At 61.0% G+C, this 230,686-nt stretch carries 203 protein-coding genes, 1 other RNA gene, 1 pseudogene and 1 riboswitch (2 of these 206 cut by a window edge); of the genes and pseudogenes, 112 read left to right on the top strand and 93 right to left on the bottom strand.

All coding sequences use genetic code 11. The features are described 5' to 3' along the window. On the bottom strand, positions 1–1,743 hold the 5' portion of the coding sequence (locus SE16_RS06560) for a YfhO family protein (RefSeq protein WP_060687387.1). It extends 462 nt beyond the left edge of the window; the window shows 1,743 of its 2,205 coding nt (coding positions 1–1,743); it begins with the start codon at positions 1,741–1,743; its stop codon lies off the left edge, out of view. Further along, a complete protein-coding gene (locus SE16_RS15955; protein ID WP_161804518.1) occupies positions 1,740–1,883 on the bottom strand; it encodes a hypothetical protein in 144 nt (47 codons plus the stop codon). The genes SE16_RS06560 and SE16_RS15955 overlap by 4 nt, the downstream gene beginning before the upstream one ends. Before the next feature lie 62 nt (positions 1,884–1,945). On the opposite strand from SE16_RS15955, the gene SE16_RS06555 reads away from it, so the two are divergent. From SE16_RS06555 to SE16_RS06520, 8 genes are all read left to right on the top strand, one after another. Further along, positions 1,946–2,590 carry a CYTH domain-containing protein gene (locus SE16_RS06555; protein ID WP_054493728.1) on the top strand — a complete coding sequence of 215 codons (645 nt, stop codon included), beginning with the start codon at positions 1,946–1,948 and terminating at the stop codon, positions 2,588–2,590. Positions 2,591–2,735: 145 nt separating this feature from the next. Then, a complete protein-coding gene (locus SE16_RS06550; protein WP_054493727.1) occupies positions 2,736–3,089 on the top strand; it encodes an NADH-quinone oxidoreductase subunit A in 354 nt (117 codons plus the stop codon). 38 nt (positions 3,090–3,127) lie between these two features. Beyond that, positions 3,128–4,354: an NADH-quinone oxidoreductase subunit NuoH gene (gene nuoH / locus SE16_RS06545; RefSeq protein ID WP_054493726.1), complete on the top strand. Its 1,227-nt coding sequence runs from the start codon at positions 3,128–3,130 to the stop codon at positions 4,352–4,354. Continuing rightward, positions 4,351–4,854: an NADH-quinone oxidoreductase subunit J family protein gene (locus SE16_RS06540; protein ID WP_082374368.1), complete on the top strand. Its 504-nt coding sequence runs from the start codon at positions 4,351–4,353 to the stop codon at positions 4,852–4,854. The genes nuoH and SE16_RS06540 overlap by 4 nt, the downstream gene beginning before the upstream one ends. A gap of 18 nt (positions 4,855–4,872) precedes the next feature. Next, positions 4,873–5,187: an NADH-quinone oxidoreductase subunit NuoK gene (gene nuoK, locus SE16_RS06535; protein ID WP_054493725.1), complete on the top strand. Its 315-nt coding sequence runs from the start codon at positions 4,873–4,875 to the stop codon at positions 5,185–5,187. A gap of 41 nt (positions 5,188–5,228) precedes the next feature. Beyond that, positions 5,229–7,487: an NADH-quinone oxidoreductase subunit L gene (gene nuoL / locus SE16_RS06530; protein ID WP_054493724.1), complete on the top strand. Its 2,259-nt coding sequence runs from the start codon at positions 5,229–5,231 to the stop codon at positions 7,485–7,487. Positions 7,488–7,517: 30 nt separating this feature from the next. Beyond that, complete coding sequence (locus SE16_RS06525) at positions 7,518–9,035, top strand: complex I subunit 4 family protein (protein ID WP_054493723.1); 1,518 nt, start codon at positions 7,518–7,520, stop codon at positions 9,033–9,035. Positions 9,036–9,105: 70 nt separating this feature from the next. Continuing rightward, positions 9,106–10,599, top strand: a complete 1,494-nt coding sequence (locus SE16_RS06520) for an NADH-quinone oxidoreductase subunit N (RefSeq protein ID WP_054493722.1) — start codon at positions 9,106–9,108, stop codon at positions 10,597–10,599. Positions 10,600–10,653: 54 nt separating this feature from the next. On the opposite strand, the gene SE16_RS06515 is transcribed toward SE16_RS06520, so the two are convergent. The 7 genes from SE16_RS06515 to SE16_RS06485 all read right to left on the bottom strand — a co-directional run bounded on the left by SE16_RS06515 (position 10,654) and on the right by SE16_RS06485 (position 21,252). Continuing rightward, on the bottom strand, positions 10,654–11,601 hold the full coding sequence (locus SE16_RS06515) for a mechanosensitive ion channel family protein (RefSeq protein ID WP_054493721.1): 948 nt from the start codon (positions 11,599–11,601) through the stop codon (positions 10,654–10,656). Then, positions 11,574–12,866: a hypothetical protein gene (locus tag SE16_RS06510; RefSeq protein WP_060687385.1), complete on the bottom strand. Its 1,293-nt coding sequence runs from the start codon at positions 12,864–12,866 to the stop codon at positions 11,574–11,576. The genes SE16_RS06515 and SE16_RS06510 overlap by 28 nt, the downstream gene beginning before the upstream one ends. A 74-nt stretch (positions 12,867–12,940) precedes the next feature. Continuing rightward, entirely contained in the window at positions 12,941–13,693 is a 753-nt protein-coding gene (locus SE16_RS06505) for a PIG-L deacetylase family protein (protein ID WP_054493962.1), read from the bottom strand. Positions 13,694–13,704: 11 nt separating this feature from the next. Beyond that, positions 13,705–15,267 carry an amidohydrolase gene (locus SE16_RS06500; protein WP_060687384.1) on the bottom strand — a complete coding sequence of 521 codons (1,563 nt, stop codon included), beginning with the start codon at positions 15,265–15,267 and terminating at the stop codon, positions 13,705–13,707. A 40-nt stretch (positions 15,268–15,307) separates the two neighbouring features. Beyond that, positions 15,308–17,899, bottom strand: coding sequence for a TolB-like translocation protein (locus SE16_RS06495; RefSeq protein WP_060687381.1), 2,592 nt, complete (start codon positions 17,897–17,899; stop codon positions 15,308–15,310). Between the two features lie 75 nt (positions 17,900–17,974). Beyond that, positions 17,975–20,002, bottom strand: a complete 2,028-nt coding sequence (locus SE16_RS06490; protein WP_060687379.1) for a sensor domain-containing diguanylate cyclase — start codon at positions 20,000–20,002, stop codon at positions 17,975–17,977. A 23-nt stretch (positions 20,003–20,025) separates the two neighbouring features. Beyond that, a complete protein-coding gene (locus SE16_RS06485; RefSeq protein ID WP_160316951.1) occupies positions 20,026–21,252 on the bottom strand; it encodes an MFS transporter in 1,227 nt (408 codons plus the stop codon). A 152-nt stretch (positions 21,253–21,404) separates the two neighbouring features. Here SE16_RS06485 and SE16_RS06480 point away from each other — a divergent pair, with 152 nt between their 5' ends. Beyond that, complete coding sequence (locus SE16_RS06480; protein WP_054492365.1) at positions 21,405–21,656, top strand: hypothetical protein; 252 nt, start codon at positions 21,405–21,407, stop codon at positions 21,654–21,656. A gap of 19 nt (positions 21,657–21,675) precedes the next feature. Continuing rightward, on the top strand, positions 21,676–22,965 hold the full coding sequence (locus SE16_RS16380) for a S8 family serine peptidase (protein WP_060687376.1): 1,290 nt from the start codon (positions 21,676–21,678) through the stop codon (positions 22,963–22,965). A gap of 58 nt (positions 22,966–23,023) precedes the next feature. Here the strand turns inward: SE16_RS16380 and mutM are convergent, their stop codons facing one another. The 6 genes from mutM to SE16_RS15945 form a co-directional block, all read right to left on the bottom strand. Next, positions 23,024–23,860, bottom strand: a complete 837-nt coding sequence (gene mutM, locus SE16_RS06470) for a bifunctional DNA-formamidopyrimidine glycosylase/DNA-(apurinic or apyrimidinic site) lyase (protein WP_054493299.1) — start codon at positions 23,858–23,860, stop codon at positions 23,024–23,026. A 17-nt stretch (positions 23,861–23,877) separates the two neighbouring features. Then, positions 23,878–25,944 (bottom strand): thioredoxin domain-containing protein, encoded by a 2,067-nt coding sequence (locus tag SE16_RS06465; protein ID WP_054493300.1) that lies wholly within the window; start codon positions 25,942–25,944, stop codon positions 23,878–23,880. A 140-nt stretch (positions 25,945–26,084) separates the two neighbouring features. Next, positions 26,085–27,395, bottom strand: coding sequence for an MFS transporter (locus tag SE16_RS06460; RefSeq protein WP_054493301.1), 1,311 nt, complete (start codon positions 27,393–27,395; stop codon positions 26,085–26,087). Then, positions 27,395–29,173, bottom strand: a complete 1,779-nt coding sequence (locus tag SE16_RS06455; RefSeq protein WP_060687374.1) for a protein kinase domain-containing protein — start codon at positions 29,171–29,173, stop codon at positions 27,395–27,397. Before SE16_RS06455 ends, SE16_RS06460 begins: the two co-directional genes overlap by 1 nt. 26 nt (positions 29,174–29,199) lie before the next feature. Next, a complete protein-coding gene (locus tag SE16_RS06450) occupies positions 29,200–29,745 on the bottom strand; it encodes a hypothetical protein (RefSeq protein ID WP_161804517.1) in 546 nt (181 codons plus the stop codon). Between the two features lie 80 nt (positions 29,746–29,825). Continuing rightward, positions 29,826–29,990 (bottom strand): DUF5670 family protein, encoded by a 165-nt coding sequence (locus SE16_RS15945; RefSeq protein ID WP_160316994.1) that lies wholly within the window; start codon positions 29,988–29,990, stop codon positions 29,826–29,828. A 120-nt stretch (positions 29,991–30,110) separates the two neighbouring features. Between SE16_RS15945 and coaD the strand changes: the two genes are divergently transcribed. From coaD to SE16_RS06435, 3 genes are read left to right on the top strand one after another with little or no spacing between them, the layout of a single operon-like run. Then, a complete protein-coding gene (coaD, locus tag SE16_RS06445) occupies positions 30,111–30,593 on the top strand; it encodes a pantetheine-phosphate adenylyltransferase (RefSeq protein ID WP_054493246.1) in 483 nt (160 codons plus the stop codon). Next, complete coding sequence (locus tag SE16_RS06440) at positions 30,583–31,401, top strand: Cof-type HAD-IIB family hydrolase (protein WP_054493247.1); 819 nt, start codon at positions 30,583–30,585, stop codon at positions 31,399–31,401. Before coaD ends, SE16_RS06440 begins: the two co-directional genes overlap by 11 nt. Further along, a complete protein-coding gene (locus tag SE16_RS06435; RefSeq protein WP_054493248.1) occupies positions 31,398–33,638 on the top strand; it encodes a caspase family protein in 2,241 nt (746 codons plus the stop codon). Before SE16_RS06440 ends, SE16_RS06435 begins: the two co-directional genes overlap by 4 nt. Here SE16_RS06435 and SE16_RS06430 read toward each other — a convergent pair. Further along, positions 33,620–34,507 (bottom strand): AlkZ-related protein, encoded by an 888-nt coding sequence (locus SE16_RS06430; RefSeq protein WP_054493249.1) that lies wholly within the window; start codon positions 34,505–34,507, stop codon positions 33,620–33,622. The genes SE16_RS06435 and SE16_RS06430 overlap by 19 nt on opposite strands. After that, positions 34,504–34,986 (bottom strand): DUF1499 domain-containing protein, encoded by a 483-nt coding sequence (locus tag SE16_RS06425; RefSeq protein WP_200907307.1) that lies wholly within the window; start codon positions 34,984–34,986, stop codon positions 34,504–34,506. The genes SE16_RS06430 and SE16_RS06425 overlap by 4 nt, the downstream gene beginning before the upstream one ends. A gap of 119 nt (positions 34,987–35,105) precedes the next feature. Between SE16_RS06425 and SE16_RS06420 the strand changes: the two genes are divergently transcribed. Beyond that, positions 35,106–35,684 carry a GNAT family N-acetyltransferase gene (locus tag SE16_RS06420; RefSeq protein WP_054493250.1) on the top strand — a complete coding sequence of 193 codons (579 nt, stop codon included), beginning with the start codon at positions 35,106–35,108 and terminating at the stop codon, positions 35,682–35,684. Between the two features lie 4 nt (positions 35,685–35,688). Beyond that, positions 35,689–37,407 (top strand): M3 family oligoendopeptidase, encoded by a 1,719-nt coding sequence (locus SE16_RS06415; RefSeq protein WP_054493251.1) that lies wholly within the window; start codon positions 35,689–35,691, stop codon positions 37,405–37,407. A gap of 54 nt (positions 37,408–37,461) precedes the next feature. Here SE16_RS06415 and SE16_RS06410 read toward each other — a convergent pair whose 3' ends face one another. From SE16_RS06410 to SE16_RS06380, 7 genes are all read right to left on the bottom strand, one after another. After that, positions 37,462–39,036 carry an FAD-dependent thymidylate synthase gene (locus SE16_RS06410; protein ID WP_054493252.1) on the bottom strand — a complete coding sequence of 525 codons (1,575 nt, stop codon included), beginning with the start codon at positions 39,034–39,036 and terminating at the stop codon, positions 37,462–37,464. Between the two features lie 7 nt (positions 39,037–39,043). After that, positions 39,044–43,429 (bottom strand): EAL domain-containing protein, encoded by a 4,386-nt coding sequence (locus SE16_RS06405; protein WP_082374286.1) that lies wholly within the window; start codon positions 43,427–43,429, stop codon positions 39,044–39,046. A gap of 171 nt (positions 43,430–43,600) precedes the next feature. Continuing rightward, positions 43,601–45,043, bottom strand: coding sequence for a proline--tRNA ligase (proS, locus tag SE16_RS06400; protein WP_054493254.1), 1,443 nt, complete (start codon positions 45,041–45,043; stop codon positions 43,601–43,603). Positions 45,044–45,119: 76 nt separating this feature from the next. Continuing rightward, the gene (locus SE16_RS06395; RefSeq protein WP_054493255.1) at positions 45,120–45,671 is read right to left on the bottom strand and encodes an LOG family protein; all 552 of its coding nucleotides are present in this window, start codon (positions 45,669–45,671) and stop codon (positions 45,120–45,122) included. Next, positions 45,668–46,588, bottom strand: coding sequence for a DUF4032 domain-containing protein (locus tag SE16_RS06390; RefSeq protein WP_054493256.1), 921 nt, complete (start codon positions 46,586–46,588; stop codon positions 45,668–45,670). The genes SE16_RS06395 and SE16_RS06390 overlap by 4 nt, the downstream gene beginning before the upstream one ends. Positions 46,589–46,591: 3 nt before the next feature. Then, the gene (locus SE16_RS06385) at positions 46,592–47,260 is read right to left on the bottom strand and encodes a metallophosphoesterase family protein (protein ID WP_054493257.1); all 669 of its coding nucleotides are present in this window, start codon (positions 47,258–47,260) and stop codon (positions 46,592–46,594) included. A gap of 153 nt (positions 47,261–47,413) precedes the next feature. Further along, positions 47,414–49,057, bottom strand: a complete 1,644-nt coding sequence (locus tag SE16_RS06380; RefSeq protein WP_054493258.1) for a tetratricopeptide repeat protein — start codon at positions 49,055–49,057, stop codon at positions 47,414–47,416. 228 nt (positions 49,058–49,285) lie between these two features. On the opposite strand from SE16_RS06380, the gene SE16_RS15940 reads away from it, so the two are divergent. The 4 genes from SE16_RS15940 (at position 49,286) to SE16_RS06365 (ending at position 51,673) form a co-directional block, all read left to right on the top strand. Next, on the top strand, positions 49,286–49,453 hold the full coding sequence (locus SE16_RS15940; RefSeq protein ID WP_160316995.1) for a hypothetical protein: 168 nt from the start codon (positions 49,286–49,288) through the stop codon (positions 49,451–49,453). 11 nt (positions 49,454–49,464) lie between these two features. Continuing rightward, on the top strand, positions 49,465–50,394 hold the full coding sequence (gene lgt, locus SE16_RS06375) for a prolipoprotein diacylglyceryl transferase (protein WP_082381987.1): 930 nt from the start codon (positions 49,465–49,467) through the stop codon (positions 50,392–50,394). Between the two features lie 24 nt (positions 50,395–50,418). Then, entirely contained in the window at positions 50,419–51,210 is a 792-nt protein-coding gene (locus tag SE16_RS06370) for a sortase (protein WP_054493259.1), read from the top strand. A gap of 67 nt (positions 51,211–51,277) precedes the next feature. Next, the gene (locus SE16_RS06365) at positions 51,278–51,673 is read left to right on the top strand and encodes a hypothetical protein (RefSeq protein ID WP_054493260.1); all 396 of its coding nucleotides are present in this window, start codon (positions 51,278–51,280) and stop codon (positions 51,671–51,673) included. An 85-nt stretch (positions 51,674–51,758) separates the two neighbouring features. On the opposite strand, the gene SE16_RS06360 is transcribed toward SE16_RS06365, so the two are convergent. From SE16_RS06360 to nfi, 3 genes are read right to left on the bottom strand one after another with little or no spacing between them, the layout of a single operon-like run. Beyond that, a complete protein-coding gene (locus tag SE16_RS06360; RefSeq protein WP_060687372.1) occupies positions 51,759–52,532 on the bottom strand; it encodes an SIR2 family NAD-dependent protein deacylase in 774 nt (257 codons plus the stop codon). Further along, positions 52,502–53,281 (bottom strand): alpha/beta hydrolase, encoded by a 780-nt coding sequence (locus tag SE16_RS06355; RefSeq protein ID WP_054493262.1) that lies wholly within the window; start codon positions 53,279–53,281, stop codon positions 52,502–52,504. The genes SE16_RS06360 and SE16_RS06355 overlap by 31 nt, the downstream gene beginning before the upstream one ends. Beyond that, entirely contained in the window at positions 53,278–53,946 is a 669-nt protein-coding gene (nfi, locus tag SE16_RS06350; RefSeq protein ID WP_054493263.1) for a deoxyribonuclease V, read from the bottom strand. Before nfi ends, SE16_RS06355 begins: the two co-directional genes overlap by 4 nt. Before the next feature lie 127 nt (positions 53,947–54,073). Between nfi and SE16_RS06345 the strand changes: the two genes are divergently transcribed. The 7 genes from SE16_RS06345 to SE16_RS06315 all read left to right on the top strand — a co-directional run bounded on the left by SE16_RS06345 (position 54,074) and on the right by SE16_RS06315 (position 60,582). Continuing rightward, positions 54,074–55,465, top strand: a complete 1,392-nt coding sequence (locus tag SE16_RS06345; protein ID WP_054493264.1) for an MFS transporter — start codon at positions 54,074–54,076, stop codon at positions 55,463–55,465. 21 nt (positions 55,466–55,486) lie between these two features. Beyond that, positions 55,487–55,936, top strand: a complete 450-nt coding sequence (locus SE16_RS06340; protein ID WP_152918136.1) for a hypothetical protein — start codon at positions 55,487–55,489, stop codon at positions 55,934–55,936. Between the two features lie 54 nt (positions 55,937–55,990). Next, entirely contained in the window at positions 55,991–56,563 is a 573-nt protein-coding gene (locus SE16_RS06335; RefSeq protein WP_054493266.1) for a TetR/AcrR family transcriptional regulator, read from the top strand. 138 nt (positions 56,564–56,701) lie between these two features. Then, a complete protein-coding gene (locus SE16_RS06330) occupies positions 56,702–57,805 on the top strand; it encodes an inositol-3-phosphate synthase (RefSeq protein WP_054493267.1) in 1,104 nt (367 codons plus the stop codon). A 131-nt stretch (positions 57,806–57,936) separates the two neighbouring features. After that, positions 57,937–58,830: a lysophospholipid acyltransferase family protein gene (locus SE16_RS06325; RefSeq protein WP_054493268.1), complete on the top strand. Its 894-nt coding sequence runs from the start codon at positions 57,937–57,939 to the stop codon at positions 58,828–58,830. Next, positions 58,827–59,972, top strand: coding sequence for a glycosyltransferase family 4 protein (locus tag SE16_RS06320; protein ID WP_054493269.1), 1,146 nt, complete (start codon positions 58,827–58,829; stop codon positions 59,970–59,972). The genes SE16_RS06325 and SE16_RS06320 overlap by 4 nt, the downstream gene beginning before the upstream one ends. 28 nt (positions 59,973–60,000) lie before the next feature. Next, entirely contained in the window at positions 60,001–60,582 is a 582-nt protein-coding gene (locus tag SE16_RS06315; RefSeq protein ID WP_054493270.1) for a CDP-alcohol phosphatidyltransferase family protein, read from the top strand. Between the two features lie 62 nt (positions 60,583–60,644). Here the strand turns inward: SE16_RS06315 and SE16_RS06310 are convergent, their stop codons facing one another. After that, positions 60,645–61,778 (bottom strand): C39 family peptidase, encoded by a 1,134-nt coding sequence (locus SE16_RS06310; protein WP_161804516.1) that lies wholly within the window; start codon positions 61,776–61,778, stop codon positions 60,645–60,647. Between SE16_RS06310 and SE16_RS16185 the strand changes: the two genes are divergently transcribed. From SE16_RS16185 to SE16_RS06270, 8 genes are all read left to right on the top strand, one after another. Continuing rightward, the gene (locus SE16_RS16185; RefSeq protein WP_060687367.1) at positions 61,771–62,091 is read left to right on the top strand and encodes a hypothetical protein; all 321 of its coding nucleotides are present in this window, start codon (positions 61,771–61,773) and stop codon (positions 62,089–62,091) included. The two genes, SE16_RS06310 and SE16_RS16185, sit on opposite strands and share 8 nt — an antisense overlap. A 493-nt stretch (positions 62,092–62,584) precedes the next feature. Next, positions 62,585–63,508: an ABC transporter ATP-binding protein gene (locus SE16_RS06300; RefSeq protein ID WP_200907168.1), complete on the top strand. Its 924-nt coding sequence runs from the start codon at positions 62,585–62,587 to the stop codon at positions 63,506–63,508. Next, complete coding sequence (locus tag SE16_RS06295; RefSeq protein WP_054491851.1) at positions 63,505–63,978, top strand: hypothetical protein; 474 nt, start codon at positions 63,505–63,507, stop codon at positions 63,976–63,978. Before SE16_RS06300 ends, SE16_RS06295 begins: the two co-directional genes overlap by 4 nt. After that, positions 63,971–65,512 carry a stage II sporulation protein M gene (locus SE16_RS06290; RefSeq protein ID WP_054491852.1) on the top strand — a complete coding sequence of 514 codons (1,542 nt, stop codon included), beginning with the start codon at positions 63,971–63,973 and terminating at the stop codon, positions 65,510–65,512. Before SE16_RS06295 ends, SE16_RS06290 begins: the two co-directional genes overlap by 8 nt. A 29-nt stretch (positions 65,513–65,541) precedes the next feature. Further along, positions 65,542–66,291 (top strand): MBL fold metallo-hydrolase, encoded by a 750-nt coding sequence (locus SE16_RS06285; RefSeq protein WP_054491853.1) that lies wholly within the window; start codon positions 65,542–65,544, stop codon positions 66,289–66,291. A gap of 46 nt (positions 66,292–66,337) precedes the next feature. Then, a non-coding RNA gene (gene ssrS, locus SE16_RS06280) (6S RNA) lies at positions 66,338–66,513 on the top strand. A gap of 29 nt (positions 66,514–66,542) precedes the next feature. Continuing rightward, complete coding sequence (locus tag SE16_RS06275) at positions 66,543–66,944, top strand: ACT domain-containing protein (RefSeq protein WP_060687364.1); 402 nt, start codon at positions 66,543–66,545, stop codon at positions 66,942–66,944. 346 nt (positions 66,945–67,290) lie between these two features. After that, the gene (locus SE16_RS06270; protein ID WP_082373876.1) at positions 67,291–70,161 is read left to right on the top strand and encodes a glycoside hydrolase family 3 N-terminal domain-containing protein; all 2,871 of its coding nucleotides are present in this window, start codon (positions 67,291–67,293) and stop codon (positions 70,159–70,161) included. Here the strand turns inward: SE16_RS06270 and SE16_RS06265 are convergent. After that, positions 70,158–71,156, bottom strand: coding sequence for a serine/threonine-protein kinase (locus SE16_RS06265; protein WP_054491856.1), 999 nt, complete (start codon positions 71,154–71,156; stop codon positions 70,158–70,160). The two genes, SE16_RS06270 and SE16_RS06265, sit on opposite strands and share 4 nt — an antisense overlap. Before the next feature lie 76 nt (positions 71,157–71,232). On the opposite strand from SE16_RS06265, the gene SE16_RS06260 reads away from it, so the two are divergent. Continuing rightward, positions 71,233–71,883, top strand: coding sequence for an FHA domain-containing protein (locus SE16_RS06260; RefSeq protein ID WP_160316928.1), 651 nt, complete (start codon positions 71,233–71,235; stop codon positions 71,881–71,883). A gap of 9 nt (positions 71,884–71,892) precedes the next feature. Here SE16_RS06260 and nadD read toward each other — a convergent pair whose 3' ends face one another. The 11 genes from nadD to SE16_RS06210 form a co-directional block, all read right to left on the bottom strand. Then, positions 71,893–72,531, bottom strand: coding sequence for a nicotinate-nucleotide adenylyltransferase (gene nadD / locus SE16_RS06255; protein ID WP_054491858.1), 639 nt, complete (start codon positions 72,529–72,531; stop codon positions 71,893–71,895). Next, on the bottom strand, positions 72,519–73,802 hold the full coding sequence (gene obgE / locus SE16_RS06250) for a GTPase ObgE (RefSeq protein WP_054491859.1): 1,284 nt from the start codon (positions 73,800–73,802) through the stop codon (positions 72,519–72,521). The genes nadD and obgE overlap by 13 nt, the downstream gene beginning before the upstream one ends. A 136-nt stretch (positions 73,803–73,938) precedes the next feature. After that, a complete protein-coding gene (locus tag SE16_RS06245) occupies positions 73,939–74,526 on the bottom strand; it encodes a hypothetical protein (RefSeq protein WP_054491860.1) in 588 nt (195 codons plus the stop codon). 73 nt (positions 74,527–74,599) lie between these two features. Continuing rightward, positions 74,600–76,303 carry a DUF2339 domain-containing protein gene (locus tag SE16_RS06240; RefSeq protein ID WP_060687362.1) on the bottom strand — a complete coding sequence of 568 codons (1,704 nt, stop codon included), beginning with the start codon at positions 76,301–76,303 and terminating at the stop codon, positions 74,600–74,602. Positions 76,304–76,332: 29 nt separating this feature from the next. Further along, entirely contained in the window at positions 76,333–76,473 is a 141-nt protein-coding gene (locus tag SE16_RS15935; protein WP_160316945.1) for a hypothetical protein, read from the bottom strand. A gap of 18 nt (positions 76,474–76,491) precedes the next feature. Continuing rightward, entirely contained in the window at positions 76,492–78,231 is a 1,740-nt protein-coding gene (locus tag SE16_RS06235) for a M61 family metallopeptidase (protein WP_054492259.1), read from the bottom strand. A gap of 10 nt (positions 78,232–78,241) precedes the next feature. Continuing rightward, complete coding sequence (locus tag SE16_RS06230; protein ID WP_060687360.1) at positions 78,242–79,015, bottom strand: carotenoid biosynthesis protein; 774 nt, start codon at positions 79,013–79,015, stop codon at positions 78,242–78,244. 6 nt (positions 79,016–79,021) lie between these two features. Further along, positions 79,022–79,843, bottom strand: a complete 822-nt coding sequence (locus tag SE16_RS06225; protein ID WP_054492318.1) for a class I SAM-dependent methyltransferase — start codon at positions 79,841–79,843, stop codon at positions 79,022–79,024. A 14-nt stretch (positions 79,844–79,857) separates the two neighbouring features. Continuing rightward, positions 79,858–80,700: a class I SAM-dependent methyltransferase gene (locus SE16_RS06220; protein WP_054492319.1), complete on the bottom strand. Its 843-nt coding sequence runs from the start codon at positions 80,698–80,700 to the stop codon at positions 79,858–79,860. A gap of 12 nt (positions 80,701–80,712) precedes the next feature. After that, positions 80,713–81,951: a tRNA guanosine(34) transglycosylase Tgt gene (tgt, locus tag SE16_RS06215; RefSeq protein ID WP_054492320.1), complete on the bottom strand. Its 1,239-nt coding sequence runs from the start codon at positions 81,949–81,951 to the stop codon at positions 80,713–80,715. Between the two features lie 129 nt (positions 81,952–82,080). Further along, entirely contained in the window at positions 82,081–85,176 is a 3,096-nt protein-coding gene (locus SE16_RS06210; protein WP_054492321.1) for an HD domain-containing phosphohydrolase, read from the bottom strand. 304 nt (positions 85,177–85,480) lie between these two features. Here SE16_RS06210 and SE16_RS06205 point away from each other — a divergent pair, with 304 nt between their 5' ends. The 3 genes from SE16_RS06205 (at position 85,481) to SE16_RS06195 (ending at position 91,235) form a co-directional block, all read left to right on the top strand. Beyond that, positions 85,481–88,183 (top strand): calcium-transporting P-type ATPase, PMR1-type, encoded by a 2,703-nt coding sequence (locus SE16_RS06205; RefSeq protein ID WP_054492322.1) that lies wholly within the window; start codon positions 85,481–85,483, stop codon positions 88,181–88,183. A gap of 61 nt (positions 88,184–88,244) precedes the next feature. Next, on the top strand, positions 88,245–90,161 hold the full coding sequence (locus SE16_RS06200) for an alpha-amylase family protein (protein WP_054492323.1): 1,917 nt from the start codon (positions 88,245–88,247) through the stop codon (positions 90,159–90,161). 24 nt (positions 90,162–90,185) lie between these two features. Further along, a complete protein-coding gene (locus tag SE16_RS06195; protein ID WP_054492324.1) occupies positions 90,186–91,235 on the top strand; it encodes a SpoIID/LytB domain-containing protein in 1,050 nt (349 codons plus the stop codon). Positions 91,236–91,296: 61 nt separating this feature from the next. Here the strand turns inward: SE16_RS06195 and SE16_RS16610 are convergent, their stop codons facing one another. From SE16_RS16610 to SE16_RS06170, 4 genes are all read right to left on the bottom strand, one after another. Next, the gene (locus tag SE16_RS16610) at positions 91,297–91,869 is read right to left on the bottom strand and encodes a peroxidase-related enzyme (RefSeq protein WP_305765005.1); all 573 of its coding nucleotides are present in this window, start codon (positions 91,867–91,869) and stop codon (positions 91,297–91,299) included. Between the two features lie 86 nt (positions 91,870–91,955). Continuing rightward, positions 91,956–93,698 carry a FlgD immunoglobulin-like domain containing protein gene (locus tag SE16_RS06180; protein WP_054492327.1) on the bottom strand — a complete coding sequence of 581 codons (1,743 nt, stop codon included), beginning with the start codon at positions 93,696–93,698 and terminating at the stop codon, positions 91,956–91,958. Between the two features lie 16 nt (positions 93,699–93,714). After that, positions 93,715–94,755 (bottom strand): hypothetical protein, encoded by a 1,041-nt coding sequence (locus SE16_RS06175; protein WP_054492328.1) that lies wholly within the window; start codon positions 94,753–94,755, stop codon positions 93,715–93,717. A 9-nt stretch (positions 94,756–94,764) separates the two neighbouring features. Next, positions 94,765–96,309, bottom strand: coding sequence for an AAA family ATPase (locus SE16_RS06170; RefSeq protein ID WP_060687358.1), 1,545 nt, complete (start codon positions 96,307–96,309; stop codon positions 94,765–94,767). Between the two features lie 217 nt (positions 96,310–96,526). Here SE16_RS06170 and SE16_RS06165 point away from each other — a divergent pair, with 217 nt between their 5' ends. Continuing rightward, on the top strand, positions 96,527–96,796 hold the full coding sequence (locus SE16_RS06165; RefSeq protein ID WP_054493776.1) for a hypothetical protein: 270 nt from the start codon (positions 96,527–96,529) through the stop codon (positions 96,794–96,796). Further along, positions 96,766–97,425 carry a class II aldolase/adducin family protein gene (locus SE16_RS06160; protein WP_054493775.1) on the top strand — a complete coding sequence of 220 codons (660 nt, stop codon included), beginning with the start codon at positions 96,766–96,768 and terminating at the stop codon, positions 97,423–97,425. Before SE16_RS06165 ends, SE16_RS06160 begins: the two co-directional genes overlap by 31 nt. Before the next feature lie 172 nt (positions 97,426–97,597). Here SE16_RS06160 and SE16_RS06155 read toward each other — a convergent pair whose 3' ends face one another. After that, entirely contained in the window at positions 97,598–97,828 is a 231-nt protein-coding gene (locus SE16_RS06155; RefSeq protein ID WP_054493774.1) for a hypothetical protein, read from the bottom strand. 214 nt (positions 97,829–98,042) lie between these two features. On the opposite strand from SE16_RS06155, the gene SE16_RS16475 reads away from it, so the two are divergent. Together SE16_RS16475 and SE16_RS06145 are read left to right on the top strand one after the other, a co-directional pair. Then, on the top strand, positions 98,043–98,546 hold the full coding sequence (locus SE16_RS16475) for a low molecular weight protein-tyrosine-phosphatase (RefSeq protein ID WP_054493773.1): 504 nt from the start codon (positions 98,043–98,045) through the stop codon (positions 98,544–98,546). Further along, positions 98,543–98,743: a helix-turn-helix transcriptional regulator gene (locus SE16_RS06145; protein ID WP_054493772.1), complete on the top strand. Its 201-nt coding sequence runs from the start codon at positions 98,543–98,545 to the stop codon at positions 98,741–98,743. The genes SE16_RS16475 and SE16_RS06145 overlap by 4 nt, the downstream gene beginning before the upstream one ends. A 17-nt stretch (positions 98,744–98,760) precedes the next feature. Here the strand turns inward: SE16_RS06145 and SE16_RS06140 are convergent, their stop codons facing one another. Beyond that, a complete protein-coding gene (locus SE16_RS06140; RefSeq protein WP_160317024.1) occupies positions 98,761–101,991 on the bottom strand; it encodes a BTAD domain-containing putative transcriptional regulator in 3,231 nt (1,076 codons plus the stop codon). 322 nt (positions 101,992–102,313) lie between these two features. Here SE16_RS06140 and SE16_RS06135 point away from each other — a divergent pair, with 322 nt between their 5' ends. From SE16_RS06135 to SE16_RS06030, 22 genes are all read left to right on the top strand, one after another. Beyond that, on the top strand, positions 102,314–102,916 hold the full coding sequence (locus tag SE16_RS06135) for an RNA polymerase sigma factor (RefSeq protein ID WP_054493770.1): 603 nt from the start codon (positions 102,314–102,316) through the stop codon (positions 102,914–102,916). Positions 102,917–103,013: 97 nt separating this feature from the next. Further along, positions 103,014–103,532: a carboxypeptidase-like regulatory domain-containing protein gene (locus SE16_RS06130; protein WP_054493769.1), complete on the top strand. Its 519-nt coding sequence runs from the start codon at positions 103,014–103,016 to the stop codon at positions 103,530–103,532. A gap of 61 nt (positions 103,533–103,593) precedes the next feature. Continuing rightward, the gene (locus tag SE16_RS06125) at positions 103,594–106,497 is read left to right on the top strand and encodes a CHAT domain-containing protein (protein WP_152918189.1); all 2,904 of its coding nucleotides are present in this window, start codon (positions 103,594–103,596) and stop codon (positions 106,495–106,497) included. 42 nt (positions 106,498–106,539) lie between these two features. After that, positions 106,540–108,540 carry a S8 family serine peptidase gene (locus SE16_RS06120; RefSeq protein WP_060687356.1) on the top strand — a complete coding sequence of 667 codons (2,001 nt, stop codon included), beginning with the start codon at positions 106,540–106,542 and terminating at the stop codon, positions 108,538–108,540. A gap of 149 nt (positions 108,541–108,689) precedes the next feature. Next, complete coding sequence (locus tag SE16_RS06115) at positions 108,690–110,342, top strand: cellulase family glycosylhydrolase (protein WP_060687355.1); 1,653 nt, start codon at positions 108,690–108,692, stop codon at positions 110,340–110,342. A gap of 191 nt (positions 110,343–110,533) precedes the next feature. Beyond that, on the top strand, positions 110,534–115,645 hold the full coding sequence (locus SE16_RS16370) for a glycoside hydrolase family 48 protein (protein ID WP_060687352.1): 5,112 nt from the start codon (positions 110,534–110,536) through the stop codon (positions 115,643–115,645). Between the two features lie 189 nt (positions 115,646–115,834). Further along, positions 115,835–118,276 carry a glycoside hydrolase family 9 protein gene (locus SE16_RS06105; protein WP_060687350.1) on the top strand — a complete coding sequence of 814 codons (2,442 nt, stop codon included), beginning with the start codon at positions 115,835–115,837 and terminating at the stop codon, positions 118,274–118,276. 253 nt (positions 118,277–118,529) lie between these two features. After that, the gene (gene aspS / locus SE16_RS06100) at positions 118,530–120,323 is read left to right on the top strand and encodes an aspartate--tRNA ligase (protein WP_054494173.1); all 1,794 of its coding nucleotides are present in this window, start codon (positions 118,530–118,532) and stop codon (positions 120,321–120,323) included. A 74-nt stretch (positions 120,324–120,397) separates the two neighbouring features. Continuing rightward, positions 120,398–121,558, top strand: coding sequence for a glycosyltransferase family 4 protein (locus SE16_RS06095; RefSeq protein WP_054494110.1), 1,161 nt, complete (start codon positions 120,398–120,400; stop codon positions 121,556–121,558). Positions 121,559–121,571: 13 nt separating this feature from the next. Further along, a complete protein-coding gene (locus tag SE16_RS06090) occupies positions 121,572–122,057 on the top strand; it encodes an NUDIX domain-containing protein (RefSeq protein ID WP_054494111.1) in 486 nt (161 codons plus the stop codon). Then, positions 122,054–122,989 (top strand): cation diffusion facilitator family transporter, encoded by a 936-nt coding sequence (locus tag SE16_RS06085; RefSeq protein WP_054494112.1) that lies wholly within the window; start codon positions 122,054–122,056, stop codon positions 122,987–122,989. The genes SE16_RS06090 and SE16_RS06085 overlap by 4 nt, the downstream gene beginning before the upstream one ends. Positions 122,990–123,014: 25 nt before the next feature. Next, a complete protein-coding gene (gene hisZ / locus SE16_RS06080) occupies positions 123,015–124,247 on the top strand; it encodes an ATP phosphoribosyltransferase regulatory subunit (protein ID WP_060687348.1) in 1,233 nt (410 codons plus the stop codon). Beyond that, positions 124,237–124,920: an ATP phosphoribosyltransferase gene (gene hisG, locus SE16_RS06075; RefSeq protein ID WP_054494114.1), complete on the top strand. Its 684-nt coding sequence runs from the start codon at positions 124,237–124,239 to the stop codon at positions 124,918–124,920. Before hisZ ends, hisG begins: the two co-directional genes overlap by 11 nt. A gap of 10 nt (positions 124,921–124,930) precedes the next feature. Then, positions 124,931–126,490 carry a hypothetical protein gene (locus tag SE16_RS06070; protein WP_054494115.1) on the top strand — a complete coding sequence of 520 codons (1,560 nt, stop codon included), beginning with the start codon at positions 124,931–124,933 and terminating at the stop codon, positions 126,488–126,490. Positions 126,491–126,513: 23 nt separating this feature from the next. Then, positions 126,514–128,208, top strand: coding sequence for a M14 family metallopeptidase (locus SE16_RS06065; protein WP_054494116.1), 1,695 nt, complete (start codon positions 126,514–126,516; stop codon positions 128,206–128,208). Next, positions 128,205–129,548, top strand: coding sequence for a histidinol dehydrogenase (gene hisD, locus SE16_RS06060; protein ID WP_054494117.1), 1,344 nt, complete (start codon positions 128,205–128,207; stop codon positions 129,546–129,548). The genes SE16_RS06065 and hisD overlap by 4 nt, the downstream gene beginning before the upstream one ends. Positions 129,549–129,629: 81 nt before the next feature. Then, a complete protein-coding gene (locus SE16_RS06055; protein ID WP_054494118.1) occupies positions 129,630–130,121 on the top strand; it encodes a TIGR00725 family protein in 492 nt (163 codons plus the stop codon). A 13-nt stretch (positions 130,122–130,134) separates the two neighbouring features. Next, positions 130,135–131,094 (top strand): ribose-phosphate diphosphokinase, encoded by a 960-nt coding sequence (locus SE16_RS06050; RefSeq protein WP_054494119.1) that lies wholly within the window; start codon positions 130,135–130,137, stop codon positions 131,092–131,094. A gap of 1 nt (position 131,095) precedes the next feature. Continuing rightward, complete coding sequence (locus SE16_RS06045) at positions 131,096–131,995, top strand: sugar phosphate isomerase/epimerase family protein (RefSeq protein ID WP_054494120.1); 900 nt, start codon at positions 131,096–131,098, stop codon at positions 131,993–131,995. Positions 131,996–132,100: 105 nt separating this feature from the next. Then, complete coding sequence (locus SE16_RS06040) at positions 132,101–132,313, top strand: MoaD/ThiS family protein (RefSeq protein ID WP_054494121.1); 213 nt, start codon at positions 132,101–132,103, stop codon at positions 132,311–132,313. A gap of 7 nt (positions 132,314–132,320) precedes the next feature. After that, the gene (locus SE16_RS06035; RefSeq protein ID WP_082374457.1) at positions 132,321–133,334 is read left to right on the top strand and encodes a TIGR00269 family protein; all 1,014 of its coding nucleotides are present in this window, start codon (positions 132,321–132,323) and stop codon (positions 133,332–133,334) included. Continuing rightward, positions 133,331–134,263 (top strand): queuosine 5'-phosphate N-glycosylase/hydrolase, encoded by a 933-nt coding sequence (locus SE16_RS06030; RefSeq protein ID WP_054494122.1) that lies wholly within the window; start codon positions 133,331–133,333, stop codon positions 134,261–134,263. The genes SE16_RS06035 and SE16_RS06030 overlap by 4 nt, the downstream gene beginning before the upstream one ends. 62 nt (positions 134,264–134,325) lie before the next feature. On the opposite strand, the gene SE16_RS06025 is transcribed toward SE16_RS06030, so the two are convergent. The 5 genes and pseudogenes from SE16_RS06025 to SE16_RS06005 form a co-directional block, all read right to left on the bottom strand. After that, positions 134,326–134,919 (bottom strand): thymidine kinase, encoded by a 594-nt coding sequence (locus SE16_RS06025; protein WP_054494123.1) that lies wholly within the window; start codon positions 134,917–134,919, stop codon positions 134,326–134,328. 195 nt (positions 134,920–135,114) lie between these two features. Next, positions 135,115–135,321 (bottom strand): annotated as a pseudogene (rpmE, locus tag SE16_RS06020) (50S ribosomal protein L31); the annotation flags it as partial. Next, the gene (rpmA, locus tag SE16_RS06015) at positions 135,318–135,587 is read right to left on the bottom strand and encodes a 50S ribosomal protein L27 (protein ID WP_054494125.1); all 270 of its coding nucleotides are present in this window, start codon (positions 135,585–135,587) and stop codon (positions 135,318–135,320) included. The gene rpmA and the pseudogene rpmE, both read right to left, overlap by 4 nt. Positions 135,588–135,616: 29 nt before the next feature. Then, the gene (rplU, locus tag SE16_RS06010) at positions 135,617–135,925 is read right to left on the bottom strand and encodes a 50S ribosomal protein L21 (protein WP_054494126.1); all 309 of its coding nucleotides are present in this window, start codon (positions 135,923–135,925) and stop codon (positions 135,617–135,619) included. 63 nt (positions 135,926–135,988) lie between these two features. Beyond that, positions 135,989–138,097 (bottom strand): hypothetical protein, encoded by a 2,109-nt coding sequence (locus SE16_RS06005; RefSeq protein ID WP_054494127.1) that lies wholly within the window; start codon positions 138,095–138,097, stop codon positions 135,989–135,991. 226 nt (positions 138,098–138,323) lie between these two features. Between SE16_RS06005 and hutU the strand changes: the two genes are divergently transcribed. From hutU to hutI, 3 genes are read left to right on the top strand one after another with little or no spacing between them, the layout of a single operon-like run. Further along, positions 138,324–139,988: a urocanate hydratase gene (hutU, locus tag SE16_RS06000; protein ID WP_054494128.1), complete on the top strand. Its 1,665-nt coding sequence runs from the start codon at positions 138,324–138,326 to the stop codon at positions 139,986–139,988. Beyond that, a complete protein-coding gene (locus SE16_RS05995; protein ID WP_054494129.1) occupies positions 139,989–140,900 on the top strand; it encodes an arginase family protein in 912 nt (303 codons plus the stop codon). A gap of 11 nt (positions 140,901–140,911) precedes the next feature. Continuing rightward, positions 140,912–142,132 (top strand): imidazolonepropionase, encoded by a 1,221-nt coding sequence (hutI, locus tag SE16_RS05990; protein ID WP_054494130.1) that lies wholly within the window; start codon positions 140,912–140,914, stop codon positions 142,130–142,132. 54 nt (positions 142,133–142,186) lie between these two features. On the opposite strand, the gene SE16_RS05985 is transcribed toward hutI, so the two are convergent. The 14 genes from SE16_RS05985 to dprA form a co-directional block, all read right to left on the bottom strand. Beyond that, positions 142,187–143,791, bottom strand: coding sequence for a GMC family oxidoreductase (locus SE16_RS05985; protein WP_054494131.1), 1,605 nt, complete (start codon positions 143,789–143,791; stop codon positions 142,187–142,189). Between the two features lie 61 nt (positions 143,792–143,852). Next, the gene (locus SE16_RS05980; RefSeq protein WP_054494132.1) at positions 143,853–144,692 is read right to left on the bottom strand and encodes an SDR family oxidoreductase; all 840 of its coding nucleotides are present in this window, start codon (positions 144,690–144,692) and stop codon (positions 143,853–143,855) included. Next, positions 144,689–145,537: a GNAT family N-acetyltransferase gene (locus SE16_RS05975; RefSeq protein WP_054494133.1), complete on the bottom strand. Its 849-nt coding sequence runs from the start codon at positions 145,535–145,537 to the stop codon at positions 144,689–144,691. Before SE16_RS05975 ends, SE16_RS05980 begins: the two co-directional genes overlap by 4 nt. Positions 145,538–145,598: 61 nt before the next feature. Then, positions 145,599–148,664, bottom strand: coding sequence for an ATP-binding protein (locus tag SE16_RS05970; RefSeq protein ID WP_060687346.1), 3,066 nt, complete (start codon positions 148,662–148,664; stop codon positions 145,599–145,601). A gap of 72 nt (positions 148,665–148,736) precedes the next feature. Then, on the bottom strand, positions 148,737–149,186 hold the full coding sequence (gene aroQ / locus SE16_RS05965; protein WP_054494134.1) for a type II 3-dehydroquinate dehydratase: 450 nt from the start codon (positions 149,184–149,186) through the stop codon (positions 148,737–148,739). Beyond that, positions 149,183–150,355 carry an NAD(P)/FAD-dependent oxidoreductase gene (locus SE16_RS05960; protein ID WP_054494135.1) on the bottom strand — a complete coding sequence of 391 codons (1,173 nt, stop codon included), beginning with the start codon at positions 150,353–150,355 and terminating at the stop codon, positions 149,183–149,185. The genes aroQ and SE16_RS05960 overlap by 4 nt, the downstream gene beginning before the upstream one ends. Further along, the gene (locus SE16_RS05955; protein WP_054494136.1) at positions 150,352–150,714 is read right to left on the bottom strand and encodes a PleD family two-component system response regulator; all 363 of its coding nucleotides are present in this window, start codon (positions 150,712–150,714) and stop codon (positions 150,352–150,354) included. Before SE16_RS05955 ends, SE16_RS05960 begins: the two co-directional genes overlap by 4 nt. 9 nt (positions 150,715–150,723) lie before the next feature. Beyond that, positions 150,724–151,497 (bottom strand): hypothetical protein, encoded by a 774-nt coding sequence (locus tag SE16_RS05950; protein WP_152918229.1) that lies wholly within the window; start codon positions 151,495–151,497, stop codon positions 150,724–150,726. Then, positions 151,484–152,587, bottom strand: coding sequence for a M24 family metallopeptidase (locus SE16_RS05945; RefSeq protein WP_054494138.1), 1,104 nt, complete (start codon positions 152,585–152,587; stop codon positions 151,484–151,486). The genes SE16_RS05950 and SE16_RS05945 overlap by 14 nt, the downstream gene beginning before the upstream one ends. Positions 152,588–152,658: 71 nt before the next feature. Continuing rightward, positions 152,659–152,799, bottom strand: a complete 141-nt coding sequence (locus SE16_RS15930; protein ID WP_160317052.1) for a hypothetical protein — start codon at positions 152,797–152,799, stop codon at positions 152,659–152,661. 50 nt (positions 152,800–152,849) lie between these two features. Further along, positions 152,850–155,309, bottom strand: a complete 2,460-nt coding sequence (gene topA, locus SE16_RS05940) for a type I DNA topoisomerase (RefSeq protein ID WP_200907487.1) — start codon at positions 155,307–155,309, stop codon at positions 152,850–152,852. Between the two features lie 48 nt (positions 155,310–155,357). Continuing rightward, entirely contained in the window at positions 155,358–156,125 is a 768-nt protein-coding gene (locus SE16_RS05935; RefSeq protein ID WP_054494139.1) for a hypothetical protein, read from the bottom strand. Positions 156,126–156,150: 25 nt separating this feature from the next. Next, positions 156,151–157,236, bottom strand: a complete 1,086-nt coding sequence (locus tag SE16_RS05930; RefSeq protein ID WP_060687344.1) for a mannose-1-phosphate guanylyltransferase — start codon at positions 157,234–157,236, stop codon at positions 156,151–156,153. Between the two features lie 30 nt (positions 157,237–157,266). Beyond that, on the bottom strand, positions 157,267–158,361 hold the full coding sequence (dprA, locus tag SE16_RS05925; RefSeq protein WP_060687342.1) for a DNA-processing protein DprA: 1,095 nt from the start codon (positions 158,359–158,361) through the stop codon (positions 157,267–157,269). Between the two features lie 226 nt (positions 158,362–158,587). Here dprA and SE16_RS05920 point away from each other — a divergent pair, with 226 nt between their 5' ends. From SE16_RS05920 to SE16_RS05905, 4 genes are read left to right on the top strand one after another with little or no spacing between them, the layout of a single operon-like run. Next, positions 158,588–159,268, top strand: a complete 681-nt coding sequence (locus SE16_RS05920; protein WP_054494141.1) for an NUDIX hydrolase — start codon at positions 158,588–158,590, stop codon at positions 159,266–159,268. A 12-nt stretch (positions 159,269–159,280) separates the two neighbouring features. Beyond that, complete coding sequence (locus SE16_RS05915) at positions 159,281–159,865, top strand: hypothetical protein (protein WP_054494142.1); 585 nt, start codon at positions 159,281–159,283, stop codon at positions 159,863–159,865. Between the two features lie 45 nt (positions 159,866–159,910). Further along, positions 159,911–160,135, top strand: coding sequence for a hypothetical protein (locus tag SE16_RS05910; protein WP_054494143.1), 225 nt, complete (start codon positions 159,911–159,913; stop codon positions 160,133–160,135). A gap of 51 nt (positions 160,136–160,186) precedes the next feature. Then, positions 160,187–161,335, top strand: a complete 1,149-nt coding sequence (locus tag SE16_RS05905) for an acyl-CoA dehydrogenase (protein ID WP_054494144.1) — start codon at positions 160,187–160,189, stop codon at positions 161,333–161,335. A gap of 68 nt (positions 161,336–161,403) precedes the next feature. Here the strand turns inward: SE16_RS05905 and SE16_RS05900 are convergent, their stop codons facing one another. Then, complete coding sequence (locus tag SE16_RS05900; protein WP_054494145.1) at positions 161,404–163,125, bottom strand: DUF7452 domain-containing protein; 1,722 nt, start codon at positions 163,123–163,125, stop codon at positions 161,404–161,406. A gap of 378 nt (positions 163,126–163,503) precedes the next feature. Here SE16_RS05900 and SE16_RS05895 point away from each other — a divergent pair, with 378 nt between their 5' ends. The 29 genes from SE16_RS05895 to SE16_RS05760 all read left to right on the top strand — a co-directional run bounded on the left by SE16_RS05895 (position 163,504) and on the right by SE16_RS05760 (position 188,182). Next, positions 163,504–163,947 carry an NUDIX hydrolase gene (locus tag SE16_RS05895; protein ID WP_054494146.1) on the top strand — a complete coding sequence of 148 codons (444 nt, stop codon included), beginning with the start codon at positions 163,504–163,506 and terminating at the stop codon, positions 163,945–163,947. A gap of 68 nt (positions 163,948–164,015) precedes the next feature. Next, entirely contained in the window at positions 164,016–164,780 is a 765-nt protein-coding gene (fabL, locus tag SE16_RS05890; RefSeq protein WP_054494147.1) for an enoyl-[acyl-carrier-protein] reductase FabL, read from the top strand. A 44-nt stretch (positions 164,781–164,824) separates the two neighbouring features. Continuing rightward, positions 164,825–165,724: a YihY/virulence factor BrkB family protein gene (locus tag SE16_RS05885; RefSeq protein WP_054494148.1), complete on the top strand. Its 900-nt coding sequence runs from the start codon at positions 164,825–164,827 to the stop codon at positions 165,722–165,724. Between the two features lie 91 nt (positions 165,725–165,815). Continuing rightward, positions 165,816–167,147, top strand: a complete 1,332-nt coding sequence (locus SE16_RS05880) for a CpXC domain-containing protein (protein WP_054494149.1) — start codon at positions 165,816–165,818, stop codon at positions 167,145–167,147. A gap of 2 nt (positions 167,148–167,149) precedes the next feature. Beyond that, positions 167,150–167,749, top strand: a complete 600-nt coding sequence (hisB, locus tag SE16_RS05875) for an imidazoleglycerol-phosphate dehydratase HisB (RefSeq protein WP_054494150.1) — start codon at positions 167,150–167,152, stop codon at positions 167,747–167,749. A gap of 3 nt (positions 167,750–167,752) precedes the next feature. After that, positions 167,753–168,373 (top strand): imidazole glycerol phosphate synthase subunit HisH, encoded by a 621-nt coding sequence (hisH, locus tag SE16_RS05870; RefSeq protein WP_200907491.1) that lies wholly within the window; start codon positions 167,753–167,755, stop codon positions 168,371–168,373. 40 nt (positions 168,374–168,413) lie between these two features. Beyond that, entirely contained in the window at positions 168,414–169,181 is a 768-nt protein-coding gene (gene hisA / locus SE16_RS05865; RefSeq protein WP_054494151.1) for a 1-(5-phosphoribosyl)-5-[(5-phosphoribosylamino)methylideneamino]imidazole-4-carboxamide isomerase, read from the top strand. Positions 169,182–169,183: 2 nt separating this feature from the next. Further along, positions 169,184–169,942 carry an imidazole glycerol phosphate synthase subunit HisF gene (gene hisF / locus SE16_RS05860; RefSeq protein ID WP_054494152.1) on the top strand — a complete coding sequence of 253 codons (759 nt, stop codon included), beginning with the start codon at positions 169,184–169,186 and terminating at the stop codon, positions 169,940–169,942. Further along, complete coding sequence (locus SE16_RS05855) at positions 169,939–170,277, top strand: MGMT family protein (protein WP_054494153.1); 339 nt, start codon at positions 169,939–169,941, stop codon at positions 170,275–170,277. The genes hisF and SE16_RS05855 overlap by 4 nt, the downstream gene beginning before the upstream one ends. A gap of 89 nt (positions 170,278–170,366) precedes the next feature. After that, the gene (hisI, locus tag SE16_RS16365) at positions 170,367–170,708 is read left to right on the top strand and encodes a phosphoribosyl-AMP cyclohydrolase (RefSeq protein ID WP_054494154.1); all 342 of its coding nucleotides are present in this window, start codon (positions 170,367–170,369) and stop codon (positions 170,706–170,708) included. Between the two features lie 66 nt (positions 170,709–170,774). After that, complete coding sequence (locus SE16_RS16360) at positions 170,775–171,074, top strand: phosphoribosyl-ATP diphosphatase (protein ID WP_054494155.1); 300 nt, start codon at positions 170,775–170,777, stop codon at positions 171,072–171,074. A gap of 8 nt (positions 171,075–171,082) precedes the next feature. Beyond that, the gene (gene purH, locus SE16_RS05840) at positions 171,083–172,624 is read left to right on the top strand and encodes a bifunctional phosphoribosylaminoimidazolecarboxamide formyltransferase/IMP cyclohydrolase (RefSeq protein WP_054494156.1); all 1,542 of its coding nucleotides are present in this window, start codon (positions 171,083–171,085) and stop codon (positions 172,622–172,624) included. 39 nt (positions 172,625–172,663) lie between these two features. Continuing rightward, positions 172,664–173,767: an HD-GYP domain-containing protein gene (locus SE16_RS15370; RefSeq protein WP_082374460.1), complete on the top strand. Its 1,104-nt coding sequence runs from the start codon at positions 172,664–172,666 to the stop codon at positions 173,765–173,767. A 163-nt stretch (positions 173,768–173,930) separates the two neighbouring features. After that, complete coding sequence (gene sufC / locus SE16_RS05830; RefSeq protein ID WP_054494157.1) at positions 173,931–174,707, top strand: Fe-S cluster assembly ATPase SufC; 777 nt, start codon at positions 173,931–173,933, stop codon at positions 174,705–174,707. A gap of 3 nt (positions 174,708–174,710) precedes the next feature. Further along, the gene (sufB, locus tag SE16_RS05825) at positions 174,711–176,129 is read left to right on the top strand and encodes a Fe-S cluster assembly protein SufB (protein ID WP_054494158.1); all 1,419 of its coding nucleotides are present in this window, start codon (positions 174,711–174,713) and stop codon (positions 176,127–176,129) included. A 113-nt stretch (positions 176,130–176,242) separates the two neighbouring features. Then, a complete protein-coding gene (sufD, locus tag SE16_RS05820; protein WP_160317053.1) occupies positions 176,243–177,586 on the top strand; it encodes a Fe-S cluster assembly protein SufD in 1,344 nt (447 codons plus the stop codon). 106 nt (positions 177,587–177,692) lie between these two features. Continuing rightward, positions 177,693–178,124, top strand: coding sequence for an iron-sulfur cluster assembly scaffold protein (locus SE16_RS05815; RefSeq protein ID WP_161804515.1), 432 nt, complete (start codon positions 177,693–177,695; stop codon positions 178,122–178,124). Between the two features lie 25 nt (positions 178,125–178,149). After that, positions 178,150–179,373: a cysteine desulfurase gene (locus SE16_RS05810; protein WP_054494161.1), complete on the top strand. Its 1,224-nt coding sequence runs from the start codon at positions 178,150–178,152 to the stop codon at positions 179,371–179,373. A 27-nt stretch (positions 179,374–179,400) separates the two neighbouring features. After that, positions 179,401–179,802, top strand: coding sequence for a Fe-S cluster assembly sulfur transfer protein SufU (gene sufU, locus SE16_RS05805; protein WP_054494162.1), 402 nt, complete (start codon positions 179,401–179,403; stop codon positions 179,800–179,802). Between the two features lie 19 nt (positions 179,803–179,821). Further along, a complete protein-coding gene (locus SE16_RS05800) occupies positions 179,822–180,130 on the top strand; it encodes a non-heme iron oxygenase ferredoxin subunit (RefSeq protein ID WP_054494163.1) in 309 nt (102 codons plus the stop codon). Between the two features lie 30 nt (positions 180,131–180,160). Continuing rightward, a complete protein-coding gene (locus SE16_RS05795; RefSeq protein ID WP_054494164.1) occupies positions 180,161–180,526 on the top strand; it encodes a metal-sulfur cluster assembly factor in 366 nt (121 codons plus the stop codon). 408 nt (positions 180,527–180,934) lie between these two features. Beyond that, on the top strand, positions 180,935–181,807 hold the full coding sequence (locus SE16_RS05790) for a sulfurtransferase (protein ID WP_054494165.1): 873 nt from the start codon (positions 180,935–180,937) through the stop codon (positions 181,805–181,807). Between the two features lie 82 nt (positions 181,808–181,889). Further along, a complete protein-coding gene (locus tag SE16_RS05785; RefSeq protein ID WP_054494166.1) occupies positions 181,890–182,168 on the top strand; it encodes a ubiquitin-like small modifier protein 1 in 279 nt (92 codons plus the stop codon). A gap of 70 nt (positions 182,169–182,238) precedes the next feature. Beyond that, positions 182,239–183,456, top strand: a complete 1,218-nt coding sequence (gene moeB / locus SE16_RS05780) for a molybdopterin-synthase adenylyltransferase MoeB (RefSeq protein WP_152918231.1) — start codon at positions 182,239–182,241, stop codon at positions 183,454–183,456. Next, positions 183,456–184,445, top strand: a complete 990-nt coding sequence (locus SE16_RS05775) for a PLP-dependent cysteine synthase family protein (RefSeq protein ID WP_082374461.1) — start codon at positions 183,456–183,458, stop codon at positions 184,443–184,445. Before moeB ends, SE16_RS05775 begins: the two co-directional genes overlap by 1 nt. A 136-nt stretch (positions 184,446–184,581) precedes the next feature. Beyond that, positions 184,582–185,058: a hypothetical protein gene (locus tag SE16_RS05770; protein WP_054494167.1), complete on the top strand. Its 477-nt coding sequence runs from the start codon at positions 184,582–184,584 to the stop codon at positions 185,056–185,058. A gap of 172 nt (positions 185,059–185,230) precedes the next feature. After that, positions 185,231–185,920, top strand: a complete 690-nt coding sequence (locus SE16_RS05765) for a P-loop NTPase family protein (RefSeq protein WP_161804514.1) — start codon at positions 185,231–185,233, stop codon at positions 185,918–185,920. 47 nt (positions 185,921–185,967) lie between these two features. Next, positions 185,968–186,774 (top strand): hypothetical protein, encoded by an 807-nt coding sequence (locus tag SE16_RS15730; RefSeq protein ID WP_152918233.1) that lies wholly within the window; start codon positions 185,968–185,970, stop codon positions 186,772–186,774. Between the two features lie 79 nt (positions 186,775–186,853). Then, positions 186,854–188,182, top strand: coding sequence for a L,D-transpeptidase family protein (locus SE16_RS05760; RefSeq protein WP_054494169.1), 1,329 nt, complete (start codon positions 186,854–186,856; stop codon positions 188,180–188,182). Here the strand turns inward: SE16_RS05760 and SE16_RS05755 are convergent. The 9 genes from SE16_RS05755 to SE16_RS05715 form a co-directional block, all read right to left on the bottom strand. Next, positions 188,166–189,434: a hypothetical protein gene (locus tag SE16_RS05755; RefSeq protein ID WP_054494170.1), complete on the bottom strand. Its 1,269-nt coding sequence runs from the start codon at positions 189,432–189,434 to the stop codon at positions 188,166–188,168. The genes SE16_RS05760 and SE16_RS05755 overlap by 17 nt on opposite strands. Before the next feature lie 37 nt (positions 189,435–189,471). After that, complete coding sequence (locus tag SE16_RS05750; RefSeq protein ID WP_054494171.1) at positions 189,472–190,014, bottom strand: PH domain-containing protein; 543 nt, start codon at positions 190,012–190,014, stop codon at positions 189,472–189,474. Between the two features lie 15 nt (positions 190,015–190,029). Beyond that, positions 190,030–191,016: a sugar phosphate isomerase/epimerase family protein gene (locus SE16_RS05745; protein WP_060687339.1), complete on the bottom strand. Its 987-nt coding sequence runs from the start codon at positions 191,014–191,016 to the stop codon at positions 190,030–190,032. A 2-nt stretch (positions 191,017–191,018) separates the two neighbouring features. Continuing rightward, positions 191,019–191,567 carry a peptide-methionine (S)-S-oxide reductase MsrA gene (msrA, locus tag SE16_RS05740; RefSeq protein WP_054493117.1) on the bottom strand — a complete coding sequence of 183 codons (549 nt, stop codon included), beginning with the start codon at positions 191,565–191,567 and terminating at the stop codon, positions 191,019–191,021. Next, positions 191,567–192,460, bottom strand: a complete 894-nt coding sequence (locus tag SE16_RS05735) for an alpha/beta fold hydrolase (protein ID WP_054493118.1) — start codon at positions 192,458–192,460, stop codon at positions 191,567–191,569. The genes msrA and SE16_RS05735 overlap by 1 nt, the downstream gene beginning before the upstream one ends. An 18-nt stretch (positions 192,461–192,478) precedes the next feature. Continuing rightward, complete coding sequence (locus SE16_RS05730) at positions 192,479–192,874, bottom strand: MazG nucleotide pyrophosphohydrolase domain-containing protein (RefSeq protein ID WP_054493119.1); 396 nt, start codon at positions 192,872–192,874, stop codon at positions 192,479–192,481. After that, complete coding sequence (locus SE16_RS05725) at positions 192,871–194,040, bottom strand: MFS transporter (protein ID WP_060687337.1); 1,170 nt, start codon at positions 194,038–194,040, stop codon at positions 192,871–192,873. Before SE16_RS05725 ends, SE16_RS05730 begins: the two co-directional genes overlap by 4 nt. A gap of 139 nt (positions 194,041–194,179) precedes the next feature. Continuing rightward, positions 194,180–194,680 (bottom strand): hypothetical protein, encoded by a 501-nt coding sequence (locus tag SE16_RS05720; RefSeq protein ID WP_054493650.1) that lies wholly within the window; start codon positions 194,678–194,680, stop codon positions 194,180–194,182. Between the two features lie 19 nt (positions 194,681–194,699). Further along, entirely contained in the window at positions 194,700–195,998 is a 1,299-nt protein-coding gene (locus SE16_RS05715; RefSeq protein ID WP_082374353.1) for a serine hydroxymethyltransferase, read from the bottom strand. Positions 195,999–196,420: 422 nt separating this feature from the next. On the opposite strand from SE16_RS05715, the gene SE16_RS05710 reads away from it, so the two are divergent. Then, entirely contained in the window at positions 196,421–198,676 is a 2,256-nt protein-coding gene (locus SE16_RS05710; protein ID WP_054493062.1) for a hypothetical protein, read from the top strand. A 72-nt stretch (positions 198,677–198,748) separates the two neighbouring features. Here the strand turns inward: SE16_RS05710 and rnc are convergent, their stop codons facing one another. Genes rnc through SE16_RS05665 form a run of 9 tightly spaced genes read right to left on the bottom strand, consistent with a single transcriptional unit; the run spans position 198,749 to position 206,541 of the window. Next, positions 198,749–199,447, bottom strand: a complete 699-nt coding sequence (gene rnc / locus SE16_RS05705; RefSeq protein WP_200907281.1) for a ribonuclease III — start codon at positions 199,445–199,447, stop codon at positions 198,749–198,751. Between the two features lie 6 nt (positions 199,448–199,453). Then, entirely contained in the window at positions 199,454–200,716 is a 1,263-nt protein-coding gene (fabF, locus tag SE16_RS05700) for a beta-ketoacyl-ACP synthase II (RefSeq protein WP_054493064.1), read from the bottom strand. A gap of 47 nt (positions 200,717–200,763) precedes the next feature. Continuing rightward, entirely contained in the window at positions 200,764–201,051 is a 288-nt protein-coding gene (locus SE16_RS05695; RefSeq protein ID WP_054493065.1) for a hypothetical protein, read from the bottom strand. Beyond that, entirely contained in the window at positions 201,038–202,126 is a 1,089-nt protein-coding gene (locus SE16_RS05690) for a threonine synthase (protein WP_060687335.1), read from the bottom strand. Before SE16_RS05690 ends, SE16_RS05695 begins: the two co-directional genes overlap by 14 nt. A gap of 18 nt (positions 202,127–202,144) precedes the next feature. Beyond that, positions 202,145–204,751: a PfkB family carbohydrate kinase gene (locus SE16_RS15365; protein WP_082381983.1), complete on the bottom strand. Its 2,607-nt coding sequence runs from the start codon at positions 204,749–204,751 to the stop codon at positions 202,145–202,147. Beyond that, positions 204,748–205,149 carry a methylglyoxal synthase gene (gene mgsA / locus SE16_RS05680; protein ID WP_054491873.1) on the bottom strand — a complete coding sequence of 134 codons (402 nt, stop codon included), beginning with the start codon at positions 205,147–205,149 and terminating at the stop codon, positions 204,748–204,750. The genes SE16_RS15365 and mgsA overlap by 4 nt, the downstream gene beginning before the upstream one ends. A gap of 44 nt (positions 205,150–205,193) precedes the next feature. Continuing rightward, on the bottom strand, positions 205,194–205,592 hold the full coding sequence (locus tag SE16_RS05675) for an NUDIX hydrolase (protein ID WP_054491872.1): 399 nt from the start codon (positions 205,590–205,592) through the stop codon (positions 205,194–205,196). Then, positions 205,589–205,780, bottom strand: coding sequence for a hypothetical protein (locus SE16_RS05670; RefSeq protein ID WP_054491871.1), 192 nt, complete (start codon positions 205,778–205,780; stop codon positions 205,589–205,591). The genes SE16_RS05675 and SE16_RS05670 overlap by 4 nt, the downstream gene beginning before the upstream one ends. Further along, the gene (locus SE16_RS05665; RefSeq protein WP_054491870.1) at positions 205,777–206,541 is read right to left on the bottom strand and encodes an NAD(P)H-hydrate epimerase; all 765 of its coding nucleotides are present in this window, start codon (positions 206,539–206,541) and stop codon (positions 205,777–205,779) included. The genes SE16_RS05670 and SE16_RS05665 overlap by 4 nt, the downstream gene beginning before the upstream one ends. A gap of 291 nt (positions 206,542–206,832) precedes the next feature. On the opposite strand from SE16_RS05665, the gene SE16_RS05660 reads away from it, so the two are divergent. Next, positions 206,833–209,658, top strand: a complete 2,826-nt coding sequence (locus SE16_RS05660) for a UPF0182 family membrane protein (RefSeq protein ID WP_082373884.1) — start codon at positions 206,833–206,835, stop codon at positions 209,656–209,658. Positions 209,659–209,709: 51 nt separating this feature from the next. Here the strand turns inward: SE16_RS05660 and SE16_RS05655 are convergent, their stop codons facing one another. Next, entirely contained in the window at positions 209,710–210,573 is an 864-nt protein-coding gene (locus SE16_RS05655; RefSeq protein ID WP_054491869.1) for a PIG-L family deacetylase, read from the bottom strand. A gap of 178 nt (positions 210,574–210,751) precedes the next feature. Between SE16_RS05655 and SE16_RS16605 the strand changes: the two genes are divergently transcribed. Together SE16_RS16605 and SE16_RS05645 are read left to right on the top strand one after the other, a co-directional pair. After that, on the top strand, positions 210,752–212,737 hold the full coding sequence (locus SE16_RS16605; protein WP_054491868.1) for an alpha-ketoacid dehydrogenase subunit alpha/beta: 1,986 nt from the start codon (positions 210,752–210,754) through the stop codon (positions 212,735–212,737). A 201-nt stretch (positions 212,738–212,938) separates the two neighbouring features. Continuing rightward, positions 212,939–213,598 carry a hypothetical protein gene (locus SE16_RS05645; RefSeq protein WP_152918002.1) on the top strand — a complete coding sequence of 220 codons (660 nt, stop codon included), beginning with the start codon at positions 212,939–212,941 and terminating at the stop codon, positions 213,596–213,598. A 79-nt stretch (positions 213,599–213,677) separates the two neighbouring features. Here the strand turns inward: SE16_RS05645 and gndA are convergent, their stop codons facing one another. From gndA to SE16_RS05605, 8 genes are all read right to left on the bottom strand, one after another. Next, the gene (gndA, locus tag SE16_RS05640; RefSeq protein WP_054491866.1) at positions 213,678–215,081 is read right to left on the bottom strand and encodes an NADP-dependent phosphogluconate dehydrogenase; all 1,404 of its coding nucleotides are present in this window, start codon (positions 215,079–215,081) and stop codon (positions 213,678–213,680) included. Between the two features lie 14 nt (positions 215,082–215,095). After that, positions 215,096–216,247, bottom strand: coding sequence for a glycosyltransferase family 4 protein (locus SE16_RS05635; protein ID WP_060687333.1), 1,152 nt, complete (start codon positions 216,245–216,247; stop codon positions 215,096–215,098). A 5-nt stretch (positions 216,248–216,252) separates the two neighbouring features. Beyond that, on the bottom strand, positions 216,253–217,230 hold the full coding sequence (gene galE / locus SE16_RS05630) for a UDP-glucose 4-epimerase GalE (protein ID WP_054491642.1): 978 nt from the start codon (positions 217,228–217,230) through the stop codon (positions 216,253–216,255). Then, on the bottom strand, positions 217,227–218,177 hold the full coding sequence (locus SE16_RS05625; RefSeq protein ID WP_054491641.1) for a carbohydrate kinase family protein: 951 nt from the start codon (positions 218,175–218,177) through the stop codon (positions 217,227–217,229). The genes galE and SE16_RS05625 overlap by 4 nt, the downstream gene beginning before the upstream one ends. Continuing rightward, positions 218,174–219,331, bottom strand: a complete 1,158-nt coding sequence (locus tag SE16_RS05620) for a CaiB/BaiF CoA transferase family protein (RefSeq protein ID WP_060687331.1) — start codon at positions 219,329–219,331, stop codon at positions 218,174–218,176. Before SE16_RS05620 ends, SE16_RS05625 begins: the two co-directional genes overlap by 4 nt. A 29-nt stretch (positions 219,332–219,360) precedes the next feature. After that, positions 219,361–220,425: a dipeptidase gene (locus SE16_RS05615; protein WP_054492277.1), complete on the bottom strand. Its 1,065-nt coding sequence runs from the start codon at positions 220,423–220,425 to the stop codon at positions 219,361–219,363. Positions 220,426–220,454: 29 nt separating this feature from the next. After that, positions 220,455–222,182, bottom strand: a complete 1,728-nt coding sequence (ade, locus tag SE16_RS05610; RefSeq protein WP_060687330.1) for an adenine deaminase — start codon at positions 222,180–222,182, stop codon at positions 220,455–220,457. Positions 222,183–222,326: 144 nt separating this feature from the next. Next, complete coding sequence (locus SE16_RS05605; RefSeq protein WP_054493236.1) at positions 222,327–223,094, bottom strand: carboxypeptidase-like regulatory domain-containing protein; 768 nt, start codon at positions 223,092–223,094, stop codon at positions 222,327–222,329. Between the two features lie 208 nt (positions 223,095–223,302). Then, positions 223,303–223,443, top strand: a riboswitch (adenosylcobalamin (AdoCbl) riboswitch). Positions 223,444–223,534: 91 nt separating this feature from the next. Between SE16_RS05605 and SE16_RS05600 the strand changes: the two genes are divergently transcribed. From SE16_RS05600 to SE16_RS05565, 8 genes are all read left to right on the top strand, one after another. After that, on the top strand, positions 223,535–224,563 hold the full coding sequence (locus SE16_RS05600; protein WP_054493237.1) for a prenyltransferase/squalene oxidase repeat-containing protein: 1,029 nt from the start codon (positions 223,535–223,537) through the stop codon (positions 224,561–224,563). A 61-nt stretch (positions 224,564–224,624) separates the two neighbouring features. After that, a complete protein-coding gene (locus SE16_RS05595) occupies positions 224,625–225,341 on the top strand; it encodes a hypothetical protein (protein ID WP_060687328.1) in 717 nt (238 codons plus the stop codon). A 2-nt stretch (positions 225,342–225,343) separates the two neighbouring features. Next, positions 225,344–226,360 (top strand): energy-coupling factor transporter transmembrane component T, encoded by a 1,017-nt coding sequence (locus SE16_RS05590; RefSeq protein ID WP_054493413.1) that lies wholly within the window; start codon positions 225,344–225,346, stop codon positions 226,358–226,360. Beyond that, a complete protein-coding gene (locus tag SE16_RS05585) occupies positions 226,357–227,964 on the top strand; it encodes an ABC transporter ATP-binding protein (protein ID WP_054493412.1) in 1,608 nt (535 codons plus the stop codon). The genes SE16_RS05590 and SE16_RS05585 overlap by 4 nt, the downstream gene beginning before the upstream one ends. Continuing rightward, on the top strand, positions 227,957–228,697 hold the full coding sequence (cobS, locus tag SE16_RS05580) for an adenosylcobinamide-GDP ribazoletransferase (protein ID WP_060687326.1): 741 nt from the start codon (positions 227,957–227,959) through the stop codon (positions 228,695–228,697). The genes SE16_RS05585 and cobS overlap by 8 nt, the downstream gene beginning before the upstream one ends. After that, positions 228,694–229,494 (top strand): cobamide remodeling phosphodiesterase CbiR, encoded by an 801-nt coding sequence (cbiR, locus tag SE16_RS05575; RefSeq protein ID WP_054492332.1) that lies wholly within the window; start codon positions 228,694–228,696, stop codon positions 229,492–229,494. The genes cobS and cbiR overlap by 4 nt, the downstream gene beginning before the upstream one ends. Continuing rightward, positions 229,494–230,108 (top strand): bifunctional adenosylcobinamide kinase/adenosylcobinamide-phosphate guanylyltransferase, encoded by a 615-nt coding sequence (gene cobU, locus SE16_RS05570; RefSeq protein ID WP_054492331.1) that lies wholly within the window; start codon positions 229,494–229,496, stop codon positions 230,106–230,108. Before cbiR ends, cobU begins: the two co-directional genes overlap by 1 nt. Then, a protein-coding gene (locus SE16_RS05565; RefSeq protein ID WP_054492330.1) for an ECF transporter S component crosses the window boundary here: on the top strand, positions 230,095–230,686 show its 5' portion. Its footprint extends 278 nt past the window's final position; the window shows 592 of its 870 coding nt (coding positions 1–592); its start codon is at positions 230,095–230,097; its stop codon lies off the right edge, out of view. Before cobU ends, SE16_RS05565 begins: the two co-directional genes overlap by 14 nt.

Below are 230,686 nucleotides of genomic sequence, written 5' to 3'. Positions count from 1 at the left end.
CGGTTCGCGCACTTCCCAGAGGAAGAACCCCTCTTCTTCGTAGAGACGCGAGAAGGCGTTGGGGTCCAGGTTGGGGTCCTGGCTGACGACGTACTGCACCGCGAGCAGTTTCCACTCGTACCACGAATCAATGGCGTTCAAGAAGCGGCGTGTGCGTTCCAGGCGCAAAGGGTTGTTGCCGCCTAGCGCTTCGTAGCCGTACAGCATGCCGGCGTTGCCTTCGGGCGGAAGCAGGCTGGCGTCGTTCACGCGGTGGTGGCCGGCGGTCTCGGCAATCACGTTGTAGAGGGTGCGTTCAGGCCAGATGGTTTCTGGTGGGGGACCCTGGTGATAGCGTTGATTGACGCTCATCAAGTTGAATGCCAGCACCACGGTGAGCAGGCTCGCCGGCACAAGGGGGTGCGGCGCTTCTTCGGCAAAGGCGACAATGAGCCATGCGAGCGAACCGAACAGTGCCAGCATGAGGATGCCGTTGGTCAACGGGCTTTCGAGTGCCATGAGGGCGAAAACCAGCACCCACCCAACGGCGGCTACTCCTGCGCTCAGACGGGCGGCGGTTGCGCGAACCGTGTTTGTCGGGGTCATCAGCGCCAACAGCCCCCAGCCGACCAACAAGGCTTGCGCTACGCTGAACATGAGCAGAGCGCGTTCCTGGTTGCGCACGGCGTTCCAGCCGGGGAGCAGCAGGTAGGCGATGGCGTAGAAGGCGCCTGTGCCGCCAAATGCGAGCAGGAGCGAAAGCAGTCCCACGCTGAGCCAGAACCATTTTTCAAGCGATGCATGCCGGCTTTTGAGGGCGGCGACGAGCAGAACGAGGACGATGGGACCCAGATAGAGCGGCGTACCGATGTCCGCATTGGGGACGAACAGAAAAATCACGTCGTGCCAGTTCAGCCCAGGGCTGACAAATTGAAAATCGAGTTGCTGGCGTTCCGAGCGAGCAATGAAGTCGAGTGTGGGGAGCAGTTGAACAGCCGCGAGGGCAATCCCTAGCGCGAAGGGCAACACCAGCGTGAGCAGACGATGCGACCATGTGCGCACGGGGGCATGCCACAAGCAAAAGAGCGTGTAGGCAAAGCCCAGATACGCCATGTAGAGCGCACTTTGGGGGTGTCCGGCAAGCAGTGCCAGCGCGAAGACGGCGGCGGCAAGCAAAGCGAAGCGTATGCGTTCCCGGCGCTGTTGGCTGAGGGCGGCGCGGCGCAATGTCCACAGCCACCAGGGCGTCCACGCGATCGTTTCCATAATAGCGACTTGTTGCACGGGGAAACCGGTGAGATACCCGCCCAAGCCGAACGCAAGCGCCGCACCAATTGCCGGCAGGCGCGTTTTTGTTTGCAGGACGGCGCGCGCGAGGATGTACATGCCGATGGTTGCCCATGCGACATGCGCAATCACTTCCCATTCCAGCGCTATGAGGGGCAGTGAACCACCGTGCAAAAGAGCGTTCAAGACGGCGGGGGGATAGAGCGCCGCCATTTGGGGGTCTGCCAGACCGGGTTGTCCACCCCAAATGTGGGGATTCCAGAAAGGCAGGCGGCCGGCGGCCAGTTCACGCGCGGCGAAGGCGCGGAGCGGCCAGTATTGATGGGTGAAGTCGCCGATGGGAAAGATACGGCGGTCGGCGGCGTTGGGCGCCCAGACGCGCCAAAAGAAAAGCGCCACAAGGAGCGCCAACCCGATGACAATCCCCCCGTCTTTGTTGACAATCTGCTGAAATCGCTTGACCTGTTTCGCGTTCATTGGTTGCTCCTCGGTTGCAAGCGCTCCATTCTATAAAACTCGTTCAGACTGGCAATTGCCCCCTGCCCTGGAAAAAACTCGCGTTTGACAAAGTCTATAAACGGGCGATGATAGCCTGCACAATGCAAAATCCGTTTCATCATGAAGAGATTTTGTGTTTTGTTTGTGAGCCGAAAGCTGACAAATCGAAAGGAGTTCGACCATGGGCGTTGAATTTGAAGTAAAGTTTCGCCTCCCATCGGGTGGTTGGCATTCTTTTCGGTCGCTACAAGAGTTAGGGCGCTTTCGGCTCAAACCACTGCCGCCGATCCAGGTGCATGATGTCTATTACGACACCGCGGCGCGTGAATTGTTGCATGCGGGCTACGGCTTGCGCTTTCGCACCAGCAAGGGGCGCACCGTGGCGACGTTGAAGACGTTGGCGACGGTCACACCCGAGGGTGTGCAACGCCGCAATGAAATTGAAGCATTGCTCCCCTCACCCACATTGCACGTCCATGCGTGGCCCCCTTCGCGGGCGCGTGATACCCTGCTGCAGTTGATTGACACGCTGCCACTGGAAGAGCTGTTTGTCATCGAACAGTATCGTGAGCGAAAAGCCGTGATGCAAGGGGGGCGTTTCTTGGCGGAATTGTTCCACGATCGGGTCGAGTTGCGCGCGGGGCACTTGACCGAAACCTGGTATGAGCTGGAAGTGGAGCGCCGCCTGGACGCCGACGAAGAGCACTTGCACGAGATTGCTACCCTGCTTCAGCAAGAATTTGGGTTGGACATTGAACGGCGTTCCAAATTCCACCGTGGTTTGAAGTTGCGTGAACGGCTCGACTTGACGCGCTTATCTTCGTGAGACGTCCGCGCCGACTTTGTGAATAAAGGCGCTTGCGGTGAAATGAGATTGTGATACAATGCGCAACCGCGCGAGAGGGGGCCAGTCTTTCCCCCTGCTTTTCCCAAGTTCAACTCGTTGGATCCAATGATGGAGGACCTCTAACATGCGCGAATACGCAGTTTTGGGGGCTTTTTTGCTTGTCGGCATTATCTTGCCGGCCGCAGTGGTGATTGGCGGGTGGTTGTTGGGGCCCAAGCGTGCCAACCCCGTCAAAAACTCCACGTATGAATGTGGTCTTGAAACGGTCGGCGAGACCTGGATTCAGTTCAAAGTGCAGTACTACGTGTACGCCCTGATTTTCGTGATTTTCGATATCGAAGTGGTCTATCTCTACCCGTGGGCGGTCGCGTACAACCGTCTCGGGCTCTTCGCGTTGGTGGAGGCGCTGATTTTCGCCGGCATCCTCGTTGCAGGGTTGTTCTACGCGTGGCGAAAAGGCGCGCTGGCGTGGTTCTAAACACCAAACGCGCTTTTTGAATGTCCGAGGGAGGATCCATGCAGCAACTCGATCGCTTGTTCATTACGATAGGGGATTGGTTCCATTCACTGCTGGCGCAGTGGCTGCCCGAACCAGTGGTGAGCGCTATCGGTATGTTGTTGAGCGCGCTCATCATCATGACGATTGCCGCCGTGACCATGCTTTACATGACCTATCTGGAACGTAAGGTCGTGGCGCGCATTCAGGACCGTATCGGTCCCAACCGCGTCGGTCCGTTTGGGGTGTTGCAGCCCATTGCCGACGGGATCAAGATGTTCACCAAGGAAATGATTGTGCCCACGCAGGCGCACAAGGTGGTCTACAACCTGGCGCCTGTGCTGGCGGTGACGCCCGCGATGATGGCGTTCGCCGTCATTCCGTTTGGGCGTGATATGGTGGCATCGGATTTGGATGTGGGGTTGCTCTACCTCATCGCGGTCAGCTCGGTGACCGAAATTGCGATTGTGATGGGGGGCTGGGCAAGCCGCAACAAGTATTCGCTGTTGGGTGGCATGCGTGCCGCCGCGCAAATGCTCTCGTATGAAATCCCCATGGTGCTGGTGGTGCTCAGCCTGGTGCTGATGGTTGGGTCGCTGCGGTTGAGCGACTTTGTGGATGTGCAGACGGTGCCGCTGGCGCTTTTGCAACCCTTCGCTTTCGTGGTCTTCCTGATTTCCGCCGCCGCTGAAGTGGCGCGTTCCCCGTTCGATATTCCCGAAGCCGAATCCGAATTGATTGCGGGCTATCACACCGAGTACGGGGGAATGCGCTTTGCCCTCTTCCAGATGGCGGAATTCGTGGCGGCGTTGGGGATGGCCTGCATCATGGTGACGCTTTTCCTCGGTGGGTGGCGCTCGTGGATTATCCCGCTGCCCTCGTGGCTCTGGTTTGTCATCAAGACGTTCATCCTCATCAACGTCTGGTTCTGGTTCCGTGGGACGTTCCCGCGCTTGCGCATTGACCAGTTGCAATCCCTGGCGTGGAAGTTCCTTGTACCGGCTTCGTTGCTGCATGCGATTATGACGGCTGTGCTGGTGACGTTCTTCCCGCTGGTGAAGGATGGGCAATTGGTCGTGCAAGGTGCTGAGTGGTTGACAACGACAGTCGTGTACTTCGTGGCAAACGTGGTGTTGCTCTTCGTGCTGATGGTGCTTTATCGCCCGTATGTGCGCCGCACGGTGCGCCAGTTGCGTGTGGCAACGCCTGCCGCGACGGCACGACAGCAGGAGGTGCAGGCGGCATGACACTGGAACAAGGCATTTTCATTCTCGCCAGTCTGCTCATGCTGGGGTCGGCGCTTGCAATGGTGACGGCTCGCAGCATGTTCGTAGCCGCACTCTGGATGATTGGCACGTTTGCCGGCGTGGCGGTGCTCTTCATCCTGTTGAACGCCGGCTTTCTGGGGATTGTGCAAATCCTCATCTACATTGGTGCGATTGCGGTGCTCATTTTGTTCGCGATTATGCTCACCCCCGACGTCATGGGGCTGAAGCCAGGCCCGCGTTACACAGGGCAGTGGCCGCTGGCGGCTGTGATGGCTAGCACCCTGGCGGCGGTCATAGTGCTCTTGCTGGTGCGCGCTGGGAGCGACTGGCGCATTGCCGACCACGCACCTGATGTAGCCAACTTTGCCGTCCAATTGGGTGAAGCCTTCATGACGCACTACCTCTTGCCGTTTGAGGTGGCTTCGGGGGTGTTGCTGGTGGCGTTGATTGGCGCGTTGGTGATTGTCAGGGACGAATAAGCAGAGGCGAGGAGACCTATGTCGAGCATTCCGTTGAATTGGTATCTCATTGTGGCCGCCCTGCTCTTCTGTATTGGCTTGTTTGGCGCCCTTTCGCGCCGCAATGCCATTGGGATTTTGATGGGTATCGAGCTCATGCTCAACGCGGTCAATATCAACCTGGTGGCATTCTGGCGCTATGTGGAGGTGGACGGGCTGGCCGGGCAGATGTTCGCTATTGTGGTGATTACGGTCGCCGCCGCCGAAGCGGCTGTGGCGCTGGCTCTGGTGCGTGCGCTCTATCGCTCGCGCGATACCGTCAATGTTGAAGAAATTGATTTGCTGAAGTGGTAATCATCGAGGCGTGCAGACCATTGAGTTGGTGAGGCGACGATATGGAATCTATCCTGAATTACACGCCGCTTATTCCGGTCTTTCCGATCGTGGCGTTTCTGAGCATCATCCTGCTGACGCGCGATAACAAGCGCCTCAGCTCGACGATTGCGATCGTCGGTGCGGCGCTCGCCTGGTTGCTCTCGTGGGCGGTTTTCTTCGCCAGCCTGGGGGCACACCTGGCTGAGCATCCGCACGTGCAGGTGCTCGACTGGCTCCCCACTGGGACCAGCATTTTCAAGATGAGCGTGATGGTTGACCCGCTGACGGCGATCATGCTGGTGATGGTGCCGTTCGTGGCGACGCTCATCTTCATTTACAGCACGGGCTACCACAATTTGGGCAAGCGCGAAATCTCCGAAGAGGAGTGGTTGCGCCTGACCCTGAGTGGCGGCAAGGAGATGCCGGAAGCGCCCTACGTGGAGCCGAAGTATTCGCGCTTCTTTGCCTATGTCTCGCTCTTCTTGGCGGGGATGCTCACGTTGGTGGTGAGCGGTAACTTGTTGCTGCTCTTCATCGCGTGGGAAATCATGGGCTTGTGCTCCTACTTGCTCATCGGTTTCTGGTTCTACAAAGATTCGGCTGCCAACGCCGCCAAGAAGGCGTTTTTGACCACGCGCGTTGGTGACGTGTTGCTCTTCATGGGGTTGGCATTGCTCTACAGCAAAACGGGCTCGCTCAACCTCTATGAAATTCTCACGGCTGAAAAGATTGAATTGTTGAAAGAAGCCACGGTTACGCTGGGCTTTATGAACATTCCGGCGTTGCCCACAATTGCGCTGTTGATTTTCGGCGGTGCGGTGGGCAAGAGTGCGCAGTTCCCGCTGCACGTCTGGTTGCCGGATGCGATGGAAGGCCCGACGCCGGTTTCGGCGATGATTCACGCGGCGACCATGGTGGCGGCTGGTGTGTTCCTGGTCGCGCGCATGTTGCCGCTCTTTGAGCCGCTGGAAGGCTCCTGGTGGCTCAACGTCGTGGCGCTGATTGGTGCGTTCACCGCTGTTTTTGCCGCAACGATTGCTGTGGCGCAAAACGATATCAAGCGTGTGCTGGCGTACTCCACTATCTCGCAGTTGGGGTACATGTTTGCGGCGTTGGGCATTGGCGGCTTTATCGCCGGTGTGTTCCACATGCTCACGCACGCCTTCTTCAAGGCGCTGCTCTTCCTGGGTTCGGGGTCGGTGATTCACGGTATGGAACATGGTGTGCACCATGTGGCGCACCACAACCATGGCCATGGCGATCATCATGACCACCCCGACCCGCAGGACATGTGGAACATGGGCAACCTGCGCAAGCACATGCCCGAAACGTTCTGGACGTACCTTGTCGGGACGATGGCGCTGGCTGGTATCCCCATCATCACAGCGGGCTTCTGGTCGAAGGACGAAATCCTGGCTGAAGCCTACGAAATCTGGACGCATGAAGGCTTGACGCATGGCGCTATCCCCTTCATCGTCTGGCTGCTGCTGACGATTGGCGCGGTGCTCACCGCGTTCTACATGGGGCGCCAGCTGGGGCTGGTGTTCTGGGGCAAGGAACGCACCGAAGCGGCGAAGCATGCCCACGAGTCGCCCCGCTCGATGACGGTGCCGCTGATGGTGCTGGCTATCTTCTCGATTGGCTTTGGCTGGATCAACATCCCCGACAACACGCCTGTGTTGGGGGCGATTGCCGAAAGCCTGGGCATTGCCGGCTGGCTGCACCACTTCCTGGCGGAAACGCATATGGCGGCGCTTGGGCATGAATACCATGGCGTGCCCTTTGTGGTGCCGGTGGCGACGCTTTCCAGCTTGCTGGCGATTGCTGGGCTTGTCGGCGGAATTTGGCTCTACAAGGATGTGACGGGAGACGCTACGGTTTCCGCCTTCGAGCGGGACCCGGTGGCGCGCCTGTTCGCCAAAATCCCGCTGATTGGGAAGCCGCTGTGGCGCATGTTGGAGAACAAGTACTACGTGGACGAAATTTACAGCACGCTGGTGGTGCGCCCAGTGGTGGCGTTCGCCGACTTCCTGTTCAAGTTTGACGATGCCTGGATTATTGACCCGATTGTCAACGGTGTGGGGCGCTTTGGGCGCTTCCTCGCCGACGTTGGGCGTATCATTGATGTCTACGTTGTAGATGGTACGGTCAACCTGGTAGGGTTCATGGCTGATGAATTGTCCGCCGGTCTCCGTCGGTTGCAGACCGGTCGTGTACAAAACTATCTGGTCATTTTGCTGGCCGGTGTGCTGGCGCTGGCCGGTTTGTTCCTGTCCTAATATCGTAGAAGCGAGGAGGCACTGGCCGAGATGAATGGTCTTCCGATTCTTTCAATCATCACGTTCGCACCGTTGGTTGCCGCGCTCGTGGTTCTCTTCCTGAACAACGAGCGTGCCATCAAAACCTGGTCGGTTTTGTCCAGTTTCGTCATCTTCTTGTTGACGCTCTGGCTTTGGTTTGCGGTTGACCCCAAGGCGTTGGGGCCGGGTGAATTCGCATTCCTTGAAGAGTATCAGTGGATTCCGGCAATCAACGTCTTCTACCGCATGGGGGTGGACGGGCTGAGCGTGCCGCTCATTACGCTGACCGGTTTGCTCACGTTCCTGTCCATCTTCTACAGCACGTATGTCATCAATCATCGTGTGAAAGAGTACTTCTTCCTCTTCCTTTTCCTGGAAGTGGGGATGTTTGGCGTCTTCACGTCGCTGGACTACTTCCTCTTCTACGTCTTCTGGGAAATTGGTCTGGTGCCGATGTACTTCCTCATCGGTATCTGGGGTGGTCCGCGCCGTGAATATGCCGCCATCAAGTTCTTCATCTACACGCTGGCCGGCTCGGTTCTGATGTTGTTGGCGATGCTGGGGCTCTACTTCAGCACGGGGACATTCGACCTGACGGCCTTGCCGGGACAGGAACTCTTCGGTGGCAACTTCGTGTTGAAGAGCCTCGCGTTCTGGGGCATTTTCCTGGCGTTCGCCATCAAGGTGCCCATGTGGCCCTTCCACACCTGGTTGCCTGACGCGCACGTGGAAGCGCCAACCGCTGGTTCGGTCATCCTGGCTGGTATCTTGTTGAAGCTGGGTGGGTATGGCTTCCTGCGCATTCTCATGCCCATCTTCCCCGATGTGTTCAACGCCTACTGGCCGGTGGTGGCTGTGCTGGCGGTGATTAGTATCGTGTACGGCGCGTTGGTGGCGATGGCGCAGTGGGACTTGAAGAAGCTGATTGCCTACTCGTCGGTCAACCACATGGGCTATGCCATGCTGGGTATCGCGGCGGCGGCGGCGACGCTGAACAGCAGCGACCCGGCGGTGCTGGATAGCCGCGCCATCGCGGTCAACGGCGCCATCTTCCAGTTCATCGCCCACGGTTTGATTACCGGCGCCTTGTTCTTCCTTGTGGGGGTGATTTACGAACGCGCCCACACGCGCGACCTGAAAGCCTTTGGCGGGCTGGGCGCGGTTGTGCCGAAGTACTACGCCTTTATGGCGGCCGCCACCTTTGCAAGCCTTGGTTTGCCGGGGCTGGCTGGGTTCGTGAGTGAGTTCATGGTCTTCCGTGGCGCGTTCGCCATTATTCCCTACATTGCCGCCATCGGTGTCATCGGTATCGTGGTGACGGCGGCGATGTACCTCTGGAAGATTATCCAGATGGTCTTCCTTGGCCCGCTCAATGAAAAGTGGAAAGATTTGCCTGACATGCACTGGTGGGAAATTGCCACGCTGACGCCGCTGGTCATTCTCTTCACGGTGTTCGGCGTCTATCCCAAGCCCATTCTGGACTATGTCAATGCCGGTGTGGTGGCGTTGTTGAATCTGATGGGGTAAGCGACCAACGTGGAATGGGGCGGCGCTGCAAGCCGCCCCCCGGCAAACTTTGTATTGTGGAGGCACGGACGTGCAAATCAACTGGGTTGATACAACATTCTTGCTCGCACCGGAAATTTTGCTGACCGTTGGTGCGCTCATCGTGCTGGTGTTCGACTTGTTTATTGAAGACGACACCAGCCCCATTTTGCCCGGCTTTACGTTCTTGGTGCTGGTGAGCGCATTGGCGGCGGCTGCTGCACATGCGGTGTTGGGCGTCAACGATGTGGCGTTGTTCATGTTTGCCGCCGACCCGTTGACGCACTTCTTCCGCTTGCTGGGTATTGGCGCGGCCTTGCTCGTTTTGTTGGTGAGCGTGAACTACGTGCAAGCCCGTAGCAAGCACACGGGCGAATTTTACAGCCTGCTGCTGTGGGTCACGTTAGCCGTGGTGCTGGTCGCGGGCGCTCACGACCTGATTTTGCTCTACCTGGCGTTTGAATTCCTCAGTATCACCAGTTATGTGCTCGTGGGCTGGTTGCGCGACGATACCCGCAGCAATGAAGGCGCGATGAAGTACTTGCTCTTTGGGGCGATTTCGTCGGCTATCATGCTGTACGGCATGTCGCTGCTGTATGGGGCGACGGGAACGACGCGCCTGACCGAGATTGCCGCCTTCTTCTTGCAGCCCGAAACGCAAATTACCGGACTCTACTCGATGGTCATCCCTGCGCTGGTCTTCTTGCTGGCGGGGATTGGCTTCAAGATTTCGCTGGTGCCCTTCCACCAATGGGCGCCCGACGCGTACGAAGGCGCACCAACGCCGGTGGCGGCGTTCCTCTCGGTGGGCTCCAAAGGCGCAGGCTTCGCCGTCTTGTCCCGCGTCCTGCTGGAAGCGATGCCGGCGTTCCAGGAACACTGGACGTCGCTCCTGGTGGTGCTGAGCATTCTCACGATGACGCTGGGGAACCTGGTGGCGCTGCGCCAGACCAACATGAAGCGCCTGCTGGCGTACTCTTCGATTGCCCAAGCCGGCTACATTCTGATGGGGCTGGCGGCGTATACGGCTGGTGCGCCCTTCCCGGCGGATGGGTTGTCGGGCGTGTTGGTTTACCTCGTGGCGTACCTCTTCACGAACGTGGGCGTTTTCATCGGCGCGGTGATTTTTGAGCAAGCCACCGGCTCCGTTGCCATCTCGGATTACGCCGGCTTGGTTCGCCGCTCGCCGTGGCTGGCCTTCACGTTCGTGGTCTTCTTCCTCAGCCTGGCGGGCTTGCCGCCGACAGCCGGCTTCGTTGGGAAGTTGGCGGTCTTTTACGCTACGGTCGCCAAGGGGCTTTACTTCCTAGCGATTATCGGTGTGCTGAACAGCGTGGTGAGTGTCTACTACTACTTCAACGTCATTCGCCAGATGTTCTTCATGCCCGCGCCGGAAGGAGCGGAACGGGTGCGCTTCCCGGCGAGCATGGGGCTGGCGCTGGCGATTTCGTTCGTGGGCACGTTGCTGATTGGGTTCTATCCCGAACCCTTCCTGAACCTGGCGAACATGAGCCGCGACTTCATCTCGGCCTTGCCGTTGCTCTAATGTCGCTACGTGCGATACCGTAAAAAACCGCTCTGGTTTCCCAGGGCGGTTTTTTTATGCCTGCTCATCGTGGCGTTGGGGGCGGGCGCGTTTGCCTTCTTGCGGTTCAAAGTAGAGCCGTTGGGTGGGATAGGCAAGGTCTATGTCGCGCTCTTGCGCAAAGGCGCGAAGCACTTCTTTCCACAGATATTCAGCGGTGCTACGGCGTTGGCGGGCGCGGGTCATATAGCGCATGGTCAGGCGTACACCGTTATCCACCACGTCGAGGTACACTGTGGGGGAGATGGTGGGGAAGAGAATGTAGTAGCGCCGCGTGGCGCGTTTAAGTTCGGCGTGCGCGGCGTCGGCTTCTTGCGCCCAATAGCGTTCCAGAATGTTGCGCAAGATGGTTTCGGCTTTCTCCCAGTTGCTTTCAAAGGTAATGACGACGGGAATTTCATTCCAGATATACCCAAAGCCTTTGGTGTAGTTGGCGATGGTATCGGTGAATACCCGTTGATTGGGAACGTGCAGAATGCGCCCCGTACTTTGCTCGTTTTGTACCCAATTGCCGATTTCCAGCAGCAGGGTTTGGAAGATGCGCAGGTCAATCACGTCGCCGCGCAAATCGCCGATTTGAATGCGGTCGCCGACGACGTAGGGACGCCGCCAGATGATGAACAGCCAGCCCACAAAATTGGTGAGCGGGTCGCGCAGGGCAATCGCCAGACCGGCGGAGAGCAACCCCAGGAACGTCGCGACGGAGCGAAAATCGTTGAACCAGAAGCGCGCCAGGAGAATCAAGGCGAGCACGCTGGTGATGTAACTGAACGTTTTTTGCAGGCTGAATTGTTGTTCAGGGGAAAGGTCGCGGCGTTCCAGGAGTTTCACCCATACACGGTTCGCCAGCCAGAGGGCAACAAGCACCACGATGCTCATTTGCAAGCGCCAGAGGGCGCTTTCTGGCGAGCCGATGAGCGATTCAAGGAAGGCGATTAGGGATTGCTGGTCAAAGGAAGGCATATGTTCTCCACCGTAAATGTGGGCACATTGTAGCCAAAATCATTCAACTGTTGAAGCACAATCGCCCCCTCACGCGCCAGCATGGTTTCGACGGCTATGCAGGCGCTCGCTGTGCTGCCGGTTTGCGCCCATGTTTCGCGGAAGATGGAAGCGGCGCGTGTGAGCGGGTGGGACGGCGCTTCGCGTTGCAGGCGTTCGAGCATGTGTTGCACAGAGAAGGGGCGTTGTTGGGCGGTGTAGAGCACGACGAGGTGAAAGCCGGCGAAAGCGCGCAGAAGTTGGCGCTCGGTGGTCGCGTCGTAGGTGGTGTCGAATGCACCATGCCAGAGCCGCAGGGTGTTGTCGTTCAGCACGCGCAACAAGAGCCGTTCGGCACGTTCCCATTCACCCTGTTGCAGGGCGGCGTACCCATCAAAAGCCGCCAACGCCAGCCAGTTGCTTTCCACCGGCATGGTTGTGCGTAAAACGTACGTGCTTCCGTTCCAATCCCAAATCTCGCGGCGGGGGTGTTCCAGCCGGTCGGGGGCGTCTTCGCTTTCGAGCAGGAGTTCCAGCGCCGGGTCGGTATCCCACGCCACCAGTGCAACGCGATGCGCGTAGGCGATGTCAATCGGGCGGGTGAGGAGCGAGGCAAAGGTGCGCCCGTTCCAGCGTTCGATGTGAACGGACGTGATGCAGACGAGGCGCGTGCATTGCCGCGTGGTGTAGGCAAGTTCGGCGAGGTGGTCGTTGTTGATGTCCCGTGCGTCCAGCAGGTGCGCTGTTGGTTCGCCTTGGGCGAAGGTGTCCAGCAAAATGTGGTAGGCGTCATTGCGGCGGCTCAGGACAAGCAAGGTGCGCTCTTCGGGGTTGGATGGATTGACATAATTTGCAATGAGTTCGGGTTTCGTATCATGGGTCACGTCGGCGGCAATCACACGCCCATCTTCACCGAGCGCCCCCCATTGCGCCAGCACGGACTGGAAGGCGTCGGCGTCGCCATTGACCACGCGGGCGATGCGGCGCAGGAGCGGGCTGTATTCGTCGAACAGGGCGGGCGGCGACGTGGGGATGAGGGGCGTCGCCGTCGGGGTTGGGTAGGGGGTGTAGGTCGGCCAGGGCGTGTACGTCGGCCAGACGGTGGGGGTGAAGGTGGGCACGGGGGTTGTGGTAATCAGCGGCGGGCGCGTCGCTGTGGGGGGCTGTTGGGCAAGGCGGGGGGTACCGCATGCGTTCAGCAGAAGCAGCAGGCAAAGCGCTATCAGGAACGTGAGTGTGAAACGCATGGTTGTGCTCGTGTCGGCATTCATCGGTCGGTTGAAAACAAGCCCACGCGCGAGCGCGCGTGGGCTTGCAGGCGTTAGGTCGCCGGGGCGCGTTCGTTTTGGGTTTCTTCTTCCTCTTCATCCCACACCAGCCGCAAGCGGCGGTAGCGTTCCACATGCCCGCCCGATTCCTCGCGCCAGGTGTGCAGGCGCTTCACCAACCCCTCAGGGTCGCTGAATTGGCTGCGGTGTTGCAAAATCGCTTCCACGCGCTTGTCGAACATGTGGTCGAGCGGGAGTTCAAAGTTGGGTTCACACGCGCCCGCCAGCCAGACTTCGCGCACATGGTGCGGTTCAAAGCCTTCTTCCAGCAGGACGGGGAAGAAGCGGAAGTTTTGCGACGCGGGGAAGACCGCGTCCAGCGCGATGACGCCGGCGGCGCGGTGGTCGGTGTGGTTGATGTAGCCGCTGTCGAAGTAGTAGCGTTGCGGGTCGGGCGCGATGACCACGTCGGGGCGGTAGCGGCGAATTTCGCGCACCACATTGCGGCGCACGTCAAGCGTATTTTGGAGTTCGCCATCGGGTTCGTCGAAGAAGACCACATGTTTGACGCCCAACACGTTCGCAGCGGCGCGTTGTTCTTCGCGGCGAATGCGGATGAGGTCGCGGGTGGCAAGCGTGCGGTCGTCGCTCCCTTTGCTGCCATCGGTAAGAATGAGGTACGTCACTTCAATGCCTTGTTCCGCCATGTAGGCGACTGTCGCGCCGCAGAAAAATTCGGGGTCGTCGGGATGTGCCATGATGACCATGGCGCGCTGGATGTGGCGTGGTAATGCGATGTTGTTCATCTGTTCCTCCTTCACGTGTTGACTTCCTCTCCCCCCACAAAGGTGCGCAACGGGCGCACGGTTGCCAGGTTTTCGGGGGGTGTGGTGAAGGGATTGTGCTCCAAAACGATGAAATCAGCGAATGCGCCCACGCTCAGCCGCCCCTCATGGGGCAAACCGGCGGCAACAGCCGCGCCGTGTGTGAAGCCGTCGAGCGCGTCGGCGAGCGCCAGCCGTTCGAGAGGATACCACCCTTCGGGCGGGTTGCCGTCCAAATCGCGGCGGGTGACGGCGACTTGCAGGTTCGGCCATGGGTTGATGGGTTCGATGGGGGCGTCGGAGCCGAATGCGAGAACCGCGCCGGCGGCGCGCAAGGTGCGCCAGGCGTAGCCAAAGCGCGCCCGTTCGCCCCAGCGTTGTTCCGCCAGCCGCCAGTCGCTCGCCATGTGGATGGGCTGCATGGACGCAATCACGCCCAACTGCGCGAAGCGGGGCACGTCGTCGGGGTGGATGAGTTGCACATGTTCGATGCGGTCGGGTAGGGTGCTGTTGTGCGGCGGTGCGGCTTCGATGGCGTCCAGCGCGGCGCGGTTGGCGGCGTCGCCGATGGCGTGAATGGCAACCGGCCAGCCGGCGCGGTGGGCTTCGGCAACCAGGGCGTGCAGTTCGTCGGGGGTGTAGGTGGGCAAGCCGAGTTCGTCCGGGGCGTCGCTGTAGGGCGCGAGCAGCCAGGCGGTGCGCGAGCCGAGCGTGCCATCGCTAAACAGTTTGAGTTGCCCCAATCGGAGCCGGGCGCTGCCACTGCCGGGATGTTTGCCGGTGGTGCGCAGGGCGTTGAGCGCGTCGTACATGGGCATGAAGAGAATGCGCATGCGCAAGCGGTTTTCTTGTTCGAGTGTCTGGTAGGCTTCCAGTGCAAGGGCGCTTTCAATGGTGTGGACGCCGGTCAGCCCCAGGGCGAGGGCGTCGCGTTGGGCGGCTTCCAGCGCGGCGACTTTGGTGGCCAGCGGCGGTTCGGGAATGATGCGGCTGACCAGCAGGCGGGCGGTTTCGCGCAAGATGCCCGTGGGTTCACCATGCTCATCGCGGTCAATCTGTCCGCCTTCGGGGTCGGGGGTGTCGGCGGTGATGCCCGCCATTTGCAAGGCAAGCGAGTTGCACCAGAGCAGATGCCCGTCAATGCGGCTGAGGGCGACCGGTCGAGCAGGCAGAATGGCGTCCAGGTCGTGGCGGGTGGGCAGGCGGTGTTCCACCCATTCGTGCTCGTTCCAGCCATGCCCCTCAATCCACATGGCGCTGGTGGTGCGGGCATACTCGGCGATGCGTTGCAGGGCTTCGGCGAGGCTTCGCGTGCCGCGCAGGTTGACGCGCTGTGTGAGCAGCGCCAGCGCGAGGAAGTGTGTGTGCGCGTCGGTCAAGCCGGGCAGGACATAGCCACCTTCGAGCGAGTGGGGTGTTGCCTGCACTTGCGGACCGAGGTCGTCGGGATGCCCCACCCAGCGGATGCGCTCCTGTTCGACCAGCATGGCGGTGTGCCAGGTGTGGGCGCTGTCGGGCGCGTAGATGTGGGCGTTAGTGAAAAGAATCGGTGGCATGTGGCTCCTCCTGTTGGTGGGTTGATACGCTTGGGGTGCGCTATCGGCGCACGCGTGTTGTTCCGGGTGCCAACCGCAACCGCCACAGGCTCTCCGCACCTTCCAGAAGCAAGGCGTCGTCGAGTGGGCGGGGGGCAAGGTGGTACGTGGGCGGCACTGCCGGACACCCGATGATGTCGGTGTTGGGCGTCAGGCGGGCGATGGGCAGCGGTTGCGCGTTGATGCTTTGGGCGTGCAAGAGCAAGGGGGCGTTTTCTTCCACACCCAGTTTGGCAAGCAGTCGCCCGTCCGGGCATATGACGGCGTTCCAGAGGGGGATGTTGTCGGTTGTGAGGATGAAGTTCGTGGCGTTTGGACGGGCGACGTTGGCGACGCGCAGCGTAAAGGTTTCGCGCGGTTCTTGCACCACAAACGCCAGGTGTGGGTCTTCCAAACGCAGCGACCACGCGAGCGAGGCGAGCCATTGCCCTTCGGGAAGGGGAAGCGCGAACGAGGTTTGCCCGTTCGTCAGGTCGAGCACGAGCAGCAAGGTGGGGGGACCATCTTGCCGCGGCTGTTGGCGCGTGCCGTACGCCAGGTAGCGCCCGTCGGGGCTGAGCGCGTGGATTTGTATGCGCTGTGCCAGGGAAAAGGGGCGGCGCTCGCCGGTGGCGAGGTCTATCAGCGCGATGTCGGTGTTGGTGCGGGTGTTGTATACCACCAGGCGGCGGGTGGCGGCGCTCCAGCCGATAGGCCATTCGCCGGGCGCCAGCGTCGCGGCGACGGGCGCAAATTCGCTGATGGTGGGGGTTTCGGTGGGGGTGAAAACGGCGTAGCGTGTGCCGAACCCCCGCGCGAGCGGATACCCCTGCACCAGAAGCGGGTCGGCTTCATCGGGTCGCCAGTGTGTGTAGTTGACACCGATGTCCGGGGTTTGCTGGCGTGGGCTGAGCCAGCCGTGGAATTCGGCGGTTTGCGCGTTGAACAGCAAGAACCAGTATCGCTGGCACGATTCAAGCCAGGTGAAGAAGAGGAAGCGGGCGGCTTCGTCGCCGCGTTGCGGAATTTGGCGAAAGCGCACGCTCGCTCGTTCGACCTGCACCAGTGGGGTTTCGCTCCCATCTTCAAGCAAGGCGAGCAGGGTGGTTGTGTTGCCCTCTTGCCGCGCGAGGAAAGCGACCGTGTTGGCGGGGGCTGTGCCAAACGGCGGCCAGACGCCGCCCAGTGGTTCCCGCACGGTGATGCGCGCGGCGCGCAGGTGTCGCCCTTCGGTGAACCATTCGCCCTCTATTTCAACCAGGGCGTTGGTGGGGATGCATGTGGGGGGGATGTCCACACCGACGCCGCTGGTGATACGGGTTTGGGGTGTCAGTTCGGCGATGAGCGGCGGTCCGTTTTCTTCGTTTTGCAACACGAAGGCGGGCAAACTGCTGTCGTACAGGGCAACGTGGGCGTAGCGCGGCAGCGTCTCGGCGGGCATGGTGCGTGATGTGGCTGGTCGTCCCTCGATGAACGCCAGCAATTCGGCTTCGAGTTCGCGGAGCGTGCGCCCGTAGAAGGTGTACAAGCAGGTATCCCAGGTGGTGCATGAGGCGTTGAGCATACGCACCAGCGTGGCGGGGGCGTCTTGTTCGGCAAGGTAGGCGGCGGCGACATGCGCGGCGGCGTCCAGCATTTGGGGGGAGACGAGCACCCCACTGCGCAATGGTGGAGTGAAGGGGGCGCTCAGCGCGAGCCGCCAAGAGGTTTCCTTGCGGAAGGGGTGTTGCCACGTGGCGATATAGTCGCGGTAGGCGTCGTCATCCAGCGCCCAGCGGGCGGCAAGAACGTCGGCGGCGGCGCGTACCAGCACATCATGCGGAGCGTCGGTCTCGGCGGCGGGCAGGGCACGGGCAACCAGCGTGTGCGCTAGCGCCAGGCGCACACGTTCCGCGCCGTCGCCGTCGGGTGGCAGCAACAGCGGCGAGTTGAGCACGATGCGCTGTTCACCGGCGAAGATGAGCGGCGGTTGCAGGTCGTGCGGCTCAATTTCGATTTGTTTGAGCGCGTTTGTCTGCGTGCCGGCGTCCAGCAGGGCGAAGAGCGCGGGAAGGTCGCGGGCGAGGGTGTCGGCAAAGGTGCGGTCGCGGGGGCGGTAGATGACGTACACGCCGTTGGGCAACTGTTTGGCGCGTCGCTCTTCTCCCCATGCTTCGGGGGGCACTTCGGTGCGTCGCCAACTGCCGCGCCAGATGCGATACGCCCGCACATAGGGCACGCCGTTGAGGGTGAGGTCCACCAGCGCCGTATCGCCCTCGATGGCAATGCGCTGAATGTCAACCTGCACGGGGCGGGCGGCGTCCGGTGGGGTGAAGGTGCGCTCGTAGGCGGTCCACCAGGTGTACGAAACCCCTTCGGCGACGAGGTAGGGAATGCGTTCGGTGCGCCCGAAGAGGCGGTCGCGTTCTTCGGCAAGAATGAAGGTGCGCAAATCGGCTTCCATGCGGTCCAGTTGGCGCGCCCACCAGAGGCGCGCGGCAAGCCCGCCGATGAGGAGCAGAAGCAGTGCCACAAGCGTCAGCCGAAGCAGGGTGCGGCGTGTCCAGCGCCGGGCGGGCGTGGACGGCAGAGACGGCAATGGTTCATCTTCTTCGGTGAAGCGCCAATCAAACATGCTTCCTCAACCGATGGGCTCGTGGTTGAGGAAAAGTATAGCAGAAAATGAGCGGCGAAGCAGACTGGTGGGCGCTCATGGTGTGCCAAACGAATCGCGCCCGGCTTTGCGCCGCCGTTTGTCTTCGTACATGAGTTCGTCGGCGCGTTTGATGGCGGCTTCCAGCAAAGCGCCCGTGCGGGCAAACGCGCCGCCGATGGACATGCTGAGCGGGATGGGGTGTTTTGTTTCTTCGTTGTGTTGGCGAATGTGCTGACGCAGGCGATACATGGCTTTTTGGACGATGTCGGGTGTGGTGTTGGGCAGAAGCACGATGAATTCATCGCCCCCCAACCGCGCCACAATATCGTTTTTGCGGAACGATGTTTGCAGAACGTGCGCCGCCCGTTTGATGAGTTCATCGCCCGCTTCGTGTCCGTAGGTATCGTTGGCGGCTTTCAAGCCGTCCAGGTCCACCACAACCACGCCCACAGGGACGGCGCTGGCTTGCAGCGTGGCGCAGACTTCCTCGAAGTAGGCGCGGTTGTGCAAGCCGGTCATGGCGTCGTGTGTGCTCTGGTAGCGCAATTTTTCTTGTTCGCGGCGCATGGCGGTGATGTCGGTCAGCGTGACGACGACGCCGGTAGGCGCATGCCCATTCCCGGCGCTGAGCAGGCGTGTGGTCAGCGCAAACCAGAGAATGTCGCCTTCGGGGTGGATGTATTGCACAATGGCGTCTTCAAGCACTTCACCTGTGCGCAACGTTTTGAGCGGCGGCGTGTTGGTTTTCGTCAAGGGGATACCGTGCTCATCCAGGAATTGAATATCGCCGATGAAGAGGCGCCGTGCTTCCACGTCGTTTGGGTTCAGCCCGAGCATTTCAATCGCGGTGGGGTTGGCGTCGCGGATGAAGCCGCGCGCGTCAAGGGTGAGGACGCCCTGCGCAACCGCTTCGATGAGCGCGTCGGCTTTGCGGGCTTTCCGATGGAGCGCTTGTTCAGCCATTTTTTGGAGAGTGATGTCGCGCCAGACGCCTTGCCAGCCACGGATTTGCCCCTGGTCGTCGTACCACGGGAGCGAACGCTCTTGCACCCAGATGGTGCGCCCGTCGCCGGTATGGATGCGGTATGTGGCGACAAAGGGGCGCGTGTCGCCTTGTTTCCAGCGTTCGTATTGCTCGATGCGGTGGAGCGTGTAGGCGTTGTGGGGTTGCGATTCGCGGATGATGAACTCGAACCCTTTTTCGTTCAGTGTTTCCGGCGAATAACCGAGCATGTTTTCGATAGTCGGGCTGAGATACTCAAAAGCAAGCGTTTGGCGCGATTGGCGAAAATAGACGTCACCGCTGCCTTCGATAAGGGCGCGTGCTTGTTCGGTGGCGTTGTGGAGCGATTGCAAGAGCGCGTGCCGTTCGCTGATGTCGGTGAGGGTCAAGACCAGTACATGCTGGTTGTGGAACGAGAGAGGGCGCACCGTAAGGTGCAGGGTAGAGGCGTCAAACGGCAATTCTTCCTGCACTGTGTCGAACGTACCGGTGATGACGCCCCCCAGGCGTTCGAGCAGGCGTTGCAGGGCGCTATGTTGATGGCATTGCGCGTACTCGGTGAGCAGGCGCAGGTACGGTTGCCCAACGAGCGCCTGCGGAAGCGGCGGCGTTGCCGCGATTGCCAGGTCGTTCCAGCGTTCGTTGGCGCTGATGACGCGCCCGTCCAGGTCCAGCACGAGCAAACCATGCCCCAGCGCACTCAGCACAATGTGCACAAAATCATCGCGGGCTTGGACGCGCTGTTGCGATTGTCGCCAGCCAAGCGTCGCGCGGTGAAGATACCAGCGTGCCAGCGGCGGCGTCAGCAGGATGAAGGGCAACGCCCAGCGCGCAACGTTGGCGTACCACGCCAGCGCGGTGAACATGAGCGCCCCCGCACTCGTGATGCCGAGGGCGCGCTTCACGTCAGATGTGGGCAATGTCAAGAGGGGAAGCCAGGCGAGCGCCAGCCAGGCGAGAGGGTGCATGTTCTCTTGCCAGAGGCTCAACCCGACGGCGGCAAGCGCCAGCAAGGCAAAAGCCCCCCATGGGCGTGCAAGCGGGATGCGTGATGCGGCGGTTGTGTTTTCCTGGTTCATGGTCCCCATTGCGCATGTCTTTGTCAGGATTGTGCTTCATCGTGTTCCCAATGGTGGACGGCGTGCCTGATGCGCCAGATGCAAAACAGGCTGCTTATAGCAAACACTGTTGCGGCGCTCATGTGAATAGTGAATTGTTCCCATTGCCACAACCAACTGCCCAAAAATCCCCCCATGGTACGCCCCATTTGAAGCCCCATGCCGATGAGCCCCACAACCGCGGCGCGTTGCGTAGGCACAACTTCGCTGGCAACAGGCAGAAGCGAGACAATCCCAAATTCAAAGCCGAAGAGCGCCAGCGAGAGGATGAAGACGGCGGCGGTGAGCGAGCGCCCCGCGACTGTGGGAAGCGCCAGGAACGCCCCCACGAGCAGAAGAAGCCCCAGAATCACGCTGCGAATTTTCCCGACGCGGTCGGTGAAAAGCGCCGAGGCAATTTCGGCTGCGCCTTCGGCAATGCCGAAAAAGGTCGAAGCAAACCCCAATGTGGCGAGTGAGATGGTGTGCAGGTTTTGCAGCCAGACGCCGTACACAATGAACGGGGTTTCGATGGCGGCGCTGAGGAAAAACGCGCCCAGAAAAAGCCAGCGCACGGTGGGCAACCGCCACAATGAGCGCCACAATGCCAACAGCGCCCGCCCGTTGAACGCTTGCGGTGCGTGGGCGTCGGATGCGTGTTTGGCGGGGGGGGGCAGGCGTTGCACGAGAACGGCTCCCCCCACTGTCAACGCCGCCAGCACCAGCCAGGGGGCGCGCCACGAATAGCGCGTGATGAGCCACGTGCTCATGGGCACGCCGATGAGCCAGGCGAGCGCCCATGAGAGTTCGTTCAGCCCTGTGATGGTGCCCCGTTTGGCGTAGGGCACGCGGTCGCCGATGTAGGCGTACATGGCGGGACCAAACGCGGTGAGCGCCAAGCCCAAGCCCAGAAAGGCAATCGCCGCAACCCAGGGGTGGGGCAGAAGCGCCAGCATGGCAAAGGTTACCGCGCCGATGGTGAGCGTAATTGCCATGATGCGCCGCCGCCCATACGTGTCGGAGAGTGGTGCGAGCACGGGCGCGGCAAATCCCGCCAGTGTGCGCAAGGTGACAAGTGCGCCGGTCTGCTCCACGGAAAGCCCCAGCCCGTTCGAGAGCGGTCCCAGGAAGGGATAGACAATGCGCGAACCGGCGGACAACCACAAACGGGCGATGAAAATCACGCTGATTTCACGCCAAAAGTGTGTTGTGGGGTGGTTTTGTTGCTCCATCATTGCCAAACCATGCAGCAAATTGTAAAGTGAGTAAGGCTAAGTCTATGGGCAACGGTGCAAAAGGCAATGCGACGGTGTTGGCGTGAACCGAATTCAACGCGCGTTTTCGTTTAGTGGAGCGACCACGATTGTTTGCATGGAGTGTGTGCATGACGATTTTCCCGCCGGAATGGGCTGAGACTTTGCGAGCCGCCCCACAACGCCGTGTTGCCGCGATTGTGCGCTTGCATGCCGACGCCCCCGAAGATGAAGGACTATGGAAGGCGCGCGGTTTGCACGTGCGCCGACGCTATCGGTTGATGAACGCCGTTGCGGTTGAAGGTCCCGCTGCGGCGCTTTTAGCCCTGGCGGATGAGCCGTGGGTTGAGCGGATTGAACCCGACCCTGAGGTCCACTTGTGAGCATGAAAGGAGCAAGCGCATGAATCCCGAAAAAATCCATCCCCGATTGCAGGCGGTTCTCCAAGCCGAAACAGGCGTGAGTGATGTGCGCGAAGCCGCCACGCGCACCGACCGCCGTCTGCCTGTGATTTGCAAATACCGCGAAACCGACGCGGCGACGCGGCGGCTGCAAACGCTCTCCGCCAAACGGGCGTACCGGCTGGTGCCCGCGGTGGCGCTGGAGATGACGCCGGCGGATGTCGCGGCGCTGAGCGACGACCCCGATGTGGAAGTCATCTGGTACGATGAAGAGGTGCACACCTGCCTGGATGTGAGCGTCCCCAAAATCAAAGCGCCGCAGGTGTGGGATGTGGGCGTGCGCGGCGCCGGCGTCAAAATTGCGGTGGTGGATACGGGCATTGACCCCAATCACCCCGATTTTGCCGGGCGCATTGTCGCGATGACGGATTTCACGGGGGAAGGTGCGGCTGACAATCACGGACACGGGACGCATGTCGCCAGTATCGCCGCAGGGAGCGGGGCGGCGAGCGGCGGGAAGTTTGTCGGGGTGGCGCCTGAGGCGTTGTTGTTGGCGGCGAAGGTGCTGCGCGGCGACGGTTCGGGGCGCACCAGCGATGTGATGGCGGGGGTTGAGTGGGCTGTTGATGAAGGGGCGCACGTCATCAATCTGAGTTTGGGGAGCAGTTTCTCATGTGATGGAACGGATGCGCTCAGCGTGCTCTGCAACAATGCTGTGGCGGCGGGCGTGGTGGTCTGTGTCGCCGCCGGCAATGCGGGTCCCTCAGCGCGCACAGTGGGGTCGCCCGGCTGTGCGGCGGATGTCATCACGGTGGGCGCGTCGGACGACAACGATGCCGTCGCCAATTTTAGCAGCCGTGGTCCTACTGCGGACGGACGCACCAAGCCCGATGTGCTCTTCCCAGGGGTGAACATTGTTGCAGCGCGCGCCAGCGGCACGAGCATGGGCACACCTGTGGATGCCTCGTACACGCAAGCCAGCGGCACCAGCATGGCAACCCCGCATGCCGCCGGCGCGGCGGCGCTCTTGCTAGCCGCCAATCCGGCATTGACGCCTGCGCAAGTGAAGGAAATTTTCCGCCAGGCGGCGATTGATTTGGGGCTTGACCCCAACACGCAGGGGGCGGGGCGCGTGGATGTGTGGGCGGCGTATCAACTGGCGATGGACGGTGCGCCACCGCCCCCACCACCTCCACCACCTCCACCGCCACCCCCACCCCCGCCAACACCGCCGCCCGGCGATGGCTGTTTGACGTCGGTGGTGCGGTTGTTTGGCTTGGGGAAGAAATAGCCTGCACACGCCAATAGGTTCGGCAAAAACAGGATGGGCGCGCGCCCATCCTGTTTTGTTATGCCGGCAAACGCTGACACGAGGGGCAAATGTGCGTGCCTCGCTGGGCGACAACGAGGCGTACAATCGGCGTGCCGCACCGTGGGCATGGTTCTCCCGTGCGGCGAAAGACGGCTAAGGCGTCCTGGTTGCGCCCCCGCCGACGCCCCACGCTGTAAAAATTGGCTTCGCCTGTGCCGAGCGTTGTGCCCATGTTGGCGATGCCGCGCATGAGCACAGTACGGATGGCGGCGTGCAGGGCGTCGCTTTCGGCGCGGCTGAGCGTGTGGCTGGGGCGCTGGGGGTGCAACTGCGCGTGCCACAGCGCTTCATCCACGTAGATGTTGCCAAGCCCCGCGATGAAGCGCTGGTCGAGCAGAAGGGGTTTCAGTTGGCGGCGATGGGCTTGCAGGGCAGTGTAGAGCCATTCGGGCGTGAACGCTTCGCCGAGCGGTTCGGGTCCCAGGTTGCCCAACACCTGCGACGGGTCATCCACCAGATACCAGCGCCCAAACTTGCGCGTGTCGTGGAAGCGCAAATCGCGCCCATCGTCCAGTGTGAGAAGCACATGCTCGTGTGGGTCGGGTGGCGTGTGCGAGGGGGGCAGCGCCAGCCGACCCGTCATGCGCAGGTGAATGAGCAGGGTGTCGCCGGTATCGAGCGGGAGCACCAGGTATTTGGCGCGCCGTCCCACGTCGTTGATGCGAGCGCCGCGCACGCGGGCGACAAACGCCGCGGGGTCGGGCGTGGCGATGGTACGCGCCCAACGGACATGCGCCGCTTCGATGCGGCGTCCCACCAGGTTGGCGGCTTTCAAATCGCGGGCGATGGTTTCGACTTCGGGCAGTTCAGGCATGGGGCTCGCCTCGCAGGTCAGGTGATGTCGAACGTGTCTAGTTGTTGCGCCAACACGTCGGGCGTGTGGGCGGGCGCAAGACAGACGAACCGGCGGCAGAGATAGGCGGTGGCGCGCTCGGCGTGCAGTGGGCGGTCGCGCAGGAGTGGGATGAGCGTTTCCACGTCTTCGGGGGTGGTTTCGGTGCGCGCCGCCAGCACTTTGTTGGGCAGGTAGCGCGTGTGGATGACCTGCAAAAAGGGCGGCAGGTGGCTGGATAGACCGACCAGCGCCAGTTCCGCCACGGGACCCACGGCGAAATCAACCGCGCACAGCCAATTGGCGAAGCCCAGCGGCTGTTCCGCCGCTGTTGCGCCCACCAGGTGGAGTGTGGTTTCGCCCCGTTCGCGGAGCGTCTGGTCGTCGGTGAGCGTTGCCAGGCGCAGAAGCGCCAGCGCCGCCATACTGTTGCCGCTGGGGGTGGCGTTGTCAATGACGGATTTGGGGCGCACTACCAGGTCGGTGGCGTCGGCGGCTGTGTCAAAAAAGCCGCCTTGTTCGGCGTCCCAAAAATCGCGCACCATGATGTCCGCCAGGGCGCGCGCTTTGCGGATGTAGCGCGGCTCGAATGTGGCTTCGTACAGCGTGATGAGCGCGTCAACCAGATAGGCGTAGTCGGTCAGCATACCGGCAACACGGGCTTCTTGCGTGCGTGGACTCCACGTATGCCACAAGCGCCCGTCGTCGCGGCGGAGCGCCGACAAGAGGAAATCGGCGGTCTCAGTGGCGATGCGCACCCACTCGCTGCGCCCGAACACAGCGCCGGCTTCGGCAAAGGCGCGCACCGTCAGCGCGTTCCAATCGGTGAGCACCTTGTCATCGGTCGCGGGGGGCACGCGGTGTTGCCGCGCTTCAAAGAGACGGCGGCGAATCTCCGCCATGCGCGCTTCCAGGTCTTCGGGTGCAAGCCCCAACTCGGCGGCAATCTCGCGCGGGTTGCGGGGCACCCACAGCACATTGCGCCCTTCCCAGTTGCCGCCTTCACGCATGGCGTAGAAGGCGACGGCAATGCGGGCGTCTTCTTCACCCAGCAGGCGGCGCACTTCGTCCACCGTCCAGACGTAGAATTTGCCTTCTTCCCCTTCACTGTCGGCGTCCTGGCTGCTGTAAAAGCCCCCCGACGGGTCGCGCATGTCGCGCACGAGATAGGTCAAGGTTTCTTCAACGATGCGCTGATAGCGTGGCGCATGGAAGGCTTGCCAGGCGTGCAGATAGACCGAGGCGAGTTGCGCGTTATCGTAGAGCATTTTCTCAAAGTGGGGTACAAGCCAATAGCGGTCTACCGAGTAGCGGTGGAAACCGCCTCCCAGTTGGTCGTAGATGCCGCCGAACGCCATGCGGTCGAGCATGGTGATGAGCATACGCATGGCGTCTTCACTGCGTGTGCGTCGCCAGGCGCGCAAAAGCAGTTCCAGGTTGGTGGGTTGTGGGAATTTGGGGGCGCGCCCGAAACCGCCCCATTCGGGGTCGTAGTAGCGCGCCATTTTGCGCACCGCGGTTGCCAGCAGGTCGGGCGAGAGGGTGCGCGGAGTGGAAGCAATGCGCGTGTTGTTGTGGATGAAGGCGACAAGTTTATCGCCCTGTGCGATCAAATCTTCGCGCTGGTGTTGCCACGCATGGGCGATGCTCTGCAACACCTGCATGAACGACGGCATGCCGTAGCGTGGTTCGGGGGGGAAGTAGGTGCCGGCGTAGAACGGTTTGCCGTCGGGCGTGAGGAAAACCGACATAGGCCAGCCCCCTGAGCCGGTGAGGGCTTGCACGGCTTCCATGTAGATGGCGTCCACGTCGGGGCGTTCTTCGCGGTCAACCTTGATGTTGACAAAATGCTCGTTCATGAATGCGGCGACTGTGGGGTCTTCAAACGATTCGCGTTCCATGACGTGGCACCAGTGGCAGGCGGCGTAGCCGATGCTGAGGAAGATGGGTTTGTCTTCGGCGCGGGCTTTGGCAAAGGCTTCTTCCCCCCACGGATACCAGTCAACCGGGTTGTCTTTGTGTTGCAGCAAGTAGGGGCTTGTTTCGTTGGCAAGGCGGTTTGGCATACCGACTCCTTTGTTCTTCCAGGCGGTTTGTTTCGGTTGAAACCTATTTGCGGGTGTGATGGAAAGTATAGCACGCTTCTTCTGAGGGGCAGAGAAGGGCTTTTCTTTCCGGGTGTTTTCAGGCGTGGGAAAAGTGGCGCTCAGGTGGTGGATGTGGGTGCGTGAGGGGCTTCCGGCAAGCGCCAGATGGTGATGGCGGTAATGCCAACCAGCAAAAGGGTGAGGACGACCATGCCGTCAATACCGCGCCATTCGGCAAAAGGTCCCCCAAGCCATCCGCCAAGCAGTTGCCCCAGCCCCAGCAGAACGCTGTAAACGCCCATAATCGCGCCGCGGTCTTGGGCGTAGCCTTCGGAGATGTCGGCCAGGTAGGCAAGCCCCGCAGGCGTCAACCCCGATTCGAGCAACAAGCCAATCCCCAGCAGGAACAACCACCCCCAGACGAGCGCGCGTTCGTGGAGTGGTGTATGGTTGATGGCGAAGATGACCAGCGCCACTTGCAACATGCCCGCCGTGCCGATGAAGAGCGTGCGGCGCACCCCAACACGCGCCAGCAAGCGCCCCCACAGGGAAATCCCCACCGCAAACGTGAGCAGATAGCCAAAGAAAATGACGCCGATGGTGGTGCCTGAAAAGCCCCCCACCAGCGATTGCCCCTCGAAACGAATATCGCCCCCCAGTTGGTAGGTGGCGTGGCTGAACCATAACCCGATGATGGCGTTGACGGCGAGCCATGCCGGCGCGAGCCGCAGGACGGCGGGTTGCGCCATGAGGCGCAGTTTGTGCGTCAGGGGGGTGCTGAAATCCTTGTCTTGCGGCAGTGGGGGGATGCCGAACCAGAAGATGGCGCTGCTGAGCAGGTAGAGTGCGGCAATCACCAGAAACGCGCCCAGTCCCAGCGCGTCCCACAGCATGCCGCCCGCCAGGCTTCCCAGCGCGAAACCGCCCAGCGTGCCCACTTCATACGCCGCCATGGCGCGCCCACGGGTCGCCGTGTCGCCGCTGGTCATGCTGGAAAGGTAGCTGAGCGTGGCAGGCACACTGACCGCCGTGGAAAGTCCTTCCAGCAGGCGCGTGAAAATCAGAATGGCGATAGCCAGCAACGCCGACGGGATGGTGAGCACGCCCAGCGTGAGCAGGACGGCAATCATCCCCAGCAAGCCGCCCCATGCCATGAATGCGCGGCGGCTGGAACGGTCGCTCAGCGCCCCTGCAAAAGGTGAGCCGAGAAGTTCGCTGATGTAGAAACTGGCGCTGATGAAACCGACCAGCGTGGCGCGGACAGGGAAATGCTCGCGGTTCAGGTAGGCGAGAAAGAGCGACAACGTCACGCCTGTGGCCATGCTGGCCATGCGCAGGCAAAGGCTGCCCAGCACGATAGATTGCAGCGCACGGCGTTGTGCGTTTTGGCTGAGGGGGCGCGTGTTCGGCTGGATGTGTTCAGTCTGCATTATTGGGTTGCCAGAAGCAGTTGCAAGGTTGGGTACGTGCGCAGGTCGTTCACGTCAAGGGTTGATGTGTTGGCGATGCGGCTTTCCGGTGCGTCGGATTTTTCATTGTCGTTGTCTTGCAGGATGAGCGCATAGCGCAGCAGTAGGCTCTGCTCGGGAACGCCCACAGGTGTTTGTTGCCAAGGGATGGCGGCTTCGAGTGTGTAGCCCTCGCTGCTCGGCGCGGCTTGCACGCGAATCTCTTTGGATGCTTTTTTGTCGGCGGTTGTGATGAAAGCGGCGGGCTTGTTTTTGTTGAAATCGCCGGGAGAGAGAACAACTTCCCAGACGTCGGGAAGCGCACTCGTGAGCGACAACCGCAGGGTCAGCGAGTCGCCGCGCGCGATTTTGTCGTCTTTCCAGCGTTGCACCAGCGTATCGTCGCGGATGTAGGCGCCCAGATAGAGCATAGTGTTGTCCCACGCCAGCCAGACAATGCCGCTGGCGTCGGCAAGCCCTTGCCAGGCATTGCTCCCCTCGATGGGATAGAGGACGTCGAACCCCGTATGCGTCCACTCGCCAAGCCGCCCATCCACAGTGGCGCCGCCGGCGGTGTAAGGAATCCCCGCCAGATTGAGCGCCAGGTTGGGCGTGGGGGCGCTGGTCGGCGAGGGCGGTGGTGTCGGCGAGGGTGGCGGGGTCGGCGTAGGCGACGGCGCTCTGGTTGGAGTGAAGGTGGCGACGGGCGCGGTTGCCGTCGTGGTGGGGAGCGCAACGGCGGCGGCGTTTTGTTGCGCGCGTCCGCCCAGCATTTGCGCGGTGAGCACGCCAAACGCGACAACCCCCAGCGCCAACAGGGCGAGTGCGCTCGCCATCCAGGTGGAGATGGGCGCGCGCGGCGGCGGTTCAGCCGTGACGTCGGCGGTGGCGGTGGCGGGTGGGGGGCTTTCCGCTTCCGTGGGCAGTGTCACCAGCCCCGTGAGGGGGCGGGTGGTGTCGGTGCTGGCGTCGAGGTAGTGTTGCAACCAGTCTGCCACGGCGCGGGCGTCCTCAGGGCGAGCGTGTGGGTCTTTTTCGAGCATGCGGGCGACAAACCGCGCCAGCCCGGGCGGCACGTGTGGGTTGAACGCTGTGAGCGGCGGCGGTGTTTGGCTCAGGTGGGCTTCCGCCATGGCGCGCGCACTGAGGGCGTCGAAGGGGTGGCGACCGGCAAGCATTTCGTAGAAGATGATGCCGAGGCTGTACACGTCGGCGGCGGGTGTGGGCGGCTCGCCGCGCAACACTTCCGGCGCAACATAGGCGGGCGTGCCCCACACTTCACCGTTGGGGCGTTCGCCGGGCAGGCGTGCAATGCCAAAGTCGGTGATTTTCACGCGCTCCGTGGGCATGACGATGATGTTGTTGGGCTTCAAGTCGCGGTGGATGAGGTGGCGTTCGTGAATGGCGGCGACCGCTTCCGCAATTTTCAGGAAGAGACGCGCCGCCCGTTCCACCGAGAGCGGCGCTTCTTTGTCCAGCAGGCGGCGCAAATCATGCCCAGGCACGTATTCCATGACCATGTAGGGCTGTCCATCCACTTCGCCCACGTCGTAGATGGTCACAATGTTGGGATGGTCCAGCACTTCGGCGGCTTTGGCTTCGCGCCACAACGAGGCGTCGGGCGAATGAAAGACCTTGATGGCAACGCGGCGCGACAACGCCTCGTCCGTTGCCAGCCACACCGTAGCGGTTCCGCCACGGCTCAACTGGCGTTCGATGAGATAGCGATTGGCGAATTGGACGCCCGGCTCAATGCGCATGGGTGATGCTCGTCAGCAGTGTTGGTTTATTCGACAACGCGCGGATGCCCGTAAAGCCACCAGTAGCGTTCGGGCGGTTGGTAGCGTTCGGGGTCTTCGTTGGGCAGAACAAAATCGCCGCGTTGCCAGTACGAGCGCAAGAGGCGGTCGAGTGCGACGACGCGCCCCTTCAAATCTTTGATTTCCTCGGCGTCGCCCGCTTCATCCAGCAAGCGCTGAATGCGCAGGCGTGTGCGGACTTCGCTCGGATACTCGCGCACCGCCTGGCGGCTGCCGTCTTCCACGCTTTGCAGATACCAGCGCCAGGAGTCGGTGTAGGCTTTCAGTTCACGGGCGATTTTGCGCAACCAGTCGGCGCGGCGATAACTGCGGATCGTTTCAACCTGCTTTGCCAGGTCGGCGACTTTTTGGCGCTGTTCGGGCGTCAGGTCGTCGCGGCGCGAGAGATCGTCAAGCAGTTCCAGCAATGCGCCGATAGTCAGTTTGGCGAGATGTTCGCCTTCGGGTGGGTAATAGGTGATGGTTTTGAAGACTTTGTCCTCGTCAAGGTAATCTTCAAGATGCTTCACCATGCTTTCAAGTAAGGCTATTTGACTTTCCCCAGACGGGTGCATAAGCCCTCCTTCAAGGTTGTTTGTGCGTTGCGGGCGGTTTACAGAATGCCTGTGTAGTAGAGGAACGCTATAATCGCCGCACCCAATAACAGGTGCAGAAACAGCCCGCCAAGTTTCTTGATAAACCCCCATGCCCAAAAGAGCAGAAAGATGCCGGCAATGACCAGGATGATGGAATTGCCTTGCACACCTGAAAGGTCCATAGGTCTTTCTCCTCACAATCACTGTTTGCCTCAAAAGTATAGCCCCATCCTTTGGGCTTTGCAATCGCCCCAAAATGGGCTTTGTGTATAATCGGTGCAGATTCCACGAGGGAGGAGCGCATGATTGCCGTCTATCCTGGCAGTTTTGACCCACCGACGGATGGGCATTTGAACATTATTCGCCGTGCGGCGCGCCTGTTCGAGCAGGTGATTGTGGCGGTGGGGTACAACCCGCGCAAGAAGACGATGTTCACGCCCGAACAGCGCGTGTTGATGTTGCGGTTGGCGACCGCGGATTTGCCCAATGTGGAGGTGGACAGTTTTACTGGCATGTTGCTGGTGGAGTACGCGCGGCGTAAAAATGCCGACGTGATTGTCAAAGGGTTGCGCAATTCGGCTGACTTTCAGAATGAGTTTCAGCAGTTCAACATGAATTTTCGCTTGTCGGGTGGGCTTGATACGGTCTTTTTGCCCGCCGATAACGGGGAATTGTTTGTCAGCAGTACGCTGGTGCGCGATATGATTGTGCGCAACAGCCACAAACTGGGCTTGTTCGTGCCCGAAGAAGTGGCGGCTTTTGTGGAGCAGCACCGTGACCAATGAACGTTGGCTTATCGCGCTTGACCTGGACGGTACTCTGTTCGACCATGATTTGCGCATTCATCCGCGTGTTGCCGAGGCGATTCGTCGCACGCTGGCAGCCGGGCATGTGGTGACGTTGGCAACGGGGCGTATGTATTGCGCCACGCGCCCCTTTGCGGAACAATTGGGCTTGACGGCGCCGCTGATTTGCTACCAGGGGGCGCTTGTGCGCGACGAGACCAACACGCTGTTGCACCTGACGCTCCCGCTCGCGATCACCCGCGAAGCGATTGCGTTCGCCCGTGCGCACGATGTGCACCTCAACGTCTATCTCGACGATGTGCTCTATGTCGCCGAAATGACGCCCGAAGCCGAGTTCTACCACTCGCTTTCGCCGATGGCGCCGGTTGAGGTGGTGGGCGATTTGCTGGCGTTTGTGCAGCGCGAACCGACCAAGGTGGTGTTCGTGTGTGATGAAGCGCAGACGCCCGCCCTGCTTGCCGAAGCCGCCCAGCGGTGGGGGCGGGTGGCGCAGGTAGTGCAGAGCCATGCGCGCTTTGTTGAATTGACGCACCGCGAGGTGAGCAAGGGGCGGGCGCTCTTGTTGCTGGCTGAGCACTTGGGCATTGCTCCCACGCGGACACTGGCGATTGGCGACAACCGCAACGATGAAAGCATGTTGCGCGCCGCCGCGGTGGGCGTGGCGATGGGCAACGCCGCCCCCGAAGTGCAGGCGATTGCCGATTGGGTGGCGCCGCCTGTGCACGCCCAAGGGGTGGCGGCGGCGTTAGAGCGTTTTGTGCTGAACGAAGCAGGAGCAGGCGCATGACTTCAACACCCCCGGAAAAAGCGTTTGAGGCGTGGGCGCGTCGGCAATCCTACGAGATGCAGAAGCGGGCGTTTTTGCGCCAGTTGCAGCGCATGCAGTGGCTCGAATTTATTGCCTACGTGCTGGCGTTTGCGTGGGTACTGGTGATGTTCATCGCGTTCCAGATGGGACGTGTTGGCGGTGATGTGGCGGGCATTGTGACCGCGTGGGCGTTGCTGGGCGGCGCATTTCTCGCCTGGTTGACACGCCGACAACAAGCACGAGTACAGGCGCGCCTGGCGGCGCTGGATGAGGCGTATGCTGATGTGGCAAAGGAGAGCCCCATGTCCAACCCGATTGACCGTGCTGTGGAAGCCGGCGCCGGTTTCGATGCCGGTGCAACCCCTCGCCCGACAACCCGCGCATTGCTGATTGGCATTGATGCGTATGCACAGCCCCACGTTCCCGATTTGCAAGGATGCGTCGCTGATGTGCTCGCGGTGCGCGATATGCTGGTACGGCGCTTTGGCGTCTCGCCGGAGCAGATCACCTTGTTGACGAATGAGCAGGCTACCCGCCAGAACATTCTGGACGCGTTCGAGCAGTTGGTGGCGCGTACCCAGCCGGGGGATCGCGTCTATGTGCATTACAGCGGGCACGGTTCGCAAATGCGCGATGTGCATGGCGACGAGCCCGATGGACGCGATGAAACGATTGTGCCTCACGACAGCCGCGACCCGCAGGGGCGTGTGTTCGACATTACCGACGATGAGTTGTTCGCGTTTGTGAGCCGTCTGCAAGCCAAAACGGATGACATTGTGCTGGTCTTCGACTGTTGCCACAGCGGCAGTATCACGCGCGAGACGGGAACGGTGCGCCGTGTGCCTATGGACGAGCGCGAACCCCCCGCCTCGACCGCCACACGCAGTACGTCGGCGCACGCCGAAGGCGAACGGGGGGCGCTTCCGATGGGGGGCGGCTATGTGCTGGTGAGTGGATGCCGCGCCGAGGAATTGAGCAACGAGTACGAAGTCCCGCTTGGGGATGGACGCACCGCCAAATTTGGCGCGCTGACGTACCACCTGGTGCGCGCCTTGTTGACCTTGCCCACCGATACGACGTGGCGGAACCTCATTCTAGATGTTGGGCAACAGGTGAACGCCCTTTTTGCCAGCCAGCACCCTGTTGTCGAAGGGGATGTGGAGCGCACTGTTTTTGGGCGACAGGTGCGCCCGCGTGATGCCGCATTCACCGTCACGGAAGTGGCGGGGCAGACCCTCACGCTCGATGCGGGGGCGGCGCATGGCTTGCGTCCCGAAACGCCGCTGGCGCTTTATGCGCCCGATGTGGAAACGTTCGCCGACGCTGAACCGCTTGCCAAAGCGCGCGTGCAGCGTGTGGAAGCCACACGGGCGACGGCTGTGCAGACCGAAGGCGCGGCTGTGCCGGTGGGGGCACGCGCCCGCCCGCTTGCGCCGCCCGTGGAGATGCGCTTGCCGGTTGTGCTGGATGAAAGCGCCGCCATGCTCGCCGAGTCGCTTGGCGCGTTCCCCTGGATTACCCTGACCGATGCCCGCAGTGCGCCCAGCGCGGTGTTTGTGCGTATGGCGGATGGGCGCGTCTTTCTGGAAACGATTACCGGGCGGCTCTTGCTCGCACCGTTCGACGCCGCCGATCATGCGGGATTGCATGCGCGGCTCGAACACATGGCGCGCTACCGCCAACTGGCGTTGCTCGACAACCCCGACCCCGCTTCCTTGATGAAGACCACCATGGGGCTGGCGCTTGGGATGCTGGGCGCGAATGGGCAGGTGCAGCCCCTTTCACCCGACGCCGATGGCATGTATCGCCTGACGTTCGGGCAGAAGGTGGTGCTGACCGTGCAGAACAGCCACCCCCGCCCGGTGTATATCACCTTGCTGGCGCTCAATAGCGATTTCAGCGTGCAACCGTTCTACCCGCCGCCGGGTGCAGTGGACAACCGCCTGGATGCTAACCGCACGTTGCAATTGGGGTTGAAAGGCGAATTGACCGTCTCACCGCCGGCGGGGCGCACAACCGTTCTGCTCATTGCCACCGAGCAGCCCAGCGATTTTCGCTCGTTGGTGATGTCGGGCTTGCGCTCGCTTGAACAGCAACACCCGTTGGAACGCTTGTTGAACGAAAGCGCCACGCGCGGCTTGACCTTCGCGCCGGCAACACCCGTCAACGATGATTGGACGGTCAAGCGGATTTCGTTCTACGCCCGCCCCGCTTGAGGGCTGGACGGTTCGAGAAGTGACGGCAAGGCGATGTGCGGGGCGTCTGCGCCTTCGACCTGCACCGGAAAAAGCGCCCGTTTCTGCGCCACCAGTGCGCTCAAAGCACTGGTGGTTTCTTTTTGCGTCCAGCCGAAGACCTTGCGCACGTCCCGTTCCTGCGCCGCGCCAACGCTTTCCAGGTAGCGTGCCAGCAGGCGCGTACGCGCTTCTCTACGTGTGATGTGGCGAGCCCATGTGGGCAGGTCGGGCAGGTGGCGCACCACAAGGTCGTACACAAAGGCGTAGCGCCACGCGCCCGCCTCGGCGATGGCGATGGGCATGATGAACATGCGCCGTTGCGCTTCGGTCAAGGCGCGGTCGAAGGCGCTCCCCGCAGCGCGTTTGCCAAGCGCCGCCCGCAGGGCGATGGTGTGTGTCGCGCCATGTTCGATGATGTATTCCACCAGGGCGCGCGCCTCGCGCGAGAGCAGACCGTCCATGTAGAGGGCGCGCACGTCGTCGGCGGGGTCGTCGGTGGCGTCGCTCAGCGCGTAGAATGCGGGCAACAGGTCGTGCGCCACCAGGGTGGCTTTGCCGCGCAGCAGTTTGGCGTAGAACCAGGCGTCGCTTCCCAACAACTCGTCTTTCCACTGCCAGGTGATGTGCCCGGGGTCGTCATGCTCCCGCGGGACGGGGCGCTCGCCGGCTACCGCGACCCAGAGGCTGGGGAGCAACACGCCGCGAATCGGCCAGAAGAAGACAAAGCCGCGCTCGCGCACAAAGGCAACTGCCTCGTCGCGGGTGCGCACACGCCACGGGGAACGCCGCCGAAACGTGCGGTCGCGAAACGCTTGCAATTGCGCGGCGCTCAGGGTGGGCGTGCTCATGGCGCGGCTTGCTCGAACGCCCGGCGAATGGTTTCCACACGGGTGCGGTTCACGCCCATATCGCCCCGCCCCACCCGCGACGCTGAGCGCACGTGAATCACTTTGGCGTCGTCATCGAAATAAAATTCCACGTCGTCCACAAAGCGCATCCACTGCGTGCGAAACTCCGCGTAGATGTAATCGGGGCGATTTTCGATGATGGTCACGCGCGGCATGGACTGGATGACGCGCAAAAGACGCTCGTGGGCGGCTTGTTGGTCGCCTTCATAGCGGATGGGTTCGATAAAGTGCAGACGGTCGCTGGGGTCGGCCTGGCTGGAAACACAGTTGGGCGTTTCAGGGCATGGGGCGAGTTGCCCATTGCGCACACCGGGCTCGTGGCGTGGACCTGTGATGCGCGCCATGACCCAAAGGGAGACCACGCCCAGGAAAAGCAGTCCTCCCACAACCAGCAGTGCGTATTTGATGAATGTTGCCATGTTTGCCTCCTCTTTGGCACGGGGATATGCTTGACAAGTATAGCGGAGTTGCGCGCATTTGCGAGACATTCACCCTCGCATAAAATAGTTTGCCAGTGCAACAATTCGGGAGGTGGTCAATGGCGACGTTTGATTTAGGCGATGGCATACAGGTGCGGCTGGCGCTTCTGCACCACGCCGAAGCGGTGTACCGCACCGTGGAGCCCAACCGCGAGCATTTGGGGCGTTGGCTGCCCTGGGCGTGGGATTGCAAAGGACCTGAGGATATTCGCGCCTTCATCCGCCAATGTTTGCTGTGGATGGCGGAAGGGAAAATGTACCTGTTTTACCTGTGGGATGGTGATGAGGTGATTGGTTCGATTGACGTGCATGCCGTGAATCTGGACCATTCAACAGGGGGCGTGGGGTACTGGTTGAGCCAGGCGTACACCGGGCGCGGCATTATGACCCGTGCGGCGCAGGCGATTGTGGATTTTGCGTTTGGGGAATTGGGGCTCAACCGCGTGTACCTGCGGTGCGCCACGGGCAATCATGCCAGTTGCGCCATTGCCGAGCGTTTGGGGTTTCAGTTGGAAGGCATTTTGCGGGAAGAAATGCGCAACCGTGACCGCTTTGATGACATGAAACTGTACGCCATGTTGGCGCGTGAATGGCGCGAGCGTGGTCCGTTGTTCAAAAACTCGATGGAGAGGAGATAAGCCTATGTTGGACTTGCCGAACGATTACAAGGCGTTTTTGGATTGGACGTGGGATGACTTGCGTCCGTATTACGAGGCGTTGCAGAAACAACCGCTGACCGAAGCCACAGTGCAGGAGTGGCTGAGCGGTTGGTCGGCGTTGGATGAGCGCGTGTATGAAATCTACTCGCGCCTCTACGTTGCCACGACGCAGGACACCACCGACGAAGCCGCTGAAGCCCGCTTCAAACGCTTCATTGGTGAGGTGTATCCGCACGTTCAGCGGGCGGAGCAGGCGCTCAAACAGAAACTGCTGGCGTCGGGCTTGCGCCCAGAGGGGTTTGAGTTGCCGTTGAAGCGCATTGAAACCGAAGCCCGTATCTTCCGTGAAGAGAACGTTCCGCTGTTTACCGAGGAACGCAACCTGTCGAATGAATACAACAAAATCACCGGCGCGCAGACGGTGGAATGGAAAGGCGAAGAGCGCACATTGCCCCAGATGCGCCCTCTCTTGCAAGAACACGACCGCGACCTGCGCGAACGGGCGTGGCGGACGATGATCGAGCGCCAATTGGCGGACCGCGAGGCGCTCAACGAGTTGTGGCTGCGCATGCTGGATGTGCGTGAGCAGCAGGCGAAGAACGCCGGTTTCGCCAATTACCGTGATTTCCGCTGGGAATTGCTCACGCGCTTCGACTACACGCCTGAGGATTGCCGCACGTTCCACAAAGCGATTGAAGATGTGGTTGTGCCGGCGGCGTCGCGCATTTACGAACGCCGCCGCCAGTTGCTGGGCGTGGAGCAACTGCGCCCGTGGGACTTGGACGTTGACCCTGAATATCGCCCCCCGTTGCGTCCCTTCCAGACCGAGGCGGAATTGATTGACACCTCGGCGCGTATCTTCCACCGTGTGGATGAGACGCTGGGGGGCTATTTCGACATCATGCGCGAAGAGGGCTTGTTAGACCTGGCGAACCGCAAAGGCAAAGCGCCCGGCGGCTACTGCATTGAGTTTCCTGTATCGCGCCGCCCCTTCATCTTCATGAATGCGGTCGGGTTGCAGAGTGATGTGCGCACGATGGTGCACGAGGCGGGGCACGCCTTCCACGCCTTCGAGTCCATGGCGCTGCCGTACATTCACCAGCGTGAAGTTGGTATGGAGTTTGCCGAAGTGGCCTCTATGGCGATGGAATTGCTTTCGTCGCCCTACTGGCACAAGGATGAAGGCGGCTTTTACGATGATGCGGATTATGCGCGCGCCCGTATTGAGCATTTGGAAGGGATTGTGTTGTTCTGGCCCTACATGGCGGTGGTGGATGCGTTCCAGCATTGGGTGTACGAGAACATTGACGAGGCGCGCGACCCGGCGGCGTGTGATGCAAAGTGGGGCGAGTTGTGGGACCGCTTCATGCCGGGGGTGGATTGGAGCGGCCTGGAAGACGCCAAAGTGACGGGGTGGCACCGCAAGTTGCACATTTTCACCGTGCCGCTCTACTACGTCGAGTATGGCTTGGCGGAGTTGGGGTCGGTGCAGGTGTGGGCGAATGCGCTGAAAGACCAGGCGGCGGCTGTGCGGGCGTATCGCGCGGCGCTGGCGCTGGGCGGCACGCGCTCGTTGCCCGAATTGTACGCAACGGCGGGCGCACGCTTTGCCTTCGACCATGCAACGATGCGCTCGGCTATCGAGTTGCTTGAATCGCAGTTGGCGGCGCTTTACCGCGTCGTAGAGGGGTCGGCGTCGTAGCACCCACCTGGAAGAAAAAAGACCTGACAGACGCCTGTCAGGTCTTTTTTTGTTTCACAAGATGCGTTCGTACTCGTCTATCCCCAATTTCCAGACGGGCACGCCGCAGTAGCGGTCGCCTTCGGGACAGTAGGGGCGTCGCCCGGCGGCGTGGCGCAGGGTGCAGGGCGCGCCCAGGTAGCGCCCGATGGTGGGATTGACGGCGGCGATTTGCAGCGCTTCGTCGCGGCTGGCGGCAAAAATTTCTTCCTGCGCGTTGTAGCAGAGCCGCATGCGCAATTTGTGGTGCAACGCCAGCAAGTCGGCGCTTTCGGTGAAGCGAATACTCACCGCGTTGGGAAGCAGGTAGGCGGCGTATTCGTCTTCGACGCCCAGCGCCCGCAGGCGATTGATGGCGTCCCACGTGTACGCCATGGTCTCATCATAGAGGCGCTGTGCGGCGGGGGTCTCGCGGATGAGCGCCGGCGTGATGTAATCGGGGTCTTCGGTGAGGTAGGCGGTGAGCATGGGGCGACTGCCCGGCGTCATGCGATGGCGCTGGTCTTGGCTGTCGGCGGTGTGCGAGAGTTTTTTGCGGAACGTGTAATGCGGGTGGTGCAGCGTGCGGGTGAGTTTGCTCATCGTCGTCACGTTGAGCGCTTCCCCGTAGTAGCGATTTTGGCGTGGGTCGAGTACCAAGGCGATGGCGTCTGCATCGTTGAGAGCGTGGCGCGGGACGCCCAGCACTTCGCGCACGGCTTGCGCCAGCAGGGCTTCGTTGTCGGGCTTCCACGAGACGAGTTTGCTGGTATGCCCTTCGAGCATGGCATCGAATTCAGCGCGGTACTCGCGCGACCAGGGCGCCCGTTGGGCGTGGGCTTCCTGCCAGAAGCGGTATTCGAGCGTCTCTTCAAGCGGGAGCGGCTCTTCGAGAATCTGCGCGAGCAGAGGGTCCAGCGCCAGTACAGCGTTGACCATTTGTTCCACCACCATGTAGGTTTCGGTGGGTGTGTCGTACTGGCGGCAGAGGCGCCAGTAGCGGAAGAGTGTCAGGATGCTGATGGTGTGGTAGAGGTAAGCGAACGTGGCAACGGGGAGCACATAGCGGGCGACTTCTTGGGCGCGCTTGGGAATCCAGCGCCGCGCCAGGGGGTGGGCTTGCCCGTTGCGTGGCGCGCGTGAGGGGAAGCGTGCGAAGTAGAGACGTTCCACCGTTGGTGTCAGCAGTTCGATGAGGCGCTCGTAGGCGCTCACTTGCCGCGCCAGCGTTTCGTGATAGAGGCGGAGCGCTTCTCCCCGCAGGGGGGGCACCGCCATCTGGTCGGGGGCGACGCGGACATAGCGCTGGCTGACTTGCTCGCTGTTGTAGAAGGGGTGTGAGTGCAGGAAAGACCAAATGAAATGGCGGCTGACGTTTTCCAGCGCGAATTGCACATGTCCATGCTGGAATGTGGTATGGTGCCCCGCTTGGTAGATGCTTTCAGCGATGCGGTCGCGCAGGTCGGGCTTTTCGGCGACCTGTTCGGGGTACACGATGCCGCGGGGGGAGTAGCACGTGCGCGCCGTTGCGACGGCGTTTTCGTAGGGTTTGGCAAAGGCGTTGATGAGTGTCACACGGGGTGGTGGTGAAAGAAATGTTTGCGTACTCATAGCATTCTCAATCCTCACTGTATAGGTTTCCGGGGAAAAGAGTGCCGAGATTTTCTTCAAGTTGGGCAATGGTGGACAACACCTCATCGGCGGGAACCGGTTTGCTCAGCAGAAACCCTTGCACAAAACGGCATTGGTGCTGGCGCAACCAGTGCAATTGTTGCGTTGTTTCAACACCCTCGGCGAGGGCGGCAACGCCCAAATTCTTCGCCAGTGTGAGAATGGTGGAGAGGATGGCTTCACTTGTGGGGCGTTCTCCAATGCCCATGACAAAGGCGCGATCGGCTTTGATGATGTCAAGCGGGAGATTTTCGATGTACGAGAGCGACGAGTAGCCCGTTCCAAAGTCGTCTATGGCAATTTCAATACCAAGGGAATGCAAGTGTTGGAGGATGGGTTTGATGGTGTGATAGTCTGCCAGGATGCTTTCGGTGATTTCAATCGTCAGCGCCTGTGGTCGGAGACTGTACACACCACACAGGGTTTTGAGGAACGCGACAATTTGCATGTTGCGAATGGTTTGGGGAGAGAAATTGACGGCAACGTGCAAATGTGTGAACCCCTGGCGATGCCATTCTTTGAGATGTTGGATGGCTTTTTCAAGGACAACACGATCAAGTTCAGCAATCAAGCCGTGTTGCTCGGCGAGCGGAATGAAAACACCCGGCGAGATGAAGCCTCGTTCGGGGTGGAACCAGCGCGCCAGTGCTTCGACTTTGGGGATTGTGCCATGTTGCACATCAAGGATGGGTTGAAAGTAGACGTCAATACGGCGTTGTTGAATCGCCGTTCGCAAGTCTGCGGCGAGTGTCAAATGGTCGGGTGTGTGGGCGTGGAACGTTTCCCGATACACAGAAGCGAAGGCGCGGGTACGTTTGGCGTGGTACATGGCAACGTCGGCGTTGCGGAGCAAGTCGTTCAGGTCTTCCCCGTGTGTCGGGAAAAAGGCAATGCCAATGCTCGTACTGAGTGCGATGCGATGGCCGAGAATTTCGACTGGCTCTTGGAGGGCTTCTTGAATACGATGCGCCACGCGCAAGGCTTCATTTTCACCGACGTCATACAGCAAAATCGCAAACTCATCCCCTCCCAAGCGTGCGATGAGATCGCTGGCGCGGGTGGCTTCCTTCAACCGTTGTGCTGTTTCGCGCAACAAGAGGTCGCCGGCTTCATGGCTTAGCGTATCATTCACTTCCTTGAACTGGTCCAGGTCGAGATAGAGCAGGGCAACTGAGCGTTGGTGGCGCTTTGCCAACGCAAGCAACCGTTGCCCTTCCTCGAAGAAGAGGCGGCGATTGGGAAGGTCCGTGAGCGGGTCGGTGTAGGCAAGCGTGGCGATTTCTTGTTCGTAGGCGTAACGTTGCAGGGCGTTGACAAGGATTGTGCCGGCATTGTGCAAAAACTGGACTGTATTTTCGTCGAAAATGTCTTCATGCGCGACAACCAAAAGCAAGCCGTAGGCGGTGTAGTCATGTACAAGGGGAAGATAGTATGCGACATGTTGGGGCATTTCGTCGAAGATCCCCGACGTTTCCTCACGGACCAATTGAGGGGTGTGCAAGAAGAGAGAATGCGCCACTTTTTGAAGAAGTGGTGTGTGTGTCGACAATCGTGCATGTTGTTCGCTATCCAGGCCGTGCGAGGCGGCAAGCCTGATGTTTTCTTCGGCTTTGGGATCATAGAGAAACAGGAGCACATGGGGCGCGCCTAATGCTCGAGCCAGCGTTGTGACGGTAAAGGTGTAAAGCGTCTCTGGTGTGCGTTCGGCGAGTGCTTTTTGCCCTAGTTCCCACAATGTTTGTTGCAGAGTTTCCAGCCGCTTGCGGGCTTTACGCAGCGTGTACTGCTCGGTAATGTCGTACCCATAGGCGTAGATATACTCTTCGCCGTCTTCAACACGTAAGAATGCTTTGTATCGAAAAAGACGCAGAGAGCCGTCTTTATGTCGGGCGCGCCCAATGCCTTCGACATAGCCGTTACTTTGAAGCATGTGCAGAAACTGTGGAATGTCAGAGGGTGAGGCTGGTTTGAGCAGATCGTACAGCGTTATCTGGCTCAATTCGTCCAGCGTGTAGCCTGTTGCTTCTTCAAATGTGCGGTTGACCCAGTGGAAGCGTCCTTCCATGTCGAGAATGCACATGACCAAGCCGCTTTGCTCAACCAGATGGCGGTAGCGGGCTTCGCTTTTGAGGAGCGCACGACGCGCTTCTTCTTCCTCAGTGACGTCCTGGAGGTAGCCGATAACAAAGGGCGTGCCGTGCTCATCGGTAAAGCGGCGACTGACGCCGTAAATCCACCGCACAGTGCCATCGCGGTGGTATGTGCGGTAGAGGATGCTGTCATACCCGTATTCGATGACGCGTTGGGCATGCGCATGGAGTCGGGAAATCTCGTCGGGCGGCACACGTTCGTTGATGGCGTCCAGTGGCTTGCCGAGTACCGCTTCCGCAGGAAAGCCCAGAATACGCTCAACGTTCGGGCTGATATACGTCAGCCGAAAATCTTCACCTTCGCGGCGGAACATGACAATAGGGCTATGCTCAATGAGTTGTTCCAAAAAGAGGTTGGCTTGTTGGAGTTGCAGCGCCATTTGGTGTGTTTCGGTGATATCTTGCACGATGACGACAAACCAGAGTTGCCCATCGCGTTCAAACTTCGAGACCCCCACATCGAGAATGAGCGGGTCACCATTGGTATGGTGTCCAACGAGTTGCCCATGCCATTGTCCGTGCGCCAACACATAGTCGCGGATATTGCTGAGTGATGTGTTGAAATGATATGTGTTCGCGAGATGTTCGAGTGCGGTGAGTCCAGAAGCCGTCTCCGGCGGGTTGGTGTTCCCCAACAGTGATTGAAACGCGCTGTTGCTGTAAATGATGTTCAGGTGTGCGTCCAAAATCAGCATGGGGTGGGCGCCATGTTCGATGGCGTGGGAGAAAAGTTGCAGGCGATTTGTGAGGGCTTTGCGTTCGGTAATATCATGCAGTGTCAGAATATAGCCATTGATACTGTTGGTTTCCGCGAGATGCCGCACTTCCACTTCGTAGAAAGAGGCGTTTCCTTCTTCATCATGGATGACCCATTCTGTGCGGTACACTTCTCCTGCAACACATGTCGGCAAGACCGACAAGAGATGATGGACCTGGTGACGGTCTTCCGGCCGAAGCGCCAACGTGAGAGCGGCTGGAATGCGGGGCGTTTCTTGTTCTTTCAAGCCAGGCAGACGGTGTGGGGCGTTGGCGCTGGCGTAGACAATCGTCCCGTCGGCAAGGATGACGAGCACAATGTCGGGCATGTGCTCCAGAATGGTGCGATAGAACGTGCGTTGTTCTTCAAGTTGCTGTTGCGTGGTAGCCAGTTCGGTGATGTCAAGCATATAGCCTTGATACACTTCGCGACCATTCACCGTGCGGGTGATCTGGGCATAACTTTCAACCCAAATGTAGTGCCCTTTCTTGTGGCGCAACCGAACCCGCATGGTGCTGGACCCTGTTTTGCGCAAGCGTTCAACGTGCGCCGTCCCGGTGGGAAGATCTTCGGGGTGGGTGATGTCAAGCGCCCATTGCAAATCGCTCGCAAGCAATTCTTCTTCGGAATAGCCCAGCAGCCGCTCGACGTTGGGGCTGATGTAGACCAGATGCCATTCGCCGTCGTCCTCACGTTCACGCTGGAAGAAAATAATAGGGCTTTCGCTGATAAGCGTTTGCAGGCGTTGGTGCTCTTCTTCAATCGCCGGGTCGCTGGAAGGCGTGGAGATCTGTGGAATCGCAAGCCCAAAGATGCGGTGGGGAGAACTGTTTTGATAGTCAGGCTCCAGGGTGCAAACCCATGTTTGTCCCGCAATATTAATCTCAGTGCGCACGGTTTGACCGGTGCGCGCTTGTTGATAGGCGGAGGCGAGCGGATGGTCGTGGGGAAGTGTTGGCAGGTTCCTCAGGAGTTTTGTCAGCGCCGAGGGGGGCGATACTGGTTGAATGTGGACCTCGTTTGTGGTGAGGTCGTAGGTCCAGAAGTACGCTTGATGCTGGGCCAGCAATTGGTGCCAAAACCGCTCGATGCGGCGGCGCTGTTCAACTTCTTTGAGAAGGCTTTGTTCACGTTGAATGAGCCGTTGCCAGCGTTCTTTCAACAGTCCGACCAGATAAACCAAAATCGGCAACCCGCTCCAAAAGGGCCAGAGAATGGAAAACAGTGTTAGCCAATCAAAGCCCAGGATCACGAAGAGCAGAAAGGTGGCAAGAGCGCCTGTCAAAAGGGCGAGAAAATAGCCGCCATGGGTGCCGGCGTACCACGTGCCTACCCCGGTGATGACCAGGGCGGCAACGATGAAAATGTTCACCAACATGGCTTGCTGGATGATAGAGGTGTCCACGGCTTCTCCCTCTCTGCACATATGGGCGGCGCTTTTTCTATCGTGGCATGGAGTGGGCAGGCTGTCAATACAAGGCGCGTCGGATACAGGATTTTCAACAGATTTGAATCGATGGAGAGGACGTGCCTGCAACAAGAAAAAAGGTGCGGTGCATTGGCTTCATGCACCGCACCTCTCGTTAGCGGGGGTGAATCAGTAGGCTTTGGCGAAAATCGCAACTTCGGTGGCTTCTTGCCCCGTCATGAAGCAGACGCCAGGCTCACCGGGTTGCTCGAAGGGGAAGCAGCGCAACGTCGCCCCCGTTTCTTCTTTGACGCGGCGTTCGTCGTCGTCCGAGCCAGCCCAGTAGCCGCGCGCCCAGCCGCCGGCGGCGATGACCTCGCGCAATTCATCGTAGGTGCGCACGTCATGAATGTTGGCGTCGCGGAAGGCGCGGGCTTGTTCGAGCAGGTTGCGTTGAATCTCATCGAGAAGCGCTTGCACACGTGAAGCGGCTTCCTCGATGGGGTGGTCGAATGTTTTGCCTTCCTTGCCGGGAATATCACGACGCGCCAGCACAAACGCCCCCTTGGCAACGTCGCGCGGCCCGATTTCGATGCGTACCGGCACCCCCTTCATTTCCCAGAAGTTGAACTTCCAGCCGGGCGTATGCTCTTCGCGGTCGTCCAGGTGGACGCGGATACCCGCATTTTCGAGTTGCTCACGCACCCGCTGGGCGGATTGTTCGACGCTTTCGCGCTCTTGCTCCTTGCGCCAGATGGGCACAATCACCACCTGAATCGGGGCGAGGCGCGGCGGCAGGCGCAGCCCCTGGTCGTCGCCATGCACCATAATCACCGCCCCCACAAAGCGGGTGCTCACCCCCCACGAGGTTTGCCACGCGTATTGCAACTCGTTGTTTTCATCCAGGAATTGAATGCCAAAGGCTTTGGCGAAGTTTTGCCCCAAGTTATGGCTGGTGCCGGCTTGCAGGGCTTTCTTGTCGCCCATCATGGCTTCCATCGTGTAGGTGTGCAGGGCGCCCGCGAACCGCTCAAGGCGCGATTTGCGCCCCACCACCACCGGAACCGCGCCTTCGTTCTCGGCAAAGTCGCGGTAAATCTCAATCATGCGCAGGGCTTCTTCCTCGGCTTCTTCGTAAGTGGCGTGCGCGGTGTGCCCTTCTTGCCACAAAAATTCAAGCGTGCGCAGGAAGGGGCGTGTGCGCATTTCCCAACGCACGACGTTCGCCCATTGGTTGATGAGCAGCGGCAAATCGCGATAACTCTGCACCCATTTGGCGAACATGTAGTTGATGATGGTTTCGCTCGTAGGGCGCACGACCAGCGGTTCTTCAAGTTCTTTGCCGCCGCCAATCGTCACCAGCGCCAACTCCGGCGAAAAGCCTTCGACGTGTTCCTTTTCTTTTTCAATAAAAGAGTACGGGATGAACATGGGGAAGTAGGCGTTTTGGTGCCCCGTGGCTTTGAAACGGCGGTCGAGTGCTTTTTGAATGTTTTCCCAAATGGCGTAGCCGTAGGGGCGAATCACCATTGTGCCCCGCACAGGGCCATAGTCGGCCAGTTCGGCTTCGCGGATAATGTCCTGATACCAGCGCGAATAATCTTCGCTGCGTGGTGTCACACCTTCGGCCATGGTGCCTCCTCGTTTTTCCTCTACGTGTGGACTCGTGCGCCGCTTGTTGTAGCGTAAAATGGCAAATTTGTGAAACTTACACGCCCAATTGGTCGCGTAGGTGTTGTACCGCCGCGTCTACGTCTTCAATCACCGTCAAAAGGTTGTAGTGGTGCGGGGCGATACGAAAATCATCTTCTTGCAACAGGGCAAGGAGCCGCCGCCAGGGCGCCCCCAATAAGATGAAGGGCTTGGGGCGCATTGCTCCTGTTTGCATCAGCCCCCAGGTGTAGGCGACTTCGGTAAGCGTCCCAATGCCGCCGCGCAAGGCAATGTAGGCGTCCGCCATTTCGGTTAGGGTGCGCAAGCGTTCGGGAAAGCCGGGGGTGTGGGTGGTTTCGTGCACCCACTCATTGGGTGGGCGTGGGTCGAAAATCGCCATGGTGACGCCCACAACGCGCCCACCCCCTTCGTGCGCCCCACGACTGACCGCCGCCATGGTCCCGTAGTAGCCGCCGCTCATCACATCGAACCCCGCTTCGGCGAGCAAACGCCCCAGACGATAGGCTTCTTCGTATAATTCATCGCCTGGTTGGGGTTGTGCCGAGCCGTACACAGCGATGAGCGGGCGTGTGCGCTCGTTTGTCATTTGTTTTTCTCCTCTTTGAGTGGCTTGCCGGTCAACTCGCGTGTTGCCCGCCGAATAATGCTGGTCATGCGTTTGATGGGACGTTCGGCGTAATCTTCCACGAAATGACGGGCGGCTTCTTCCAGTGGCACGTCGCCGTAGGCTTCGCGCAAATACCAGTGGTGTTCGATAATCCACAAGTAGAGGTCGGTGGGTGTGCGCCCGGGAAACGCATCCAGAATGTTTTGTTCTTCGATGATTTTGACCACGGGGCGATAGACGTTTTCACACCACGATTTGACCGCCTCTTCAAAGGAAACGTCTTCACCACGTTCTTGCGCCAGAAACCAGCGGTGCCCTTCGATATGTTCCAACAGTTTGTCGTATTGCCCCGGCAAGGTCAACTCAAAATTGGCGTCGGGGCACACCGTGTCCAGGTGGGTTTGCTCTAAAAACGCGGCATATTCGGCTTTGCGCACCACTTCTTGCACGTCCATGTCGGGCGTGAGCGGTACGGGCACGTCAATCTCGGTGACGAATGCGTCAATGTACATTTGCCCACGCTCACGGGCGACCGAAATACGATGGTTGCCGTCTTTGACGAAGTAAATATCGCCAATTTTGTAGAGTTCAACCGGTGGAAGCGCAACATCCTGGTAGTGGGCTTTGTCAATGTTGATCCACCGGTCGCGCGTTTTTTCTTGCGTGGGCAAAAATGCACGGTCAAAGTCACGGTAGCGGCTCATGCTCCCGACGATTTTATCAAGCGGGACTTGTTGCAAGCCCAAATAGCGCTGCCCTTTCATCGGCAAACGGCGCTGAATTTCATCAAAGGGAAGCAGTTCATTCTGCTTCCCCAGCAAGAGTGCCAGAATTTTGTTCCAAAACGCCTTGCGGCGGGCGCGTTCAAAGTCTTCGCGTGCAAAATGGTCGAACATCGTTCACTCCTTTCCGAAACGGAGCGGGTCGCTGTTGGGGCACACCCCCGGCTTGATGACGAGTTCCTGATACCCGTAGGTGTTGATGACCCATGTCTCGTGAAAACGGGTCACGATGGTGGTGTCTGGACGATAGACGTGAATGTGCCCGTGAATGTGGTAAGCCGGCTTGAACGTGCGTATGAACCAGCGAAACGCCTTCACGCCCTGGTGGGGTAAATCAGGTTGGTCGTGAATGCCCCACGGTGGCGCATGCGTCATGAACACGTCCAGGTAGCGCCCATGACGCAGACGGTTCTGGATCAGCATGGGCGTCAGGCGCAGTACATGCCCCCACATTTGCCATTGGGTGTACTGAAAGGGACCCCGGTTGTAGCGTATGGACCCTTCGATGCCGGCTAACAGCAACCCGCGATGATTGACAACCCGGCGGTGCATGTCGGTGGCGCCCCATGGGTGGGTGCGTGGACCGCCGGTCGTGTATTCAACCAGTTTGGCATGGTTGCCGCGCACAAAATAGAGTGGCACATCCAGCATGCTGATAATGTATTCCAAATAGTAGTAGGGCAGGTCGCCGCAACTGAGCACCACATCAATGTGGCGGAAACGTGTGCGCACCTGCTCGCTGTAAATGAAGCCGATTGGAATGTCGCTGAGTGTCAGAACGTTCACGGGTACCCTGCTATGCACTTTTCAACGAGAGGCGAAAAAAAAGCCGACCTGCTTCTTTGCAGGATCGGCTCAGCGTTGCCCCACTGCTTCGGTTGTCATTCATGTGTGTATGATGAACACGAAAGCGGTTCTGTCAAATGGTATGCCCCGTTCTCAGGGGGCATCGTGCAACACGTCCAAAATCACGTCGCGCAGGGCGGGCGGCAAGTTGGCAATCTCCTGTTGGGCGTCGTGCCCTTCGAGCAAGTGCGCCAATGTGCGGTAGAAGTCCGCGAGGACGCTCTCTTCTTGGGCGTGTTGCTCCGCCAGCGCGTGCAAATCCTGCGCCAGATGATGGCGTTGGGCGTCGGTGCCGTGGTCGCGCAGGTGGAGCACGTGGCGCACTTGTTGCACCAGTTTTTCGCGTTGCGCCAGCGTATCCAGAAAGTCGGCAATGTTGCGCCAGTAGTCGCTGTTGAGCAGGAACGCCACGTCGTCGTCGCGGTCGGCGAGTTCCTGGAGCCATTGTTCCACGCGTTCGCGCCCCAGGCGGGCGAACAGTGCGGCGACAAGGTGCACCAGGGCGCTTTGTTCGCGTTCGCTCAGTGCGCCCAGCAGGGTGAAGGCTTTGATGAGGTACGCCACGGCGGCTTCGTTTTCGCCGCGGCGGAAATGCAAATCACCCAAGCGGGCGAGGGTGATGGCAAGCCCGCGTTGGTCGCCCAGGCTTTCGTAGCCGCGCAGGTTCTCGTGATAGATGGCTTCGGCGACATCATCTTTGCCGACGGCTTGCGCCAACGTCGCCAGTTCGTGGCGTGAATGCAGAATGCCCGCGCGGTCTCCCAGCGCCTCGGCGAGTTTGGCGCTTTGGGTGAGCAGGCTTTCGGCTTTGTCGTATTCGCCGCGTCCGGCCGCCAACCGCCCAAGTTGGTGCAGGGTGGTGGCAAGCCCCCGCTGGTCGCCGATTTCTTCTTTGATGGTGCGGCTTTGTTCGAGCAGTTGGGCGGCGGTCTCCAGGTCGCCTTCATCTTGGGCGAGTGTGCCCAATTGGTGCAACACGCTGGCGATCCCGTGGCGGTCGCCCAATTCCTCAAACGTTTCCAGGGCTTCGCGGTAATAGTCGCGTGCGCGTTCGGGGTCGTTTTCCATTTGCGCCAAAATCCCCAGTTGGTAGAGTGAAGCCGCCGCGCCCTGGCGGTTGCCGATTTCCTCTTCCAGCGTCCGACTTTCGCGATACCACGTTTCGGCTTCGTCGAGTTTGCCTTGCAGAAAAGCCGCGTTGCCTAATTGGTGCAATGCCCGCGCGATGGTCTGCTGGTCGTCTGATTCGCGCGCCAGCCGCAAACTTTCGGCGTACCAGCGTTCGGCTTCTTCCAGGTCATGTTCGGCTTGCGCCACAAAGCCCATGCCCAGCACCGCTTCGCCCAGCAGGGCGGGGTCGCGCAGGGCTTCGGCGGTTTTGATGGCTTCGCTGAATGCGTTGCGGGCTTCTTCGTATTCGCCTGCGGCGTAGGCGGTCGCCCCCAGGCGGTTCAGCAAAAGCGCCAGGTGGCGGGGGCGTTCCAGGCGGCGTTCCAGGGCGAGCGCCCCACGCAAGAGCCGCAAGGCGTCTTTGTAGTGCCCTTCCAGTTGCGCCACTGTGCCCAAGCCGCGCATCGCATCCGCCAGGGCGGTTTCATCGCCTGCGGCTTCGGCGAGCGTCAACGCCGCGCGGTATTCGGTGCGGGCGCGTTCGTAGTCGCCCAACGCAACGGCTTCGTCGGCTTGCGCCAGATGTTCGGCAATCTGGTCGGCGTTCGAGAGATAATACTCGCTCATTGTTGCTCCTCGTGCCCACGGGGGGCATCGTCTGTCTGTTCGGCAGGTGATATTCTGGTCTGTTTTGGTGGAAATGCAAGCCTTGCGAAAAAAGGCGATTGTTGCTTTGAGATTGCGGGGTTTGTTCGCGTGTTGATATACTGAATGTGCAAAACGGCATTGCTTTTGACGCTCCTGACACTTTGCACTACCATGGCGCGGCTTGCAAATCCACATGGAGAAGAGCCCATGACGACCATTTCATACAAACGCGATATTCGTTTGCGCCTTATCGCCAGCCTCTTGTTGTTGTTGCTGACGAAAATTTTTTTGGGCTTGGGAATTGCCGAGCGACTGGCGGCAACTGGTCCGGCGCCATTGACCAATGAGCAAGTTGTTTCGCAACCTATTCGCTAAGGAGCAGTGGCATGCCTGACCCAATCGCGTTTCAAATCGGACCGCTTGTCTTTCGCTGGTATGGCTTGCTGATTGTCATTGGGGCGTTGCTGGGCGCGTGGGTGGCTTCGCGCGAAGCCGAGCGCCGCGGCATTGACCCCGACCATATCTGGAATGCGTTGACGCTGGTGCTCTTGGCGGGCATTCTGGGCGCGCGTTTGTATCACGTCATCAGTAGCCCGGCGGGTGAAATGGCTGGGTGGCGCTATTATTTCATCGAGCAACCGTTCATTGATGTCACCATTTTGGGGCGCACCATTCCCTTTCCGTCGGCGCTGGCCATTTGGCGTGGTGGGCTTGGCATTTACGGCGGCGTCGCGGCGGGGGCGTTGACGGTCTGGTGGTATGCCCGTCGCCACAATCTTCCGCTGCTTGATTTGCTGGATGTGGGGGCGATTGGCTTGCTGATTGGGCAGGCGATTGGTCGTTGGGGCAACTATTTCAACCAGGAACTCTACGGCAACCCCACCAACCTGCCGTGGGGAATCCACATTGACCTGGAACACCGCCTGCCGCAGTTTGCCGATTTGCCGCTTTCGACACGTTTTCATCCTACGTTCTTGTACGAATCGCTCTGGAACGCCATTGGCGTTGTCTTGCTGTTGTGGGTCTCTCGGCGCTATGCCGACCGCTTGCGCCGCGGCGACATTTTCTTGCTCTATCTCATCTGGTATCCGCTGGGGCGGTTTTTGGTCGAATTTCAGCGCCCCGACGCCTGGAAAATCCTTGGTTTGCCAACGGCGCAGTGGATCGCTATCGTTTCTATCGGTGTCGCGGCGTTTCTGCTCTGGCGGCGTCACCAGCGCCCACCGGCGGAAGGTGAAGTGTTGCTGGACGTGATGGTCAAGCGATTGCCGCGGGCGCAACGCCGCGCGTTGGAGCGCAAGAAGCGCGAATCATAAGCCTTTTGAAGGCAAGGAAATCCTATGTCGCGCCGTTTTGTAAGTTCACTCTTGATCCTGCTCGGTGCCGGCCTGCTCATGGCCGGCATCGCTCTATGGAGCGTGCAGTCGCTGTTGCCCGCGTGGCAATTCCGCGGCATGGACGCCGACGGCGACGGCGTTGTGCTCGCTGAAACACTTCCCACGCCGTCGCCCACCCCTGACGATGTCGCTCTCCTGCTGCCCACTTTTCCCGAGGCTGTCGCACCTGACCCCACTACGCCCATCTCACCAACGGACGCACCGTTGGAGGTCCCGACTGAAAAGCCCTCGCGCCCAACCCCGTCCCGTCCACCGCCGACCCCGCCTGTTCAGCCAGCCACAGCGCCGCCAACCCGCATCGTGATTCCAAGCATCGGGCTGGACGCGCCCGTGGTTGAAATGGGGTGGGTGGTGAAAACCAACGCCAATGGAGAGCGGTACAGCGAGTGGGTTGTCCCCGATTTTGCTGCGGGATGGCACAAAAACTCGGCGCTTCCGGGGCGTGGTGGCAACGTTGTGCTGAGTGGGCATCACAACATTGCCGGCGAAGTCTTCCGCGACCTTGTGAACACCAATCCGGGGGATACAGTCACGCTTTACGTGAACGATGTCGCGTATCCGTATGTCATCACCGAAAAATACATCGTGCAAGAAAAAGGCGCTTCTTACGAACAGCGCCTCAAAAACGCCGCCTTCATCAAGCCCACCCCCGATGAACGTTTGACGCTGGTGACCTGCTGGCCCTATGAAACCAATACACACCGCCTGATTGTCATTGCACGCCCCGCGTGGTAAAATCCGCTTACCGTACCTTCAAATACATCTTCTAACACAACCACCAACCGAATCCGCGAGGAGTCTCATGACAAAGCGCTACACTATTCGTCGTTTTGGCCTGTTGTCCTCTTTCAAAGTGGGCTGCGTGTGGGGAGCGTTGATTGTTGCCATCGTAGGGCTCTGCTTCGTGCCGTGGCTCTTTTTGTCGGCGTGGTCAACCATTTCCGCTTTGTTGCGGATGAACGGGGTTGACGTCCCCGCTGATACCACAAGCACGGGCGGGGGGCTTTTGGGGCTTATTGTCGTTTACCTGGTACTCATTGTGTTTTATGGCCTATGGTTTGGCGTGACTACCTGGTTTTATGCGCTGATGTACAACCTGGTGGCGCGGTTGATCGGCGGCTTTGAGGTGGAATTGGAGAGTGCGAAAGGGAGCACTTCTTCAGGTTCAGGCGGCGGCACACCCCCCTGGTTGGAATAGCGCCCAGAGTGCGCACTTACAAGGCTCCGCATGGCGGGGCCTTTTTGTTTGCCTGGTGAAGCACCGCCTTGGGCGGGCGGCTGGCTTAGGCGGCGTCGTCGAGCACCAGGTCGGCAATGCGTGGAAGCACGTCCGCGACATCGCCTTCGATTTTGAGGGTGGCGTACCAATCCAGCGCGGTGGGCCCCAGGTTGACGATGAGGAGCGAGCCGCCGCGATTGAGCGTGATCAGCGGCAAGTCGGCGGCGGGGGCGACTTCAAGCGAACTGCCCGCGACGAGTACCAGGTCGGCGCGCTCGGCGGCCTGGCGCGCCCGCTCGAAAATGTCCATGGGCAGTATTTCGCCGAAGAGAATGACATCCGGCTTGAGCACGCCCCCACATGTTGGGCAGCGGGGGACCTCTCCCGCCTCGACGGCGCGCCAGAGCAGGTCACCTTCGACGCTACGCCCGCATTGCTGGCATGTTCCTGTGCGTGTGTGCCCATGCACCGGCAACACATCGTGGCTGCCGGCGGCTTCGTGCAAGCCGTCAATGTTCTGCGTGATGATTTCATGCAGATAGCCGGCGGCTTGCAGGCGTGCCAGTGCTTCATGCGCCGGGTTGGGGCGTGCGTTGCGTGTGGTTTCCAGCAGGGGGCGAATCCAATCGTAAAAGCGTTCCGGATGACGGCGGAACGAGGCAAGCGACGCGACTTCCATGGGGTCGTAGCGTTCCCACAACCCTGAGTGGGGCGAGCGAAAATCAGGAATGCCGCTCGGCACGCTGATGCCGGCGCCCGTGAGGGCAATCGCGTAGCGGGCGTGACGAATCAGGTTGGCGGCGCGTTTCAAATCGTCTGGCTGATGAACGTTTGACATAACGCAAACACCATCTCCTTTTCGTAATCCTCGCTCACAATGTGGTCGCTATTGTGGACAAAGACCAGATACTTGCGCATGCTGCCCAAGCGTTCATAGACGGCGCGCGCCCCTGCTGCCGCCAGCACGCGGTCGTGCCAGGCGTGGATGAGCAGTGTGGGCGCTTCAATTTCATGCAAACGTGGGCGCACAGCGGCCAGCAAGCGCATCATTTCCAGCATGCTCCGCGCCGGAATGCCGGTATAACTGGGATGGCGGCGACGCGCTTCGGGGTCGCGGATGCTGGCGCCGCCCCGTTTGGGCAGGATGGGCGAGATGTATTGCAAGACGTAGGCGGCGTAGGTTGACCAGCGCAACCGATAGGGCGTGCCGAGCCCGACGATGCCCGTCACCGATTCGTGCAGCGCCAGCCAGAGCGCCAACCCCGCCCCTAGCGAACTCCCGATGACGAACAGGTGTTGATGCTCGCGGCGGAGTTGCTGTGCCGTGGCGCGCACATGCGCCGCCCATTCCTGCCATCGGCGTTGGCGCAAATCTTCCAGGCTGGTGCCGTGCCCCGGCAGGAGCGGTGCGGCGACGGTGTGCCCGCATGCGTGCAGGTGTTCGCCCAATTCGCGCACTTCGTAGGGTGTGCTGGTCAGCCCATGAATGAGCAGACACGCCACGCCGGATGTGCCCGCCAGGTGAAACGGCGCGGCGCGCGCCAAATCGGCATCGGGATTGAAGTCCTCAGCGACGAAATTGGTCATGAGTGCCAGGTGCGTTTGTGTTGAGCCGCCAGTTTGTCGGCAAGGCGCGTTGGTTCGGGTAATTTATACCCGCGCGTTGTTGCCAGGACAAAATGGATGGCGCTTTCGAGACTGATGCGGTGCCCCGGCGAGACGTACACCGGCTTGACGCCCGCTTTGGTGCGGAGCGCTGCCCCAACGGTCTTCCCCCGATAGACCAGCGGTTGCCATGCGCCTACTTCATCCGGCACGGGGGCGTGCCGCCCTCGCAAGATGCGTTTGGCAACGCCCAGGCTGGGGCGGTCGAGCAAAAGCCCCATGTGGCTGGCAATGCCCAACCCGCGTGGGTGCGCAATGCCATGCCCGTCGAACATGAGCAGGTCGGGGCGCTGGTGTTCGGGAAGCGTTTGCCAGGCGGCTTCAATCGCCGGTCCTTCGCGCATGGAGAGCAGACCCGGAATGTAGGGGTACTCGTGAGGCACGGTGGCGACGGTATGGGTGACGACCTGCAAATCAGGAAAGGTGAGCACGACGATCACCGCCAGCGCCCGGTTTTCGATATAGGCGGCGTCCACACCACCAATGAGGCGGGGCGGTCTGAAATCGTCGGCAATCACAAGTTGCTCGCGGAGTTGGCGTTGCCATTCAATGGCTTGTTCGGGTGGGAGAGTCCATTCTGGGCGCATGTCGCCATGATACGAAAGGCGGGCTGGTTGGCAAGTGTTTTGCCTGAATTGACATGCGCGCGTTCTGTGCTATCTTACCGACCGACCGGTTGGTCGGTAAAAATGAGTATTGCGAGGAGCAGAGCGTATGACAAACCTGGACGCAAAACAGCGCAATCGCATTTTGGCGTTGTTGTTCGTTGGGGTGCTGATGGCGGCGCTTGACATTGCCATTGTGGGACCGGCTTTGCCGTCCATTCGCGCTGAGTTTGGCATTGACGCCCGTCAGGCGGCGTGGATTTTCACCATGTATGTGTTGTGCAACCTGGTGAGCACGCCGCTGATGGCGCGCTTTTCGGACATGTTCGGGCGTCGGTTGGTCTATGTGCTGGATGTGGCGCTTTTTGGCGTTGGCTCGCTGTTGGTGGCGTTTTCGCCCACGTTTGCCGTGTTGGTGTTGGGGCGCGCCGTGCAGGGGCTGGGCGCGGGGGGAATTTTCCCCGTCGCCAGCGCCGTGATTGGCGACACGTTCCCCGTTGAACAGCGGGGCAGTGCGTTGGGGTTGATTGGCGCCGTGTTTGGCATTGCGTTCCTGGTGGGGCCCTTGCTGGCGGGTGTCATGTTGAGTGTGCTGAGTTGGCATTGGCTCTTCCTCATCAACCTACCGATTGCGGTGGCGCTCATGTGGGGCGGTTGGCGCTTGCTGCCGGCCACACGCATGCAGACCAGCGCCACGTTTGACGTGGTGGGCACGGTGTTGCTGGTGGTGGTGCTGAGCACGCTCACCTACGGTATCAACCAGATTGATACAACCCAGGTCGCCGCGAGCCTGCGCCGGGGGAATGTGCTGGGCGCGTGGCTGCTCTTCCTGTTGAGCGCGCCGATATTTGTCTGGTGGGAGCTGTGCGTTGAAACCCCCGTTATCCAGATGCGGCTCTTTCAGTCGGTGCAGATTGTGTTGACCTGCGCTTTCGCCTTTGGCGCGGGGTTTGGCGAAGCCTCGTTCGTCTTTGTGCCGGATTTGTTGGTGGCGGCGCTGGGGGTGGCGTCGAGTACGGCGAGTTTCATGCTGTTGCCGGCGGTGCTGGCCATGGCGGTGGGTTCGCCCCTGTTCGGGCGCATGCTCGACCGCGTTGGTGCACGCCCCGTTGTCGCCAGCGCGACCGGCTTGGCGGCGTTGGGCTTGCTGGTGCTGGGGGGCGTTCCGCTGAGCCGCCTCTCGTTCTATGCGGCGGCGTTGCTTATTGGTTTGGGGCTTTCGGGGTTGTTGGGCGCCGCGTTGCGCTACATCATGCTGCAAGAAGCCCCTCGTGAAGAACGCGCCTCGGCGCAGGGCGTGCTGACGTTATTCACCAGTGTGGGGCAACTTGTGGGCGGCGCCTGGATTGGGGCGCTGGCGGTCTCGCGTGGTGAGCCTGTTGCGGGCTACCAGACGGCGTTTTTGAGTGTGGGGCTGATGATGGGCGTGCTGTGGCTGTTGAGTTTCCGGCTGGCGGCGCGTCCCGTTTCTGAAGCGCCTGCGGCGATGGAAAGCAACTAATTTGGAAAGGAGAGAGGAAACGTGTACACATGGATGTTGATAGCCCATTCGTGGTGGCGTTGGGGCGTCGTTCTGCTTGCGGCTGTGGTGCTGGTGCACCTGCTCTTTATGCGGGGGGCGTGGCGCACGTGGGAAGAGCACGCGCTGCGTTTCTTCCCCATTGCGCTGGATGTGCAGGTGTTGTTGGGCGTCGCGCTGTTTGCAGTCAGCCCGCTGACAGGGGAGGCGATGCGTTCGGGAACGCTTTTTGCGAATGAAGTGGCGCGTTTTTGGAGCATGGAGCACGCGCTTCCGATGGTGTTGGCGCTGGTGCTGGCGCACGTGGGGCAAAAACGCCTGCGCGCGGCGCTGGCGGCGGGCAACCAATCGTCCCGTGCGGGGCGCTGGCTGCTGATTGGCGCGATTCTGTTGCTTTTGGCGTCCATTCCCTGGCCGGTGATGCCCAACGGGCGACCACTTTTCCGCGTCTAGGCGTGTTGTCAAACCAGCAGAAGGCGAAGCATGGTGCAGGGGTGAACAGACAGCATGGATGAACACAAACGCCACATTCTCGATGTTGCGACGCGCCTCTTTGTGGCGCATGGGTATAGCGGGCTTTCGATGCGCGAAATCGCCGAAGCCGCCGGGCTTTCCAAAGCCGGTTTGTATCACCATTTCAAGACCAAAGAAGAGCTGTTCATCGCCGTTTTGGAAGAGAATATCGAGACGGTTGCCGCCATTATCGAAGCGGCGCACCGTGAACATACCACCTTGCGCGACCAGTTGACCGCGATTCTGACGGGGATTTTCACACTACCGCCCGAACGCCGCGCCATCATCCGGCTGGCGAGCCAGGAAATGGCGGCGTTGCAGCCCGAAACGCGCCAAGCGTTTATGATGCGGTATCAGGCGTCCTTCATCCAGCGGCTGGATGCGCTGATGCAAGCGGCGATTGCACGCGGCGAACTGCGCCCGCTCCCGTCGCGCATGTTGACGTGGTTCTTTTTGGGCATGGCGTACCCCTTTTTCTACCCGGCGCACCAAAACGACCTGCGCGACCCCGTCCAGACGGCGACGATGATGGTGGATGTGTTTTTAAACGGCGCATTGGCGCGCTAGCCTGTGGGTGGATGCCGTGAATTCTCGCCCCCTTTTGACACTCGTACAGAGTGTGATACTATCGCGCGCCGAATGTATTGTGCGGAAACGCACAAATTCGCACAAAATGCTCGAATTCCACAGCAACAGGAGGCCAAGGTGAGCAAGAAAGTACGCGTTGCCATTATCGGCGTGGGGAACTGCGCCAACTCGCTCGTACAGGGGGTGTACTATTACAAAAACGCCAAGCCGGATGAATTCATCCCCGGCTTGATGCACACCGTCTTGGGCGGCTACCACGTCGGCGATATCGAATTTACTGCCGCTTTCGACATTGACGCCGAAAAGGTTGGCAAAGACCTTTCGGAAGCCATTTGGGCGGGGCAGAACAACACCATCAAATTTGCGGATGTGCCCTACATGAACGTGCCCGTCTATCGTGGCATGACGCACGACGGCTTGGGGCACTACCTTTCGCAGAAAATCCAGAAAGCGCCTGGTCCCACGGCTGACATCGTGCAAATTTTGAAGGATACGAAGACCGACGTGGTGGTCAATTACCTGCCCGTGGGGAGCGAAATGGCGACGAAGTGGTACGTCGAGCAGGTGCTGGAAGCCGGCTGCGCCTTCGTCAACGCCATTCCGGTCTTCATCGCTCGCGAACCCTACTGGCAGCGCCGCTTCGCCGAACGCGGGTTGCCCATCATTGGCGACGACATCAAGAGCCAGGTGGGTGCGACGATTGTCCACCGCGTGCTGACGCGCCTCTTCCGCGACCGTGGTGTGCGCCTGGAACGCACCAGCCAGTTGAACGTGGGCGGCAACATGGACTTCTACAACATGCTGGAACGCAGCCGCCTCGAAAGCAAGAAGATTTCCAAGACCAACGCGGTCACGTCGCAGCTGGACTACGAACTCGACCCCGAAAACGTCTACATCGGTCCGTCGGACTACGTGCCCTGGCTGAAAGACCGCAAATGGGCGTACATCCGCATGGAAGGGCGCGCCTTCGGCGATGTGCCGCTCAACATCGAATTGAAGTTGGAAGTGTGGGATAGCCCCAACTCGGCGGGCGTCATCATTGACGCGGTGCGCTGCGCCAAACTCGCGCTCGACCGCGGTCTGGCCGGTACGTTGGTGGGTCCGTCGGCGTACTTCATGAAGTCGCCGCCGCGCCAGTTTACGGACGAAGAAGCCCGTGAAAAGACCGAAGCATTCATTACGGGCGAAGACAACGATGTGCTGATGGGTGAAGACGCCTAAGCCGCCCACAAAGTTGCCGAAACAGACAGCCTGCACCGTAAGGTGTAGGCTGTTTTTTCTTCAAACGGTTGGCGCTTCTCTCAAAGTTGCGTAGGATAGAGAGAGCGACCAACAAGGCAGGAGTACCGCGCATGGTGCTGTATTACATCTATCGTTTGCTCACATTGGTGGTGCCATTCATTCCATCATCGGTTGGTTATTGGATATGCGACCGCATTGCCGACCTGCTGTACCTCTTTGCGGGCACAATACGGCGCAACATCGAATTCAACCAGCGTCATGTGCTTGGGGCGAACGCCCCCGCCGATGAGGTGCGGCGTGTCGTGCGGGGCGTTTTTCGCACCCTGGTGAAGAACTACTACGACCAGTTCCGCCTTTGGAAACTGACCGACGACGAGTTGCGCGCTTTTGCCGACCTGGTGGGGATTGAGTATCTCGACGAGGCGCTCTCGCACGGCAAAGGGGTTTTGCTGGTGACGGCGCACTTCGGTTCCCCCGAAGTGACGGCGCAGGCGTTGGCGGTGCGCGGCTACGACATCACCTCGCCTGTCGAGCATATTCAGCCCGAAGCCCTTTTCCAGTTGATGACATCGTTGCGGGCGTCGCATGGCTTGCACATTGTCCCGGTCGAAAAGCCGCTCAATCTGCTGAAAGCGTTGAAACGCGGCGGCGTTGTGGGCATTGTGAGCGACCGCGACATTACCAACAGCGGCATTTGCGTGCCCTTCTTCGGTGAACCAACCCGCATGCCCGACGGCGCGGTGCAGTTGAGTTTGCGCACGGGGGCGCCAATTGTGGTCGCGTATTCGTACCGCTTGCCCGACAACCGCTTTCGTGCGGTGGGCTTTCCCCCCATCTACCTGGAAAAAACGGGCGATAAAACCGCCGACGTTGAGCGGGGCGTGCGCCAGATTGTGGCGCTCATGGAGCAATTCATCCGCGAGCACCCTGACCAGTGGTTTGTCACGGTGCCCATGTGGGGGGATGCGTGCCGCGAACAATCCACCAGCGAGGCGAGTGCGTGAGCCACCCTTTGCGCATTGCGCTGGTTTCGCCGTATGATTTCGCTGTGCCGGGGGGCGTCAATCGCCATGTGGCGGCGCTGGCGCACTATCTGCAAGCCCGTGGGCATGCGCCAACCATTCTTGCCCCATCGTCCGAACCGCCGGCTGACGCCTCGCCGCTGCATCCCATCAGCACAGTGACCATCCCCGTGCCGTTTAGCGGTTCAGTGGCGCGGCTCTCCCTGTCGCCCGCCGCAGTGCTCAGAGTGCGCCGTTTGCTGGAAGAAACCCCCTTTGACATCATCCACATTCACGAACCCACCATCCCCACACTTGCGCCCATCGTCGTGCGCTATGCCAAAAGTGTCCTGGTGGGCACATTCCACGCATACCGCGAGGAGAACCTGGCGTTTGATTTCGGCAAGCCGCTTTTTCGGTATCTGGACGCCCTGCATGGACGGATTGCGGTCTCCGAGGCGGCGCGCGACTACATCGCCGCCTATTTCCCGGCGGAATACCGCATCATCCCGAACGGTATCGAATGGGCGATGTTCGCCGACCCCACCATCCACCCGTTTGAAACCTACCAACAACAAGGTCCCGTCATCCTCTTTGTCGGACGCCTGGAAGAACGCAAGGGCTTTCGCTACCTGTTGCGGGCGTTTCGCCAGGTCAAAACCCAGGTGCCGAATGCGCAGTTGGTGGTGGTGGGCGCGTTCCAGCGGGAAGAAATCACCCCCTACGTGCAGTACATTCGCCATTATCGGGTGCATGGGGTGCGCTTTGTGGGCTACGTGCCCACAGAGGAGTTGCCGCGCTGGTATCGCACGGCGACGATTTTTTGCGCGCCGAGTGTGGGTTTTGAAAGTTTCGGCATTGTGCTGTTGGAAGCCATGGCGGCGGGCGTGCCGGTGGTGGCCAGCGATATTTCGGGCTACCGCTGTGTGGTGCAGCATGGCGTGCAGGGTGAACTGGTGCCGCCCGGTGATGAAGAAGCGTTGGCGGAAACGCTTGTTCGCCTGTTGCATGACCCGGCGACGTGTGAGCGCTACGGCGCGGCTGGGCGTGAGACCAGCCGCCGCTATGATTGGCGTGTTGTGACCGAGGAAGTCGAATCGTTTTACACCGAATTGCTCACCGCGCATTGCCTTTCTTCGTCGTAGTGCGCGGTCAGCCATCAAGGAGGATGAAATGCTGAGTGAATGGTTGCGAAAACAGACCCGCGGCGTGGTGAATGGTGTGGCGGCGGTGCTTGCCAAAAGCGGCGTCACGCCGAACCAGTTGACGGTTGTGGGATTTTTGCTGATCAGCAGTGTCGGCGTGTTGCTCGCGCGCGGCATGTTTCGCGAGGCTGGCGTGCTCATCATCGTGACGGCGCTCTTCGATGCGCTGGATGGCGGTTTGGCGCGCTACACCAACCGCGTGACCCCGTTTGGCGCATTCCTGGATTCAACGCTCGACCGCTATGCCGAGGCGGCGTTGTACGGCGGCTTGTTGTGGTGGTACATGCAGCAAGGCGCACACGTGGAAGCCATGTTAGTCTATGCGGCGATTGTGGGCAGTATCATGGTGAGTTATACACGCGCCCGCGCTGAGGGGATTGGCGTGGAATGCAAAGTGGGGCTGTTCACACGCTTCGAGCGAATAGCGGTGCTGGTCTTTGCCTTGCTTTTCAACCTGCTGACGCCGGCATTGGTTGTCCTGGCGATTTTTTCAAATGTGACGGCGCTTCAACGTATGTGGCACGTTTATCGCCAGGCGCAAACGGCGTGAGATGAGCAACCTGCGCTGAAAAGCAAACGGGCGGCGTTCTGTGCGCCGCCCGTTTTGTGTGCCTACGAGCCGCCGGTGAGTGTTTGGAGCAACACCGCCGCCGGCCCAAAGCCGGGGTGCTCTTCAAGGGCTTTTTCCAATTCAGCGCGGGCTTCATCTGTGCGCCCAAGGGCTTTGAGCGCCACCGCGCGTTGGTAGCGCATGTCCTCGCTCATCTCCATACTGGCAAGCACCTCATCGCTCACTTGCAACACTTTTTCGTATTGCCCCACGAGGTTCAACGCTTCCAGATACCCGTACCGATACCAGAGATAGCGGAAGGGCAACCCGATGGCAATGGCGCGTTCATAGGCTTCAATCGCGCCTTCGGGGTCGCCCAACCGCAAACGGGCTTCGCCCAAGCCATACCACGCCAGCGCATCGTTGGGGGCTTGTGCGATGCGCGCTTCCATGTCGCGGGCAAGGCGCGCCCACATGTTCGCCGGCTCCCAATCGTCGCCAATGATCGAACGGACAAGGTCGGTTTGTTCCGGCGGATAGGCGACGATATACAGGTTGTTGTAATACGCCCAATCACGCAGAAAATCGGCGTAGGTGAACCAGATATCGGGTCCCAGGAAACTGTCGTTGAAGAGAATTTCTTGCTTTGTGCGGTCAAACCCTCGCACGACGCGATAATGCCCCATGCCCCCGTCGTACTGCAACCATTGTTCCACAATCACGGGAAAGCCGGCTTGGAGCAAGCGTTCCAGCAGAGGAATGTCACCGTTGATGCCCACAAACACCTCAAACCCTTGCTGGCGCAAATAGGCGGCAATTTCACCTGGGTTGACATTGCGGTCGCGTGGGTTGGGTTTCAGAAAGGCGGCGGTATCGAATTGGGTCACTTGAATACCGAAATAACTGAGGAACATGGCGGTTGTGGTTGGACCGCAGTTGTTCAACTTTTGCCAGTCGTGCGTCATGGGACCCAACACCACGCGGTCTGGTCCCTGCGTGGGCGCGATAGGCGTCGCCAGCACCACCCCTTCGTTCCCCTGGTAGGGTTGCGCCAACATGGTCACGGGAATGCGGATTTCACGCCCCGGCTGAACGTCGCCGGCGGAGATGTGGTTGTAGGAGAGGAGTTGGCTGGGTAAAACCCGCCATGCCCCGGCAATCGTCCAGATGGTTTCGCCCGGCTGCACAATGTGCACAAATTCCCCCTCGGCGTTGGGTGTGGGGGTTGGCGTGGGCGATGGCGTCGGTGTGTTGGTGGGTGTGGGGGTTGCCGTCGCCGTGGGCGTGATGGTGGGCGTGGGCGAGGCTGTGGGGGGGGCGCTGGGCGGCAAGGTTGCCGTCGGCGGGGGCGCTGTGGGTAAAGTCGGTTCGGATGTGGGCGAAGCCATTGCCACCGACGTGGATGGCTGGGCATTGGATGTAGTGCATGCATTCAGCGCCGCTATAAACGAAATGAGCAACAAAAAAATACCACAACGCTGCATAGATGAATTCCTCCGCTTTGCCTGATGTGCACGGCTGGCAAAGTATAGTCGGGTGGTGGCGGACGCCAACCAGGCGGAGATGTGCGCACTCCTGGGGGCACGTGCAGGCGTGTGGCGAAACGACCTTGCGCCCTTTGCATTGCAAAGAAAAACACCCCCTTGCCGGGGGTGTGTTGTTGGAGAGGGGGGGAGGGAAGAACGGTGACGAATTGGTTGCGAGCCCTTTTGTGCGGAAAACAGCCTTGTTGCGGTTACAGGAGGTGTTTCCTGTTTTTCGTCCCCCGTTCTTCCCTGTGGGGGTAGGTGTGCATGTACAGTATAGCAACTTGAAATGCGCTTGTATAGGTACACGCGTACTCAATTTATGAGTACATTTGTACTCATCGCTTTTTGCAAATTCTAACTTTTTAGAATTTTTGTTTCTTGTGTCCGCATTTGAATTCCACTCAACCTCGTCTATACTTTTCCCACCACGGCGTGCGCTTGCGCTACCCAATCAGCAAAACAGGAAAACCAACGTGTCCATCGTACAAGCCCACGGATTGGTCAAACAATTTGGCACATTCACCGCTATTCGCGACATCACCTTTGATGTGCGACAAGGCGAAGTGTTGGCGCTGTTGGGCCCGAACGGCGCGGGCAAAACCACCACCATCCGTTGCCTGGCGGGGATTTTGCAGCCCAGCGCCGGCTATGCCATTGTCGCCGGCTACGATGTGCGCCACCATGCGCGGCTCGTGCGCCGACATGTAGGCTTGCTTACCGAATTCCCCGGCTTGTATGGTCGGCTGACGCCGCTGGAATACCTCGATTTCTTTGGCGCAATGCATGGCATGTCGCCGGCTGACCGCTACCAGCGTGCCGAAGCGCTCTTGCGCCATTTTGGCTTGTGGGAAGCACGCAACCGCCGATTGGGGCAGTTCAGCAAAGGCATGCGCCAGAAGATGGCGCTGGTACGGGCGCTTTTGCACGACCCACAGGTGCTCTTTCTGGATGAACCCACCTCGGCGCTCGACCCCGAAGGAGCGTTTCAGGTGCGTTCCGCCATTGCCGATTTGCGCACGCAAGGGCACACCATTGTGCTTTGCACCCACAACCTTGTCGAAGCCGAATTGCTCGCCGACCGCATTGTCATCATGGGTGTGGGGCGCGTGTTGGCAATCGGCACGCCGGACGCACTGCGCGACCAGGTGCTTGGTGCGCCGCTTTTCACCTTGCGGCTCGCGCAGCCGCTCGATGACCTTGCCTCGCTGGCGGGGGAAATGGTGGAGATCGAAGCCGTCGGTGATACATGGGTGCGCTTTCGCACCACCACGCCTGAGACCACCAACCCGGCGCTGGTGCGTCGCATTCTTGACCGCGGCGGCGAGATTGTGGCGCTCACCGAAGAACCGCGCCGCCTGGAAGATGTCTATCTGCATTTGATGGGAGCAGCCGTATGAAACCGTTGGCTTGGCTGGCACGCACCTTTGGATTTGTCGCGTTAGGTGCAGCGGCGACCCTGGCGTTGCTCTTGCTGCTGCCGGTGGGGCGCATGGGGCTTTTCGACGCCACGATGATGGCGCTTGTGCGGTATGTGCTTTGGTACTGGATTGTGCCCATCGCATTCGCCCTCTTCTTGTTGAGGTACCTGCTGACGCCGGTGCGCCCTTTGCCGCGCACACGGGGCTATGTGTGGGTGCGTTGGGGTGTCGGTTTGGCGCTGTGGGGGCTGGGCATGGGCTGGTTGTTCACCCCGTTCGTCTTGGTGTGGGAAGAAGCCTTGCGGCTTCACAGCGTGGGCGGCACGCTGGCGCAATGGCAAGCGTCCGCCCTGCGCCTCTACATTCTGCATGCGCCCTTCTTCCCCACAGGTGTGCTGGCGTTGTTTGCCGCTCGCAAATGGTTTTTGAGGAGCACCCCCCATGCATGAAACGTCGCTCTCCTCGGTCTCAACCGAACCGCTTCAGGCGGAAGCCTATCTGGAACGCACGCTCTCACCCGCGCTTGTCTGGACATTGGCGCGGCGTGAACTGCGCGACAGCCTGCGCGATTGGCGTATCGTCATCCCGATTGGCTTGCTGACGTTGGTCTTCCCCTTCATCATGCTGTTGATTGGGGCGGCGCTCTTCGATTTTCTGGAACAATACGGCGCAACCATCATTGGCGAGCAGATGGTGCCCTTTGGTTTGCTGGCGGTGGGGTTTTTCCCCATGAGTTTTTCGCTCGTCATTGCGCTGGAAACATTCGTGGGGGAACGTGAGCGCAACAGCCTCGAAGCGCTTTTCTCCACACCCGCCAGCGATGTAGACCTCTACGTGGGCAAATTGCTGGCGTCGCTCCTGTTGCCGCTGGTGGCGAGTTGGTTCGGCATGGCTGTGTATGCGCTGGCAATGGTACGCGCCGACATGTGGTCGCTCGATGCGTACACGTTCGCCCTCATCTGGCTGTTGAACACGGCTGAGGGCGTGCTCATGGTTTCGGCGGCGGTCATCGTCAGCAGCCATACAACGAGTGTGCGCGCCGCCAACCTGCTCGCCAGTTTTATCATCGTGCCGGTGGCGTTGCTCTTGCAACTGGAAGGGTTGATTCTCTTTTGGAACAAAACCACGGCGCTCTGGTGGCTCTTTGCGGGCGTCATTGTCTTGACGATTGCGCTCTTGCGGGTTGGCATTCGTTCATTCAATCGTGAGCATATCCTCGCCCGCGAAATTGACTTCCTCAACCTGGAACGGGCGTGGGCGTTGTTGAAAGCCTTTTGGCGCGCCGCCCCCGATGACGTGCCGCGCGTCCGACAGGTCCCGGAAGAAGCGCCGCCGTTTCACCTGCGCCGCTTTTACACCCAGGTGTTGCCCGCCATGTTGAAGCGCGACCGCTGGGCGATGGCGACGGGAACGTTTTTCGTGCTTGCCGGCTTTGGGTTGGGGTGGTATCTGGCGCGGGCGTGGCATGTGCCGGCGGAACTGATTGACTTCAACCGCCTTGATGTCAGTCAGTTGCAAGCCCAATTGCAAGCGAACCAGACCGGCCTGGCGATGTTGCCGCGTTTCAGCGTGCGTGCGATTCTGGTGCACAACGTGCGGGTGGTGTTCATCAGTGGCGTGCTCAGCCTGTTCAGCGTAGGGGTGGTGCCCGCGTTGAGCGTTCTGGCGCCCTTCACGCTGATTGGCGGCATTGCCAGCGTGCTGGCGGCTGGTGGACAGGATTGGGGGCGTTTCCTGGTGGCGTTTATCCTGCCGCATGGCGTGGTGGAAATTCCCGCTGTGGTGATTGGGTTGGCGTATGCCCTGCGCATTGGCGCGATGGTGTTGGGTCCCCCGCGCGATTTTAGCGTCAGCGAAGGCATTGTGCTGGCGATTGCCGATTTTCTGAGGGTGCTCATTCTGGTGGTGTTGCCCTTGCTGGCGCTCGCGGCGCTGCTCGAAGTCTATCTCACGCCGCGTGTGATTGTAGCGCTCTATGGCTAGCGCAAACCAACCCTCAACGGAGTCAACCGATGATGTACCTCTACGTGCTGGGAAGCGGCTCATCTTACAACCCTGTGGGGCGTGAAACGACCATGCTTGCCGTCGCCGTGGGCGATGATGTCTCGCTGGTGGATTGCGGCGGGAATGCGCTCGCCGCGTTCATCCGCATGGGGGGCGACCCCGCGCAGGTGGTGCGCCTTTTCCTCACCCACAACCACCCCGACCATGTTGTCGGGTTTCCGCTCCTCATTCAGCAGTTGTGGTTGGCGGGGCGTCGAACGCCGTTGCCTGTCTATGCGCCGTCTGAAACGGTGGCAACGGCGCGGCGTCTGATGGACACGTTCGATACCAGCGGTTGGGAAGGCTTGTTTGCCATTGAATGGCACACCATCCCGCTGGAACCCTGGACGCCTGTTTGCGCCTCATCCGCTGTGCGTGTTCTGGCAGCGCCCGCAGAACACAGTCGCCCCACAGTGGCGCTCCGCTTTGAAAGCGCGCATGGCGTGCTCGTGTATAGCAGCGATACAGCGCCTTCCCCGCATATCGTCGAACTGGCGCGTGGGGCTGACCTGCTTGTCCACGAAGCCACCGGTCCTTACGAAGGGCATAGCACCGTCAAAGATGCCGCTATCGTCGCCCGTGATGCCGGCGTGCCGCGTGTTGTGCTTGTTCACCTGCCCTATGACGAAGAAGAGGCTGCCAGACTCGCCGCCGAAGCCGAAGCGCAGATTGGCGTTCACATTGTGCCCGCGAGTGATGCCATGCGCTACGGGCTGTGATGCTGAGGGTTTGGCTGCTTTTGAGAGCGTGAGTATCATTACGAATAGCGCCCGACGGTGTGCGTGATGCCGTCTGATACGCACAGACCCTACACCATACGGAAGGGGTCCGCGCTCCAGTAAGGCGGTGATCTCGTGCACGACGGGTGATCTGCCGGGCAGGACCCCACTTGGCATGCGCGGGTTCTCGCGCGGGGCGGCACACGGCACCGTGGGGTGCTCTGATGCGTGTTGCATGAGAAGGAATACGTATGCTGACACTTTCTCTCCTTCCTCACGTTTTGGGTGTTTGCCGCCTTGATGCTGAGAGCGCCATACCCGCTTGGGCAACCCAAGACGCTTTTTTCTCCATCACCCGTACAGCCGATGAACTCTCCATCGTTTGCCCGGCGGCGCTCATTCCCGCAGGGGTAACGGCGGAAACAGGTTGGCGGTGCCTCAAAGTGCATGGTCCGCTGGATTTCAGCCTTGTGGGTGTCTTGCGTTCGATTGCCGAACCGCTTGCCCAAGCCGGTATCAGTATCTTTGCCATTTCCACCTACGACACGGATTATGTGTTGGTGCAAGCAGATGCGCTTCCCCGCGCCATTGAAGCGCTGCGGCGGGCGGGGCACCGTGTGAACGAGGCGGGCGCGCGCAGCGAGGAGACGTAGGCGTCAGGCGTTGCGCTCTGCACATAACAAGCGGTGGTTTCAGCGACCACCGCTTTTTTGCTGATGTGGGGGCACAAAAAAAGGGCACTGTCTTTCAACAGTGCCCCCGCAAAAGGAGGAGAAAGAGAAGCCTTTTGCTCGCTGCCTGCTGGCGGCCGTGTCCCCTGTCAACCTCTTGTCATTCTCATGCAAGGAGGAGAAGGTGCTCATATCCTAGCCCATATGCGTGCGTTTGTCTTGGCGTTTTCCCTACGCCTGCCCGACGCCTTCTTGACGGTTTCGCTACGAAGCCAAAGATGAGTACAATCGAGCCGAAGCCACCAAATCCCAAACCAGCCGAGAGCGCATGAAGCCGAAACGACGCTGCATAGCCAACCTGATGCGACTGACAACATGGTACTTTGTTTTGGTGGTGTGTGTGTACGCACTGGTGCGTGCCGCACCTGCCACTGCTCAGGATCCGGTTGAAGCGATTTTGGCTTCGATGTCAATTGAACAGCGTGTAGGGCAACTCTTTTTGGTGACATTCCCCGGACGTGATGTAGGTGAAGAGAGTATCGCCGCCCGCCTGATTCGCGACCTGCATGTGGGCGGCGTGGTGTTGCGTGCGTCCAACGACAACTACCCGCGCGATGCGACTGCACCCGCCGAAATTGCTTCCCTCACCACCGCCTTGCAATCCCTGGCGTTTGAGACGAGCCGCCAGGAAAACCAGCCGTTCGTGCCGCTCTTCATCGGTATGGAATATTGGCCGCTGCCCTCACGCCCCGCCGATGGCATGCCACCCGAAGGGTTTACCGATGTGCCCAGCCCTATGGCGATTGGCGCAACGTGGAACCCGACCAATGCTGAAATCGTGGGCACGATTGTGGGGCGCGAATTGCACGCCGTCGGCGTCAACATGGTGCTGGACCCCGGGCTGGATGTGTTGACGACACCGCAATACGGTTTGCCCAGCAACCTTGACGCCGCGGCTTTTGGGGGCGACCCCTACTGGGTGGGGCAAATGGGACGCGCTTTCACCCGCGGCGTGCATGCGGGAAGTAGCGGGCGCTTGCTGGTTATTGCCAAACACTTCCCCGGCTTGGGGTCGAGTGACCGCCGCCCCGAAGAAGAGATTGCCACCGTTCAAAAATCGCTTGATGATTTACAGCGTGTGGAACTGCAACCCTACTTCACCGTGACGCGCGCGGATGAAAACGACCCCGATGGTGTGGTGGATGGGTTGCAAACCGCGCATATTCGCTATCGCGGCTGGCAAGTCAACATTCGCCAGTTGACGCGCCCCATCAGCCTGGACGCGCAGAACTTGCCCACGATTCTCGCCCTTTCGCCTCTGGACGCCTGGCGTGCCAATGGTTTGCTCGTGAGTGATGCGCTGGGTGTGCCCGCCGTGCGGCGCTTCTACGAAGACCAGATTGGCACCTTTTTGCCCCGCCAGGTGGCGCAGGAAGCCTTCATCGCCGGGCATGATGTGCTTTTTGTTGCCGATTTTGGACAGCCGGGCGACTGGGAAAGCCACTACGCCAACATTGAAACCACCATCACCTGGTTTGCTGAACGCTATCGGACCGACCCCGCCTTTGCCGAGCGTGTGGACGCCTCTCTGCGGCGCATTTTGCGCGCTAAACTGAACATGAGCGGCGGACTCTTTACCTTAAACCAGGTGGTGCCTGTGCCGCTGGAAAGCCGCGATGACGCCCCCTTGCGCGCTTCCATGCCTGAAGTGGTGCGTATCGCCGAAGAAGCCACGACACTGCTCTACCCCGACTGGCAAGACCTGGCGGCGCGCTTGCCTGGTCCCCCCTTGCTGGACGAAACTATCGTTGTTTTCAGTGATGCGCACCTGGTGCGCGACTGTCTCACGTGTGAACCGCGCCCGTTCATTGCGCCGCGGGCGTTCGAGGATGCCTTGCTGCAACTGTATGGTCCCAACGCCAGCCAACAATTGCGCGATGAGAACATTATCAGCCTCACCCTGGCTGACCTGAACGCCTACCTTGATGCTCGCCAGACGGGTGAAGGGCTTGAAAGCGAACCGGTTGCCACAGTGGCGCAGGCGGTCAATTCCGCCGATTGGGTGATTTTCCTCATTGACCGCATTGACCCCATCACCAATCCGGGAAGCGACGCCTTGCCCCGTTTTTTGAATGAAGCCGGCGACCAACTGCTCCAAAAGCGCGTGATTGTCTTTGCTTTGGGCGCGCCCTACTACCTCGACGCGACCGATATTAGCAAACTCACCGCCTACTTTGCGCTCTACACACCATCGCGCACCTTCATCACCGCTGCGGCGCGCCTGCTGTTTGGCGAATACACGCCCAAGGGCGCGCCGCCGGTGAGCGTGCCGGGGATTGGTTACGATTTGTTGCGCGCGCTGGAACCCGACCCCAACCAACTCATCAATCTGCGGCTGGTTGGCGTCATCTCCACAGCGGGCGATAACGGCGCGGCGACGCCCACCCCCTTGCCCACCATCACCCCCGAAGGTGGGGCGACGCTGGTGCCGCCGTTGGTGCGTTTTGGCGACTCCATCATCGTGCGCACCGGTCCCATCCTCGACCACAACGGCAACCCCGTGCCGGACGGCACGCCGGTGACGTTTATCCTGAGTTATCCCAACGAAGGCATTGAGTTGCCGCGCCATGAGCGCATCACACGCAATGGTATTGCCGAAACCGTGGTGATGCTTGAACGCCCCGGCTTGCTGGTCATTCGCGCCGAAGCGCCACCAGCGCGGCGGAGCACCAGCCTGTTGCTCACCATTCAGGATGAAGAAGCGCCCGCCGTGATTGCAACAGAAATCCCGCCCACACCGACGCCTTTGCCCACAGCAACGCCGTTGCCGACGCAAACCCCGTCCGTCACACCCGAACCGATGCCGACGCCCACACCGGTCCCCGCGTCTCCGTGGCCGGTGACGCACATTCCGCCGGGCGCGCTCACGTGGCGCACCTTCTTCATCGCGTTGGTGATTGTTGTGGCGGGGGGCGCGTTGCTGGCGTTTTCGCAAGAAGGCTGGACGCCGGCGATGCGGATGCGGCAATTCTTGCTGGCGTTTAGCCTGGGGCTGGGGGCGTATGCGGTGTACGTGGCGATGTGGGGCGTTGGCGTGTTGCCCACTTCGTGGGGGGCGTCGCAAGGGGCGCTTGTGTGCGCCATTGCGGGGATGTTGCTTTCGCTTGTGGTCACAATGCGGCAAGAACGCTTGCCTTAGCCGGCGGCGAGCGCCGTCAGCCAGAGCGCCAGCAAGAACGTCGCGCCGGCGAGCGCCGCCAGTGGTGCTTGCTCGGCAAGCAATTCGCCCAGCGCCAGCGGTGCGGCTTCTCCACGGTCATGCGTTGGGGGCGCGATGCGCCCGTGAAGCGCCGCGACGAAAGTGGCGACGTCGGGGGGGCGGTTGGCGGGGTGAAGTTCCATCGCCCACAAGATGGCGCGTTCCACCTGGCGCGAAATGTTGGGGTTGAGTTCGCGTGGGGGGGTAAGGGCTTCGGCTTTCAGGAAGCGTTGCTTGGCGTCCGCCGGCAGATGCCCGGTGAGCAGGTGGTAGAGCGTCGCGCCCAGGGCGTAGATGTCCGAACGGACGTCGGTATGCCCGGTGTCGCCGCCGTATTGCTCGATGGGCGTGTACGCAACAGTGCCGCGCCCTTGGATGACTGTGACGGTGGCGGTGTCGTCCAGCGCCAGCAGTTTAACAAGCCCAAAGTCAACCAGTTTGATACGCCCGGATGGCGTCAATTTGATATTGCTCGGTTTGATGTCACGGTGGAGCACCGGTTGCGGGAGCGAATGCAGGTAGATGAGCGCGTCGGCGATTTCATCCACCCAGCGCAAAACGTCCCGTTCGCGCAGAAAGCGCCCTTCGGCGCGGGCGCGTTCCAGCACAACCCGCAAATCATCACCGGGCACATAGTCCATGACCAGGTAATCGTGCCCGTTGGCTTCAAAGTAATCCGACACTTTGGGCAAGGACGGGTGGTCGAGTTGAGCGAGGATGCTGGCTTCGCGCTGGAATTGCTCGCGGGCTTGTTGCATGAGCGTTTCATCGCCCATGGCGACTTTTTCCAGGGCGATTTCTTTGATGGCGGTGCGCCGTCCGGGCAAGCGCAAATCCTCCGCCAGATAGACGGCGCCCATGCCGCCTTGCCCAATCAAATCAATGATTTTGTAGCGTTCGCGTAAAATAGTGTTGGGTGCAAGCAATTGGCTCACGTCTTTCTCCTCCTCCATTGAGGAAGCGTAGTAGTCTGAAAAGGGCTTGTCAAATGCGTAAGCAGGAAGGTGCATGATGACGACTGAATACGCCATGTTGATTTTGCTAAAAGAGAGCGTCGGTACAGCGCCGCGCGATCGTTGGTATCTCGACAAGCCGGAGATGCTGATTGGACGCGCGCCAACGGCGGATATTCATCTCCCCAACCGGCAGGTTTCGCGCCGACACGCTCTCATTCGGCATACAGAGACGGGCTTCGTCATTGAAGACTTGGGGAGCAAGAACCGCACGTTTGTCAATGGCGATGTGTTGGATGCGCCGCGCCTCTTGCGCGACGGCGATATTGTGCAAATTGGGCTGGCGTATCGTTTTTCGTTCGTTGACCGGGAAGGCACCATTCCCGTCCATATCGAGATGACCGACGAGCGCCGCCTGCGCATTGACCCCGAACGGCGCGATGTGTGGGTGGCTGGGCGTCTGGTGGAACCGCCGCTCAGCCCGCAACAGTTCCAGTTGCTTTACACGCTTTATGAAGCGGGGGGGCGCACCTTGTCGCGCGATGAGATTATCGCCGCGGTGTGGGGGGAAGAAGCCCTTGAAGGCGTGACCGAGCAGGCGCTGGATGCGCTGATTCGCCGTCTGCGGCGTCGGCTGGCGGAGTACGCCCCCAACCATGAGTTCATTGTCACGGTGCGCGGGCACGGCTTTCGCTATGAAGGCGATTGACCGCGCCTCTCAGACGTATTCGGTGGTGGGCACGTTGACGTACAAGTGGTGCGTGTAAATGTACTCGGCGACGCTGTCGGGAACGAAGTAGCGAATGGTGCGCCCCTCGCGGACGCGCCGGCGAATATCGCTACTGCTGATTTCGATGAGCGGCGCGTTCACAATCTCCACACGCCCGCGTGCTTCCGGCAAGTGGGTTTCCAGCGTTTCCAGGTCAATCGTCCAGCCCGGACGTGCGATGACCGCCAGATGCGCCTGGCGCAAAATGCGCTGTGGGTCGCGCCAGGTGTGAAAGTAGGCGAGCGAATCGCCGCCCATGATGAAGTAGAGCGTTTCGCCATGGGTGAACATGGTGCGCCGCAGGGTTTCCAACGTGTCGGCGGTGTAACTGATGCGCTCGCTTTCGACTTCGATGGTGAGAATGTCAAACGCGGGATTGTCGGCGATTGCGCGTTCCAGCATGGCCACGCGATGCCGCCCCGCCGAGGGCGCTGAACGGTATTTGTGGGGCGGTTTGCCCGCCGGCATGAAGTAAACCGTGTCAAGTTGCAGGGCGTCGCGGGCGAGTTCGGCGACAATGAGATGCCCAAGATGGGGCGGGTCGAACGTGCCGCCAAAAATCCCCACGCGGCTCGCTATGCGTACCATTCAAACTCCACCTCTCCGATGCGTACCGTGTCTCCCGGTTGAATGCCGGCGGCTTCCAAGGCTTCTTGCACGCCCCGCGCTTGCAACTGGCGCTGGAAGCGCGCGACCGCTTCGTACAGGTCGAAATTGGTCATGCTGACAATGCGTTCGAGTTCGCGCCCTTCAACCACCCATGTGCCGTCTTCATCGCGCCAGATGTGGAAGCGCGTTTCGTCTTCTTCCAGCGGGCGATAGACTTTGACGGGCGCTTCGGCTGGTTCGGGCTTGGGCAAGGATTCCAGGCGCTGCGCTATCAGGTAGAGCAGGTCGCGCACGCCTTCGCCCGTGGCGGCGGAGATGGCGCGCACGGGGTAGCCTCGCGCTTCGATTTCTTCCCGCACCAGCGGCCAAATCTCGCGCACGTCGGGAATGTCCATTTTGGTGAAGACCACAATTTGCGGACGCGCCGCCAGCCGTTCATCGTAGGCGGCTAATTCTTCGTTGATGGCGTCAAAATCGGCGAGGGGATCGGGCGACAGCCCATCGAGCAGGTGCACCAGCAGGCGTGTGCGTTCGATGTGGCGCAAGAATTGGTCGCCCAACCCGCGCCCCTCGTGCGCCCCTTCAATCAGCCCCGGAATGTCGGCGACGACAAAAGGCTCGTACTCGACGCCCAAATCCACAACGCCGAGGTTGGGTTCCAGGGTGGTGAAGGGGTAGTCGGCGATTTTGGGGCGTGCGCGGCTGATGACGCTGAGCAAGGTGCTTTTGCCGGCGTTGGGTTTACCCACCAGCCCCACGTCGGCGAGCAGTTTCAGTTCGAGGATGAGCCAGCGGGCTTCCCCCGGTTCGCCTTTTTCGGCAATGCGCGGCGCCTGGTTGGTGCTGCTTTTGAACGCGGCATTACCGCGCCCGCCACGCCCGCCACGCGCGACGAGCAAGGTTTGCCCCGGTTCGGTGAGATCCCCCAGGATTTCGCCCGTCTCGGCGTCGCGGACGACCGTCCCCGGCGGCACGTCAATGTACACGTCTTCGCCGGATGCGCCGGTTTTGTTGTTGCCGCTTCCATGCTGTCCGCGCCCCGCGCGGTAGTGGGTTTGTTGGTGCAGGGAGAGCAAGGTGCTTTTTTGCGGGTCAACGCGCAGATAGACATGCCCGCCGCGTCCCCCGCTCCCACCGGCGGGACCGCCCTTGGGCACAAACTTTTCACGCCGAAAGGCGACGACGCCGTCGCCGCCTTTGCCGCCTTCTACGTAGATACGTGCTTCGTCAAAAAATCCACCCTGGTTCATAAGGCTATCCTCGTTTGTTCCTGCTATGGTGTCATTATAACACTATGTTGGTGTTCTTCAAATGGCTCGGTGCAAGAAATGAGAAAGCGCAGCACTGTGGCTGCGCTGAGACGGCGTGCATGATACACGCTTTTGGTCAATTCCCAAACATGCGGCGGTGGTCGCGCACGAGCCAGGCGCTGGTTTCAAAGAAGCCGTAGGTGCGGCGCAAGCGCCCGTGTTCGGGGCGATTGCGTGCAATGTGCAGCCGCGCCAGCGTTTCCTCGACTTCTTCCAGGCGCGCCAGCACCTCGCCGGGACGGCGTGGCGAGGGAATGTCGGCGTAGGTGCGCGGGCGCGGGAACGTCACCTGGTCGCTTGGCAGGCGCGGCATGAGCGCCAGCGTCAGGTAACTGTGCGCGAAGGTGAGCAGTTGCCGCCGCGGCAGGTGGATGATGTGTTCGGGCAGGATGTCCATGCCCATTTCGTCGGCGAGCCAGTTCCACTCAAACAGCACGTGGCGCACAAGCCCTTCCAGTTCGAGCAGGTCTTCCACCGAAGATGTGCGCAGGGTGACAATGAAGCCTTCGCGGGCTTCCGCCAATTGTTCGAGGGCTTCGCTGAGCCAGCGTTTGCGTTCGGCGGACAAATGCCCGCGCGTAATCAGTTCGCCCAATGTGTGCACAATTTCTTCGGCAACGCGACCCAACTCGTAGTAGGCGTTCAACAAATTGCCTGATTCCATAAGCGTCCCTCCGGGCTTGTTCGTGGCTCTTGCTGCTGGCGTGTTGATAGTATAGCCACACGGGGGAGCACTTTCAACTTTTTTGCAGGTCGGGTTCTGGTGTTTCGCGCACCAGCCAGCGTTGCCCCAATACCCCAAGGGCGACATAGACGCCGCCGAGCACCATGAACAAGACCGCCCGCCAGAGCAGGGCGACTGTTTGGGTGTCGAGGATGAGCAGTTTCAGCCCGACGAGGATGAGCAGGGCGAAGCCGTAGCGGTAGAGCCAGCGATGCCCACGGGCAAGCGCCGTGACGTATTCGATGACGCCCACGAGCGCCCAGAGGAACGAGACGCCACCCATGCCCCATTCCAGCAAGGCGGCTTCGCGGGCAAGCCAGCCCAGGGCAAAGATGTGGGCGGCGATTTCGTAGGCGCGGCGCATTTCGGTGCGCCCACGCCATTGCGCAGCGGCTATCAACATGGCAATGAAGAGCAGGCTTGCCCAGACTTCTGCGCCAAACGGCGGGAGCGTGGTCTCGAAAAAGCGCACCCACACGATGATACCGGTGATGAGCGTCATCAGGTGTGCGCCCAGCGCGGCGGTGGTGGAGCGGCGTCGCCATGCCACGATGTGCAGGGCGGCGGCTTGCAGCGTGTAGGCGATGGTCAGGACAGTTTCCAGGTAGGAAGCACCGTTGAGCAGGAGCGGCCAGGCGGGAATTGAGGTGAGAAGCGCGGTGGCGCCGTGTGCCGTGGCGGCGTAGGGGCGGTTGGCGTCGTTGCGCAACCCCCACGCCAGCAACGCGCATGTGAGCGCAACGCCCAAAAGGACGCTCCCCGCCGGTCGGTCGGGCATGTCCCACAGGATGAAAGTGTGCACGCTCCAAAGAATCGGCGCGAACGTCGCGCCGACGATCGCGGCGAGTTGCGCCAACCACCGCGCGGGGGTGCGCGCCAGCCGCCAAAGTGGGAGCCACCAGAGTTGCAGCACAAAAGCGGTCAGCGCCACCTGGACGATGAGCCGCTGCGTGATGACGGCGGCGGGAAACGCGCCCACAGTGTCCACCTGCCAGGCGTACAGCCCCCAGCCCGCCGACCACATGGCGAGCAAGACGGTGAGACTCCCGGAGCGGACGTACACGCCCGCACCGCCGGCTAGCACCAGCAGGACGTAGGCGTTGAGCGCCAGGAACGAGCCGCCTTGCGATGAAAGCACCACCGGCGTCAGCAGACCGCCGATGACGCCCAGGGCGGCAATCGCGGGGTGGAAGCGCAGCCACGCCAGACCGTAGGCGAGCGCCGTGGTGAGCGTTGCCGCGCCAAAAGCGACGGCGAAGGGAACGAGGTCGTACAGGGCGTGGGCGGCGAACCACGAAAGATACCAGAGCGCCAGCCCGCCCCCGGCAAGCACGGCGGCGGTGGACGGATGGCGCGGTGCACGTATCCAGCCCAGCGCCAGCAAAATGAACCCCGCCGCCAACCCCAGCAGAATGCGCACGACCGGCATGAGCCAGCCTTGCTGGACGGCATAGACAAAGAAGAAGCCCACACCCAGGAAGATCAGCAAAACGCCCAGCCGCGCCAGCCAGGCTTGGGGGTCGAATGCGAAGGGCTGTTGCGGCGCGGTCGGGGCGGTTTCTGGTACGGCGGCTTCTGGTGTGGCGGGCGGTGGTTCTTCCGCTTCGGTGGTTTCACCCCACGCTTCGACCTGCCGCCGCAATGCGCGCAGTTCGGCTTCCAGCGCGTCGAGGCGTTGCAGAACGGCTTGCACCTCTTCGCGGGTTGGTGTGGGCATGATGCGCCTCCTTTGCCTTTGGATGGCGGTTATGAGTGATGACGCCAGCCGCGGATGGCTTCCCACACGGCGCGCACGACGGCGATACTCATCACGATACCGGCGGCCATGGCAAGCCAGAACAGAATGCTGTACACGATGAAAATGAGCCAGCGGACGATCTCAGGCATGGCACGTGCTCCTTGGTTTTATGATAACCCCTCAAGCCAGGCGTGCAAGAGGGCTTGTTGTTCGGGTGTGGCGTCCTCGGCGGGGCGCAGGGTGGCGCGGTTGGGGGGCGTTTCGCCCAGCACCACCTGCCGCTCAATAAGCCGTCCGTCGCGCACGAGATGCAGACGCACCACGTCGCCCGGTTGACTTTCACGCAGGCGCTCGCGCACAAACGCTGTGTCGCGCACGTAAAAGCCGTTCCACGCCAGCAGAAGGTCGTTGGCGTTGATGTCGTGGTGGGCGGCGGGGCTGTCGCGCCGCACGGAAGCAATGCGCACGGTGTTGGCTTCCTCGCGCAGTTCGACGCCCAGCCAGGCGCGCGGCGTGCCGGCGTCCACTTCCAGATGAAGATGCAAGCCCAGCGCACGCAGGGCTTCGGCAAGCGGCAATTCGTCGGTGCCTTCGACATAGCGCGCGAAAAAGGCTTCGTAGGAGCGCCCGCCGACTTCTTCCAGCACCGCGCGGAATTCATCGGGCGTGAAGCCGCGGTCGCGGCGTCCGTAGCGTTCCCACAACGCCCATTCGACGTCATCAAGCGAGCGCCGCCCCTGGCTTTGTACGCGCAAGTCAATGTCCAGCAGAAGCGCCAGCAAACTGCCTTTCAGGTAATAACTCACGGTGCTGTTGTCGGTGTTTTCGTCGCGCCGGTAGAGTTTGATCCACGCGAGCAGGCTGGATTCGGCGACCGACATTTCATGGCGACCGGGGATGTTGAGGTAGTTCGCGATGCGCGTGCCCAGGTAATCGAGATAGGCTTCGGGGGATGTCAAGCCGGCGCGGCGCACAAAGAGCGCGTCGTAGTAGGCGGTAAAGCCTTCCATGACCCACAGGAGCGGGGTGTACACTTCGCGCGAGTAGTCGAAGGGGTCGAAGTTGTGGGGGCGAATGCGTTTGACGTGCCAGGTGTGGAAAAATTCATGCGCCACCAGCCGCAGCACGTCGGTATAGCGTGCTTCATCTTGAAACGCCCAGCGGTCAACCGCGATGGTGGTGGCGTTGCGGTGTTCCAGCCCGCCGCGGAGACCGTCGCCCAGGTGGATGATGAAGAGATACCGTTCGTAGGGAATGTCGTTCTTGAAGAAGGCGGCAACGGTTTCGACGATACGCTGAATATCGGCGACCAGGCGGTCGGGCTCTTCGTTGCCGTGCCCAAAGAGCGCAATCTCGTGTGGGCGTCCTTGCACCTCAAAGCGGAAGAGCCGATGGGTGCCGATTTCGGCGGGGCTGTCGGCGAGTTCGTCATACGAGCGGGCGTGGTAGCGCCCTTCTTCATCTTGCGGCAAGGCGATGGAGACGCGCCAGCCTTCGTAGGGGTGAATGCGCAGGCTGACGGGCGTTTGGGTCTGCCCCACAACGTACATGAAAACACTGGTGCCGTTGAAGTAGCCGTGTTCGCTGGTGAGATGGCTGGTGCGCACCGTCCACTCAAACGCATAGACGCGGTAGCGCACGCTGACGGCGGTCTGCCCGCCGGTGTGAACGCGCCAGGTGGCTTTGTCCACGCGCTCCCAGTGGAGCGGTGTGCCATCGGGGGCAAGCGCGGTGAAGCGGCTTACGTGCCGCCCAAATTCGCGCACCAGGTATGAGCCGGGCGTCCAGACCGGCATGGCGAGGTCGAGTGTGTCGCCGGTGATGCCTTCGATGTCAATGCGCACGTGGTATTCGTGCGTCCAGGGTTCCGGCATGGCGATGGTGTAGGCAATCGTCAGGTCGTGCATGGTTCTCCTCTCAATGTCGTGCTTCTGGATTGGAAGGGATGGGGCGTGCCCACGCCGCCAGTGCGAGCCCGCCCATGCCCCAAAAACCGGCGACCGCTGCGCCGTGCAAACCGACTTGCCAGGCGATGAGCGTATCGAACAACCATGTGGCTGTGTACGCCAGCAAGGGGAGACGGACGGCGGCGGGGTGTGGTATGGCGGGGCGCGCGAGACGCCAGTAGAGCGTGTACATGAGCGCCGCGGTGAAGAACCAGCCGGCGTAATTTTGCGCCGGGATGCCGAAATACGCCCCTGGTTCCAGCCATGTCCAATGGTTTTGATAGACCATGATGGGGTCAATGAGCAAATCCCACGCCGTCATGCACCATGCCGCCAGCAAAATCTGCCAGGCGCGATGGCGTTCGGCGGCAAGCCATTCTCCCAGCCGCCACGCCACATACCCCATCATGAACCAGGCGGGGGGCACAAAAGGCGAAACGCCGAAAATGTGCCCGCCCATGCGGTTGCTGTACGTGTACGCGCCGAAAGGCCAACCGGTCTTTACCCCCACCCATTCGGCTGCAAAGCCAATGCCGATGGTGGTGCCGATGAACGCCAACGCACGCGCGCCCCCTTCGGTTTCCCAGGCGTGCAGAGCGGAAAACGCCACAAAGGAAAGTGCAGAGAGCGGAAAGATGAACACAAGCAGGGGCAGATGCAGAGGCGCACGCAGCGCTGTGTACACAAGTGTGCCGATGTACAGCCACAGGGCGCTGTGGATTGCCCACATGCGCAAGCGATTCATGGGTGGCTACTCCCCTCGTCGGACGCGGACGCCCAACACGGGGGGGATGTCGGGCAAGGTTTGCCAGCCAAACGGGCGATAGTCGCCGGCGGTTGTTTCATCTTCGGGTGGGGGGAAGGCGGCTTCTTCCAGCCCATCAACAACCAGCCCCGCGGCGAACGCATGCCCCAACAGCACATGCAGCGGTCGGTGGAAGTAGTAGTGTGGGACGGGTTCGCCGACCATGCCCACGCCGGGGGTTGCCGTGGGGGTGAGGTAGCCCCAGATGCGCAGAGACCGTTTGAGGTGGAGATAGCCGTCTTCATCAATTTCTTCCAGCAGTTGGCTCATCATGGGCTGATTGAAGGCGGGGTGGCAGAGCGTGAAGACGAACCGTCCACCGGGGCGCAGAAGATGCGCGACGGCGCGGAACAGCGGCGCGATTTGGGGGATGTCCATCAGCGCCATGTTGCTGACCACGGCGTCAAAATCGCGCCCAAGGGCGCGCAAGGCGGCTTCGTCGGTGGCGTCGCACTGCTTCACCTGCACGCGCCGCCCGGCGGTGCGGCGGCGGGCTTCTTCGACAAACACGGGGCTGGCGTCAATGGCGAGCACGTCCGCGCCGAGGTCGGCGAGCCGACGGGCGAAAATGCCATGCCCGCACGCGATTTCCAGCACGCGCTCGCCGGGTTGAAGCGCAAGCAGGCGCAGGGCGGTGGGTTCCACCAGGGTTTGGTGGAAGGCGTTGCCTGCTTCGCCCATGCGTTGCGCCCAGAACGCGGCTTTGCGGTTCCACGCGTCCACCGTCGCCTCTTTCAGGTGGGGAAATTCGCCGTCATGCGATGTCATGCCCTGCTCCTTGTTCATTTCCACGCCACCACGCCAAACGCGTTGGGGCGGCGGGCGATGCGCCGAAAGCCGGCTTGTTCCAGCCGTTGGAGCACGCCGCGCGTGATGTTGCGCCCCGACTTGCTGTTGGGGTCGCCGATGTAGTGAAAAAGCCGCCCCCCCGGACGAAGCACGCGGTAGAGTTCGCGGTAGAAATCGGTTGAGTAGAGATGTCCGGCGAGGCTGAACGCCGGCGGGTCGTGGATGATGCGGTGGAAGGTTTCCGTTTCCAGGGTTTCCACCACGTCGAAGGCGTCGCCAATGCGTTGTTCGATGTTGGGCGCGGTGAACAGCGCCCGCGACCAGGGATTGGCGCGCGCCATTTCCAGCGCGGCGGGGTCGAGTTCGATGGTGATGACTTGCTCGGCGGTACGGGCGGCTTCGATGGCGGTGTAGCCCAGCCCCGTCGCCGTATCCAGCACGCGCCCTTTCACAGGGGCAACCGCGCGAATTTTGGCGCGGGTGTCGGCGACGGGGTCGGTGCCTTTGATGCGATGCATGGGAATACCCGAAACGAGCATGGTGGGCGCGCGTTTGGTGGGCATGAGGCTGTATTGACGGTTTGTCAGGGGGGAAAAGGTTTGAATTTTGACGGCTTCGCCTTCTTCGATGCGGAACACGTTGTTGGGGTTTTCGTTGATGAACGCGATTTGTTCCCACGTCAGGCGCGTGCCGTCAGGCAAGTGGACGCCCTGAGCGTCAAGGCGCACGGTCGTGGTAGTCAACCCCAGGTCGAGCGAGGTGGTGGCTTCGGTTTGCCCCGCCTCATACGCACGTGTGAGCGGTGTTGTCTGGTAGTGGGAAAGCACAATCTCCATGCGTCTCTGCCCTCACTCGCCCAGCCAATGGCGGCGCAATTCGTCGAACGTGCCTTGCAAGAGCGCCGCACGTATTTGCCGCATGAGGTCGTTCAGGTAGTGCAGGTTGTGAATGGTTGCCAGACGGTACGCCAGCAGTTCGTTGGCGCGGAACAGGTGATGCACATAGGCGCGCGAATAGGTGCGGCAGGTGTAGCAGGTGCACCCTTCCACAAGCGGGCGTGGGTCGCGCTTGAAGCGGGCGTTGCGCAGGTTCATGCGGAATTTGGGCAGGCGTTTGCCGTCGAGCGTGCGCGCCAGAATGCCGGCGTTGCGCGCCATGCGTGTGGGGGCGACGCAGTCGAACGTATCCACTCCGCGCGCGACGGCGTCGAAAATGTCGGGGATTTCGCCGATGCCGAGAAGGTGGCGCGGTTTTTCGTCCGGCAGAAGTGGGATTGTCCATTCCAATACGGCGCGCATGTCCTCTTTGGTGCGCCCTAACGAGCCGCCGATAGCGATCCCGTCGAAAGGCTGTTCGGCGATGAAGCGGGCGCTTGCGACGCGCAGGTCGTGGTATGCGCCCCCTTGCACGATGCCATAGAGGGCTTGTGGGTAGCCGTGCAGGGGGTGGCTGGTGCGGAAGGCTTCCAGCGAACGGAGCGCCCAGCGGTGCGTGCGTTCCATGGCGCGGCGTGTGTAGGCTTCATCGTGTAGGGGGGAAGTGCATTCATCAAAGGCGAGAATGATGTCCGCGCCCAACTTGCGCTGAATCTCGATGGAAAGTTCAGGGGTGAAGAAGTGGCGCGAGCCGTCGAGATGGCTGCGAAACTCAACGCCTTCCTCGGTGATTTTGACGAGCGATTGCCCTTCGGTGGGTTTCCGTTTGGGGCGTGGGGTGTTGGGGTCTTCATCCGGAAAGATGGACGCTACTTTGCCCACGCCCTGCTCGATGCTGGCGCCCAGGCTGAACACCTGGAAGCCCCCCGAATCGGTCATGATGGGACCATCCCAGCGCATGAAGCGGTGAAGCCCCCCCATTTCGGCGACGATGTCGGCGCCGGGGCGCAGATAGAGGTGGTAGGTGTTGGCGAAGATGATTTGTGTGCCAACGTTGTGTAGGTCTTCGGGCGTCAGGCTTTTGACGGTGGCTTGGGTGCCGACGGCGACGAAAGCGGGCGTTTCAACCAGACCGTGGGGCGTCTGCAAGCGCCCGACACGCGCGGCACCCATGCGATGTTGTGTCTCGAATGCAAAGCCTTCTGTCAACATGCTCTCCTCATCTTCATTGAATCTTGGGTGTGGGCGTATTGTGGGCAAAGATGAGGAAGAAGCAAGTACTTGACACCCTCAATCCCACGACGGCGCACGAGATGGTGCGCCGCCGTGGGAGCGCGGTACTTATCGTTTCGCCATCGCTTCCAGGATTTCGAGCGGAAGTTCGGTGGGGACAGTGTGCCCCATGTCGGGCGTCCAGAGTTTGAGGAACACGTCAACGACTTTGGGGTCGAAGTGTTTGCCGGCTTGTTCTTGAATGAAGGCGTACACCTTTTCGGGCGGCCACCCTTTGCGGTACGGTCGGTCGGAGAGGAGCGCGTCCCACACGTCCACCACGGCGAAGATGCGCGCCGCGAGAGGAATGTCCTCACCTTTGAGCCCGCGTGGGTAGCCGGTACCGTCCCATTTTTCATGGTGGCAGTAGGGAATATCGAGCGCCGGACGCAAAAATGGGATGGGGGAAAGCAGTTTGTACGCCAGCACGGGGTGCTGGCGCATGATTTCCCATTCCTCATCGGTGAGAGGTCCCGGTTTGAGCAGAATACTGTCGGGAATGCCCATTTTGCCGATATCGTGCAGGAGCGCACCGCGCCGTATGTGCACCAGGTCTTCCCCTTGGATGCCCATGGCGCGCGCCAGGAGCAACGTCATTTCGGTGACGCGCTGGCTGTGTCCTTCCGTCTCTTCGTCGCGGAGTTCCAAGGCACGCGCCCAGCCTTCAATCGTGGCGTCGTATGCAAGCGAGAGTTCGACGTTAGACCGTTGCAGGTCTTCAAACAGTTGGGCTGTTTCAATGGCAATAGCGGCTTGTTGCGCGACCGTTTCGATGAATTCCAGCGTGTCGGATGGGAGCGTCGTGGGACGTCGGAAGTAGAGTTCCAGAACGCCTTTGGGGGCGCCTTTGGCGTAGAGCGGCACGAAGTACCCACTCACCAAATGTTCATTTTCCAGCAACACTTGGCTGGTGCGTGTGAAGGTCTCATCTTCGGCAAGGGTTTTTACGAAGAGCATGCGGTGTTGATGCAAGGCTTTCAGGGCTAACCCTTCAGAAAGGTGCGGCGTCAGGGTGCGAATGCCGTATGAGTAGAAGCCTTGTCCAACGCCAAATTCGAGCAGGTTTGCATTGGCATTGTAAAGCGACACGAGGGCGGCATCTGCCTGTGTATATTGGATGAGATGGTCCAAAATCACTTTCAAGATGAGATGCAGGTCCATGCTGCCTGTGATGGCGCGGTCAATCGTGCGCAAGGCTTCCAATTGCCGCACACGTTGTTGCGTTTCCTGGTGCAGGCGCATGCGGTTGAGCGCCGTTGCGCCAATTTCGGCGAGCGTTTCGGCGATGAGAATTTCCTCTTCGGTCAGCCGCCGTTCATTGGGGACGGCGAGGTACATGACCCCTTCCACATGTTCATCATGGCGAAGCGGGATGCAAAGCCCGCCCCAATTGGGGGGAACGCGGTCGCGCAGGTTGGGGTTTGTGCGTGGGTCGGTACGAAACTCCTCGGCAACGATGGTTTGTTTGTGTGCCAGAACAAGCCCCCCAATCGTACCATGCGCGGAGACGGGGCTTTGTGAAAACGCTTCGAGCCACCCACGGGCGGCAATCGGGTACATCTGGTCGTCTTCTTCGTTGTAGAGCCAGATGCTCCCCGTGTTGATATGTAGCGTTTGGAGCACATGTTCGAGCAGGTATTCCAGTAATTCTTCGGCGGATTGGGCTTCGCGCAGGGCGCGGGAGACGTGGTGAACGCTTTCCAACACGCGCAGACGGCTTTCGGTTTGGCGCAGAAGATGCAGGTTGGCGATTGTGCCGCCGATGGTTTGCCCCAATGTGGAAAAGAGTATCTGGTCGTTGGGCGTCCATGGTTGCGGATGCGTGAATTCAACCCACAAAAACCCAACCGGATGATTGTTGGAAAGCGGTTGCAGAACAAGCGTCGAACATGATTCCGATGAGCAGAATTGGCGCAGGGGATCGAGGTTATCCCCTTGCAAAATGCGTGTACGCCCGCCGGCAATCTGGTTTTCGATCAAGGAGAGCGCTGTTTCGGGAAGATTGCATTCTGTTGTGGCGTCTGCTTGGCAGATGCATTTTTGGTTGGTGTAGAGATAGAATCTGACGTGATGCGCACCAAGGAGTGCAGTCAGTGTGGGGATGAGATGGCGTGCCAGGCTTTCGGGTGATGCGTGTTCCTGCGCCAGGCTGTGCACCTGATACAAAATCGTGAGGTCGCGCAATTGGCGGGCGGCTGTATCAAGAATGATGCCGACCTGTACAGCGCGGCGCAAAACACGGCGTGTAGCGTACCACGCAGCCTGTTCGGCGCTTGTGAAGCGTTTCTCGGCGGCATAGAACAGGATAAGTGCGCTTTCCGCGTCGTGAATGCTCAGCGGCAAGATGACATAACGTTGTTGGGTGGTGTTGACGAGAGCGTCAAGCGTAGCGGCGAGGTCAGCATGCTCGGCGCGCAGGCGTGTATCGGTGCAGATGTCTGCGAGTGTGAAAAGGTGTGTGTGTTGTGAGTGTAGTTGTTCCGCCATGCGGTCGGGGATGTTGACCGTGACAACCGCCGTGGGAGTGAATAACACGGCGCCTTCTGCGCCCAGGTGGGTGATGATAGGCGCGAGCGTCGGTTCCAGGTCTGTGGTGTTGCGCGCACCGTTTTCAATCGCCTGGACAAAGGCGTCCAGCGCTTCATACAGCGCTGTACTGCGGGTGTGCCATTCGCGTGCAAAATGTTCGGCTGTGGCGTCGTGCGCTGTTCCCACGAAGTAGTTGCCTTCACGCAAGGCGTACCGTTTCAGATGCAGGCGCAAGAAGCGCAATGTTTCCGCCCCTTCGGGAAAAATCTCCACGACGGCTTGAATAGCACCCTCTTGGCGGGCGCGCTGCAAGGCGCGTTGAACGTTCTCATGGCAACGGGGGGCGAAAAACGCAAAAACGGGTGCGGCGGCGAGCGTCTCAGGTGGTGTTTGCAGCAGTTCGGCTGTGGCGGGCGACCACGCAATCAGCCGCGCCTCTTCATCCAGCAAAAATGCAACGCCAGGCAAGGTGGGAATGAGCTGGCGCAGGGTGTCCAGCGAAAGCGAGGGGGGAGATGCTGCAAACGCAAGCCAGGGAAGGGCTTTCGTGGCATGCAGAACGTGATGCATGCGCGCCAGAAGTCGGTTGGCATAGGCCATGATGTAGGGTGTTTCTACTTTTGGCAGAATGTTCACGGAATACCCCCCAGAATAAAGTTAGTATGCCGCGGTGTAGTATAGAATGAAGAAAAGGGTGTTTCAATAGGAAAAAGAGGCGATCGTATCAATCAAAACCTATGCAAGATTGCGATTTCTTAGTTTATACTTGCAAAAATTTTTTCGTTCAAGATGAAAGCGCATTTTTGCCGGTGGCTGCGTGTCAATATGCTTGCTCGGTAAGGGCTTTCTGCTAGACTGAACGCAAGAGCCGCTGGGCTTTGGCTGGTCGGTCCTTTTCGACGACGCAGACGCAACCAACCCATCTTGCAGGAGATTTTCTATGCGTACCCCCCTCTGGCACACGTTGCCTGTGGATGCTGTCGCTGAGGCGTTGCAAACCAACCTGCAAAAAGGGCTTTCACACGACGAAGCCACCCGCCGTCTTGCTGAATATGGTCCCAACCGTTTGGAAGCCGCGACCGGACGCACCGCATGGCGCATTTTGCTGGGACAATTCAAGGAAACCATGGTGCTCATTCTGCTTGCGGCGGCGGTCATTTCCTATCTTATCGGCGACCTCAAAGATACGCTCGTTATTTTGGCGATTGTGGTGTTGAATGCCGCGCTGGGCTTTTTCCAGGAGTACCGCGCTGAAAAAGCCATTGAAGCCTTGCAAAAGATGGCTGTGCCGCATGTTCATGTGCTCCGCGATGGTGAATGGCAGGAAATTGAAGCCACCCATCTGGTGCCCGGCGATGTGATTCGGCTGGAAGCAGGCGGGGCTGTTCCGGCTGATGCGCGGCTGGTCGAGGCGGTCAATCTGCAAGTGCAGGAAGCCGCCTTGACGGGGGAATCCGTGCCTGTGGATAAGCAGACCGACCCGCTCCCCGACCCCGAAACGCCAATTGGGGATCGGCGCAACATGGTCTACATGGGGACGGCGGTCACATATGGGCGCGGCAAGGCGATTGTGGTGGCGACGGGGATGGCGACGGAGTTGGGGAAAATTGCCGCCATGCTCCAATCCGTTGAAGAAGAGCAAACCCCGTTGCAGCGCCGCATGGACCAATTGGGGAAGCGTCTGGCGGCGGTGGCGATTGTGTTGGTGGCGCTGGTGTTCGTGCTGGGCGTGTGGCGTGGCGGCGAGGTGGCGGAGATGCTCCTGACGGCAATCAGCCTGGCGGTGGCGGCTGTGCCCGAAGGGTTGCCCGCCGTCGTCACGATTGCGCTGGCGTTGGGCGCACGCCGCATGGTGCAGCGCAACGCCCTCATCCGCCGTTTGCCCGCTGTTGAAACGCTCGGCTCTGTGACGGTCATTTGCTCGGACAAGACGGGAACGTTGACCGAAAACCGTATGACGGTGACGGTGCTTGACGTTGCCAACCAGCGCATTGACTTGCAGACCGAACGCGCTCATACGCTCGCCGAAACACCCCCCGACGCGCTTCCGCCGGCTTTGCAACTCATGCTCATTGGCGGGGCGCTCTGCAACGATGCCGAACTGCGCCGCGACCACAGCCAGCCCGACCGCTATTTCACCGTTGGCGACCCCACCGAGGGGGCGCTGGTGATGGCGGCGGTGCAGTACCACCTGCTCAAACCCGACCTTGAAGCCGAAATGCCACGCGTGGGCGAAGTGCCCTTTTCCTCGGAGCGCAAGCGCATGAGCACCATTCATCGCTTGCCTGCCCAACACCGCCTTTTGCCGATGCTGGATACGCCTTTCGTCCTCTTCACCAAAGGCGCGGTGGATGTGTTGTTGCCGCTGTGCACCCATGTTTGGAATGCAGACCGCGCCGAGCCGCTGACGGATGACTGGCGGGCGCGGATTGAAACCGCCAACACCGACATGGCGTCGCAGGGGCAACGGGTGCTGGGGCTTGCCTTTCGCCCCCTAACGGCGCTTCCCGAACCGCTGACGGCGGAAACCGTCGAGCGGGAACTCATCTTTGTGGGGCTTTTCGGCATGATTGACCCACCGCGCCCCGAAGCCAAAGATGCTGTGGCGAAAGCCAGGCAAGCCGGTATTCGCACCGTGATGATTACCGGCGACCATGCGCTGACCGCCGAGGCGATTGCCCGCCAGTTGGGTATCGCCGAACCCGGCACACGCACGCTCACCGGCCGCGACCTGGAGCAAATGAGCGACGAGGAACTGATTGCCATCGTGGAAGATGTCCGCGTTTTCGCCCGCGTCAGCCCCGAACACAAGTTGCGGATTGTGACGGCGTTGCAGGCGCACCGCCACAATACCGCCATGACGGGCGACGGGGTGAACGATGCGCCCGCGCTCAAAAAGGCGGATATCGGCATTGCCATGGGCATAACCGGCACGGATGTGGCCAAAGAAGCCGCCGACATGATTCTGCTGGACGATAATTTTGCCACGATTGTGGCCGCGATTGAAGAAGGGCGCACCATTTACGACAATATCCGCAAATTTGTGCGCTATCTGCTCACCAGCAACAGCGGCGAAATCTGGGTGATGTTGCTGGCGCCGCTGCTGGGGTTGCCCGTGCCGCTTCTGCCGCTCCAAATTCTCTGGATCAACCTCGTGACGGACGGGTTGCCGGCGCTGGCGCTGGGTGTTGAACCGCCTGAAAAAGATGTGATGAAGCGCCCCCCTTACCCACCGACCGAAAGCATTTTCGCGCGCGGGCTTTGGCAACACATTCTCTGGGTGGGCTTGCTCATGGGCTTGCTGACGCTCGGCGTGCAAATCTACGCGCTGGAACGCCACGAAGCGTGGCAAAGCATGGTCTTCAACACACTGGCGGTTGCCCAAATGGCGCATGTCATGGCGATTCGCTCCGAACGCGAATCCCTCTTCACCCTGGGATTGCGCTCCAACCCGTGGATGCTGGGCGCGGTTGCCAGTACGCTCGTTTTGCAGGTGCTGGTGCTCTACTGGCAACCGCTGCAAGCCATTTTCGAGACCGAGCCGCTCACGTTGGGAGAATTGGTAGCAACCTGGGCGGTCGCAGTGGTTATTTTTGTGGCGGTGGAAATCGAAAAGTGGTGGCGGCGGCGCAAGGAAGGTTGAAAAACGTCTGTCCGCTCCGCCGATACACTGCCAACATTGCCAATGGGAGATGGGAATCACGATGAGCCAACCTGTTGATGCGTTGCAAGCCCTGTTGACAGCGTTGACGCGCCGCCGCACGTCGGTGGCGCGTTATGCGGTGCCTGCTTGCTGGTTCGACCCTCAGGCAACCGGTGAGCGCCTGCTCAACCCCTTTGATGCGTATGCCGATGTGGTGCGTCGCCTTCTCGACGCGCCCCCTATCCCCATGCCCCAGGGTGAGGCTGGGGCGTGGAGCCGCCAGAGTGTGGCGTACAACCTCTTTGTGCGCCTGGCAACCGCGTGGGACCATGACGGCGACGGCGAATTGACGTTGCCGCTCAACCCCGACGGCTGGCGTGAAACGGGAACGTTCCTCAAATCCATTGCGTTGCTCCCGCGCCTGCGTGCCATGGGCGTCAACACCTTGCACTTGTTGCCCGTCAACGCCATTGGCAACGATGGTCGCAAAGGCGTGCTCGGTTCGCCCTACGCCAGCCGCAACGCCTATCTGCTTGATGACATGTTGGGCGAGCCGGCGCTCGACGTGCCCATCGAAACCCAATTCCGGGCGTTTGTGCAAGCGGCGCACCGGCTGGGCATGCGTGTGGTGGTGGAATTTGTGTTCCGCACCGCCGCGAAGGATTGCGACTGGGCGGCTGAACACCCTGAATGGTTCTACTGGATTCGCGCCGATGTGCCCGACCGCGCACCAGGCAGCACCGATGAACGTGCGTATGGCTTGCCGCTTTTCACCGCCGAGGAACTGGCGACGATTGAGGCTTGGGTGGGGCGGCGTGGCGGTGCGCCGCTACCCCCGCATGCGGTCTATCGCGCCATGTTCACCCCGCCCCCACCGCGCGAGAGCCTGTTCAAGACAGAAACGGGCGCTTGGCGGGGGCGTTTGCCCGATGGCACGTTGGTGCGTATCCCCGGCGCTTTCGCCGATTGGCCGCCCACCGAGGGGCAACCCCCCTGGACGGATGTCACTTATCTGCGTCTGTACGACCACCCCGACTACAACTACATTGCCTACAACACGGTGCGCTTCTACCCGCCCGACCTCGCGACGCCTGAAAACCGCGTTGCCGATTTGTGGGCGCACATTGTGGGCATTCTGCCCCATTACATTGCCGAATTTGATGTGGACGGCGTGATGCTGGACATGGGACACGCGTTGCCCGCCGACCTCAAACAGGCTATCATGCAAACAGCCCGTGCCGCCAAGCCCGATTTTGCCTTTTGGGAAGAAAACTTTGATGCCAGCCTGACCGGCGACCCGCGCGGCTACAACGTCGCCATGGGACCGATGACGCTCATCAGCCAATCGTTCGAGGCGCTGCGCACCTTCTTGCCCGATGTGGCGGCGCAGGGCATGCGCGAATTACAACTGGCGGCGGGCGAGAACCACAACACCCATCGCGTGGCGGCGCTCACGGGGGGCGTGCGGCGGAGCCGCGTGCTGGCGGCGATTCATGCGTTTGTGCCGGGAGTGCCGTGGGTGCACAATGGGTTTGAAGTGGGCGAAACGGCGCCCGTCAACACGGGGATTGATTTTACGGCGGAAGAACTGCGCTTTTGGACGACCGAGAAACTGGCGTTGTTCAGCCCGCATGCGTTGCCCTGGTTGAACACCGAGACGCTCATCCCCTGGCTGACGCGGCTCTACACCGTGCGCCATGCCTACGCAGACCTGTTCACGGATTCCCGCCCCGGCACGTTCACGTTTGAAACGCATGGCGCTGTTTGGGTGCTCACACGCCAGGCAGCCGAGACGTCCCGCCGCTTCATGCTGGTGGTGAACACAGACTTTGAGCATGCCGGCACATTGACCTTGACGATGCCGACCACCGTACCGCTCGCCGATGTGTTGAACGACCGCATTCTCACGCCCGACCCGGATGGGCGTTTGCCCCTCATGCTGGAACCTGGCGGCGTTGTGCTGTTGCGTGTGGAATGAGCGCAGTGCGAAAGGTGGTGTCTGATGAACCTCAAATCGAGTGTGCGGCTGCTGATGCCCGACGGTACGGTGCGCGCCATGCCCGTGGAAACCTATTTGCGCGGGGTTGTGCCGCACGAAATTGGCGCAGGCGCGCCGCTGGAAGCGCAAAAAGCCCAGGCGGTGGCGGCGCGTTGCTATGCCTTGACCGCGCGTCGCCACCCCGAAGCCGACGCCGACCTCTGCACCACCACGCATTGCCAGGTTTGGACGCCTGCGACCGACCCGCGGAGTGATGCAGCCATTGAGGCGACGGCGGGCGTGGTGGCGGTGTTCCAGGGGCGAATCATTCACGCGCTCTACTTTGCCGCTTGCGATGGGCGCACACGCAGTATCGAAGAAGTTTGGCCGCAGTACAGCGTGCCCTACTTGCGTGGTGTGATGTGTCCTGCCCCGCAACAACCCATGCGTGGGCATGGGGTCGGCATGTGCCAGACGGGGGCGATGGCGATGGCGGCGCAGGGCGCTTCCTACGAGGCGATTTTGCGCCACTTCTACACGGGGATTGAACTGGTGCAAGGGCGCTATGCGGCTCAGTCGGTGCGCCTGGTGTCGCGCTGGCTGCCGGTTGAAGAGGCGGGAGCGCTTCGGCTGGCGCTGCTGGATGTGATGGAACAGCCCACTTTTGCGCTGGAAGGTGAAGAAACGCTGGCGTGGCGTCTGTTGCGCGAAGAGCGATTTACGGCACGGCGGCGGGCGCTCGCTGCTGAACTGAGCCTTCCAGGGGTGACGGTGCGTCTGCATGCGCCCGATGGGCGGGTTTTCACAACGTTGAGCGGAACCGATGCGGCGTATGGCGTGGGCGGGCTGGAAATCGCGACACCGCGCATGGGGACGTATCGGCTGCACGTTGGCGGGCAACAATTCCCTGTGCAGGTGGGCGACGGGGTGACGGTGCTCACATTACAGCATGCCCAGGCGCCGGGGCAAATGCGGCTGGTGTCATCGCCTTTGGACGAGGAGAGCGCCGCCGAGATTCTTGCCACACTGGAAGACCGCTTCGCCGGCTTGTTTACGCCTTTGGTGGTTGCGTAAAGAAGCGTGGTTAGGCAAAACCAACCAGGGCTTCATGAGCATTGTCTGCTCGCGCAGAGGCTCATTCCAGAATGTCATCCTCTTGCCAGTAGTCTTCGAGCACAATCCCCAACCCTTCCGCCAATCTGTTGACATAATTGAAGTAGGCGGTGATTTGCGCGATGTCGAGAATGGCGCGGTCGTCCCAACCGACGTTGCGCAGGGCGGCAATATCGGTTTCATCCACCGCCCAGGGCGTGCGCGTAAGTTTCACAGCATAATCGAGCATGGCACGCTCGGCAGGCGAAAGGGGCGCCTGGGTGTAATCGTCAGCCAACTGGCGCACCAGCGTTTCATCTTTCACAAGCCGACGGAGCGCCGCTCCGTGGTGGGTCATTCAGTACTTGCAGTGGTTGGCGGCTGACACCACCAGTGCAATCATCTCACGCTGGGCGCGGCGCAGGGGAGAACGCCCATACATGAGTGTTTTGTAGAGGCTGCGGTGGTCGAGCATGGATTGGGGGTTGAGGCTGTGAATCGCCATGATATGCGCCGGCTCACCGGTTTGCGGGTCGGCGCATTGGGCGTACACCGCCGCCAGGCGTTCGTCGGCTTCTTCAATGGGAATTATCTCAATCCAGGCTTTTCTGGTCATCGTGTTTCACCCTGCAACATTGTCATCAAAAAGAAAAGAGACCTGGCTTGTCGCGTGGTGCGTCCGCCAGGTCTCTTTTGTCTCGGCTAGATATCGGTGTCCACAATTTCCCCTTCGACGTATGCATGCTCCTGTCGGTCGGCTTGCTGGCTAACCGTGCCCAGCATCACCGGCGTGGCATCCACATAGACCCACACGGCGCTGGTCACCGTGGTAAACCGCGTGTCAGCCGTGGCTTCCACCAGGTACGAGCCGCTTGGCAGCACATTCCCGTATTCATCGCGCCCGTCCCACAGGCGGAAGTGGTCGCCGCGGCGGTGCTTGCGTTTTTCAACCAGCGTGGCCACCAGGTTGTCCATCTGGTCGTACACGCGGATGGTGACGCGGGCGGGACGCGACAGGTCAAGGTTCATCACCAGCAGGCGCGAATCGTCGGGGCGGTTGGGATAGAAGACGGGGTTTTCGACCGACAAGGAAAAGTGCAAGGGGCGCATCCAGTACACCACCAGCAGGAAGAAGGGCACCAGCAGTGCCAGCCCAAGCAGCACGCGCTGTGCCACCACGTCGTTGGGCAGGTTCAGGCTTGCCAGGGGGCTTTCGCCGCTGACGCCGGCGGGCGTGTAGCGCACCATGCGTTGGATGGTGGTGGTGTTGCCGGCGCGGTCGGTCGCCGAGAGTGTGATGAGGTTATCGCCTTCGGCGAACGTGAGCAACGCGCTGAAATTGCCGCGGCTGTCCACAGGCACTTCTTGCCCATTGATGATGAGCGAGGCGCCGGGATCAACCTGGCCGGCAATGCGCAGCGTGGGCGAGGAGACTTTCAGCCCGTCCGTCAGGTTCGTCAGGGTGATGGTGGGTCCCTGCGTGCGCAGGTGGACAATCTGCTCGATGTGGCTCACATTGCCCACTTCGTCGCGGGCTTCGACGATGATGGCGTTATCGCCTTCTTCCAGCACCACGTCCACGCTGAATTGCCCATCTTCGTTGATGGGAACTTCCTTGCCGTTGACTGTCACAATCGCGCCCGGTTGGGCTTGCCCGCGCACCGTGACGGGGTTGGTGTTCAACCAGGCTTCGGGTTGCGGTTCCAGAATGGTGACGTTGGGCGGCGTTGTGCGCACCGTCACGTCGAACGTTGAGGTGGCGGTATTGCCGGCGATGTCCACCGCGCGCACCGTGAAGGTTGTTGTCCCTTCGGGAAGTTGGCGCACGACGCGGAACACACCGTTCGGGTTCACCGCAATGGGTTGCGGCTCATCGTTCAGCCAGACAAGGGCGTCGGGTGAAGTGGTGCCTTCCAGCGTGAAGGATGTTTCGCGCGTGACGATTTCCTTGTCAATGTTTGCCAGCACGAGCGGCGGCGGGGTGGTGTCCACCGTCACGGGCTCGCTCTCTTCACTCGACCGCATCGTGCCGGCGGCGATAATGCGCAAGCGGTACGTACCGTCGGGCACAACGAAGCCGCCTTCATCGCGCCCGTCCCACGCAAAGGAGTGTTGTCCCGCTTGGAGCGGTTGTTCATTCATCAGCGTCCGCACACGTTGCCCGACGCTATTCAGTACCTCGACGGTGACGTTGGCGGGTTGCGACAATTCAAAGAAGGCCGTCACCACGTCCAGTTGCCCATCACCATTGGGCGAGAAGACCGTTTGGTCTGTTGTCATGTTGACGGTAGGGGCACGCACCCAATCGAGCGGGAAGAGAACGACCAGCAAGGCAACCACACCCAGCCCAACGGCCATGGTGAGCACCGAAGGCAAGGACAAGCCGGTACTCGTGCGGCGTCGGCGATAGGTACGTGTGTGTGTGCGTGGTGTTGTTTGGTTCATCTCATCACCTGCCTTCTCAGTCCAACTCAATCATAATCAGGTCTTCCTCTTCTGCAGTGTTGGGTGTGGGACTTTCGGTTGCGGGTTGCGACACATGCGCCGACCAGCCGCGGCGAACGTGAACGCGGCGCGGTGTCGGTGGTTTGCGTAAGGTATGCAGCAGCGCATAGAGCGCCACACTCAGCAGCATCGCCCCCAGTGTGCCCAGGGTTGTCCATGGTGTTTGGCGAATGAGCGCGGGCGTCGCCAGCCCGAGCCAGATGGGCAAGGCGTAGAACCCCGCCCATGCCGTCAATCCACCTGCGCCAACGGCGCTTCCCACCGCCAGCCAGGGGGAGCGTTCAGCCAGAAAACTTTGCCGTATGCGCCCCGCCAGGTAGCCCGCCAGCGCCCAGGCGCCAATTTGCAGCACATGCAGCAGCAGAACCGTGCTGTCCACCGCGAAAGGCGCCACCAGCAGGCGCAATGTTTCCAGCGAATTGGCGTTGCCGAAACGTTCAACCAGCACCGCCGCATCAAAAGCACGTTCGTTGATGGTGAGCAAATCGGGCGACAGCCCCACCATGCCCGCAAACACCTTCATCCAGAGCGCGGCGAGCGCCCCAACCAGCGCCCCTTGTTGCGCGCCGACAAGCACCCCTGCGGCGAGAGGCGCCAGCGCCGCGAGATAGCCTTGCGCCAGCAGCGGCATGGCGGCGATGAGCAGCGCCCACGGCAGATTGTCGAGGATGGGAATGTGCCCCAGCACAGTGACCGCCAGGAAGAGCGCCATGAGGTAGGGGGAAAGCGTCCAGAGCGGCCACACGAGCACGGCGATGGCGGCGGCGTAGCCCCAGGCGGGGGCGCGCACGCCCAGCCCAAACGTCGCAAGGAGCAGAACGGTGAGCCACTCCGGCGGGTAGGTGCTAGTGGCTTCGTAGTGCAGAATCAACCCCACCAGCGTTGTCATGGCGGCGGAGAGCAGCGTGTTCTCTACCAGCGTGCGGTGGGTTTGATAGAGGCGGGCGAGCGTCTGCCAGCCGTTTTGCAGCGTTTGGGTCATGCTGTGCATCGTCATGTGTGCTCCTTACGATTCCGAAACCAGTTCCCACGGTTGCAGCCACCCGCAACTACTGGCGGGGCGCGCGTTCGTGCGCGCCCATTCGCGCAGGCGGCTGATTTCGTCGCGCATGGAGTGCGCCAGCGGTACCGTGTTGGTCAGATTGCGCAACAAATCGTGCATTTGCAGGTCGCGCCCATCGTCGAACGCATCGTAGAGCGCACTAATCACCACTTGCTCGATTTCGGCGCCGCTAAAATCGGCGCTATCGGCGGCGAGCCGCTCGATGTCAAAATCGTCCGGGTTGCGGTTGCGCTTGCGCAGATGAATCGCCCAAATTTCGGCGCGTTCCTCTTCGGTTGGCAAATCAACGAAGAAAATTTCATCGAAGCGCCCTTTGCGCAACGTTTCGGGCGGCAGTTGCCGAATGTCGTTGGATGTGGCGACAACAAAAACGGGCGCTTCTTTCTCTTGCATCCATGTTAAAAAGGTGGCGAACACACGCGCCGCTGTGCCGGCGTCGGAACGCCCACCGTGCGCCCCCGCCAGCCCTTTTTCGAGTTCATCCAGCCAGAGGACGCAAGGCGCAATGCTTTCAGCCACACGCAACGCATGGCGGATGTTGTGTTCCGACGCGCCGACAAGTTCGCCGAAAATGCGCCCCATGTCAAGCCGCAGGAGCGGCAAATGCCACTGGCTGGCAATGGCTTTTGCCATGAGGCTTTTACCGCTGCCTTGCACCCCCAGCAGAAGAAGCCCGCGAGGTTCAGGAAGCCCAAACGCGCGGGCGCGTTCACTGAACGCATGGGCGCGTTTGCGCAGCCATTCTTTCAGTTCGCCCATGCCGCCCACCTGTGAAAAGTCGGCGTTGGGTTCAAAGTATTCGAGCACCCGCGATTTGCGGATGATGTGCTGTTTTTCGCGGCTGATGATGTCAATGTCAATAGTGCCGGTGAGCACGAGTGATTTGGCAAAGACGTTTTCGGCTTCGGTGCAGGTGAGCCCACTGCTGGCGCGCAAAATCGCTTCGCGTTCTTCATCGCTCAGGTGAAGCGCCCGCAAGCGCGAACCTTGTTGACGAGCGCTGCGCAACACACGGTCGAGCGCCGCCGCCAGGTCGTCCAGGGTGGGCAGGGAAAAATCGAGCAAGGTGATGTCTTTTTCCAGTTCCGGCGGCAAGACCACCACGGGCGAAAGCAGGATGAGCGTTTTGCGGCTTTCTTTGAGCGTGGTGGCGATGTCGCGCAGGCGGCGCACGGTGGCGGCGGTTTCGAGCGGGAAGCGTTGCGAATCAATGAACGGGTGAAAATCTTTCAGCACGAAGATGGCGGCGTCGTCGGAAGAATCCACGTAGTCGAGCACTTGCAGGGGTTCGCGCACGCGCGGCGCAACCGGCACAGGCTTGACCGTGGAGAGGTCGAACACGCCTTCGGTGATGCTCCACCCATACAGATGTTTGTGGCGGCGAGCGGCGATGTCGCGCAAAACATCCTCAACGCGCCGTTCTTCGGTTGCCCAAATGTAGAGAATGGGATATTTGGCGCGAATCAGTGTTTCGAGTTCTGCATGCATATTATGAGGTGTTGAGCGCACGCCGACCACCTGATGGCACTTTTCAGTCGTTTAGTACAAAAAAGTATACAAGATTTCATGTAAAATTGCAATCGTTTTTTGTAAGAACGCTCAAAAACGCCCATGTCGGACTGTGTGCTTGGGTTTGACAAAGCACGCCGGCCGGGGTAGGACTTGCCCGCCTGCGTGCACACACAACGCGAGGAGCGTGCGAGCCATGCAACGCCAAACGATGCTCGACCTGGCGGTGAGCCTGCTCATTGGGCTGGGCGTCTTGCTTTTTTTGCATGCCGACCATTTGGTGAACACCTACACCGCGTGGGATGACCCCACGTGGTGGTGGCACCTGCTCACCGACGGCGGGTATGTGCTGGTGTATGGGGGTATGGCGTATGTGGCGTTGCGTGGATGGGCGCGCTGGCGCAGGCAAGAACCACGTGAAAAGGAGCGAGAACGATGGGAGACGCGGAACAAAGAGAAGCCATAGAAGCCTTGTGCCGCTTGGGGCGTGATATGGTGGCGGCGGGAATGGTACGCGGCAGTGGTGGCAACATGAGTATTCGGCTGGGCGACCGCTTGCTCATCAGCGCCACGGGGCAACCGCTGGATACGTTGACGCCTGAGACGCTGGTGCCGCTGACACTCGACGGCGAGCGCCTGAGCGATACAGCGCAACCGTCCAGCGAGTGGCAGTTGCATGTGGCGGCGTACCGCGTTTGGCCCGAAGCGCGCGTTGTGGTGCATGCGCACCCCCCCTATGCCATCGCATGGGGCGCGTTAGGGCGGCCGTTGCCCCCCCTCACTTCGGACGCGTATCTGCATTTGGGGGCGCAGGTGCCGCTTGTGCCGTACATTACACCGACGACGGCGGCATTGGCGCAGGCGACCGCCGAGGCGTTGCGTGAAAGCCCGGCCGTGCTGTTGCAGAATCATGGCGTTGTGGTGGTGGGCGAAAGTGTGGCGAAAGCCCGCGTGCGGCTGGAAGTGCTGGAAGACACCGCCCGGATGATGCTCCTGGCGCATGCTGTGGGGACGCCGCGCGTTCTCACGCCGGAGGACATGCACGCGCTCGACGTGGCGACCCAGGGGCGCTATGCCTTCAAACGGTCTTCGTGAGCAATCGTCCAAAAAAGGAGGAGGGCGGGCTTTCGGAAGCCCGCCCCGCGTGCGGAGAGAGGTGCCAGCAGACAGGGAGAGTGCGTGCGCCGACCCATGTGTCCCCGTGCGCTCTTGTCAGCAACACGCAGTGGTACGGCCTGTCGCAAGCCCAGACTGACGCAGCCCCTCGTCAGTCGTCAACACCAAATGGGTCGTAAAACGGGTTCAGGAACGACCAGCGGCAGCGATACCCTTCCATATTGCATATTTTGCCGTGCGAACAACGTCGGGCGCGCACCTGATAGGGCGTCATGTCGGTTTGGACGTCATCGGCATAGACGCGCTCTTCAAGTAGTGCCGCCGGCGCTTGCACACGGTCGCACCAGATTTCCTGAACCGTGACCCAACGAACAGTTGCCATTGCGCGCCTCCTTGGTTGACCTGCACGGCACCGTTGTGAAAGGACGCGCACACTCTACCCCGCTTTGGCTTTGAGGCGTAGTGTAGAATGTCATCTGTTCTGTATGACGTGCATCCTGTTCATGATTTTCTCTGTGCGGCAGGGTCTGTTTGAGCCTTGGTGCAATTCGCATACCATACAGCACCGACACCAACGAAGCAGAGAAGGAGGCGTCATGGCACAACGTCCTATCCGGGTGTTGTTCGTTTGCACAGGCAATATCTGTCGCTCGCCGATGGCGGAGGCGATTTTGCGCCACAAGGTCGCACAATTGGGGCTGGATGGCGTGATCGAGGTGGATTCGGCGGGGACGGACTCGTGGCACGTGGGCGAACGTCCACACCGCGGGACGATTCGCGAACTGCAACGGCGTGGCGTGCCGGTGCCAGACCACCGTGCGCGTGCGCTGACCGCCGATGACCTGCGCACATTCGATTACATTCTCACCATGGATTTAGACAACTTGAATGCGGTGCGTTCGCTTGTGCGCCGAACGGGCGCGAACATTGAGCCGCGTCCCATTCTTGAATTTTTGGATGACCCCAACGCGCCCATGGAAGTCCCCGACCCCTACTACGAGCGCAATTTTGATGAGGTGTACGATTTGCTGGACAAGGCGATTGATGGGTTTCTCGAAACACTCATCCGCACCCATCGGTTGACGCCGCGTCGCTCATAAACGCAGGAGCGCGTTGCCATGCCCGTGCCGGAACGTCTGGGGGTTTCCGCCAGACGGTGAACGCCATTGAACGCGGCAAATACGATCCCAGTTTGCCGCTGACGTTCAAAATTGCCGAACTGTTTGGGCTGGCGATAGAGGACATTTTTACGCCTGATTGGCGTGTGGAAGAGACGCAAGAACCGCCGCACAAATGAGGTGCGGCGCTTTGTTTTTACGGCGTATCCACGCCTCCCCTGTTGGCATCATGTGCATATCCCACCAATGCCTCATAGAGCGCGGTTGTTTCCGGCATGGGCGCAACCCCTAACTCACGTTGCAACGCTTCCCGGCAGCGGCGGTATAGCCGCACAATGTGCGGGCGACGGTGCAACATGGCGCAGGCGCGCATGGCAATGCGATAGGCGGGTTCCCAACAGGTATCCAGCGCCAGCGCACGTTCGGCGCTGGCAATGGCCGCTTCGGCGTCGCCCCGTGTCAGGTAGAGGCGTGCCAGCCATTCCGCGGCGCGTACCGCTTGCAGGCGCAGCCGCTCGATATGCGGCCACGCCCATTCTTCGTAGCGGCATTCGGGCAACACGTCGCCGCGATAGAGCGCCAGGGCTTGTTCGAGCAACTCGATGGCGCGTTCCGCTTCGGGTTCGGCTTCGGCGCGGGCGATGAGGTCTTGAAACAGCCACACGTCGCAGACGACGGCGTCGCGCTGGATGGCGATGGTGTTTCCTTCACGGTGAATGAAAAATGTGCCAGCCCGGCGTGGCCGTTCCGGTTCAATGGCGTTGGCGAGGGCGTTCAACGTGACTTTCAATTGCGTTTCGGCGTTATCGGGTGGCGTGTCAGGCCAGAGGTGCTCGAACAGGACTTCGCGTTGCAAGGGGGTGGGGTGCAGGGCGAGCAGTCCCAACAGGTGGCGCGCTTTGGCGCGTCGCCAGGCGTCGGCGGGAACCGGCTGCTTGCCGCGGCAGACCTCGAACGGACCAAAGAGCCGCACATGCAGCGTGTAGCCCGGATGATGTGCGATGTCGGCGGGGAGCCCTGTTTGGCGCAAAAGGGCGCGTGCACGCTCAGCCGCCGGGGGCAGCAAGTGGTCGCGCGCATGGATGAGCAGAGGGATGTAGGCTTGGGGGTCGCGCAGGCCAAAGAGCGTGGCGGCGTGCAGGTGTTCGGGGGCGGTGATAGCGTAGGCAAGCCAGTGCGGCGCATGTTCGGCGAACGTGTCGGGGTCGTGGGTGTGATAGGCTGTCCATGCCATCCAGAGGTGCGCCATGGCGGCGCCAAACATATCGTGGCAGGTTTCAAAACGGTGCAGGGCTTCGTGTAAGGCGCTGGCGGCGTCTTCGGGGGTGGTGTGCAGGGCGTGGGTGATGCCGCGCGCCAAGTGCCCGATGGCGGCTACCCATTCATCGCCGGCACGCAGTGCCAGGCGAATAGCGCGGTCGGCGGCTTCCAGCGCGGTGGCGGGGGCGCCGTGGTGCGCGTGCAAGAATGCCAGCCCAAAAAGCGGTTCGGCTTCGCCCCGCAGGATTGCCAGTTCGCGGTTGAGGCGGATGGCGTGCTCGTAATGGCGTTGCGCGCGCGCGATGTCCGCCAGCGGGGGCAGTTGCCAGGCGTGCCCCAGCCGCATATGCGCGACCGATTCGGTGAATGGGGATTGCAGCCGACGCGCCAGCGCAAGCCCGTCGGCGGCGCGTTGGCGTGCGGATGTGGTGCGCCCTTGCAGAACGTCTACGAACGCGAGCAAGAGGCTCGGTTCGCGGTGGGTGCGGGCGGGACGGTGAGGGGTGGCGGCGTGCTGGTCTGTCAGAATGGTGCGGCAGGCGTCGAGGCGGCCGCTGCGCAGGTGGATGCGGGCTTCAAGTTCGGTGTTGGGGGGAGCGCCCAGGCGGCGTGCAGCGGCGTACCAGCGCGCGCCCAGGTTGGGGCGGCCGCGGTTGGTGGCGTTTTCCGCCAGCAGTTGCAGCAGGTCGGCGCTTTCGGTGGGGGCTTCGCGGCGTAAAACGCGCAAGGCTTGCTTCAACAGTTGTTCGGCGGGGGCGGGGTGAACCGTGTCAATGTAAACGAGCGCCTGGCTTTTGAGCGCTTGGCTTTGCCCGATGGCGTCGTCGCGGGCGAGGTAGCAGGTTTCGGCGCGGCGGTATGCCGCGAGGGCGTCGTCGTAGCGGCTGGTGAAGCGCGCCACGTCGCCCTGGATGAGGAGCAGGTCGGGCCAGGCGTCGCGAATGGCGTCGGGCAGGGCGTTCAGCCAGCGGCGCAGGTGGGCGAAACGCCCTTCCGCCAGCAAACGGGGCGCAACGATGCTCATGCCGTGGGCGGCGGCTTCGTAATCTTCCGCCTGAAGCAGGTGGTCTATGCTTTCTTCGGCCTGCCCATGCTGGGCAAAATAGGCGGCGGCGCGGCGGTGCAAGAGCCGCCAGCGCACGGGGTCGCGTTGGGCTTCTTGCTGTAAAAATTCGTGGACAAGGTGGTGGTGGCGATAGGTCTGGTCGTCAATCTGCACCAGGTTGAGCCCGATATCGGCGAGTTGCGCCAGAAGGGCGGTGCTATCACGCCGACGCCGCACGGCGTCGCAGGCGGCGGGTTCCAGCACGCGCAAAATGGCGGTGTCGAACAAAAATTGTTGGAGCGAGGCGGGGAGTGGGGCGATGAGCGTGTGCATGAGAAAGTCGCCCAGCATATCGAGCGATGCCGCAAGGTTGGGGAGCGCTTCATCAACGCGCTCGGCGGTGGCGCCGCGCAGGTGGGCGGCCAGCAGTTGCAGCGGCATGATCCAGCCTTCGGTGGCGTTGTAAAGTTGCTCGCACTGGTCGGGGCGCAGGCGGATGCCGTGGTGCGCAAACAGCGCGGCAATGTCGGCGCTGGTCAGGCGCAATTCGGATTCGGTGATGAGCCATGCGCGGCGTTGCGCCAGAAAGCGCGTGAGGGTTGGCCAGGTGAGGCGTCGGCGGGTGGTGATGATGAGGTGCAGTGTCGGCGGCAGAAGGCTCACCCAGCGCTCAAAGGTGCGCACTGTTTCGGGATGGTCGTCGAGGTGATGAATGTCGTCCAGCACGAGCAGGCAGTCGGTGGGGGGCTGTTCGGCGGCGTTGGCAAGGGCTTCGGCAATCAGCCCCCACGGGAATTCACCCTGACGGGCACGAACAAGCAGGGGGTGCAAGGTTGCTTGGATACCCGGACGCACGCTATCGAGCGCCGCCGCCAAGTGCGACCAGAAAACGAGCGGGTCGGCGTCTTCTGGTCCGAGTGTGTACCAGGCAAAGGGGAGCGTGGACTGCGTGACGAAGAGCGCCAGGGTTGTGCTTTTGCCTTCGCCTGCGCCGGCTTGCACGATGGTGAGCGTGTGGCGGCGGGCTTCTTCCAGGCGGTCGAAGAGTGCCTCGCGTGTGAGCAGCGGGGCGCGAAAGCGCGGCGGCTTCAGTTTGCTGTGGATGAGCCAGAGTTCGCTCATGATTGGCTGGGTGTGGGTTTGTGTGTGAAGAGGATAGTGCAGACTTTGGGCTGTGGCAAGTGGGTTTTGCGGGGCTTTCGCCCCTTGAGCGAGGGGGAAAAGCCCTGCAAGCGCCCCGAAAAAATTGGAGAAAAAGCGCATTTACAGGTTGAAAAAACGTTGGTAAGGTTTTCTGCGGACACAAAGAGATGCGGGAGTGGGAAGCGAGCGAACGCCCACATTGGGCTGTTCAAGTGGTTGAATTTCCGCCGTGAGTGCGGTATACTTTTCCCAGCCCTTTGTTTTCCGAGCAAGTGCATGCATTTTTGATAAGAGGCTTGTTATGAAAACGGTTTCACAGATGGCATTTGAGACGTGCTCGGATGAAGACCTTGTACAAGCCTGTCTGGAAGGCAATGAAGCCGCGTGGGAAGAACTCATCAACCGCTATGCGCGCCTCATTTACACCATTCCCCTGCGATTTGGATTTCCCCAGCATGTGGCCGACGAAGTCTTTCAAGAGGTTTGCTTGATTTTGCTGGAAAAACTGCACACCTTGCAAAATCGTCGGCGGCTTTCATCGTGGCTGATGACCGTGACACGGCGCGTTTGTATTCGTCGGTATCGCACACAGCCTGATGCGCCCATGCTCGACATACAGGATGTTGTTGTGGTGCACCCAGAGCGTGTTGAAGAGCGTGTCATGCGGCGCGAAGAACAACAGCTTCTGCGAGAGGCGTTGGAGCGCCTGGATGAGCGTTGCCGCCGACTTTTGGCGCTGTTGTTTTTTGACGAAGAGGATGGGGTTTCGTATCAAGAGATTGCGGAACTCCTTGACATGCCGTTGGGGAGCATTGGCCCGACGCGGAGTCGTTGCCTGCAAAAGTTGCGGCGTATTCTGACCGATATGGAAGAAGAAAAAACCTCAAAACCCGAAAATTCATGAGGCAAAGATGTATTTTTCGCACGCGGTTGCGCTCTGTTGAAATGAGGAGGGGAGCGGCGGCGTGTGAGAAGGATGCGAAGCAAGGAGGAAAAGACACATGCCCGCGCCACATGACCCGTTTGAAGACCCTGAATTTGAGGGACAGGAATGGATTGACCCGCCGCCCGATGTGCTCAAACGTGTGTTGAAATCCTTCAAGCGGCATCAATCACGCTTGCAGGATCGTTTGGTGAGCACAGCATCTTTGACGTTTGACAGTTGGTCGCGTATGGCGCCTTCCGGCGTGCGTGGTGCTTTGCAAGAGCGCCAAACGCTGTTCTCGCTGGACGACATGGATATTGATGTCCAGATTCTCAAAGAGGAAGAAGAAGGGATGTTTACCGTGCATGGCCAAGTGTTGCCGCGAGACGGCGATGTGGCGGCGTTGGAGGGAACAGAAGTGCAATTGCTTGCGGGCGGCGAAGTGTATCGGCGTGTACTGTTGGATGAAATGGGCTACTTTCGGCTGACGCTTGTTCCCGCCGGGACATACGCCATGCGTATATTGCTTGAAACGCGCGATATCGTTGTTGAACCTTTGGATGTGCAGGCGTTTCCTGCTGAGGGGACTGCTTGAATCAACCAACGCAATGTGAAAGAGTCTGCCAGTGCTGAGTGTTGATGGTATCCGAGTGGCGATGAATCCAGAAGACCATATCGAAATAGAAGACCCCACCGTGCAAACGCTCCTCGATTTAGCCGATTTGGAATCGCGGTGTGCGTGGTTGCGCACCCACGTTCCCCAGCCGGATGAAGCGTTGTTGACGAAGATACACGACGCCGTCGAGCGCACAAAGCGCCTCAATCCACACCTCACGTTGCAACTTGCCGATGTTCTCGATGCCTGCGCGCGCGTCTGGCAGGATGACGCTGTACGTGCAGAAAGCGCCTATACGCGCGCCAAAGCCTTCCGCCATTTGGGGAAATATGAGCAGGCGGTGGGGTGCTTTGAGACAGCGATTGCCCTTCACCGCCAGCGCGGAGACGACGCCTCGGTTGCGCGGGTGACGGTGGGGTATGTTGATGCACTTTTGTACCTCGGCCACTATGAGCAGGCTTTACACTATTCTGCGCAAGCAGAGCAGGTGTTTGTGCGTGTGGGCGATCAGGCGCGGCTTGCCAAGGTGCTCTCGAATCGGGGGAATGTGCTCGCGCGTTTGGGGCGTTTTGAGGAGGCGCGTCAGTGTTATGCCCGTGCGCGCGAAGCCTTCCGAGCGTTGGGGGATTGGCGTCGGTTGATGATTGTTAATATCAACGATGCCAATGTGCACGCCGAATTGAACGCCTTTCGTGAAGCTGTTGCGCTCCTGCGTGAAGCCCGCCGCTATTTTGAGGATACCGGCGAATCGCGGGTGGTCGCGCAGATTGATGTGAACATGGGGTATCTGGCCTTCGCCCAGGGGCAATACCAGTCGGCGCTCCGCTTGTTGCAGCAAGCGCGCTCTGTCTTTGAGGAACAAGCGTTGCCTGTGGAAGTCGCCTATGTGGATTTGCATCGCAGCGATTGTTATCTGGCGCTCAATCTGTGGCATGAAGCGTTAGAGACGGCGCAAGCGGCGCGCGCTTGTTTTGAAGCGCATGCCATGAACTGGGAGGCGGCGCGCTTGTGGTTGAACGAAGCGATTGCGGTGGCGCATCTGCGTGATGTGTGTGCCGCATTGCAGGCGCTCGACCAGGCGCAAGCCCTGTTCAGTGAGCAGGGCAATGTGCTGTGGAGCGCGGTTGCCGACTTGCATCGCGCCTATTTGCTGTGGCGCAAGGGGGCTTGGGAAGACGCTCGGACGTATGTCTTGGCGGCTCGTGAGCGGTTTGCCGACTATGGTGTGGTTGGGCGCGTTGCTGAGTGTGATGTGCTGCTGGGAGAAATGGCGCTAGCGGACAATGACCTTGACGAAGCGCAGGCGCATTTTCAGCGTGTTGATATGGCGCGCGTGTTTCCCGTGGCGTATCGTGGAGCGTTTGGGTTGGGGCAGGTGGCGCATCGGCGGGGACAACGCCGCCAGGCGGAACGGGCATACAAACAAGCCATTGCGCATATCGAGCAAATGTACGCGGGCTTGCAGAGTGAGATGTATCAAATGGCGTTTTTGCAAGACAAATTGCCCGTGTACGACAAATTTGTGCAGTTTTGCCTGGAAGAACAAACGCCGCAGGCGCAGCGTGAAGCGTTTTCGGGTATTGAGCGGGCAAAATCGCGTGCGTTATTGGATTTGTTGACACGCCTTTCGCTTGAAAAACGGGTGCGCCAGCACAAACACCTTTCGCCCCATGAAAAGACGCTCTGGCGGCAAATGGATGACCTCAAGCGCGAGTTGCATTGGTACTACAACCGCTTTTACGAAACGGTGATGGAAAGCGGCATGCGCGAAGCCCAACCGGTCTCGACCTTGATGTCGGCGATTGCCGACCGTGAAGCGCGTTTGGCGCGCTTGCTGAAACATTGGCATGTGCCCGAAATGGCGGCAACGCCGCGCAATCCGGTTTGGACGGTGCGCGTCGAAGACGTTCAGCAAGCATTACCCCCAAAGAGTGCGCTCCTTGAATTTTACATAAGCCGCGAGGGTGAGGTTATTCTGTTTGGCATCACCCATGAGCAGGTTGTCTCCCGTTCGCTCTCCGTTGACATGGACACGCTCAAAGAAACGTTGCAGCATTTGCGGTTTACTTTCAATAAATTCGGGTATGGTACCGAGTATCGGCAACGGTATCAGCACATTTTATGGGAAGCGGTTCATCGTGATTTGCGGACATTGTATGCGGCGCTGATAGCCCCTATTGAAACATGGCTTGATGGCATTGAAACCCTGGTGATTGTACCGCACGGTCTTTTCCATTATATCCCCTTCCACGCTTTGACGCCGGATGGTGAAACGTATCTCCTGGATCAACATATTGTGACGTATGCGCCAAGTGCAACCCTGTTTTGCCACACGGTTCAGGACTTCCCCACGCATGTGGAACAACCTCCGCTTCTTCTCGGCATACACGACGCCTCCGTTCCCTATGTTGAGGCCGAAGTCAATTTTGTGCGGCACATTTTTCCCGAGGCAACGGCGTATGTGGGCGATACGGCCACGCTCAATGTGCTGCGTGAGTTGACGCAAACGCCGGCGTGCTTGCACCTGGCCACGCATGCTGTTTTTCGCTCGGACAATCCTTTCTTTTCGGCCTTGAAGTTGGCAGATGGCTGGTTTTTTGTCAGCGATGTGTACGAAATGCAGACCATGGCGCCTTTGGTGACCTTGAGCGCCTGTGAAACGGGACGCGCGCATGTGGCGGTTGGTGATGAGTTGGTGGGGTTATGCCGCGGCTTCTTTGCGGCGGGGGCGCGTTCAGTTGTTGTAAGCCTCTGGATGGTTGATGATATTTCGACAGCCAAGTTGATGAAGCAATTTTATGCGGCGTTAGCGGCGGGAATGCCTGTTGCCAGTGCTTTGCGGCATGCTCAGCATGTTCTCCGTGAGTGGTATCCACACCCCTATTACTGGGCGCCCTTCGTTGTCATGGGGAATCCGTTTTATCGACCTCAATGGCCTCAATAAGAGGCTGCAATGTCTTGTGTGAGGAGCGAAGGAGGGTTTTGTATGGTCTCTCGACGGGTCTGGGGGCGTTTGTTGGGCTTGGTTGTGCTTGTGCTGGGCGTATGCGTATGGGGGCGACCCGCGCACGTTTTGGCTGATGCGCCACCTGAGACATACACCTGGCTAGTGACCCTTGCGCCGGGTGTCGATGGGGCAGGCTTGGCGGCTGAGTATGGTGTTGCGGTGGTGGGTGAAGTGCCAGCCCTTGCATTGGTTGCGCTTCAGGCGAGTGCCGATGTGGGCGCACAACTTGCGTCGGATGCGCGTGTGCTCAGCGTGAGCCGTGATGTGCTCCTTGATAGTCAGCCGCGGTACATTGGTTTTGATGGTGCGCCGCTTACGGCACAGCCTCGCTACATTGGCTTTGACGGTGTTCCCGCAGAATATGGCGACCAGTGGGCGCGTGGCGTGGTGCGTTTGGACAAAGCGCACCAGCTGGCAACCGGGCAGGGCGTTGTGGTCGCGGTGCTGGATACCGGCGTAGACCTGGATCACCCCTTGCTGGTGGACAAGCTTGTGCCGGGCTACGATGTGATTGATGGGGACTCTCTGCCGGACGATGTCCCCAATGGCATTGACCAGGATGGGGATGGGGCGATTGATGAAGCCGCAGGACATGGTACGCATGTGGCCGGCATTGTGGCGATGGTCGCTCCTGATGCACGTATCATGCCTGTGCGCATTTTCGATAGCGATGGTCGCGGCTCGTACTTCGACGCTATTCAAGGCATTCTCTACGCGGTTGATCATGGCGCCGACATCATCAATTTGAGCGGGCATGGGCCTGAAGATGCGCCGGCTTTGCAAGCGGCCGTCGCATATGCCCAGGCGCACGGTGTTCTGATTGTAGCGGCGGGCGGCGTCAACGTGCTGGGGTATCCCGCACTGTATGATGGCGTGGTCTCTGTTGGGGCTACCGATCGCTACGACCTGCTCACCGACTTTTCGACGTTCCAGAATGGCGTCGCGGAGGTGTACGCCCCTGGGCGAGAGATTTTCTCGGCATACTACAATGGCGGCTATGCCGTGTGGAGCGGCAATTCCATGGCAACGCCTTTTGCGGCTGGTGCGGCGGCGCTTTTGCGTTCCGTGCCGGGGTGTGATGTGGCGTGTGTCGTGAACACCCTGCGCCAGACAGGGCGTCCGCTGGTGCAGCACCCTGAAGCAAAGCGCATTGACCTGTATGACGCCCTCTTGCAGGCGCGCGGCGAAACGGATATCGCTGTGCGGTTGCAGTATCGCCGTGGAGATACCGCTTGGGATACCACCACGATTGTCCCACAGTTTCGTCTTGTGAATGATGGCGGCACGATTCCATACAGTGCACTACGCATTCGCTACTGGTTGACGCCGGAAACGGCGCATGCTTTGCAGGCCGTAGTGGACTATGCCGCCCAGGGCAATGAGAATGTGACGGTTGCAACCGGGCAAACAACAGATGGACACACGTTTGTTGAGGTTGGCTTTACAGATGGGGCTGGCTTGCTCTATGGCGGCAAGGCTGTTGGCGACGGTGAGTTCATTCAGGTGAATGTGCATGATGCTGAATGGAGCGCCCAGGATGAGACCAACGATTACTCCTTTGGGGCGGATGTGGTGACGTGGCAGGAGTGGGAACGTGTCACCGTGTACTATGACGGGCGTCTGGTGTGGGGGCAAGAACCGGCGCAGCCGACAAACGCGAATGCCTGCACCGTCACATTCACGGTTGAATCAAGTTGGGATGGTGGTGCAACGGTGAACGCCGTGGTGACCAACAACCAGCCGGCTGATGTGGATGGGTGGACGCTTGAATGGGATTGGGGGGCGTCTGTCCCGCTCATCACCAACATGTGGAACGGTTCGTTTATGCAAAATGGGGGGCATGTTGTGGTCACCAATGCAGATTGGAACCATGTTGTACCTGCCGGCGGGTATGTCTCCTTTGGATTTACGCTTCAAGGAAATGCGGCCGGATTTGAGCCCGCCGGGCTTTCCTTGAATGGAGCGCCTTGCTCGCAGTAAACATAACTCGTCTTTCAATGAAACGGTCCGTTGCAAAACGGGCCGTTTTTCTTTTACAGAATGATGTATTTTTTCGGAAAAACCTTCTTCTGTATAAGCGGCAACGGCCGTTGCACAGCAACAACACAAGAACAAAGAGGGGGAACAATATGCGGTCTTTTTCATGGCGCTACGCCTGTATGGTCGTGATGGCAGTGGTATGGAGCGCCTGGCTTCTGGGCTGGTCGGCTTCGGCACCGCTGCCGTCTGCCAAAGCGGCAACCAGCGGTTATTTGCATACATGCGGCAACCAAATTTGCGACGCCAATGGCAATGTGGTGGCGTTTAGCGGGGTCAACTGGTTTGGCTTTGAGACGGGCAACAACGTGGTGCATGGCTTGTGGTCGCGCAATTGGGAAGAGGTGCTCGATCAAATCAAAGCGCTGGGCTACAACAGTATTCGCTTGCCTTTTTCCAATGAGGTGCTGAATCCGGGCACCATGCCGACGGGGATTGATTACTCCAAAAACCCCGATTTGGTGGGACTGACCTCGCTGGAAATTATGGACAAGATTATCGAAGGCGCCGGACAACGGGGCTTGAAGGTGATTTTGGATAACCACCGCTCCAATGCGGGGGCGAGTGCGCAAGAAGGTGGGCTTTGGTACACCGCCGATTACCCTGAGAGTCGCTGGATCGCCGACTGGGAAATGCTGGTGCGCCGCTATGCCGGAAACGATACCGTGGTTGCGGTTGACTTGCGCAACGAGCCGCACGACGATGCTTGTTGGGGCTGTGGCGACCCAGCGCGTGATTGGCGGCTGGCGGCGGAGCGTGCTGGAAACGCCATTTTGGCGATCAACCCCGATTTGCTGATTATCGTTGAAGGCGTGGAATGCTATGGGCCTGGTGGTGAGAACGACCCCTGGAAAGACGCTGATTGCACCTGGTGGGGTGGCAATTTGCTGGGCGTGCGCGAGTATCCTGTGCGCTTGAATGTGCCCAACCGTCTGGTCTATTCGCCACACGAATACCCCGCCTCGGTGTTCCCACAAGAGTGGTTCTCGGACCCCAACTACCCTGACAATTTGCCGGCGGTGTGGGACCATTACTGGGGCTACATTTATAACGAGAACATAGCCCCCCTGCTGATTGGTGAATTTGGCACGCGCTACGTGGATGAGAGCGACAAGCAATGGCTGCAAAAGTTTTTGCCCTATATCCAGCAGAAAGGGCTGAGTTGGACATTCTGGTCGCTCAACCCGAATTCGGGCGATACCGGCGGCATTTTGCTGGATGATTGGACGACTGTGCACGCTGAAAAACAGGCTTTGCTGGAAACGATTCAGTACCCGCTTATTGGGCAAGGGAGCGTCACGCCGCCGGCGACGCCTTCACCTGAACCGGGGACGCCCACGCCGACGCTGCCGCCATCAACACCCACCCCCACGCCCGTCCCGCCCACGCCGACCCCTGTGCCGCCGACGCCCACGCCGCCCGCCGGCGAAACCGCCTGCCGCGTGGACTACGTGGTGCGCAACGAGTGGCCTGGCGGCGCGACGGTGGACGTGACCATCACGAACACCGGCGCCAGCACCATCACTGGCTGGACGCTGGCATGGACCTTCGCCGGCAACCAGCAGATTGCGCACCTCTGGAACGGCGCCTACACGCAGACCGGTGCGAGCGTGACAGTCACCAACGCCGCCTGGAACGGCACGATTGCGCCGGCTGGCTCGGTCACGTTTGGCTTCAACCTCAATTGGAACGGCGCGAACCCGACGCCGACCACCTTCACGCTCAACGGGCAGCCCTGCCGGTAATTGCATTGCCCGGTAGATTGACGCCGCCCCGCAAGAGACACCTTGCGGGGCGGTTCTCTTTCGGGAAATGTATTTTTTTCAACCTTTGATGCCTCTATTTGGGTAGGTGAATCCCCCCATTCACCGTTTGCGTGGCCACGTGACAGGTTGTTCTAGTGTCGAGCTGAATGAGATGAGATTGGAGGTGCTGCATGTCGCAAAGCAACTGGTGTCCAATACGCCAACCGTCCCCGCTCATCCACCTTCTCCTGATCGTTTTCCTGTCTTTTATTGCGTTTGGTGCTGTTGCGCCTGTCCAGGGGGCAACCATTCAATTGTGCGAAAAATGGGGCTACACCTGGGCGGCCGGCGGCACATTCTACGTGCAAAACAATGTGTGGGGCGCCGATACAGCCCAGTGTATCGAAGTCAATGATGCCACAGGTGATTTTGTTGTGACGCAATCGGCGCACAACAACCCCACAAATGGCGCACCCGCCGCCTATCCTTCGATTGTGCAGGGGTGCCATTGGGGCAACTGCACGCAAAACAGTGGGTTGTCGGTGCCGGTGGCGCAATTGAGCAGTGTCACCAGCGATTGGTCAATCACCACTGTCAACAGCGGCGCCTGGAATGTGGCGTACGATATTTGGCTCAGTCCCTCGCTTGATACCACGAATGGCTACAACGGCGGCGCTGAAATCATGATTTGGCTGGATTGGAATGGCGGCGTCCAGCCGGCGGGGGCGGTTGTTGACACGGTGACGATTGACGGCGCGACGTGGGAAGTCTGGTACACGCCCATTGATTGGCACTACATTGCGTATCGTCGTACCACGCCGACGCAGAGTGTCACCAACCTCGACATTTTGGCGTTCATCAACGATGCCATCCAGCGTGGATATGTGCAATCGTCCTGGTATTTGCACGCCATCGAAGCCGGCTTTGAGATTTGGCAGGGGGGCACTGGTTTGGCAAGTAGTGGGTTCTCGGTCACCGTCAACGGCGGTGGGGGCGCACAGCCGACGGCGACGCCCACAGTCGCTCCAACACAAACCGCCACACCGCCGGGGAATGGCGGCGGAGCACCGCCGACGAACGAATACGTCGCCCGCTTCCTGGAATTGTGGAATGAGATTCACGACCCCGCGAATGGGTATTTCAGCCCGCAAGGCATTCCCTATCACTCCGTCGAAACGCTGATTGTCGAAGCGCCCGACTACGGGCATGAAACCACCAGCGAAGCGTACAGCTACTGGCTCTGGCTGGAAGCCATGTACGGCCGCGTGACGGGGGATTGGTCGTATCTGGCGGATGCGTGGAACAACATGGAGACGTACATCATCCCCTCGCACCAAGACCAGCCCAGCAACAATTGCGCCTACAAAGCCTCGTACGCGCCCGAAGGGGACGCCCCCAGCGATTACCCTGTGCCGCTTGACCCGAATGTCAGCGTTGGGGACGACCCCATCTGCAACGAACTCGCCCAAACGTATGGCACGTCGGACATCTACGGCATGCACTGGTTGCTGGACGTTGATAACTGGTACGGCTACGGGCAACGTGGCGATGGTACCACCGCGCCTTCGTACATCAACACCTTTCAGCGCGGTGCAGAGGAATCGGTGTGGGAAACGGTTCCGCATCCCTCGTGGGAAGCTTTCAACTGGGGCGGCCCCAATGGCTTCCTCGACCTCTTCATTGAACAACCGCAGGGCTGGCAGTATGCCCAGCAGTACCGCTACACCAACGCACCTGACGCCGACGCCCGCGCCATTCAAGCCATGTATTGGGCGAAAGTTTGGGCTGACGCGCAGGGCGGTTCGCCTTTGGTGGATAGCCTGGTGCCCAAAGCCGCCAAAATGGGCGACTACCTGCGCTACGCTTTCTTTGACAAGTACTTCAAGACGATTGGGTGCGAAAGCCCCAATTGCCCGGCGGGAACCGGCTATGACAGCGCGCACTACCTGCTCTCGTGGTACTACTCGTGGGGCGGTCCTGTGAGCGGCGGTGGTTGGGCGTGGCGTATCGGTTCCAGCCATGTGCACTTTGGCTACCAAAACCCCGTCGCGGCATGGGTGCTCAGCCAGGTGCCTGCGTTCAAGCCGGCTTCGCCCAACGGCGCAACAGATTGGGCGGTGAGCATGGACCGCCAAATCGAATTCTACCGCTGGCTCCAATCGGCGGAAGGGGCGATTGCCGGTGGTGCGACAAACTCCTGGAACGGACGCTACGACCCACGCCCGGCGGGTGTCTCCGAATTCTATGGTCTCGCGTATGACGATCATCCGGTCTATCACGACCCCGGTAGCAACACCTGGTTTGGGTGGCAAGCCTGGTCTATGGAGCGCGTGGCGGAGTACTACTACCTGACCGGCGACCAGCGTGCCGGCGAAGTCATGGACAAATGGGTGGCGTGGATCAAGAGTGTTGTGCATCTGTTGCCCAACGGCGATTATGAAATCCCCGTGACGCTTGAATGGAGTGGGCAACCAGACCCGTGGAACCCGACCAATCCGGGGCCGAATAACAACTTGCACGTCACCGTTGTCGCCTACAACAAAGACGTGGGCGTCACGGCGGCGCTGGCAAAGGCGCTGATCTACTACGCCGCGGCAACGGGCGACACAGAGTCGCAATTGCTGGCAAAAGAATTGCTGGACCGCATGTGGACGTTGTACCGCGACGACAAGGGCGTTTCGGTGCCCGAAGTGCGCGAAGACTACATCCGCTTTGGTGATGAAGTCTTTATCCCCACAGGGTGGAGTGGCACCAATGCGCAGGGCGCTACAATTCAGCCGGGTGTGACGTTCTTGGGGTTGCGCCCCAAGTACACGCAAGACCCCGATTGGCCGAAGGTCGAAGCCTACTTGAACGGCGGCCCAGCGCCCGAATTCCGCTATCACCGTTTCTGGGCGCAGGTTGATGTGGCGTTGGCCAATGCGCTCTATGGCGAATTCTTCGGCGGCGGCATCACGCCGGTTCCCACACCGACGCCTGCACCAGCCACACCCACGCCGACCCAACCGCTGGCCACGCCCACGCCCACACAGCCGCCGGCGACACCCACGCCAGCACCAGCCACGCCCACGCCGCCGCCCGCCGGCGAAACCGCCTGCCGCGTGGACTACGTGGTGCGCAACGAGTGGTCGGGCGGGGCGACGGTGGACGTGACCATCACGAACACGGGGAGCGCCACCATCAACGGTTGGACGCTGACATGGACCTTCCCCGGTAACCAACAGATTACGAACGGGTGGAACGTCACGCTTTCACAAAGCGGCGCAGTTGTGACGGCGAGCGATGTTGGGTGGAATGGCACCATTGCGCCGGCCGGCTCGGTTACGTTCGGCTTCAACCTCAATTGGAGCGGCGCGAACCCCACACCGACCGATTTCACGCTGAACGGGCAGCCGTGCAATGGCGCGGCAGGCACGCCGACCCCGCCCACACCCACGCCCACCCAACCACCGGCATCACCGACCCCCACACCGACGCCTGCACCAGCCACACCCACGCCGACCCAACCGCCGGCCACACCCACGCCCACACAGCCGCCGGCGACACCCACGCCAGCACCAGCCACGCCCACGCCGCCGCCCGTCGGCGAAACCGCCTGCCGCGTGGACTACGTGGTGCGCAACGAGTGGTCGGGCGGGGCGACGGTGGACGTAACCATCACGAACACGGGGAGCGCCACCATCAACGGTTGGACGCTGACATGGACCTTCCCCGGCAACCAGCAGATTACGAACGGGTGGAACGTCACGCTTTCACAAAGCGGCGCAGTTGTGACGGCGAGCGATGTTGGGTGGAATGGCACCATTGCGCCGGCCGGCTCGGTTACGTTCGGCTTCAACCTCAATTGGAGCGGCGCGAACCCCACACCGACCGATTTCACGCTGAACGGGCAGCCGTGCAATGGCGCGGCAGGCACGCCGACCCCGCCCACACCCACGCCCACCCAACCGCCGGCCACGCCTACGCCTACACAGCCGCCGGCGACACCGACACCCACCAGTGTGCCGCCTACGCCTATCCCCGGCACGCACCTGGATAACCCCTTTGTCGGCGCGACCTGGTACGTCAACCCGGATTGGGCGGCGAATGTGCTGAACCAGGCGCAGCAGACGGGGGGCGTGCTTGGGCAGAAAATGGCCAAAGTCGCGCAGTATTCAACCGCTGTGTGGCTGGACCGTATCGGCGCGATTACCGAAGGGCGTGGCTTGCAGGGGCATCTGGATGAAGCCCTGGCGCAAGGGGCGAACCTCATCACCATCGTGATTTACGATTTGCCCAACCGCGACTGTGCTGCGGACGCCTCGAATGGTGAACTGCTCATCGCGGAAAATGGGCTGCAACGCTACAAAACCGACTACATTGACGTGATTTATAACATCCTCGCCCAACCGCAGTATCGCGATTTGCGCATTGTGGCCATTATCGAGCCGGACTCGTTGCCCAACTTGGTGACGAATCTCTCTGTGCCGGCATGTGCCGAAGCCGACGCGACGGGCGCCTATGTGCAGGGGATTCAGTACGCCATTGACACGCTCCACCAGTTGCCGAATGTGTACATCTACCTCGACATTGCGCATTCAGGCTGGTTGGGCTGGAGCGACAACTTCCAAAAGGCTGTCACGCTCTACACGCAGGTGGTGCAAGGCACAGCGGATGGGTTCAACAGCATTGACGGCTTCGTCACCAACGTATCGAACTACACGCCGCTGGAAGAGCCGTATTTGCCGGATTCCAGCCTTACCATTGGCGGTCAACCGGTGCGCTCGGCAAAGTTTTACGAATGGAATCCCTACTTCGATGAACTGGACTTTGCGCAGGCGTTGCGTCAGGCGTTTATCCAGCAAGGCCTCCCGTCCAGTATCGGCATGCTGATTGACACCAGCCGCAATGGGTGGGGTGGGTCGAGTTATGGGCGCAGCCGTCCGACCGCGCCAAGCACCAATACCACCAACGTGGACGTGTATGTGGATGAGTCGCGCGTGGACCGCCGCTACCACCGCGGCAATTGGTGCAACCAGGCAAGCGGGATTGGCGAGCGCCCGCAAGCCAGCCCCGTGCCGGGAATTGACGCCTATGTGTGGATCAAGCCGCCCGGTGAATCGGATGGCGTGAGCGAACCGGGCATTGTTGACCCCGTTGACCCGAACAAGAAGTTCGACCGCATGTGCGACCCCAACGGGCAGAACCTGTACAACTCGGCGTACCCAACGGGGGCATTGCCCAACGCCCCACACGCCGGACGCTGGTTCCCTGAGCATTTTGAAATCCTGGTGCAAAACGCCTACCCGCCCATTCAGCCATAACGGGCGCATCACACCAAATCGTCGTTTTCGCCACATTTGAGGGGGCACGAGTGTATTTTTCTCGTGCCCCTTTGCTCTGTAAGAGTGCGAGCACACACCCCCGGGGGATGAAAAAGGTGTCTGTTCGCTTGTCGAGGAGGGGGAACGTTCCCTTCCCCAACCAACCGATTTATCGGAGGAGGCTCTTTCATGTCTATTCGTCGCTCATTGTTGCTCTCAACGCTGGCGTGCGTTGTAGCGCTCTTGTTGGCGATGACCGCATCACAGACGGAACCGGTGCGCGGTCAAGCCACATTCAACTACGCCGAAGCCTTGCAGAAAGCCATTTGGTTCTACGAAGCCCAGCAATCAGGCCCGTTGCCGGCGTGGAACCGTGTTTCGTGGCGTGGTCCGTCTGGTTTGCAAGATGGCGCCGATAACGGCGTGGACTTGACGGGCGGTTGGTACGACGCCGGCGACCACGTCAAATTTGGGTTCCCCATGGCGGCCTCGGCCACAATGTTGGCGTGGGGTGCGGTCGAATACCCCGAAGCCTACCAGCAAGCCGGGCAATGGGAACACTTGCTGAACAATTTGCGCTTTGTCAATGATTACTTCATCAAAGCCCACACAGCGCCGCATGAACTTTGGGGGCAGGTAGGCAAAGGCTCGGTGGATCACGCATGGTGGGGGCCGGCCGAAGTCATGCAAATGGCGCGCCCTTCGTACAAGATTGATGAATCGTGCCCCGGTTCCGACCTGGCGGGCGAAACAGCGGCGGCGATGGCGGCGGCTTCGATTGTCTTCCGCCAGAGCGACCCCGCCTATGCCAACACGCTCCTGACGCATGCGGAACAACTGTACGAATTCGCCGACAACTTCCGCGGTGTGTACAGCGACTGCATTACCGACGCCGCGGCGTTCTACCGCTCGTGGAGCGGCTACTGGGACGAACTGGTCTGGGGCGCGATTTGGCTTTACAAAGCCACCGGCGATCCCGCTTACTTGCAGAAGGCTGAAACCTACTACGCCAACCTTTCCAACGAAGGGCAAACGCCCTACAAATCGTACAAGTGGTCGCACAACTGGGATGACAAGACCTACGGCAGTTATGTGTTGCTGGCCAAAGAAACCGGCAAGAGCGTCTACATGGAAGACGCCCAGCGCTGGCTCGACTACTGGACGGTCGGCTTCAACGGGGAACGTGTGCGCTACACGCCCGGCGGGCTGGCCTGGCTCGACCAGTGGGGGTCGTTGCGCTATGCCGCCAACACCTCGTTCATCGCCTTTGTGTACAGCGACTGGCTGAAAGCCAACGGCCAAACCACTCTGGCAACGCGCTACCACGACTTTGCCGTGCGCCAAATCAACTACATTTTGGGTGATAACCCTCGCGGGTGCAGTTATGAAATTGGCTTTGGCGATTGCCCGCCGCGCAACCCGCACCACCGCACGGCGCACGGTTCGTGGGCTGATAGCATCACAACCCCCGCGCTCAGCCGCCACATCCTCTACGGCGCGCTGGTGGGTGGTCCTGGCTTGGACGATGGCTACACCGACGACCGCGGCGATTACGTCTCCAACGAAGTGGCTACCGACTACAACGCGGCTTTCGTGGGGGCGCTTGCCCGCATGACGCTCGAATTTGGTGGCACGCCTGACCCCAACTTCCCCGTGCCCGAAGTGCCCGACGGCGACGAAATCTACATCGAAGCGTCGGTCAACGCCCAGGGGGCGAACTTCACCGAAGTGCGCGCCTACGTGGTCAACAAGTCCGCCTGGCCGGCGCGCATGGGCGACAAACTCTCGTTCCACTACTACTTCACGCTGGAACCGGGCGTCAGCCCCGCCGACATCTCGGTGAGTTCAGCGTATAACCAGTGCGGCACCGCCACCGGACCGCACCACTACGCCGGCGACATCTACTACATCAAAGTGGACTGCACCGGCACGAAGATTTACCCCGGCGGTCAGCCGCATTACCGCAAGGAAATTCAGTTCCGCATCCTCAGCAACGGTGCGTGGGACACGTCCAACGACTGGTCGTATGAAGGGCTTTCGCCGGTCAGCAACTCGCCGGCAAAGACCGCACGCATCACGCTCTACGACAACGGCACGCTCATTTGGGGTGTTGAACCTGGCGATACGCCGCCACCGCCCCCCACGGCCACACCCGTGCCGCCGACCCCAACGCCCGTCCCACCGACACCCACACCCGCGCCGGTGACGCCGACACCCGTCCCGCCGACGCCCACACCTGCGCCGGTGACGCCGACGCCCGTCCCGCCCACGCCGACCCCTGTGCCGCCGACGCCCACGCCGCCGCCCGCCGGCGAAACCGCTTGCCGCGTGGACTACGTGGTGCGCAACGAGTGGCCCGGCGGCGCGACGGTGGACGTGACCATCACGAACACCGGCGCCAGCACCATCACCGGCTGGACGCTGGCATGGACCTTCGCCGGCAACCAGCAGATTGCGCATCTCTGGAACGGCGCTTACACGCAGACCGGTGCGAGCGTGACAGTCACCAACGCCGCCTGGAACGGCACGCTTGCGCCGGCCGGCTCGGTCACGTTCGGCTTCAACCTCAATTGGAGCGGCTCGAACCCGACGCCGACCGGGTTCACGCTCAACGGGCAGCCCTGTTCGTAAAAGCAGCGGAATGCGAGAAAGCAGGCGCGGCTTTATGCCGCGCCTGTTTGATTTGAGTGCCGTACAAGTAAAAATTCGCAGGTTTCAATGTCATGCGCCGCTTGCGCGCCCGTGCATTGCAGCCTGTTTTACAAAACCGATAGCACACATACAATAGCCCCAACCCACACAATGACGTGGAAGGCCACACATGTGGCCTCTTTCCTTGCATACAGCGCCAACCCAAACAAGCCACAATCAAGTGGAGGATTGCGTGTTACGGACACATCTGGCAGGAGAATTGCGAGCAACCCATGCAGGCCAACAGGTCGTGTTGGCGGGGTGGGTGCACCGCCGCCGCGACCACGGCGGGCTCATTTTCGTGGACTTGCGCGACCGTGAAGGCATCGTGCAGATTGTTTTCGACCCTAAACGCTCTGGTGACGCTTTCCACAGCGCCGAAACCCTGCGCCATGAAGACGTGGTGCAAATCGAAGGCACGGTGGCGCTTCGTCCGCCCGAAATGGTCAACCCCAACCTCGCGACGGGTGAAGTCGAGGTGTACGCCACACGCTTGACCGTGCTGAACCGCGCCAAAACGCCCCCCTTCGTCATTCGCGACGAAATCAATGTGGGCGAAGAGTTGCGCTTGCGCTACCGCTATCTCGACCTGCGCCGACCGCGCATGCAGCGCAACCTGCACATTCGCCATCGCACCATCAAATTCATTCGCGATTGGCTGGACGCCCGCGGCTTTTGGGAAATCGAAACGCCCATCCTCATCAAAAGCACACCCGAAGGGGCGCGCGACTTTCTGGTACCCAGCCGCCTGCAACCTGGCAAGTTCTACGCCTTGCCCCAGTCGCCGCAGCAGTTGAAACAGCTGCTCATGGTGAGCGGCATTGACCGCTACTTCCAGATTGCACGCTGTTTCCGCGATGAAGACTTGCGCGGCGACCGCCAGCCCGAATTTACCCAACTCGACCTCGAAATGGCGTTTGTCGAAGCCGAAGACGTGATGGCGCTCAACGAGGCGTTGATGACCGAATTGGTGCAAACCGTCACGCCGCACAAACGCATCAAGCAGACACCCTTCCCGCGCCTCACCTACGCCGAAGCCATGGAGCGCTACGGCTCCGACAAGCCCGACTTGCGCTTCGGCATGGAACTGATTGACGTCGCCGCTGTCTGGGCGGAAACGGACTTCCGCGCCTTCAAGGGCGTGATTGAAAGCGGTGGGCGCGTCAAAGCCATTGTTGCGCCCGGATTGGCGACCTACAGCCGCAAGCAAATCAGCGAACTCGAAGACCTGGCGAAAGGCTGGGGCGCCAAAGGGCTTGCCTGGGTGAAGGTGGAAGAAGGCGGCACACTCTCCGGCGGTGTGGCGCGCTTCCTCGAAAATGTGCGCGACGCCTTCCTGCAAACAACGGGCGCACAGCCGGGCGACCTGGTGCTCATGGTTGCCGATACCGCCGACGTCGTGCACGAAGTGCTGGGGCGCTTGCGCCTGGAACTGGGCGACCGGCTGGGCTTGCGCGACAAGGACGAACTCGCGTTCGTCTGGATTGTGGACTTCCCGCTGGTGGAGTGGAACGAAGACGAAGGGCGTTGGGACGCCGTCCATCACCCCTTCACATCACCCAAGCCCGAAGACATCCCCTTGCTCGACACCGATCCCGGCAAAGTACGCGCGCAGGCGTATGACCTGGCGGGCAACGGCTGGGAACTCGCCGGCGGCTCCATCCGTATCCACCGCCGCGACGTGCAAGCCAAAATGTTCCAACTGCTCAACATTGACGAAGCCACCGCGCAAGAACGCTTTGGGCACATGCTCGAAGCCTTTGAGTATGGCGCGCCGCCCCACGGCGGCATTGCCTGGGGGATTGACCGCGTCGTCATGGTGCTGGCGGACGAACCCAACATCCGCGAAGTCATCGCCTTCCCCAAGACCGCCAGCGGCGCGGACTTGATGACAGGCGCACCCAGCGAAGTAGACCCCAAGCAGTTGGAAGAACTGCATTTGAAGATTGTCCTGCCTGAGCGGGAACCGGCTTCGTCCGCCGAATAACCCGCACAGGCAGAAAAGGCGGCCGCACAGGTCGCCTTTTTCAATGCCAATATCAGGTGGAAGGATATGACGCCATGAACATTGCCATAGACTACACAGCAGGCTTGGTACAGCGCGCCGGTGTGGGGCGCTACACCCGTGGGCTGGTGCAGGCGCTCACCGCCGACCCGCAAGGCGATACCTACACCCTGCTCTACACGCGCGACGCCGAACCAGCCGCCGCCGACGTGCGCCCTGCCTTCCCCGAACATGTGCGCTGGCAGCGCTTGCCCTTCACCCAACGCCAGGCCGCCTTGCTCTGGCAGCGGGTACGCTTGCCCCTGCCCGGCGACCGCTGGGCGGGCGACGCCGACATCTACCACTCGCCCGACTTTGTCTTGCCGCCGCTCAAACGTGCGCGTGGTATCGTCACCGTGCACGACCTTTCGTTTTTGGTGCGTCCTGAATTTCACGAACCGAGCCTCGCGCGCTACCTGCAACGTGCTGTGCCGCGCAGTGTCGAACAGGCGGCGCACATCTTTGCCGATAGCGAGTACACCCGGCAGGAATTGCAACGCCACTTGGGTGTTGCCCCGGAACGGGTCAGCGTGGTCTATCCGGGCGTGGAGCCGCGCTTCCGCCCTTACGATTTCGGCAACGAAGCCGACCACCAGGAACTCATGCAGGTGCGCGCCGCGTTCAGCCTGGATGCGCCCTTCATCCTCTTTGTGGGCACGATTGAGCCGCGCAAAAACATTCGCACCCTCATTCGCGCCTATCGGCTGTTGCGCCAGAAAATGAAATTCGTCTTCCACGAACTCATCATTGCCGGCGGCATTGGCTGGGGCGAAAGCGACGACATCTACACCTTCGTGGACGACTTGCGCCTTGGGGGGCATGTGCTCTTTGCGGGCTATGTCGCCGACGCCTTCTTGCCCGCGCTTTACAACCTCGCCGATTTGGTGGTCTATCCCAGCCACTACGAAGGGTTTGGGTTGCCCGTGCTCGAAGCGATGGCGTGCGGCACGCCGGTGGTGACGGGGCGCAACACCAGCCTGCCCGAAGTGGGGGGCGACGCCGTGCTCTACGTGGACGACGTGGAAGATGAAGAAGCCCTTGCCGAGGCGATGCACCGCGCCCTCAACGACAAGGAGTTGCGCGCCGAATTGCGCCAGAAAGGGCTTGAACACGCCAAACGCTTCACCTGGGAACGCGCCGCCGAACAGGCGCGCCAAGCGTATCGCCGATTGGTGTAAACGGAGAGCCGCCATGCAGACGCCAAACGACGCTGAACGCACCCCGACGCGCTTCTACCGTGCGGCTGGGGGCGTTGTGTTGGACGATGCGGGGCGCGTGCTTCTGCTGGAACGCGACGTCGAACGGGACGGGCGGCTTGTGCATGAAGTACGCTTGCCCAAAGGGCATATCGAGCCGGGCGAAGATGACCGCTCAGCCGCCTTGCGCGAAGTCTGCGAGGAAAGCGGCTACTGCGACCTTGACATCCTCGCCGACCTGGGCACACAGCGCACGGCGTTCACCTTCCGCGGCGACCACATCGTGCGCGATGAGCACTACTTTCTCATGCGCGTGCGCCGCGCTGAACAGCGTGCGCCCCAAGCCGTGCATGGCGAAGAAGCCCTCTTTCGCGTGCGCTGGGCGGCGTCGCTCGATGAGGCCGCACGCTTGCTCACGTTTGACAGCGAACGCGAGTTTGTGCGCCGTGCCGCGCGCTGGCTGACAGGAGAACGCTCATGACGCATACGCACACCCACCCTCAGCACTCGTTGACCGAAACCGCGCCCGCCGTGCGCCGCGTGCTGTTGGTGGTTTTGGCGCTCAATGTGTTGGTATCGCTGGCAAAATTGCTCCTGGGCTTTGCCATCGGCAGCATCAGCATGATTGCCGACGGCTTTCACTCGCTCACTGATAGCAGTTCCAACATTGTGGGGCTGATTGGCGTTGCGCTTGCCTCGCGCCCCCCCGATGAAAACCACCCCTACGGGCACCAGAAAATCGAAACCATCGCCACACTCTTCATCGGGGGCGTGCTGGCACTAACCGCCTGGGAAGTCTTCACCAACAGCCTGGAACGCTTGCGCACCGGCGGCGCGCCGGACGTGAACACGCTCAGTTTTGTCGTCATGGTGGCGACGATTGGCGTCAACCTTTTCGTCACCATCTACGAACGCCGCAAAGCCGTCGAACTTAACAGCGCCATTCTCTACGCCGACGCCCAACACACCCGCAGCGACATCCTGGTTTCTTGCGGCGTCATCGTCAGCCTGATTGCCGCGCGCATGGGCTTCCCCCAATTCGACGTGGTGGTGGCGTTGCTCATCACCCTGGCGATTGCCCGCGCCGCCTACGAAATCATCCGCGATAGCACCCTGGTGCTCGTGGATACCGCCGTCATTGAGCCGGAACAGATTGCCGACATCGCGCGTGAAGTGCCCGGTGTCATCTCCGTGCATAAAATTCGCACACGTGGGCGCGAAGGCAATGTGCAAGCCGATTTGCACGTGCAGGTGGACCCTCATTTGCAACTTGATCAGGCGCACGTCATCGCGCATCGCGTTGCCGACCGCCTGCGCGAAGCGTTTGGCTTGAGCGACGTCGTGGTCCATGTTGAACCGCCGGAGGGGCATCGCACCGATTGGCAACCCGAAGACGAATACGGCGAGACATAGCGCTTCAACCTGCGGAGAAAGGATGATGAACCACTCAACCCCAAGCCGAACAACGCACCTGTTGCGCTTGTTGCCGCCGGGTGTGCGTGATATTTTCGGCGACGAAGCCGCCCGTCTCACGTTGGTACACCGCGCCGCCGAAGAAACCTTTTGGCGCTGGGGCTACGCCCCCGTGGTCTTGCCAACGTTCGAGTATTACGACGTGCTCGCACGTGGGTTTGACGAACAAGCCAGCGGCAAAATGCACCGCTTCATTGACGCCCAGGGCAACCTGCTCGCCCTGCGCCCCGACCTGACGGTGCCGGTTGCCCGACTGGTCGCCAGCCGCCTGGTGCAAGAACCGCCCCCCGTGCGGCTCGCCTACGTTGCGCCGGTGTTCCGCTACGTGGAACCACGTGCGGGGCAACAGCGCGAATTCCGCGAAATCTGGCAAGCCGGCGTGGAATGCGTCGGCGTCAACGACGCCGACGCCGACGCCGAAATCATCGCCTTGCATGTGGCCACCCTGCAAGCCATGGGTGTGCCCCGCTTCCAACTCAACCTGGGGCATATGGGCTTTGTGCATGGCGTGTTTGACGCGCTGGACAAGCAGCCGCCCAACCTTGCCGCCATTCGCCGCGCCATTGACCGCAAGAACCGCCACATCCTCGCCGAAGAACTCGACCGCGCCGGGGTGCGTGGCGCCGCCCGCGCCGCGCTGGAAGCCTTGCCCACGCTCTGGGGGCAGGGCGACGTTCTCGAACGCGCCGCCGCCCTCGCGCCGACGCCGCGCGCACGCAGCGCCATCGAACGGTTGCAGCAGATTGTGGCGCGTTTGGAAGCCTACGGCGTGCGCGATTTCGTCACCATTGACCTGGGCGAAGTGCGCGGTATGCACTACTACACCGGCATCACGTTTGAAACCTTTGCCCCGCACAGCGGCTATCCCATCGCCGGCGGTGGGCGCTACGACAACCTGCTCGCCCTCTACGGCTACGACGCCCCCGCCGTCGGGTTTGCGGTTTTCACCCAGCGCGTGCTCGACGTCCTGGAAGCCGAAAATGCCGCGCCCGACGTGCCGCGCCCCGACGCGCTCATGGTCGCGTGTGGTCATGCGGAATGCCTGGCGGACTTGCAGCGCCGCCGCGCCGCCGGTCAGCGCATCGAACTTGATTTGAGCAGTCGCTCGCCCGAAGGAACACGCCGCAAAGCCGCCGCGCGCGGCATTGGCGCGGTGCTGGTGTGTGGTGAATGGCAGGAGGTGGCGCATGGTGATTGATCGCCCGTTGGTGCTGGCGCTGGGCAAGGGGCGCATGTTTGAAGAAACTACGCGCCTGTTTGACACGATTGGCTTTGACATGGAACCGGTGCGCCGTGCGAAAAAAGAGCGCAAAATGCTCGCCGATGAAGGCGGCGGGCGCTTGCGCGTTCTGCTTGCCAAAGACGCCGACGTGCCCGTCTATGTCGAGCATGGTGTCGCCGACATGGGCATTGTGGGGCGCGACGTGTTGTGGGAAAGCGGCGCGGACGTGCTCGTGCCGCTGTTGCTGGGGGCGCTTTTGCCGAGCAGCCGGTGCCGCATGGTGCTTGCTGGTCCCGCCCGTTGGCGTGGGCGCAATTTGTGCGCCGAACCCTCGCTCACCATTGCCACCAAATACCCCAACATCGCGCGGCACTATGTGTGGGAACGGGGGCTGAGCGCCGACGTGCTGGGGCTAAGCGGCAACATCGAACTGGCGTGCACATCGGGGCTTGCCGACCTGATTGTGGACATTGTGCAAACAGGCACCACCCTGCGCGAAAACAACCTTGTCGAACTCGAAACCATCTTGCAGGTGGAAGCCGCGCTGATTGTGAACCGCGCCGCGCACAAGTTGCGCCCGCACGATATTCAGCCTATTGTCCAGGCGCTGGAAACTTTGCTCGACGCCGCCATGCAACCCAACAGTTGAGGGAGACGCCATGCGCCGCCAACGCATTCCTGCGCCCACCTTGCAGACCATCTGGCTCGCCATTCCGGTGCTGCTCGTGCTCTGGTCGGCGTTGCTCAACCCGTTGCGCCGCCTCGATTTCTGGTGGCATCTCAAAGTCGGGCAAATCATCGTCGAAACCGGGCGCATTCCCACCACCGACCTGTTTTCGTTCACCGCGGCGGGCAAACCCTTCACCTACCCCAACTGGCTGGCGGAAATCATCTTCTACCTGCTCTGGCGCGTGGGAGGGCTAGAACTGCTGGTTGCCTTCGACGCCTTCATGGTCGCATTGGCGTTTGTGCTGGTGTTGGCGACCTGCCTGCAAAGTGGGGCGAACGCGCGCCGCGTCGCGCTTTTGGCGCTGGTGCCTGCCGTCACCTTCGCGTTGTACAGCAACCTGCGCACGCAAGTCTTCTCGTTTGTCTTGCTGGCGTTCTACTTTTGGGTGTTGTGGAACGTGCGGGCAGGGCGTCGCTCCCGCTGGCTCTGGCTGTTGCCGCCGCTGATGGCGTTCTGGGTGAACGTGCATGGCGCGTTTGTGCTGGGGCTGGGCGTGCTGGCGGGCTTTCTGGTGAGTGAAAGTGTGCGCCGCTGGTGGCACGGCGACACGCCCGACACCATACCGCCGCCTCTCTTGCGCCGCATGGCGCTCGTGCTGGTCTTGTCTGTGCTGGCGACGCTCATCAACCCCTACGGCGTGCAGATTTACGGCTACGTGCGCCAACTGCAACAAGACCCCGCGTCGCAACGCTTTGTGACCGAGTGGCAACCGCCCGTCATCACCGCCACGGAGCATCTCTTGATTTTCTTTGCCCCCTTCTTCATTGTGTTGTTGGGGTTGCTGTACAGCGCCGCCCCGCTCGACCTGACCGAATTGGGGCTCTTCATGGGGTTTAGCGTCTTTGCGCTGGTCTCGGTGCGCAATGGCATCTGGTTCGCCATTGCCGTCGCGCCCATTTTTGTGCGGCACATGCAAGCGTTGCGTGTCCAGCCGCTGGCGCACATGCGCCGCCGCCTGGGGCTGCCTGAACCGCAGTCAGCGCCGCAGCGCCCCCGCCGCGAAAGCCCCGTGCTCAACGGGCTGTTGGTGATTGTGCTGGCGAGTCTCACGCTCTTGTTCAGCCCGTGGGTGCGCCCGCACCTGCAAAGCGAGCGCCTGCGCCCCACGCTCATTGACCCCGTCATTCCGGTTGAAGCGATGGACTTCATCGCCGAAGCCGACCTGCAAGGCAACATCTTTCACGTCCAGGACTTTGGCGATTACATGATTTGGCGGCTCTGGCCCCAACAACGTACCTTCATTGACGGGCGCGTCCATCTCTACTCCGATGAACTGGTGGAAGATTACATCGCCGCCCTCAGCGCCCGCGATTGGGAAGCCGTCATGGACAAATACGCCATTGAGTACATCTTCCTGCCCAAGCCGACCGAAGAAAACCCCGACCCCCCGCCTTTGTTGGACGCGGTGCGCCAATCGCCCAATTGGCGCGTGCGCTACGAAGACGACAAAAGCATCCTGTTCGAGCGGGTGCGCTCGCCTGAAACCTGACCAATCAAGCACGGAGGCTTTTCATGTCCACGCCCAACTTCAACCACTACTACACCAACGCCGAACTTGACGCCTTGCTGGACGAGTGGGTGCGCGCCTATCCCACGCTCATCGAACGGCGCGAAATCGGGCGCAGTTTTGAAGGACGCCCCATCTGGTTGCTGGTGCTCACCAATCGCGAAACGGGTGCAGACACCACCAAGCCCGCCGTCTGGGTAGACGCCAACATTCACGCGACCGAAGTCGCCGGCACGACGACCGTTCTGCACATTGTGCACACGTTGCTGAGCGGCTACGGCGCTGATGAGCGCATCACCCGCTTGCTCGATACCAGCACGCTCTACGCCGTGCCGCGCATCAACCCCGACGGCGCCGAACTCGCGCTTGCCGACCAGCCGCGCTATCTGCGCTCTGGCGTGCGTCCCTACCCGTGGGACGAACTCGCCGAGGGCGTCCACCAGCAGGACGTGGACGGCGACGGGCGCATTCTGCAAATGCGCATCGAAGACCCCAACGGTGATTGGACGGTGAGCGAACTCGACCCGCGCCTCATGCGCAAGCGCCGCCCTGACGAACATGGCGGCACGTACTATCGGCTCTTGCCCGAAGGAATGCTCGAAGATTTTGACGGCTACATCATCAAAATTGCCCGCCCGCGCGAAGGGCTGGACTTCAACCGCAACTTTCCCTACGACTGGCGACCCGAAAACGAACAGCGCGGCGCAGGACCGTACCCCACCTCAGAACCGGAAATCCGCGCCATTGTGGACTTTATCGTCAATCATCCCAACATCAACGCCGCGCTCACCTATCACACATTCAGCGGCGTTATTTTGCGACCCTACGGCACCAAACCCGACGACCAGATGAACACCGACGACCTTTGGGTGTTCCAGAAAATCGGGCAACGCGGGAGCGAACTCACCGGCTACCCGTGCGTCTCGGTCTATCACGACTTCCGCTATCACCCCAAAGAAGTGATTACAGGCGTCTTTGATGATTGGCTCTACGACCACTTTGGCATGTTTGCCTTCACCGTCGAACTGTGGGACATCGTTGGTCGGGCGGGCATTACCGAACGCAAATTCATTGAATGGTTCCGCGACCACCCGCACGAAGACGACCTGAAAATTCTGCAATGGGCGGATGAACACATCGGCCCCGACGCCTTTGTGCCGTGGTACGAATTCAACCACCCACAGTTGGGCAAGGTGGAATTGGGCGGCTGGAACTTCATGTACACGTGGCGCAATCCGCCCCACCACCTCATGGGCGAAGAAGCCGCCCGCAACACCCCGTTTGTGCTTGCTCTGGCGGATATGCTGCCGCATCTGCACATTCACACGCTCACCGTCACCCCGCTTGACGATGACGCCTGGCATATCAACCTGGTGGTGGAAAACAGCGGCTACCTGCCCACCTACACCAGCCAGCAAGCCAAACAGCGCCATGCGGTGCGCCCCGTGCGCGCCGAACTGACCCTGCCCGACGGGGCTGTGCTGGTGAGCGGCAAGCGGCGGGTGGAACTTGGGCATCTCGAAGGACGGAGCAACAAGCACAGCGTCACCTTTGCGTACAGCCCCACCGACAACCGCGCCCGCGCCGAGTGGGTGGTACGCGCGCCGCGTGGAACCATACTCACGTTGACGGTCAAAAGCGAACGCGCGGGCGAATTGACGCGCACCATTCACCTTGAACCCGAAGGAGGTTCGGCATGATTCGCATTCTCACGGTTGAAGAGGCTCGCCAAACCATTCTCAAACGCGAACTGCTGGGCGAAGGCGAGATTCCACCTGAGCGGCTGGAACGCCTGCGCGAAGCCACCAAGCGGCCGCACATTCGCAGCGCCGCCGAGGGCGTTGCCGCCATCATCGAAGATGTGCGCACGCATGGCGATGAAGCCGTCCGCTACTACAACCAGGTGCTCGATGGGGCGGAAGTGGGCGACCTGGAAGTGCCGCCTGAACGCATGGCGGAAGCCTTCCAGCGCCTGCCGTCCCACATTCAGCAGGCGCTGACCCACAGCGCCGAACGGGTGCGCCGTTTCCACGAAGAGCAGGCGCGCCGCGAAACCGGCTGGCAACACGCCAACGCCGCCGACGGCACAACCCTGGGGCAACTTGTGCGCCCGCTGGAACGGGTGGGCATCTACGCCCCCGGCGGGCAGGCGCTCTACCCCTCATCGGTCATCATGGCGGCGGTGCCGGCGGTGGTTGCCGGCGTGCGCGAGATTGTGCTCGTCTCGCCGCCTTCCGGTCCCGACGGTATTGCCGACTTGATTTTGGGGGCGGCGCACGTCTCCGGCGTGACGCGGGCGTTCAACGTGGGGGGCGCGCAGGCGATTGCCGCGCTCGCATACGGCACGGAAAGCATCCCCCGTGTGGACAAAATTCTGGGTCCCGGCGGGCTGTTCGTCGTGCTGGCGATGAAACAAGTCTTTGGCGTGACGGGCATTGCCGGCTTGCCCGGTCCCACCGAAACCTTGCTCATCGCCGACGACAGCGCCAACCCCGCGCTGGTTGCCGCCGACTTGCTGGCGCAAGCCGAGCACGACGTTCTCGCCAGCGCCCTATTGCTGACGCCGAGCCGCCGCCTTGCCGAAGCCGTTGCCGAAGAAGTCGCGCGGCAGGTGGCGGTGTTGCCGCGCCGCCCCATCATCGAAGGCAGTTTGCAGCGTGGAAGCGGCATCGTGCTCACGCGCGACATTGCCGAAGCCGTGGCGCTCGCCAACGACTACGCCCCTGAACACCTCTGCCTCTTGCTCGAAGACCCGTGGGCGTGGGTGCCGCACATTCAGCACGCAGGCGGTGTGTTCGTGGGTGAAACGGCGTGCGAAGCCCTGGGCGACTACATTGTCGGTCCCAGCCACATCATGCCGACCAGCCGCACCGCCCGCTTTAGCAGTCCCGTCAACGTGCGCGACTTCCAGAAAATCATCAGCCTGTTCGGGGTGAACGAAGACGCCTTGCAGCGCCTCGGTCCCGACGCTATTGCGCTGGCGGAAGCCGAGGGCTTGCAGGCGCACGCTGAAGCCATCCGCAAGCGTCTGCGTGGCTAAGCGGCGGGGGCGACACACTGTCGCCCCGCTTTCGTCTTGTGGTACAATGTGCCTGAACAGGCGACAAGAGGAGCAACGTCTATGCGATTCCCACCCATCATTGGCGTCATCGGTGCCGGGCACGCCGCGCCCGATATCCTCGAAATGGCCGAAGCGGTTGGGCGCGAAATTGCGCTCGCCGGCGCATGGCTGGTCTGCGGGGGGCTGGGGGGCGTTATGGAAGCCGCCAGTCGCGGCGCCAAAGCCGCCGGCGGGTTCACCATTGGTATTCTGCCCGGCCGCAACCGTGAGGACGCCTCGCCCTACATTGACGTGCCCATCGTGACGGGGCTGGGCGAAGGACGCAATTTGCTGGTGGTGTACAACGCGCAAGTGGTGATTGCCGTGGGGGGCGAATGGGGCACGCTTTCCGAAATTGCCCTGGCGCGCAAAACGGGGAAGCCCGTTGTGGCTTTGCATTCGTGGGCGTTGCGCTTCCCCGATGGGCGTGAAGCCGACGTGTTGCGCGCCGAAACCCCCGCCGACGCCGTGCGCTTGGCGTTGCAGCAGATTTCAGCAAGCGACCAATCGTAAAGGAGCAGCACTCATGGCCTCTTTACAGCGTATCGTGATGATGTCAGGGAACGCCAACCGTCCACTTGCCGAACGCATGGCGGCGCATGCCAAACGCCGCTTGGCGGATGTCACTGTTTCGCGTTTCCGCGACGGCGAGACGCAAGTCATCATCAACGATGATATTCGCGGCGCGGATGTGTTCATCATTCAACCTACCTCGCCGCCCGTCAATCAGCACCTCATGGAACTGCTTGTGATGATTGACGCCGCCCGTCGGGCGTCGGCGGGGCGTATCACCGCCGTGGTGCCCTACTACGGCTACATGCGGCAGGAAAAGAAGACCGAAGGGCGCGAGCCAATTAGCGCCAAATTGGTGGCAAACCTCATCACGGTCGCGGGGGCGAACCGCCTGCTCACCGTGGATTTGACCAACGCCGCCATTGAGGGCTTTTTCGATATTCCCGTTGACCATCTGTCGGCTATGCGCCATCTCGCCGAACGCATCAACGCCCTGCGCCTGGAAAACGTGGTGCTTGTGGCGCCCGATGTCGGGGCGGTGCGCCGCGTGGAGCGTTTCCGCACCTACATGCGTGATGCCGATGTCGCGGTCGTCTTCAAAGACCGCCCACGCCCTGATGAAGCCGTGGTGAGCGGTATCGTGGGCAACGTCGCCGGCAAGACCGCCGTCATCGTGGACGATATTGTCTCCACGGGGGGCACCCTCATCGCCGCCGCCGAGGCACTGATTGCCAACGGGGCGGAGCGCGTGCTGGCGGCTGTCACGCATCCCGTGTTGGCGGCTGGGGCGGCTGAACGGCTTGCCGCATCGCCCATCGAAAAAATCTTCATCACCGACACCATCGCGCTGGATGAATGCCCCGCCCCCTTTGAGCAAGTCTCGCTGGCGGCGTTGCTTGCCGAAGCGGTCAACCGCATTCACTACGGCATCTCATTGAGCGAATTGATGAGCGATTCTTCGCCGGTGGTCTGATATGCCTGCCGCCGCGCTTTCAACCATGTGGATGCAGTTGCGCTTTGACGCCCTGCCGCCGTTCGCCGAAGCAGCGGCGGCGCTTGGTTTTGGGGCGCTTGAACTGAGCCACGTCGTCACACCCGCCATGCTGGAACATCTTTCCCCCGCGGCGCTCGCTTTGCCCGTGCGTGTCTGCCATCATCCGTGCCCCAACCCCGGCGGCGTGCCCGAACTCAGCGCCACCGACCCCGACGCCCACGCCCGCGCGGTGGCGGCGGCGTGCCGCACACTTCACACCGCCGCCGAATGGGGGGCGCACGCCGTTGTGGTGCACGCCGGCATCGTCCCGCTGGACCGCCGTTGGGAGAATGCGTTGCGGGCACGTGTGCTGGCGGGCGAGCGCGAAACGCCCGCGTACACGGCGCTTTGGGCACAGGTTCAGCAGGAGCGGGCGCGCCGGGCGGAAACGGCATTGGGGGCTGTGCGCCGCGCGCTGGATGTGTTGGTGCCGCTGGCTGAACGCCTGGGCGTGCGCATCGGGCTTGAAACCGGCGAATGGGTGGCGGCAATTCCCTCGTATGCGGAAGCCCGCGCCCTGTTGGACGACTACCCGGCGGCGGTGCTGGGGCTTTGGGTGGATACGGGGCACGCCACCATTGTGGAACGCCTGGGGGGCACCCCGTTGCGGCACTGGTTGCAGACGTTTGCGCCCCGCCTTGTGGGCATGCACTATCACGATGTCCACGGCCTGCGCGACCACCTCATCCCGGGGCGGGGCACCATTGCGTGGGGGGAAATCGCCTCGCTGATTCCTGCGGACGCGCTCCCGACCTGCGAATTTGATTGGTACTACACGCCCGCAGAAATTGCCGAAGGACGGGCGTTTTTGGCGCGGCACGGGCTGGTGGATGGCGCGTAAACAGGCAATCTCTTTCACCCAAATACGCTTTCTGCTATACTTTCACGCGCCCTTTACGTCTGTGTCAACATCTATGCTCGCATTGTGTCATGAAGGAGTTGGTCCATGAGTGAACAGGAAAAAGTGAAAGTGGTCTTGCGTCGGCAAGAGTGGGAAGTGGAACCGGGGATGACCGCCAAACAATTGTTGCAACATTTGGGGCTCAACCCGCAAAGTTATCTCGTGACGGTGAACGGTGAATTGGTGAGCGAAGATACACGCTTGCAACCGGGGGATTTTGTTCGACTGGTGGCTGTCATTTCAGGTGGAAGGGATTAGGTGTGCTATGAAATGCCGAAAGTGTCGTGAAAAAGCCGTGATCAACATGCGCCAGCACAAACTGGCGTTGTGCAAAGAGCATTATCTCGAATGGTTTGTTGAGCAGACCGAACGTTTCATCAAAAAGTACAAAATGTTCACGCGCGATGAGCGTGTGCTGGTGGCTGTCAGCGGGGGGAAAGATTCGCTGGCGCTGTGGGATGTGTTGTTGAAACTGGGCTATCAGGCGGATGGTTTCTACCTGCGCCTGGGCATTGATGGTGGTATCCAGTACAGCGATGAATCGTACGAGAAAATCAAGAAATTCGTCGCCGAGCATCCGGGCACGCAACTGCATGTTGTAGACGCCAAGGAGATGTACGGCGAGAGCATTCCCGAAGTTGCCCAACGCTCACGGCGTGGGCGCGGCAAGCCCTGCTCGGTCTGCGGGCTGATCAAGCGCCACGAAATGAACCGCATCGCCCACGATTTGGGCTACCCCGTGCTGGCAACCGGGCACAACCTGGATGACGAAGCCGCCGTGCTCTTTTCCAACACGTTGCACTGGCAGGTGGGCTACCTGGCGCGGCAATACCCCGTCTTGCCCGAGGGGGATGGTTTTGCCCGCAAGGTGAAGCCGTTTTGCCGCTTCTACGAGCGTGAAACGGCGGCGTATGCCTTGCTGGCGGGCATTGATTACATGTATGAAGAATGCCCCTATTCCGAAGGCGCCAACACAATTTACTACAAAGAACTGCTCAACAAACTGGAAGCCGAACGTCCCGGCGCGAAACTGCACTTCTACCTTTCATTCTTGCGCGCCAAAGACAAAGACGGCCTGTTTGCCAACTGGGAAGAGGAAAAAGTCGAACTGCATGCGTGTGAACGGTGTGGCCAGCCGACGAGCGCACCGGGGTTGTGCGCCTTCTGTCGCCTCTGGCCGGAAGAGGTGCTGAACAAGCCGCAAGAGGCTTTCGTGCCGTTGACGCTGGTCGGCGGCTTGCACACACAACATGATGAGGAAGAAGCAACGACGCTATGAGCCAGAATCCACTGCACTCTGTTCGTGAAACAACGGCGTGGGTGGCTGAACGGGCGCGGCATGTGCATCTGCTCCCCGACGCCCTAACGGTGTTGGCGGAATCGCTTGTAGCGGATGGCGGCGTCAACCAGTCCTGGGATCGCACGCCCCACTTTGCCGATGGAACACCGCGCACGGTGCAGTATCTGCTTGTGCTGGATGCGCTCAATTTTTGCTTCTGGCCCAAGCCGGGGTTGGAGTATGAGCATCTGGCGCTGGGCTTGAAGCGCGCCATTGAAGCCGACCCCCACGTCTTCGACGCTGAGCGGTTGGTGCAGGTTGAAGCCGACGACCTGCGGCGTTGGGTGGGCGCTGAGTTGCCCCAAATGGAAGAACGTGTGCGCCTTGTGCGCGAGGTGGGGGCGGGCTTGCTGGCGCATTTTGGTGGGCAGGCGGCCAATCTGGTGTCGGCGGCTGACCATTCGGCGGCGCGGCTGGTGTCCTTGTTGACGGCGCATTTCCCCGGCTTTCGCGACCATGCCGTGTACGATGGGCGGCAGGTCTTTTTCTACAAGCGCGCGCAGATTTTTGCCGCCGATGTGTGGGGCGCGTTCAACGGGGCAGGGCTGGGGCGGTTTGATGATGTGCATGAGATGACAATGTTCGCCGATTACCGCGTGCCGCAGTATTTGCGGGCACGTGGTGTGCTGGTGTATGCCCCGCCGCTTGCCGAAAAAGTGGACGCCCGACAGGAAATTGCGCCCGGCAGCCCCGAAGAAATTGAGATTCGGGCGGCGACGGTGCAAGCCGTCGAACACTTGCGCTCGCTTTTGGCGCAACGCGGCTATGATGTGCCGGCGGTGCAGGTGGATTGGCTCTTGTGGGAACGCGCCGAAGCCGTGCGCGAAAGTTTGCCGCCGCACCACCGCACGCTGACAATCTACTACTGACCGCAACCATCTGTTGAAAAAAGCAAACACCCCGCTTTGCAGCGGGGTGTTTTGTCTGTCGGCTACGCTTCATCGGCGCGGCGTGGAACTTCGTGGCATTGGCGACAGCGCGCCTCGTACACCTCATCCGCCCCTACCATGATGACGGGGTCTTCGTAAAAAGCGGGGCGACCGTCAATCAGGCGCTGGGTGCGGCTGGCAGGCGCGCCGCATTTGACGCAAATCGCGCTCAACTTGTCTACCACTTCGGCTTGTGCAAGCAACAGCGGCATCGGGCCAAACGGTTCGCCGCGGAAATCCAGGTCAAGCCCCGCGGCAATCACACGCACGCCGCGGTCGGCGAGTGTGTTGACAACCGTGGCAATGTGCCAGTCGAAGAACTGCACTTCATCAATAGCGACAACCTGCGTATCGGGTTCGAGCAGGCGCAAAATATCTTCGGCGTGCTCAACGGGAATCGCGTCAATTTGCATGCCCGTGTGCGACGCGACGCGGGTTGAGTGATACCGGTCATCAATGCTGGGCTTGAACACTTGCACCTTTTGGCGGGCAATTTGCGCACGGCGGACACGGCGAATCAGTTCCTCGGTTTTCCCGCTGAACATGCTCCCACAAATCAATTCCACCACACCACCGACTGGGAAACGTTGCGGCATACGACCTCCTTGTGCGATGGTGCCACGCTGGATGTGTTGCAACGTCATGTTGAAACCCTCTCACCAAAGAAAAAGCGGCAGGCCGAACCTGCCGCTTGGTTTGCATCGTTGCGATTATTCCTCGGCCGTTTCGTCTTCGTCCACGATTTCGAGGATTTCTTTTTTGCGCTTCTTCTTGCCGCGGGTTTGGCTCAACTCTTGCGCGGCTTGCAAGCGCTTCATGAAGCGGTCCACTTGCCCCGCCGTGTCCACAATGCGTTGCTCACCGGTGAAGAACGGGTGGCAAACGCTGCACACGTCGGTGTGGATTTCCTTCTTGGTGGCGCCGACGGTAAAGACGTTGCCGCAGGCGCAAATCACCTTCGCATCGGGGTAGTACGTCGGATGAATTCCCTCTTTCACTGTGCCAACTCCTCTCGTGGATACACGCTCACCAGTTTCTTGCCGCCACGAGCGTATTCGTATTTGACGATACCGTCAATCTTGCTGAACAACGTATAGTCGTTGCCCAGCCCCACATTCTTACCAGGGTAAATGCGCGTGCCGCGTTGGCGCACCAAAATCGAACCCGCCTTCACGAACTGGCCGCCGTAGCGCTTCACGCCCAGCCGCTTGCTGATACTATCGCGACCGTTCTTGCTCGAACCACCACCTTTTTTGTGAGCCATACCACTTCCTCCGTTTTCGTCAGGCCTGTTTAGGCTTCGATACTCTCGATTTTGACACGGGTAATCGGCTGGCGATGCCCACGCTTGACGCGATAGCGTTGCTTGCGGCGGTAGCGGAAGATGATTTTCTTCTTGTCCTTGGTGTGTTCCAGAACGGTGCCAATCACCTTCGCGCCTTCAACCACAGGCGTGCCAACCTTCGCCTCGTCGCCACCCACGAACAAGACGCGGTCGAACGTCACTTGTTCGCCTTCGGCTACGGGGAGGCGTTCCACCGTAATCGTCGCGCCTTCTTCGACGCGGTACTGTTTTCCACCCGTTTCAATGACTGCGTACACTGCTCGCCTCCGCTGGTTTTCTCGAAAATCAATCCGTTTTTTTCGACATGAAGACACGGGCCATCAGGCCCGCGCTGATGCACATAATGGAAAAAGCCAGAAAGCACGCGTGATTATAGCAGTGGGTTGGGTTGTGTCAAACGCGCTGGGCGGATTGGCGGCGTTTTCCTCTGTTGGGCATGTTGCACGGTCGAATTCCCATACCTGGGCTTTGCCTGCTTCAAAGAGCAGGTGAGCGTCGGGGAGCGCATGAAGCCATTCTTCAGGCACAAGCGGGACGCCTGGTCCGCCAATCGTGCCGCGGTCAGCGCCAAGATAGATGTGGGTGATGCCTGCGCGACAGAGGACTGCGCGCAGCGCTGCCGGTTCCCCCTGGCTGGCTTGAATGTCAAGGACAATGTGGCGAATGTCAATGGGGCGTTGCCCTGGTGGGTTATGTTCCAATGTGGAAATGAGCGGTGGAATGAGGATGGGGCGCTTTGTGAAGTAGGTCAACCACCAACCACCATCCGAGCCGACGGCAACAGTGTCGTTGAACGCCAGAAACCCATTGATGAGGAACAGGCTCTCGGTGGGGGTATGGGCACGAATCCACTCGAAAGCCTGCACGTCATCCTGGGTGAGCATTTGATAGCCGGGTTCAACGATGCCGATTTGCTGTCGGCTTCCCAGCAAGGCAAGAGTGATGAGGAGAATGCTCAAGAATGGTTCAAATCGTGACGTTGTGAGGCGTTGCAAACTTCCGGCAATGCTCGCGGCGAGAACCAAAGCCAGCAAAATGTAGCAGGCAATCATAAGCGTGAAGTTGGAAATGAAATTGTTGCCGCCAATGCCGAAGAAGAAAGGGTTTGAAGCCGCGAATGACAAAAAACACCATGTGGCAATCGCCCATGCCCAGTGGTATCGCCGTACAAGTGCAAACACGCCTGCCAGCATTCCGCTTCCTACAAGCCATGTGGGGTAGTAGGCAGGGACCATGCCCCAGATGGTGCGCATTTCCTGGAATAGTTGCGCGCGGCGTTCGTCCGGAAGCGTGTTGAAAGTCTGTGCGGCGTACTCATCGAACGAACCTCGGCGCAGGCTCCAAAACCAGGACGAAACAGACAAAGCGCCCACAAGTCCCGCCATGCCCAACGTGGCTGTGCGGGCAACCCATTCGCCTGGTGTGGTACGCCAACGCCAGAAGGCAACACCCCCCCATGCAAGCGCTGCCAATGCCGCAAGCAGTGCAACGCGGTAATGTGTGAGCAGTAAGCCTGCGGCAAACCAGGCGGCCAGCACCAAGAAAGCCCGGGGTGGGCGTTTCGCATCGAACCACCAGCGATGAAACACCCACAATAAAGCCGGTAAAATGACCTGTCCGGCGAGTTGTGTATCACGGCTCCAATTGGCATAAAAAGCGGGGTGGCGGCTCAGGAAACCGGCGACGAGGAGGGCGACGAGGGCGCTCCACCGCTGACCGCGCGTGAATGCTAGAACGGGGGCGGCGAGCACCAGCACGGCGGCAACGTTGAGCGCTTGCGCAATGAGCAAAACAGCGAGATGAGCCGGTTGGTGGCTTAGCCAGGCGAAAGCCGCCGCAGTGGCGTGGAAACCAAAATGGTAGGTGAATGTTTGTGCGGGGGCATACGGTTCCCATGACGAAAAAAGCCCCCCTTCTTCCAGCATGCGTTGTACAATGATGCTATGTTGCACGCCATCGCCCCAGGCTGGTGCAAGCATTTCACGCACCACCCAGAAGCGGCTTCCCCATAAGAGCAGGACAAGCACACATGCGGTGAGTGTGAAAACATCGAGATGCCACGCGCCCGTTTTCCCGCGCCAGATGAGAACAATGCTCGCCGTGATGATGAGCCCCCAGATAGCCAGAGGGGTGAGCGTGATGCCGAGTTGGGCGGCAAAGAACACCATGAGCGGATAAAAGGGTAAACTGACAGCGGGCGCCAGGATAAAACGTTCAAATGTGCTGAGTGGCAATGGTAAAAAAGAGAGGAATGCCAATCCCGGCAGGAAGAGCACAAGCCCCATGAGTACCGCCAGGGCAATGGCCGAGATGGGAAAAGCGGCTGTCCCGTGGGGTGGTGGAAGAAGGAGCGCTGGATGTTTTGACAGCCAGTTGGCCGTTATCATCCAGAGGAGAAGCAGGCTTGCAATATGTAGGCGCCACCGCATAGGTTTCCTTTTGAGTCCTTGAGATTTTGGTGGTTTATTCAGTTGCATGGACGCTTTCGGGGCGGCGATTATACCTTCACCTTCCCACCAGCCAAACAGAACACTGCTCGCATGTGAGAGGAAAAACGGCGCGGCAGCGAGCCGTTTGATGGCTTTGTGAGATGATGGCTCGTTGGTATACTACTCACACCCGACAACCAACCGAAATTCACGAAGGAGTGAAACCATGACCCTCAAGACCCGCACTGTGCGTGCACCGCGTGGTCCTCAACGTACCGCCAAAGGGTGGATTCAAGAAGCCGCAAAGCGCATGTTGCTCAACAACCTCGACCCCGATGTTGCTGAAAAGCCCGAGGAGTTGATTGTGTACGGTGGGCGTGGCAAAGCCGCCCGCAGTTGGGAAGATGTGGAACGCATTATCGCCGTGCTCGACCGGCTCGAAAACGATGAAACCCTGCTGGTGCAATCAGGGCGCGCCGTGGGCGTGTTCCGCACACACGAATTGGCGCCGCGCGTCATTATCGCCAACTCCAACCTCGTGCCCAAGTGGGCGACGTGGGAAGTCTTCGACGAACTCGAACGCCTGGGGCTCATCATGTTCGGACAGATGACCGCGGGCAGTTGGATTTACATCGGCACCCAGGGCATTCTGCAAGGCACCTATGAAACGTTCCTGGCAGCCGCCAAAAAACACTTCGGCGGCTCGCTCAAAGGCACCATTACCGTCACCGCCGGTTTGGGGGGAATGGGCGGCGCGCAGCCGCTTGCCGTAACGCTCAACGAAGGCGTTGCCATTGTCGTGGAAGTGGACCCCCACCGCATTCAGCGCCGCATTGAAACGAACTACCTGGACACCTGGACCGACAATCTGGACGAAGCCTTGCGCCTGGCGGAAGCCGCCAAGCGCGAAGGGCGGCCGCTCTCCATTGGCTTGCTGGGCAACGCCGCGGCGGTTCTGCCCGAAATGGTGCGCCGCGACTTCATTCCCGACCTGGTGACCGACCAGACCAGCGCCCACGACCCGCTTTACGGCTATGTGCCCCTGCTGAACGAGGGTGAAGACCCCGACACCCTGCGCCAACGCGACCCCGAAGGCTACAAACAGCGCGCGCTCGCCTCGATGGCGCAACATTGTGCCGCTATTGTTGAAATGCAGAAACGCGGCGCGATTGCGTTCGACTACGGCAACAACCTGCGCGCTTTCGCCAAGGAAGGCGGTTTTGAAGACGCTTTCGCCTACCCTGGCTTTGTGCCCGCCTTCATCCGCGACCAATTTTGTGAAGGGCGCGGTCCTTTCCGCTGGGCGGCGCTTTCCGGCAACCCCGAAGACATTTACAAAACCGACCGCGCGTTGCTCGAACTCTTCCCCGAAGATGAAGGCTTGCGCCGCTGGCTGACGCATGGCGTCACCAAATTCAAGTTCCAGGGGTTGCCCGCCCGCATTTGCTGGCTGGGCTACGGAGAGCGCGACAAAGCCGGCTTGCTCTTCAACGAAATGGTACGCCGCGGCGACCTTGAAGCCCCCATTGTCATCGGGCGCGACCACCTGGACGCGGGCAGTGTCGCCAGCCCCTACCGCGAAACCGAGGCGATGCGCGACGGTTCGGACGCCATCGCCGACTGGCCCTTGCTCAACTTCGCGCTGAACGCTGTCTCGGGCGCCGGCTGGGTCAGTTTCCACCACGGCGGTGGCGTGGGGATGGGCTACTCCCTGCATGCGGGGCAGGTCAGTGTTGCTGATGGGACGGACGAAGCCGCGTGGCGGCTGGAACGTGTGCTCACCAACGACCCCGGCACCGGGGTGATGCGGCATGCGCACGCAGGCTACGAGAAAGCCAAAGCGGTGGCGCGCGAGCGGGGCGTTGATTTGTGCGGTTGGGAGCAAGAATAAATGTTGCCCTTTGCCGGAATTGCGACCTTCTTCCGTGCAGAATCCCATGCACTGGATGAAGAATGGCACGCCGACGCCGCGTTTCTCGGCGTGCCGTTCGACATTACCGTCGGCTACCGCCCTGGGGCGCGTTTCGCCCCCCGCGCCATCCGTGAAGCCAGCCTGCGCTACGCCCTGCCGCCCGAAGGCTACTACCACCCACGCCATGGCTACCGCCTTGTCGGTTACCACCTCGTGGACGCGGGCGACGTTGACCTGCCCACACTCGAACCCTTGTTGGCGTTCGACCGTATCACCGCCGCCGCGCGCGCCGTGCGCCAACGCGCCACGCTGCCCATCTTTGTGGGCGGCGACCACAGCGTCAGTTTCCCACTCTTGCGCGCGTTCGACGACGTGGACGATTTGCACGTGGTGCAGATCGATGCGCATCTGGATTTCACCGACATGCGCAACGAGACGCGCTACTCCAATTCCAGCCCGTTTCGGCGGGCGGTGGAAGTCTTGCCCAATCTGCGCCACATTACCACCATTGGCTTGCGTGGCGTGCGCTTCGACCGTGAAGCGGTGGATGCCGCAGTCAAGCGTGGGCATCGCCTTGTCTTTCGCGAAGACCTGTTCGACGCCGACATTGAAACCTTCTTGCCGGAAGGGAAGCCTGTCTATCTGTCATTCGATGTTGACGCGCTCGACCCCGCCATCTTCCCCGCCACAAGTAGCCCGGAAGCGGACGGGTTGTCATTCCGCGAAGCCGTTTGTATCATTCAGGCAACCGCCGCCCGCAATCGCATTGTGGGGGTTGACTTCGTGGAGATGACGCCCTATCTCGACACCAGTGGAAGCAGTGCCTTGTTAGCGGCGCGTTTGCTGGTGGAAATCATGCTGGCGGTTGCCGCATCTGAACAGACGCCCTAAGAGGAAACGCGATGAGCATCACACTGTTTACGAACTGCGCTGAACTGGCTACACCGCTGGGGGGCGGTTTGCACCGCGGCGCGTTGCAAGGGTTGCTCCATCTCCTGCCTGAAGCGTCGTTTGCCGTGCAGGATGGGCGGCTCATCTGGATTGGCGCTCTACGCGACTGGAACGGCGACCACGACCGTGTGGTTGACCTGGGTGGACGCGCCGTCATTCCGGCGTTTGTGGATTCGCACACCCACGCTGTTTGGGGTGGGCATCGGCTGGATGATTTTGAGGCGCGTTCACAGGGCAAAACCTACGAGGAGATTTTGGCGGCGGGCGGCGGCATTTACCAGACGGTGCGCCAAACGGCGGTGGCGTCCGAAGAGACGTTGGCGGCGCTGGCGAAGCCGCGCCTGGCGGCGTTGTTGCGTTCCGGTGCGGCAACGATTGAGGTGAAGTCGGGCTATGGGTTGACGACGGAGGCCGAGATGCGCCTGTTGCGCGTCATCGCCCGCTTGCAAGATGAGACGCCCGCGGCGCTTTTCCCCACGTTGCTCATCCATGTGCCCCCTGAGGAAGGGCGTGAGGCCTACGTGCAAGAAGTTGTTGAGCATCTTATCCCCACGGTGGTGCGCGAAGGACTGGCGCATTTTGTTGATGTCTTTATCGAACGTGAAGCGTTCACCGTGGAAGAAGCCCGCCGTATCTTGGAAGCCGCCAAAGCGCACGGATTGGGGCTGAAAGTCCACGCCGACCAGTTTCATGCGCTGGGTGGTGTTGAACTGGCGGTGGAACTTGGGGCGCTCTCGGTTGACCATTTGGAAGCGTCGGGCGAGGCACAAATAGAAGCGCTGGCGCGTGGGCGCACAGTGGCAACGCTTTTGCCCGGTGTGAGCCTGCACCTGGGCGTGCCGCCTGCGCCGGGGCGGCGGCTTGTTGATGCCAATGTGCCCGTCGCCGTCGCCACCGACCTCAATCCGGGGTCAAGCCCGCTTTTTTCCATGCAAATGGCTGCCGCGCTTGCCGTGCGCCTGAATGGACTGACACCCGCCGAGGCGCTCACCGCTGCTACGGTCAATGCCGCTGCCGCGTTAGGCTTGCGCGACCGGGGGCGACTGGAAGAAGCCTGCCGCGCCGATTTTCTCGTGCTGGCAAGCGCCGATTGGCGCGACGCCCTCTACACGCTGGGCGCGCCGGACGTCATTGCGCAGGTCTGGATTGGGGGCGAACTGGTTGAGATGTGAGGACGAGGCCACATAGCCCTGCCAGGTTGCAAAGACCTGGCAGGGCTGTTTTTTTCAGGGCGCGGGTGGGATGTGCGACATGGCGTATTCCGCCAGTGCTGTGATGGTCAAACTGGGGTTGACGCCGGGATTGGCGGGCATAATTGAGCCGTCAATGATGTAAAGCCCCGGATAGTTGTGTACCTCGAAGCGCTCGTTGACCACACCTTCCATCGCGGTGGCGCCAATGGGCGCGCCCCCCAAGATGTGCGCCGTTGTGGGCAAATTCAACAAGTTTTCGCCCACGTTCCCCAGGGCTTCCCCCTCCGTCAGGGCGGCAAATTCGCGTGCCAGTTCGTGCGAGCCGGGAATTTGCGCCGGAATTTCATAGCCCGGCTCTTGTTCGGCGACCAGACCGCGCCGGAAAAGGGTGAACGGGCTGCGCCCAATGCGGAAACGCATGCGGTTGTCGGCGTGTTGCATCACCAGCAGAATGGTGCTGCGCCGTGCCCAGCCCGGCATGACGTACATATCGAGTGTGAGGCGTGGATGGCGCAAATACCATTTCAGCGAGTAGCGCAAGCGTTCGGGAATGCCGGCGTTCATATCCACCAGCGGGGCGCTCAAAAACCGCATCAGCGACGAACCGTCGGGATAGCGCACCGGCTCAACCCGTGTGATATCGTCAATGTTCGTGATGGAAGTAATCGAAACACCGCGCGAATAGTCCACATCGCGCCGTCGTGAACCCGACCCCAAGAGGGCTTCGCTGTTCGTCCGAATGCGTTCCCCCAGCCGCGGCGAGAGCGCGCGCAAGGATTTCTTCACATCGCGCAAGGTGAGCAACAAACGCATCGTCCCCATGACGCCCGCCGCGACAATCACATTGCGGGCGCGTACCCGTTCAATGGGGCGTCGCCACCACCCCAGCGAAGGGCGATAGACCACCTCGTAGCGTGCGCCGTCGCGCTCGCTTTGCAGGGGGCGAATGTCAATCACTTCGCGCTCCGAGAGAATGCGCGCCCCGTATTTCTCGGCAAAGTAAAGGTAGTTTTTGGGCAGGGTGTTTTTGGCGTTGAAGCGGCAGCCGACCATGCACCCCCCACAGTGAATACACCCCGTGCGTGCGGGTCCTTCGCCGCCAAAGAAGGGGTCGCGCACGGTTTTGCCCGGCTCGCCGAAAAAGACCCCCACATCGGTGGCGCGGAACGTATGCCCCAACCCGCGCCGTTCGGCGATGGTGCGCAACGCCTCATCCGCAGGCCAAAGGCGTGGGTTGCGGGCGACCCCCAACATGCGCCGTGCGGTTTCGTAGTGCGGGCGCAGAATTTCGCCCCAGGGAAGCGGCTCGTTCCAGGCGGGGGTGGCAAAGGTCTCGTCGGTGGGGATTTCGAGCACCGCGGCGTAGCCCAAACTCCCGCCGCCGACGCCGACACCATGCAGAACCATGACGCCTTGCAGCAGGCTGATTTGCAAAATGCCATACGCGCCCAGACGCGGCGCCCAAATGTACTTGCGCACATTCCAGTTGGTGCGGGCGAATTCGTCATCGTGCCAGCGCTTGCCTTTTTCGATGACTAGCACCGAATACCCTTTTTCGGCGAGGCGCATGGCGGAGACGGAGCCGCCAAAGCCGGAACCGATGATGACGTAATCGTACACGGTATTTGTGTCGAGCATCTTGCTCCTCCTCATGCAGACAACGGTTGCCTCAACAGTGCCGCACAGCAGTCGGCGAACGTCAGATAATCAGGTACTCGGTTGCGCCGCGCGCCCGTGTTGTCAGTGTGGCGGCGCGTGATGAGAGCAGGCGCACGTCGCGCGGGCGGGGTGTGGGAAACTCGCGGTTGAAGGCGGCGCGAATGGGCGTTGTCGGCAAGCCGTGGCGCACCGCCAGCAAAAGCCCCAGCGCGTAGCGGCTCAACGCTTCTGGACCAACGAGATGCCAGACGCCGGCGCGTTGTTCGGTGGGAAGGCGGACGAGTTCCCACAGTTGGCGCGCCAAATCATCGGCGGGAATGGGGCAACGCAACTCATCCACGAAAAGCGACACCGGTTCACCACGTCGCAACGCCTGTATCACCCAGGCGCTGTTGCGGTCGGGTAGGTTGATGTCGAGGATGAGCGAGGTGCGCACAATTGCCGCTGAGGGGACGTGTTCGCGCACGATGGCTTCGGCGACGGCTTTGGCGCGCCCGTAGGGGTGAATGGGGTGGGGGAGCGCCTGCTCGTCGTAGGGGGCGTGTTTGCCGTCGAAGACCAAATCGGTGCTTATGTGAATGAGCGCCGAACCAAACTCAGCGGCGGCAAGCGCGATGTTTTGGGTCGCCGCTTCTACGTCACGCGCCAGTGTTTCATCGCGGAAGCCGGCGGCGGTGTGCAGAACAATGTTGGGGCGTCGTTGCGCAAACAGGCGGAATACCTGCTCGCGCTCGGCAAGGTCTATCGTTTCGACGTAGGGCCAAGGGACGGGGGTTTGGCGTTGTGTGGCAACCACGCGCAACGTAATCGGGGCGTGGCGAAGCAAAGCACGCCCCAAAACACCGGCGGCACCAGTCAACAGAACGATGGGCGGGGTCATGTGTGCATAACTCGCAGCCAAAAACGCAGTGGAATGGTCTCCATTTCTTCAAAACCAAGCCAGCGCAAGAGGAAGTAGGCTGGCAGATGCCGCGCCGATTCGACTTCGGCTTCGCGGGCGCCGTGCGCTTTGAGGGCTCGCAAGGCGGTGAGCAGGAGCGCACGCCCCAAGCCGCGCCCCTGATGTTCGGGCGCGACGAAGATTTGCCACAGGTCGCCCCGTTCCGGCATGGGGCGGCGTGCGAGGAGCGCCCCCACAGGCGTGCCGGAATGCAAGACAACGAAACTCACTTCGTCGGTGTCGGCGTGCGCCGAAGCGGCAAACGTGCGCAACAGGGTGCGGGCGCGTTCCGGCGAGATGGGGAAGAGATGTTGTTCCACAGTGCCGGCGTTGGCGGTGATGAAGGGGTGCACCAAATCATCAACGTAGGCTTCGCGGAGCGGTGCGATGAAATACTCATCAGCGACAAGCGGTTCAGGGGCATTGAACGTTGTCAGGTCGCGCACCATGCGCAGGCGGTCGAGCGGTTCAAAGCCCCAGTGGCGCAGGTCCCATGTGGGGCGTACCGGGCGGAACGTGGTGACAATTTGCGCGGCGTCGGCTTGCAGGGTGGGCAGGGTGCTCTGCAAGAGTTGCCGCAGAAGCAGGTCGGCGCGTGCGCCAATGGCGTGATAGAAGACGATTTCGTAGTGGCGCGGATGGTCGGGGTGTGGGCGTGCCAGCAGCGCGGCGCACGAATCGCCATCCTGGGCGGTGAAGGTTTGGGTGTTGGGGTCATCAGATGAGGGCGGCGGTGTGCCGGTACAACACGCATAGGATTCAAATAAACGCGCCAAATCAGCCATTGCGTTCCTCCTGCACATGTTGAAAATGGTTTGCGCCTTTCTTCCCCCGTCCGCCTTGCGGTTATGGTTGGCAGGGGAGCAGGGTTTGAATGGATTCCAACAGGCTCTGCAAGGGGCGGCGGTCGCTGGCGTGCAAGAGCGCGCGCACATGCGCCACCTGGCGGGCGGCGCTTTCATGGTCGCCCAGGGCGAGCAGGGCGCGCGCCGTCCAAAGTTCGAGCAGCCGCTGGAAGTGGAACGCCACCGTCTCGCCGAGAAGCGCCCGCGCTTGCGTGAAATGTTCGAGGGCGGTTTGGGCGTCGTGGTCGTGTTCAAGCAGCAGCCGCCCCAGTTGCAGGTGGATGTTGGCTTCGTGCAGTTGGTTGCCGATGGCGTGCGCCGCGTCCAATGCGGTGAGGAACGCCTCGCGGGCGGCTTGTACGTCGCCCGCCAGCAACGCCAGTTCGCCGCGTGTGCTGTGCAGGTATTGCAAGGGTTCGCTGATGGAGTGGGCGGTAGCGAGCGCGAAGGCGCGTTCCAGCGCTTCCTGCGCGGCGCTGAGATTGCCGTTGAGCGCGTGGTGGTAGGCGAGGTTGTTGAGCGCCAGCACCTGGTAGAAGCGCAAATCGAGCGCTTCGGCGCGTTCCAGCACCTGCTCGTAGTGGTGCAGCGCGGTCTCGTAGTCGCCCCGTTCGGCGAAGAGATTGCCCAGTTCAAACAAGGCTTGAATGGCGACCACCAGCGCGTTCTGTTCTTCCGCAAGCGTCAGTGCCTGGCGCAGGTGGTGTTCGGCTTGTTCCAGCGACGGGGAAAGCCGCAGGAGCGCCGCGCCGATGGTGAAGTGCAGGCGGGCTTGGATGAGCGGGTCGTCGTGGATGCCGGCGTGCAGGGCGCGTTGCGCCCAGTGCAAAATGGCGTCGCCGCCGCCAATGCCGAGATGAATTTGGGCGAGGGTGAGCGCGGCTTCGGCGAGGGTGCGCTGGTCGCCGCGTTGTTCGGCTTCGGCAACGATGCGTTCCAGCAGCGCGTGGGCTTCTTCATGGCGGCCGCTGTGCGCCAGCGCCATGCCCAGCGCGATAGCGCGTTGGGGTGTTGGGGACAGCCGCATGGCTTCGCGCAGGAAGGTGACGGCTTCGGTGACTGCCGCGAGTGAAAACGCGTGTCGCCCGGCGGTTTCGTACCAGGCGGCGGCTTCTTCGGGGCGTCCGGCGCGGGCGTAGTGGGCGGCGATGCGCCCCGCCATGCCCGCAACACGCCCCGCGTAGCGCCGTTCGAGGGCTTGGGCGGCGCGGCGATGCAGGAAACTTTGCCGCGCGGTGCTCAGGTTGCTGCGGAGCACTTCGGCGATGAGGGGGTGAGTGAATTCGTAGCGCCCGTTCTGCTCACGCAGAATCCCCCGTTGCAAAAGCGTATCGAGCGCGTCGAGGGTTTCTTCTTCACTTCGCCCAGCGGTGTGACGGAGCAGGTCGAAGTCAAAATCGCCGTCGAGAATGGCGGCGGCTTGCGCAACCTGGCGGGATGTGCCCGTGAGGCGTTCCAGACGGGCGGCGATGAGGGCGCGCAAGTGCGGCGGAACGTCGTGCCCGTCGGTGCGCAGCAGTTCAAGCAGAAAGTAGGGGTTGCCGCCGCTGCGGCGTATCAGTTCTTCGGCGTGGGGGTGTGAACCGCCAAGCGCCTTGATGAGTTCTGCGGCTGTGTCGGCGTCGAGGTGTGGCAGGGTGACGCGGGCGGCGAGAACGCCCAGCCGCGCCCAGTGCGCGATGTGGTGGTTGAGGTCGGGTGTGGCGTCTTCGGGGCGCAGTGCCAGCACCAGGAAGAGCCGCTGCCACGGGCGGCGTTCCGCCAGGTAGGTGAGGAACGCGAGTGTAGAGGGGTCCGCCCAGTGGGCGTCGTCCAGCACAAAAACCACCTGTTTGCGCGGTTGTGTGGCGATGGTGAGGGCGTGGAGAAGCGCGTCGAAAAGGTGCAAACGCCCTTCGGCGGGGGGCAGAGGGGCGTTTGAAGCCGCACCCGCCGGCAGAAAATCGGGCAACAGGTGGCGCAAGGCTGTGAGCGTGGGCAGCGTTGCGCTGTGGGTGTGGAGTGTTTGCCAGATGTCAGGGCGGCGCAAGAGCATGGCAATCGGCGCGAGGGGGATGTGTTGGGTGGCTTCAAGTCCGTGGGCGGCGAGCAGCGCCGTTTCATCGGGCAGGCGCGCCGCCCATTCTTGCCAGAGCCGCGTTTTGCCGATGCCCAGTTCGCCTTCCAGTGTGGCAACCGCAAACCCGCCGACGGCGGTGGCGCGCCAGGCGTTGTCGAGTGCGGCAAGTTCGGCGTCACGCCCGACGAGCGGCGGCTGTTCGAGCGGCGGTTGCTGCTGGGTGAGGGGCGTGTTGACGGCGGGCGGCGGCATTTCGCTTGGGGGCAGTGCTGTGAGCGATGAAATGCGCCCGTCGCGAATGGCGTTTGCCAGGTCGTCGGTACTTTCAAGCGGGGCGACGCCGAGTTCATTGCGCAAGAGACGGCGCAAGCGGTCGTACTGCGCCAAAGCGCCTGCACGGTCGCCCAGGCGGGCGTAGGCTTCCATGAGCGCCTGATGCATGGGTTCGTGCAGGGGGTCTATGGCAAGGGCGTGTTGCGCCCATTGCGCGACGGCGCGCCAATCGCCGGCTTGGCGTGCCGTGGTGAGCAAGGTTTCGAGCAGGCGCACGGCGTCTTGTTGCAGGCGCTCGCGCGTCATGGCAATCCAGAGTTCCACGTCGGGGGCTTCGCGCAGTGTCAGCCCGTCGAGAAAGGGACCACGGTAGAGGGCGGCGATGTCGGCGGCGTTGGGTGGCAGGTGTCCCGTGCGGGCGGCTTGGGCGGCGTCGGCGAGGAGACGGGCGTCCACGCGCACATGGGGCGCGAGGGCGAGCGCGTCGTTTTCGGTTTGCAGGCTCTCTTCGCCCAGCGTGCGGCGAAGTTCCCAGAGCAGGTTGCGCAGATTTTTGCGGGCGGCGTCGGGGGCGCTTTCAGGCCAGAAGAGCGCCAGCAGGCGCTCTCGCGGGATGGGGGCGTCCGCCAGCCCCACATACGCCAGCAGGGCGATGCCTTTGTTCTGGCGAAGTGGCACGTTTTGCCCAGCCTGTTCAATCTGTGGCGGTCCGAGAAAGCGCAAAAAAAGTGTCATGACGGGTTGCAAGCCGTTCGGTTCGTTGGGTCTATGGGCAACTATACCCAAAGTGAGCGGAACGGCGAAATGTCAGGCGTTCAGCAACATGAGCAAGGCGTCCAGCCCGAGCAGATAACTGCGCCAGCCGAACCCGCTGATTTGCCCCACGCAGACTGGCGCGATGAGCGATGTGTGGCGAAACGGCTCGCGCGCGTGAATGTTTGAGAGATGGACTTCCACGGTGGGCAGTCCCACGGCGGCGATGGCGTCGCGCAGGGCGACGCTGGTATGTGTCAAGCCGCCGGGGTTGATGAGGATGGCGTCGGCTTCGGTGCGGGCGGCGTGAATGAGGTCAATCAGCACGCCTTCGTGGTTGCTTTGGTGAATGGTCAGGCGTGCGCCGGCGGCGTTGGCGCGTTCACGCAGGCGGGTGTTGATGTCGTCAAGTGTATCGTGACCGTACACGTCGGGTTCACGCAACCCCAGCAGGTTCAGGTTGGGACCATGCAGGACGTAGATGTGCGGTGTCTGTCGGTTCATGCGCTTGCTCCTTGCGCTTTGGTTGGCGTTGTGCCGCTGAGGCGGTTCACGTCCAGCCATTCGAGCGGCGCGTTGTGCAACAGATGGGCGACCGCGCGTTCGGCTGTTTTCAGCCCCAGCCCCATGCCGTGCCCGTTGAAGCCGACGGCAAAGACGGCGTTGGGGATGCTGGGCACGCGCCCCACCACGGGCAAGCCGTCGGGGGTGAAGCCCATGGTGCCGCTCCAACGTTGTTCCACCGGCGCGTGCGCGACTTCGGGGAAATAGCGTTGCAGGAAATCCGCCAGCACGGCTTGCACCTGGGGCGTTGTGCGGTCTTCCCAGCCGACTTCTTCGGCTTTGAAGCGCCGTCGCCCGCCGCCCATGAGGAAGCGCCCGTCGGCGCTTTGGCGGAAGTACTCGTAGCCGTCGTTCGCGTAGCCGGCGGTGTCCAGAATGCGTTCGGGCAGGGGGGCGCTGACAAACATTTGCGCGCGCACAGGGCGCACCACCGCCCACAATTCAGGCACAAGGAGCGGCGCGTAGGCGTTGAGGGCGAGCAGCGCCCCGCGGGCGTGAATCTCGTACCGCGCCCCGCGCACCAGAACGCCGCCGGCGTGCGCTTCCAGCGCCCACACTTCATTGTCGAAAACGCCCTGTGCGCCGCCGTGTGCGACGAGCGCCTGCACCAGCGCGACGGGGTCAATCACGCCGTCGTCGGGTTTGTGCAGGGCGGCGACAAAGCCGCGCCCCAGGGGGTCGCGGGGGGTGAATTCGGCGGCAAAGCCGTCGGCTTGCATGGCGCGCGCGGCTTGTTCGAGGGCTTGGGCTTCTTCATCGCGCACGGCGAGCAAGAGCGAGCCACAGCGTGCATGTTCGACGCCAAACGCTTCCGCCAGCGCAAAAGCGCGTTCGCGCGTCTCAACGCTCAATTGCCAGGCGGCGCGGGCGGTGGCGTGCCCGTACTGCGCGATGGCGTCGTGGTAGTAGGCGACCAGCCCGCTGAGTAGAAATCCGGCGTTGCGCCCGCTTGCGCCGGCGGCGGGGTGGCGGGCGTCGGTCAACACAACGTCCGCGCCGGTCTCGGCGAGGCACATGGCGGCGTATGCGCCCACAATGCCTGCCCCCACTACCACATAATCGGCGTCGAGGCGTTGGGCGCGGCGGCGTTGCCAGTACGAGACGCTCATGAGAGCGGCTCCTCTTGCGTCAGGCGGGCGACCAGGTCGGGCATGGCTTGCACAAAGCGCGAACGCGCGACAACCAGCGTAGCGCCTGCCGCGAGGGCGCGTTCGCGGGCGTCGGTGTCCATGTGCGAACCAAAGGCGAGCACGGGCACCATGGGCGCACGTGTGTGCAGGGTGCGGATGAGGCGTTCCCAATCGAGGGCGGGCGTGCCGATGTCCACGATGATGACGCCGGGCATGAGCGCCAGGGCGTGCTCAACGTCATCGGTGTCGAGGATGTGGACTTTGTAGCCCGCGGCGCGCAAGGTGGTTTCAATGCGCACAGAGAAGAACAAATCCGGCTCAAACGCAACAACATGCATGACAACACCTCATGTTCCTTCAATCAAAATTTCGCTCAATTCCAGAAATTGCGCATGTTCCACAGACAACCAGCCCCCGCGCAACGTGCCGTCCATTGCCGCGAATTGGTTGTCCACCCAGGCGACGAACCCCAACGGGGCGCGCGGCGCGATGGGGGCGTCGAGCACCACCTGGTCGTCCACGAGACAGCGCACGCGGGCGGCTTCCCATTCGAGCAGGTAGGTGTGCCACGCCGTCGGGTCAATGTCGTCGAGCGGCTGTTCGGCGGCGGGCACCATGGCTTGCGCCGTGCGGTACGCCAAGCGCGATACGAGCGGCAGGCGCAGGGCAAGCGCGCCCAAGCGTTCCACCAGACGCGGGACGGTGGGGCTGCGGATGCTTTGCACGAAAAAGCCACGCCCCGACCAGCCAGGTGTCACGGCGAGGCGGTTGGGCGGCGAGGCGAGAAACACCCAAAAGACCTGCGGCGCGATGAACGCCACGCTGTCGGCGGTGGTGCTGACCGCCATGTTCCAGAAGCCGAACCCGGCTGTGCCGCGAAGCGTCGCGGGGGATGAGAAGCGCGCACGCACACGCAACCGTGCGGGCGGACGCCACAGGTAGGCGTGGCGGGGGCGCATGTGCGTGTCGTCCAGTTCCGCCAGGTGGTAGCGTTCCCCCGTACCGGGGGCGACATGCAGCCGCACCCCTTCGGGTGTGGGGTGAATGTCGCCCGTGCCTGTACAGATGCGCACCCAATGGGGATGCCACGGCGGTCGGCAACGCTCCTCAATACGCGGCATGAATCTTCCAGAAGTCCACTGCTTTGGGAGAACGTGTCAGAATTTCGACGCCGTCTTCGTGGACCACAGCCAGGTCTTCGATGCGCACGCCCCCCCAGCCCGGCAGATAGACGCCCGGCTCAATCGTCACGACGCTGCGGGCGGGCACGATTTCGTCTTCAGCGGCGCGAGGGCTGAGGCGCGGGAATTCGTGAATTTCCAGACCAACGCCATGCCCCAGCGAGTGCCCAAACGCTTCGCCAAAGCCGCGCGCCGTCAGTAGGTCGCGGGCGAGGGCGTCGGCGTCGCGGCTGGACATGCCCGCGCGCAGGTGCGTTTCGGCATGGTGCAGGGCTTCCAGGACGGCGTTGTACACCTCGCGGAAGCGCTCGTCGGGGTCGCCCACGTAGAGCGTGCGCGTCATGTCGGCGTGGTAGCCGTCCACAAGCGCGCCAAAGTCCACCAGCACGATGTCGTTGGGGCGCACAGCGCGGTCGCCCGGCACAGGGTGGTAGTGCGGCAAGGCGCTGTGGTCGCCCACGGCGACGATGATGTCGAAACTTGGTCCTTGCGCGCCGAGTTCGCGCAGGATGACTTCCAGTTTCCAGGCGAGTTCGGCTTCGGTGATGCCGGGCTGCACCAGCGCTACCCACCGCTCAAAGGCTTCGTCGGTGATGCGTTGGGCGCGGCGCAGGGTTTCGATTTCGTCGGCGTCTTTGACGGCGCGCAGGCGGATGATGACTTCGCGGGTTGGCTCGAAACGGACGCCCTGGGGCGCGTGGCGCTGTAATTCGTCAAACAGCGCGACCGTCACGTCGTCGGCTTCAAACGCGACGCGGCGGCTTCCCGCCAGTTGCAGGGCTTCGGCGATGGCGTTGGGCAAACCGCCCGTTTGGCGCACCATCTGAAAGTCGGGGGCTTCGTGGGCGGCTTGCTCGAAGTAGCGAAAATCGGTCACGATGAATTGGGCGTCGTCGGTGATGACGAGTGTGCCGTTCGAGCCTGTGAAGCTGCTCAGATAGCGCACATTGGTGGCATTGGTTACCAAAAACGTGTCCACGCCTAAATCGCGCATGCGTTCACGCAGGGCAGAGAGTCGTCGTTGGGTCATGGATTCACCTCGTGTTGATTGTCTGGTGCAAAGAAAAAACGGCACCTCGATGAAACGAGATGCCGTTTGTTTTAGCGTGCGGCAAAGGCAAGCAATGCCAGAAAGATAAAAACGGTGGCGATTGTCAGCGAGCCGTATGCTCCCAAAATGCCTGCTGTGAAGAAGAGCAGACCGATGAGGAGCGGAAGGATGAGAACAAGTTTCGCCGCCATTGGTTGACCACCTTTATCAAGCGTCTGCCTGTTTGTTCGCGTTGCTGTCCTTACTCGGTTGCTTCTTGCAGGGCTTCAATGTCGGCGCGCGAGAATGTTTCCTCGCAGGCGAGACATTGCACGGTTGTACGGTTGGCTTCCACGAGCAAGCCGCCGCAGTCCGGGCAGGGAACCGGCAAAGGACGCTTCCACGAAGACCATTCGCATTCAGGGTAATTGGCGCACCCGTAGAAGATGCGCCCGCGCCGTGTGCGTTTTTCGACAATGTCCCCCCCGCATTCGGGGCACTGTACACCGATTTTTTCCTGGTAGGGCTTGGTGTTGCGGCATTCGGGGAAGTTCGAGCAGGCGATGAACTTCCCATAGCGCCCGTACTTGATAATCATGGGGCTACCGCATTTTTCGCACGTTTCGCCTGCGTCTTCTTCGACCTGCACGCTTTGCATTTCTTTTTGGGCGGTCGCCAGGCGCTGGCTGAATGGTCCGTAGAAATCGCGCAACACCTGCACCCATTCCCGCTTGCCTTCGGCAATCTGGTCGAGTTCTTCTTCCATGCGGGCGGTAAAGCCGATGTCCATGACTTCGGGGAAGTGTTCCACGAGCAGGTCGGTCACCACTTCGCCCAGTTCCGTGGGGACAAGGCGCTTGCTTTCCTTGCGCACATAGCCGCGGCTTTGCAGCGTGCTGATGATGGGCGCATAGGTGGATGGGCGACCGATGCCGTGCTCTTCCAGCGCGCGCACCAGGGTGGCTTCGGTGTAGCGCGGTGGTGGTTGGGTGAAGTGTTGCAGGGCTTGCACGTCCAGCGCGTCCAGATGTTCGCCGGCGTGCAGGTCGGGCAGGTGGATGTTTTCCTCTTCGGGCGCGTCTTCGTCGCGGGCTTCTTCATAGAGCACGAGGAAGCCGGGGAAGCGCACCACCGAGCCGCTTGCCCGGAAGAGGTACGCCGGGTTGCGGGCGAGGGCGGCGCGCAGGGTTTCGTCCACCTGTTCGGCGTCGGCGGGTACGCGCCCTTCGGTATCGGCGACGATGTCCACCGACGTGGTGTCGAGAATGGCGGGCGCCATTTGGCTGGCGACGAAGCGCTTCCAAATGAGTTCATACAGGCGGTACTGGTCGCGCGAGAGGTATTGTTTGATAGAGTCGGGCGTGCGCCAGACCGATGTGGGACGGATGGCTTCGTGCGCTTCTTGCGCTTGCTTGGCGCGTGTTTTGTAGACAGGCGGCTTGGCGGGGACGTAGGTTTCGCCAAACGTTTTGTGAATGTAGTCGCGGGCTTCGGCTTGGGCTTCGCGGCTGACGTTCACGCTGTCGGTACGCATGTAGGTGATGAGACCCACGACGCCATCGCCGATGTCAATGCCTTCGTAGAGTTGCTGGGCGATTTGCATGGTTTTGCGCGCGCCAAAGCCAAGCCGACGGCTGGCTTCCTGTTGCATGGTGCTGGTGGTGAAGGGGGCGGAAGGGCGGCGTCGGCGCTGTTTTTGGCGCACGTCGGTGATGACATACTGCGCCCCTTGCAAGGCGTTGAGAATGGCTTGGGCGGCGTCGGCGTTGGGCAGGTGTGGCTCTTTGCCGTTCACGCGCACCAATTTGGCTTTGAACGAGGGGCGGGGGTCTTGCCCGCGCGTGCTCATTTGCGCAAAGAACGCTTCGATTGTCCAGTATTCTTCGGGCGTGAAGGCGCGAATCTCGCGCTCACGTTCAACAACCATGCGCAGGGCAACGCTCTGCACACGCCCCGCGCTGAGGCGACTGCGCACGTTGCGCCAGAGCAGAGGGCTGATCTGGTAGCCCACCAGGCGGTCGAGGATGCGGCGCGCCTGTTGGGCGTTCACCAATTGCATGTCAATCTGGCGCGGGTGCTGGAACGCTTCCTGAATGGCGTTCTTGGTGATTTCGTGGAAGACAACACGCCGCGCGCGTTCTTGGGGCACGTCCATGCTTTCCAGCAAATGCCACGCGATGGCTTCCCCTTCGCGGTCGGGGTCGGTGGCGAGATAGATTTCGGATGCTTTTTGGGCGGCGCTTTTCAGTTCCTTGACGAGCGCCCGTTTTTCGTTGGGCACGCGGTAGGTCGGTTCAAAATTGTTTTCGATGTCCACGCTTAACTGCGATTTGAGCAGGTCGCGCACGTGCCCAAGCGAGGCGCGCACGGTGTAGCCGCGCCCCAGGTATTTGCCAATGGTGCGGGCTTTGGCGGGCGATTCAACGATGACGAGTTTGTTGCCCTTGCCCTGTTGGGCGCCGCTTTTCTCCCCTGAGGTTGCCGATGTGGTACTGCGTCGTTTGCGCGACGCCTTTTTTTCCTTTTTCGTGGTAGGTTTGGGGGGCGGCGGTGTCAACCCTTCATGGGCGGGGGTTGCCCCCATGCGAAAAAGGGTTGTGCCGCACACGGGGCACGTGCCGCGTGTGGCGGGACGCCCGTTTTCGGTGAAAACGGGTTGCGGGTCACGCATTTCCCGCTTGGTTTTGCATTTCATGCAGTAGGCTTGAATTGGTTCGCTCACGTCGTTCACACCTTTTTTGACTTTTCCGTTCTTCTCACTGTTGTGCGTCTATTGTCGCCGACGTTTTCCTTTCGGTATGGACAGGATGTATTCCACGTATGGGAAGGTGCGGCGATAAAAGTTGTTGAAAACGAAGTCGGATGTCAACTGGTCGCCGCTCACGTCCAGCAGCAGCCCCACAAAGAAGTCGGCTGTGCGGACACGGGCGTAGCACTCATCGAGCGGGTCAATGGGAACGTCCGGGTCGTCTGCTTCGTCGTACTCCTCGGTGAAGAGCCGCGGTGGCTGATTGCCCAGCGAGAGCGCGTTCAGACTGTCCTCAGCCGTCCAAAAATGCACCACGAGAAGCCCGTCCACAATCATGTCAACAGGCAGCAGTTCGATGACATGGGTGTTGTAGCGCATCATGGCGCGCGCGCCTTCGATGATGTCGTGCCCTTCGCGGTAGAGGCGCTCGGCGAGCGCGTCAATCCAGGTCTCGCGGTTGGCGCCGCGCCCCAGAATGGCGAACAGCGCCTCTGCTTCGTTGATGATTTCTTCCATCAAGAGGTTTTGGGTATCCCAATCGGGTTCGCCTTCGATGGCATAGATTTGCATTTCTTTCAATGCCAGGCGAACGTCAAACGCCAGGTCAGGTTCGCCGTGTTCTGCGAACCACCGCAAGGCGTCCACAGCTTCGGCGGAGCCAATTTGCATGAGAATGCGTGCGGCTTCGCGCTGTTCTTCCGGGCTGCTTGTGGGGTCCAACAGGACACGGCGGAAGCGTTCGACAAAATCGAACCCCGATTCGTCAGAAACCCAACCTTCTTCGTACATGAAACTTCCTCTTTCTTCTTTCTGCTCAAAGCAAGTCGGTGCGCCCGTGTTGTTTCAACCATTTGACAACGTGCTTGACGTCCTGGCTACGACCGGCGCGACAGATGAGCGTGGCGTCGGGCGTGTTGACAACAATCACGTCGCTGAGGCCGATGAGTGCCAGAAAGCGCCCTTCACTTTGCACGAAAATGCGCTCCCCGTCAATCACCAGCGTATCGCCCTCGATATGGTTGCCTTGTTCATCGTGGTCCAGAAGTTCCGCCAGGCTGTCCCAACTGCCGATATCGTTCCAGCCGGCGGCCATAGGCACAGTGGCGACACGCTCGGCTTTTTCCATGATGCCGTGGTCAATGGTGGTTTCGCCGGGGAGCGCCAGCCATTCGCGTTCGAGCACCTCGGCGGCGTCGGGTGTGCCGACGGCGGCGGCAATGCGTTCGAGGGCGGCGGTGTGTTCGGGCAAGTGGCGGGCGAATTCTTCAAGAATAGTATCCACGCGCCAGCAAAAAATACCACTGTTCCAGAGAAAGCGCCCCGAAGCGACAAAATGGCGCGCCGTTTCGAGGTCGGGTTTTTCTTTGAAGCGGAGCACGCGGTAGGCTGGGTGCTCGTTGAACGTGCCCAGTTCTTCGGCGAGTTCCACGTAGCCGTAGCCGGTTGCGGGGTAGGTGGGGCGAACCCCCAGGTTGACCAGCCATTTGCCCTGGGCGACGTCGGTGGCGGCGATGAGGGCGCGCCGAAATTGCTCTTCGTCGGCGAAGTAGTGGTCGGCGTGCAGTGATGCCATGGTGGCGTCGGGGTCGAGCCGCCGAATGAGCACCGCCCCCAATCCGATGGCGGGTGCGGTGCCGCGCATGGCTGGTTCGCCGATGATGTGGTCTGCGGGAATATCGGGCACCTGTTCGCGGATGGCGTCCACGTATTCGCGGTTGGTCATGATGAAGATGCGTTCGGGCGGCAAGAGCGGCCGAACGCGGTCTACCGTCATTTGCAAGAGCGAACGCTCGCCGGTGAGGGCGAGCAGTTGTTTGGGTTTGTGGCTGCGACTGCGCGGCCAGAGGCGTGTACCGACGCCGCCGGCCAGGATGAGCGCATAGAGGTTGCTTGTTGTCATCGTCTTCTCCTCGTTTCCACCATCTGCTTGTTAGCGTACGCGCACGTATGTCATGCCGCCAACGGCGCGCACGTGTCCTTTCAATTCTAGAAAAGCGAGTGTACTTGTAACCGTAGCCGCGTCCAAATCGAGCGTGCGCCCTAGGTCGTCCACGTGGCGCGGACCGTCGCGCAGGGCGTCGAGGATGGCTTGTTCGAGTGGGTTTTCGGGCGCGATACGCTGGACTTCGCGTTGGCTGTCGAGCCATTCAAGGTTGAGGGCTTGCAAAATGTCCTCGGCTGAGCAGACGGGGGTTGCCCCGTCGGCGATGAGGCGGTTGGTGCCGCGGCTTTGGGCGCTGAGAATGCTTCCGGGGACTGCCAGCACTTCGCGCCCCTGTTCGAGGGCGTAGTTGGCGGTGATGAGGGCGCCGCTTTTTTCGCCGGCTTCGATGACGAGCACGCCAAGCGACAAGCCGCTGATGATGCGGTTGCGCGGTGGGAAGTTGTTGGGTTCGGGGGGCGTGCCTGGCGGGTAGTCGCTGATGAGGGCGCCGTGTTCAATGATTCGGCGCGCCAGTGCGCGGTTTGAGGATGGGTAAATCTGGTCAACGCCGCTCCCCAGCACGGCGATGGTGCGCCCGCCAGCGTCGAGTGCTGTGCGGTGGGCGAGGGCGTCCACGCCGAGCGCCAGCCCGCTTACGATGGTGACGCCCTCGGCGGCAAGCGGTTCGACCAGGCGACGGGTGACTTCCTGCCCGTAGCGCGTGATGCGCCGCGTGCCGACAACGGCGAGCGCCCACTCATCTTCGGGCGTGAGGCTGCCGCGCACGTAGAGCACGGGGGGCGAGGCGGGAATGGTGCGTAGGCGAGCGGGGTAGGCGTCGTCGTCCCATGTGAGCACGGTGATGCCGTGGCGTTCGAGATGGGCGAGCGTCTTCTCGAAAGAGAAGGTGCGCCGCACCGCCACCAGTTGCTCGATGGCGCGGCGATCCAGCCCGGCGGCGGCGAGTTGTCCGGGGGTGGCTTCCCACGCGGCTTGTAGTGAACCGAAATGCGCCAGCAGGCGGCTTGTTTTGGCGGGACCGATGCCCGGCACGTGGTTGAAAGCAATCCAGTAGGCTTGGGATGTGGTTGGCTCAGCCATGGTTCTGATTGATGATTGACAATTGGAGATGGGCGATCAGGTCGTTGGCGGTGGTGTGTGCTGGTTGTGTGGTGGGGAGCATACCATACAGCAAATTGCACTGTCAAGGTGCAAAGTGCGCGCAAAAAGCGGGCGTATGCCTGGCGTTTTCGGCTTTTGCCTTTCGCCCTTTCCTCGATTACCATAAAAGTGTCAGCCCGACACCAAAACACCTGAGCCAGGAGCCATGCCTGAAGCCTTTGACCAGCACATTGCCTTGACGGTGGATGTCGTCATCTTCACCTTGCTGGATGATGAACTGAAAGTCTTGCTCATTCGTCGGCGTCATGAACCCTTTGCGGGAATGTGGGCGCTGCCAGGTGGCTTTGTCCAGCCGGATGAATCGCTGGAAGAAGCGGCGCGGCGGGTGCTCTACGAAGAAAGCGGCGCCACCGATGTCTATCTCGAACAGCTGTATACCTTTGGACACCCCGAACGCGACCCGCGCCAGCGTGTGGTGACCGTGGCGTATTTTGCGCTGGTCAGCGCCGACCGGCTGCCGCTGGATGTCCAAAGCCCCCGTTCCACGGAGCGGGGCTGGTGGCCCGCCTACGAACCGCCGCCGCTGGCGTTCGACCATGCCGATATTCTGGCGTATGCTCTGCAACGCTTGCGCTACAAACTTGAATACACCGCTGTGGGGTTTCAACTGCTGCCGGAAACATTCACGTTGACCGAATTGCAAACCGCCTACGAAACGATTTTGCGTGAACAACTGGACAAGCGAAACTTTCGGCGAAAAGTCTTGTCGGCGGGTATTCTGGAAGAAACAGATGAATTCAAGTCCGGCGGTCATCGTCCGGCGCGGCTCTACCGTTTTCGCCGCGAAGCCACGGTGGAAAGCACCGCCCGCCGTCTCTTTCCCTGAAAGGAGCCCCGCATGGCACGTACAGCCGACCAACGCGCCCGTTTGAAGGCGCTGGAACGTGAGATGGCGGCGCTGGAAGCGCGTCGTGCCGAATTGGGCGACGCTGAAGTGGAAGCCCGCCTGGCGCTCCTGCGTGACGAACACCGCGCCTTGCTTGACGCCCAGCGCATTGTGAACACCCCCGACGCCGCGCCCACCGATTGGCTTGCCCTGGCGCGCGCCTTGCGGAGCGGGGCGCAGACCCTCGCGACACTCGACCCTGCTCTGTTGCCCCCCCTAGCGCGCGACCCCACGCCCACCGCCGCCGCTCTGCACCGCGTGGTGTTGCTGCTGGCGCGGGAGTTTGAAGCGGCGCGCCAGGCGCGCCACATGCGCGACGCCACCGATATTCACGATGCGCAAGCGGCACTGGCGCTGTTGCACCACGAACTGGCTTCGCCGACGCCGCACGTGCGCCGTGTGCAACGCAAATGCGCTGAACTTTCGGACATTTTCTACGCGCAAGCCACCCTCACCCCCGACCAGTTCGATGTGGCGCGGCTTGCGTTTCTGTCCGAAGTGTTGTTGCACGTTGTGGTGCACCGTTGGCAAACATAGTTGCCTCTCGCCACAGTTGGCTATAATGGCGTTCAGGAGGGTGCTATGCCGACCGTATGCCCCAAATGCAAGCAGATGGTGCCTGTTCAACCCAAATGCGAAGCGTGTGGCGCGCAGCTCATGCGTCTCACGTCCGATGGGCGCTACGAACTCATCGAACCGACGCCTTCCGTGTGGAAACTCGCGCTTGAACCGCTCTTGTTGGCGTTCGGCGTGATTCTCATCGGATTGTTTGTGATTGGCGTCGTGGCTGCATTGTTGTTGTGGTAGTCGGCTGTTCCCCAAACCAAACAATAGCACACTATCAAGGAGGATAGACCCATGGATTTCTCGCTCACCGAAGAGCAACGCCTCATTCGCGACACCGTGCGCGAACTTGCCCGCGATGTGATTGCCCCACGCGCCAAAGAAGTTGACGAAACAGGTCGTTTCCCACGCGAAAACTTTGAAGCCATGGCTGAATTGGGCTTGATGGGCTTGCCCTTCCCCGAAGAATACGGCGGCGCGGGTGGCGATACACTCAGCTATGCGCTGGCGGTGGAAGAAATTGCCGCCGCATGTGGCTCAACCGCGCTCAGTTATGCCGCCCATGTCTCGCTGGCGTGCAACCCGATTTACATGTTCGGGACTGAGGAGCAGAAGCGCAAGTACCTGGTGCCGCTGGCGAGCGGCAAAGCCATTGGCGCGTTCGGGTTGACCGAACCGCACGCGGGGTCGGACGCTTCGCGCTTGAAGACGCGCGCCGTGCGCGACGGCAACGAATGGGTCATCAACGGGCAAAAAATGTGGATTACCAACGGGGGCGTCGCCGATTTCATTGTGGTGGCGGCGGTCACCGACCCCGACGCGGGGCATCACGGTATCTCCAACTTCATTGTCGAAGCCGACAATCCGGGCTTCAAGGTGGGCAAGAACGAGCCCAAGATGGGCTTGAAGGGGTCTGTGACGTCGCAACTTTTCTTTGAAGATTGCCGCGTGCCGGCTGAAAACATGCTGGGGGCTGAAAACAAGGGGTTCATCCAGTTCATGAAAACGCTGGACGGCGGGCGTATCAGCATTGCCGCCATGGCGTTGGGCTTGGGGCGCGCCGCGTATGAAGCCGCCGTCTCCTACGCCAAAGAGCGCCATGCGTTCGGGCATCCTATCGCCGACTTCCAGGCTATTCAGTTCAAGCTGGCTGACATGGCCACCTTGCTGGAAGCCGCCCGCTTGCTGATTTACAAAGCCGCTCACCTGAAAGACACAGGTCAGCCCTACACCAAGGCCGCCGCGATGGCGAAACTCTTTGCCAGCGAAGCCGCCGAAAAAGCCTGCTTCGAGGCGATTCAAATCCATGGCGGCATGGGGTACAGCCGTGAGTTTCCAGTCGAACGCTACTACCGCGACAACCGGCTGACGCAAATCGGCGAAGGCACAAGCGAAATCATGCGGTTGGTGATTGCCCGCCGCATTTTGCGCGAGATGGAATAGGCGCAACCCCAGGTGTGTGAGCAACGGGCGCCCAGTGCGGGCGCCCGTTTTGTGTGGCGTCGGGGGGCTCAATCGGTGGTGACGAGTGGGAGATAGACCGAGTTGGTGACGACAAGCACGTTGAAAAGGTGGAGGTTGCTAAACTCTGAGCCGTCTTGCGAGACGATCGCCCATTGTTCCAACGTGGGGTGATACCAGACACCAACCGGAAAATCATTGGTGAAGCCGTAACGCGGGGTGATGATGATAATCGCCGCGGGGTTGCCGTTGGTCAATGGCGAATCAAGGTACGAAATGGTGCCGTTTGCCCCATTGCCGTTGGTCACCTGATGAATGAAGGCGTTGGGCATGTTGTTGGCGACAAACACGTTGAAGAAACGCCCCGTTGCCATTGTGGCTAAGTCTTGATTGAAGATGACCCAGCGTCCCAAACCCTGGTCGTAGTACAAGCCGACGTAGTGGTCGTGGTACGTTCCCGGCACAGCTCCGTTTGGGTTCCACGAATGCTCCACAAAGGCGATAGCGTCAGGGTTGTTGTTTAGCATGGGGTGGTCCAGGATGGTGCGGTGTCCATCCACGTTCTCGCTGGTTGTCGTATGGACAAAGGCCCGCAGTGAGGGGGGCGGCGCAAAGATGTTGAACTCGATGTTGTCGGGCATCAACGCCAAATCCTCATTGTAAACCGCCCACTGACCGAGCACTTGTGAAGGTGTTGCAACCCCTTGGGTGGAAAGCGGCGTGCTTGGGCTGAAAAAGACCCCGGTGGGCGACTCATTGGTCACCACGCCGCGTGTGGTGGCAAACACCAGCGCCCCGATATTGCTGTTCAGCAGTGGATGATCCAAAAGCACATAATTTGATGTAGGGTTCGGTTCCTTCTTGCTCAACTGAACAGGTGTTTGTGGCGCAACCAGCATGTTGAAAGGTATCGGGATTGGTGAGGCGGGCATCGCTGCAAGATCCTGGTTGAAGACGCTCCATTGGCGTTGACTGGTGTTGTACCAGACGCCTGTCCCGTGGGGATTGAAGGCGCCAATACTGCTGGAGGTGCTCATGAGCAGGGCTTCGGGGCGGTTGTCGGTGAGTGGGTGTGAAATGTAGGAGATATGCCCGGAAACGTTCGCGGACGTTGTGAAGTGTTGGAAAGCGCGGTTCATTTTGGAAACCACCGCGACATTGAATTCGGCGTTGTTGGCGATGTCTGCCTGGTCGTGGTTGAAGATGATCCATCCACCATCATACGAGACGCCAATGTGGTGGTTGTTGAACACAACTTGATTCGCCCCCCACCGTTGCGTCACCAGCACGATGTCGTCGGGTGCGGTGAGATAGGGGGATGAGACTTCGGTGTAGTAATCGGTTGTATTGCTGGGTGTGGCTGTGTGGACGAAAGCGGGGACAGTGCTGTCGGGAATGTAGATGTTGAAGGCGGCGCCGTTGGGGATTGAAGCCGCCCCTTGGCTGAAAATGCGCCAGCGCTTCGTCGTGTCAGAATAGATGACGCCGAAAGGGTCCTCGTAGTAAACGCCTGGAATTTGCAACGGTCCCCATACCGGTGTGACGAAGAAAATCGCATTTGGCTGTTCGTCCAGCAGAGGGTGTTGAATTTCCGTCATGTACCCGCTGACGTTGTTATCGGCGGAGGCGATATGCACAAAGTAGGTGCCGCCTGTCGCCGAAGGGGTGGGAAAGCCACCTGCCGAGACTGTTTCGGGGAAGTCCGTCTGTTGCGTCAATGTCAGCACTGCGGCAACAAGCGCCGCAAAGAGACCAAAGCGCAAGCCCTTCATACAGAAAACTCCTTTCCTCACTTCTTACTCAAACCGCGAAACCGATACAGCCACCAGTCTCCGATACGGCGGGGCACGACAACGAAGCAGTCCAACGAGGAGTGCGAACACTCTTTTGGCGCAGGGAAAGACGCAACGGCAGGGTGAGGTGTCAGCGGAAACGTGGAACGCGGGACAAGAGCGCGCACGGGTTCCAGTAAGTATGAAATGAAACGTCAGAATGTTCAAAATTGTCGCATGGTTCTTTTCACCGTTTCAAGAAAAACAGGCGTCAAAACGAGAGGGGGCGAACAGTTGCTCTCGGCGTCCATTTGCTCATCTTGCCAAAAACCGCATAAATTAGACGTCATGATGAGCAACCACGGGAAGAGAACAACCATGCGTGTCAAAACCATCACGGTTCATTCGGCCGGCGGCGTCGTCTTGCGGGGTCCCGCCGACGCCCCTGACGTCCTCATGATTGCCACACATAACGGCACGCGCTGGGCGCTTCCCAAAGGGCAAGTGGAACCCAACGAAAGCCTGCCCGAAGCCGCACGGCGCGAGGTCGAAGAGGAAACGGGCATCAAAGTCGCTACCCTGGCGCATCTGGAAACCATCGAATACTGGTACTACGCCAGCCGCAATGTGCGCCATCACAAATTCGTGGATTACTTCCTCATGAAGCCCATTGGCGGCACGTTGCGCCCCCAACTCAGCGAAGTGGACGACGTGCGCTGGTGGCCGCTGGCGAAAGCATTGGAACTGGCGACGTACGACAACGACCGCCGCGTTATCGAGAAAGCGGGGAAACGGTGGCCCCGTTACGCCGACGAGCTTTGAGGGTTTCTGCTTTACGGTTGCACCAGACGCGCAATCAAATGCCAACCAGAACAAAGGAGGACATGCACATGTCGCAAAAACGTTTCGAGGGGAAAATTGTGCTGGTGACGGGCGGGAGCCGCGGCATCGGCAAAGCCATCGCCCTCAAATTCGCCAGCGAAGGGGCGGATGTCATCATCAACTATCTGCGCAAGCGCTCCGCCGCTGAGGAAACCGCCGAAGAAATCCGCGCCTACGGTGTGCGTTGCCACACCATCAAAGCCGACGTGGGCGACCTGGATTCGCTCAACGCCATGTTCGACGAAATCGAGCAGGAGTTCGACGGGTTGGATATCCTCGTCAACAACGCCGCCAGCGGCTACATTCGCCCTGTCATGGAGCAGAAGCCCAAAGGGTGGGAATGGACGATGAACATCAACGCCCGCAGTCATCTCTTTGCCGCGCAGCGCGCTGTGCCGCTCATGCAGAAACGCGGCGGTGGGCACATCATCGGCATTTCGAGCTTGGGGTCGCAGTTTGTGCTGCCTGAGTATGTGGTCATCGGCATCAGCAAAGCCGCCGTGGAAACCCTGACGCGCTACCTGGCGGTTGAACTGGCGCCCTACAACATCAAAGCCAACGCTGTCAGTGGTGGCGTGGTGGACACCGACGCGCTCAAACACTTCCCCAACCGCGAAGCCATGCTCAAAAACGGGCTTGAACGCACCCCCGCGGGGCGTATCGTCACCCCTGAAGACATCGCCAACGTGGTGGCTTTCCTCTGCACGCCCGACGCCGACATGATTCGTGGGCAAACCATTGTTGTGGATGGCGGCTATAGCCTGCTTGCCTGAACCATCGGGGGGGCGTCGCAGGCGCCCCCCTTTTTTCGAGACCTATGCGCGAGCATCGCAAACTCTACCACTTTCTCTTGCTGGTCTACCGCGAATGGGGACGCTACGGGCTGCCCCGTTTGGCGGCGGCGTTGAGCTTCTACACCCTCTTTTCGCTCGCGCCCTTGCTCTTCCTCGTCATTGTCGTCGCCGGCTTGCTGATAGACCCCGCCCTCGTGGAGCGGCGCATCTTGCTGCAATTGCAACTGTTGCTGGGGGAAAACAGCGCCCGCTTCATCGAAACCCTCATCGCCAACGCCCGACGGCAAGCCAGCGGCACGCTGTTGGTGGTTGGTGTGGGCTTGCTTGCCTGGACCGCAACCAACATCTTCATGCAAACCAAAGCCGTCCTCAACACGATTTGGGATATTGAAGTGCGCCCGCCGAATGGCATTGTGCATTACTTCTCCCAACGCCTCTTTGCGCTGGTGTTTGTGCTGGGGATGGGCTTCTTGCTGGCGGTTGTTCTCGTTGTCAATATCATGCTCGAAACGCTTCTCATCTTGCTGGCGCAAGACATGCCGCTGGAACAACCACTCTCACAGCTTTGGCGCTTGCTTTTGCCCTATCTGCTCATCATTGCCGCCTTCACCATCATGTACCGCATCTTTCCCGACATCATCATTCGCTGGCGCGAAGCCTTTTTGGGCGCTCTGGTCGGCGGTTCACTCTTCTACCTTGCCCAATACCTCATTGCCTGGTACTTGCGCACTGTTGCCCCCGCTTCCGTGTATGGCGCGGCAGGTTCGCTCGTGGTTCTTCTGCTCTGGCTCTACTACTCGCATCAACTCTTCCTGCTGGGGGCGCTCATCACCAAAATCTACGTGCGCCTCTACCACCGCCCCACCCGCTTGAAGCCCAACGCGCGGCAAATCATGCGCATTACACGCCCGCGGCTCCCCTGAAACGCCTCTGCGTGTGCCTTTGTGAGAATACGCCAAACGTTTATAATGCGCCGCCGAACCACTTTGAACAGAGGGAAGTACACGAGGAACTATGTCTGCACAACATACGACGATTACCTGCCCGCAATGCCGCCAGCCGTTTGCGGCAACGGTCTACGATGTGATTGACGTGGGGCAAAACCCCGCGCTGAAAGAAGCCTTTTTGGAAGGGCAAGTGAATACCGTCACCTGCCCGCACTGCGGCATGCAGGGCATGCTCGCCATACCGTTCGCCTATCACGACCCGCAAAAAGAATTGTTGCTCATCTACCTGCCCGCCGAACTCAACCTTCCCATGCCTGAGGAAGAAAAAATCATCGGCGACCTGACGCGCAAGGTGATGAACAGCCTGCCCGCCGACCAGCAGAAAGCCTACTTGCTCAACCCCAAGCGCATGATGACCATCCAGAGCCTCATTCATGCCATTTTGGAAGCCGATGGGGTTGACCGCAAGGAATTGGAGCGCCAAACCCAATTGCTGCAACTTTTGCTTGAAATGATTGACAAGGCGCGCGCCGGCGATGAGGAAGCCTTGCACCAGCTGATTGACGCCAACAAGGAGAAGATTGATTACACCTTCATGCTCATGCTGTCGAACATGATTCAGACGACGGTGGAGCAGGAAGACCACGAAGAAGAGATGGTGCAGGCGCTGCACGGCTTGCGTGAAACGCTCATCGAGCGGCTCAACCTCTCGCCCGCCGATGTGCCCAAACTCGGCTACGAAGCCATGTATGACGATGTGCTCGCCATGCTGCGCGAAGCCGACCCTGGGCGCTTGCAGGCGCTGGTCGCCGCCAATCGCCCCATTCTCGATTACGGCTTCTTCCTGCACCTGACCGAAAAAATCGAGAGCGCGACCAGCGAAGAAGAGCGCGCCGAACTGCTCACCTTGCGCGATGCGCTTGTCAAACTCACCGACGAAATGGACGCCGAAGCCAAACAAGCGGTCGAACGCGCCGCCCGCCAGCTGGAAGAAATCTTGCAGGCGGAAGACATCGACAAGGCGGTCGAAGAACGTTTCCAGGACCTGGATGAAGCCTTCCTGGTCTTGCTCTCGGCAAACTTGCAAGCCGCCAAAGAGCAGAAGCGTGAAGACGTGGCGGCGCTCATGGAGCGCATCTATCAAAAAGTCGTGAGCCTGGCGGAATCGCGCTTGCCGCCCGAAATGCAGCTCATCAACCAGTTGTTGCGCACGCCATCGGCGGAAGAACGGGCGGCGCTCTTGCGCAATGCCTTCCAAACCTACCCGCCCGACCATCTCATCAATCTGCTGGAAACCTTGTTCCATGACGCCGAGCAACAAGGCGTCACACCGCGCGTGCTGCAACAGATTGAAACCATCATTCAGGAAGCCAAAGCCCTGGCGGGAGAAGGAGCGTAATCATGGCGACACCGCGTGTGGCCCGCTTGCAACGCCGCACGAATGAAACCACCATTACCCTGGAACTTAACCTGGATGGCGTTGGCGCCGGTCGAATTGCGACCGGCGTTCCATTTTTCGATCACATGCTCGACCATGTGCGCAAACATGGCTTGTTCGACCTCTCCATCCAGGCGAAAGGTGATTACGAAATTGACGACCACCACACGGTCGAAGATGTAGGTATCGTACTGGGCAAAGCGCTCTACGAAGCCCTGGGCGACAAACGCGGCATTCGCCGCTACGGGCATGCGATTGTGCCCATGGACGAAGCCCTGGCGCTTGTGGCGCTCGATTTTAGCGGGCGGGGTTTGCTGGTCTTTCAGGGCGCTTTTCCCGCCCAAAAAGTCGGCACGTTCGATACCGAGTTGGTGCCCGAATTTCTGCGGGCGCTGGCGCACAACGCCGCCATGACCTTGCATGTGCAGGTGCTTGCCGGGCAGAACACCCATCACATCATCGAAGGCATCTTCAAAGCCCTGGGGCAAGCCTTGCGCATGGCGGTCGCGCTTGACCCGCGGCGTGGCGACGACGTTCCAAGCACCAAAGGCATGTTGGAGTGAGCCATGCAGCACATGACCCCCATCACCATTGTGGATTACGGCGCGGGCAACCTGCGCACAGTGCAACGTGCGTTCGAGTATGTGGGCGCCGAGGCGCACATCACCGGCGACCCCGATGTGGTGCGCCAGGCGCGTAAACTGGTTTTGCCCGGCGTGGGCGCATTTGGCAAAGCAATGGAACGCCTGCGCGCCACGCATCTTGATGAAGCCATCCGGGAACGTGTCGCCGAGGGAGTGCCGCTTCTGGGGATTTGCCTGGGCTTGCAACTCCTGTTCGACGAAAGCGAAGAACTGGGACGCCACGAAGGCTTGCACTTGTTGCCGGGGCGTGTCCGCAAATTCGACATCAGCCTCAAAATTCCGCACATTGGCTGGAACGAAGTCCGTATCCAGCGCGAGCACCCACTGGTGCAGGGCATCGCGCCGGGGCAATTTGGCTACTTTGTACACTCGTTCTATGTTGACCCCGCCGACCCTGAGGTGGTGTTGGCAACCAGCGACTACGAAATCGAATTTGCGTGCATTTGCGCCCGCGACCATGTGATGGGTATTCAGTTTCACCCAGAAAAAAGCCAGGAACTCGGCTTGGCGTTGTTGCGCAATTTTGCAACATTTGGGGAATAGGCTGATTTTGTTGGCAGAACGTATCTCACGGAGTAGAACCATGCACATTTTTCCGGCCATTGATATTCGGCATGGGCGTTGCGTGCGCTTGCTCAAAGGCGACCCCAACGCGGAAACCGTCTACGGCGACAATCCGGTGGAGATGGCGCAGCGTTGGGCGCGCGAGGGCGCCGAGTGGTTGCACGTGGTCAATCTTGATGGCGCATTTGGCGAAGCCACCGCAACGGTGGACGCCGTCAAGGCGATTGTGCGCACGGTGGATGTGCCCGTGCAGTTGGGCGGTGGGTTGCGCACATTCGAGGATATCGCCGAAGCGCTGGATTGGGGCGTGGCGCGTGTGATTCTCGGCACGGTCGCCGTCACCAATCCGGATGTGGTGAGCCGCGCTGTCGAAGCGTTTGGCGCGGAGCGGATTGTGGTCGGTATTGACGCGCGCGACCGCGTGGTTGCCACGCATGGCTGGCAACAAGAGACCGGGCTGGACATCATCGCGCTGGCGATGAGCATGAAGCAGCGGGGCGTCGAGCGCATCATCTACACCGACATCACGCGCGATGGGACGTTGCAAGGTCCCAATGTCGCCCGCACCGGCGAATTGGCGCATCTCACCAAACTGCGCGTGATTGCCAGCGGCGGCATTGGTTCACTCGACCACATCCGCCAGATTCGCTGGATTGAACCCTATGGCGTGGAAGGCGTCATCGTCGGCAAAGCCCTCTACGAGGGGGCGTTCTCTTTGCGCGAGGCGCTGGACCTGGTGCGCGCCGCACCCGGCGAACATGCCGCAGAACCGAACGGTGAGGGCTAAACATGCTTGCCAAGCGCATCATCCCCTGTTTGGACGTGAAGGACGGGCGTGTCGTCAAGGGCGTCAATTTCGTCAATTTGCGGGACGCCGGCGACCCGGTCGAGCAAGCCATCGTGTACGACCGCGAGCGCGCCGACGAACTCGTCTTCCTGGATATTTCCGCGACTCACGAAGGGCGCGCCATCATGCGCGATGTGGTGCGCCGTGTCGCTGAAAACATCTTCATCCCGTTCACTGTGGGCGGGGGCATTCGCACCGTTGAAGATATGCGCGAAATTTTGGCGGCGGGCGCTGAAAAAATCGCCATCAACAGCGCCGCAGTGCGCCAACCAGACCTCATTGCGCGTGGTGCGGAACGCTTTGGCAGTCAGTGCATCGTCGTCGCGATTGACGCCCGCAAACGCCCTGAGGGGTGGTGGGAAGTGGTCATCAGTGGTGGGCGCATTCCCACTGGTTTGAACGCTGTTGAATGGGCGCAGGAAGTCGAACGATTGGGCGCGGGGGAAATTTTGCTCACCAGCATGGACGCCGACGGCACACAAGCCGGCTACGATATTCCCCTCACCCGCGCCGTTGCCGACGCCGTGAACATTCCCGTGATTGCGAGTGGCGGCGCAGGTGCGCCCGAACACTTTTACGAAGCGTTGACTGTTGGCGGCGCTGACGCGGCGTTGGCGGCGTCGTTATTCCACTATCGCACGCTGAGCATTGGCGACGTCAAAGCCTATTTGCGTGAGCGGGGTGTGGTGGTACGTCCATGACATCGCCGGTGTTCGATCGAATTTACGCCATGGTGTGCCGCATTCCCTACGGGCGTGTGGCGTCTTACGGGCTGATCAGCCGCCTTGTATTTGGGCATACACGGGGGGCGCGCACAGTGGGGTGGGCGCTCGCCGCGCTCCCCGAAGATGAAGTGGAGCGCGTGCCCTGGTGGCGCGTCATCAACGCACAGGGGCGTATCAGCAACACCCGCGCCGACCATGGCGCCGAAGAACAGCGTCGCCGCCTGGAAGCCGAGGGCGTGCAATTCGACGAACGCGGGTACGTGGATTGGGAGCGGTTTGGGTGGGAGCCAGACCCATCGTTGTTCTGGTGATGAGAAGCGTCGTTGAAAAACAAGAGGCGTTTTCGTTTAGATACGTGGCACACTTCCCCACATAACGAATGAAGGAGCATTGAGCGCTTATGCCTTCGACCGCGAGCGTGGCACTGCAAGACCTGAAATGGGACGAACGCGGCTTGTTGCCCGTTGTTGTGCAAGACGCCCACACCGGCGACGTGCTCATGGTCGCGTGGGCGAACCGTGAAGCGGTTCAGCGCACCCAAGCCACCGGCATGGCGCATTTTTGGAGTCGTAGCCGCCGCGAACTCTGGCAGAAGGGGGCGACAAGCGGCAATGTGCTGCACGTCGTCGAAATTCGCGTTGATTGCGACGCCGATACCCTGCTCTATCGCGTCCATGCGGCGGGTCCTGCGTGCCACACAGGCGCGCAGTCTTGTTTTTTTCGCACACTGGCGGACGCATGAAGCGCCGTTGACAGAATGCAAAAGAGCCGTAAAGTGAAAAACGCGAGCCACAGCAGGAGATATTCTGTGAACGAGCAAACCGTGTTGACCCAACTTGAAGCCGTCATTCGGCAGCGCAAAGCCGAACGCCCTGAGGGATCGTACACCACAACGCTGTTTGACGGCGGACTTGATCGTATCCTCAAAAAAATTGGTGAAGAAGCCGGTGAAATCATCATCGCCAGCAAAAACGCGAACCCCGACGAAATCATCTACGAAACCGCCGACTTTCTCTACCATTTACTTGTGATGTTAGCGTATCACGACATTCCCTGGCGGGATGTCGAGAACGAATTGCAGCGAAGATTTGGCAACCGACCCCATTGAGGCGCAACATGATTCAGCGAGCATTACTCAGTGTTTCCGATAAACGTGGACTGGTGGAATTGGCAACCGCCCTGCGTGAGTTGGGCATTGAACTGATTAGCACAGGGGGAACGGCGCGCCTGTTGCAAGAAAACGGCATCCCCGTGACCCCCATCGAAGCGGTGACGGGTATGCCTGAGATTTTGGGCGGGCGTGTCAAAACCTTGCACCCCATGATTCACGGCGGCTTGTTGGCGCGTCGCGACCGCCCCGAAGACGTTGAGGACATGCATCGCCACGCGATTGCGGGGATTGACCTCGTTGTGGTCAATCTGTATCCTTTTGAAGCCACGGTTGCGCGTGATGATGTCACCCTCGAAGACGCTATCGAACAAATTGACATTGGCGGCGTCACCTTGTTGCGCGCCGCCGCCAAAAACTACCGCTACGTGACCGTAGTCAGCGACCCCGACGACTACCCGACGCTCATTGCCGCCCTGCGGGAACATCGCCAGGTACCCGAAGACGTGCGGGCAGCCTTCGCCGTCAAAGCCTTCCGCCAAACTGCTCTCTACGACGCCATGATTAGCGACTGGCTGGCGCGCCGTCTCGGCACGGACGCAACACCCTTCCCCGACGTGTTGCCGCTTGGCGTGCGCAAAGCGGGCGACCTGCGCTATGGCGAAAACCCGCACCAGCAGGGGGCGCTGTATCGCGTGCCGAATGCCGGCGGGTTGGCGCATGCCGAACAATTGCAAGGCAAGGGCATGAGTTATACCAACTGGCTGGATGCCGAAGGGGCGTGGCTCGCCGTCCAGCAATTTGAGACGCCGGCGGTCGTCATCGTCAAGCATGCATCGCCGTGTGGCATTGCCACCCATCCCGATTTGGTGCAGGCGTATCGCCATGCGTTGGCATCCGACCCGGTGAGTGCGTTTGGCGGGATCGTTGCCGTCAACCGCCCGGTGGACAAGGCGTTAGCCGAAGCAATGGATGACCTCTTCATCGAAGTCTTGCTTGCGCCTGAGGTGACGCCCGAAGCGCGTGAACATTTGGCGGCGAAGAAGAACCGCCGTGTGCTGGTGGTGCCCCCGCTGCGTACACCCTATGTTGAAACGCGCAGCATTCCGGGCGGTTTTATTCGTCAAACACCTGACGCGGTGGAAACGCCGATTGCCATGCAGTGCGTCACCACACGCGAACCGACCGCCGAAGAACGGGCAACGCTTGAATTTGCCTGGCGGGCGTGCTTGGCGGTGAAGAGCAACGCCATTGTGCTGGCGCGCGCTGTGGATGGCGGGTTTGCCACCGTGGGCATCGGCACGGGGCAACCGAGCCGTGTGGATGCTGTGCGGCTTGCGGTGCAAAAAGCGGGTGAACAGGCGTCGGGGGCTGTCATGGCGTCGGATGCCTTCTTCCCCTTCCCGGATGGTGTGGAAGTTGCCGCACAAGCCGGCGTGACGGCTGTGATTCAACCCGGCGGCTCACGACGTGATGCCGAGGTGATCGCAGCGGCGAACCAATATGGCATGGCAATGGTCTTCACTGGGGTTCGCCACTTCCGACATTGATGCTCGGAACGTTTTATTGAGTCGCATAAAGGCGGTTGTATGGACCAAGATAATAGTCGCAAAGAAGCCGAAACTCATTCGCGGGAATTTCAGGGAAAGGATATTGCACCTGAGATTTTTCGCCACGTGCCTTTTCTGGCGCCGTTGAATGAAGAACAACGGGGGGCGTTGGCGCAGCAGGCGCGTTTGCGCCACTACGCCCCCGGCGAACTCATTCTCGAAGAGGGGGCGCTCGGTCATGATTTTTACATTATTGAATCGGGGAGCGTTGTTGTCCTCAAGCGTATTGAAGACGGCGAAATTGAAATCGGCTATCACGGACCGGGCGCCTTCTTTGGTGAAATGGCATTGATTCAAGATGCGCCGCGCTCGGCTTCGGTGCGGGCTGAAACCGCCGTGCGGGCAATTGAAATCTCGCGCGAGGGGTTTGAGTCTGTTGTGATGCAACACCCCGCTGTGATGCTCGCCGTGATGCGGGAATTGTCGCGCCGCTTGCGACAAACCGACCAGAATATGATTGAGTATCTGGTGCGCAAAAACGAAGAATTGCAGCGCGCACAGGAAGAAATCAAACAGAGTTACGACGTCACCTTGATGGCGCTCTCTTCCGCGTTAGATTTGCGCGATACAGCCACGGAAGGGCATTCCATACGTGTCGCAAAAATTGCGCTTGAAATTGGGAAAGAAATGCGGCTTTCGGACGAAGAGTTGCAAGTTTTGTGGCGTGGTGCGCTGTTGCATGATATTGGCAAAATTGGTGTTCCCGACCGAATTTTACATAAACCAGGTATGTTGACGCCGGAAGAGTGGGAGATTATGCGCCAGCATACCATATGGGGGGCGGAAATTTTGAAACATATCCCGTTTCTGGCGCCGGCAATCCCTGTGGTCAAGTATCATCACGAAAATTGGGATGGCACCGGTTATCCGGAAGGGTTGAAGGGTGAAGAAATCCCGCTGATGGCGCGTATTTTTATGGTGGCGGACACTTACGACGCGATTACGAGTGATCGCCCATATCAAAAAGGGCGTTCACCTGAAGAAGCATTGCGCATCATTCGCGAGCAAGCCGGCAAACGTTTTGACCCCAAGGTTGTCAGGGCGTTTGAGCGCGCCTTCGAGCGCATCAAAATGATTCGATAAGCGCCAGAGAAGCGCTCACCCCCTTTTCCTTCTCATGGTGTTCCCCCTTTGTAGAACTTGACAAACTTACTCAACTTTGTTACAGTTTGCGTGTCGATTGGCAACGTGTGCCAATGTCGCCACTGTTATTTTTTGAAGAATGAAATGGAGGCAAAGTACCACCATGAGCGAGAAAGCAGTCCTCGAAATCAAGAATCTGCACGTGAGTGTGGATGGAAACGAAATCCTCAAGGGTGTGAACCTCACCATTCGCGAAGGCGAAGTTCACGCGATGATGGGCCCGAACGGTTCGGGCAAGAGCACGCTGGCATACACCATTGCCGGTCATCCCAAGTATGAAGTCACCGAAGGCGAAATTCTCTTCAACGGCGAAAACGTCCTCGAAATGGAAGCCGACGAGCGCAGCAAGGTGGGGCTTTTCCTGGCGTTCCAGTACCCCGTTGCCATCCCCGGTGTGACGATGGCGAACTTCCTGCGCATGGCAATCAACGCGCACCGTGAAGCGCGCGGTGAACCGCCCATCACGCCGGTGGAATTCCGCAAGATGCTCATCGAAAAGATGGAAATGCTCGGTATTGACCGCTCGTTTGCCGGTCGCTACCTGAACGAAGGGTTCTCCGGTGGTGAAAAGAAGCGCGCCGAAATTCTGCAAATGGCGGTGCTGGAACCGAAAATCGCCATCCTCGATGAAACCGACTCAGGGTTGGACATTGACGCCCTGCGTGTGGTGAGCGAAGGTGTCAACAAACTGAAAGACCAATTCGGGATGGGTGTGCTTGTGATTACGCACTACCAGCGCATCCTCAACTACATCAAGCCCGACTTCGTGCATGTGCTGGTGGATGGCCGCATTGTTGCTGAAGGCGGTCCTGAACTGGCGCACCAACTCGAAGAAAAGGGCTACGACTGGGTTCGCGAGGAACTCGCAAAGGAGGCATAACCTATGGCATTGGATGAACGCCAGCAAATTGAACTGATCAACAAAGAATATGCCGAAAAATACGGCTTCCACGACCCCGAAAAGTATGTCTTCAAGGCCAAGAAGGGGTTGTCGCGCGAGGTTGTGGAAGAAATTTCCTGGATGAAGGGCGAACCCGACTGGATGCGCGAATTCCGCTTGCGGGCGCTCGAAATCTTCTGGAAGAAGCCCATGCCGACGTGGGGCGCCGACCTGTCGGGCATTAACTTTGACGACATCTACTACTACATCAAGCCGGCTGAAAAGCAGGCGCGTTCGTGGGATGACGTTCCCGAAGACATCAAGCGCACGTTCGACCGCCTGGGGATTCCCGAAGCCGAACAAAAATTCCTGGCGGGTGTTGGTGCGCAGTACGAATCCGAAGTGGTGTATCACAACATCAAGAAGGAACTTGAACGCCAGGGTGTGATTTTCCTGGACACCGATACGGCGCTGAAAGAGTACCCCGACCTGTTCAAGGAGTACTTTGGCACGGTAGTGCCCCCGTCGGATAACAAATTCGCCGCGTTGAACAGCGCCGTCTGGTCGGGTGGCTCGTTCATCTACGTGCCCCCGGGCGTGCGTGTGGAAATGCCCCTGCAAGCCTACTTCCGTATCAACGCGCAAAACATGGGGCAGTTTGAACGCACGCTTATCATCGCCGATGAAGGCTCGTATGTGCATTACGTGGAAGGGTGTACCGCCCCCATCTACACGACCGACTCGCTGCACAGTGCCGTGGTGGAAATCATCGTCAAGAAGGGCGCACGTGTGCGCTACACCACCATTCAGAACTGGTCAACCAACGTCTATAACCTGGTGACCAAGCGCGCTGTGGCGTACGAAGACGCCACGATGGAATGGGTGGACGGCAACATCGGCTCGAAAGTCACCATGAAATACCCCGCCATCTACATGATGGGCAAGGGGGCGCATGGCGAAGTGCTTTCGATTGCCTTTGCCGGCCGTGGTCAGCACCAGGATGCTGGCGCGAAAGCGGTGCATGCTGCGCCGTACACCACCAGCAACATCACCAGCAAATCCATCTCCAAGGATGGTGGGCGCGCTGGGTACCGCGGCCTGGTGCAGATTTATCCGGGCGCGCATCACAGCAAGAGCAACGTCGTCTGCGACGCGCTCATCCTTGACCCGGAAAGCCGCTCGGACACCTATCCCTACATTGACATTCGTGAAGACGATGTGAGCGTGGGGCACGAAGCCACGGTCTCGAAGGTGGGTGAAGAGCAGCTCTTCTACCTGATGAGCCGTGGGCTGAGCGAAGCCGACGCCCTCAACATGATTGTGTCGGGCTTCATCGAACCCATCGTCAAGGAATTACCCATGGAATACGCGGTTGAAATGAACCGCCTCATCCAGCTGGAAATGGAAGGCTCCGTCGGCTAAGCCTGCGAACGGAATACGAGGGCTGGCAGCATCTGTTGCTGGCCCTCTTCCTGTGAAATGACAATGACGCCCGCCCAAGGGGCGAGAATTTTGGACATGTGGAGGACGAAACCGTGACTGAGAAAACGCTGGCTTTCGAGGCATTGAGCCGCGAAGCCGTCGAAGCGTTGAGTGCGCGTTTTGGCGAGCCCGATTGGCTGCGCCAGCGCCGGTTAGACGCTTGGCGGCTCTTTTTGGATACCCCCTGGCCGAGCAACCAGAAAGATGAAGAATGGCGCAAAATTGATACCGATTTGCTGGTGAAGACCGTGCAGAGCCTGCACCTGGTCTCGCCGGAGAGCGAAGCCGTTGCGGCGACAACAGACCTGCCCGAAAAGTTGCAAGGCATTCTGCGCGAAGCCGACCGCCGCTCGGCGTTGTTGGTGCGCCGCGAAGGCGGCTTGGTGTTTGCTGACGTGAATGACGACTTGCGCGAGCAGGGCGTCATCGTTGCCGACTTGCTGACTGCGGTGCGCGAACATGGCGACTTGCTGGAACCCTACCTGGCGCAAATTGTGCGCGCCGATGAAGGTAAATTCAAGGCGCTGCACACCGCGCTGCTGAGCGGTGGGTTTGTGGTCTTTGTGCCCAAGAATGTTGCGTTGGAGAAGCCTATTCAGCTGGTGCACTGGTTGGATGAAGCCGGCACGTTGGTCTTCCCCCACGTGCTGGTCGTGGCCGAAGCCAACAGCGCGGTCACGGTACTCGACGAGTACCTGAGCAATGACCTGCCCGGCGTCTCCTTCGTTACAGGCGCGGTGGAGATTTTGGCGGGCGATAACGCGCAGGTGAACTACCTCAACGTGCAAAACTGGGGGAACAACGTCTATCACCTCGCCTCACAGCGTGCGCGCATGGGGCGCAACACGGTTGTGAATTGGAGCAGTGGTCAGTTGGGTGGCTCGCTCACTCGCTTTGAAACCGAAGTCTGGCTGGAAGGCGACGGCGGTATGGCGTACCTGAACGGGATTTACTTCCCGACGGGCGAGCAATACATGGCGAACCACACGTTGCAGCGCCACATCGCCACCCATTGCAGTAGCGACTTGCTCTACAAGGGCGCTCTCCTGGGGAACGCCCACACCGTCTATCGCGGGTTGATCAAGGTGGAAAAGGGCGCCCAACAAACCGACGCCTACCAGGCCAACCGCAACCTTGTGCTCAGCCCGCAGGCGCACGCCGACAGCATTCCCATGCTGGAAATCGAAGCCAACGACGTGCGTTGTACCCACGGTGCAACCATCAGCCAGCTGGACGAAGAAGAACTCTTCTACCTGATGGCGCGCGGTATTCCGCGCAAGGAAGCCACTAACTTGATTGTGGACGGTTTCTTTGCACCAGTGATTGACCGTATCCCGTTGCGCACCGTGCGCGACCGTCTCAAAACGGTCATTCACGAGCGGATGGAAAACGCCTAAGAGTGCTTGCACACCACAGGGACGCCGCGCAGGCGTCCCTGTTCGACTTTTGGCGGGGATAGCGGTATCATAGCGCAACCGGCAAACAAGCAGATACCGCATGCCCATGAACCGACAAGAGCAACTCGAATGCATTCTCGACCATTTTGAGCGTCCGCGTTTTCGCGAGCGCCTGCATGAGGCGCCTATCGTCATGCAGGGGCACAACCCATCGTGTGGCGACCGTGTGAGTGTGTTTGTTGTGCTCGATGACGCCAATCAGCGTTTGGCGCGTATGACCTGGGAAGGTGAAGGGTGTACCATTAGCCAGGCAGCGGCATCGCTCCTGGCTGAACTGGTCCAGGGAAAGCGCGTTGACGAAGTGCTGGCGATGGACAGCCGAGATTTTGCGGCGTGGTTTGGCGAGGATGTGGTGTCCGCTCGTTTGCGGTGTGTCATGTTGCCTTTGTACACCTTGCGTCTTGCGTTGCGCACATCGTTGAACAAAGAGACCGAAGCCGATGAAACCGATTGGGCGCAATTTCGCCAAGAACGGTAGTCAAGTGAATAGGCAGGCAAGAACTATGTACGACATTGAAGCTATTCGTCAACAATTCCCGATTTTACAACGTCAGGTGCACGGCAAGCCGCTCGTCTATCTCGACAGTGCGGCAACTTCGCAGAAGCCGCTGGCTGTGATTGACGCCATGGACCGCTATTATCGCGAATACAATGCGAATGTGCATCGTGGGGTGCACACGCTCAGCGAAGAAGCCACGGCGGCGTATGAAGGTGCCCGCAAACGTATTGCGCGCTTTATCAATGCGCGTAGCCCGCGCGAACTCATCTACACGCGCAATGCCACCGAAGCCATCAACCTGGTGGCGGCAACGTGGGGGCGTGCCAACCTGACCCCCAATGACGCCGTCCTGATTACCGAGATGGAGCACCATTCCAACATTGTGCCGTGGCAAATCTTGCGCGACCAGATCGGCTTTGAGTTGCGCGCCGTTCCGGTGACGGACGAAGGGTATCTTGACATGGACGCCTTCGACCGCTTGCTGGATGAGCGCGTCAAGCTCGTGGCTGTCACACACATGAGCAATGTGCTGGGCACAATCAACCCCATCGCCGAGATGACGGCAAAAGCACACGCTGTTGGGGCGTTGGTGCTGGTGGATGGGGCGCAGAGCGTGCCGCATATGCCGGTGGATGTCCAAGCGCTGGATATTGATTTTCTGGCGTTCAGCGCGCACAAAATGGCTGGTCCAACCGGTATCGGGGCGCTGTGGGCGCGCCGTGAATTGTTGGAAGCCATGCCCCCCTACATGGGTGGCGGCGACATGATTGCCTTTGTCTCGCTGGAACGCTCCACCTGGGCGGATTTGCCCCACAAGTTTGAAGCCGGTACGCCCGCTATCGCCGAAGCCATTGGGTTTGGCGCGGCGGTGGACTTTTTGAGCGAATTGGGCATGGAAAACGTGCGTGCGCACGAAATCGAAATCACGGAGTATGCGCTGGAAGCCCTGAGCGAGGTGCCCGGCTTGCGCTTGCTGGGGCCACGCAAAGCGGCTGACAAGGGCGGTGTGGCGGCGTTCGTGTTGGACGGTGTTCACCCGCACGATATCGCCTCGATTCTGGATGCGGAAGGGGTGGCGGTCCGTGCGGGGCACCATTGCGCGCAACCGCTCATGCAGCGCTACAACGTCCCTGCGACCACGCGCGCCAGTTTCTACGTCTACACAACGCGCGAAGAGATTGACCGCCTGGTCGAAGCGTTGCATGTGGTTCGGAAGGTGTTTGCGTAGGAAAGATGCGAAGAGGAGTGACCAACGATGCTCGACTTCTACCGCGAATTTATTCTCGACCATTACCGACATCCGCGCAACAAAGGGAAGTTGCCGAACGCGGACATCTCACACGAGGAACACAACCCCGTATGCGGGGACCGCATTCACATGGACATCAAACTGGAAGATGACCACATCGCCGACATCAAGTGGGATGGTGAAGGGTGCACCATTAGCCAGGCGTCCGCTTCGATTTTGTCGGAGATGGTCAAAGGCAAGAGTATCGAAGAGGTGCGCCAGTTGAGCAAAGAGGATTTGCTGGAACAACTGGGCATGGAAACCCTGACGCCGGCGCGTATCAAGTGCGCCTTGTTGAGCCTGAAGGTACTGAAAGCCGGGCTGTACGGATTGACAACCTGGCCTGGCGAAGAAGATGAGTGGAACTAACCCAATGGAGTCATACACCATGAGTGAATTCGTGACAGTTGCCAAAGTTGCCGATGTTCCACTGGGGCATGCCAAAGTGGTGCATGTGGGCTCGAAACGTTTGGCAATCGCCCATTGTGAAGATGGTATTTTCGCCATTGATGACATCTGCACGCATGACGGTGGTCCGCTTGGCGAAGGGGAATTGTACGGCTGTGCCATCGAATGCCCGCGCCACGGCGCCCGTTTTGACGTTCGCACCGGGCAAGTTCTGCGCTTTCCGGCGGTTGTGCCCGTCAACACCTATGAAGTCCGCATTGTTGATGATGAGATTCAAGTGAAAGTGTAAGGAAGCGTATGCCTGAAAGGAGCATCCAAAATGAGTGAAGAAACCCGCAACGAACAAGAACAGTCACAAAACACATCCCAGGTGACGCCGGAGCAATTGGCGGAAGCCATCCGCGAAAACTTGCGCCAGGTGGTAGACCCGGAAATCGGGCTTGACCTGGTGACATTGGGGCTGATCAAGCATATTCTGGTGGAAGAGAATCGCGTTGAGATGCACATGCTGCTGACAACGCCATTCTGCCCCTATGCGCCCTGGCTGGTTCAGCAAGCCAAGGAAAAAATCGCGCAGGTTGTGCCGGACCGTGAGGTGCATGTGGAAGTGCTGCCCGAACCGTGGGACCCCAGCATGATGGAAGACCCCGGTTTGCTGGGCTTTGGGCCGGGCATGGAATGGTGAAAAGTTGACAAAGACGCTTGTTTTGGTCATACTTTGAGCCATGATGAACAAGACACAAGCCTTCTACACCAACCAGAGATGCATCTGTATCAGGCGGGGGCGTTAGCCACCGCCTGACGAACGCCGGTTCGCCTTTCGAGGCCGACGGCGGCTAACGCTCCCGCAGTTCGACACTTCTCGCGAGAGGAGTGGCTAACTGTTGGGGCGCACTCTCTTCGGAGAGTGGGGCATATTGCCCAAGCCACCGTCGGCCTTTTTGCATGTCAAGCCACACACTGCTGTGTTGTCCCCACGGTGCAATGAAGCCCCATCTTGTTGCCCTGGGCGCATTGTGCCGTGGGGACAGCCCACGTGAAGTGGGACTGTATGACGGAGAGAGCCAACCAAACGCAGACAGGAGGCAAACGTATGGCCGAGAAGCAAATTGAAGAACGCGGATATGCTGTGCCGGATGTGCTTGTTTCAACTGAGTGGGTAGCCCAACATCTGGACGACCCCAATGTGCGCATCGTGGAGAGCGATGAAGATGTGCTGCTCTACGATATGGGGCACATTCCCGGCGCTGTCAAAATTGACTGGCACACCGATTTGCAGCACCCCGTCATTCGCGATTACCTGACGGAAGAGCAATTTGCGAATTTGATGCGCGAGAAAGGCATCAGCAACGATACGCTTGTGGTCTTCTACGGCGATAAGAACAACTGGTGGGCGTGCTACGCCTTTTGGGTGTTCCAACTGTTTGGGCACACCAACGCCAAAATCATGGACGGTGGGCGTCAAAAGTGGATTGAAGAAGGACGCCCCTTGACGCGCGAAGTGCCTTCTTATCCGCCGACGGACTACAAGGTTCCGCAACGCAACGATGAACCGTGGCGCGTCTTCCGCCAATATGTGCACCAATTCATCGAACGCGATGACGCGCAGTTGGTGGATGTGCGCTCACCCCAGGAATACACCGGCGAAAAACTGCACATGCCCGACTACCCGCAAGAGGGTGCTTTGCGTGGGGGGCACATTCCCAAAGCCAAAAACATCCCCTGGTCGCGGGCGGTGAACCCGGACGGGACGTTCAAAAGCGCCGAAGAATTGCGCAAGATTTACATCGAGGAACAAGGGCTTGACCCGAACAAGGAGACGATTGCCTACTGCCGCATTGGCGAGCGCAGCAGCCATACATGGTTTGTGTTGAAGTATCTGCTGGGCTTCGAGAATGTCCGCAACTATGACGGTTCATGGACGGAATGGGGCAACCTGGTTCGGGCGCCCATTGAAAAGCCATAACCTACATACGTGCGAATTGGGGGGCGGCAACACGCGGCCCCTGCCAAAATAACAAAAACCGGCAATAAGGAGGAAGAAAGCGATGGCAATTGTGTATGTTCCAACTCCCTTGCGGCGTCTGACTGGTGGGCAGGCGCGTGTGGAAGTGCAAGCCAGCACCATTCGCGATTTGGTGGAGGCGCTGGAAGCGCAGTATCCGGGTGTGAAAGCCCGCCTTGTGGATGAAGAACGTGGTGAAATCAAGCGTTTCATCAACGTGTTCGTCAACGGCGAAGAAATTCGTGCTTTGCAGGGCGAAGAAACACCTTTGAGTGAAAATGATGAAGTGAGCATCATCCCGGCGATGGCCGGTGGGCGGTAAGAATCGAAAAGCGGCCAAAGGCGTCCGCTCGCGTGGTGTTCACATTGTTTGAAAAAAACAGGAGGGTACCGTGAGTGACCGATTGACACGCGAGCAATTTTTGCAACGCGTCAAGCAAGAAATTCAGGAAATCAACGTCTCAACATTGCGCGAATGGCTGGAACGCGGCGAGCCGATTCGCCTGATTGACGTGCGCGAGTTGGATGAATTTGAACAAGGGTACATTCCCGGCGCCAAATTCATTCCGCGCGGGCATCTTGAATGGCGCATTGAAGAAGTTGAACCTGACCGCGAAGCGCCGATTGTGCTCTACTGCGCGGGGGGTGTGCGTTCGGCGTTTGCTGCGAAGACGCTCAAAGAAATGGGCTACAAGAATGTCTTTTCGTTGGCGGGTGGCTTTGGCGCCTGGAAGAGCCAGGGCTTGAAGTTTGACCTGCCGCGTATCTTTTCACCTGAGCAGCGCATTCGTTATTCGCGCCACATTCTGATTCCGGAAGTGGGCGAAGAAGGCCAGTGGAAGTTGCTCGACGCTAAGGTGTTGCTTGTTGGCGCCGGCGGATTAGGGTCGCCGGCGGCGCTCTACCTGGCGGCGGCCGGCGTCGGGACGCTGGGGATTGTGGATTTCGACGTGGTGGATTTGAGCAACTTGCAGCGCCAGATTTTGCACGGCGTGGATGACATTGGGCGTCCCAAGGTTGAGTCGGCGGCTGAGACGATTGCGTCCATCAACCCGGATGTGAAGGTTGTGCCCTATCGTGAACCGCTGACCAGCGAAAACATCATGGACATCATCAAGGACTACGACATTGTGGTGAATGGGTCGGACAACTTCCCGACGCGCTATCTGGTCAATGATGCTTGCGTCATGGCGGGGAAGCCGCTGGTGGACGGTTCGATTTTCCAATTCGAGGGGCAAGTGACGGTTTTCAAAGCCGATGAAGGCCCGTGCTATCGGTGTCTCTTCCCCACACCGCCGCCGCCGGGCGAAGTGCCATCATGCGCGGAAGGGGGTGTGCTGGGGGTTCTGCCGGGCATTATCGGCAGTTTGCAGGCAATGGAAGCCATCAAACTCATTCTGGGGATTGGCGAACCGCTCATCGGGCGTTTGCTGCTCTACGATGCACTGGCAGGGCAATTCCACCAGGTGCGTTTGCGCAAGAACCCCAAATGCCCGGTCTGTGGTGAAGAGCCCACCATTACCGAATTGATTGACTATGAAGAGTTTTGCGGCGTTCCGTTCCCGCGCCACGATGAAGAAGAAAGCGCTCAACCTGTCGAGGTGCACTAATGGTCGCGCGGCAACCGTTGCCGGAGACAATTTTGCTTGAGGATAGTTGCACGGCGTTTCGCGATGTCGCCCGTCGCGGGGTGCATTTACAACAACCGGTGAGTATTCTCGATCATGTTGGCGAAACGCCGTTGCTGCGCTTGCACCACCTGGCCGCTGATTTGCCGCCGTCGGTGGAGGTGTACGCCAAAGCCGAATGGTTCAATCCGGGCGGGTCGGTCAAGGACCGTGCCGCGTTGCATATCATCGAAAGCGCCGAACGGAGCGGCGACCTGACGCCGGACAAAATTTTGATTGACAGCACCAGCGGCAACACCGGCATTGCCTATGCCTGGATTGGCGCGGTGAAAGGGTATCGGGTCACGCTGGTGATGCCGGAGAATGTCAGCGAAGAACGCAAGCGCATTTTGCAGGCGTATGGTGCGGAGTTGATTTTCAGCGACCCGCTCGAAGGGTCGGACGGCGCGATTCGCCTGGTGCGTGAGATTGTGGCGCAAAATCCGGAGCGGTACTACTACGCCGACCAGTACAACAACCCAGCCAACTGGCGGGCGCACTTTTGCCACACAGGCCCTGAAATTTGGGCGCAGACGGGTGGGCGCATTACCCACTTTGTGGCGGGCGTCGGCACGAGTGGCACGCTGGTGGGCACAGCGCGCTTTTTGCGCCGTGTGAACCCCAATGTGCGCGTCATTGCTGTTGAACCTGAAGACGAGTTGGCTGTGATTGAGGGGTTGAAGCACCTTGAAACAGCCATTGTGCCGGGCATTTACGATCCGAGCGTCGTGGATGAGACGCGCTATGTCTCGCCGGCGGATGCGTATGAAACCACCATGCGCCTGGCGCGTGAAGAGGGCTGGTTTGTGGGGTTCAGCGCCGGTGCCGCCGTGTATGCCGCTTTGCAAGTGGCGCGCCAGTTGGAAGAAGGGGTTGTCGTCACCGTCTTGCCTGATGGCGGCGCCAAATACCTCAGCCTGCTTCGGTCTTGACGTGTGGCCGCGCGCAATGCAAAACCCGGCTGGTTTTCATAGCCCGCCGGGTTTTTGTTTTGCCCTCGGCAATCAATTGACGAGTTGGCGTATTCCGACTATGCTCTTTTCGTCAACAAACCCTCGCAGGAAAACGATGACCAACCACCGGACACAACAACTTGTCGGCATCGCCGGCGCACTTTTGATGGCAATTGCCGGTCTCATTCTCGTCTTCTCATCGCAGGAAAACCCAACCGACGTTACATTGCGTTGGAAAACAGCCTCCGAAGTGCAAACGGCGGGCTACAACCTCTATCGTAGCACCAGCGAAGAAGGCCCTTTTGAGCAGGTGAATGAGCGGCTCATCCCTGCCTCGCCTGCGCGCCATACCGGTGGTGAATACGTTTACACGGACACCGGTCTCATTCCTGGCCGGACGTATTACTATCAGCTCGAAGAAGTCGAAACAAGTGGAGCGCGCACACCTGTTGAAGTTATTCCTGTGACGGTTGAACAGCCCTTGTGGGCGCGCGTGCAACCTTTCTTGGGCGCCGTTTTGATTTTGTTGAGCCTCGGCATTGTTGCTTCGACGCTTCGCGAACGTCAGTCAGAGACGGAGTTGCTAGAATGACGATGCATGTTTCTCAATCCCATGCCCCACCTCTTCCCACTGCTCCCCCGCATGCCGTCACCATCTCGATTGCCAACACCCACCTTGAAATCGCCTCACCCCATCGCGAGGTGGTCGAGTGGGTAGCGGCGCGGTATGCCGCCTATAAAGCCATGCCACCCCCCAAGCGCGTTTGCTCATTACGCTTGACCCCGCGTTGCCGCCGCTTCCACAATGGGAGGACTCACCTCGCTTCTCTTTTGACGCCCAGGGGGGGGTGACATTTGACCATTCGCTCTATCGTGTCCAAAGCGATTGGTCTCGACGACATGTTTTTTTGCATGCAACCGCGCATTTGCCGCGCTACAACCTTGTGTATCTCATTCGTGCACTCTTTGCCATCATGCTTGTTGAGCGGGGCGGTCTCTTGCTGCATGGCGCAGGGTTGGTGCGCAAAGGGCAAGCGTATCTCTTTCTGGGACCATCTGGCACGGGCAAAACAACCGTTGCGCGGCTGTCGCACGAAAGCGGGCTGGCGGAGATTCTCAATGACGACCTTGTCGCGCTCATGCCCGAGGGCGATCGGTGGATAGCGTATGCCACGCCGTTTCACAATCCTACACAAGCCCCATTTGCACCACGCCCACATTCCGCACCTTTGCGTGGCGTCTATAAGCTTGTCCAAGCCCCGCATGTGGCTGCGAATCCTCTCCCCTTGGGGCAAGCGCTGGCTGCGTTGAGCGCCGCTGTTGTTGTGGTGATGACTGATGAGCGCCGTGTGCCGGTCCTGCTGGAACGTTTGGCGCTCTTGCAAGTGGCGCACCCGGTAGTCGAGTTGAGGTTCACGCGCTCAACATGCTTTTGGAATGTGGTTGCCTCTTAGTGGAGGGAAGCCCAGAGGCACGATTAGAAAATAAAGAGGGGTATACAATGAAACGAGTCGCGCTCTTTTTGATGATCGTTTTCTTGTTGCTCATGGGTGCCCCTGTCCTAGCGGCAGTGACGCCCATTGATTTCACCGGTTTTACGGGGGCTGGCTTTGCACCTAATCCAACATCTGGGCAGCTTGATTCAGACCTTTGGCGGGTCACAGGGTTGAGTGATAATTCGTCACCGAGTTTTGGGGATACTTTGACGAATGGTGATTTTGCCCGCGGCTCTTCAACTGGTAGTGTCACTACTGGTGGCATTTATGCCTTCGATGTAGGTGGTGGCAACATAATCTTGGGTGTTCAACCCACAGGCAATGATTTCACGCCAGGTGATATCACCTTGAAACTGCAAAATACTACAGGGAATACCATTAGTAATCTCTATGTAGCCTATAAAGTTTGGTATTATAACGATCAAAATCGCAGTTCTTCTCTGGATTTTTATTACTCCTTGGATGATGTTTCTTATACAGGGCCGATTTTTACGTTCACCACACCTCAGGCAGCTGATGTATCACCCGCATGGCAATCACAATCATTTGCCACAACACTGAATGGTGTGAACCTTGCTCCTGGGGCGTTTATTTACTTGCAATGGAAAAGTGATGATGTTGCTGGCTCAGGAAGTCGTGATGAATTCGGGATTGACGATATAGAAGTGCGTATTGGCGGACCTACCGCTATTGATCTTGTTGAATTTAATGGACAACCCGCCTCTTCACCATTTTCTCCCCTTCTCTTGGGGCTAGTGGTGTTGGCTGGGGGCGTCTTGGCGTTTGGGCGTAGAGCCTACCGTCATCGTTGAACACGCATCTTGTGTGTAGCCAACGGGCGAGCCTGCCCAGGCATTGCTTCACGAAGCGGGGCGGTGGTATACTCAGCATATGACAACAATGCACGTCCCCTTCCCACAATCGCAGAGTGGCGTGCTGGACCAGTGGCTTGCAGAGGGCGAAGCCGCATACGCCCGTGGCGACCTCGATACGGCGCGCCGTTGTGCGGTGCGCTTGCTTGCACGCAATCCCCACGATATCGAAGCCCTCTGCCTCTATGCCCGCGCCGCCCCTTCGCCGGATGCCGCACACAAGGCGCTTGCCCGCGCCACAGCGCTTGACCCTGCGCACCCGGCGGTGAAAGCCGCGCGGCGTGCTCTCTGGCGCACACCACGCCTTTGGCGTCCTATGTGGCGGCTGTGGGCGCTGGCTCTCGCGATTGTGGTTGCGAGCCTGCTTGGCGTGGGTGCGTGGTTCGGGCTGGCACCCAAGCCGGAAGACCCCTTGGTGGCTTCTGTGCGGCAGGCGCGGCAGGCGTGGGATGCCGGCGATCATGTCGCCGCCGCCGCTTTCCTTGAACAGGCTGTCGCCCTTGCGCCGGATGATACGCGCTTGCGCGACTGGCTGACGCAGGAATACCTGACGCTGGCCACAGAAGCGTTGCGGGCGTCTCAGCCTGAACAGGCGCTCCCCTATCTCGAAAAAGCGGTCGCATTGCACCCCGACGAAGTGGGCGTTGTGCGCGAATACGAAGCCTTACGCACCTATTTCGCCGGACGTGAGGCGTTTCGCGCACGCGATTGGCAAACCGCGTTTGAGCACCTGTGGCCGCTCTATCAACTCGACCCCGCGTATCTGGACACGGCGGTGATGCTCGACACCGTGATGCTCGCGCGTGCTGAAACCGCCAAAACCACGCAAGCCGCCGCCCAATTAGCCTTCCACCGCGCGCGGCTGGCACAGCCGGGGCGTGCGGCACGCGCCGCCGTTGAGCCGGGAGCGCCGTCGTCGCAACCGGGGCAGACAACTGTGGCTGGGTTGCCGTCATTGGAGCCGGTGTGGGAAAAGCGCATTGTGGTGGATATCAGCGAGCAACGCATGTATGTGTACGAAAATGGCAAACTGAAATGGTCGTGGAAGGCGAGCACCGGCGAACCGCGACGCCCGACCGTCCCCGGCGAGTACCGCGTGCAGAGCAAAATTCTCAATGCGCGTAGCAACGTTTGGCGGCTCTGGATGCCCTACTGGCTGGGTATCTACTGGGTGGGACCGATTGAAAATGGCATTCACGGGCTTCCGGTGAGCGATGACGGCTGGAAAATGTGGGAAGGCTACATTGGCACACGTGTCACGTATGGCTGTATCGCCTTGACTGACGAGCACGCCCGCATGTTGTGGGAATGGGCGGACATCGGCACGCCGGTTACGGTGCAGTGGTAGTCGCCGCGCACGCTGTTTGTCGCCAACGGATGCGCTCCCGGTCGAGTTCGCTCAGCGAGATGGGCGTGGGAAGATGCGCCGCGACAAGTTCCCACGTCGGCTGTTGGTATGTTGCTGTGAGTAGATCCCCCGCTGATACCCCCTTCTGCGCGAGAACATCTACCAGAACGTAAGCATGCGCCACATGCTTGTCTGCTTCAGCATTGAACCCCGGAAGCGCAACGGCATGATAGGGCGAACTTTGCGAAGCGCGCGCCCGTTCGGTCAAGGCAGGCCATTCTACCGTACAGGCGATGCGTTGGTATGCCGCGAGCAATGGGTCGTTGGGAAACAAGCCGCTTCGTTCCGCCAACCAGAGCAAAACGCCCTGGCGGGCAGGTGTGAAAAGGCTGGTAGCGGTGCGGTCAAACAGGTCGGGTGTGCGGTTTTGGATGGCGTGCATGGCAAGCCACCAGAGGATGATTTCCTGCGCAAGATGTTCTGGTGCACGGTCGTCATACCGTTCCAGCAACACTGGTGATGTCAGCACCAATTGGTTATCAAAAACCGATTGCCGCAAGGCGGGTTGAAGCCCGTTTTGGTCGGTGGTGAGAATGATCGAGAGCCGCTCATTGGCCAACGCGGACATGGGGTCGCCGACAGAGGTGCGCACAGTCGCCGCCAGCATTTCCACATTTACAGCCAGCAGGCGGGCAAGGTCGGTATCGGCGTCGCGGTAGAGAATGCGAAAGTGCGGCGTGGTTTCGATGGTCGGTTCACCCCATGCTTGCTCAGGAATGGGACTGACGCGCCACGTCTGGTTGATGAGGCGCATACCCAGGCGCTGGGTTGTCGTCAGCAGGGGGGTGGCTTGTGGGGGCTGCGTGGTGTAGATGGTGCGCACATCTGCAAGCACTCGGTCGCGGCTGAGCCACGTGGCGTTTTCAACGGTTGTGGTGCGCCAAACCGTTTCGAGTTTGACGAAATCGTCAATACGGGCGGCGTGCCAGCCCAGCGGCGCGGTCGGGTCGAGATGGTGCAGAAGTGTTTCGGTGCGGCGCGTGTTGGCGGCGGCGTCGAGCGCGCGCATGGTGGTTTGAATGTCCGCTATCAACCGTGCTTGTTGACGCTGGTAGAGCGTCCACACGAGAATGGAGATGCCGGCGACGAGCAACAGAAGCGCCAGCACCAGAACGAAGCGCCGCTGTGTCGGTTGGGTGGGCGGCGGTGGAGGGGGTGTGGGTTCATCATCGAGTGTGCGCCATTCAAACATCGTCGTTCTCGCTCTCTCGGACGCCTTGATATGCTTTTCAGGTGGTGTGGATGAGCGCTTTCACCTGCTCGTACACCTCGCTTGGGTTTGGAATGTCGCGCAGTTCGATGCCGCTTTGCTGTGGACGTGTTGCCGTGCCGGCTGTGAGCAGTTCAATCGTGCCCAACCCATAACGCCGCTGCATCACGCCTTCTTTCAAAGTGATTTCAGTAATCCGGTTGTAGGGAATCATCTTCTTTTCAATCGTCCAAAACCCTTCCTCAAATTCCAGACGGTCGCGGTAGAAACGGTATTCGGTGCGCGCGTACATGCGTTGCGTGCCAATGAGTACCAGCAGCGGCAAGCCGAAGAAGGTACTCAGCGCGCAGGCCACAAATGGGAACCAGGTGGGCGTATTGACGTCTTGCTTGTCAAAGAGAACGTAGAAAAAACCGCCGCAAAAACCACCGCCCCACAGCGTGAGAAAAATCGCCAAAGGTAAGGTCGAAGCAATGACCACATCGGGCACAAAGCGGGGGCGCACAACCAGCAAAGGCTGTTCCTGACGTGGTGTCTGTGAAAAAGTAGGCGTGGCGCTCATCTTGCGAACCTGCCTTCATGCCTGCATACCAACCACCAGTCGCTTGTAGAGTGCCAGCGAGCGCATGATACCCGTATGCGCGTCGCCGTCTCCCTCAAACTCGATCGTCACGGTTTCGCACGTTGCCCCCACCAGCGGCAAAATGCGGTCGTAGGGCAAGGTGGTTTCGTTGCCGTCGGCGTCGAAGGCGAACGTTTTAAAGTGCAGATGTGCCGCCTGCGGGGCGAGCAGCGCCCATCCCTCTTCGCGCGTTTCGGGCGGCAGGTTGCCGGGGTCGAAACAAAGCCCAATGGCGACACCCGCGCGCTGGCGGGCGCGGTCGAGGATGCGCAACAGCCGCTCCGGTTCGGTGGTGATGCCCCAATGGTTTTCCACCACCAGTTGGCAGGTGGGATGATGCGTGCCTGCGTATGCCGCCAGTGCCGCTAACCGTTCGACAACGCGCGTTTCCACGTCGGGGGAAGCGTCCGCCGTGCCGCCCAGCGTCAGGCGGAGACGTGTTGCGCCGAGGATCTGCGCGGCGGCAAGCCCCCAGCGGAGGTAGCGCTCTTGCCACGCCCACACCGTATCGGGTGTGCAAAAATCGCTGTTCACCGTCCAGACCAGGCATTGCACACCGCTTTCATCCAGCGCCTGACGCACACGGCGAAGGTTTTGGTGCGTGTAGCGGATGAGTTCATCGGGAATGGCGGGGGTGTGGCGGTGGCTGAACGCCGCCAGCAGGCTTTGCACCTGTGCCAGGCGGGCGGGCGGCGGCGTGGGGGCGCCTGTTTCCACCGGGGGGCGCAGGGTGTGCAGCGCCGCACGCGCCAGTTTGAAGAGCAGCGTGCGCACGCGCCCAAAACGGGGCGGCGCGAGCATGAAGTCGTTGAGTTCGACCGCCTGAAACCCCAGCCGTGCGGCTTCGTGGGGGACATCGTGCAGGTAGAGCCGCCCTTCATAAAAAGGGGCGTGCCACGACCATGACGAGACGGCGACGGCGTCGGGTGGCGGCAGGGGCATGTTCAATCCTCCTTCACACGGTCACGGTAGGTGCGCATGAATTTGGCGATTTTGGGTTCGATGACGTAGCGGCAATAGCCTTGTGAAGGGTTGCGGCGGTAGTAGTTGTGGTGATAGGGTTCGGCTTCGTAGAATGCCGTCAGCGGCACAATCTCAGTCACAAAGGGGCGGTTCCCCCAGAGCCCGGAGGCTTCGGCGGCGGCTTTGGAGGCTTCGGCGATGCGCCGTTGCTCTTCATTGTGGTAGAGGATGATTGAACGGTATTGCGGCCCGATGTCGTTGCCCTGGCGGTTGGGTGTGGTGGGGTCGTGAATGTGCCAGAAGATGTCGAGCAGGTCCGCATACGTGATGACGGTGGGGTCGTAGGTGATTTGCACCACTTCGGCGTGCCCGGTTGTGCCGGTGCAAACCTGTTCGTAGGTGGGGTTGGGCACGTGCCCGCCGGCATAGCCCGGCACCACACGCTCAACACCGCGCACCATTTGATAGACGGCTTCCAGACACCAGAAACACCCCCCGCCAAGTGTGGCTTGTTCGTACTGCGTGCTCATCATGCCTCCTTGTGTGCCTGTACCATGTCGAGAATCGCCTCATTGACTGCGTCGGGTTCTTCGTGTTGCAGCCAGTGCGTTGCGTCGTCAAAGAACGTGAGCCGCCCCTGGTCGCACAGGTCGCGGCTGAGCGACGCCATTTCATGTTCCAGAAAAGCGTCGCGCTTGCCCCACAGAATGTGGGTGGGAACGCGCACACGTGGCCCGTGGGGAAGGCGCTGCGGCGGGTGCCGAAAAAGCGCCCGATACCAGTTGATCATCGCGGTGAGTGCGCCGGGTTGTTGCCACGCTTCCACATAGCGCGCGATGTCTTCCTGGCTGAATGCACCGGGGCGGCTGGTGGTGAGCAGGGCGCGCCGTCCGGCGGCAAAGCCACGCATGCGGATGAGCCATTCAGGCAGCCGCGGGATTTGGAAGAAAAACATGTACCACGATTTGCGCAGTTGCGAGAGATGACGGCGCGCGTAGCGCCGCATGACGCCCGGATGGGGCACATTCAGGATGACCAGCGCATGCAGGCGTTCCGGTGTGCGGAGCGCCGTCCACCAGGCGACGGCGGCGCCCCAGTCGTGCCCGACAAGGGTGGCGCGCTCATAGCCCAACGCGTCGAGGAGGCCAAGCATGTCGTCGCTCAATGCGTCCATGTTGTAGTCGGCGACGCGGGGCGGCTTGTCGCTCAGGTTGTAGCCGCGTTGGTCGGGGACGATGACGCGGCAGCCGTGCGCCGCCAGCACTGGAATTTGATGCCGCCAGCCATACCAGAATTCGGGGAAGCCGTGCAGCAACACCACAGGCGCGCCATTTTCAGGGCCGGCGATGATGGTGTGCAGGCGCACGCCGTTTGTGGTGAGGAACGTGCAGGCGTATGGGCAGGTGTGGTTGGTGGTGGTCATCATGCGTGCTCCTTTCGGCTACTCGCCCTTTGCCCGCCGATGGGTACGCGCGCTCCGGCGGCGTTGGGCTTCGCGGCGTCCGTCTTCCACGTCGAAACGGTGTTCGGCTTTCTGCATGGCGGCGTGAATGGTGGGCGTCCACTCAATCGCGTAGATGTTGGCCAGTTTGGTCAGAAAAATGAAGGCGTCGGCGAGTTCAAGCGCCAGTGCGGCGCGTTCGGCTTCGCGTGCGGTCTCGTCCAGCGGTTTCTCCCCTTCCAGGCGCAGAACGTGGCGGGCAATTTCGCCCACTTCTTCCACCAGCCGCGCGAGCACAGCCAGCGGTGGGTCGTCGGTGAGACCGCGCACGTCATCATAGTGCCGAAACCAGGTTTGAAATTCATCAAACGTGAGTGGTGAATGCTGCTGATTCATGCGGTTGCCTCGTTCGGTCGCACCAGTTGCAGGGTTATGATAGCAGCAATTTGCACCAGCACCGAAAAAGCAATCGCCAGCCACAGCGTGCTTTCATAGAGCAACCCGATGATGGCGCTTCCCACAAACCAGGCGAAGCCATACGCGGCGTTGAACAGCCCATAAGCCGTGCCGCGCTGTGCGCTGGGCACCAGGTCGGCGACGGCGGCGCGCATGATGCTTTCTTGCGCGCCCAACCCAACGCCCCACAACACAACGCCCACAAAGACCACGGCGACGTTCCCCAGGAAGACCAGCGGCGCAAAGAAGAGGCTGAGCGCCACAGAGAGCGCCAGAATGCGCAAGCCCAGGCGGTCGTACAAGCGCCCGAAGATGAGCGCGGTGATGGCGTCGGTTGCCATGGCGACGGCGTACATGAGCGGAATCCAGGTGGCGGGCATGAGGTTCGTGCGCTCAAAGTGGAAGGCGAGCAGGGGGAAGTCGGCGTAGCCGGCGGCGATGAAGACGCTGGCGATGAGATAGAGCCAGAAGGTGCGCGGGAGCAGGCGGCGCGATGTGGTGGACGCCGATGGGCGGTTCTTCCCCAGCATTTCCGGGGCGGGGTAGAGGGCGCGGGCGGTGAAGAGCGCCACCATGGCTAGCACGGCGGGAACGGCGAGGGCAGCAAAAGCCAGGCGGTAGTTGCCCATGCGCGCCAGAATCCCCGCCACGACAAGCGGCCCCAACAGCGCGCCAATCTGGTCCATGGCTTCGTGCAACCCAAAGCCCCAGCCGCGCCCGGTTTGTTCGGTCGCGTGCGAGAGAAGCGTATCACGGGCGGGGGCGCGAATGGCTTTGCCTGTGCGTTCCAGCACGATGAGCGCGGCGGCGATTTCCCACGAGTTGGCGAGCGCCAGCAAGGGCACCGCCAGCAAATTGAGAGCGTAGCCGACGATGGTGAACGCCCAGTAGCGGCGTGTGCGGTCGGCCAGCACGCCAAAGACAAGCCGCAATGCGTAGCCAATCAGTTCACCCGCACCGGCGACAAGCCCCACGATGCCGGCGCCCGCGCCCAGCAAAGCCAGGTAGGGGCCCGTGATGCTGCGCGCCCCTTCGTAGGTGACGTCCGCCAGGAGGCTGACCAGCCCAAGCAAGAGAATGAAGGCAATGGCATGGCGACGACGCATGATTGCTCACTCCTTGGTGTTGTGTTGGTTGGTGTGTGCATAGGCTACGACAAGCCGTCGGGATGACAAACGCCGCCTCAAAGCAATGCGCGGCACACTGTAAACGTGCGCCGCGCGTATCAGAGTCGCAAAGAGCCGCTTATTCGTGAGTGGTGCGGGCGGCTTCGCGCCATCGTGCTTCATTGGGAAAGGTGAGCAGCAGCAAGAGCACGCTGACACCTGCCAGCAAGCCCAGCACAGCCAGGTTGCCGCTTGTCAGGAAGACGACGAGCCCGAGAATGGCGGGCGCTTCGAGGAGCGCGAGCGTCAACAGGGCGCGCTGTTGCAGTTCGGCGCTTATGAATTCGGGATCGCGGTTGGCGGTGGGAACACGCAAGCGACGCGGTGCGAGCACGAGGAGCACCACGGCGGCAATTCCCAGGCTGGCAACAGATGCGCCAACGGCGAGCAACGTGGCTGTGGAATCCCCACGTTGGAAGACGAAGCCCCCATCGGGCGGCAGGATGCCTGTGAATTTGAGCACGAAGCCGAGCAGTGTGTAGATGACGAGGGCGACGCCAAAAACGAAATAAAGGTATCGCGCTCTACGCGCCGCATTGGCGAAGACTTCTTCCAGTTGAGAGGGCTCGTGTCCTGACACGGTTTTCCTCCTGCTGCCCTTAGGCGTCCACACCCGGAAGCGGGAAGCGTTCGCACAGCCCTTCGACTTGCCCCGCAATCTCGGCGAGCAATTCTTCGTTGTCGTGATTGAAGAGCACCTGCGCAATCCAATCGGCAATGAAATCCATTTCGGTTTCGGTCATGCCGCGGCTGGTGACGGCGGGCGTGCCGATGCGAATACCGCTCGTGACGAAGGGGCTTTCGGGGTCGAAGGGAATCATGTTTTTGTTGACGGTGATATGCACACGCCCAAGGGCGTTTTCGGCCACTTTCCCCGTGATACCCGCACTGCGCACGTCTACCAGCATGAGGTGGTTGTCGGTGCCCCCGCTGACGATGCGCAAACCGGCGTCGGCGAGTTTCTCGGCGAGCCGCTTGGCATTGCGCACGATTTGCTGCTGGTAGATTTTGAATTCGGGGCGCAGGGCTTCGCCGAACGCAACGGCTTTGGCGAGAATGACATGCATGAGTGGCCCGCCTTGCCCGCCGGGGAAGACGGCTTTGTCAATGGCTTTGGCGAATTCCGCCTGACACATAATCATGCCGCCGCGCGGCCCGCGCAGGGTTTTGTGCGTGGTGGTTGTGACAAAGTGGCAGTGTGGAATGGGCGAGGGGTGCAGACCGGCGGCGACCAGCCCGGCAATGTGGGCGATGTCCGCCATGACGTAAGCCCCCACTTCGTCGGCGATGGCGCGGATGCGCTCGAAGTCAATGATGCGGGGATAGGCGGACGCGCCGCAGACGATCATCTTCGGTTTGTGTTCGTGCGCCAGGCGCGCCATTTCCTCGTAGTCAATGGTTTCGGTTTCGGGGTTGACCCCATACGAGACGACGTTGTAGAGTTGCCCGCTGAAATTGACGGGGCTACCGTGCGTGAGATGGCCGCCCTGGTCGAGGCGCATGCCCAGGATGGTATCGCCTGGTTTGAGCACCGCCATGTAGACGGCGGCGTTGGCTTGCGAGCCGCTGTGGGGCTGAACGTTCACATGCTCAGCGCCAAAGAGTTGTTTCGCGCGCTCCTGCGCCAGGCGTTCGGCGCGGTCTACGACTTCACAGCCGCCGTAGTAGCGGCGACCGGGGTAGCCTTCGGCGTACTTGTTGGTGAGCACCGAGCCCATGGCGCGCAACACGGCGGCGCTGACGTAGTTTTCGCTGGCGATGAGTTCGAGTCCGCGCCGCTGGCGGGCTTGCTCGGCGAGGATGATGTCCCACGCTTCGGGGTCGCTTTCGGCGAGGGGCGCGGATGGCGGCACAAGCGCCTGACGGTCTTCTGTGAGTGGTGGTGCTGTTTTTCGCATCCTGCTACTCCTTCTTGGTTGTTTGGGTCTGGTTGGACTGTTGCGGGGTACAGCTTCGTCCCAATTGGACGCGCGTTGTCCGTGTGGATTGTGCGCGAAGGTTGCCCCAGATGTGGGGGATTGTCAAGAGGGGGGGGGAGGAGCACGTTTTTATAGCGAGGAAAACACAAATTTTTAAGAATACTTGACCTATGTACGACAATTGTAGAGGAGGAACCGAAAATTTTTTGCACTTTTAGCCTATTGATTTTGAATTTTATATTTGTTATAATAGATTACTTCCTTTTAATAAAAAAATAAATAGCAATATTTTGCAAGTGATTAATTGAACCCATGTTTAATGTTGTATGCGTGAGCGGCAGGATACGCAATAGGCGGCTCGTAGAGAAATTGACTCCAACCAGATAAGAAAGGAATATCTCATGTATCACAAACCCTCATCTTCCAGTTTTTTGAGCCGCCTGCTGCGCGCCCTCCTGGCGCTGGTAATGGTGGTCGCTTTCGTGGTTGCCGCCGCGCCAGTTACACTGGCCGCGCCGCCCGAGAATCGTGTGTCTGCCCCAGCAGCAATCAACAACTGCGAAACCAACGTCGCTGAAACCGGGCTGTACTCCCTGGTATACCAGTTGACTATCCCGGTCGATGTGGATTACAACGGTGCGATGCCCGCCTACAGCGTGGACAACAGCGCCACCGTTGGCGCTTATGACCGGGTGGGTTACTGCCTGGAACTGGACAGCCAGTGGGTGTGGGTTTCGATGGATGACTTCACTGGCGGAAACGCGCAGCAGACCGGCGTGCCGGTCATCAGCGTCAATCCCAACGGTTTCCAGCAAACGGTGAGCAACATGACAGTGGACAGCAACGTGGCTGGCGTGACCACCGGCAGCAACATCACCACCGGCAACATCGAGTTCTGGCACAATTGCTATATAGAAGATGTCACGCTGAATTTACCAGGGGCAAGTTCAAGCACGTATGACTACGATGACAAAATTGACGCAATAAATTACCCCCAAAGTTGTTACGGCTCCATGCAGGTCCACAATTATGGCGCCGGGCAGACGGTGTTTGCCTGGAATCAGTGGGATTATAACGTGGGTGCTCGTCCGGCAGACGACCTGGGCATTGGTAACAACCCAGGCACGCATCCCGACTGGACTTTCGCAGCCAATGCCGGCAGTTACACCACCCGCACATTGTATGTGTATGTGCGTGAAGTCTCCGCCGTCACCCCCGGCGCGGGCGGCGGGAACGGCCCCGGCAGCGTGGGCATCACCGATGGCAGCAGCACGCTGGAAGTGTGGCTGAAGGCCGATGCGGGCGTCTTTGCCGATACCGGCTGCACGACGACGGCCGCGAATGGCACAGATGTCGCCTGCTGGCAGGACCAGAGCGGCAACGGACTCGTATACACCCAGGCCACTCCATCCCAACAACCGAACTATGTTACCGGCGCCCAGAACGGACAACCTGCCATCCAGTTCAATCGCTCTACATCTGACTACCTAGCCTCCTCTTCAGCCGTCCTGGCTGCTGGGGATGATACGTTCACTTATGTTGCTAGTTGGCAAACCACAACTACTGGCCAATGGCAGAATGTTTTTGAGCAAAACGCCTCATCGGTGCAAATAGGAAGACGTGCGAGCCTTATCCTATCTCCGTCGAATATCTATGGATTTGCCGGGGAAGGCAACGACTTCCATCCTGTGCCTTTTACCGCTGCGCAGTACAACATATCCACTGTTTTGCTGAACGGCGCGACATCGAACAACGTGTTGGTGTATGATGAAGGTTCCGTCACAATCGGCACCATCAATATCAACACTCAAAACGTAGACACCAGCGGAGGAACGGCCGTTGGACGCGCAATCACCAAGAATGACGAATTTTTCGATGGGCAAATTCCCGAAATCATCGTCTTCTCCGCCGCCCTCAACGATACGGAACGTATCCTGGTGGAAAACTACCTGAGCGCCAAGTACGGCATCGCCCTCTCCGCCAACGACCTCTACGCCGGCGATGACAACGCCAACGGCGATTTCGACCTGAACGTAGCCGGCATTGGGCAATTTGGCGGCAATCAGCACACCCAGGCGCACGCCGCCGGGATGATCGTGGTAGACCGCTCCTTCCTCAACGATGACGGCGACTGGCTGCTTTTCGGGCACAACGTGGCTGCCAACAGCAACGTCACCACCGACCTGCCCACCACCGGTGACTGGGCGACAGCCCCCAACTCACAGCGCTGGGCGCGTTCCTTCTACATCGATGTCACCGACAACACCACCGGCGTGGACTGCGCCACCCCGGGCACCTGCACCGTGGACATCATCTTCGACTTCAGCGAAGGCGGCATGAATGGGAGCGGCATAGTCCCAGCGGGTTCGGTCAGCAACTACCGCCTGCTGAAGCGCACCGGGACAACGGGGACGTTCAGCGACATCGCCACCGCCACCGCCATCGTCGGCGATCAGGTGCAGTTCCTGGGCGTGGATGTCTCCCTGCTGGGCAGCAATTTCACCCTGGGCACGCTGGATGCGGGGACGTCGCCGACGGCCGTGACGCTTGAAAGTGTTGAACTCATTTCTGAGGCGGGGGTGGACACACGCATGTTATTGGCAATTGCCCTGGGCGTATTGGGGGGATTGCTGGTGATACGTCGCACGCGCCGCTAAACACGGAGTTCAGACCACATTACAACGGGGCGAGCCCAATGCTCGCCCCGTTTGCATCTGCACATGCGTTTTTTATGCCTCTTCCAACCGCCGCAGCGCCGCCTCCGCCGCGGCAAGCGTGGCTTCCTGTTTGCTGCGCCCTTCGCCGACGCCCCATACCTCATCGCCAATGCGCACCTCGGCGGTAAAACGGCGGTCGTGTTCAGGACCGCTTTCGGCGATGATGGCGTAGCGGGGTGTGATGTTGTAGCGGGCTTGCACCGCTTCTTGCAGGCGGCTTTTGGGGTCGCGGCGGGTGCGCCCACTGCGCCGTGCGGCTTCGACTGTGGGGGCGATGAAGCGTTCGAGCACCCAATCGCGCACCACGTCCAGCCCCCCGTCCAGGTAGAGCGCGCCGACAACGGCTTCAAACGCATCGGCGAGGATGGCGGTGTGATTGCGCCCGCCGCTCAATTCCGCGCCGCGCCCCAGGCGCAGGATGTCGCCCAAGCCGAGTTGGCGGGCGTAATCGGCCAGTTGTTCGGTGCGCACCAGCGTGGCGCGCAAAAACGTCAAGTCCCCTTCGGGCCAGTCGGGGAGCGCGTAGAAGAGATGCTCGGCGACAACCAGGTCGAGCACGGCGTCGCCCAAAAATTCCAGACGCTCGTAATCTTCGGTTTCTTCGGGATGTTCATTGAGGTACGACCGATGGGTGAGGGCGGTGCGCAGCAGGTCGGGTCGGCGAAAGGTGTAGCCGATGACCTGCTGCGCCTGTTCAAGCGACCACGTCACGATGGTTTACTCCTCGTAGGCTTTCAGCAAGATGGATGCGTTGTGCCCACCAAAGCCGAAACTGTTGGAAAGGGCGTAGCGCACCGTGGCTTTGCGCGCCTGATTGGGCACATAGTCCAAATCACATTCTGGGTCGGGGTATTCGTAGTTGATGGTGGGGTGGATGATACCGTCCAGAATGGTTTGCACGCAGACGGCGGCTTCCACAACCCCCGCCGCCCCCAGCAAGTGCCCAACCATGCTCTTGGTGGAACTGATGGGGATGCGGTAGGCGTGCTCGCCGAAGACCGTCTTGATGGCTTGCGTTTCCGATTTGTCGTTGAGCGGCGTGCTGGTGCCGTGTGCGTTGATGTAGTCCACGGCTTCGGGACCAACTCCCGCTTTGCGGAGCGCCATAGCCATGGCGCGCGCCGCCCCTTCGCCGCCTTCCGCAGGGGCGCTGATGTGATAGGCGTCGTCGCTCAAGCCGTAGCCCACCACCTCGGCGAGGATGGTAGCCCCGCGGGCTTTGGCGTGTTCCAGGCTTTCGAGCACCAACGCCCCCGCCCCTTCACCAAACACAAAACCGTCGCGCTGGGCGTCGAAGGGGCGCGATGCGTGTTGCGGGTCGTCGTTGCGCGTGCTGAGCGCCCCCGTGCGGTGGAAAGCCGCCAACCCGAAGGGCGTAATGGGCGCTTCCACGCCGCCCGCCAGCATGACGTCGGCGTCGCCGCGGCGGATGATTTCGGCGGCTTCCCCGACGGTGTGCGTCCCCGAGGCGCACGCCGAGATGATGGTGAAGTTCGGACCGCGCAGGTTGAAGCAGATGGAGAGATACCCCGCCGCCATGTTGGGGAGCATGTAGGTCGCCACAAAGGGGCTCACACGTTTGGGACCCTTCTCGAAGAGGGTTTTGTGTCCTTCGTACAAGGTTTCCAGCCCCCCGATACCGGTGCCGACCAGCGCCCCCGCACGGTTGGCGTGTTCGGGGTCTTCGATGCGCAAACCAGCCTGGCGCATGGCTTGCGCCGCAGCGCCAATCATCAACTGAATGTTGCGGTCAATGCGTTTGGCTTCTTTGGGCGAGATGATGTCTTCGTACTCGGCAATATCGAAATCCTTGACTTCGCAGGCAAATTTGACCAGAAAGTCGCTGGTGTCGAAGCGAGTAATCGGGCCGGCGCCGCTGACGCCGGCAAGCAAATTCTTCCAGGTGGTGGGCATATCTTTGCCCAGCGCGGTGATGGCGCCGATACCCGTCACAACGACACGTCGTGTCTGTTCGCTCATATCTGGCACGCTCCTTTATCCTGTTGGTCTTTTGAAGCGATCCGTCGTTAGCCGCTCAGCCATGCCAGGAGTGTACTGGCGGCGAACGGTAGCATGCTGCTGAAAAAAACAACCGCCGGGTGCAGCCAGGTGGGCAAAGGGCGCCGACGACTCCACCCCCAGAGCATGGCGGCAAAGACCCAGCACCCCAGCGAAACCCACGCCAGCATACGAGCATACTCGGCGAGCGTCAAGCGCCCGCGTGCGAGGGTGAGCAGCCCCGCCAGCCCGAACAAGACGCCTTGAAGGATGAAGAACGTGCGCGGCGGCAGGTCAAACGGTTCATGAGAGGCCATATTTCAAACCGCTCCCCGTCAGCATGAGCACGATGGCGCCGTCTTCGCGTGTGTGTTCGCAGATTTCTTCCAGCGGAACGCCAACGACGGCGCTGGTTGGTTCGACAAACAGCCCCCGTTTGGCAAACCAGCGATGCGCGGCGCGGGTGGCTTCGTCGGAGACGGCAAATGCCGCCCCCCCACTCGACCTGATGGCTGACAGAACGTCGCGCCCGCGCACGGGGTGGGCGATGCGGATGCCCTCGGCGATGGTTTCGCCTTCTTCCACCGCGATGGGGTCGGGTTCTTTCAGATACCAGGCGGTGGTGATGGGGGCGCAAGCGGTGGATTGGACCGCATAGAGGCGGGGCATGCGCGTGATACACCCCGCCGTGCGGAGCGCCAGGAAGCCGCGCCAAAGCCCCAAAAACAACCCGCCTTGCCCCACCGGGCAGACGACCGCGGCGGGCGCGTCCCCCAGTTGCTCCCACAATTCCCACGCAGCCGTCATGAACCCAAGCAGTGGGAGTGGGCTCCATGCGTGGCTGGCGTACACGCTTTCTTCGGCGGCGCGCAGGCAGGCTTCGGTTGCGGCGCTGCGCGGGCCGGGAACTTCGACAAGGTCTGCGCCGAAGATGCGCATTTGGCGCTTTTTGCCTTCGGCGGCGTGGGCGGGGGTGAAGATGCGGGCGTGCATGCCGGCTGCGGCGGCGTAGGCGGCGAGCGACGCCCCCGCATTGCCCGATGAATCTTCCACAACGTCGTGCACACCGGCTTGTAAAAGTGCGTTGATGGTCATCACCGTTCCACGGTCTTTGAACGAACCCGTAGGCGCGGCGTATTCGAGTTTGACCATGAGCCTTGGGTCGGGTGTGTGTGGTAGTGCCACCAATGGCGTAAACCCCTCACCGAGCGAAACGGTACGCTCTATGGGCAAAGAGGCTGCATAGCGCCAGAGTGAGGCTTCATGGCGCACAATGGCGTCGGGCTGGAAGGTGGGGAGCCGCGTGTCGAGGACGCCGCCGCATGCTGGGCAGCGCCAGGCGGTGAGGGGGGCGGGCTGGCGACAAGCCGTGCAGAAGAGTGTCAGGGTCATGGCATGCTCCTTTGCATGTCATTGGTGGGTTGGTGGGTCTGTCTCTTCAACAACCAATACGGCGTTGAAGCCGCCATAGCCGTCGGCTTCTTTCTCGCTGTTTTCGGGGTCGTCGAGCCAGCGGTCGTTATCCACCAGGAATTTGTAGCCGTAGCGCCCCGGCGGTGGCAGCGGTATCGCGGCGTGCCACATGCCCGGCGCGATTGTCTCCATGGGCGTGGCGTCCGGTTGCCATGCGTTGAAATCGCCGATGACGCTGACGCGCTCCGCGCGTGGGTCGTAGTAAACGAAATGGACGAAACCGTGGCGAACGTAGGGCGAGAGGGGCGTTTCGCCCAATGTGCCGTAGCGCAGGCGGAGCGCCGCCGTCACCGCGGGTCCCGGCTGCACAACGCCGTAGCCCTGGCGTTCTTCCGGCAAGCCGGGCAGGGGGCGCGCGGTGCGCATGAGCAGGTCTTTGACCTGCTCCGGGGTCAGTGATGGGTTGGCTTCGAGCATTTGGGCGACGGTGCTGGCGACAATCGGGGCGGCAAAACTGGTGCCGTCCACGTGCTGGTAAAAGGGCGTGATGAATTTGTTTTTGATGATGTGCTCGTAGATGGCGGCGCGTTGGGCTTCGACGGGGGCGTGCAGGATGTCCGCCGGCAGGTCGAGCACGTCCAGCGCGTTGGCGAGCAAGGTGGGCAGTTCGTCGTCGTGGGCGCGGCGCAGGCGGTCGAGCAGGATGTTTTGCTCGGCGATGCGCGTCCCCGGCAGGACGGGCGCGGCAATCCAGATGCTGGGTGCAATGAGTTCGGGCTTGGGCGACCCCGCGGTGGAGCGCCCCCAGTTGCTGTTGTAAAGCCGATGCTCGCCTGTGTCGAGCACGTTGCGGTCGTCCAATCCGCCCACGGTGATGGCGGATTCCGCCGAGGCGGGGGGCACCAGTTCGGCGCGACCGGCGTTTCCCGAAGCGGCGATGACGACCATGCCGCGCGAAACGGCGCGTTCCACCAGTTGGTTGAGTTCGTTTTCGGGTCCGGCGTTGAGGGTGTCGCCCCCTACACTCAGGTTGACGATGCGCACGGCGTACTCGTCGGCGTGTTCGAGCAGCCAGCGCATGCCCCGCACAATCCCCGGCTCCTTCACCCGTCCCCGGCTGTCGCTGACCTTGATGAGCACGACGTTGGCGTCGCGGGCGATGCCGGCGTACACGCCGTTGCTCAGGTAGCCGTTGCCGGCGGCGACAACCGAGGTCATCATGCCGTGCCACGCTTCGGGGCGTGGTTCGCTGAAATCGGCGGGGGCGATGGGGTGGCGTCCCCCTACATCGGCGGTGGCGGTGATGCGGTTGGTGGGTTGGGTGAGGTCGGGATGCGGGTAGAAGCCGCTATCGAGAAAGGCGATGGTGAGGCCGCGCCCGGTGTAGTGCGGGTTGGCGCGCAGGCGCACGGCAATGGGCAGGACGAAGAGGTCGGGATGCCCGTAGATGGGATGCCCTTCTTGCAAGATGGGCAGGTCGTGCGGGGTTTCGGCGATGGCGCAGCGCAGGTATTTTTGCACACACGCCGGGCATGCGCCGTCGGCGCGCCGCCAGGCGGGGAAAGCGCGTTGAATGGCGCGCACCACGCGCTTTTCCATGTGCCAATGTTTTTCAAAGAGGGTGTTGGGCACTGTCCGCTGGCAGAGTGGGCAGACCACCTCGTCAGGCGCCATGTCGAGCACGAGCGGGCGCGAGGGGCGTTCTTCCAGGAAGGCGTCAATTTCTTGAAGGGTGGGGGCGTGTTTGAGCGGCGTGGGCAGGTTCACCCAGAGCGCGGCGGCGGCGGCGGCAAAGCGCACGGTCTGTTCCAGGGTCCAGGCGTTCAATACGCCGTAGAGAAAACCGGCACGGAAGATGTCGCCCGCGCCGCTGGTATCAACCGGTGGGAGCGGGAACGATGGGAACGTGTGCCATTCGCCGTCGGCGTCGAGGACGCGGATGGGTTCGCTCCCGTGGGTGAAAACGACGGTGAGCACGCCCTGTTCGCGCAGGCGATGCGCCACGGTTTCGAGATCGTCCTGTGTGTGCCGCCGCAGGGTGGTTTGGCTGGTGATGGTGATGGTGCTGAGCGCCGCCAGCGGGTGTGTCGGCATGACGTCGGCGGTGATGACGGGCACGCCATGCGCATGCGCCAGGCGCGCAGCGGCGATACCGGCTTCGCCGGCGTGGCTGTCGGTGGTGAAGAGGCGCACTTGTTGCATGTGCTCGTCTGTGGGCAGAGGCCACCGGGCTTGCTCGTGCCAGTAGTAGAGCGCGATGCTCTGCTCCTGGGGTGTGGTGAGCAAGCGGGTGAAGGGCGTGCGCACATGCGGGTCGGTGGTGAGCCAGTCCGTGTGAATGCGCCCATAGCGGCGTCGGTGGAGTTCCTGCCAAATCATCTCGGCGTAGGCGTCTTCGCCCAGCGCATTGCCCATGACGGCGGGCACCACGCCCCAGCGCGCCAGCGCCAGCGCCACCATGGCGGCTTCGCCCCCCACGCGGTAATAGTCGGCGGTCACGTGGAGCGACCGACCGGGGGAAGGCGGGGCGGGCAGGCGTACACCGTTCAGGACGTGCAGACGCCCATAGCAAAGGACGGCGGGTTGTGGCGCTGGCTCACTCATTGGCTTTGCGGCGTGCTTTTGGCTTTGTTCGTCATGTCAGTCAGCCAATCCACAATGGCTTCGGCGGTGCCCAAATTGGTGGCAAGCGGCACGTTGTGCACGTCGCACACGCGCAGGAGCGCGCTCACGTCGGGTTCGTGCGGTTGTGCGGTGAGCGGGTCGCGGAAGAAGATGACGGCGTCAATTTGCCCCATGGCGACACGCGCGCCGATGATGAGGTCGCCGCCGTCGGGACCGTGGGTGATGCGTTCGACGGTGAGCCCCGTTTTTTCTTGCAGAATTTTGCCGGTGCCGCTGGTCGCGACGAGTTCATGTTGGCGGAAAATGTCAATGTGGTCGCGCACGAACATGGCCATGTCGAGTTTTTTGTTGTCGTGGGCAATCAGGGCGATGCGCATGGTTGTGCTCCTTTGGGCTTGTTTCATCGCTGAATGCGGTTTCATTATCGCGGATTTGGCCAACGTTTCAACAATTCATGCACGAGAAAACCGGTAAGCCCCCAGATGGTGTAGCCCCGCCATTCGTAGAAGTGCACAGGGACGCTGCGCCCCATGAAGTCGCGTGTTTCGACGCGGTGGCAGTCGGGCTTTTGCAGGTCGGCGATGGGGATGATGACAACCTCGGCGACTTCGGCGGGGTTGGGCTGGAAGGTGGTGTCCGGCGGGAGTGCGCCCACAAAGGCGTGCACGTTGACGCGGGCGCCGCCGGACGGCACTCTGCCGAGGCGACCGAGCAGGCGCACCGTGTGGGGCGGCACACCCAATTCTTCATGGCATTCGCGCAAAGCCGTGGCGACGGGGGTGGAGTCTTCGGGATCGGCGCGCCCGCCGGGAAAACTCATTTGCCCCTGGTGGGTGGAGAGGGTTTGCGGGCGCAGGGTGAAAACGAGCGCCCAGCCATGCGGGGTTGGAAGCAAGGGCGAAGGACGGCGGCGTCGCCCCAGGTGTCGGCGGGCTGAAAGCGCACCACAACCGGCGCATGGTGTGCAAAGGCGGTTTCCAGTTCGTCGAGTGTTGGTTGCCCATTCATGTTGGGTAGCGCACACGCACGATTGGTTGATGCTGGAAGAGCGGCGGCACGTCAAGCCCCATGCGCTTGTAGACTTCGGGCGCGATGCCGATGTCGGCGAGATAGAGGTCGCCGACCACGAAGGGGCTTTCGCGCAAGCCGCGTTTGGGCAGGGCGAGCGTCACGGTGGCGTCGGCTTCGATGCAGGGGCTGTAAATCGTCCCGTCGTTGGCGTCCAGCCCGCTGGGCACGTCCAGGCTGATGATGGGGGTGCGGCTGGCGTTTGCCAGGCGGATGAGGTCGGCGTAGAAGCCGCGCGGGTCGCCATGCAGGTTGTAGCCCAGCAGGGCGTCGAGCACGAGGGCGGCGCGCCCCCATTGGGGAGTGGGTTTGTCAATCGGGGTGCTGATGTCGTCGAAGTGCCAGAGCGGGACGCCGATGGCTTCGAGGATGCGGTATTGGCGCTGGGTTTCTTCTTTCAGGCGTTTGAACGCTGTGGCAAAGAGCACATGAACCTCGGCGCCCCAGTTGTGCAGGTGGCGCGCGGCGACCAGTCCGCCGCCGCCATTGTGCCCCGCGCCTACCAGAACGATGATGTGCTTGCCGACCACCGAACCGCCAAGGCGACGGCGCGCTACGTCCGCCAGGGCGCGCCCGGCGTGCTCCATCATCTGGATGAGCGGGATGCCCAGGTCTTCAATCATGATGCGGTCAACTTCGCGCATTTGTTCCACGCTGAGCGTGGGAATTTCTTCAATTGCGAAAGGAAAATCGGTCAACATGGCAATCCTCTAACAGTGTGTACGCTTGTTTGTTTGGAGATTGTAGTCCAGCAAGAGGGTGGTGGCAATGGCGCGAATGTTTGGAATTATCCCCAATATCCCACATTATCCCACACATATCCCACAAAAAATACCAACATTGTGGAAAAAAGCGGCTCTCCGCTCTGTGCGCGCACGGTGCACGTTCCGCTGTTTTCACAAGCGGGCGGCTCTTGCTACAATGAAGCCATGCGAGACCACATGGGGCTGCCCAGCCCGCCCTCACACAACAAACCATAGAAGGAACCACCTATGTCCTACCAGTTCGATATTGAAAGCCTGCTTGAGCGGAGCGGTTTTGGCGGCGGCGATGAACCACCCAACGACCGGAGCCGTCCTGCGCCCTCGTTTTTCAACCGGTGGACGTTTTTGCTCGGCGTGGTGCTGTTGCTGCTCTTCACCGCCGGCTGGATTGTAACCACGCTGACCGATTGGTGGTGGTTTCAGCAAGTGGGGTATGAGCGCGTCTGGCTGACGCTGGTGCAACTCCGCGTGGGCGTTTTTGTGGGGTTGCTGCTGGTGAGCGCCCTCTTCCTCGTGGGCAACTGGCTTCTGGCGCGCTGGCTTGTTATTCGTATCCCTGACATTTTCGGCGAGCGCCGTCTGCTGGAAGAGAACTGGGTTGCGCCCTTGCTGGCGGGGCTTGGGCTTTTCTTCGCGTTTGGCTTGGCGCAGCAGGGTGCCGGTATGTGGGATATGCTCATCCGCTTTTGGCATGCACGCCCGTTTGGCGTCAGCGACCCGATTTTCAACCGCGATATTGGCTTCTATGTGTTCACCTTGCCGCTCTATGAAACCCTGCACGCCTGGCTTGTCCAAGCCTTGATTCTGACGCTGATTGGTGTGGCGGGGGTGTATGCCGCTTCGCAGTGGGAAAATATCCAGCGCCGCGATTTTCTGTTGATGCCCTACATTCGCAAGCATGGCGCTTTGCTGTTGGCGGTGTTCTTTCTTTTGCTGGCGGCGGGGTATCAATTGCGGGTGTGGCGTTTGCTCTATTCGCCGCGCGGCGTTGTTTTTGGTGCGGGATACACCGACTTGCACGCTGCATTGCCCGTCCTGCGCATTCAAATGGTGCTGATGCTCGGCGCGGCGGTGGTGGCGTTGCTGAACTATTGGCGGCTCTTCTTGCGCCCGATGGTGGTGCTCGTGGCGTTGTGGGTTCTGGCTTCGGTGGGGGGCTCGCTCTATGCGGCCGGTTTGCAGCGCTACATTGTCGAACCGAACGAACTCACGCGCGAAGCGCCCTACATTCGCTACAACATTGAAGCCACACGCGCCGCCTACCTGCTTGACCGCGTCGAAAAGCGTGCGTTCCCGCGTGTTCAGCCGCTCACCGCGGACATTTTGCGGCGCAATGAAATTGTGTTGCGCAACATTCGCTTGTGGGATGAGCGCCCCTTGGCGCAGACAATCGCCCAGTTGCAGGAACTGCGCCCCTACTATGCGTTCAGCCCAGTGGACGTAGACCGCTACCGCTTGTTGACGGGGCAGGTGCGCCAGGTGATGCTTGCCGCGCGCGAGTTGCAGAAAGAAAACTTGCCCGCACGCTCATGGATCAATGAACGCCTGATTTTCACCCACGGGTATGGGTTGGTGCTCAATCCGGTGGATGAAGTGACGCCCGAAGGGCAACCCAACTTCTGGATTCGCAATTTGCCGCCCGAATCGTCGTTCCCCGGCGGCGGATATGAGGTGACGCACCCCGAAATCTACTACGGGCAACTCATGGGCGATTATGTCATCGTCAAAACGCGCCAGCCCGAGTTTGACTACCCAAGTGGTGATACGAACGTGTCCAGCCACTATGAAGGGGCCGGCGGGGTGCCGTTGGGCGGATGGGTGCGGCGGCTGCTCTTCGCCATGCGCATGACCGACCTGAATCTGTTGCTCAGCAATGACATTACCGCCGAATCGCGCATTTTGTTCCACCGCGATATTACAGAACGGGTGCGCACCATTGCACCTTTCCTCACCTTTGACAGCGACCCCTATCTGGTGCTGGATGGCGAGAGTGGACGGTTGTTCTGGATGATTGATGCCTACACCACCAGCGACGATTACCCGTATGCGACGCCACGCAATGGGCTGAATTACATTCGCAATACGGTCAAGGTGGTGGTGGACGCCTACAACGGCTCGGCGACGTTCTACCTGATTGATGACAGCGACCCGATTATCCAGGCGTACCTGGCGGCGTTCCCCTCGTTGTTCACCCCGTTCGACGAGATGCCCGCCGGTTTGCGCGCGCATATCCGCTACCCCAAGGATTTCTTCCGCATTCAAGCCGACCTCTACACGATTTACCACATGCAAGACGTGCAGGTCTTCTACAACCGTGAAGACTTGTGGCAATTGCCGGCGGAAGTCTTCCAGAATACACAAGTGCCCATGGAACCCTACTACGTTGTGTTAGACTTGCCCAACGATGAGGAAATTCGCCCTGAGTTTTTGCTCATTCAACCGTTTACGCCCGCCAACAAAGCCAACATGATTGCCTGGGTGGCGGCGCGCAATGACGAGCCCGACTATGGGCAGTTGGTGGTGTATGAATTCCCGAAACAGGAACTTATTTTTGGACCGATGCAGGTGGAAGCGCGCATTGACCAGGACCCCGCGATTAGCGAGCAGTTGACGCTTTGGAGCCAACAAGGCTCGCAAATCATTCGCGGCAATTTGCTGGTCATTCCTCTGGAAAATTCGATCCTCTATGTCGAACCGCTCTATTTGCTGGCGGAGACCGGGCAGATTCCTGAGTTGAAGCGCGTCATCGTGGCGAGCGGCAACCAGGTGGTGATGCGCGAGACGATGGCGGACGCCTTGGCGGCGCTGGTCAATGCGCCTGTGCTGGAAGCCGTGCCGAGTGAGGGGGAAACCGCCGCGTCTGAAACGCCCGTGACCGGTACGGTGGATGAGCGTATCGCCGAACTGGTGCGCCGTGCCAACACCTACTACGAACAAGCCGAAGCCGCACGTGTGGCGGGCGATTGGGCGGCGTATGGAGAGGCGTTGGACGCTCTGGAAGCGGTGTTGCGCGAGTTGGAAGCGCTGGTGGAACAGGGTGAAAGCGGCGAGTAAATCACAGGTGCGGCGCGTGGGGTGTCTGCGCCGCACCTGTGGCATGGGCGTTTAGAGGTCAAGCCCCGCGAACAAATCATCGTGGGGCGTGGCGTTGGGTGGTTGCGCCTGCACGTAGAAATCGTAGCGCATGGAGCGCCGCTGGAACCAGCGCGGCAACCAGCGCGCCGCGCCGCCACCCCCCTGGCTGCGGTGGCACGCGCTGGCTTGCTCCTTCACGTCCAGATACGGCTCCACGTACAGGCGGACGTGAATCTCATCATCGGGAACGCCGAGGCGCGTGAGGTCAATATCGCCGTTGCGCCCAAAGCGGCGAGGGTCTTGCCCGCGCAGGCGCAAAATGCGGATGAACCACTTGATGCGTGAGCGCGGGATGACCGTGTAGTAAAGCCGCGCGGGTTGCCATGGTTCGTACCCTTCGGCGAGCAAATCGCGGTAGGCGTCGGGGTCGCCCATGCGCGCCCACGCCCGTTGGACGGCGTGGTTGACTTTGATGTGGTCGGGGTGGAAGTAGCCCCCCGTGGGGTCGTGTGTGATGATGACGTGGGGGCGCACCTCACGCACCAGGCGCACAATGTCATGGGCGACTTCGTCCAGGTCGGCTTGATAGAGGCTGTCGGGATGTTTGTTGTCGGGAGCGCCTTCCATGCCGCTGTCGCGATAGCCGAATTGGTGGAGTGTCGCCCCCAATGCGCGGCAGGCGCATTCCAACTCGCGGCGGCGCACTTCTGCCAGGCTGGCGTGCTCGGCTTCGTCCGCGGCTTGGGGGTCCCACGTGCCCGCCGCGCCGTCCGTCACAATGCAAACATGCACGTCAACCCCTTCACGTGCGTACTTGGCAAGCGTCGCCCCTGGTCCAAACGATTCATCGTCGGGGTGGGCGAAAATCCCCAACAGGCGTCGTTGTTCACGCATGTTGCTCCTGCTCCCTTGTGTAGCGTTTTTGGTGGTGTCTCTTCGCGCGCGTGTTTGACGCGAATATGGCTCATCCTAGAATGGCGCGCCGTCTGCACCGTCAGACAGGGCGCCATGTGTGCCAGATGGTACACGTTCTGCGCAAAAGAGCGAAACTGAATTCAGAAGGAGAGGAGCAATGACGCTTCTGCAAGAAGATGCTTTACAGATGTACACCTACATGCTGAAAATGCGCATGATCGAAGAGCGCGCCTCGGCGCTCTATCGTGAAGCCAACTCCCCCATTGTGGGACGCATTTACACCGGGCGCGGGCAAGAAGCCATTTCGGTGGGCGCCGCCTATGCACTCGAAAAGGACGACGTGATTGCTCCCCTGTACCGTGATTTGGGCGCGAATTTGGTGCGGGGGATTACCACACGCGAGGTCTTTTGTCAGTACATGGGGCGCGCCAACAGCCACAACCGCGGCAAGGATAGCGGTATCCACTTTGGCGACCGCGAGCGGGGGATTGTCAGCATGGTGAGCAATCTCACCGCGTCGGTGCCGGTGGCGACGGGGGTGGCGTTGGGCTTTGTCTATCGCCAGGAGCCGCGCGTGGTGATGACCTTCTTCGGCGATGGCTCAACCGCGCATGGGTCGTGGCATGAGGGGGTCAACATGGCGGCGGCGCAGCGTTTGCCCGTCGTCTTCGTGCTGGAAAACAACCAGTGGGCGCTTTCGACCCCCACGCACAAGCACACCGCTTTGCGCGAATTGGCTGACCGCGCCAAAGGGTATGGGATGCCCGGCGTGCGCGTTGACGGCAACGATGTGCTGGCGGTCTATGAAGCCGCGCGCGAGGCGGTGGCGCGGGCGCGCGCCGGCGAGGGACCGACGCTCATCGAGGCGGTGACCATGCGCATGGAAGGGCACTCTATTACCGACCCTGCGCAATACGTGCCCCGCGAGATGCTGGAAGAGTGGGCGGCGCGCGACCCCATTGCACGCTTTGAGGCGTTTTTGCGCGAGCAAGGGTGGCTTGATGATGAAACGGCGGCGCGCATTCGCCGCGAGATTGCCGACGAAATCGAGGAAGCGGTACAGTTCGCGCTCAACAGCCCGGAACCGCGCCCCGAAGAGGCGTTGACGGACGTCTTCGCGCCGGCAAACGTGCCCGAAGTGCGCCCGCCGGCGAGCGCCGCTCGCTCAACGATGTCGTACCGCGCCGCCATTCGCGACGCGATTTTTACGGCGTTTGCCCGCGATGAGCGGGTGTTCCTGATGGGGGAAGATGTCTCGTATGGGGGCGTGTACGGCATTTCCAAAGACCTGGCGGAGACGTTTGGCGAGCGCCGCGTGATTGATACACCCATTGCCGAAGCCGCGATTGTGGGCGCGGCGACGGGCGCGGCGTTGTTTGGCTTGCGCCCCATCGCCGAAATCCAGTTTGCGGACTTCATCGCGCCGGCGATGGACATTTTGGTGAACATGACGGCGAAGTACCACTACCGCACGCGCTGGCCTGTGCCGCTGGTGATTCGCACCCCGGCGGGGGCGATTATCGAATCGCACGGCAGTACGGGACCTTTCCACTCGCAAAGCCCCGAAGCCTGGTTCGCCCATACCCCCGGCTTGAAAATTGTTGTGCCGTCCACGCCGTATGACGCCAAGGGGCTTTTGCTCGCCGCGCTGGAAGACCCCAATCCCGTGCTCTATTTTGAGCAAAAGGCGCTCTACAATCTGCGCGGCGAAGTTCCCGAAGGCTACTACACCGTGCCGCTGGGCAAAGCCGCCGTGCGGCGCGAGGGCGACGACCTGAGTATCATCACCTATGGCGCGCTGGTGGCGGAAGCGCTCAAAGCGGCGGAGATGCTGGCGGCTGAGGGAATCAGCGTGGAAGTGCTCGATTTGCGCACGCTTGTGCCGCTTGATGAGGAAGCCGTGCTGGCGACGGTGCGCAAGACGGGCAAGGTGCTGGTGGCGTACGAAGCCAACATGACCTGCGGCTTTGGGGCGGAAGTCGCGACGCGCATTTGGGAACACGCCTTTGAGTGGCTGGATGCGCCCCTGGTGCGCGTCAGTGCGCCCGATACGCCGACGCCGTCCGCGCCCCAACTGGCGCGCTTCTGGTATCCCGACGCGGGCAAAATTGCCGCCGCCGCCCGCGATCTCGCGGCGTATTGAGCGCCGTCATCGTGATGTGCAGAAGAAGCCCCTTCGGGGGCTTTTTTTGTTGGCGAAGAGGCACCCCGCAACGGGCAAAGCGTGCAAAACGCGCCCAAATTTTGCGCCGTGCGTGCGTTTTGTGATGCGAACAGACCTTCACAAGTTGAAATCGGCATACGCTTCTGCGTTTCCTCAAAAACCACATTCTGAGGTGCAACCATGCGAGTTTTTTCCTGCTTGATGGTCGTTTTTTTGTTGGCGGGGTGTACCGCCGCGACAGCCACCACCAACCAACCGCCCGCGGCTTCGCAAGCCCAAACGCCCCCGGTGGCGCGCACGCTGCTGCACAGTGAAGACCTGGCGAACTTTGGCGAGACGACGCTGCTGTTAGCCTCTTCGTCCCATGTGGGCACGCCCACCATCGCCGGGTGGGATGAGGCGGCGACAGCGGTTTTCTCCGTGCAGACGCCGACGCAAGATGTGACGCTCACCTTGACGAACACGGTCTATCGCTTCCCCAGCGCCGAGGTCGCGCATACGGCAAGCACAGCGTTCACCCCCACCGACATTGGCGTTGTGGTGCCGCTGGCGCAGGAAACGGGGCTTTTGGAAACGGCGCAGGTTCAGCAGTTGCAGGCGCAGGGGGCGCTGTGGCGTATCTGGAAGGGGGTTGATGGTTCAGGCGTGGTGCACATGGTCGCCGTGGTGCATGTCGAAACGTATGTGGCGCTCTTCGAGATGACCAGTTTTGCCTCGGCAAGCACCGATGTGCGGATGGTGGATGCGACACAGGCGCAAATTGTCGCCGGGCGCGTGCTCAACCATGTGGTGAAGCAGTGGCTTTCGCGAGTGGTGAGCGCGCGTGCCGAAATCTCCTGAACGCGCGCGAACGTAGCCGACAAAGCGAACGCCCTGGTGGAATGCTCCGCCAGGGCGTTTTGCTGTGTGGGCGTCTGGATTACGCCCAATTGAAGTGGAAGACGCCTTCTTTGTCCACGCGCTCGAATGTGTGCGCTCCAAAGAAATCGCGCTGGGCTTGGATGAGATTGGCGGGCAGGCGTTCGCTGCGGTAGCCGTCGTAGTAGGCGAGTGAGGCGGCGATGACGGGCACAGGCACGCCGTTGCGCACGGCGATATGCACCGTTTCGCGCCAGGTTTGCTGGCGTTCCGCCAATGCTTCGCGGAAGGTGGGCGCGAGCAACAGGTTGGCGAGCGTTGGCGTTTCGGTGTAGGCGGTGCGGATTTCTTCCAACAGGGCGGCGCGAATGATACACCCCGCCCGCCAGATGGTGGCGACGTCGTGCAGGTTGTAGGTGTAGCCGTGCTCCGTGCGGGCGCGGTCGAGCAGTGCCATGCCCTGCGCAAAGGCGACAATCATCGCGGCGTAGAGCGCGTCACGGGTGGCGGCGATGAGACGGTGCGCGTCGTCGGGTTCGGGGCTGGGACCCGCCAGTTGGGCGGCGGCGGCGACGCGCTCTTCTTTCAAGCCGGAGAGGATGCGGGCTTCGACGGCTTCGGTGATGCTGGGCACGGCGACGCCCACATCGAGCGCTTCTTGCGAGGTCCATTTGCCGGTGCCTTTTTGCTTCGCCTTGTCCAAAATCACTTCGACGATGGGGCGACCCGTGTCGGGGTCGGTAGTGGCCAGAATGTGGGCGGTGATTTCCACGAGGAACGAGGCGAGTTCAGCGCGGTTCCATTCAGCGAAAACGGCGCTTTGCTCGGCGGGCGGCAGGTTCCCCACGCGGCTCAGCAGGTCGTACACTTCGGCAATGGCTTGCATGATGGCGTATTCGATGCCGTTGTGCACCATTTTGACGTAGTGCCCACTTCCGCCTTCGCCCAGGTAGGTCACGCAGGGCGTGCCGTCGGGGGCTTTGGCGGCGATGGCTTCAAAAATGGGTGCGACCGCGTCATACGCCGCGCGTGGTCCCCCCGGCATGATGCTGGGACCCCAGAGCGCCCCTTCCTCGCCGCCTGAAATGCCTGTGCCCAGCAACAGAATGCCGTGCTCGGCAAGGGCGGCCTGGCGGCGTTCGGTGTCCGTGTAGTGCGAATTGCCGCCGTCAATGATGATGTCGCCGGGTTCCAGCAGTGGGCGCAGGGCGTCAATCATGGCGTCCACAGGGTTGCCGGCGGGCACCATGAGCATGAGGCGGCGGGGACGTTCCAACTGCCGCACAACTTCTTCCAGCGAAAAAGCCCCGCTGACGTGCGGCGCGCCGTAGGCTTCGAGAAAGGCGTGCGTCTTGTCGGCATGGCGGTTGTACACGGTGAGCGGAAACCCGTTGCGGGCAATGTTGCGCGCCAGCGCCGCCCCCATGGTCCCTAACCCCAGAACGGCGATTTGTGAACCTGACATAAATCAAACTCCTTTCAGTTGGTTGATGCTTGTTGAGTTGTCAAGGTTTCGTACACGTGCGCCGTTGCACGGGCTGTTGCATTCCATGAGAAGCGCGCCGCCTGGCGCACTGCTTCCGCCGCCAGTTGGGCGTGCAGGGCGTCGTCTTGCATGAGGCGGTCGAGCGCCTGGGCGAGGCTGGTTTCATCGTCGGGCGGCACGAGCACTCCCGCATTGCCCGCCACTTCCGGCAAACTGCTGGCGGTGGTGGTGATGACGGGGACGCCGCACGCCAGCGCTTCCAGCACGGGCAAGCCAAACCCTTCGTAAACCGAGGGGAAGACAAAGAGCCGTGCGCCGCCGATGAGTGCGGGCTTCTCTTCATCCGGCACGAAGCCGCAGAAGTGCAGACGGTGCGCAACGCCCAGCGTTTCCGCCACTCGTCGGGGGTCGGGGGTAAAGTCGGTGTCGCTTTGGGGCAAGCGCCCGGCGATGACCAGCGTCCAATCGCCGCTGGTGCGCGCCAGTGCGCGAATGAGCAGGGGCACGCGCTTGCGCACGTCGAAGCCGCCCAGGTAGAGCGCGTAGGATTCGGGCAGGGCGTAGCGGGTGCGCACGGCGGCGACGGCGTCGGGCGTGGGCGGCTGAATGTCGGTAGCGAGGTAGACGGTTTGCACACGCTCGGCGGGCACACGCAGGTGGGTGAGAATGTCGCGGCGTGTCGCCTCGCTGTCGGCGAGCAGGCGCGGTGTGCGGCGGGCGGCATGCGCGACGAGCGCGGTGTAGAGCCGCACAAGCCAGTTGCCCCGATACGCCGGCAGGAGCAGGGGGATGAGGTCGTGCACGGTGGCGACAACCGGGAGCGGGGCTTGCAGCGGCGGCGCAAAGTAGGGCACGTGGTACACGTCGGCTTGGACGGCTTGGGCGGCGCGTGGTGCGCCCACCTGCTCGAACCAGACTTTTGCCAGGTGGGGGTGCAGGGTGTCGAAGGGGGTGGGCACGTGCCGCCAGCCAACGTCGTTGGGGGGTGGTGTGGTGTGGGCGCGGCGTGTGGCGGCTGTATCCCCCAGCAGGATGAGCGCAATATCGGGACGGGTGCGGCGCAGGGCGTGTACCAGGTGGTGCAGGTACTGCCCACTGCCGGTGGTGGTTTGCCCCCAAAAAAAAGCGTTGATGGCAACGCGCATTGTCCTCACCGACGATACCCGTTGGGATGTGTGCGGTGCCATTCCCACGCGCTGGCGATGATTTCCCGCAGCGAGGTGAAGCGCGGACGCCAGCCCAATTCGCGCTGGATGCGCTGGCTACTGGCAATCAAGATGGGTGGGTCGCCGGGGCGGCGCGGCGCTTCGACCGCCGGGATGGGATGCCCCGTCACACTGCGCGCGGTTTCGATGACTTGCTTCACGCTGAACCCCTGCCCGTTGCCGAGATTGTAGGTGCGGCTTCCTTCGTCCAACGCTTCGAGCGCCAGAATGTGCGCCGAGGCGAGGTCTTGCACGTGGATGTAGTCGCGGATGGCGGTGCCGTCGGGTGTGGGGTAGTCGGTGCCAAAGATTTTGATGTGCTCGCGCTGACCGAGCGCCACTTGCAACACCAGCGGGATGAGGTGCGTTTCGGGGTCGTGGTGTTCGCCACGGTTGGGCAGCGCCCCTGCGGCGTTGAAGTAGCGCAGGATGGCGTAGCGCATGCCGTAGGCTTCATCAAAGCGGCGGAGCATCCATTCAATCATCAGTTTGCTTTCGCCGTAGGGGTTGATGGGGTTGGTGGGTGTCTCTTCGGTGATGGGAATGGTTTTGGGAATGCCATAGACGGCGGCGGTGCTGGAAAACACAATGCGGTTGACGCCGGTTTCGAGCATGGCGTGCAACAGGTTGAGCGTGTAGGCGACGTTGTTGCGGTAGTATTTGGCCGGATTGGCGACGCTTTCGGGCACAAGCGACGCCGCGCCAAAGTGCATGACGGCGTCGGGGCGTTCTTCGGCGAGCAGGCGCGCCAGTTTTTTGGGCTGTCCAAGGTCGCCGCGCACAAAGCGCGCCCCTTCGGGGATGGCGTCGCGGTGGCCGGTGCTCAGGTTGTCGTACACGATGACGTCGTGGCCGGCGTTCAGTAGTTCGGTGGCGGTGATGCTGCCGATGTAGCCGGCGCCGCCGGTGACGAAAACTTTCATGGTTGGCGACTCCTCGTCTCGTTCGATTTTGGTTCTGCATTGAGCCAGGCGCTGATAGCGCCGTGAGCGGTAATCACACGGGCGGCGGCGGTGTGCCCCGCCCGGCACGCTTCTTCCAGTGATGCGCCCCGCGCCAGTGCGACCACAAGCCCCGCGCCAAAGGCGTCGCCCGCGCCTGTGGTGTCCACCACGTGCGCGACAGGCGGGGCTGGAATGGTGCGCCGCTCCTGGTGGGTGGCGAGGTCGCAGCCGTTTGCGCCCCGCTTCACAATAACGCAATGTGCGCCTTTGTCCAGCAGGGTTGTGGTTGCGGCGGCAACTGTGGGCGCGCCGGTCAGGCGCAAGGCTTCGGTCTCGTTGCAGAGAAAGATGTCCAGGTGGGGCAAGAGCGCCCACAACGGCGAGGGGTCTTGCATGGTGGGCGAAAGGGTGACGTCGAGCAGGGTGAAGCGCCCCTGGCGGCGTGCTTCGGCAAGGGTGTCTGCAAAGTCGGGGGTTAGCAGGGCGGGCAGAACAAAGTAGCCGCCGATGTAGATGAAGCGTGCGCTGGGGAGCGCGTGAACGGCGCGGCGGATGTCCGCGCTGGTGAGGGCGCGGTTCGCGCCAAAGGTGTGCAGGAAGCGCGGCTGGGCGTGGCTATCCACCAGGCAGATGGTGAGGCTGGTGGGGGTGTCGGGCAGGCGGCGGATGGCTTGCGTTTGCACGCCGACGCGCCGCCAGGTGTGGTGCAAGAGGTCGGCGGTTGCGTCGTCGCCCGTGCAGGCAACCAGGGCAACCGGTTCGCCCAGGGCGGCGACACCCACCGCCACGTTGGACGCCGAGCCGCCGGCGCTGAGTGTGCCGTGTTCAAACAAGAGCGAGTCGTGGCGTGGAACGTCGTCCACCGGGGCGCAGGTGATGTCGAGTGTGACGTTGCCGCAGACGAGAATGGCGGGGGTGGGGGTCATGCTACAACCCCCTCATCGCGCAGGCGGGCAATGTCAAGGTCGCTCAGCCCTATGTCGCGCAAGATGGCGTCGGTCTGTTCGCCGACGTTGGGGGGCGGGGTAGGCTCGCCGGCGGGGGTTGCCGAGAGCCGCACGGGAAAGCGTGGGTGGGGAAAGCCGTTGTCGTCGGTGTAGATGCTTTCGCGGGCTTGAATGTGCGGGTCGTTCTGGACTTCTTCCATGTCGAGCAGGGGCGTGATGGGCACGTTTTGCGGGTCGAACAGGTTGAGCCAGGCGTCGAGTGGGCGTGTGGCGAAAAGGGCGGCGATCTCGTCGCGCAGGGTCGGGTCGAACGCGCGTGGAAGCCAGTCGGGGCGTTCGACCGTTTCGCAAAACGCCCGCCAGAATTTGGGTTCCAGTGCGCCAAGCGCCAGAAAACGCTCGTCGGCGGTGGCATAGACGTTGTAGCAGGGGGCTTTGCCCGTGAGCATACCAGTGCCGACGCCCATTTCTTCCAGCAGGGGCAGTTTGCTGAGCGGCAGCCAGAAGTACGCCCAGGCAAGTGCGCCGTCGAGCATGGAGACGTCGAGATGTTGCCCCTCGCCCGTGCGTTTGCGCGCCAGGAGCGCGGCGAGAATGGTGGCGACCGCCGGCCATGCGCCGCCCCCCACGTCGGCGAGTTGGACGGGCAGGAGATGGGGAGCGCCGTTGGGGGGGCGGGCTTGCAGGAGCAAGCCCGCCAGGGCGAGGTAGTTGTTGTCATGGCCGGGGCGCTCGCGGTAGGGACCTGTTTGCCCGTAGCCGCTGATGCTGCAATAGACTAGGCGGGGGTTGCGTTGGCGCAGGGTGGCGTAGTCGGCGCCCAGCCGCGCCATGACGCCGGGGCGGAAGCCTTCGACAAGGACGTCGGCGGTTTCAACCAAGCGATAGAAGATGTCGCGCCCGGCGTCGGTTTTCAGGTCGAGCGCGATGGAGCGCTTGTTGCGGTTCAGTGCGGCGCGGTAGGGGTTTTCGCGCGTGCGGGGCATGCTCAGCCCGCCCTGGTGGCGTTCGGGGGCTTCGATTTTGATGACGTCAGCGCCGAGGTCACCCAGCCACATGGTGGCGAGTTCCCCCGGAAGCAGGTGCGCCAGGTCAAGCACCCGGTAGCCGTGGAGCGGTGGTTGGTGAAGCATGGGTTGCCTCGTTTGCAGTTGGTTAGTCTTTACCAGGTTGGCAGGGCGCGTTCGAGCATACGCACCCAATTGCCGTAGGCGATGGCGTGCAAGGCGTCCTCGTCGTAGCCGCGCGTGCGCAGCACGTCGAAGATGCGTTCGATGTCGGCGATGCTGTCCAGCCCTTCGGGCGCGGCGTCCGCCCCAAAGCCGCCGTCAAAATCGGTGCCGATGGCGACGTGGCGCGGTGTCCCCAGGAGTTGCACCACGTGGTCAATGGCGTCGGCGACGCGGCTGAGCGGCACGGGCGCGCGGGTTTCGCGCCAGTTGTCCAGCAGGAAGGCGTTGTAGGGCACAATGCCCATGACGCCGTCACGTTCGGCGAGCGCGCGAATCATCTCGTCGGAGAGGTGGCGGTCGGTGTTGCAGAAGGCGCGCGGGTTGCTGTGGCTGGCGATGATGGGACCTTCGTAGGCGTCGAGCGCTTGCCAGAAGGCTTCTTCGGCGGCGTGGCTCAGGTCGAGCAGCATTTGGAAGGCGCTCATTTCGCGCAAAAGGGCGCGCCCCAGGTCGGTGAGGGGACCGGGTTCGTGCGTGCCGCCGGCGTAGCGGGTGCGCCCCCACGCCAGCCCGATGGCACGCAAGCCGCGGCTGTACCAGTCGGCGACTTCTTCGGGCGTGCGGATGGCGTCCGCGCCTTCGAGAGAGATGAGCAAGCCCACGCGGCGCAGGGCGTCGGGGGTGCGCCAGGTGTGCAAGACGGCGTGCAGGTCGTTGGTGGATTCAATCAGGCGCACTTGCGGGGCGCGTGCCGCCAGGCTTTGGTAGTAGGCGAGTTGCATGCGCCCGCGGCGATGGGCTTCTTCGGGGGTTTCGTAGGTGTGGCGGGCGCGGCGCGCCACGCGCTTGGGCATGACATAAATTGTGGCGAACACAACCGCCACCCGCCCGGCGAGCCATTGGGGCAGGGCGGTCATGCGTTTGCCCAGGGCGGCTTCAATGGCGCTACCGGCTTCGCGTTGGCGGGCGGTGGCGATATCTTCCAACGGGTCGCGTTGGGCTTCAAACCAGTTCCAGGCGATGTCTTCGTGTGCGTCAATGAAAAACGGAATCATGCTCTCCCCCGCTCGGTGGTGTTTGTGTTTCAATCTACCCAAATTTCCACAAAGTCAAATCGTTCGACGTCAACCAGCCCTTTGTCGGTCAGTTTGAGTTTGGGGATGACGGGGAGCGCCAGAAACGAAAGCGCCATGAAGGGCGATGAGAGGCGGCACCCCAGCGCGCGGGCGGCGTGGTGGATGGCTTCGTCCTGTGCGGCGACCTCTTCAAGGGGGCGGTCGCTCATCAGCCCGGCGATGGGCAGGGGCAGAGCGGCAAGCAGTTCCCCATCGGCGACGGCGACCTGTCCGCCGCCCAGGGTTTCGATGGCGCGCACCGCCGCCAGCATATCGTCGTCGTTTGTTCCCACCACGATGATGTTGTGTGAATCGTGGGCGACGCTGCTGGCGAGTGCGCCGCGCTGCAAGCCAAAGCCCGTGACAAAGGCGACGCCGACGTTGCCCGTGCCGTGGTGGCGTTCCACAACGGCGAGTTTGAGCATGTCGCGCGTGGGGTCGGCGAGCGCGCGGTTGTTTTCGATGCGGGCGGGCATGAAACGCTCGCCTGTGACGATTTGCCCTTCGATGACTTCAATCACGCGGGCGGTGCTGTGCCCGGCGGGGGCGGGAATGTCGAAGCCGGGGAAGGCGTCCCAGTTGATGTGGACGCTGGGCGGCAAGGTGGACGGCGCAGGGGGCACATTCACCAGCAAGCGCCCCTCTTCGGCGACGAGGCGACCTTCGACAAAAACGCGCTGGACGCGGAACGTGTTGAGGTCGTCCAGCACGAGAATGTCGGCGCGGAAGCCGGGGGCGAGTGCGCCATAGCCGCGGCGGTCGAGCCCAAACCATTCGGCGGTGTTGATGCTTCCCATTTGAATGGCGGTGATGGGGTCGAGACCGAGGGCGATGGCTTTGCGCACAAGGTGGTCAACATGCCCTTCGTGGAGCAGGTCGCCGGGGTGGCGGTCGTCGGTTGCCCAGCAACAACGGCGGCTGTTGGCGGGGGTGACGATGGGGAGCAAGGCTTCCAGGTTGCGGGCGCTACTGGCTTCACGGATGAGCACGTACATGCCGCGGCGCAGTTTTTCGGCGGCTTCCTCGGCGGTGGTGCTTTCGTGGTCCGAGCCGATGCCGGCGACGATGTAGGCGTTGAGGTCGCGCCCGCGCACGCCGGGGCTGTGTCCGTCAATGGGAACACGGCGCGCGTGCGCCAGCCGGATTTTGGCAAGGACGGCGGGGTCGCGGTAGATGACGCCGGGGAAGTTCATCATCTCCGCCAACCCGATGACGCCTTCCTCGTCGAACAGGAGCGCGAGGTCGTCGGCGGTGAGCGCGGCGCCGGTGGTTTCCATGTGGGTGGCGGGCACGCACGAAGAAGCCATGACGAAGATGCTCATGGGAACACCGCGGCGGCTTTCGAGGATGTAGCGGATGCCGTCCAGCCCGTGCACGTTGGCAATTTCGTGGGGGTCGAAAACGGCGGCGGTTGTGCCGCGCGGCACGACGGCGCGGGCAAATTCGGGCACCGTCACCTGGGTGCTTTCGACGTGCATATGCCCGTCAATCAGCCCGGGCGCCAGCCATTTCCCAGAGACGTCAATGGTCTGTTTGCCTTCGTAGCCGTCGCCAATTCCCACAATCACGCCGTCGGCAATGGCGATGTCGGCGGTTTCGATGTCGCCGGAGAAGACGTTGATGAGGCGACCACCACGCAAGACCAGGTCGGCGGGTTCATCACCATGAGCGGCGGCAATACGGCGTTCCAGGTTCATACACACACCTCCTTCGTTGCAGGGGGAACAGGTTAGGGTAGTCTATCGTGGGGTGGAAGGTGTGTCAACGAAGGTGCGCGGTGGGGAAAAGAAGCAGGCCTGACGGGGAGCGCCGCCAGGCCTGTGGGGGGCGGTGTGCGGTGGTTATGGGGTGTGGACGGGGCGCGGCACGGTGAAATCAATCCCCTCAACGTCGTTGCCGCTGACGACAATCGGCGTGGCTTCGGCGGGCGAGGGGGTGCCGTCGTAGAAGAGGACGCCATGCGCGCGCCGCGATGCCGCGGTGATGAAGACCAGATACTCGCCGTCGGGCAGGCGTTCGAGCGTATAGGTGCCGTCTTCATTGACGCGCGTATGGCGCACCACGCCCAGCCCTGTTTCCACCGCCACGACCATGACGCGCGGCACGGGGTCGCCGTTGTCAAAAAGCACCGTGCCACTGATACGCGCCCCGTCATCCACCACGATGTTGAGCCCCTCAACCGACTCGCCAAACCCGACCTCAATCAAGCCGTCGTAGAAAGCGGGGGCGTAGTCGGTTTGTTTGCCGGGGCGAATTTGCAGCGTGTATGTGCCGGCGGGCACCCGTTCGATGGTGAACGCGCCGTTCTCGTTGGTGCGGGCGTGCAGGGCGGCGCCAGCGAAGATGTGGCGCAGCACCACATTCGCACCCACAAGCGGCGTCCCGTCCTCATACGCTACCGTGCCGCTGACGCGCCCGGTTCCCAAAAAGCGGAAGAGCCGCATTTGCACGTCGCTTGTCGCGAGGCTGGGGGTGCGCCCGCGTGCGCCTTCATCACGCGGCGGCGCGATTTGCGGACCCTGCGCGGCGGCTGGGGTTTGTGTGAAGACCAACAGACCGACCAGCAGAAGCGCAAAGAGCGCGCCTTTCTTCAACCAGGTTGCTTTCATCGTACCACCTCCTTGTTTCAAAGTTCATCCGTATGCTACCTGGTGGATGTTCGAGAATCTGCAAAAATTTGTAAAAAGTGTGTAAATGTTATGGAGAAGCGGGTACATGCGCGCTGAGATGAAACCAGACCCGTCGGCGATAGCCGGCGTGGTGTTTTGACACCACTTCGACCGCCGATATACTCCGACACGCGGCAACAACTGAACACCTGAGGCACAGCCGTCGCTCGGGGAAGTCCGGTGAGAATCCGGCGCTGTCCCGCAACTGTGATTCGGCTTTCGCCGATAAGCCAGGTCGCCGACGACGTGCTGCGCTCCAGTCCCCTTCGCGGAAAGGGAAAGGAGCCTTGCGCCAGCAAGCACCTTCTCCATCAGCATATGCGGGGGAAGGTTTTTTGTTTGTTGGCTGCCAATCAACCAAAAGCAAAGGAGGAAGAGGTATGCGACAGTTCAAATCGGTGTTGATGGCGTTTGCGCTGGTGTTGGTGTTGGCGTTGCCGACACTGGCGGCGGCTGATTTGCAAGCCGCGGTGGCGTGGCTGCGCGAACAGGTGCAAGCCGACGGCGGCGTCAGCGATGGGTTTAGCGAAGGGAGCAGCGTTGGCGCGACCGTTGATGTGGTGTTGGCGGCGGCGGCAGTGGGTGAAGATGTGAGCACCTGGGCGACGCCATCGCCGCTTGACTTCCTCGCGACGCAGGCGAGCACAGCCGCGGGTACCGGCACGCTGGCGAAGTTGACGCTCGCAGCCGTCGCGACAGGGCAAGATCCCACCAACTTTGGCGGTGTGGACCTCGTGGCGGGGATCAACGCCGCGTATGATGCCGCCACCGGTCGTTTTGATGGGCTGGTTATTGACCATGCGTTCGCCATGCTCGCGTTGAAGAATGCGGGCGTTGCCATTCCTGACGGGGCGGCGCGGGCATTGATTGACCTGCAAGCCGAGGATGGCGGGTGGTCGTTCGACGGTGCAAGCCAATCGGACACGAACACAACCGCGCTGGCGATTCAGGCGCTGGTGGCGGCTGACGCCGGCGATGCGGCGATTGTCAAAGCGTTGGGCTTTTTGAAGACTCAGCAGAACGAAGACGGCGGTTTCCCCTACCAGAAGCCGAGCGCTTATGGCACGGATACCGACGCGAACAGTACCGCGTGGGTCATTCAGGCGTTGACTGCGACGGGTGACATCGCCGTGCCCAGCCCGGAAGAGGCGCTAGCCGCCCTGCAAACCGAAAGCGGCGCGTTCCAGTGGCAAGCGGCGGTGCCCGGCGAAAACCTGCTGGCGACGGCGCAAGCCGTCTTCGCCCTGGCGGGCTACTCCTACGTGCAGGTGCCTGTGGTCGAAGCGGCACGCCCGCCCGCGGTGCCCACCTTGCTGGCTGAAACCGGCGCACCTGCCACCACGTGGCTCTGGCTGGCGCTGGTCGGTGTGGTCTTGTTGAGTGGTGGGTTGGTGCTGAAACGTGCCTGAGAAACGAACCGGGGGCGTGCGCCGATGTGAGCGCACGCCCCTGTGAGGTGTGGGGGGAACAATGCGACGGTTGGGGTTGATTCTGGTGCTGGTGGTCTGGGTGTGGCGCGCCTCGGTGGCGCATGCCGATGCGCCCAACTACGCCGGTGTGGTGGTGCAACACGGCGATGGGCGCGTGGAGACCGCCTGTGTGGCGTTTGAGGAAGAGAGTATCAGCGGCGCGGACTTGCTCATGCGGAGCGGGCTGGATGTGCTCATGGATGTCAGCGGCGGCGCGAAAGTCTGCGCGATTGGGGGAGAGGGGTGCCAGTATCCCGCCGAGTCGTGTTTCTGCCAGTGCGAGGGGAATGGTCCTTGCGTGTACTGGTCGTACTGGCACCTTGACCCCGAAAGCGGCACGTGGCAGTACAGCAACCTGGGTGCGGGTGCGTATCAGGTTCACCATGGCGATGTGGACGGGTGGCGCTGGGGAGCGGGAACGCCCGGCAATGCGGCTGAACCGCCTCTGCTGACGTTCGCCGACGTCTGCGCCGATGTGGTGTCCACACCGACGCCCACCCCCGGCATGCGCGTGGTGCCCAGCGTCACGCCTGAACCCGTCTCGCCGCGCGCCACCATCGCCCGCGAGACCCCCACACCTTTGCCCCCACCCACGCCCACGCTGGCAACGTCACCGTCGGAACCGTTGTCCGAGGGGGCGTCCCCCTGGCGTTTGCTGGCGTTTGGCGCGTTTGTGGCGGTGTTGGTTGGCGGCATGCTCATGTCACGGCGGAGATAACCATGCCCTTTCATCCCTACGCCTGGCTTGCGTGGTGCGCCGCCGCCGTGAGCGCCACCTTGCTCACGCGCAACCCCTTCTACCTGACGCTGGCGTTGCTTGCCGTCCTGTGGGCGCGGAGCGTTGTTGCACCGCGCGCCGCCGGCATGACCGCCTGGCTGGTGCGTTGGGGCTGGCTGCTCATCGCCTTTGCCGCGCTCTTCAACGGCTTGACCATTCACTACGGCGAGCATGTGCTGGTGCGCTTGCCCTCTTCGCTTCCACTCATCGGGGGCGCCATCACCGCCGAAGCCATGGTGTTTGGGGCGCTCACCGGCTTATCGCTGGTCACCTTGCTGGTCATTTTTGCCACCTTCAACGACGCCAGCGACTACGCCGAACTGCTGCGGCTGACGCCCGGCTTCCTCTTTCAGGCGGGGTTGGTGGTGAGCATTGCGCTGGTCTTCGTGCCGCAGACCGTGCGCGCCTACCGCGATGTGCGTGAAGCGCAGATGATTCGTGGGCACCGCCTGCGCTCCTGGCGTGATGTGCTGCCCTTGCTCCTGCCGCTGCTCATCAACGGGCTGGAACGCGCCATCCAACTCGCCGAAGCCATGGAGAGCCGCGGTTTCGGTGGTCGCCCTGTGGGCGGCGGGTTGCGGGCGCGTTTGGCGCTTCTGCTGGGGCTGACGGTGTTGCTGCTGGGGGTGGGCTTGCACCGCTTGCTGGCGCACCCCCTGATTGGGCTGGGGCTGAGCGCCATCGGGTTGGCTATGCTCGCGTGGGGGTTTCATCGGCTGAGCCGCGCCGTGCGGCGCACGCGCTTTCACCAGCGCGCCTGGCGCGATGAGGATATCACCCTGTTGCTCATTTCGCTGGCGGTGCTGGCGGCTGTGTGGGGGGCGGCGTTGTTCAAGCCGAGCCTGCTCGCGTTCTACCCCTACCCGCGATTGCACATGCCCCCCTTTGAGACATGGCTGGGGCTGGTGTATGTGGGCATTGCCGCCCCCGCTTTCTGGAAACGGAGCGAAAGCGCATGAAGCAACCGCTCGTTCTGCTCGACAAGGTGACCTACGCCTACCCGCTCGCCGAAACGCCCACCCTGGCGGATGTCTCACTTGCACTCACGCCCGGCGAGTTTGTGCTGGTGATTGGCGAAAGTGGGAGCGGCAAAAGCACGCTGTTGCGTGTGTTGAATGGGCTTGTGCCGCACTTTTACGGCGGCACGTTCGGGGGGCGGGCGCTGGTGCGCGGGCGTGATACGCGCACCCACACGCCGCGCATGTTGAGCGATGTGGTCGGCTTTGTGTTTCAAGACCCCGAAAGCCAATTCGTGCTGGAACGGGTGGAAGATGAATTGGTGTTCGGGTTGGAACAGGCGGGCGTGCCGCGTGAAGAGATTGCCCGTCGGCTCGATGAAACCCTGGCGTGGCTGGGGATTGCGCATCTGCGCCACCGCCGCATCGTCAACCTGAGCGGCGGCGAGAAACAGCGGGTCGCTATTGCGAGCGTGCTCATGCAGCGCCCCTCGGTGCTGGTGCTGGATGAGCCCACCTCGCAACTTGACCCACGGGCGGCGCAGGATGTCTTGCAGGTGCTGGTGCGTCTCAACCGCGAACAGGGCATGACGATTGTGCTGGCGGAGCATCGCATTGAGCGGGTGGCGGCGATCGCCGACCGCGTGGTGTGGGTGCGCGGCGTGGGGAAGCCGCCCATGGACGGCACGCCGCGCGCAGTGCTCGCCCAAAGCGACCTTGCGCCCCCCATCACGCGGCTGGGGCGTGCGCTGGGGTGGTCGCCTGTGCCGCTGAGTGTGGAAGACGCCCGCCCCTGGGTGGGGCGCGTGCGCTTGCCCACGCCGCCGCCTGCGTCGGCACCGTCGGGCGAGGTGGTTGTGGAAGTTGAAGACGTTGCGTTTGCCTACCCGCGCCGCGCAGTGTTGCACGATGTCTCATTTCGGTTGCACAGGGGCGAATTTGTGGCGTTGCTGGGGCACAACGGAAGCGGCAAAAGCACCTTGTTGCGCTTGCTGGTGGGGCTTTTGCATCCCCAACGTGGCGATGTGCGCATCGAAGGCGTGAGCACACGCCGCCGCCCGGTGCATGAGGTCTGCCGCCGCGTGGCGTATCTCCCGCAAAACCCCAACGCCTTGCTCTTCGCCGAAACCGTGCTCGATGAAGTGCTCACCACCTTGCGCAACCACAATCTTGCACCCGAAGACGCCCCGCTTGCGCCCATGCACCTGCTTGAACGGTTGGGGCTGGCGGAAACCGCCGATGTCTACCCGCGCGATTTGAGTGTGGGACAGCGCGAACGGGTGGCGCTGGCGGCGGTGCTGGCGACGCATCCGCCCATCATCTTGCTGGATGAACCCACGCGCGGGCTTGACCGGTTGCAAAAGCGGGCGCTGGTGCGCATGTTGCGCGAATGGCAAGCCGAGGGGGCGACCATTCTCTTTGTTTCGCACGATGTTGAGGTGGTGGCGGAAGCCGCCGACCGTGTGCTCATTCTGGATGAAGGGCGGCTGGTGGCTGATGGTCCAACACGCCAGACGCTGACCGCGTTCCCCGATTTTGCGCCCCAAATAGCGCAAGCGTTGGGGGTGGTGGCAACGGTGGAAGAGGTGGTGCGTGCCAATGCGTGAAACACGTCGCGCTGTGCAAGCCGCGTTCGCCTTTCTGACGACGTTTCCCGTGCCGAGTGAAACCCTGACGGCGGAGGATTTCGCGCGCGCGGCGCGCTGGTTCCCACTGGTGGGGCTGGTGTTGGGGGGAATGCTGGGCGGTCTGGCGTGGCTGTTTGCGCCGCATGTGCCCGCGTTGTTGGGGTCGGCGCTGGTGTTGACCGTCTGGATTGCCGCGACGGGGGCGCTTCACCATGACGGGTTTGCCGATTGCGCCGACGCGCTGTTGGCGCCTGTGCCGCCGGAGCGCCGCCTGGAGATTTTGCGCGATACGCATGTGGGGGCGTTCGCTCTGGTGGCGGTGCCGCTGACGCTGTTGCTGGCGTGGAGCGCCCTGGCGGTCTTGTGGGCGTCGCCGATGTTGCCGCGCGTGCTGGTCGCCGCGCCGTTCTGTGGGCGGTTGGTCATGCTCTGGGCGCAATTTCATTGGCGCTATGCACGCCCGCAGGGCATGGGGCGGCTGGTTGCGCCACGCGCCACAGACCGCGTGTGGGTGGTGGGCTGGGCGCTGGCGCTGGTTCTGCTGGGGCCGACGGTGGCGCTGGTGGGAGCGGCGGCGTGTCTGTGGGGGCACTGGCTGGCGGGGCGCATGGCGGCGCGTCTGGGCGGTGGGTTGACGGGCGACACCTATGGGGCGCTGAATGTGCTGGTGGAAACCGCCGTGCTGGTTGGGGCGGCGTTGGTGCTGGCGTGAGCAAGCGGCGCTTTCCGTTTCGCCTGGGCAGTACGTCGTATGTGGTGCCGGGTGATTTGGTGGAAAATGCGCACGCCTTGCGCCACGTGGTGGACGATATCGAACTCGTCTTGTTCGACACGGGACGGCTCTGCAACTATCCCACGCCCGGCGAGGTGCGCGCGCTGGCGCGTATTGCCGCCGAGCACGACCTGACGTTTTCGCTGCACCTTCCCACCCATTTGGCGCTGGTGCACCATCAGGCGGCTGTGCGCCGTGAAGCGGTGGGCGAGGCGGTGGCGTTGCTTCGGCGGTGCGCTGCGTTGCCCTTGAGCGCCGTGGTGGTGCATTTGGACGGAGGAGCAGCGACGCCGGGCACAGCCGCATGGCAGGCGTGGGCGTATGAGGCGCTGGCGGCGCTGCGGGCTGTCGCGCCCGCGCCGATTTGCGTCGAAAACGTGGAGCGCTATGCCTGCGAGGCATTCACGCCCGTGGTGGAGACGTGCGGCGTGGCCTATTGCCTGGATGTGGGGCATGTGTGGAAACAGGGCGGCGACCCGCTGGCGCTTTTGCGGCGGATGTGGCCGCGCGTGCGGGTGATGCACGTCCACGCCGCTCCCCCCGAAGGCGACCATGCACCGCTCGACAAAGCCGATGCGCACGCCTTGCGCCGGCTGGTGCGCCGTGTGCTACGGCATGGGTGGCGTGGGGTGTTCACGCTGGAAGTGTACGAAGATGATTTTTGGGTGTCGCGTGATGTGCTGGCGCGGATGGTGGCGCAGATACGCGCGGAAGACCTGATGGAAGAGGAGGCATGATGACGAAGCAGGCGTTGCCGCCCCCACAACCGGGCACGTTGACCTTGGTTCTGGGTGGGGCGCGCAGTGGCAAGAGCCGCCTGGCGGAGCAGTTGGCGGCGCTCAGCGATGCGCCCGTGGTCTATCTGGCGACGGCCGAAGCGGGCGATGCCGAAATGCAGGCGCGCATTGCCGCCCACCGTGCGCGTCGTCCGCCGACGTGGCGCACGGTAGAAGCGCCGCGTGAGTTGGCGGCGGCGCTCGCGCGGCTCAACGTCCCGCCGGGGAGTGTCGTCTTGCTGGATTGTATCACGCTGTGGCTCTCCAACCTGCTGATGGAAGAGCCGCCGCCGGATGAACCTACTTTGCTGGCAACGGCAATCCGCGAACTTGAAGCCGTGTTGGCGCTGGTGCAAGCGCGTTCGTGGGCGTTGGTGGCGGTGAGCAACGAAGTGGGTGGGGGGCTGGTGCCGGTCTATCCGCTGGGGCGGCTCTACCGCGATGTGGCGGGGCGGCTCAATCAGTGGTTGGCGGCGCGGGCGGCGCGTGTCTGGCTGGTAGTGGCGGGCTATGCGCTGGAAGTCTCGGCGCTGGGTGTGCGAATTCCAGAGGGGGAAGATGATGGCGTGGCGTGAACGGTATCCGCGGCTTTACGCGTGGGGGAGCCGCCTGGTGGGGTGGCTGCTGATGGCGCTGGTCAGCCTGGTGGGTGTTATCGCGTTTCTGGCGCCCTTTTTCATGCCGGAAATAGCCCAAACCGGTCCGCAGAACGCCCACGCGCAAGATGCGCCGTTGTTGCTGGCGTTGCTGGTGGTGCTGGCGTTGGCGGTGCTGTTTGTGGAACTGGAACATGACGGCTTGAACACCAAAACAGTCGCGCTGCTTGGCATTCTGACAGCGTTCAACGCCAGTTTACGCCTCTTTGACGCGTTGTTGTCGGTTTTCAACATTGGCGGCTTTTCGCCTGTGTTTGTGCTGGTGATTGTAGGGGGCTATGTCTTCGGGGCGCGGTTTGGCTTCTTGCTGGGGGCAATGACGATGTTCGTCAGCGCATTGCTGACGGGGGGCATGGGACCGTGGGTGCCGTTTCAGATGTTCGCCACGGGCTGGATGGGCATGACGGCGGCCTGGTTGGCGCGTTTCGTGTCCCCCCGTTTGGCGCGGGGGCGGTTGGTGGCGCGGCGTGAAGTGGTGGCGTTGGTGCTGTTTGGGT

This window comes from Ardenticatena maritima, assembly GCF_001306175.1.
GTDB classification, from domain to species: Bacteria; Chloroflexota; Anaerolineae; order Ardenticatenales; family Ardenticatenaceae; genus Ardenticatena; species Ardenticatena maritima.
This window is presented reverse-complemented; position numbering and strand designations above follow the sequence as displayed.

Excerpts from the sequence above, each read along its gene's own strand:
- SE16_RS15955 (WP_161804518.1), bottom strand. The coding sequence starts at position 1,883 with ATGAAACGGATTTTGCATTGTGCAGGCTATCATCGCCCGTTTATAGAC.
- SE16_RS06555 (WP_054493728.1), top strand. The coding sequence starts at position 1,946 with ATGGGCGTTGAATTTGAAGTAAAGTTTCGCCTCCCATCGGGTGGTTGG.
- SE16_RS06550 (WP_054493727.1), top strand. The coding sequence starts at position 2,736 with ATGCGCGAATACGCAGTTTTGGGGGCTTTTTTGCTTGTCGGCATTATC.
- nuoH (WP_054493726.1), top strand. The coding sequence starts at position 3,128 with ATGCAGCAACTCGATCGCTTGTTCATTACGATAGGGGATTGGTTCCAT.
- SE16_RS06540 (WP_082374368.1), top strand. The coding sequence starts at position 4,351 with ATGACACTGGAACAAGGCATTTTCATTCTCGCCAGTCTGCTCATGCTG.
- nuoK (WP_054493725.1), top strand. The coding sequence starts at position 4,873 with ATGTCGAGCATTCCGTTGAATTGGTATCTCATTGTGGCCGCCCTGCTC.
- nuoL (WP_054493724.1), top strand. The coding sequence starts at position 5,229 with ATGGAATCTATCCTGAATTACACGCCGCTTATTCCGGTCTTTCCGATC.
- SE16_RS06525 (WP_054493723.1), top strand. The coding sequence starts at position 7,518 with ATGAATGGTCTTCCGATTCTTTCAATCATCACGTTCGCACCGTTGGTT.
- SE16_RS06515 (WP_054493721.1), bottom strand. The coding sequence starts at position 11,601 with ATGCCTTCCTTTGACCAGCAATCCCTAATCGCCTTCCTTGAATCGCTC.
- SE16_RS06510 (WP_060687385.1), bottom strand. The coding sequence starts at position 12,866 with ATGCGTTTCACACTCACGTTCCTGATAGCGCTTTGCCTGCTGCTTCTG.
- SE16_RS06505 (WP_054493962.1), bottom strand. The coding sequence starts at position 13,693 with ATGAACAACATCGCATTACCACGCCACATCCAGCGCGCCATGGTCATC.
- SE16_RS06500 (WP_060687384.1), bottom strand. The coding sequence starts at position 15,267 with ATGCCACCGATTCTTTTCACTAACGCCCACATCTACGCGCCCGACAGC.
- SE16_RS06495 (WP_060687381.1), bottom strand. The coding sequence starts at position 17,899 with ATGTTTGATTGGCGCTTCACCGAAGAAGATGAACCATTGCCGTCTCTG.
- SE16_RS06490 (WP_060687379.1), bottom strand. The coding sequence starts at position 20,002 with ATGAACCAGGAAAACACAACCGCCGCATCACGCATCCCGCTTGCACGC.
- SE16_RS06485 (WP_160316951.1), bottom strand. The coding sequence starts at position 21,252 with ATGGAGCAACAAAACCACCCCACAACACACTTTTGGCGTGAAATCAGC.
- SE16_RS06480 (WP_054492365.1), top strand. The coding sequence starts at position 21,405 with ATGACGATTTTCCCGCCGGAATGGGCTGAGACTTTGCGAGCCGCCCCA.
- SE16_RS16380 (WP_060687376.1), top strand. The coding sequence starts at position 21,676 with ATGAATCCCGAAAAAATCCATCCCCGATTGCAGGCGGTTCTCCAAGCC.
- mutM (WP_054493299.1), bottom strand. The coding sequence starts at position 23,860 with ATGCCTGAACTGCCCGAAGTCGAAACCATCGCCCGCGATTTGAAAGCC.
- SE16_RS06465 (WP_054493300.1), bottom strand. The coding sequence starts at position 25,944 with ATGCCAAACCGCCTTGCCAACGAAACAAGCCCCTACTTGCTGCAACAC.
- SE16_RS06460 (WP_054493301.1), bottom strand. The coding sequence starts at position 27,395 with ATGCAGACTGAACACATCCAGCCGAACACGCGCCCCCTCAGCCAAAAC.
- SE16_RS06455 (WP_060687374.1), bottom strand. The coding sequence starts at position 29,173 with ATGCGCATTGAGCCGGGCGTCCAATTCGCCAATCGCTATCTCATCGAA.
- SE16_RS06450 (WP_161804517.1), bottom strand. The coding sequence starts at position 29,745 with ATGGTGAAGCATCTTGAAGATTACCTTGACGAGGACAAAGTCTTCAAA.
- SE16_RS15945 (WP_160316994.1), bottom strand. The coding sequence starts at position 29,990 with ATGGACCTTTCAGGTGTGCAAGGCAATTCCATCATCCTGGTCATTGCC.
- coaD (WP_054493246.1), top strand. The coding sequence starts at position 30,111 with ATGATTGCCGTCTATCCTGGCAGTTTTGACCCACCGACGGATGGGCAT.
- SE16_RS06435 (WP_054493248.1), top strand. The coding sequence starts at position 31,398 with ATGACTTCAACACCCCCGGAAAAAGCGTTTGAGGCGTGGGCGCGTCGG.
- SE16_RS06430 (WP_054493249.1), bottom strand. The coding sequence starts at position 34,507 with ATGAGCACGCCCACCCTGAGCGCCGCGCAATTGCAAGCGTTTCGCGAC.
- SE16_RS06425 (WP_200907307.1), bottom strand. The coding sequence starts at position 34,986 with ATGGCAACATTCATCAAATACGCACTGCTGGTTGTGGGAGGACTGCTT.
- SE16_RS06420 (WP_054493250.1), top strand. The coding sequence starts at position 35,106 with ATGGCGACGTTTGATTTAGGCGATGGCATACAGGTGCGGCTGGCGCTT.
- SE16_RS06415 (WP_054493251.1), top strand. The coding sequence starts at position 35,689 with ATGTTGGACTTGCCGAACGATTACAAGGCGTTTTTGGATTGGACGTGG.
- SE16_RS06410 (WP_054493252.1), bottom strand. The coding sequence starts at position 39,036 with ATGAGTACGCAAACATTTCTTTCACCACCACCCCGTGTGACACTCATC.
- SE16_RS06405 (WP_082374286.1), bottom strand. The coding sequence starts at position 43,429 with ATGTGCAGAGAGGGAGAAGCCGTGGACACCTCTATCATCCAGCAAGCC.
- proS (WP_054493254.1), bottom strand. The coding sequence starts at position 45,043 with ATGGCCGAAGGTGTGACACCACGCAGCGAAGATTATTCGCGCTGGTAT.
- SE16_RS06395 (WP_054493255.1), bottom strand. The coding sequence starts at position 45,671 with ATGACAAACGAGCGCACACGCCCGCTCATCGCTGTGTACGGCTCGGCA.
- SE16_RS06390 (WP_054493256.1), bottom strand. The coding sequence starts at position 46,588 with ATGTTCGACCATTTTGCACGCGAAGACTTTGAACGCGCCCGCCGCAAG.
- SE16_RS06380 (WP_054493258.1), bottom strand. The coding sequence starts at position 49,057 with ATGAGCGAGTATTATCTCTCGAACGCCGACCAGATTGCCGAACATCTG.
- SE16_RS15940 (WP_160316995.1), top strand. The coding sequence starts at position 49,286 with ATGACGACCATTTCATACAAACGCGATATTCGTTTGCGCCTTATCGCC.
- lgt (WP_082381987.1), top strand. The coding sequence starts at position 49,465 with ATGCCTGACCCAATCGCGTTTCAAATCGGACCGCTTGTCTTTCGCTGG.
- SE16_RS06370 (WP_054493259.1), top strand. The coding sequence starts at position 50,419 with ATGTCGCGCCGTTTTGTAAGTTCACTCTTGATCCTGCTCGGTGCCGGC.
- SE16_RS06365 (WP_054493260.1), top strand. The coding sequence starts at position 51,278 with ATGACAAAGCGCTACACTATTCGTCGTTTTGGCCTGTTGTCCTCTTTC.
- SE16_RS06360 (WP_060687372.1), bottom strand. The coding sequence starts at position 52,532 with ATGTCAAACGTTCATCAGCCAGACGATTTGAAACGCGCCGCCAACCTG.
- SE16_RS06355 (WP_054493262.1), bottom strand. The coding sequence starts at position 53,281 with ATGACCAATTTCGTCGCTGAGGACTTCAATCCCGATGCCGATTTGGCG.
- nfi (WP_054493263.1), bottom strand. The coding sequence starts at position 53,946 with ATGCGCCCAGAATGGACTCTCCCACCCGAACAAGCCATTGAATGGCAA.
- SE16_RS06345 (WP_054493264.1), top strand. The coding sequence starts at position 54,074 with ATGACAAACCTGGACGCAAAACAGCGCAATCGCATTTTGGCGTTGTTG.
- SE16_RS06335 (WP_054493266.1), top strand. The coding sequence starts at position 55,991 with ATGGATGAACACAAACGCCACATTCTCGATGTTGCGACGCGCCTCTTT.
- SE16_RS06325 (WP_054493268.1), top strand. The coding sequence starts at position 57,937 with ATGGTGCTGTATTACATCTATCGTTTGCTCACATTGGTGGTGCCATTC.
- SE16_RS06315 (WP_054493270.1), top strand. The coding sequence starts at position 60,001 with ATGCTGAGTGAATGGTTGCGAAAACAGACCCGCGGCGTGGTGAATGGT.
- SE16_RS16185 (WP_060687367.1), top strand. The coding sequence starts at position 61,771 with ATGTGCACAAATTCCCCCTCGGCGTTGGGTGTGGGGGTTGGCGTGGGC.
- SE16_RS06295 (WP_054491851.1), top strand. The coding sequence starts at position 63,505 with ATGAAACCGTTGGCTTGGCTGGCACGCACCTTTGGATTTGTCGCGTTA.
- SE16_RS06290 (WP_054491852.1), top strand. The coding sequence starts at position 63,971 with ATGCATGAAACGTCGCTCTCCTCGGTCTCAACCGAACCGCTTCAGGCG.
- SE16_RS06285 (WP_054491853.1), top strand. The coding sequence starts at position 65,542 with ATGATGTACCTCTACGTGCTGGGAAGCGGCTCATCTTACAACCCTGTG.
- SE16_RS06275 (WP_060687364.1), top strand. The coding sequence starts at position 66,543 with ATGCTGACACTTTCTCTCCTTCCTCACGTTTTGGGTGTTTGCCGCCTT.
- SE16_RS06270 (WP_082373876.1), top strand. The coding sequence starts at position 67,291 with ATGAAGCCGAAACGACGCTGCATAGCCAACCTGATGCGACTGACAACA.
- SE16_RS06260 (WP_160316928.1), top strand. The coding sequence starts at position 71,233 with ATGACGACTGAATACGCCATGTTGATTTTGCTAAAAGAGAGCGTCGGT.
- nadD (WP_054491858.1), bottom strand. The coding sequence starts at position 72,531 with ATGGTACGCATAGCGAGCCGCGTGGGGATTTTTGGCGGCACGTTCGAC.
- obgE (WP_054491859.1), bottom strand. The coding sequence starts at position 73,802 with ATGAACCAGGGTGGATTTTTTGACGAAGCACGTATCTACGTAGAAGGC.
- SE16_RS06245 (WP_054491860.1), bottom strand. The coding sequence starts at position 74,526 with ATGGAATCAGGCAATTTGTTGAACGCCTACTACGAGTTGGGTCGCGTT.
- SE16_RS06240 (WP_060687362.1), bottom strand. The coding sequence starts at position 76,303 with ATGCCCACACCAACCCGCGAAGAGGTGCAAGCCGTTCTGCAACGCCTC.
- SE16_RS15935 (WP_160316945.1), bottom strand. The coding sequence starts at position 76,473 with ATGCCTGAGATCGTCCGCTGGCTCATTTTCATCGTGTACAGCATTCTG.
- SE16_RS06235 (WP_054492259.1), bottom strand. The coding sequence starts at position 78,231 with ATGCACGACCTGACGATTGCCTACACCATCGCCATGCCGGAACCCTGG.
- SE16_RS06230 (WP_060687360.1), bottom strand. The coding sequence starts at position 79,015 with ATGAATCGCTTGCGCATGTGGGCAATCCACAGCGCCCTGTGGCTGTAC.
- SE16_RS06225 (WP_054492318.1), bottom strand. The coding sequence starts at position 79,843 with ATGACATCGCATGACGGCGAATTTCCCCACCTGAAAGAGGCGACGGTG.
- SE16_RS06220 (WP_054492319.1), bottom strand. The coding sequence starts at position 80,700 with ATGGAGATTGTGCTTTCCCACTACCAGACAACACCGCTCACACGTGCG.
- tgt (WP_054492320.1), bottom strand. The coding sequence starts at position 81,951 with ATGTTGACAGAAGGCTTTGCATTCGAGACACAACATCGCATGGGTGCC.
- SE16_RS06205 (WP_054492322.1), top strand. The coding sequence starts at position 85,481 with ATGCGTACCCCCCTCTGGCACACGTTGCCTGTGGATGCTGTCGCTGAG.
- SE16_RS06200 (WP_054492323.1), top strand. The coding sequence starts at position 88,245 with ATGAGCCAACCTGTTGATGCGTTGCAAGCCCTGTTGACAGCGTTGACG.
- SE16_RS06195 (WP_054492324.1), top strand. The coding sequence starts at position 90,186 with ATGAACCTCAAATCGAGTGTGCGGCTGCTGATGCCCGACGGTACGGTG.
- SE16_RS06180 (WP_054492327.1), bottom strand. The coding sequence starts at position 93,698 with ATGAACCAAACAACACCACGCACACACACACGTACCTATCGCCGACGC.
- SE16_RS06175 (WP_054492328.1), bottom strand. The coding sequence starts at position 94,755 with ATGACGATGCACAGCATGACCCAAACGCTGCAAAACGGCTGGCAGACG.
- SE16_RS06170 (WP_060687358.1), bottom strand. The coding sequence starts at position 96,309 with ATGCATGCAGAACTCGAAACACTGATTCGCGCCAAATATCCCATTCTC.
- SE16_RS06165 (WP_054493776.1), top strand. The coding sequence starts at position 96,527 with ATGCAACGCCAAACGATGCTCGACCTGGCGGTGAGCCTGCTCATTGGG.
- SE16_RS06160 (WP_054493775.1), top strand. The coding sequence starts at position 96,766 with ATGGGAGACGCGGAACAAAGAGAAGCCATAGAAGCCTTGTGCCGCTTG.
- SE16_RS06155 (WP_054493774.1), bottom strand. The coding sequence starts at position 97,828 with ATGGCAACTGTTCGTTGGGTCACGGTTCAGGAAATCTGGTGCGACCGT.
- SE16_RS16475 (WP_054493773.1), top strand. The coding sequence starts at position 98,043 with ATGGCACAACGTCCTATCCGGGTGTTGTTCGTTTGCACAGGCAATATC.
- SE16_RS06140 (WP_160317024.1), bottom strand. The coding sequence starts at position 101,991 with ATGAGCGAACTCTGGCTCATCCACAGCAAACTGAAGCCGCCGCGCTTT.
- SE16_RS06135 (WP_054493770.1), top strand. The coding sequence starts at position 102,314 with ATGAAAACGGTTTCACAGATGGCATTTGAGACGTGCTCGGATGAAGAC.
- SE16_RS06130 (WP_054493769.1), top strand. The coding sequence starts at position 103,014 with ATGCCCGCGCCACATGACCCGTTTGAAGACCCTGAATTTGAGGGACAG.
- SE16_RS06125 (WP_152918189.1), top strand. The coding sequence starts at position 103,594 with ATGAATCCAGAAGACCATATCGAAATAGAAGACCCCACCGTGCAAACG.
- SE16_RS06120 (WP_060687356.1), top strand. The coding sequence starts at position 106,540 with ATGGTCTCTCGACGGGTCTGGGGGCGTTTGTTGGGCTTGGTTGTGCTT.
- SE16_RS06115 (WP_060687355.1), top strand. The coding sequence starts at position 108,690 with ATGCGGTCTTTTTCATGGCGCTACGCCTGTATGGTCGTGATGGCAGTG.
- SE16_RS16370 (WP_060687352.1), top strand. The coding sequence starts at position 110,534 with ATGTCGCAAAGCAACTGGTGTCCAATACGCCAACCGTCCCCGCTCATC.
- SE16_RS06105 (WP_060687350.1), top strand. The coding sequence starts at position 115,835 with ATGTCTATTCGTCGCTCATTGTTGCTCTCAACGCTGGCGTGCGTTGTA.
- SE16_RS06095 (WP_054494110.1), top strand. The coding sequence starts at position 120,398 with ATGAACATTGCCATAGACTACACAGCAGGCTTGGTACAGCGCGCCGGT.
- SE16_RS06090 (WP_054494111.1), top strand. The coding sequence starts at position 121,572 with ATGCAGACGCCAAACGACGCTGAACGCACCCCGACGCGCTTCTACCGT.
- SE16_RS06085 (WP_054494112.1), top strand. The coding sequence starts at position 122,054 with ATGACGCATACGCACACCCACCCTCAGCACTCGTTGACCGAAACCGCG.
- hisZ (WP_060687348.1), top strand. The coding sequence starts at position 123,015 with ATGAACCACTCAACCCCAAGCCGAACAACGCACCTGTTGCGCTTGTTG.
- hisG (WP_054494114.1), top strand. The coding sequence starts at position 124,237 with ATGGTGATTGATCGCCCGTTGGTGCTGGCGCTGGGCAAGGGGCGCATG.
- SE16_RS06070 (WP_054494115.1), top strand. The coding sequence starts at position 124,931 with ATGCGCCGCCAACGCATTCCTGCGCCCACCTTGCAGACCATCTGGCTC.
- SE16_RS06065 (WP_054494116.1), top strand. The coding sequence starts at position 126,514 with ATGTCCACGCCCAACTTCAACCACTACTACACCAACGCCGAACTTGAC.
- hisD (WP_054494117.1), top strand. The coding sequence starts at position 128,205 with ATGATTCGCATTCTCACGGTTGAAGAGGCTCGCCAAACCATTCTCAAA.
- SE16_RS06055 (WP_054494118.1), top strand. The coding sequence starts at position 129,630 with ATGCGATTCCCACCCATCATTGGCGTCATCGGTGCCGGGCACGCCGCG.
- SE16_RS06050 (WP_054494119.1), top strand. The coding sequence starts at position 130,135 with ATGGCCTCTTTACAGCGTATCGTGATGATGTCAGGGAACGCCAACCGT.
- SE16_RS06045 (WP_054494120.1), top strand. The coding sequence starts at position 131,096 with ATGCCTGCCGCCGCGCTTTCAACCATGTGGATGCAGTTGCGCTTTGAC.
- SE16_RS06040 (WP_054494121.1), top strand. The coding sequence starts at position 132,101 with ATGAGTGAACAGGAAAAAGTGAAAGTGGTCTTGCGTCGGCAAGAGTGG.
- SE16_RS06035 (WP_082374457.1), top strand. The coding sequence starts at position 132,321 with ATGAAATGCCGAAAGTGTCGTGAAAAAGCCGTGATCAACATGCGCCAG.
- SE16_RS06030 (WP_054494122.1), top strand. The coding sequence starts at position 133,331 with ATGAGCCAGAATCCACTGCACTCTGTTCGTGAAACAACGGCGTGGGTG.
- SE16_RS06025 (WP_054494123.1), bottom strand. The coding sequence starts at position 134,919 with ATGCCGCAACGTTTCCCAGTCGGTGGTGTGGTGGAATTGATTTGTGGG.
- rpmA (WP_054494125.1), bottom strand. The coding sequence starts at position 135,587 with ATGGCTCACAAAAAAGGTGGTGGTTCGAGCAAGAACGGTCGCGATAGT.
- SE16_RS06005 (WP_054494127.1), bottom strand. The coding sequence starts at position 138,097 with ATGCGGTGGCGCCTACATATTGCAAGCCTGCTTCTCCTCTGGATGATA.
- hutU (WP_054494128.1), top strand. The coding sequence starts at position 138,324 with ATGACCCTCAAGACCCGCACTGTGCGTGCACCGCGTGGTCCTCAACGT.
- SE16_RS05995 (WP_054494129.1), top strand. The coding sequence starts at position 139,989 with ATGTTGCCCTTTGCCGGAATTGCGACCTTCTTCCGTGCAGAATCCCAT.
- hutI (WP_054494130.1), top strand. The coding sequence starts at position 140,912 with ATGAGCATCACACTGTTTACGAACTGCGCTGAACTGGCTACACCGCTG.
- SE16_RS05985 (WP_054494131.1), bottom strand. The coding sequence starts at position 143,791 with ATGCTCGACACAAATACCGTGTACGATTACGTCATCATCGGTTCCGGC.
- SE16_RS05980 (WP_054494132.1), bottom strand. The coding sequence starts at position 144,692 with ATGACCCCGCCCATCGTTCTGTTGACTGGTGCCGCCGGTGTTTTGGGG.
- SE16_RS05975 (WP_054494133.1), bottom strand. The coding sequence starts at position 145,537 with ATGGCTGATTTGGCGCGTTTATTTGAATCCTATGCGTGTTGTACCGGC.
- SE16_RS05970 (WP_060687346.1), bottom strand. The coding sequence starts at position 148,664 with ATGACACTTTTTTTGCGCTTTCTCGGACCGCCACAGATTGAACAGGCT.
- aroQ (WP_054494134.1), bottom strand. The coding sequence starts at position 149,186 with ATGAACCGACAGACACCGCACATCTACGTCCTGCATGGTCCCAACCTG.
- SE16_RS05960 (WP_054494135.1), bottom strand. The coding sequence starts at position 150,355 with ATGAGCGTCTCGTACTGGCAACGCCGCCGCGCCCAACGCCTCGACGCC.
- SE16_RS05955 (WP_054494136.1), bottom strand. The coding sequence starts at position 150,714 with ATGCATGTTGTTGCGTTTGAGCCGGATTTGTTCTTCTCTGTGCGCATT.
- SE16_RS05950 (WP_152918229.1), bottom strand. The coding sequence starts at position 151,497 with ATGCCGCGTATTGAGGAGCGTTGCCGACCGCCGTGGCATCCCCATTGG.
- SE16_RS05945 (WP_054494138.1), bottom strand. The coding sequence starts at position 152,587 with ATGACCCAACGACGACTCTCTGCCCTGCGTGAACGCATGCGCGATTTA.
- SE16_RS15930 (WP_160317052.1), bottom strand. The coding sequence starts at position 152,799 with ATGGCGGCGAAACTTGTTCTCATCCTTCCGCTCCTCATCGGTCTGCTC.
- SE16_RS05935 (WP_054494139.1), bottom strand. The coding sequence starts at position 156,125 with ATGTACGAAGAAGGTTGGGTTTCTGACGAATCGGGGTTCGATTTTGTC.
- SE16_RS05930 (WP_060687344.1), bottom strand. The coding sequence starts at position 157,236 with ATGACAACAAGCAACCTCTATGCGCTCATCCTGGCCGGCGGCGTCGGT.
- dprA (WP_060687342.1), bottom strand. The coding sequence starts at position 158,361 with ATGGCTGAGCCAACCACATCCCAAGCCTACTGGATTGCTTTCAACCAC.
- SE16_RS05920 (WP_054494141.1), top strand. The coding sequence starts at position 158,588 with ATGCCTGAAGCCTTTGACCAGCACATTGCCTTGACGGTGGATGTCGTC.
- SE16_RS05915 (WP_054494142.1), top strand. The coding sequence starts at position 159,281 with ATGGCACGTACAGCCGACCAACGCGCCCGTTTGAAGGCGCTGGAACGT.
- SE16_RS05910 (WP_054494143.1), top strand. The coding sequence starts at position 159,911 with ATGCCGACCGTATGCCCCAAATGCAAGCAGATGGTGCCTGTTCAACCC.
- SE16_RS05905 (WP_054494144.1), top strand. The coding sequence starts at position 160,187 with ATGGATTTCTCGCTCACCGAAGAGCAACGCCTCATTCGCGACACCGTG.
- SE16_RS05900 (WP_054494145.1), bottom strand. The coding sequence starts at position 163,125 with ATGAAGGGCTTGCGCTTTGGTCTCTTTGCGGCGCTTGTTGCCGCAGTG.
- SE16_RS05895 (WP_054494146.1), top strand. The coding sequence starts at position 163,504 with ATGCGTGTCAAAACCATCACGGTTCATTCGGCCGGCGGCGTCGTCTTG.
- fabL (WP_054494147.1), top strand. The coding sequence starts at position 164,016 with ATGTCGCAAAAACGTTTCGAGGGGAAAATTGTGCTGGTGACGGGCGGG.
- SE16_RS05885 (WP_054494148.1), top strand. The coding sequence starts at position 164,825 with ATGCGCGAGCATCGCAAACTCTACCACTTTCTCTTGCTGGTCTACCGC.
- SE16_RS05880 (WP_054494149.1), top strand. The coding sequence starts at position 165,816 with ATGTCTGCACAACATACGACGATTACCTGCCCGCAATGCCGCCAGCCG.
- hisB (WP_054494150.1), top strand. The coding sequence starts at position 167,150 with ATGGCGACACCGCGTGTGGCCCGCTTGCAACGCCGCACGAATGAAACC.
- hisH (WP_200907491.1), top strand. The coding sequence starts at position 167,753 with ATGCAGCACATGACCCCCATCACCATTGTGGATTACGGCGCGGGCAAC.
- hisA (WP_054494151.1), top strand. The coding sequence starts at position 168,414 with ATGCACATTTTTCCGGCCATTGATATTCGGCATGGGCGTTGCGTGCGC.
- hisF (WP_054494152.1), top strand. The coding sequence starts at position 169,184 with ATGCTTGCCAAGCGCATCATCCCCTGTTTGGACGTGAAGGACGGGCGT.
- SE16_RS05855 (WP_054494153.1), top strand. The coding sequence starts at position 169,939 with ATGACATCGCCGGTGTTCGATCGAATTTACGCCATGGTGTGCCGCATT.
- hisI (WP_054494154.1), top strand. The coding sequence starts at position 170,367 with ATGCCTTCGACCGCGAGCGTGGCACTGCAAGACCTGAAATGGGACGAA.
- purH (WP_054494156.1), top strand. The coding sequence starts at position 171,083 with ATGATTCAGCGAGCATTACTCAGTGTTTCCGATAAACGTGGACTGGTG.
- SE16_RS15370 (WP_082374460.1), top strand. The coding sequence starts at position 172,664 with ATGGACCAAGATAATAGTCGCAAAGAAGCCGAAACTCATTCGCGGGAA.
- sufC (WP_054494157.1), top strand. The coding sequence starts at position 173,931 with ATGAGCGAGAAAGCAGTCCTCGAAATCAAGAATCTGCACGTGAGTGTG.
- sufB (WP_054494158.1), top strand. The coding sequence starts at position 174,711 with ATGGCATTGGATGAACGCCAGCAAATTGAACTGATCAACAAAGAATAT.
- SE16_RS05815 (WP_161804515.1), top strand. The coding sequence starts at position 177,693 with ATGAACCGACAAGAGCAACTCGAATGCATTCTCGACCATTTTGAGCGT.
- SE16_RS05810 (WP_054494161.1), top strand. The coding sequence starts at position 178,150 with ATGTACGACATTGAAGCTATTCGTCAACAATTCCCGATTTTACAACGT.
- sufU (WP_054494162.1), top strand. The coding sequence starts at position 179,401 with ATGCTCGACTTCTACCGCGAATTTATTCTCGACCATTACCGACATCCG.
- SE16_RS05800 (WP_054494163.1), top strand. The coding sequence starts at position 179,822 with ATGAGTGAATTCGTGACAGTTGCCAAAGTTGCCGATGTTCCACTGGGG.
- SE16_RS05795 (WP_054494164.1), top strand. The coding sequence starts at position 180,161 with ATGAGTGAAGAAACCCGCAACGAACAAGAACAGTCACAAAACACATCC.
- SE16_RS05790 (WP_054494165.1), top strand. The coding sequence starts at position 180,935 with ATGGCCGAGAAGCAAATTGAAGAACGCGGATATGCTGTGCCGGATGTG.
- SE16_RS05785 (WP_054494166.1), top strand. The coding sequence starts at position 181,890 with ATGGCAATTGTGTATGTTCCAACTCCCTTGCGGCGTCTGACTGGTGGG.
- SE16_RS05775 (WP_082374461.1), top strand. The coding sequence starts at position 183,456 with ATGGTCGCGCGGCAACCGTTGCCGGAGACAATTTTGCTTGAGGATAGT.
- SE16_RS05770 (WP_054494167.1), top strand. The coding sequence starts at position 184,582 with ATGACCAACCACCGGACACAACAACTTGTCGGCATCGCCGGCGCACTT.
- SE16_RS15730 (WP_152918233.1), top strand. The coding sequence starts at position 185,968 with ATGAAACGAGTCGCGCTCTTTTTGATGATCGTTTTCTTGTTGCTCATG.
- SE16_RS05760 (WP_054494169.1), top strand. The coding sequence starts at position 186,854 with ATGACAACAATGCACGTCCCCTTCCCACAATCGCAGAGTGGCGTGCTG.
- SE16_RS05755 (WP_054494170.1), bottom strand. The coding sequence starts at position 189,434 with ATGTTTGAATGGCGCACACTCGATGATGAACCCACACCCCCTCCACCG.
- SE16_RS05750 (WP_054494171.1), bottom strand. The coding sequence starts at position 190,014 with ATGAGCGCCACGCCTACTTTTTCACAGACACCACGTCAGGAACAGCCT.
- SE16_RS05745 (WP_060687339.1), bottom strand. The coding sequence starts at position 191,016 with ATGCCCCTGCCGCCACCCGACGCCGTCGCCGTCTCGTCATGGTCGTGG.
- msrA (WP_054493117.1), bottom strand. The coding sequence starts at position 191,567 with ATGAGCACGCAGTACGAACAAGCCACACTTGGCGGGGGGTGTTTCTGG.
- SE16_RS05735 (WP_054493118.1), bottom strand. The coding sequence starts at position 192,460 with ATGACCACCACCAACCACACCTGCCCATACGCCTGCACGTTCCTCACC.
- SE16_RS05730 (WP_054493119.1), bottom strand. The coding sequence starts at position 192,874 with ATGAATCAGCAGCATTCACCACTCACGTTTGATGAATTTCAAACCTGG.
- SE16_RS05725 (WP_060687337.1), bottom strand. The coding sequence starts at position 194,040 with ATGCGTCGTCGCCATGCCATTGCCTTCATTCTCTTGCTTGGGCTGGTC.
- SE16_RS05715 (WP_082374353.1), bottom strand. The coding sequence starts at position 195,998 with ATGCGAAAAACAGCACCACCACTCACAGAAGACCGTCAGGCGCTTGTG.
- SE16_RS05710 (WP_054493062.1), top strand. The coding sequence starts at position 196,421 with ATGTATCACAAACCCTCATCTTCCAGTTTTTTGAGCCGCCTGCTGCGC.
- fabF (WP_054493064.1), bottom strand. The coding sequence starts at position 200,716 with ATGAGCGAACAGACACGACGTGTCGTTGTGACGGGTATCGGCGCCATC.
- SE16_RS05695 (WP_054493065.1), bottom strand. The coding sequence starts at position 201,051 with ATGGCCTCTCATGAACCGTTTGACCTGCCGCCGCGCACGTTCTTCATC.
- SE16_RS05690 (WP_060687335.1), bottom strand. The coding sequence starts at position 202,126 with ATGACCCTGACACTCTTCTGCACGGCTTGTCGCCAGCCCGCCCCCCTC.
- SE16_RS15365 (WP_082381983.1), bottom strand. The coding sequence starts at position 204,751 with ATGAGTGAGCCAGCGCCACAACCCGCCGTCCTTTGCTATGGGCGTCTG.
- mgsA (WP_054491873.1), bottom strand. The coding sequence starts at position 205,149 with ATGCGCATCGCCCTGATTGCCCACGACAACAAAAAACTCGACATGGCC.
- SE16_RS05675 (WP_054491872.1), bottom strand. The coding sequence starts at position 205,592 with ATGAGTTTTCCCGGCGGGCGCGCCGATCCCGAAGACTCCACCCCCGTC.
- SE16_RS05670 (WP_054491871.1), bottom strand. The coding sequence starts at position 205,780 with ATGAATGGGCAACCAACACTCGACGAACTGGAAACCGCCTTTGCACAC.
- SE16_RS05665 (WP_054491870.1), bottom strand. The coding sequence starts at position 206,541 with ATGTTGACCGATTTTCCTTTCGCAATTGAAGAAATTCCCACGCTCAGC.
- SE16_RS05660 (WP_082373884.1), top strand. The coding sequence starts at position 206,833 with ATGTCCTACCAGTTCGATATTGAAAGCCTGCTTGAGCGGAGCGGTTTT.
- SE16_RS05655 (WP_054491869.1), bottom strand. The coding sequence starts at position 210,573 with ATGCGTGAACAACGACGCCTGTTGGGGATTTTCGCCCACCCCGACGAT.
- SE16_RS16605 (WP_054491868.1), top strand. The coding sequence starts at position 210,752 with ATGACGCTTCTGCAAGAAGATGCTTTACAGATGTACACCTACATGCTG.
- SE16_RS05645 (WP_152918002.1), top strand. The coding sequence starts at position 212,939 with ATGCGAGTTTTTTCCTGCTTGATGGTCGTTTTTTTGTTGGCGGGGTGT.
- gndA (WP_054491866.1), bottom strand. The coding sequence starts at position 215,081 with ATGTCAGGTTCACAAATCGCCGTTCTGGGGTTAGGGACCATGGGGGCG.
- SE16_RS05635 (WP_060687333.1), bottom strand. The coding sequence starts at position 216,247 with ATGCGCGTTGCCATCAACGCTTTTTTTTGGGGGCAAACCACCACCGGC.
- galE (WP_054491642.1), bottom strand. The coding sequence starts at position 217,230 with ATGAAAGTTTTCGTCACCGGCGGCGCCGGCTACATCGGCAGCATCACC.
- SE16_RS05625 (WP_054491641.1), bottom strand. The coding sequence starts at position 218,177 with ATGACCCCCACCCCCGCCATTCTCGTCTGCGGCAACGTCACACTCGAC.
- SE16_RS05620 (WP_060687331.1), bottom strand. The coding sequence starts at position 219,331 with ATGCTTCACCAACCACCGCTCCACGGCTACCGGGTGCTTGACCTGGCG.
- SE16_RS05615 (WP_054492277.1), bottom strand. The coding sequence starts at position 220,425 with ATGATTCCGTTTTTCATTGACGCACACGAAGACATCGCCTGGAACTGG.
- ade (WP_060687330.1), bottom strand. The coding sequence starts at position 222,182 with ATGAACCTGGAACGCCGTATTGCCGCCGCTCATGGTGATGAACCCGCC.
- SE16_RS05605 (WP_054493236.1), bottom strand. The coding sequence starts at position 223,094 with ATGAAAGCAACCTGGTTGAAGAAAGGCGCGCTCTTTGCGCTTCTGCTG.
- SE16_RS05600 (WP_054493237.1), top strand. The coding sequence starts at position 223,535 with ATGCGACAGTTCAAATCGGTGTTGATGGCGTTTGCGCTGGTGTTGGTG.
- SE16_RS05595 (WP_060687328.1), top strand. The coding sequence starts at position 224,625 with ATGCGACGGTTGGGGTTGATTCTGGTGCTGGTGGTCTGGGTGTGGCGC.
- SE16_RS05590 (WP_054493413.1), top strand. The coding sequence starts at position 225,344 with ATGCCCTTTCATCCCTACGCCTGGCTTGCGTGGTGCGCCGCCGCCGTG.
- SE16_RS05585 (WP_054493412.1), top strand. The coding sequence starts at position 226,357 with ATGAAGCAACCGCTCGTTCTGCTCGACAAGGTGACCTACGCCTACCCG.
- cobS (WP_060687326.1), top strand. The coding sequence starts at position 227,957 with ATGCGTGAAACACGTCGCGCTGTGCAAGCCGCGTTCGCCTTTCTGACG.
- cobU (WP_054492331.1), top strand. The coding sequence starts at position 229,494 with ATGACGAAGCAGGCGTTGCCGCCCCCACAACCGGGCACGTTGACCTTG.